Source organism: Arthrobacter sp. J156, assembly GCF_056172865.1.
In genome coordinates, this window is the sequence record NZ_CM149650.1 from 1,476,047 (window position 1) to 1,703,344 (window position 227,298).

Consider the following 227,298-nt stretch of genomic DNA (forward strand, 5'->3'; position numbering starts at 1 on the left):
GGCCGTCGGCGACCGCGTCGAGGTCGACGAACCGCTGCTGGAGGTCTCCACCGACAAGGTCGACACCGAGATCCCGTCCCCCGTGGCCGGTGTCCTCGAGGAGATCCTCGTCGAGGAGGACGAGACCGCCGACGTCGGCGCTCCCCTCGCCCGGATCGGCGACGGCTCCGGCTCGGGCGCCGAGGCCCCGGCCGAGGAGCCCGCCCAGGAAGACGAGGCACCGGCCGAGGAGGCCGCGGCCGAGCCCGCCGCTGAGCAGGCCGACGAGGCCCCTGCCGCGTCCGGCGATTCCGACTCCGGCTCGGGCTCGGGCTCGGAGGTGACCCTCCCCGCGCTGGGTGAGAGCGTCACCGAGGGCACCGTGACGCGCTGGCTCAAGGCCGTCGGCGACGACGTCGAGGTCGACGAACCCCTCTTGGAGGTCTCCACCGACAAGGTCGACACCGAGATCCCGTCCCCCGTGGCCGGCAAGCTCCTGGAGATCCGCGTCGGTGAGGACGAGACGGCCGAGGTCGGATCCGTGCTCGCCGTGATCGGCTCCGGCTCCGCCGCCCCGACCCAGGACGCCCCGCAGCAGGATGCCGCGCAGGACGAGGCCCCCGCCGAGGAGCCGGCCGAGGAGGCCGCCCCCGCCACCCAGGAGCCCGTACCGGCCGAGGCACCGAAGCAGGAGCCGGCTCCCGCCCCCGAGGCCCCGAAGGCCGCCGCCCCGCAGGCGGCCCCCGCCGAGGCTCCCGCCGCGGACGGCGCCGAGGGCTACGTGACCCCGCTCGTGCGCCGCCTCGCCGCCCAGAACGACATCGACCTCTCCACGGTCAAGGGCACGGGCGTCGGCGGACGCATCCGCAAGCAGGACGTCCTGGAGGCCGTCGAGGCCGCCAAGGCCCCCACCGCGCCCGCCCCCGCGGCTCCGGCCCCGGCGTCGTCCGCCCCGGCCAAGGCCGCCGCCCCGGCGCCCGAGGCGTCCAAGCTGCGCGGCACCTCGGAGAAGGCCCCGCGCATCCGCCAGGTCATCGCCCGCCGCATGCGCGAGTCGCTGGACTCGTCCACGCAGCTGACGCAGGTGCACGAGGTCGACATGACGCGCATCGCCAAGCTGCGCGACGCCGCCAAGGCCGGCTTCCAGTCCGTCAACGGCACCAAGCTGACGTTCCTGCCGTTCATCGCCAAGGCCGTGGCCGAGGCGCTGAAGCAGCACCCGAAGCTGAACGCCGAGTACGACGAGGCGAAGCAGGAGATCACGTACCACAACGCCGAGCACCTGGCGATCGCGGTGGACACCGACAAGGGCCTGCTGGTCCCGGTCATCGCCAACGCGGGCGAGCTGAACCTGGCCGGGCTGGCCGGGCGCATCGCCGACGTCGCCTCCCGCACGCGCAACAACAAGATCGGTCCGGACGAGCTCTCGGGCGGGACGTTCTCGATCACGAACATCGGCTCGGTGGGGGCGCTCTTCGACACCCCGATCATCAACCAGCCGCAGGTGGCCATCCTCGGCACGGGCGCGATCGTCAAGCGCGCCGTCGTGGTCCCGAACGCCGACGGCGACGACACGATCGCCATCCGCCACATGATGTACCTGTCGCTCACCTACGACCACCGCCTCGTGGACGGCGCGGACGCGGGACGCTTCCTGCAGACGCTCCGTGCCCGTCTCGAGGAGGGCGCGTTCGAGGCCGACCTCGGACTGTAGCGGCTCCCCCGCCACGGCGGGCCGGGGGCGTGGATGCCACGGCATCCACGCCCCCGGCGTTTAAGCCCGCAGGTCAGGCTTGCCTTCTTCGACACGGCGTCGAAATCGCCACTATCCTTCAGGCATGGACTTCCTTCACTCGTTGCTCGTCTTCCTGCACATCCTCGGAGCGGCGGCCATCGTCGGCGGCTGGCTCGCGACGTTCAAGACCCCGACCGTCACGCAGTGGCAGTGGATCGGCGCCCTCGTCCAGCTCGTCTCGGGACTGGCGCTCGTGGCCGTCGCCGAGATGGGCGACGGCGACGGCCCGAACCACGCCAAGGTCGCCGTCAAGCTCGTCCTGGCCCTCGCCGTGGCCGTCGCCGCGTTCATCGGACGCCGCAAGGCCTCCAAGGGCGAAGAGGTCTCGACGGGGCTGGCCCACGCCGTCGGTGGGACCGCGCTGATCAACATCGCCGTCGCCGTCTTCTGGTAGACCCGGGCCCGGACCCCGCGACGGGTCCACGGGCCACGGCGGCATCCTCCGGGGAGGGGCGTCCACACCGGGCGCCCCTCCCCGTTGCCGTCTCCGGGGCCGGACCGGCGCGCGCGGCCGGGGCCCCGCAGCTGTTGGCTCCCCCGGCGGCCCCGCCTAGGATGGGCGCAGAGGCCACCGGTCCGGTGGCCGAACCCCAACAGCGAGGAGTCCCACCATGGCAACGACGCGATCCGCCAGCACCGTCTGGACCGGCGACCTGTTCACCGGCAGCGGCCAGACGACGTTCTCGACCTCGGGCATCGGCACCTTCGATGTCACGTGGAAGGCCCGCGCCGAGCAGGCCGAGGGCAAGACCAGTCCGGAGGAGCTCATCGCCGCGGCCCACGCCTCCTGCTACTCGATGGCGCTCAGCAACATCCTCAAGGAGGCCGGGTTCACGGCCGAGCGCCTCGAGACGACGGCGGAGGTCGACTTCGACACGGCCGACGGACCGCGCATCTCCGAGATCCGCCTGACGCTGAACGCCTCCGTCCCCGGGATCGACGCCGACGCGTTCCAGGAGGCCGCCCAGGCCGCCAAGGAGGGGTGCCCCGTGTCCAAGGCCCTCGCCGCCGTCCCGAGCATCACCTTGAGCGCGACGCTCGACTCCTAGCCGCAGCGGACGCGTGCCGCCACGCGGCGGCATCCCGAGGGGATGTCGCCCCGATCCGACGGCACCCCGACGTGGTGGGCCGGCCCCGCGGGGCCGGCCCACCACGCGTCTCAGCGGTCCTCGACGGCCTCGGCGCCCGCTCCGCCCTGCGGCCGCGGGGGCAGCGGCGGCGGGGTCAGCGCGCGGTAGCCGGACTGCTCGGGGGGCCGCTGCGTGGGGATCTCGCGGAGCATCTCCTTGAGGATGGCCACGCCCTGCTCGAGCTGCGGGTCCTCCCCCGCGGCGTAGGCGTGCGGCGGGAACCCCACCTCGATGTCGGGGTCGACGCCGCGGTTCTCGACGCCCCAGCCGATCCCTCCCGTGAACCACGTGGCGTAACGCGGCTGGGTGACCTTGGTGCCGTCGGCGAGCGCGAACAGGTTGTCGATCCCGATCACCCCGCCCCACGTGCGCACGCCGACGACGGGCCCGATGGCCCGCAGCTTCGCGACCTGGGTGATGATGTCGCCGTCGGAGCCGGCCCACTCGTCCGTGATGACGACGACGGGGCCGCGCGGCGCGCTCGACGGATAGGTCCCGGTGCGCGTCTCGCGGGCGATCGACCACGCGGTGACCTTGCGCCCGAGCAGTTCGGCGACGAGCTGGGAGGTGTGCCCGCCGCGGTTGCGGCGCACGTCGACGACGAGGGCGTCGAGGGCCGTCTCGGTGTCGAGGTCGCGGTGCAGCTGGGCCCAGCCGTGCGCCATCATGTCGGGGATGTGCAGGTACCCGAACGTTCCCCCGGACGCCTCGCGGACGGTGCGCCGGTTGGCGTTGACCCAGTTCTGGTAGCGCAGCCGCTGCTCGTCCTTGACGGGGACGACGGCGACGCGGCGCACCGTCCCGGGGTCGCGGGACTCGGGTCCGTTGCGCACGGTCAGCTCCACCGTGCGGCCGCCCGCGCCGTCGAGGAGGACCTCCGGGCCGCCGTCGAAGGGGACGAGCCGCCCGTCGACGGCGAGGATCTCGTCGCCGGCCCGCACGGCGACGCCCGGCGCGGCCAGCGGCGAGTAGGCCTGCGGGTCGGAGGACTCGCCTTCGAGGACGGTGGCCACCCGCCAGGCGCCGTCGACGCGGGACAGGTCGGCGCCGAGCAGGCCCTGGCGTCCGGCTCCGGGCTCCTGCGCCGCGAAGGGGACGACGTAGGCGTGGGACGTGCCGAGCTCGCCGTGGAGCTCCAGGAGGACGTCGACGAGGTCGTCGTGGCTGCCGAGCCGCGCCAGCAGCGGCCGGTACTTCGCGCCGATGGCCTCCCAGTCCAGGCCGGCCATGTCCTCGGCCCAGAAGAAGTCCCGCTGGAGCCGCCAGGCCTCGTCGTAGGCCTGTTCCCAGACCTTGGCGGGGTCCAGCTCGACGCGGATGCGCAGCAGGTCCAGCGCCTGGGACTCGGGGGCCTCCTTGTCGACCGAACGGTCGACGGGCACGCTGCGGACCTGCTGGCCGTCGACGTAGACGAGCCGTTTCTTGTCCGGGCTGACGCGGTAGCGGTCCAGCCGCTTCACGAGGGTCGTGGTGCGCCGTTCGGCGTAGTCGAAGCGCTCGAGCCGCAGGGCCGGGGCGCTGTCGCCCGTCACGCGGCCGTCGCCCGTCACGCCCGTGGACTCGTCGACGAGCCACAACAGGCCCTTCTCGACGGCGACGAGCCGGCTGTAGCGGCCCTGGGCCACGGGGACGGCGAAGAGCCGCTGGCCGATGCCCTCGGCGTCCACGCGCGTCTGGGCCGGCGCGGGCCTCCCGCCCGTGCCGGAACCGGCGGCGCCGTCGCCGCGGACCGGTGCCCCGGCGTCGTCCGCGGCGTCGCCGGCACCCTCGGCTTCCGCCGGCGGGGCCCCGGCCGGCCGCGCGGAGTACGCGGAGGGCCCGAAGAGGCTCGGCGTGTCCTCGGCGAGCGCCACCATGAAGGGCTTGGTCGAGGCGGGGAAGCTCAGGTCGAAGCTGTGGGTGTCGTAGACGGGGTCGAAGCTGCGCTCGGAGAGGAAGGCGAGGTACCGGCCGTCGTGGCTGAACGACGGCGAGTGGTCGTGGAAGCGGCCGTCGGTGACCTGGATGGCGGCGTCCGCGGAGGACGCGCGCGTGAGCATGACGCGGCTGCGGCCCTCGAACTCGGTGACCGGCTCGATCCAGGCCAGCCAGGCCGAGTCCGGTGAGAAGCTCACGTGGTCGATCCCGCCGAAGTCGGAGGCGCAGAGGCCGCGCCACGAGCCCTCGGCGACGTCGAGGAGCTGGACCTCGCCGTACTCCGTGCCGATCGCGATCCAACGCCCGTCGGGGCTCGCCTCGAGGCTGCGGACGCGGCCGCGTGTCGGCAGCGGGATCCGGCGCAGCCCGTCGCCGCCCGTTGCGTCATCCGTGCCCGCAGGGTCCGCGGCTCCGGGGACCTCGATCCGTCCGTGGCCGGTACCGGTTCCGTCGTGGGCGCCGTCGTCCTCAGGGCACGTTCCGGCCGGGGAGGCGGCGGCGTCGATGCCCGCATCCGCGCCGGTGACGGCGGCGGCGCTCACGGGGGCGGGGAGGGAGCCGCCCGGCTCCGGAGCCGGCGCGGGCGCCTGGGGGGCGGCGGGAACGGCGTCGAGCTCGTCGTCGTGGGCGCTCGGGATCGGGCCGAAGCTGCCGAAATCGCCGTCGCTGTCGACGGCCCTCAGGTGGAGGGCCTCCTCGCCGCCGTGGTCGGCGATGTAGGCGGCGGTGTGCCCGCCGAGGATCCGGCCGAGCCGTGCGCGCACGCCCGGCGTGGCCTCGATCGTGTGCGAGGGGCCGTCGCGGTGCTTGAGCAGGTGCAGGGTCCCGTGGGTCTCGACGAGGCTCGCGGCCCCGTCGTGGTCCGGGACCACGGTGCCGAGGTGGCGCGCCGCGGCGAGCGGCCTGCGGCGGCGCCCGTGGCCGGCCGAGCCCAGGTGGATCTCGAGCCGGCGTGCCTCGGCGTCGAGCGAGTCGAGCACGAACAGCCGGCCGCGGTGCTCGTAGACGAGGCGCGTGCCGTCGGAGGACAGGTGCCGCGCGTAGAAGTGCCCGTGGTCGGTGTGCCGGCGCAGCCCCGTGCCGTCGGGGGCGACGGAGTAGACGTTGCCGTAGCCCTCGTGGTCGGACAGGAACGCGATCCGGCCGCCGATCCACACGGGATCGCAGAGGTTCCCGTCGAGCTCCGGGGCGAGGCGCTCGAACCCGCCGCCGCCGTCGCGGTCGATCCAGAGCTTGCCGGCCGTTCCACCGCGGTAGCGCTTCCAGTGGGCCGGTTCGCGGCTCAGCGCGCTGCCGACGACGAGCGGGCGCTCGTCGCCGACGGACGGCCCCCAGACGACCGAGTCGACGGGCCCGTAGGGCAGGACGGTGGACGGACCGCCGTCGAGGGGGACGGAGCGCGCCCAGGTGTGCCGGGCATCGACCTGGGCGTGGGCGCTGATCGCCACGACCTGTCCGTCGGGAGTGAACCCGCGGACCCGGGTGCTCGGGTGCCCCCAGTAGCTCAACTGCCGGAACCCGCCGCCATCGGTGCCCGCCGTGACGATCTCCGGCGCACTGCCCTGCACGACGCTCCAGACCAGGGCCGAGCCGTCCGGCGTGAACCGCGGCCCGCGGGCGGGCAGCCCCATTCCGGAGACCCGCCAGGCGCGGCCTCCCTCGAGCGGGGCCATCCAGACGTCGTCCTCGGCGACGAAGGTGACGAGTTCGGGCGAGACATGGGGGTAGCGCAGATAGCTGGTCGGCTTCATCCTCCGATCCTATCCACGCGCGGGCCCGGGCCCCGGGCGGGCCGCGCGGCGGGTCACGTCCCCGTGCCGTCCTGTTCCACGCGCGCGATCCGCCAGCCGTCGGCGGTGCGCTCCAGGTGCAGGACGATCCTCTGCTCGATGCCGGCGTCGACGGCCTCCACCGTCTCCCCGTCCTCATCGACCACGGCGTAGGGTCCGATCCTGCTCTCGGCGCGCACGACGGCGGACCCGCCGCCCGGCGCCTCCTCCTGCCGCACTCCGCTCAGCACGGTGCGCAGGCCGGAGTAGCGCAGGCCCTGCCGGCGCAGTTCGCGCACGGCCTCGGCGTCGTCGCCGAGCGACTCGCCGTCCGCGGCATGGACGCCTTCGAGGGCGCCGGCGTCGGCGGCGCTCAACGCGGCGTCCCTGCGCCCGGCCAGGACGACGGCGGCGTCCGCGGGATCGTCCGGGACCTCGCCTGCCGCTTCCGCCGGCGCGCGCGTGGGGGTAGCGGACGCCTCCGCGGAGCCGCCGGACCGCGGAGCGGCACCGGCCTCTGGCACGGCGCCTGCCTCCGTCCCGGGCGATCCGGGCGGATCCCCGGCGCGGGCGCCCTCCTCGGACGGGGCGGTCGTCGCGGTCCCGGGTGCCGGAGACTGCGCCGCGGGCGCCGGCCCGTTATCCATGTCCCGGAAGGCGACGGTGACGGCGCCGGCGGCGGCGACCGCGAGGACGACGGCGGCCGCCGCGCCCGCGAGCCACGCCGTCTTCCGCGGCGTCCACGCTGCGTCGAGCCGCCGCAGGACGGCGCCCGGCCCGCGCGGGCCGGGTTCCGGCGGGCGGCGCGTCGGCAGCAGGCCCATCGCCTCCGGCCGGACGGACTCGGTCAGCTCCACGGGCCGGGGTTCGGCGCCGCAGAAGATCCCGAGGGCGAGCTCGGAGGCCGGGGGCCGCTCGTCGGGGTCTTCCGCGAGGCAGGCCTCGAGCAGGAGGGCGAACTCGTCCGGGACCCCGGGCACGAGGCTCCCGAGCGGCGGACGGCGGCTCGTCGGCGCCGGCGTGCGGCCCGTGAGGACGAACCAGGCGACGGCGGCGAGGGAGTACACGTCGCGGGCGGGCAGCAGCGCCCGGTCCCGGGCGGACTGCGGCTCCGGGGCCGTGAAGCCCGGCGTGCCTCCGCCTTGTCCGGGCCGGCCGACGAGCCCCGCGAGCCCCAGGTCGGAGAGCTTCGGGACGCCCGTGGCGGTGAAGAGGATGTTGCCCGGGGAGACGTCGCCGTGCACCGCTCCGGCCGCGTGCAGGAAGGCCAGGGCCTGCGCGATCGGCGCGACGACCGTCACGGTCTCCCCCAGGCTCCGCGGCCCGGAGGCGGCGACGAGTTCGGCGACGGAACCGCCCGGCAGGTACTCCATGAGCACGCCCGGTCCGCGGCTCGTCTCCACGGCCGAGTGCAGGGCCACGAGGTGCGGATGCCCGAGCCCGCGCAGGACCTCGACCTCGCGCTCCAGCTGCTCCACTCCCGGCGGATCCTCGGCCGCGCCGACCTTGAGGGCCAGGCGCGTGCCGCCGGCGCCCGAGAGGACCTCGTAGACCGCGGCGTTGCCACCGCGGCCGATCTCCCGCAGCGTCTCGAAGCCGGCGGTCCGCGGCAGGGGCAGGAGGGGGATCGTCGCGTTCATGGTTCCGTTCTACCGGAACCGCCCGCGGCCCGCAGGAGTTATCCACAGGCACCGCGTTGCACGGGGTCCCACGATTCGGGGGCGCCTGCGCCCGAAGCGTAGGCTGGGGGCCATGACCATTTCCTTCCAACGGGTCGGCCTGTCCCCGGACTTCGTCGACTACGGACGGGCGTGGGACCTGCAGCGGGAGCTCCACGACGACGTGGCCTCCGGCCGGCGCGGACCCACCGTCCTGCTGCTCGAGCACTCCCCCGTCTACACCGCGGGCAAGCGCACCGAGCCCGCCGACCTCCCCCTGGACGGCACGCCCGTCGTCGACGTCGACCGTGGCGGCAAGCTGACGTGGCACGGACCGGGCCAGCTCGTCGCCTACCCCATCGTCGAACTCAAGGACCACGCGGCGATCCGGGACTACGTGGAGCGCCTCGAACAGGTCCTCGTCAACGTCCTCGCCGACTACGGCGTCGCCGGCACGCGGATCCGCGGGCGCGCGGGCGTCTGGATCGAGCCGGAGCAGGGCCCGGCCCGGAAGATCGGCGCGATCGGGATCCGCGTCGACCACGGCGTGACGATGCACGGCTTCGCCTTGAACTGCTCCCATTCGCTGGACCCCTACCGGCAGATCATCCCGTGCGGCATCACCGATGCCGGCATCACCACCCTCTCGCTCGAGACCGGCCGCACCATAGAGCCGGCCGAGCTCCTGCAACGCGTCGAGGAGGAGTTCACCACCGTGCTCCTGCCCGCCGTGAAGTCCGCCGAGATCCGTGAAGGAGCCCTGTCATGAGCATCGCCCCCGAAGGCCGCCGCATGCTGCGCATCGAGCAGCGCAACGCGGCCACCCCGGTGGAACGCAAGCCCGAGTGGATCAAGGCGAAGGTCAACATCGGCCCCGAGTACGTCGGGCTGAAGAACCTCGTGAAGTCGGAGGGCCTGCACACCGTGTGCGAGGAGGCCGGCTGCCCCAACATCTTCGAATGCTGGGAGGACCGCGAGGCGACCTTCCTGATCGGCGGCTCCGAGTGCACGCGCCGCTGCGACTTCTGCCAGATCGACACCGGGCGGCCGCAGCCGATCGACCGGGCCGAGCCGTTCAAGGTCGCGATGTCGGTCAAGAAGATGGAGTTGCGCTACGCGACCGTGACGGGCGTGGCCCGCGACGACCTCGAGGACGAGGGCACCTGGCTCTACGCCGAGACCGTGCGCCGCATCCACCAGCTCAACCCGGGCACCGGCGTCGAACTGCTCATCCCCGACTTCTCCGGGCGCCGGGAGCACCTCGACGCGATCTGCGCCTCGGCCCCCGAGGTCTACGCGCACAACCTCGAGACGGTCCCGCGGCTCTTCAAGTCGATCCGGCCGGCGTTCCGCTACGAGCGCTCGCTCGACGTCATCACGCAGGGACGCGACCACGGGATGATCACCAAGTCCAACCTGATCCTCGGCATGGGCGAGACCCGCGAAGAGGTCTCCGAGGCCATGCGCGACCTGCACGAGGCCGGCTGCGACCTGCTCACCATCACGCAGTACCTGCGCCCGACCGAGCGCCACCACCCCGTCGAGCGCTGGGTCAAGCCCCAGGAGTTCGTCGAGCTGCAGCAGGAGGCCGAGGAGATCGGCTTCCTCGGCGTGATGTCGGGCCCGCTCGTGCGCTCCTCCTACCGGGCCGGACGCCTGTGGGCCGGCGCCATGCGCAAGCGCGGCCTGCCCATCCCCGAGGCGCTCGCCCACATCGAGGACTCGGGCAGCACGCGGCAGGAGGCCGCGAGCCTGCTGCCGGCCACCTGATCCGCCGCGGATCATCTAGAATTGGATCACTATGGCCAAGACCCCCGATAGCACCCCCACCGACGACGCCCAGCCGAAGCGCCGCTTGTTCTCGCGCAAGCCGAAGGCACCGAAGACCGCGAAGGAGCCCGGCCGCCTGAAGCAGCTGGGCCAGGTCTTCCAGATGACCCGGCGCCACGACCCAATGGTGGTCTGGCTCATGATCTTGGCGTTCCTCGGCGTCGTGGCCGTGGGCCTGCTGATCGGCTTCCTCGTGGACAACTGGGTCACGCTGCTGCTCGTCGCCATCCCGCTGGGCCTGCTCGCCGCCACGTTCATCCTCTCCCGCCGGGCCGAGCGGGCGGCGTTCGCCCAGCTCGAGGGGCGTCAGGGAGCGGCCGGCGCCGCGATGAGCGTGCTGCGCCGGGGCTGGATCCTCAAGGAGCAGCCCGTCGCGATCAATCCGCGCACGCAGGACCTCGTGTTCATGGCGATCGGCAAGCCCGGCGTCGTGCTCGTGACCGAGGGGCCGACGGGCCGCGTCCGCCAGCTCGTCGAGGGCGAGCGCCGGCGCATGGCCCGCGTCCTGCCCAACGTGCCGATCCACGTCCTCAACGCCGGCTCGGAGGAGGGCCAGACGGCCCTGGGCAAGGTCGGCAAGGAGATGAAGAAGCTCAAGAAGTCGCTCAACAAGCAGGAGGTCCACGCGGTGGACCTGCGCTTGTCCACGCTCGGCAGCGCCAAGCTGCCGATCCCCAAGGGCATCGACCCGATGCGGGCCCGGCCGGACCGCCGGGCGATGCGCGGACGCTGAGCCCGGACGACGACGAACGGGGCGGGTCCCGGCCGATGGCCGGGACCCGCCCCGTTTCCCTACCGGTCGACCGGCTGCGTTTCCGCCGCTCCGGCCGGGACCGGATCAGCGCGTGCGGACCAGGATGGTCTTCACCACGCGGTCGTGCAGTCCGCGCTGATCCCCGTCCGCGACGAGCGGCGGAACGACGAGGCAGAGCAGGAGCGTGCGCACGACGCCGTCGAGCGGACGGATGCCCGTTCCGTCCAGGCGCTGGACCTGCATTCCCATGACGCGGTGGCCCACGGAATGCCCCGTGACGCCGACGAACACGAGCTGCATGACGGCGAACCAGAGCAGGTTGGCCCACGGGGCGGCGTCGAAGAAGAGCCAGGAGACCAGCATGGCCAGCCCCCAGTCGATGCACAAGGCCACCACGCGGGGACCGAAGCGGGCGATGCTGGCGGGACCCGATTCCGGGCGGCCGAGCCGCTGTCCCGGCCAGGACTGGTCGTTGAGCTGGGGTGGACCCTGCAGCCAGGATCCGAGGTCTTTTCTCTCCACCCCTCAAGGGTAGCCGCCTGCGCCGCGGACAGCGGCCGTGTCAACCGCCCGTAAAAGGCACCCCGTGTAACGTCCCGGAAACAACCGCGTCACTGCCGGGAAACGGCGATTCGATAGGCTGGTCACAACTTCGGGAACCGATCACCCGAGCCAGCGGCCACTTTGCCCGGCAAAATTGCCTCACATAGGAGCAGTTCTAGATGTTCAAGAATGCGGACGAAGTCCTCCAGTACATTGCCGACGAAGACGTCAAGTTCGTCGACATCCGTTTCACCGACCTCCCCGGCGTGCAGCAGCACTTCAACGTCCCGGCCAAGACGGTCGACGCCGACTTCTTCGTGAACGGACAGCTCTTCGACGGATCCTCGATCCGCGGCTTCCAGGGCATCGCCGAGTCCGACATGCAGCTCATCCCGGACGTCACCACGGGCTTCATCGACCCCTTCCGCGTGGAGAAGACCCTGGCGTTCAACTTCTCGATCGTCAACCCCCGCACCGGCGAGCCCTACCACCGCGACCCCCGCGGCGTGGCCGAGCGCGCCGAGGCCTACCTGGCCTCCACCGGAATCGCCGACACCGCGTTCTTCGCCCCCGAGGCCGAGTTCTTCATCTTCGACAACGTCCAGTACGAGTCGAAGCCGCAGGGCTCCTTCTACAAGGTCGACTCCATCGAGGCCGCCTGGAACACCGGGCGCAAGGAGGAGGGCGGCAACCAGGGCTACAAGACCCCGTTCAAGGGCGGCTACTTCCCCGTCTCCCCGACCGACAAGCAGGCCGACCTGCGCGACGCCATCTGCGTCGAGCTCGATGCCGCCGGCCTCGAGGTCGAGCGCTCCCACCACGAGGTCGGCGGCGCCGGCCAGGCGGAGATCAACTACAAGTTCAACACCCTGGTCCACTCGGCCGACGACATCCTGAAGTTCAAGTACATCGTCAAGAACGTCGCCGACGCGTGGGGCAAGTCGGCCACCTTCATGCCGAAGCCGGTCTTCGGCGACAACGGCTCGGGCATGCACTGCCACCAGTCGCTGTGGTCCAACGGCGACCCGCTGTTCTACGACGAGAAGGGCTACGCCGGCCTGTCCGACCTCGCCCGCTGGTACATCGGCGGCCTCCTCAAGCACGCCTCCGCCGTCCTGGCCTTCACGAACCCGACCGTGAACTCCTACAAGCGCCTCGTGAAGGGCTTCGAGGCCCCCGTGAACATGGTGTACTCGCAGGGCAACCGCTCCGCCGGCATCCGCATCCCGATCACGGGCTCCAACCCGAAGGCCAAGCGCATCGAGTTCCGCGCTCCGGACGCCTCCTCCAACCCGTACCTGGCCTTCGCTGCGCAGCTGATGGCCGGCCTCGACGGCATCAAGAACCGCATCGAGCCGTCGGACCCGATCGACAAGGACCTCTACGAGCTCCCGGCCGAAGAGGCCAAGGACATCCAGAAGGCCCCGGGATCGCTCGAGGAGGCCCTCGTGGCCCTCGAGAACGACTACGAGTTCCTGCTCGCGGGAGACGTCTTCACCGAGGACCTGGTCCGCACCTGGATCGACTACAAGCGCGAGAACGAGATCAAGCCGCTGTCGCTGCGCCCGAACCCGTACGAGTTCGAGCTGTACTACGGCGTCTAGCCGCACTCCGCGGCCACCCCGCGTGAACAGGGAGCCCGCACGGGCCGTCGCTTCGGCGGCCCGTGCGGGCTCCTCCGCATCCGGCTGCGCGTGCCGACGGCAGGGGCGCCGTCCAGTCCGCGCGCCTTCCGCGACTCAGCCGGCAAGCGTGGTCAGCAGGAAGACGGAGGGCTCGTCGGCGCCCACGCGGTGGACGGCGTCGGGCAGGACGAACAGTCCGCCGTGGGACACGCGCACCTCGCCGGAGTCCCATCCCACCCTCACGGCTCCACGCAGCACGAGCAGGGTCGCGGCCTCCGGTTTGGAGTGGTCGCCCAGCTCCGCCCCGGCCGCGAGGGCGATGAGCGTGTGCCGCAGGCGCCCGTCGTTCAGCACGACCCGGGCGCTGCGCCGGTGTGGAGCGGAGGCCGCCTTGGCCAGGTGCTCCTCGGCGAGGGCATCGAGTTCGGCCCGGGTCACGTGCATGGGTCCTCCTGGGGGTCTGCTCCGGCGGCCCGGGTCTCAGGTGTGCTTTCCGTAGCCCTTGTGGACGGCCTGGCGCGTGACGCCGAGGGCCTGGGCGATCGCCTCCCAGGACAATCCCTCGGCGCGGGCCCGCCGGACCAGCTCCGCCTCATGGCGGCGCAGCCGCTGCTGCAGCTCGGCGACGGCCCGCAGGCCGCGGATGGGATGGCCGTCCATGGCCCCGATCAGCGTCTTCATCGCGTCCTCCTCCACGGTGGCAACGCTACGGCGTGCACCATGCGGCGTCAACCATGATTGACAAAGGATGCGATCTGCCCGTCCGCGCGGGCTACGCCTTGTCCTCGAAGCCGTAGAAGTGCCGCTCGAAGACCTGGCGCGCCCGCCGCGTGGCCTTGCGGTAGTCCTCCTCGAGCCGCGAGGCGCTCCCGGCCGGGTAGCCGCACCAGCGCGCGACGGCCTCGAGGTCCCGCCAGGAGCGCGGAACGACGTCGGACGCGCGGCCCGTGCAGACCATCGTCGCGCTGCGGATCCGGGTCGCGAGCGCCCACGCGCGGTCGAGCAGCTCGACGTCCTCGGCGGGCAGCAGCCCGGCGACGGCGATCGCCCGCAGCGCCGGACGCGTCGACGTCGTGCGCAGTTCCGGGTACTCGGCCGCGTGGCGCAGCTGCAGCAGCTGGACGAGCCACTCGACGTCGCTCAGTCCCCCGCGGCCCAGCTTGACGTGGAGCGCCGGATCGGCCCCCCGCGGGAGCCGCTCGGCCTCGACGCGGGCCTTGATCCGGCGGACCTCCCGTTCCTCCTCCGTGGTGATTCCGGTCTGGTAGCGCACGTCGTCGGCGAGCGCCATGAAGTCTGCGGCGAGCTCGTCGTCCCCGGCCAGCGGTCGGGCGCGCAGGAGCGCCTGCCGCTCCCAGACGAGCGCCCACCGGCCGTAGTACTCGCGGTAGGCCTCGAGCGTGCGCACGAGGGGTCCCTGGCGCCCCTCGGGCCGCAGGTCGGCGTCGACGACCAGCTTGGGCTCGGCCAGCACGGCGGGCTTGAGCGGCTGGGTCGCGAGCTGGCCGAGGCGGGTCATGATCCGGTACGCCTGCTCCTGGGCCTGCTGCGGATCGGCGCCCGGCAGGGGACGGTGCACGAACATCGCGTCGACGTCGGAGCCGTAGGCGATCTCGCGCCCGCCCTGGCGCCCCATCGCGACGACGAGGACGTCCGTGATGCGCTCCCGCTCGGCGTACTCGTCCTGTTCGGCGACGCGCAGGGCGGCCAGGACCGCCGCCCGGTCCGCGTCCGAGAGCGCCTCGCCGACGCGGTCCTGGTCGATGAGCCCGGCCCCGTCGGCCAGCGCCGTGCGCAGGAGCTCGCGGCGCCGGTTGAGCCGGATGAGCCGCATGGCCTCCTCGGCGTCCGGATGCCGTTTCATCTTCGCGGCGTTCTCCTTCCACAGCTGCTCGAACGGCATGGGCTGCAGCTCGCGGTCGTCGCCGAGCCACGCGGCGGACTCCGGGGAGACGACGAGCAGGTCCGTGATGAAGCGGCTGCCGGAGAGCACGTGGCACAAGCGCTCGGCGCCGGCCCGCGAGTCCCGCAGCATGCCGAGGAACCACGGCGACTCGCCGAGCGCCTCGCTCAGGCGGCGGAAGCCGAGCAGGCCCGCGTCCGGGTCCACGCCCTCGGCGATCCACCCCAGCAGCACGGGCAGGAGCTGGCGCTGCAGCGCGGCCCGGCGCCGCACCCCGGACGTGAGCGCCTCGATGTGGCGCAGCGCGCCGCGTGGATCGGCATAGCCCAGGGCGCGCAGCCGCGCTTCCGCAGCCTCCGGCGTCAGGCGGACCTCGTCCGTGCTGAGGTTGGCGGCCGTGGCCAGGAGGGGCCGGTAGAAGATCCGCTCGTGCAGCGACTTCACGGCACGGCGCGTCTTCTGCCACTGTTCCGTCAGCCCGTCGGCCGTGGGCCGCTCCGTGCGCGCCCCCGTCCCCTCCGCGGCGCGGGCGAGCGCCCGCAGGGCGTCCTCCTTGACGGGCATGAGGTGCGTCCGGCGCAGCTTCACGAGCTGGATCCGGTGCTCGAGCACGCGCAGGTAGCGGTAGGCGGCGTCGAACTCCGCCGCGTCGGAGCGGCCGATGTATCCCGCCTCGCTCAGCGCGGCGATCGCCGACGTCGTGTCCCGCACGCGCAGCGACTCGTCGACCCGGCCGTGGACGAGCTGGAGCAGCTGGACGGTGAACTCGACGTCGCGCAGCCCGCCGGGGCCGAGCTTGAGCTGCCGGGCGACCTCCTGGGCGGGGATGTTGTCCGTGACGCGGCGGCGCATGGCCTGCACGGACTCGACGAAGCCGTCGCGCTCCGAGGAGGCCCAGATGAACGGCGCCACGGCCTCCTCGTAGGCCCGCCCCAGCTCGTCGTCGCCGGCGATCCGGCGCGCCTTCAAGAGGGCCTGGAACTCCCAGCTCTGCGCCCAGCGGGAGTAGTAGGCCACGTGGGAGTCGAGCGTGCGCGACAGCGCCCCGTCCTTGCCCTCGGGCCGCAGGTTCGCGTCCACCTCCCACAGGGCCGGCTCCGGTCCGGGGGCGCCGAGGACGCGGGCGATGCCGCTCGCGAGGAACGCGGCGATCTCCGGCGCCCGCTCCTCGGGGCAGCCGTCCGCGGCGTGGACGTAGACGACATCGACGTCCGAGATGTAGTTCAGCTCGGCCGCGCCGCACTTGCCCATGCCGATCACGGCGAGCCGCACGCCGGCCACGTCCTCGGGCCCGAAGCGCTCGGCGGCCTCGGTCCGGGCCACCGCGAGCGCGGCGTGGACGGCGGCCGCCGCGAGGTCGGCGAGGGCCCGGCCGACGCCCGGCATCGCCGCGACCGGATCCGGCGCCCCGAGGTCGGCGAGCGCGATCCGGGTCAGCTCCGCCCGGTAGGCGACGCGCAGGGCGGCCCAGGCCGCGGGGCCGGACGCGCCGGCGGTCTCCGCTCCCTCGGGACCCGCCGCGTCGACGGAGGCTAGCAGCGCCTCCCTGACGCGCCCGGACGACGCCGGGGCCCCGCCGTCGTCCCCTCCCCCGCCTCCCGCGGCCGGTTCCGTGAGGAGGGAGGTGTGCGCGGGGTGCCGGATGAGGAACTCGGCGAGGGCCTCCGAGGCGCCGAGCAGGCGGAAGAGCCCCCCGCCGTCGGGTCCGGAGACGAGGTCGAGCACCCCGGGGGCCACCTCGGCGAGGCGGACGAGGGACAGGACCGCGAGGTCGGGGTCGGCCGAGAGCGCGAGGCCCTCCAGCAGGCGTTCCGGCGCGATCCCCTCGAACTCGGGGGAGGCGAGGAAGCGCCGGGCGCGTTCGACGTCGTCGAACCCCGTGGCGATGAGCTGGCGCGCGGTGCTCATGGCCGGTGGTCCTAGAGGATGCCGAGGTAGCGGTTGAGCTCGAAGGGGCTCACGTTCTGCCGGTACTCGTGCCACTCGTCCTGCTTGTTGCGCAGGAAGCTCGCGAAGACCTGCTCGCCGAGGATCTCCGCGACGAGCTCGGAGTCCTCCATGGCCCGGATCGCGTCGTGGAGGCTGCCCGGCAGCGGGTCGTGGCCCATCGCGCGGCGCTCGGCCGAGGACAGGCTCCAGACGTCGTCCTCCGTGGCCGGCGGGAGCTCGTAGCCCTCCTGGATGCCCTTGAGCCCGGCGCCGAGCAGCACGGCGTAGGCGAGGTACGGGTTGGCCGCCGAGTCGATTCCGCGGTACTCGACGCGCGCCGACTGGCCCTTGTTGGGCTTGTAGAGCGGCACCCGCAACAGCGCGGAACGGTTGTTGTGCCCCCAGGACAGGTGGCTCGGTGCCTCGCCGCCGCCCCACAGGCGCTTGTAGGAGTTCACGAACTGGTTGGTCACGGCCGTGAATTCCGGGGCGTGGCGCAGGATGCCGGCGATGAACTGCCGCGCGGTCGTGGAGAGCTGGTATTCCTGCCCGGCCGCAAAGAACGCGTTGGTGTCGCCCTCGAAGAGGGAGAAGTGCGTGTGCATCCCGGACCCGGGGTGGTCGCTGAACGGCTTGGGCATAAAGGTCGCGTAGATGCCCTGCTGGATCGCGACCTCCTTGATGACCGTGCGGAAGGTCATGACGTTGTCCGCGGTCTGCAGCGCGTCGGCGTACCGCAGGTCGATCTCGTTCTGTCCCGGGCCGTTCTCGTGGTGGCTGAACTCCACGGAGATGCCCACGGCCTCGAGCATCGTGACCGCGCGGCGGCGGAAGTCCTGGCCCACGCCGCCGGTGACGTGGTCGAAGTAGCCGCCGTAGTCCACGGGGACCGGGACGCCCGCGGCGCCGATGTCCGGGGACTTGAGCAGGTAGAACTCGATCTCGGGGTGCGTGTAGCACGTAAAGCCCATGTCGGCGGCGACGGCGAGCTGGCGCTTGAGCACGTTGCGGGGGTCGGCCGGGGACGGCGCGCCCTCGGGGGTGAGGATGTCGCAGAACATGCGCGAGGTCGGCTCGGTCTCGCCGCGCCACGGCAGGATCTGGAACGTCGACGGGTCCGGCTGCGCCAGCATGTCCGACTCGTAGATCCGCGAGAGGCCCTCGATCGAGGACCCGTCGAAGCCGAGGCCCTCCTCGAACGCCCCCTCCACCTCGGCCGGGGCCAGGGCCACCGATTTCAGGGAGCCGACGACGTCCGTGAACCAGAGGCGGACGAAGCGCACGTCGCGCTCTTCGATGGTCCTGAGCACGAACTCCTGCTGGCGGTCCATGGGGGCTCCTTCCACGAGGGAATGCGTTCGGTGGGCGGGCAGTGCATACCGTGTGCAACTCTACTCGGATCTACTCGGACGCCGGTGTGATCGGCCGCCGCGTGACGTCCGGGCGGGCCCGATCCGGCCCGGACCCGTGGCGTAGGCTGGTGTCCATGAGTGCCGAACAACCCGCCCCGTACGGATCAGCAGCGCCGGCGGCCGCCGCGGCGGCCCCGTCGTCGGGCCGCACGCCGGCCCGCATCCGCACGCACCACCTGCTCCAGGCCAAGGCCGAGGGGCGCCGCTTCGCGATGCTGACGGCCTACGACCAGTACATGGCCGAGGTCTTCGACGAGGCCGGCATCGAGGTGCTGCTCGTCGGCGATTCCGCCGCGAACAACGTCATGGGCTACGAGACGACCCTGCCGATCACGCTCGACGAGATGATCGTGTTCGCCAAGTCGGTCACGGCCGGCTCGCAGCGCCCGCTCGTGGTCTGCGACCTGCCGTTCGGCTCCTACGAGGTCTCCCCCGCGCAGGCCGTCGAGTCCTCCGTCCGGCTCATGAAGGAGGCCCGCGTCCACGCCGTGAAGATGGAGGGCGGCGCCCACTTCGCGGAGCACGTGCGGGCGCTGACCGCCGCCGGCGTGCCCGTCATGGCCCACATCGGCTTCACGCCCCAGAGCGAGCACGCCCTCGGCGGCTACCGCGTCCAGGGGCGCGGCGGGACCGCGGCCCGGCTCGTCGAGGACGCCCTGGCCCTGGAGGCCGCCGGCGCGTTCTGCGTCCTCATGGAAATGGTCCCGGACTCCGCCGCGGCCGCGGTCGATGCCGCCCTGACCGTGCCGACCATCGGCATCGGCGCGGGGGCCTCGACGACCGGCCAGGTGCTCGTCTGGCAGGACATGCTGGGCCTGCGCACGGGCCGGACCGCGAAGTTCGTCAAGCAGTACGCCCAGCTGCGGCCGATCGTCGCCGAGGCGGCCGCGGCCTATCACCGCGACGTCCTCGAGGGATCGTTCCCGGCGGCCGAGCACGGATTCGCCGACTAGCTAGACGCAGGCCGGGCTAGTCCTCGTCCTGCGCGTCCCAGGCCGCGTTGCGCTGCTCGACCTTCTCGAGCGCCCGCTCGGCCTCCTCGCGCGTCGCATAGGGCCCGATGAGCTGCGTCCAGTCCGACTGGGCCCCCGTCTCGACCTGCTTGGTCACCGTGTTGTACCAGTAGTCGCCCTGCGGCCGTCCCTCTGCGGACATCCCGGTCCTCCCGTTCGTCGACGATGGCGGCGTGTTCCGCCGTGCTCCGCCCACCCTACTCCGGCGCCCGCCGGGGACGATAGGATCGAGACCATGCCAAGCAGCGCCACCGCACCCGTCGGGACCCTTGCCCCCGGCGTCCTCTCCCCCGAACGACTCGTCCCTCCGGGCATCGCCCGCCCCGAGTACGTGGGCCGGCCCGCGCCGGCGAAGTTCGAGGGCTCCGACGTCCCCTCCGCCGAGACGACCGAGCGGATCCGCGCCGCATCCCGGCTGGCCGCGCAGGCGCTCGAGCTCGTGGGCGCCGCCGTCGTCCCCGGCGTCACGACCGACGAGCTGGACCGGATCGGCCACGGTTTCCTCGTGGACCACGGCGCCTACCCCTCGACGCTCGGCTACCGGGGCTTCCCCAAGTCGCTGTGCGCGTCCATCAACGAGGTCATCTGCCACGGCATCCCGGATTCGACGGTCGTCCAGGACGGGGACATCGTCAACATCGACATCACCGCCTACCTCGGCGGCGTGCACGGCGACACGAACGCGACCTTCCTCGCCGGTGACGTCGACGAGGAGTCCCGCCTGCTCGTCGAACGCACCCGGGAGTCGCTGCGCCGCGCGATACGCTCGGTCATGCCGGGCCGCGAGTTCAACGTGATCGGCCGGACGATCTCCGCCTACGCCAAGCGCTTCGGCTACGGCGTGGTGCGGGACTTCACCGGCCACGGCGTCGGCGAGGCCTTCCACACGGGGCTCATCATCCCCCACTACGACGCCGCCCCGGGCTACAGCCGCCTGATCGAGCCGGGCATGGTCTTCACGATCGAGCCGATGCTGACCCTCGGCACCATCGAGTGGGACATGTGGGACGACGGCTGGACGGCCGTGACCCGCGACCGCAAGCGCACCGCGCAGTTCGAACACACGCTCCTGGTGACCGATTCCGGCGCCGAGATCCTGACCCTTCCCTAGAAAGGACACCATGGCCAAGGACAAGGAATCCTCCGGCAAGCGCAAGCACCGCGAGGCGATCGGCATCGACATCGGCGGCACCGGGATCAAGGGCGGGATCGTCGACCTGAAGAAGGGCAAGCTCGTCGGGTCCCGCTTCCGGATCGACACGCCGAAGCCGGCCACGCCGGAGGCCGTCGCCGTCGTCGTGGGGCAGATCGTCGAGGAGCTGTCCTCGCGCGAGGGCGCCCCCGCAGGGGACGTCCCCGTCGGCGTGACCTTTCCGGCGATCATCCACCACGGCGTGGCCCTGTCGGCGGCCAACGTGGACGAATCCTGGATCGGCACGGACGTCGACGCCCTCCTCACCGAGCAGCTCGGGCGCCCCGTGCAGGTCATGAACGACGCCGATGCGGCCGGGCTCGCGGAGGCCCGGTACGGCGCGGGGAAGGGCGTGGACGGGACCGTCCTGGCGATCACGCTCGGCACCGGGATCGGCGGCGCCCTGGTCCACGACGGCGTGCTCGTGCCGAACTTCGAGCTCGGGCACCTCGAGATCGACGGCTACGACGCCGAGTCGCGCGCCTCGGCCGCGGCCCGGGAGCGGGAGGAGCTGTCGTGGGAGGACTACGCGCAGCGCCTTCAGCGCTACTTCTCCCACGTGGAGTTCCTCTTCTCCCCCAACCTGTTCATCGTCGGCGGCGGCATCTCCAAGCGCAGCGAGGACTTCCTGCCGCTGCTGGACCTACGCACGCCGATCGTGCCGGCGGATCTGAAGAACAACGCGGGAATCGTCGGCGGCGCGCTGCAGGCCGCCATCCACTTCGGCTTCGCCTCGTAGCCGGGCTTCGTGGCCGGAAGTGGTGCCGGTGGCGGCTTCGGCTTCCCCTCCGTAGCCGCCACCGGAGCCCTGGCCGCCGCGGGTCCTGGTCCGCGGCGGTGGTCCCGTGATCAGTCGGCCGTGAGCGGCCGCTGCCTCCCCTGCGGGGTGGAATCCGCCTCGCGGCGGAGCTTGGTGATCGCCGATTCGAAGTCCTCGAGCGAGTCGAACGCCTGGTAGACGCTCGCGAAGCGCAGGTAGGCGACCTGGTCCAGCTTCTGCAGCGGGCCCAGGATCGCGAGCCCGACCTCGTGGGCGTCGATCTCCGCCGTCCCGGACGCGCGGACCGATTCCTCGACCTCTTGCGCGAGGAGGGCCAGGTCGTCGTCGGTGACGGGCCGGCCCTGGCAGGCCTTCCGCACGCCGTTGACGACCTTGGAGCGGCTGAACGGCTCGGCGACGCCGGAGCGCTTGATGACGCTCAGGCTCGTGGTCTCGACGGTCGTGAAGCGTCGTCCGCACTCCCCGCACTGCCGGCGGCGCCGGATCGACGAGCCGTCGTCGGCCAGACGGGAGTCCACGACGCGCGAATCCGAATGGCGGCAGAACGGACAATGCATCCGGCCCATCCTTCCGGTCGTGTTCGTCGGGGCTACCGCATCAGCATAGGACTACATGTGGGTAAATGACAAGCATGTAACTACCACATGTAGTGGTTTGTGACGCCTAGGCCGTCCGCTCGGCGCGCCGCGAGGGCGTGCGCTCCGGGGCCGTGCGCTCCAGGACCGCGTCGCCGTGCGCCGGCAGGTCCTCCGCGGCGGAGAGCGCGACGACGTGCTCCCCCACCGCGGCGAGCGCCTCGCGGGAATAGTCGATCACCTGCACGGCCTTGAGGAAGACGGTCGTGTTCAGGCCGGAGGCGAACGCAGCCGTCCCGCTCGTGGGCAGCACGTGGTTGGAGCCGGCCGCGTAGTCCCCGAGGCTCACGGGGCTGTAGGGGCCGACGAACACCGCGCCCGCGGCCGTGATCCGCCCGGCCACCGCGGCGGCGTCGCGCGTCTGGATCTCCAGGTGCTCCGCCCCGTAGACGTTGCAGAAGCGGACGCCCTCCTCGAGCGAATCGACGAGCACGACGGCGGACTGCGGGCCGGACAGGGCCGTCGCGACGCGTCCGGCGTGGCGCGTCGCCGGGACCTGGCGGTCGAGCTCGACCCGCACCGCCTCCGCGAGCGGCGCCGAGTCGGTGACGAGGACGGCCGCCGCCTGCGGATCGTGCTCGGCCTGGCTGACCATGTCGGCGGCGATGAACGCCGGATCGGCGGCATCGTCGGCGAGGATCGCGATCTCCGTCGGACCGGCCTCCGCGTCGATCCCGACGACGCCCTTGACGAGGCGCTTGGCGGTCGCCACGAAGACGTTGCCCGGCCCCGTGACGACGTCGACGGGCTCGATCGGATCCCCTCCGGAGGCGGCGTCGATGCCGTAGGCGAAGGCCGCGACGGCCTGGGCGCCGCCGACCGCGTGGACCTCGGTGATGCCGAGGAGCGCGGCCGCCGCGAGGATCGTCGGGTGCGGCAGGCCCCCGTGCTCCTTCTGCGGCGGGGAGGCCAGTGCGATCGAGCCGACGCCGGCCGCCTGCGCGGGGACGACGTTCATGACGACCGAGCTCGGGTAGACCGCGAGGCCGCCGGGGACGTAGAGTCCCACGCGCCGCACGGGGACCCACCGCTGGGACACGGTGGCCCCACCGCCGAAGTCGACGCGCGCGTCCGCGGGGCGCTGCGCCGTGGCGAAGTCCCGCGCGCGCCGGACCGCTTCCTCCAGGCCCGCCCGGACCGTGGGGTCGAGCCCGTCCAGGGCCGCGGCCAACGCCCCGGCCGGCACGCGCGTGCCCGATTGCCGGACGCCGTCGAAGCGCTCGGCAAGCTCGTGCAGGGCCGCCGCGCCCTCGGCCCGCACCCGCTCGATGATGCCGGCGACGGCCTCGGAGGCGCCGTCGAAGCCGCCCTCGGGCCGCGGCATCGCAGCCTTGAGCCCGGCATGGTCCAGCCCGGCACCGGCCGGGCCGCGCAGGTCGATCGTGCGCAGCGTCGAGGAGTCGTAGCGGGGGGTGTCCGTTGCCTGGGAAGTCACCCCACCAGCTTACGACGACGGCGCGCGGCGGGCCCCGGCGTCGTCCGCCGGATCCGTCACACTAGCGACGCCGTGGATCAGACGTCGAGGCAGGCCGGACCCAGGAGCACCTTGAGGTCACCGAAGAGGGCGGGGTTGGGGTTGACGTGGAACTCCGGGCCGAGGCGCATCAGCTGGATGCTGTGCGTTCCCGCGAGCTTGACCCGGACCTCCGTGTTGCCCGAGTGCGTCCGCAGCACGTCGCCCAGGGCGCTCACCGTCTCCTCGGTGGCCTTGTGCGTCGGCAGGCTGATCACCACGGGACCGGCGAGGCCGTCCTCGCTGATCTCCGGGATCGTCATCTCCTGCGCCGAGAGCGTCACCGAGCCGTCGTCTCGCCGCTGCACGCGGCCCTTGACCACGACGATGAGGTCCTCGGCGAGCACCGAGGCGATCGGCCCGTAGGCCTGGCCGAAGAACATGACCTCCATCGAGCCGGACAGGTCCTCGATCTCGCAGCGCGCGTAGGGATTGCCGCTGTTCTTGGCGATCCTGCGCTGCAGCGACGTGATCATGCCCGCGATCTTCACCGAGTGCCCGTCGGCCGGCCCCTCCTCGGAGACCACCTGGTTCACGGGCAGGTCCGCGTGCTGCTCCAGGATGCCGCCGAGGCCCAGCAGCGGGTGGTCGGAGACGTAGAGGCCCAGCATGTCGCGCTCGAAGGAGAGCCGGTCTTTCTTCTCCCACTCGGGCAGGTCCGGGATGTCCACCGTCAGGCCAGCGCCGGCCGACGGATCGTCGAGCCCGCTGAAGAGGTCGAACTGGTTGGCCGCCTCGTTGCGCTTGAGGACGATCACGGAGTCCACGGCCTCCTCGTGGATCATCGCGAGAGCGCGGCGCGGATGGCCCATGGAGTCGAAGGCCCCCGCCTTCACGAGGGACTCGATGGTCCGCTTGTTGCAGACCACGGCCGGGACCTTCTGCAGGAAGTCGGAGAAGGAGGTGTACTTCCCCTTCTCCTCGCGCGCCTGGACCATCGCGTTGACCACGTTGGCGCCCACGTTGCGGACGGCGCCCATGCCGAAGCGGATGTCGTTTCCGACCGGGGTGAAGTTCAACGCGGACTCGTTCACGTCCGGCGGCAGCACCGTGATGCCCATGCGGCGGCACTCGTTGAGGTACATCGCCGACTTGTCCTTGTCGTCGCCGACCGAGGTCAACAGGGCGGCCATGTACTCCGCCGGATAGTGCGCCTTGAGGTAGGCCGTCCAGTAGGAGACCAGGCCGTACGCCGCGGAGTGGGCCTTGTTGAAGGCGTAGTCGGAGAACGGCAGCAGGATGTCCCACAGGGACTTGATGGCCGCCTCCGAGAAGCCGTTGGCGACCATGCCGCCGTGGAAGCCCTCGTACTGCTTGTCCAGCTCCGACTTCTTCTTCTTGCCCATCGCGCGGCGCAGGATGTCCGCCTGGCCGAGCGTGAAGCCGGCGACCTTCTGCGCGATCGCCATGACCTGCTCCTGGTACACGATCAGGCCGTGCGTCGTGTCCAGGATCTCCCGCAGCGGCTCCTCGAGCTCCGCGTGGATCGGCGTGACCTCCTGCAGGCCGTTCTTGCGCAGCGCGTAGTTGGTGTGCGAGTTCGCGCCCATCGGACCTGGACGGTAGAGCGCGATGACGGCCGAGATGTCCTCGAAGTTGTCGGGGCGCATGAGCTTGAGCAGCGAACGCATGGGGCCGCCATCGAGCTGGAAGACGCCGAGCGTGTCGCCTCGCGCGAGCAGCTTGTACGACTCGGCGTCGTCGATGTCCAGGGTCTCCAGGTCCAGCACCGTGCCGCGGTTGGCCGTGACGTTCTCGAGCGCGTCGGAGATGATTGTCAGGTTCCGCAGCCCCAGGAAGTCCATCTTGATCAGCCCGAGGCCCTCGCAGGTCGGGTAGTCGAACTGCGTGATGACCTGGCCGTCCTGGATGCGGCGCATGATGGGGATGACGTCGATGATGGGATCCGAGCTCATGATGACGCCGGCGGCGTGGACGCCCCACTGGCGCTTGAGGCCCTCGAGCCCCTTGGCGGTCTCGAAGACGCGGGCGGCCTCTGGGTCGGTCGCGACGAGCTCGCGGAAGTCGGCGGCCTCGCCGTAGCGCTTGGCCTTCGGGTCCTCGATGTCGGCGAGCGGGATGTCCTTGGCCATGACGGCCGGGGGCAGGGCCTTGGTCAGCTGCTCGCCCATGCTGAACGGGTAGCCCAGCACGCGCGAGGAGTCCTTGAGGGCCTGCTTGGTCTTGATGGACCCGTACGTGACGATCATGGCGACGCGCTCGTCGCCGTACTTCTCGGTGACGTACTTGATCACCTCGGGGCGGCGGCGGTCGTCGAAGTCGACGTCGAAGTCGGGCATCGAGACGCGGTCCGGGTTCAGGAAGCGCTCGAAGATCAGGCCGTGCCGCAGCGGGTCCAGGTCGGTGATGCGCAGGGCGTAGGCCACCATCGAGCCGGCGCCCGAGCCGCGGCCGGGTCCCACGCGGATCCCGTTCTCCTTGGACCAGTTGATGAAGTCGGCCACGACGAGGAAGTATCCGGGGAAGCCCATCTTGATGATGATCTCGAGCTCGTAGTCGGCCTGCTTGCGGACGTCCTCGGGGATGCCGTCCGGGTAGCGGTAGTGGAGGCCCTGGTCGACCTCCTTCACAAGCCAGCTCGTCTCGTCCTCCCCCGGCGGGCAGGGGAACTTCGGCATGTAGTTCGCGTTCATGTCGAAGGAGACGTCGACGCGTTCGGCGATGAGCAGGGTGTTGTCGCAGGCCTCGGGCATCTCCTTGAACAGCTCGCGCATCTCCGCCGGGCTCTTCAGGTAGTAGCCGGAGCCCTGGAACGCGAAGCGCGAGCCGCCCTGGTCGTAGGTGGGCTCGTCGAGCGTGGAACCGGAGTTGATGGCGAGCAGCGCCTCGTGCGCCTTGGCGTCGTGCTCGTGCGTGTAGTGGAGGTCGTTCGTCGCCACGAGCGGGAGGCCGAGCTCGCGGGCGAGCCGCAGCAGGTCCTTCGTGACCCGGCGCTCGATGTCGAGGCCGTGGTCCATGAGCTCGCAGAAGTAGTTCTCCGCGCCGAAGATCTCCCGGAACTCCGCGGCGGCGGCCTTCGCCTCCTCGTACTGGCCGAGGCGGAGCTTGGTCTGGACCTCGCCGGAGGGACAGCCGGTCGTGGCGATGAGGCCCTCGGAGTAGGTGTTCAACAGGTCGCGGTCCCAGCGCGGGTACTTGCCGAACACGGAGTCGAGCGAGGCGATCGAGGACGCCCGGAAGAGGTTGTTCATCCCGGTGTTGTTGTAGCTCAACAACGTCATGTGGGTGTAGAGGCCGCCGCCGGAGACGTCGTCGCCCTTCTGGGACTCCTCGGAGCGCCACTTTACGCGGGTCTTGTCGTCGCGCGCGGTGCCCGGCGTGACGTAGGCCTCGACGCCGATGATCGGCTTGATGCCGGCCTGCGTGGCCTTGTTCCAGAAGTCGAAGGCGCCGAACAGGTAGCCGTGGTCCGTCGTCGCGAGGGCCGTCATCCCGAGCCGGTCGGTCTCCGCGAAGAGCTCCGGCAGGCGGGCCGCGCCGTCGAGCATCGAGTATTCGGTGTGCGTGTGAAGATGGACGAATCCGTCCCGGGGAGAGCTGGCCACCCGACAAGTCTAGTGCCCGGCCCGACGCTTCCCCGGGCCGTCCCGCCAGGCTGGCGCGCCGCCGTCGTCCGCGCCGCCGCGCGGCTAGCCGAGCCCGTGGCGCAGCAGCTCGAGGGCGTGTGAGAGGTCGGACGGGTAGCCGCTCGTGTATTCGACGCGCTCCCCCGTCACGGGGTGCGGGAAGGCCAGCCGGTGGGCGTGCAGCCACTGCCGGGTCAGCCCGAGGTCGGCGGCGAGCCGCGGGTCCGCGCCGTAGGTCTGGTCGCCCGCGCACGGATGGCGCAGGGCGGAGAAGTGCACCCGGATCTGGTGCGTCCTGCCCGTCTCGAGGTGCACCTCGACGAGCGATGCACGCCCGAAGGCCTCGATGACCTCGTAGTGGGTGACGGAGTCCCGCCCGTCCTCGAGGACGGCGAAGCGCCAGTCATGGCCGGGGTGGCGGCCGATCGGGGCGTCGATCGTCCCCTTGAGCGGGTCCGGCATGCCCTGGACGACGGCGTGGTAGACCTTCTCCGGCGTCCGGTCGCGGAAGGCCTGCTTGAGGGCCGTGTAGGCCCGCTCGCTCGTGGCGACGACCATCGCGCCGGACGTCCCGACGTCGAGCCGGTGCACGATTCCCTGGCGCTCCGCCGCGCCCGAGGTGCTGATCCGGTAGCCGGCGGCGGCGAGGGCCCCGACGACCGTGGGCCCGACCCACCCCGGAGAGGGGTGCGCGGCGACGCCGACGGGCTTGTCGATGACGACGTAGTCCGGGTCCTCGCCGAGGATCCTGAGCTCTTCCACGCGTTCCACCTTCACTTCCAGAGGGTCGGGGCGTTCGGGGACGACGACTTCGTAGGCCTCGCCGGCGGCGGCCTTGCGGGACTTGGCGACGGCCCGGCCGCCGAGGCTGACGTGCCCCTCGGCGCACCACTGGGCGGCGGCACTGCGGGAGACCCCGAGCGCCTCGGCCAGGACGGCGTCGACGCGCCGTCCCGCCTGTGCCTCCTGCACGACGACGACGGGCACGGCTAGGACTCCCCGCCCGTACCGCTCCCGGGCGCGCCGGTCCCGTCGCCGGCCTCCGCGGCATCGGCCTTCCGCCCGTCGAGGCCGATCCCCCGGAAGATCAGTACGCACACGACGATCATGGAGCAGACGACGAAGGAATCGGCAATGTTGAAGATCGCGAAGTTGGGAACGGCGATGAAGTCCACGACGTGGCCCATGCCGAACGACGGCTCGCGGAACAGCCGGTCCATGAGGTTGCCCGCGGCCCCGCCGAGGACGCCACCGAGGGCCGCGGCCCACACTACGGAGGAGACCTTTCGCAGCGGGAAGGCCAGGATGTAGACGACGACGGTCGCCTGGACGAGCGTGAAGACCCACGTCACGTCGGTTCCGATCGAGAACGCCGCCCCGGGATTGAGGATGTAGTGCCAGCTCAGCACGGGCGGGATGACGGGGATCGACTCGCCGAGCTCCATCGTGGACTGCACGAGCCACTTGGTGAACTGGTCGAGCGCCAGGGCACCGAGCGCCACGGCGAGGAGGATCAGGGCGTAACGGCGCGACCGGGCCGGGCCGGTGCCGTCCGCCGCGGTGGCGGCCGGTTCTGCATGCATGGGGTTCCCTCTTTAACGTGCCGTCGGCGGCCGGTTGGACCGGCCGCCGACGGCGTGGCAGATGGCGGGCACGGGCCCGTCGGACCGCCCTAGGCGTTGTCCGCGGTCTCCGGCGTGGCGACGGAGCCCTTGGCCTCGAGGTCGCGCAGCTGGCCCTCGATGTAGGTCTTCAGGCGGGCACGGTAGTCGCGCTCGAAGCCGCGCAGCTGCTCGACCTTGCGCTCGAGCACGGACTTCTGCTGCTCGAGGGCACTGAGGGTCTTGCGGCTCTTCTCCTCGGCCTCGTTGACGAGGCTGTTGGCCTCGATCTGGGCCTCGGCGATGATCTTGTCGCGCTGCTCGACGCCGGCGCCCACGTACTCGTCGTGGAGGCGCTGGGCCATGGCGAGCACGCTCGCCGCGGACTCGGCGGTGGCCGTGTGGGCCGGGGCGCCGGCGACCGGCGCGGCCGCGGCGACGACGGGTGCCGACTGGGTGGCCTCCTGCTCCTGCGGGGCCTCGGGGGCCTCCTCGGCCTCGACGGGCTCCTCCGCGGCCGGCTCGGCCTCGGCGGCCGGTGCGGCGGCGATGGGTGCCGGAACGGCCTCGGTGTTCTCCGAGCCGCCCTGGAGCTCGCTCACGCGGCGACGCAGTTCGTCGTTCTCCTGGTTCAGCCGGCGGAGCTCGACGACGATCTCGTCCAGGAAGTCGTCAACCTCGTCCTGGTCGTAGCCTTCGCGGAACTTGGTCGGCTGGAAGCGCTTGTTGACTACATCTTCTGGCGTGAGCGCCATCTGGTCACCTCGATACGTTGGTTCTGTCGCCCGGCCGCTGATGCGGCGCGGATACGCTAATCCCGTGTGGAGCCCGCCGTCCGGTCCTGCTCCGGCGCGCTTCTTGTGACAAGACTATAACGGTTTGATTGCCCAACACGAACCGGCCGGGCCGGGCCGGTGCGCCCCGGTCCGGACGCCGCCGCGGCGCTACGCCTAGCTGGCGAGCTGGGCCACGACGATCTTCGCGATGAAGACGGCGAAGTAGAGCAGGAGGAAGGCCAGGTCCAGCTGCATTCCCCCGAGGTTGACGGGCTTGACCTTGGAGCGGACCCAGGTCATGGGCGGATCGGTGATGCGGTACACGAAGCTCGCGACGATGAGGGCGAGCCCCGTGGGGCGCCAGGACCGGGCGAACATCTGGACGACGTCGAGCACGATCCTGGCCATGAGCATCACCTGGATCACCGTCAGGGCGATGTACACCAGGGCGAAGAGCAGTTCCACGGTGGTCCGTGCCCGCCTAGCTCTGGTTGAAGAAGGTGGCCTGGCCCTCGGAGGACTTCTTGTCCTCGCCGAGCACCTCCACCGTCGACGGGGAGAGCAGGAAGACCTTGTTGGTGACGCGTTCGATGCTGCCGTGCAGGCCGAACACGAGGCCCGCCGAGAAGTCGACGAGGCGCTTGGCGTCGCCCTCGCCCATGTCCGTCACGTTCATGATCACGGGAATGCCGTCCCGGAAGCTCTCGCCGATGATCTTGGCGTCGTTGTACGAGCGGGGGTGGACCGTGGTGATCTGCCGCAATGAAGAATCCTCGTCCCTGGAAGAAGGCGCGCGTTTGATGGGAGTGACGGGGGCCCGGTACTCGGTTTCGGGCTCCGGTGCAACGGCTGGACGCTGTTGCTGCTGGCGGTCGTCGCGGGACGGCTCGTCACGGCGCGCCTCGTCACGCGCCGGCGCGTCGTAGGCCTCGGCGTCGTACTGCTCGTCGCCGTCGGCGAGGCCGAGGTAGATCATCGTCTTGCGCAGGGCGCCAGCCATGGTCTGCTCCTTATGCTCGTGCGCGGCCCGGACGTCGTGTCCGCGCGGTTCTCCGCTAGTCCGACGCTACCGCACGGGCGGCCGGGGCCCGAGGACATCTGAGCCGACACGCAGGTGTGTCGCACCGGCCGCGACGGCGTGCTCCAGGTCCTGGCTCATGCCGGCCGAGACCATGTCCGCGCCGGGGTGGACGGCGGTCAGTTCGGCGGCGAGGACGCGGAGCCGCTCGAAGGCCGGCCGGGGGTCCCCGCCGAGCGGCGCGACGGCCATGAGGCCGCCCAGCCGCAGGCCATCGGCCGCGGCGATCGCGTCCGCGAGCGCCGGGACCTCGGATGGAAGGGCTCCCCCGCGGCCCGGGCCCGGCGAGCCCTCCCGGGCCCCGGCGTCGTCCGCGTCCCGGAGGTCCACCTGGACGAGCGCCGTGAGGTCGCCCCGCGCCCCGAGTCCCGCCTCGGCACGGCGCCCGGCCTCCCGGGCCATCGCGCGGGAGAGCGCGTCGACGAGTCCCGTCCGGTCCACGGAGTGCACGGCGTGCGCGTAGCGGACGACGGACTTGGCCTTGTTGGACTGGAGCTGCCCGATGAAGTGCCAGTCGAGGCCCAGCCCGTCGCACTCGAGCGCCTTGGCCGCGGCCTCCTGGTCCCGGTTCTCCCCCACGTCCGTCACGCCGAGCGCGGCCAGATGCCCCACGTCGGCGGCCGGGAAGAACTTCGTGACCACGATCAGGCGCGGTTCGTCGTCCCGGCCGGCCTCGCGGGCCGCGCGTTCGATCCTGGACCGGACGGCCCCCAGACGTTCGGCGAGCTCCCGGCGGCGTGCCTCGTCGTTCATGCGGCCACTCCTTGCTCCAGCCAGACCAGCCCGGCACAGCGGCCGGAGGAGGGGTCGCGACGGTGGGAGGGGTAGTCCCCGTCCTCGAGGGTGCAGATGCCGCTCTCGGTGACCTGGACCCCTGCGGCGGCGAGGATCCGGGCGGCGGCGGACGGCAGGTCCAGGCCCGTCGTCCCGCGCGAGGTCGCGCAGGAGATGCCGGGCGCCCCGCGTTCGGCCTCGGCGGCCATGTCCCCGGGGACCTCGTAGCAGGACCCGCACACGGCGGGGCCGATCCAGGCGGAGACGGACCCGGCGCCGGCCGCGCGGAGCCGGGCAAGGGTGTTCTGCAGGACGCCGCCGAGCAGGCCCTTGCGTCCGGCGTGGGCCACGGCGGTGGCCGCGGAGCCGTCGGGGCGTGCGCCGACGAACACCACGGGGACGCAATCGGCGGTCATGACCGCGAGCGGGACGGAGCCGTCCGCGCAGACGAGGGCGTCGGCGGTCGGCGCCGGATCCAGACGCGTCCCGGGAGGGACGTCCACCACCCGGGCGGAGTGGACCTGGTCCATGAACTGGAAGGCTCCGCCGGCGAGCCCCAGCGAGGCCGCAAGGCGCGCGCGGCGACCGTGGACGGCGGCGGGATCGTCGCCGACGTGCAGGGCGAGGTTCCCCTCGGCCAGGGACGTGAAGGCCACGCGGGCGGACCGGCCGCCGTGGGGCCCGTAGCTCAGCATCGGGAAGTCCTCGCAGGGTGTCGTCGGGCCGGCCGGAGGGGCACCGGCCGGCCCGTGGGCCGCGGGCAGAGGCCGCCCACGGTGGTTACTTCAGGAAGTCCGGGACGTCGAGGTCGTCGTGGGACGTGCCGCTGAGGTCCTGCTCGACGACGGCCGGCAGCTCCTCGTAGCGCGGCTGCTCCGGCGCCGGGGCCTCCGGAGCGGAGGGAGCCGACGTGGCGGCGGCCTGCTGTGCACCGGCCAGCGGCACGGTGCCCGGCACGGTGGCCGGAGCCAGCGGGACGGTTCCCGGGACCTTGGCCGGCAGCGGCTGGGCCTGCTGCTGCGGTGCGTGCGCCGGAGCGGAGGTGACGTCGACCTGGTCGAAGCCGGCGGCGATCACGGTCACGCGGGCCTCGTCGCCGAGGGCGTCGTCGATCACGGCGCCGAAGATGATGTTGGCCTCCGGGTGGGCGACCTCCTGCACCAGTCGAGCGGCCTCGTTGATCTCGAAGAGGCCGAGGTCCGATCCGCCCTGGATGGACAGCAGCACGCCGTGGGCGCCATCGATCGAGGCCTCGAGCAGCGGCGAGGCGATGGCGAGCTCGGCGGCCTTGACCGCGCGGTCCTCGCCGCGGGCCGAGCCGATGCCCATGAGGGCCGATCCGGCGCCCTGCATGACGGACTTCACGTCCGCGAAGTCGAGGTTGATCAGGCCGGGGGTCGTGATGAGGTCCGTGATGCCCTGGACGCCGGACAGCAGCACCTGGTCGGCGGACCGGAAGGCATCGAGTACGGAGACGTTGCGGTCGCTGATGGACAGCAGGCGGTCGTTCGGGATGACGATCAGCGTGTCGACCTCGTCGCGCAGCGCGTCGATGCCCGCCTCGGCCGAGTTGGCGCGGCGGCGGCCCTCGAAGGTGAACGGACGGGTGACCACGCCGATGGTCAGCGCGCCGAGGGAACGGGCGATGCGGGCCACGACGGGCGCGCCGCCGGTGCCCGTGCCGCCGCCCTCGCCGGCGGTGACGAAGACCATGTCGGCTCCGCGCAGGACCTCCTCGATCTCCTCGGCGTGGTCCTCGGCGGCCTGACGGCCCACCTCGGGGTTCGCGCCGGCGCCGAGGCCGCGGGTGAGCTCGCGGCCGACGTCGAGCTTGACGTCGGCGTCGCTCATGAGCAGTGCCTGCGCGTCCGTGTTGATGGCGATGAATTCGACACCGCGGAGGCCGACCTCGATCATGCGGTTGACGGCGTTGACGCCGCCACCGCCGATGCCGACGACCTTGATGACGGCGAGGTAGTTCTGTGGAGCTGCCACGTCCTGATTCCCTTGTTCGATGTGCTGCTGATCTAGGAAGCTTCAACCGGACCAACCCTAACCTTCAGCTTGAGGGTTATAGTTATGTCAAGTAGGTGCTACTGAGACGCTATGGTCTGCCCGGTCCCCATGCAACGACATCGGCCGCGTGTCGCTTCATTGGCCGCGGCCGAGGCCCTCCGGCCCCGTGGACCGGGTCCCGTCAGCGCGTCACGGGATGGTCGGGGCTGCTGACGTCGATGACCTTGGCCTCGTCCTGGCCCTCGGGCGTTCCGGCCGCCAGGAGCGCCGCGAGGACCTGACCCTTCTGCGCGCCGTCCTCGTCGTTGCCCCACACCACCGTCTGCCCGCTCGCGAGCCGCAGCTCGACGGAGTCGATGGTCCTGGCACCCGCGCTCTCGAGCTGCGTCAGTACGTCGGCCGGCACGGCGGCCAGGGCGCGCGTCACGGTGTCGAACACCTCGGGGGCCTCGTCCGGCGAGACCCCGGAGATCAGGGGCAGCTCGGCGGCGTCGCGCTTCGCGACGCTCGCGAGCCGTCGGCCGCCCTCCCCCACGAGGTCGAAGCGCTTGCCCGCGGCGACGAGCGCGACGGGCTGGTACTCGATGATCTCGACCTTCAAGGTCGAGGGGGCCTCCGCCTGGACCACGACGTCCTCGACCGCCGGCTGCCCGGCGAGCAGTTCCCGGACGGTCGACGGCGAGACGCGCGGCAGCGGCGTTCCCTCGAGGGGCGCGAGCGCCTCCTGCAGCGCGGTCGTGTCCGCGAGATCGTTGCCCCGCACCTCGATCGACGTGATGGCGAGCAGGGGCGAGAACAGCAGGACGACGACGAGGGCGGCGAGCGCCGCGAGGACGCCGCCTGCCCACCACAGCACGCGCCGCCGCGTCCGCCGCCCGGGCGGCTCCGGGAGGGACAGGACGTCGGGATCGGGCAGGGTGGACACGTTCACACCGGACCCCGCAGGGCGTCGAGGATGCGCGGGCCGGCCTCCGTGACGTCCCCCGCGCCGATGGTCATCACGAGGTCGCCGGGGCGCGCGGCCTCCGCGAGCCGGCGCGGGGCGTCTCCGGCGCTGGCCGCTCCGCCGTCGGTGTTGAGGGCGTCGACGACGAGCCGGCTCGTCACGCCGGGGATCGGCTCCTCGCGCGCGGGGTAGATGTCCAGCACGAGCGCCGTGTCCGCGAGCGAGAGGGCGTCGGCGAAGTCGCGCCAGAACTCCCGGGTGCGGGAGAAGAGGTGCGGCTGGAACAGGACGTGCACGCGCCCGTCCCCGGCGACGCTCCGGGCGGCGCGCAGCGCGGCGAGGACCTCGGTGGGGTGGTGCGCGTAGTCGTCGTAGACCTTGACCCCGGCGGCCTCGCCGCGGAACTCGAAGCGGCGGGCCGCGCCGCTGAACGCGGCCAGGCCGCGGGCGGCCTGTTCCGGCTCGAGCCCGCTGTCGAGCCCGACGGCGAAAGCGGCAGCGGCATTGAGCAGGTTGTGGTCACCCGGGACGGCGAGGTCGATCCCGCAGGACTCGCCGCTGCCCCACTCGAGGAGGCACGCGTAGCGCAGCCCCTGCGCGCCGGCACCGGTGATGCGCCGGTCGGCGTTCTCGCTGAAGCCGTAGGTCTGCACCCGCAGGTCCGGGCGCTCGCGCCGCATGCGCGTGGCCAGGGCCAGGGAGCCGGGGTCATCGGCGCAGCAGATGAGCAGTCCGTCCTCCGGGAGCAGGGAGGCGAAGCGGTGGAAGCTCGCGTGGACCGCCTCGGCCGTGCCGTAGTGGTCGAGGTGGTCGGCCTCGACGTTCGTGACGACGACGACGTCCGGGCGGTAGTTCAGGAAGGAGGCGTCGGACTCGTCCGCCTCGGCGACGAAGATCCGGCCCCCGCCCAGTTCGGCGTTGACCCCGAGCCCGGCGACGTTGGCCCCGATCGCGAACGACGGCGAGAGGCCGGCCTCGCGCAGCATGACGGCGGTGAGGGAGGTCGTCGTGGTCTTGCCGTGGGTCCCCGCGACGGCCACGACGTGGTGCCCGGCCATGGTCGCGGCGAGGCCCTCGGAGCGGTGCAGGATGCGCAGTCCGCGGCGCCGGGCCTCGTCGTATTCCGGATTGCCGTCCTTGATGACCGAGGAGGCCACGACGGTGTCGGCGTCACCGAGGTTCTCCGCGGCGTAGCCGACGTGGGTGCGGGCGCCGAGCGCGGCGAGCTCGCCCAGGACCGGCAGGTCCTTCGCATCGGTGCCGGAGACGCGGACTCCGCGGGCGAGCATCAGCCGGGCGACGGCGGATACGCCGACGCCTCCGATGCCGAGGAAGTGGACAGCCCCGAGCTCGCCGGGGTCCTGGTTCTGCTGCATGCCTCTAGCTTCCCACGCGCGGGCGCCGCGCACCGATCACCTCGAGCACGATCCGGGCCATGGCGCCTGCCGCGTCGCGACGGCCCAGCGCGGAAGCCGCGGCCGCCATCGACTCCCGTCGGGCGCTGTCCGCCACGAGCGCGGGGACCTCCCGCAGGAACCACTCGGGCGTGAATCCCGCGTCGTCGACGACGATTGCCCCGCCGGCCCGCTCGAGCGGCGCCGCGTTGAGCCGCTGCTCGCCGTTGCCGATCGGCAGCGGGACGAGGACGGAGGGCAGCCCGACGGCGGCGAGCTCGCACACGGTGCCCGCCCCGGACCGGGCCACGATGAGGTCCGCCGCGGCGTAAGCGGACTGCATGCCGTCGACGTACTCGACCTGGTGGTACCCGGGCGCGGCGAGGGCCCCGCCGTCGTCCCCCGCCAGTTGCTTGCCGCGGCCCGTGATGTGCAGGATCTGCAGCCCCCCGCCGGCGAGCCGGGGGACGACGGCCTGGAGGGTGCGGTTGATGGAGGCGGCCCCGGAGGAGCCCCCCGTGACCACGAGCGTCGGGACGTCGGGGCGCAGGCCGAAGCCCTCGCGGGCCTCGGCGGCCTCCGCCGCCCGGTCCAGCCGGGCGATCTCGGCCCGCATGGGCATGCCGACGAGCTCGGCCCGGGGCAGCCCGGTGCCCTCGAACGCCGTCGCGACCCGCGCCGCGAACCTGGCTCCGACGCGGTTGGCGAGGCCGGCGCGGGCGTTCGCCTCGTGGATCACCACGGGAATGCCGCGCCGCCGCGCGGCGAGGTAGACGGGAGTGCAGACGTAGCCGCCGACGCCGACCACGGCGTCCGCCGCGGCCTCGTCGAGGATCCGGCCCGCCGCCTTGACGGCCCGGGTGAAGCGCAGCGGGAGGCGGAAGAGGTCGGCGTTGGGCCGGCGCGGCATGGGCACGCGGTCGATCCTCTCGAGCCGGTACCCGGCCGCGGGGACCAGCCGGGTCTCCATCCCGGAAGCGGTTCCGACGGCGGTGATCCGCGCGTCCGGAGCCGCCTCGCGGACGGCGTCGGCGATGGCCAGGAGGGGCGAGACGTGGCCCGCGGTGCCGCCGCCGGCCAGGACCACGGAGGGTCCCGGGGCGGAGGGCTCAGCGGTGCCGTGGCCGGGGGTTCCGGAGCTCATGCGGTGTGTGCTTCCTGTGGGTCGGTTCCGTCGGCGGCGGCCTCCCGCTCGGCCTTGGCCTGGGCGCGGGCGAAGGACAGGACGACGCCGACCGCCACGAGCGACAGGGTCAGCGCGGTGCCGCCGTAGGAGATGAACGGGAGGGGGATGCCGATCACCGGGAGCAGCCCCGTGACCATGCCGATGTTGACGAACGCCTGGCCGAGCAGCCAGGCCATGATGCCGCCCGTGGCGACGCGGACGAACACGTCGCCGCTGCGTACGGCCACGCGGTACATCGCCACGGCGAGCAGCGCGAAGAGGACGACGATGACGAGGACGCCCACGAGTCCGAGCTCCTCGCCGATGACGGCGACGATGAAGTCGTTCTGCGCCTCGGGGATGTAGTTCCACTTCTGCCGCGACTGTCCGAGGCCGACGCCCCACCAGCCTCCGGAGGCGAGCGCGTAGATGCCCTGCGTGGGCTGGTAGCAGGCGGCATTGGACTCGCAGTCGATGTTCAGCCACGCGTTGATGCGTCCGAGCCGGTTGCCGGAGAACAGCAGGAGGGCCAGCGCGCCGGCCCCGCCGAGGGCCGCCGCGATGCCGAAGAGTCGCAGCCGGACCCCGGCGAGGAAGAGCGTGGCCATGAGGATCAGCCCCAGCACGAGCGCGGTGCCCATGTCCCGACCGTAGAGCACGAGACCGATGACGGCGGCCCCGCCCGGGAAGACGATGGGGATGATCGCGTGGGAGGTCTGCAGGACGGCGCTGCCCTTGACCGCGAGGATCTGGGCCGCCCAGATCGCGAGCGCCAGCTTGGCGGCCTCGGAGGGCTGGCCCTGGAACGAACCGATGACGATCCAGTTGGTGTTGCCGCCGACGGTCTTCCCGAGCGGGGTGAAGGCGACGGCCGCGAGCAGCAGCAGGGCCGTGAAGAGTCCCGGCCAGGCGAGCTTGCGCAGGAACCGCACGGGCAGGCGGGACATGCCGAACATCATGGCCAGGCCCGCGAGGGCGAACAGGCCCTGGCGCACGAACAGGCCGTAGGAGGACGACGCCCTGGAGATGGCCTCGACCGAGGAGGAGGAGAGGACCATCAGCAGCCCGATCAGGGTCAGTGCGACGGCGCTGCCGAGGATCATGTAGTAGCTGGACTGGCTCGTGCCACCCTCCCCGTCGAGCAGTCCCCAGAGCCTGGCGGCGCCGCGTCCGGGCGGCGTGCCGCCGGCGACGGGGCCGGCCGGCTCCGTCCGGCGGTCCGCGGCGGCCGGGGCGCCGACCGGGCGTGCAGGGGAGCGGCCGGCAGCCGCTCCCCGCGCCCCCGCGGTCCGCACGCGCGGCTTGCGCCCTGCGCTGCCGCGCCGCTGGGAGGAGGGGGCTGTCACGGGTGCTCCTTCGGGGGGTCTAGCTGGGGGTCTGCTCCATCACGTTCCGGACCGCGTCGATGAACGCGTTGCCGCGGTGGGCGTAGGAGGCGAACTGGTCCATCGACGCCGCGGCGGGCGCCATGAGGACCGTGTCGCCGGGCCGGGCCACGTCCGCGGCGGCGGCGACGGCCTCCGCCATCACCGTCCAACCGCGGGCCTCGCCCGCCTCGGTGGCTGTTTCGCTTCCAGTCTCGCGCACGCCCGGCCCGATCACGGGCACGTCGGGCGCGTGTCGCCGCAATGCCGCCCGCAGTCCCGCGGTGTCGGTGCCGATCAGCACGACGGCCCGCAGACGGGAGGCATGCGCCTCGACCAGCTCCTCGTACTCCACGCCCTTCGAGAGGCCGCCGGCGATCCACACGACGTGCTCGAACGCGCCGAGCGAGGCGGCCGCGGCGTGGGGGTTGGTGGCCTTGGAGTCGTTGACCCAGAGGATGTCGTCCCGGCGGGCGACGGCCTGGATGCGGTGCGCCCCCGGGTCGAAGCCGCGCAGCCCGTCGCGGACCGCGACGGGCTCGACGCCGTAGGCGCGGACGAGGGCCGCGGCCGCGAGCGCGTTGGCGGCCGTGTGCCGGGGCACGACCTCGCCGAGGTCGGTCAGCGCGGCGAGCTCGGCCGCGCTCGTCGTCCGGTCCTCGACGTAGGCGCGGTCCACGAGGAGGCCGTCGACGACGCCGAGCATGCTCAGCCCGGGGACGTTCGTCGTGAACCCGATCGCCCGGCAGCCTTCGACGACGTCGGCCTCCTCGACCATCCGCTCCGTCTCCCGCTGCTCCGCGTTGTAGACCGCGGCGACTCGGGTGCGCTCGTAGATGCGGGCCTTCGCCGCGAGGTAATCGGCGTACGAGCCGTGCCAGTCCACGTGGTCCTCGGCGACGTTGAGCACGACGGAGGCGAGCGGGGAGATGCTGTGGGTGTGGTGCAGCTGGAAGCTGGACAGCTCGACGGCCAGGACGTCGAAGCCCTCGGGATCGCGGATCGCGTCGAGGATCGGCGTGCCTACGTTGCCCACGGCCACGGCCCGGAGCCCGGCTGCGGCGAGGATCGAGGCCGTCATGCCGACCGTCGTCGTCTTGCCGTTGGTCCCCGTGACGACGAGCCACTCGGCCGTCCTGCGCCCGGCCCGCTCGCGGACGCGCCACGCGAGCTCGACGTCCCCCCACACCGGGATCCCGCGCTCGGCGGCGTCCGCGAGCACGGGGTGGCGCGGGTTCCATCCCGGCGAGGCGACGACGAGCTCGGCGGCCTGCCCGTCCACCTCGGGTAGCCGGTCCTGGTGCTCGGTCCCGAGCAGGACGGCGGCGGCCCCGACGATCTCCAGGGTGTCGGCCCGGGAGCGGTTCTCTGCCGTGTCCGAGCCGTCGACGACGACGACGCGCGCGCCGAGCTCGATGAGGGTGTCCGCGGCGGAGAAGCCGGACAGCCCGAGTCCCGCGACAACGACGCGCAGGCCCGCCCAGTCGGCATCCCACGAGGTCAACTGATCCAGGGATACGTGCGTCACAGGCCCACGACCCATTCGGCGTAGAAGATGCCGAGGCCCGCGGCGACGAAGAGTCCGGCGAGGATCCAGAAGCGGACGACGACGGTGACCTCGGCCCAGCCCTTGAGCTCGAAGTGGTGCTGCAGCGGCGCCATGAGGAAGACGCGCTTGCCGCCGCTGAGCTTGAAGTATCCGACCTGGATGATGACGGAGAGGGTGATGAGGACGAAGAGGCCGGCCAGGACCACGAGCAGCAGCTCGGTGCGGGAGAGGATCGCGAACGCCGCGATCGCTCCGCCGATGGCGAGGGAGCCGGTGTCGCCCATGAAGATCTGGGCCGGTGAGGTGTTCCACCAGAGGAAGCCCACGAGCGCGCCGCTGAGGATGGCTCCGAGGAGCGCGAGGTCCATGGGGTCCCGGACCTCGTAGCAGACGGAGCCGATCGAGCGGGAGGAGCCGCAGGCCTGGTTGTACTGCCAGATGCCCATGAGGGTGTAGGCGCCGAAGACCATGATCGCCGCCCCGGTCGCGAGCCCGTCGAGGCCGTCCGTCACGTTGACGCCGTTCGTGGCGGCCGTGACGATCAGGTTGGACCAGACGATGAAGAGCAGCACGCCGGCGACGGGTCCGGCGAAGGCCAGGTCCAGCGGGGTGTCGCGGATGAAGGAGATCTGGGTCGACGCCGGCGTGAGCCCCTTCGCGTTGGGGAAGCCGAGCGCGAGGAGCGCGAATCCGACGCCGACGGCGGCCTGCAGGACGATCTTCTGCCACGCACGCAGGCCGAGGCTGCGCTGCTTGGAGATCTTGATGAAGTCGTCGAGGAAGCCCACGAGCCCCATGCCCACCATGAGGAAGAGCAGGATCAGACCGCTCGCCGTCGGCCCCGTGGCGTGTTCGCTGAACAGCTGGAGGATCCCGTGGGTGCCGAAGTAGGCGATCACGACGCCGGCGACGATCATCGCCCCGCCCATGGTCGGCGTGCCGCGCTTGGTGTGGTGCGAGGTGGGCCCGTCGTCGCGGACGAACTGCCCGTACCGGCGGCGGACGAGGAGCTTGATGAAGAGCGGGGTCCCGAAGAAGGTGATGACCAGGGCCGTGGTGGCCCCCATGAGCAGCGCGATCATCGGGCGGCCTCCTCCCCGGCGGCGGACGCGCCGGAATGCGCCCATGCTATCCGATCACCGAGGAATCGAAGCCCGGCTCCATTGGACGATTTGAACAAGACGATGTCTCCCGGTTTCAGTTGCCCGTTCAGCAGTTCCTCGGCCGCCTCGACGTCCTCGACGAAGAAGGCCTCGTCCCCCCAGCTGCCCTCCAGGACGGCCGAGTTGTGGGCGGCCTTGGCGCCGACGCCGACGACGACGAGCTTCTTGATGTTCAGCCGGACGGCGAGCCGTCCGAGCAGGTCGTGCTCGTGCACGGAGTCGGCGCCCAGTTCGAGCATCTCCCCCAGCACGGCCCAGGTCCGCCGCGCGGTTCCCGAGGCGTCGGGCAGGCCGAGTTCGGCGAGCGTGCGCAACGCCGCGCGCATCGATTCGGGGTTGGCGTTGTAGGCGTCGTTGATCACCGTGACGCCGTCGGGACGTTCGGTCCGCTCCATGCGCCAGCGGCTCGCGGGACCCAGGCCGTCGAGGACCGAGGCGGTCGTGGCGGGGTCGACGCCGAGCGCCGTGGCCGCCGCCGCGGCGGCGAGGACGTTGTGCACGTGGTGGCGTCCGATCAGGCCGCTGCGCACCGGATACGCGCCGCCGTCGGGGAAGGCGAGCGTGAAGGAGGGGTGCCCATCGGGGCCGACCTCGACGCCGCGGGCAGAGACGGCCCCCTCCGGTGCGTCGATGCCGAAGCCGAGGACGCGGGCACCGGTCCTGCCGGCCATCGCCGCGGTCCGCGGATCGTCGAGGTTCAGGATCGCCGTGCCGTCGGCCGGAAGGGCCTCGACGAGCTCGCCCTTGGTGCGGGCGATGTTCTCCACGCCGCCGAACTCGCCGGCGTGCGCGGTCCCGACGCAGAGCACGACGCCGGCCTCGGGCTCCGTCATGCGGGCCAGGTAGTCGATGTGCCCGAGCCCGGTGGCCCCCATTTCGACGACGAGGTAGCGCGTGGCGTGGTCGGCGCGGAAGACGGTCAGCGGCACGCCGACCTCGCCGTTGTACGAACCAACCGGGGCGACCGTCGGCCCCTGCGTGGAGAGCACGGCGGCGAGCAGGTCCTTGGTCGTGGTCTTGCCGGCGGAACCGGTGATGCCGACGACGCGCAGCCCTCCCGGGCGCAGGACGGAGACGACGTGGGCGGCGAGGGCGCCCATCGCCAGGACGGCGTCGTCGACGATCACGGCCGGGTGGACCGCGCCGTCCTCGGCGTACGTCTCGCGCTCGGCGAGCGTCAGCACGGCGCCGCGCTCGATCGCGGCCGGGACGAAGTGGTGGCCGTCGGAGGTCTCCCCCGGCTTGGCGACGAAGAGCCAGCCCGTGCTGCACTCCCTCGAGTCCGTGGCGACGCCGAGGACGGCGGTGTCGGGGCGGGCCGTGGACGTGGCCCGCCCGCCCGTGATGGCGGTGATGTCGGCTGTGCTGAGTTCAATCATGGCTCTGAGGACTCTACTCTGCCGCCGGGCCGCGGGTTGAATCACCGTCGCCGCCGGCGGGGCCGCCGGCGGCTCCGCGGCCGGCCTCGGCCAGGGCGGCCCGGAGCTCTTCGCGGTCGTCAAGCGCCAGATTCACGCCCTTGACCTCCTGCCAGGCCTCGTGGCCGCGGCCGGCGACGAGGATCGTGTCCTGCGGGCGCGCCAGGCGCACCGCTTCCCGGATCGCGTCGGCGCGCGGGTGGGACTCGAAGGCCGTGGAGGCCAGCCCTTCCGCGGCGATGGCCGAGAGGGCGCCGTCGAGGACGGCGCGGCGGATCCCGGCCGGTTCCTCGTCGTGGGGATCGTCGTCCGTGACGATGACCACGTCGGCGTGGCGGGCGGCGACGGCGCCCATGACGGGCCGCTTGCCGACGTCGCGCTGGCCCGTTGCGCCGAAGACGACGACGACGCGGGCATCCGGTCCGGGACCGCGGACGGCGGTGATCGCCCGTTCCAGGGCATCGGCGTTGTGCGCGAAGTCGACGATGGCGTTCGGACGGGTCCCGACGAGCTGCATCCGGCCGGGGACCTCGACGGTCAGCGGATCGCCGTCATCGAGGATGCCCTGCAGCCGGGGCGCGTCGATCCCGGAGGCATGGACCATGAGGACGGCCAGGGCCGCGTTGGCGACGTTGAAGAGTCCCGGCAGCCCCGTGCGGGCGCGCAGGACCGCGCCGCCCGGTCCGTGCAGCTCGAAGGCGTGCCCGAGTCCGTAGGGGCGCACCCCTCGGACGGTCCAGTCGGCGGCGTCGGGCGCGTCGGCGGCCGTGGCGAGCGTCCACGTGTGCCCGGCGCCCGCGGCCCGGCGCTCTTCGGCCAGGCGCCGGCCCCAGTCATCGTCGACGACGACCACGGCGTGCCGGGAGCGTCCGGGCTCGAAGAGCCGGGCCTTGGTGAGGAAGTAGTCCTCCATGGCCCCGTGCAGGTCCAGGTGGTCCTGGGTGAGGTTGGTGAAGCCGGCGACCTCGAAGCCGAGCCCGGCCGTGCGCCGGTAGTCGATCGCGTGGGAGGAGACCTCCATCGCGGCGCGCTCGATTCCTGCCTCGCGCATGCGCGCCATGAGCGCGTGCAGCTGGGGGGCCTCCGGCGTGGTCAGCACGCTGGGGACGCGTGTCGGGCCGACGGCGATCTCGATCGTCCCGATGAGCCCCGTCTCGGAGCCGAGCCGGTTCAGGAGCGAGCGGATGAAGTAGCTCGTCGTCGTCTTGCCGTTCGTCCCCGTGACCCCGTAGAGGGCAGGACCCCCCTCCCCGGTGCCGAAGACGGCGGAGGCCAGCGTTCCGACGGCGTCGCGCACCGACGGGGCGAGCAGGACCGCGAGTCCCGCGTCCCGCGCCCGGGAGGCCCCGTCGTCGTCCGTCAGGGCCGCGACCGCGCCGGCCTCGGCGGCCTGTGCGCAGAAGTCGGCCCCGTGCCGGTTGGCGCCGGGAACCGCCACGTAGACGTCTCCCGGAAGGACGGCCCGGGAATCGAGGCAGACGCCCGTCACCGGGGTGCCGGGATCGCCGTCGAGCCCCAGCTCCAGGCCCCGGGCGGCGCACCGCTCGAGGACCTCGGCCAGGGTGGACGGGCGCGGCTCGCGGGGGCGGAAGGCCCGCTCGGCCTCCCGCGGGTCCAGGATCCCGCTCATTCCCAGGAGTACTTCTGCTGGTCGCCGACGAAGACCTTGTAGCCTTCGGGTTCCGTCGTGGACGGCGGGACGTTGTACGTGTTCAGGACCTGGCTCATGATCGACTTGAAGGTGTCCTGCACGCCCCAGCTGCGCCAATTGCCCTGCGGACGGTGCATCGTGACCACGACGAGGTACTGCGGATCGTCGATCGGCACCATCCCGGCGAACGAGCTGGTGTGGCCGTCGTAGCCGCCGGTCGGGCTCGCCGCCTGGCCGGTGCCCGTCTTGCCTCCCACGCGGTAGCCCTCGATGGCGGCTCCCTGGGCGGTGCCCTCGAGCACGACGGTCTCCATCATGCGGCGCATCTGCTCGCTGGTCTCCTCCGAGACGACGCGGCGCGGCTCGGCCTCCTCGACCGGGTGCTCGGTGCCGTCGGGGTCGATGTAGGCGTCGATGAGCCGCGGCTCGACCTGGAGCCCGTGGTTGCCGATCGTGGAAAAGATCTTGGCCGTGTGCAGGGCCGTCTGCGTGTAGGCCTGGCCGAACATCGTCGTGAACTGCTGCCGGCGGTCCCACGCGGCGGGGGGAACGAAGATGCCCTTGTTGCTCGGCAGGCCGATGTCCAGCTTGCTGCCGATGCCGAACTTCTTGAACCACTCGTAGCGCTGCTCGTTGGTGAGCCGTTCCCCGACCATGACGGTGCCCGTGTTGTAGGAGCGGGCGAAGATGCCCGCCGCCGTCATCGGGTAGGTGGCGTGCTTGAGCGAGTCGTTGATGGTCTCCTTCTGCACCGTGTAGGAGTTCGGGACCGAGAACTCCTCCTCGGGGGTCACGACGCCCTCCTCGAGGGCCGCGGCGAAGGTCGCCAGCTTGCCCGTCGAGCCGGGCTCGAACGCCTGGGTCACCGTGGTCGAGGTGCGGAACTGCGCGTCCGTGGCCCCGGGATCGGACGGGTCGACCGACGTGGAGTCGGCCAGGGCCAGGATGCGGCCGGTCTTCATGTCCAGCGCGACGGCGTTGACCCACTGGGCGTTGAACTGGTTCCGCTTGGCCATGACGGCCTCCTGCGCCGCCCACTGGATGTCGTTGTTGATGGTCAGCCGCACGTCCTGGCCGTCGACGGCCGGGATCTCCTCGAGCGTGGCCATCGGGATCCTGACTCCGTCGGCGCCGACCTCGAAGGTCCGGGAGCCGGCGGTGCCGGCGAGGTGGGACTCCTGGCTGAGCTCGAGGCCCTCGGCCCCGGACTCGATGCCGGTCTCCGCCTTGTTCTCCGCGCTGAGGAAGCCGATGATCGGCCCGGCGACGGAGCCGTTGGGGTAGTTCCGCTCGCTGTGCTGCTCGCTCACGAGGCCCGGCAGGCCGATCTTCATCGCGGCGTTGCGGACTTCGGGCGTGACGCCCTTGGCGACGTAGGAATAGCGCTTGGGCTTGGCCGGGTCGGCGGGGACGATGGCCGCCGTGAGCGAGTCGGCATCGCGTCCCAGCACGGCGGCCAGCTCGGCGATCCCGTCCTCGAGCGCGACCTCCTCCCGGGTGCCGTCCTCGGCGTTCTTGCGTGCGAAGACGTCCTTGACGAACTTCTGGTCGGCGACCAAGTCGTAGCGGACGACGCTCGTGGCCAGGACGCGCCCCTGGGAGTCGAGGATGTCGCCCCGTACGGGAGCGATCGGCTGGGTCTTGAGGCGGTTGTCGAGCGCTGCCTGCGCATAGGCCTGCGGGTCGAGGCCCTGGACGAAGAACAGCCGTCCGCCGACGAGGACCATGAGCGCCAGGACGATCGCGAGGCCGGCGCGCAGGCGCCGCGTTCCCGTCGAGGGGTCCTGGGCGGTCTTCACACTGCCCCGGGGGGTGGTCCTGGCCATGTTCTGTGTCCTCGCGTCGAATCCGGCTGTCGTGGTGCGGGGACCGGCCTATTCGCCCGAGTCGGCCCCTTGCTGGGCGGGTGCGGGGATCGAGCCCCCGTTCAGTTCCGCCTCGGTGAAGGCGGGACGGTCGGAGGCCTCCTCCCGGGCCGCCGCTTCCGCGCCGGCTCCCGCCGGTGCCTCGGCACCCGAGGGGTCCGTCGCGTCGGCGGATCCCGCGTGCTCCGGTGCGGCCGCGGCCGGGACGCTGGCCGGAGCCTTGGCCTTCGGAAGGCCGGTCTGCGGCGCCTCGGGCCGCGCCACGTTCGACGTTACCGTGGTGTCCTCGGTGGCCGGCGTAGCGACACCTGAGACCTTCCCGGTCCCGAGGTCGATCGAGGCGACCGCTCCGGGGACGACCATGCCGAGCTTGGAGGCCCGGGCCGCGAGGTTCTGCGGGGCCTCGAGGTTCTGCACCTGCTGGGCCAGAGCCTCGTTCTCCTGGGCGAGCGTCTGTTCGGTCCCCCGCAGTGCCACGAGCTCGTATTGCCCGCTCGCGACCTGGACGTTGAGGACCAGGACCGAGGCGAGCGCCGCGAGCAGCACGCTGAAGCACAGCGCGATGAAGGGCATCCGCCGGTTCCGGACGGCGGCGGGAACGATGGAGAGCGGCGTCCGGGCCGGGGCCTCGGGCGCCGCGACGGGCGGAGCGGTCGGGACGGCGGCCAAGGCGGCGCTTCCGTCGACCATGGCCGGATGCTGGGGACGCTCGTGGACGCGTTCGGCGGTCTGGACGGCCATGGTCATCTCCTCCTCAGGATTCGTTCGACGGCCCGGAGCCTCGCTGAGGCGGCCCGGGGGTTCTGGCCGATCTCCTCGGCCGTGGGTTGCTCTGTGCCCTTCGTGAGGGTCTTGAAACGCGCCTTGTGCTCTTCCAGCTCCACGGGGAAGCCGGCAGGTGCCGAGGAGCGGGACCCGGCGGCGAAGTGGCGCTTGGTCGTCTTGTCCTCGAGGGAGTGGTAGCTCATCACGACGACGCGTCCCCCGACGTGGACGGCGTCCATGGCTGCCGGGATGGCGCGGTCGAGGACGTCGAGCTCCTCGTTGACCTCGATCCGCAGGGCCTGGAACGTGCGCTTGGCGGGATGGCCTGCCGTGCGCGCGGCGGCCGCGGGGACGACGGACCGGATGGCCTCGACGAGCCGGCCGGTCGTCGTGATCGGCGCCTCGGCCCGCTCGCGCACGATCGAGGCGGCGATGCGCCCGGCGAACTTCTCCTCGCCCCAGGCCCGGATGATCCGCACGAGATCGGCCTCGCTGTAGTCGTTGACGACGTCCGCGGCGGTCTGCCCGGTGGAGGTGTCCATCCGCATGTCGAGGGGGGCGTCGTAGGAGTAGGCGAATCCGCGGTCGCGTTCGTCGAGCTGCAGCGAGGAGACGCCGAGGTCGAAGAGGATCCCGTCGACGGAACCGAAGCCGAGGTCCTCGACGACGTCCAGGACCTCGTCGTAGACGGCGTGGACCAGGTCGGTCCGCGCTTCGAACGGCGCGAGGCGCGCCCCGGCGAGGGCCAGCGCCTGCTCGTCGCGGTCGAGGCCGACCAGATGGAGTCCGGGATAGCGCTGCAGCATCGCCTCGGAGTGCCCGCCCATGCCCAGCGTGCAATCCACGACGACGGCCCGCCCGCGCTCCGCGATCCCTGCCTGGATCGATGGCGCGAGGAGCCCTACACAGCGCTCGAGCAGCACGGGTACGTGCCGCTCGGACGTGGGGCGTGGTGCGTCGTCGTCGGCCATGCCCCATCCCCTTTCACACGTGTCACTGCCTGCCTGCCCTGCCTGGACTTGGACCAGATCCCCCTCCGCTCCGCTGCGTTCCGCCTGGCTCCGGGGAAGGTGAGCCAGGAGGGCGCCTCGGGCGGCTGGAGATCTCGTCCAAGTCCTTCCAGGACCCCTGCCTGGGTCCTAGAAGATCCCCGGGAGGATCTCTTCGTCGGTCTCGGAGAACGAGTTCTCCTGCTGTTCCAGGTACGCGTTCCAGGATTCGGTGTCCCAGATCTCGGCCCGCGTACCGGCCCCGATGACCGTGACGTCACGGTCGAGTCCGGCGTAAGAACGAAGCGACGGCGGAATGGTGACCCGCCCCTGCTTGTCCGGCATCTCGTCGGAAGCGCCGGAGAGGAACACGCGGATGTAGTCCCGCGCCTGCTTGGAGGACAAGGGCGCCTGCCGCATCTGCTCATGCACCCGTTCGAACTCCCGCTGGCTGAAGACGTAGATGCACCGTTCCTGGCCCCGCGTCAGCACCAGGCCGTTGCCCAGTTCGTCGCGGTACTTCGCCGGAAGGATGAGCCGGCCCTTTTCATCAAGACGCGGCGTGTATGTCCCTAGGAACATGCCCACCGCCTTCTGATTCAGGGGTCCAACTCGTGCCCTACACCTCCACTGCCCTCTTCTGTCCCCCACTTTACTCCACAACGCACCACTGTCAACGCCATCCGGGGCGTTTATCCACCGAATCGCAGTCCGGATCCGCGTGATTCCGCGGATGAATCGAGGTGGTGGGAAGTGGAGGGAATTTCGCGCCGGCCGGGCGCACCAGGGATCCCGGTGCCGCACATCGCGGCTCGCAGGAGCCCCCTGGGGCCCCGGAGGGCGGCATCGGGCCCTCCGGGGAGGGAAGTGGAGGGTCCCGTGGTGGGAAAGGGAGGGACCCGTGGCGGGGTGCGGAGTCACCCGTGGTGGGAAGTGGAGGAGTCCGGGCCGGGGAGCGGCGGACCCGCGGCGGAAGGTGGAGGAAGCCGTGGCGGGGTGCCAAGTCACCCGGAGACGACGGAAGGCAGGACCCGTCGGGTCCTGCCTTCCGTCTGCTCTACGACCGCGCCCTGGGGCCCGGACGCCCGGGGTTACTGGTCGTCGCGGCGGCGCGCGTCCCAGCGCGATTCGAGGTCCGCCATGAAGGAGCTCTTGGCGCCCGCGTTCTTCGGGGCCTTCGAGCCGCCGCCGAGCGCGTTGCGCGAAACGGCGATGTAGACGCCTCCGCACATCAAGGCGAAGCCGACGACTCCGACCGGGATCCACTGGCTCGAAACGCCCAGGATCAGGACGACGATGCCCACGACGGCCAGCAGCGCGCCAATGGCCATGTTGCGGGTCGAATACCCGCCCGGGGACGTGTTGGACTTCATGGACGACGCGAAGCGGTGGTCCTCATGCAGTTGCTTCTCCAACTGCTCGAGCAGGCGCTGCTCGTGTTCGGAAAGCGGCATGGTCCCTTCCCCGTTCCCCTGGTGGCGTGCGGGCCGCCTACGGCCCCTTACCCTATTCAACGTCGTTCCCGCCGGTGTTGTTCCGGCCGGTCAATCCCCCCGTATGTGACGGGGTTCCTGCTGGTTCCTCAAGGATAGTCCCGGATCCGTCCCCCGCGGTAGTCGAAGGACCCCGCCGGCGCAGCCGGCGGCCCCGCACCGCGTCAGCCCGTCCCCTCGTCCCCCCGGACGGGGTCCGTGGGGGAAGGACCGCCGGGGGTGCCCTCCCCGTCCGGCAACAGGGCCGCGGGGCGGACGCGCTGTCCGGGGAACCGGGCCCGCACCTGGTCCATGGCGGCCTCGGCCTGGCGCCAGTTGGCGTCGCTGCGGTTGAACGTGAGCTGGTAGGCGCCGCCCGATTCGTGCAGCTGTTCGGCCCGCACACCAATCAGCCGCACGGCCTGGGGCAGCGGGGCGAGCGAGTCCAGCAGGCCCCGCGCGGCGGCGCCGATCTCCGCCGCCGAGTCCGTGGGCTGGGTGAGTCGACGGCTGCGGGAGAGCGTCGAGAAGTCGGCGTAGCGAAGCTTCAGGGCCACGGTGCCGGCCTCGCGCCCCGCATCCCGCAGGCGCTCGGCCACGCGGTGCGAGAGCCGCAGGAGCTCCCGGTGCAGCCGGCCGGCCTCGCGCGTGTCCTCGGCGAACGTCTCCTCGGCGCCGATGCTCTTCTCCTCCCGCACGGGTTCGACCGCCCGGTCGTCGAGCCCCCAGGCGAGGTCGTGCAAGTGGGCCCCCTGGACGCCGAGCATCTTCTCCAGGGCCGGGCGCGGCATCTGGGCGAGGTCCCGGACGGTCGCCAGGCCGGCGCGTTCGAGGACGGCCGCCGTCTTCGCCCCGACGCCCCACAGCGCCGTCACGGGAAGGGCCTGGAGGAACTGGACCGTGCGCGCCGGCTCCACCACGAGGAGCCCGTCCGGCTTGGCACGCGTGGAGGCCACCTTGGCCACGAACTTGTTCCGCGCCACTCCCACGCTGGCCGGCAGGCCCAGCTCGTCCCTCAGCCGGCGCCGGATGAGCGTCCCGATGGCCGCGGGATGCCCCAGCCTCCGCTGGCTCCCCGTGACGTCGAGGAAGGCCTCGTCGACGCTGACCGGCTCCACGAGCGGCGTGATCTCTCGGAAGAGGTCCATGATGCGCCGTGACACCGCCGAGTAGCCCGCATGCCGTGGCTCGAGCACAACGGCGTGGGGCGCGAGCCGCAGGGCGACCGCCATCGGCATGGCCGAGCGCACTCCGAGCGCCCGGCATTCATAGGAGGCCGAGAGGACCACGGAGCGGCCCGCCGGGTGCCCCACGATGACCTGGCGGCCCCGCAGCTCGGGGCGGTCGAGGAGCTCGACCGAGACGAAGAACGCGTCCATGTCCACGTGCAGGACGGCGCGGAGTCGCTCGGTTCCGGTCATCCTCCCATGGTAGGCGCGGCCCCCGACGGAAACGGATCGCTACAGTAGAGGGGTACGATGCCCGGCCCCCGCGGGGCGTCCCACCCTTGAGGCAGATGGATGACATGAGCGACCCCTCCGTGGACACCACACTCCCCCGGCCCGATGCCTCCCGCTACGCCGAGGCGGTCGACGGCGCCCTGACGGCGTTCCTCGACGGGCAGCTGCGGGCCATCCGGGACATCGCGGAACCGGCCGGCGAACTCATCGTGGGCCTGCAGGAACTCGTGCGCGGGGGCAAGCGGATGCGCCCCCGCTTCGCCTATTGGGGCTTCGCCGGCGCCGGAGGCGATCCGGGCGATCCGCTCATCGTCCAGGCCGGGGCCGCGCTCGAGCTCTTCCAGGCCGCGGCGCTGATCCACGACGACCTGATCGACCGCTCCGACACCCGCCGCGGCCGCCCCAGCATGCACCGGCGCTTCGAGGCGATCCACCGCGGCAGCGGGTGGCAGCGCGATGCCGGCCGCTTCGGCGAGGCGGCGGCCGTGCTGGCCGGGGACCTCTGCCTGTCCTTCAGCGAACAGCTGTTCGGGACCATCCATCCCCTGCGCCCGGCGGCCCGGGAGATCTTCGACCGCATGCGCACCGAGGTCATGGCCGGCCAGTTCCTGGACGTCCTGGAGGAGTCGGCAGGCCCGTCGCAGGATCCCGCCGAGGCGGCCGGCCGCGCACGGCGCATCCTGCGCTACAAGTCGGCGAAGTACTCGGCCGAGAACCCCCTGCTGCTGGGCGGCGCCCTGGCCGGGGCCTCCGACGAGCTGCTCGCCGCGTACTCCGCCTACGCGCTGCCGCTCGGCGAGGCGTTCCAGCTGCGCGACGACATCCTGGGCGTCTTCGGCGATCCCGCCCAGACGGGCAAGCCGGCGGGCGACGACCTGCGCGAGGGGAAGCGGACCGAGCTCGTGGCCCACGCGGTCATGATGTCCCCGCCCGCCGACCGCGACTTCATCAACGCCCGGCTCGGCGCCGAGGACCTCACCGACGGGGAGGTCGCCAGGCTCCGGGACATCCTGCGCGGGGCGGGAGCGCTGGAGGCCACCGAGGCGTCGATCGCCGGGCTCTCCGCGCAGGCTTTCGCCGCGCTCGAGGCCATGCCCGTGGACGAGGCCCACCGCGCGGCGCTCCGCGCGCTCGGCGAGGCCGCCATCACCCGGGTCAAGTAGGCCCGCCAGCGGGTCCTACCAGGCGAGGGCCTGGGCGCGCCGCCTGATCTCCGTCTTCCGCCCCTCGCGCAGCGCCTGGATGGGACTGCCGCCGAGCGACTCGTCCTCCGTGAAGAGCCACGCCAGCAGCTCCTCGCCGCTGAAGCCCGAGTCCACGAGGACCGTGATGGTGCCCTTGAGGCTGTCCACGAGGTGCCCGTCCTGGATGAAGGCCGCGGGGATGGCCCGGATCTTGTTGTCGCCGATGCGGTGCGCGACGACCGAGCGGTCGTCGATCAGGCTGTGCACCTTCTTCAGGGGAAGCCCCAGCTGCTCTGCGGCCTCGGGGAGGGACAGCCATTCGGAGACGCGTTCTTCGAGAGTACTCACCCCCTTAGGGTGCCACATCGGGGACGTTGAACACGCCGAATGCACCCCATGACCAGTTCAAACGGGCTTTTGTGTTAGCCGTGCATCGTGTAGATTCTCTCAAGTCACACTTGCAACACTGGTCACACAGGCAACTGGCGCCCTGCCTGGCGCCGTCTGGTGGCTGGTCGGCCGCTGCCGCCCTGAACAGAGGACCCTTCCATGCCAGAGCCCCGCACTGCTCACCCGCGTGCCACACGCCCAGACCAGATCAGCACCCGGACCCACCGCGCCCTCGGGATGAGCGGAGCCGTCGCGGCCGCGGCGATCCCCGCCGTCGTCCTGTCCGGGCTCGCCGCCGCGCCGGCCACGGCCGCCCCCGCGACGACCACGGTCCTGGCCCCGAAGGCGGCGTCCGCGGCCAACATCGCCGCGGCGCAGCAGCGGATCGCCGCGGACCGCGTCGCGGCCGCCGTTCCCACCCGCCTGACGGTCGCCGCCTCGGTGCCCGCGAGCGTCGTGGTCCGCAGCGGCGACACGCTCTCGCACATCGCGGCCCGCCACAAGGTCTCCCTCGCCACGATCCTGAAGGCCAACAACATCAAGGCCACGGACATCATCCGCCCCGGCCAGGTCATCAAGCTCAAGGGCACCTCCACCGCGGCCCCCGCGGCCAAGGCCGCCACCCCGGCCGCTGCGCCGGCCGCGAAGACCTACACCGTGGTCGCCGGCGACACGCTCTCCCACATCGCGGCACGCCACAAGGTCTCCCTCGCCACGATCCTGTCGGCGAACAACATCAAGGCCACCGACATCATCCGCCCCGGACAGAAGCTGACCGTGGGCAACGCCCCCGCGTCCTCCACCCCGGCCCCCGCGGCGAAGGCACCGGCGGCCAAGGCCCCCGCGGCCGCGGCGCCCGCACCGGCCGCCAAGACCTACACCGTCGTCTCCGGCGACACGCTCTCCGGGATCGCCTCCCGGCACAACATCGCGCTCTCGGTCCTCCTGCAGGCCAACAACCTCAGCAGCACCACCGTCATCCACCCGGGCCGCAAGCTCACGATCAGCGGCGGCACGGTCTCCTCGACGTCCTCGTCCTCCACGGAGGCCCGGCCGCAGCTGGTCCCGAGCACGTTCCTGCACTACAAGTACCCGGCGTCCACCGTGAAGTCGGCCAACGACAACAAGTACGAGCTGCTCTCCCGCAATCTGCCCAACCGCGAGCAGATGAAGCAGATCATCGTCAGCACTGCGAACTCGATGGGCGTCGATCCGTCCCTCGCGCTCGCGCACGCCTACCAGGAGTCCGGGTTCAACATGGCCGCGGTCTCCCCGGCCAATGCGATCGGCGCCATGCAGGTCATCCCCACGTCGGGCGAATGGGCCTCGCAGCTCGTCGGCCGCCAGCTGGACCTGCTCGACCCGCACGACAACGCCGTGGCCGGCGTCGCGATCATCCGCTCCTTGCAGCGCACGAGCGCGACGAAGGAGATCGGCATCGCCTCCTACTACCAGGGGGCCGGCTCCGTGAAGCGCAACGGCATGTACAGCGACACCAAGCGCTACGTGGCCAGCGTCCTGGCGCACCAGAAGACCTTCAAGTAGGTCCTGGGGCCGTCTCCGGCCGCTGGATCCCGTACGACGGCGGGGCTCCCCCGGGAGCCCCGCCGTCGGCGCGTCGGGGCCCGCCTTCACGGATCGCGGCAACCGGGTCGCGTGGCGTCGCCGTCCCGCCGCGCGTCGTGGGTGGGCGGAGGCCCGGGCCGCATGCCCGACGCCCGGGCACGCGGGCGCGGCCCCGGCGTCGTCCTCCGCGCCGTCCCCCGGCTCAGGCCGCGGCGACCGGCAGGTCGAGGACGACGCGGGTCCCGCCCCCGGGGCGCTTCGCCCAGGCGATGCTGCCGGCGAGCTCGGAGGTCACGAGCGTGCGCACGATCTGCAGGCCGAGGCCCTCGTGGCCCGGCTGGCCGTCGAGGCCCACGCCGTCGTCCTCGACCGTGACGGAGAGGCGGGGGGTCCCATCCGGATCCGTCCGCCGCTCGGCCCCCAGCGAGACCGTGCCGTCCCGCTCCCCGAGCCCGTGTTCGACGGCGTTGGAGACGAGCTCGTTGATGACGAGCGAGAGCGGCGTGGCCAGCTCGCTCGGCAGGCCGCCGAAGCTGCCCGTCCGCTCCGTGCGCACGACCTGCCCCGGCGAGGCGACCTCGGCCGCGAGCCTGAACTGGCGGTCGATCAGCTCGTCGAAGTCCACGTTCTGCGTCAGCCCCTGCGACAGGGTCTCGTGCACGAGCGCGATCGTCGCGACCCGGCGCATCGCCTGGTCCAGCCCCAGGCGGCCCTCCTCCGACTGCATGCGCCGCGACTGCATCCGCAAGAGCGCCGCCACCGTCTGGAGGTTGTTCTTCACGCGGTGGTGGATCTCGCGGATCGTGGCGTCCTTGGACACGAGCTCCATCTCGCGGCGGCGCAACTCCGTCACGTCGCGGCACAGCACGATCGCCCCGTAGCGCGTCGTGCCGTCCCGCAACGGGATGGCGCGCAGCGACAGGCTCACGCCGCGCGATTCGACCTCCGTGCGCCACGGCATCTTGCCCGTGACGACGAGCGGAAGCGACTCGTCCACGAGCCGGCGGTCCTTGAGCAGCCCCGTCGTGACCTCGGCCAGCGAGCGGCCCTCGAGCCCGTCGATGCCGCCGAGGCGCCGGTACGCGGAGACCCCGTTGGGGCTCGCGTACTGCACGATCCCGTCGGCGTCCAGCCGGATCATCCCGTCGCCGACGCGTGGCGCGCCCCTGCGGGAACCGGTGGGCATCGAGAAGTCCGGCCACAGGCCCTGCGAGGACATCTTCAAGAGGTCCTGCGCGCACTTGCGGTAGGTCAGCTCGAGCCGCGAGGGCAGGCGCGTCCCGCCGAGGTCCGAGTGGCACGTGACGACGGCGAGCGAGCGCCCGTTGCGCCGCATCGGGACGGCCTCGACCCGCATGCCGGTCCCGATCCCGTCGTGGTCCTCCCCCGCGCGCTGGACGACGCCCGTGCGGAAGGCCTCGTCGACGAGGGGCTTGAGGTCCATGCGGATCCGCTCGCCCACGAAGTCGGTGTGGAACACCGTGTGGCTCGTCGACGGCCGCACGTGCGCGAGCGCGACGTAGGTCCCGTCCGGGCCCGGGTGCCACAGCACCAGGTCGGCGAACGCGAGGTCGGCGACGAGCTGCCAATCGCCGACGAGGAGGTGCAGCCATTCCTCGTCGCCCGGCCCGAACTCGGCGTGTTCCCGGACGGGATCGGTGAACGTGGCCAAGCTACCTCCGGACGATCGAGCGCAGCAGACGCAGGGCCACGGACAGGGAGGCCATGTCGTCGCGTTCGAGGCTGTTGACCTCGTCGAACATGCTCTTCACGCGGCCGAGGTTGTCGGCATTGCGCTCCTCCCACGCCTCGAGCCGCGCCACGGGGTCCGCCTCGTCAGGCGCCGCGGCGATCGCGGCCTGGGTGATGTCGACGGCGGTCGAGTACAGGTCGTCGCGCAGGGCCGCACGGGCCAGCGCCTCCCACCGGTCCCCGCGCGGCAGCTTGGTGATGCGCTCGAGGAGCGGATCCACGCCGAAGCGGTCGAAGACCACGTAGTAGACCTCGGCGACCTCCCGGGCCGGCAGCCCGGCCTCGCGGGCCGCGAGCGTGACGTCGAGCAGCGCGTAGCTCTCGAACTGCTGGGCCCAGCGCTCGGCGAGCGGCTCGGGCAGTCCCCAGGACAGCGCCTCCTCGCGCCACTCGGCCACGCGCGCGGCGTCGCGGCCGCGGAGCAGCGTGCCGAGCTCGGCGCGCAGCTCCAGGACGGTCTCGCGGAACGCGTCGATGTCCTCCTGCACCGAGCTGCCGCGGCCCACGTGGGCGATGAACCAGCGCGTCGCCCGGTCCAGCAGGCGGCGCATGTCCAGCTGGATCTGGCACCAGCGCTCGGTCGGGAAGTGGGCCGGCAGCTCCTTGACCTGCTCCATGAAGGAATCCAGGTCGAAGATCTCGCGCAGCGCGGTGAACGCCCGCGCGACGATGGCCTCGGGCGCGCTCGTCTCCTCCATGGTGCGGAAGGCGTACGTGATGCCGCCGAGGTTCACGACGTCGTTGGCGACGACCGTCGAGATGATCTCCCGGCGCAGCGGGTGGGCCAGCACCTCCTCCGGGAAGCGCTCGCTCAGCTGCGGCGGGAAGTAGTCCAGCAGGGTGCGGTCGAAGTACGGGTCGTCGGCCAGGTCGCCGGCCGCGAGGGCCGTGGCGAGCTGGATCTTCGCGTACGCGACGAGGACGGACAGCTCCGGTGCCGTCAGGCTCTGGCCGGCGGCACGGCGCTCCTCCAGCTCGGTCGACGACGGCAGGAACTCGATCTCCCGGTCCAGGTCCGCCGAGCGCTCGAGCCAGTCCATGAGCCGTTCGAAGCTCGGGGACCACTCGGTGAGCTTCTGCTTGTCGTTGACGAGCAGGATGTTCTGGTCGACGTTGGTGCGCAGCACGAGCCGCGAGACCTCGTCCGTCATGGACGCGAGGAAGCCCGCGCGTTCCGCGGCGTCGAGCCGGCCGGCGGCGACGAGCCGGTCGACGAGGATCTTGATGTTCACCTCGTGGTCGGAGCAGTCGACGCCGGCGGAGTTGTCGATCGCGTCGGTGTTGAGGATGACGCCGTTGAGCGCGGCCTCGATGCGGCCGAGCTGGGTCATGCCCAGGTTGCCGCCCTCCCCCACGACGCGGGCGCGCAGCTGGGAGCCGTCGACGCGGATCGAGTCGTTGGCGCGGTCCCCGACCTCGGCGTGGGTCTCCGCCGATGCCTTGACGTAGGTGCCGATGCCGCCGTTGTAGAGGAGGTCGACCGGCGCGGCGAGGATGGAGCGGAGCAGCTCCGGCGGGGTCAGCGACGTCGTGCCGTCCGGGAGCCCGAGCACGGCCCGGACCTCGTCGGAGACCGGGATCGTCTTGGCGTGGCGCGGGTAGATGCCGCCGCCGGCGCTGAGCAGCGCGGCGTCGTAGTCCTCCCAGCTCGAGCGGGGCAGGGCGAAGAGCCGCTCCCGCTCGACGAAGGACGCCTCGGGATCGGGGTCCGGGTCGAGGAAGATGTGCCGGTGGTCGAACGCCGCGACGAGCTTGATGTGGCGCGAGCGCAGCATGCCGTTGCCGAAGACGTCGCCGCTCATGTCACCGATGCCGACGACCGTGAACTCCTCGGACTGGGTGTCGAGGTCCAGCTCGGTGAAGTGGCGGCGGACGGATTCCCACGCGCCGCGGGCCGTGATGCCCATGGCCTTGTGGTCGTAGCCGATCGAGCCTCCGGAGGCGAACGCGTCGCCGAGCCAGTGGCCCAGTTCGAGCGAGATCTCGTTGGCGATGTCGGAGAAGCTCGCCGTTCCCTTGTCCGCGGCGACGACGAGGTAGGTGTCGTCGCCGTCGAGCCGCACGACGTCGCGCGGCGGGACCACGGTCTCGACCCCGTCCACGGCGACCATGTTGTCCGTGATCTCGAGCAGCGCGCGGATGAAGATCCGGTAGGCGGCCTTGCCCGCCTCCATCCAGGCGTTCCGGTCCACCGCCGGGTCCGGGAGCTGCTTCGCGAAGAAGCCGCCCTTGGCCCCCGTGGGGACGATCACGGCGTTCTTGACCATCTGCGCCTTGACCAGGCCCAGGATCTCGGTGCGGAAGTCCTCGCGCCGGTCGGACCAGCGCAGTCCTCCGCGGGCCACCTCGCCGAATCGCAGGTGGACGCCCTCGACCACCGGGGAGTACACCCAGATCTCGTACTTGGGCCGGGGGAACGGCGCGCCGTCGATCCGTGCCGGGGACATCTTGAAGGCGAGGTGGACGGCGCCCTGGAAGTAGTTCGTGCGCAGCGTCGCGTCGATGACGTTGACGAAGCGCCGCAGGAGGCGGTCCGCGTCCAGGGTGGGCACCTGCTCCAGCGCGGCGTCGAGTCCGTCCCGCGCCGCGGCGATCCGCCCGGCGCGGTCGGCGTCGTCGAGCCCGGGGTCGAACGTGGACTCGAAGAGCGCGACGAGGCCCTTGGCGACCTCGGGGTTGGCCAGCAGCGTGTCGGCGATGAAGCCGTAGGAGTTGGCCATCCCCAGCTGGCGGAGGTACTTGGCGTAGCTGCGCAGGATCGCGACCTGCCGCGAGCGCAGTCCTTCCTTGAGGATCAGCCGGTCGAAGCCGTCCGACTCGGCCAGGCCCAGCGAGACCGCACCGTAGGCCTCGGCGAGCAGCTCCTGCGTCGCGAGCGGATCCGCGCCGTCGGGGTAGCGCAGGCCCAGGTCGTACAAGTGGAAGCTGCGGCCGTCGCCGCGGGAGATCTCGAAGGGCTTCTCGTCCACCACCTCGAGGCCGAGGTTGCCCAGCACGGGCAGGATCCGGGTCAGCGAGAGCGGTTCGGCCAGGTAGAGCTTGAGCCGCGCGTCGATCCCGTGGCCGCGCCGTGCCGCGGCGGGCACGTAGACCTTGACGACGGGCCCCGCATGCGCGGGGTCGTCGTGGGCCGCGAACCGCTCGATGTCCTCGAGCGCGTCCTCGATCTCGAAGTCGACGCGGTAGGCGGCCGGGAAGGCCTCCGCCCAGCGCCGGGACAGCGTCGTGGCCTCCGCGCCGCCGTAGGAGCCGCGGACGGCCTCGTCGATGCCCTCGGACCAGGAGCGGACGGCGCGGACGAGCCGCGGCTCCAGCTCCGCCCGGCCGATCGCCGGGACGGATCCACCGCGGGGCAGGCGGATGCGGTAGAAGAGGCGGACCAGCGCGGAATCGCTCATCCGCACCTCGTAGTCCACCGTCTCGGAGGAGAAGGCCTTCTTCAGCTCCTCCTCGATCCGCAGGCGGACCGCGGTCGTGTAGCGGTCGCGGGGCAGGAACACGAGCGCGGACATAAAGCGCCCGTAGATGTCCGGCCGCAGGAACAGGCTCGTGCGGCGGCGCTCCTGCAGGCGCAGGATCCCGAGGACGGTCTCGAGCAGGTCCGGGATCTCGATCTGGAACAGCTCGTCGCGGGGGTAGGACTCGAGGATCGTCAGCAGGTCCTTGCCCGAGTGCGAGTCGGGCGCGAAGCGCGAGGCCTTCAGGACGGCGTCGACCTTCTCCCGCACGACGGGGATGCTGCGCACCGAGCGCGTGTACGCGCTCGAGGCGAAGAGCCCGATGAAGCGGCGCTCTCCGTTGACGTTGCCCTCGGGGTCGAAGCTCTTGACGCCGATGTAGTCGAGGTACACGCCGCGGTGCACGGTCGAGCGCGAGTTGGCCTTCGTGATGACGAGGGCCCGCTTCTCGCGGGCCTTGGCGCGCCCGGATTCGGTCAGGTGCTGGATGAGCCCGGACGACGGCGGCTTCCGGAGCATGCCGAGGCCGCTCTCCTGGCGCACGCGCAGGACGTCTTCGCCGTCCTCGGAGGCGAGGTCGTACTCGCGGTAGCCGAGGAAGGTGAAGTTCCCGTCGTCGAGCCAGCGCAGCAGCTCGACGGCGCTGCGCAGGTCGGGGATGTCCTCTCCTCCGCGGACCGAGCCGAGCGAATCGGCGATCTCATGGGCCTTGGCGCGCATGGCGCGCCAGTCCTCGACGGAGACGCGCACGTCCTCGAGGACGGACTCGAGGCCCTCGACGAGCGCGGCGGCCTGCTCGGAGGTCGGCTCGCCGCCGATCTCGATGGCGATCCAGGACTCGATCTGGGAGTGGCCGTCGCCGTCGGTCATAAAGCGCGCGAGGTTCGGCAGGGCGGCCGTGTCGCCGCTGGAGATCGGATTGGCGGTCGCGACGGCCTCGAGGCGCGTCAGGCTGCCGTCGCCGTCGGAGCGGCGGGCGATGAAGACGGGGTGGACGACGAGGTTGATGGCCTGCTTCTGCCGCACCAGCTCGGCCGTGACCGAGTCGACGAGGAAGGGCATGTCGTCGGTGACCACGTAGACGACGGACGTAGAGCCGTGCGTTCCGATCGCGACGCGGGCCGCGCCGCGGGGCCGCGCGAAGCCGGTCTCGAGGTGCGCCCCGACGCGCGACTCGAGCTCACCGGGAGGATAGGCCCGCGCATCCTCGTCCGCCAAGTGGCCGTAGTAGGTGTCAACAAAGGTGGGAGTGAGTGTTTCAGCGATAAACCCTGTGGCCATGCTGGACCCCGACGACATCAAAGAACGCCTCCGTAGAAGGATGTCGACCGCGCCGTTGCGGTCATGTACAAGGGCAAGCCTAACGTCCTGCGGCGGCTGGGTCACATCCCCTCCGGCCCCCGTCCCGCTCAGCGCCGGAACGCGCCCACGCGGCGTTGGACGCCGTGTCCGGCGAGGCCCGCGATCGCGGCCCGCAGGCGGCTGTCGGGGAACGACTCGGCGAGGGCGCTGCCGGCCAGCAGGGCCGCGTCGACGGCGTCGGGATCCCATGGCAACCAGCCCGTGATGGGCAGCCCGGGGCCGAAGCGCTCCCACGTCTCGCGGAGCTGGCGCTCGGGCTTGCGACCGAGGGCGGCGCCCTTGACCTTGTTGAAGACGATGTTCGGGCGGACCGTCGGCAGTACCTCCTGCAGCGCCTCGAGCGCCTTGATCAGCCGCGGCACGCCGACGCTGTCCGCCTGGCCCACGGCCACGACCTCGTCCGCGGCCTCGAGGACCGCCAGGGCCGCGCCGTTGCGCTGCGGCGCGGCGGTGTCGAAGCTCAGGTCCTCGTCGAGCTCCAGGTAGGCGGACGTGTCGACGACGACGAGATCGACCTGGCGGCGGGCGAAGTCGAGGACGCGCCCGAGGGCGGCCGCGCGCAGCTCGGGCCAGCGCTGGGCCCGGGGCAGCCCCGTGGCGATGCGCAGCCGCGTTCCGGCGACGGCGACGACCGGGCACGCGCGCTCGAAGCCGGCCGCGTCCAGGACGCCCTGGTCCGCGAGCCGGCAGAGCTGCGCCGCTCCCGCGGACTCGTCGAGCAGACCGAGGTGCACGCCGGCGCTCGCGCCGTAGGTGTCGGCGTCCACGAGCAGGACGCTCCGGCCGGCCTGCGCCGATTCCACGGCGAAGTTGACCGCGACGGTGGTGCGGCCCGGGGACCCCGTGGGACCCCAGACCGCCACGATCCGGCCCTTCGGGCGTTCGGCCCGGGCGCCATCGCGGTCCCCGGGCCGGTGCCCGGCGGCCGCCACGGGGCCCGGACCGCGGCCGGCCTCCTGTTCGAGGAGCTCCGTCACGGCATGCTCGTCCGCCTCCACGGGGAGGCAGTGCGCACCGAGGCCGGCGAGCCGCGCCCGTTCCCCGTCGTCGTCGACGAGGACGACGACGGTGGCACCGAGCCCCGTGAGCGCGTCGACGAGGGGCGCCTCGACCTCGCTGGCCGGCCCGGCCAGGAGCGCCGCATCGGCGAGTCCGGACTCGGCGAGCGCCGCGATCTCGGCCAGCTCGTCGGTCCTGCGGACGACGGTCACGCGGCCGCGCAGGGCCTCGATGCGGTCGCCGAGGCCGAGCTCGTCGGCCCACAGGGCGACCGAGACGGTCACGGTTCCTCCCCGGTCGGGTTGAACACCACGGTGACGCGGGCGTCGTTGGCGAGGACGCCGAGGAGGCCGCCGAGCCGCGAGTCCTCGACGAGCACCTCGAGCACGACGCCGTCGCTCGCGCCGAAGCCGCTCTCGAGGGGACGGATCGCCGCGACCTCCGTGGCGGGCAGGACGAGCTCGGGTTCGGCGTAGGCGTTGGCGGCCCGGTCGCGGGTCGAGGCCCAGATGTCCACGCGGCTGCCGGCGACCACGGCCTGTGGCAGGGACTGGGCGACCTCGATGGTCACGGGCTTGCGGTTGCCGGGGTCGTGGCGGCCGACGGCTCCGCGCGCCACGAGCTCGCCGGCCCGGATCAGCTCGGTGGCCTGGAGCCCGTCCAAGGCGTCGCCGGCGGGCAGGTAGCCGTCCTCGAGCCCGTCGAGCCGGACGTCGGCGACGGTCAGCCGGGAGGGGTCGATCTTCTCCCCCAGGGAGATGTCCTCCTTGGCGACGAACACCGGCGCGGTGCGGTCGAGCGAGGAGACGAGGGCGACGACCCCGGCGACCGACGCGGCGATGAGCAGGATGCCGACCAGCAGACGCGGATCGCGCCACCCCGGGCGGCGCAGCCTGCGCGCCTCGTTCTCCGCCTTGCCTGCAGACGACACGGCCTTCCCCCTGTTTCCCGGACGCGCGTCCGTTGCCCTGACTTGTCAGCACGGCGACACGCCGGCTTCATGCATCGACTTTATTGGTCAAGGCGGCAATCCACCAACCGGAGCGGGTCCGGCTGTGGACGCGCGGGGTCAGGCGATGCGCCGCAGGGCCGCGAGCGCCCCGAGGGGAACCAGGAGCGTGGACCGCACCTCGGGCGATCTGCGGTACTCGGAGGCGTCATGGACGGCGAGCTGCAGGTAATCCGTCCCGACATGGTCCAGCGTCCCGGTGCCGAGGACATCCCCGTCGCGGGAGTGCAGGACGACGACGGCCCGGTCCCGGACGACGGCGCGCAGGGCCATCCGCAGGCTGACCTTGGAGCGGCGGGGTCCCTCCGGCGCCACGCGGGCACCCACTCCCTCGAGGCTGCGCAGCGCGGGCGTCGGCAGGAGGTACTCCCCCGCACCCGATTCGATTGCGAGCCAGCCCTCGCCCACGTGGCGCAGGGTGCCCTGAAGCCGCAGGCCGCCCAGCGCCACGACCGTGACCAGTCCGCCTTCGTGTCCCGCGAGCCGCCCGGCGATCGGGAGCTGCGAGCGCTCGACGCGGACCATTTCCTGGATCTCGACGACGCGGTCGCGCGCCGCCTCGCCGTTCAGCTGCGCCTCCAGGTCGGCGAACAGGGAATCCCATCTCATGGGACCAGCCTAGCGAGTTCCTCCATCCCCGGGACTAGACAGCTGGTTGAGGCAAGTGCAATGATACGAAGGCATCAACATCAAATGCGATCAAATGACATCAAGGGGGCGGCAATGGCCGATCGGACGTGGATACGGGATGCGGGGTACACCGGGGCGTTCCTGGCCCTGGGGATCCTCCTGCTCCTCAGCGGCGCCTCGCTGCACGATTCCGGCCGGGAGGCGGCCACCTCGTGGGACCGCTTCGAGCAGGGCGCCGCCTTGGCCGTCTCGGCCCTGGGGTTGTCCGTGCTCGCGTGGTGGGTCCTGAGCGCGGCCGCGGCCGTCGCCGCGGTGCTCCTCCAGCGGGCCGGGCACCTCCGCGTGGCCGGAAGCCTGGGCCGCGCCGCCCCCGCCCACGTGCGGCGACTGGCCGCCGTCGTCCTCGGCGCCAACCTCCTCGTCGCCCCCGCGGCGCAGGCCGTCCCCGCCGCCCCGTCGCCAGCGTGGGGCGCCGAGCGGCCGGCCTCCACGGGAGCCCCGTCCCCCGCGTGGGAGGCGCGCTCGGCCGAACATCCCCCGACCGTCCGCGCGGCGATGCCCGCGACGGCACCGGACCCCGCCTGGCGTGCCGAGCGGCCCGCGGCTCCCCTCGGTCCGGCGCTCGGCAGCGGGCAGCGGACGGCGGAGGAGGGCACCGTCGTCGTCCTCGCGGGCGACACCCTCTGGAGCATCGCCGCCCGGAGCATCGGTCCCGAGGCGAGCGAGGCCGAGATCGCGAGGGAATGGCCGCGCTGGTACCGGGCCAACCAGTCGACGATCGGCCCGAATCCCGACCTCCTGGCCGTGGGGACCATCCTGATGCGCCCCGGACGCTAGACACGCTGGCCCCACCCGCGGGTCCCACGACAAGCATCGACGTCATCCAACCGCCGGCCCGGCCGGAGAACGCAAGGAGCGAATCATGAGCAGCACCCCCGAACCCCGCAAGATCACCGCGCGGCGCCTCCAGGCGGCCCCGTCATCCGCCCCGGGCGGGCGGCACCCGCGCCGCTTCGAGGACCTGCTGACCCGGCGTCCGGCCGCCTCGCCGCTCGCCGGCGGCTCCGCAGCGGGCGGCGCCCCACCCCGGGAGCGGGCCCGGGCTGCGGAGCTCGAGCGCCGCGCCGAGAACCGCCAGATCGCGACGATCGCCCGCCTCGTCGGGCAAGTGGCCTTCGAGTCGCTGTCCGGACTCCGGCCCGTGGCGCAGCTGTCCCGCTGGCTCGAGCCGGCGGTCATGGACAAGGTGCGGGAGCGGGCGGAGCTGTGCCACGCGGCACGGGCGGGTTCCGACGCGTTGCAGCGACGCGGCACGGCCGTGACGCGGACCAGGATCTGCCGCGTCGCCGACGGCGTGTACGAGGCCTCGCTCGTGGTCACCGAACGCCAGCGGTTCCGAGCCGCCGCGCTGCGGATCGAGCAGCGGCGGGGACAGTGGAGGGTCTCCGCGCTCGAGCTCGGCTAGCGGCCTCTCCCCTGCGCGCAAGTGCCCGGACGCACCGCGACCCCGGCATCCACGGCCTGCCGTGGGCACCGGGGCCGCTCCGCGCCGCGGTTCAGCCGCGCTTGCCCTTCTTGCCGCGCCGCTCGGCGCGGTTGCCGGCCGGGGCCTCCTGGGCCGAGCGCTCGACGCGTGTACTGGCTCCGCCGTCCTCGCTCGGAGCGGTGTACTGCAGGCTCGCGGGCTTCGCCGGCGCCTCGAGCCCCGGCGTCGACAGCGTCGGCGCCAGGGTCGCGGATCGGCCGTCGGTGACTCCGGGCAGGGACACGGGCGCCGGCTCGGCCACCTGGACCTCGAGGTTGAACAGGAAGCCGATGCTCTCCTCGCGGATCGACTCCATCATGGTCTGGAACATGACGTAGCCCTCGCGCTGGTACTCGACCAGCGGATCGCGCTGGGCCATGGCGCGCAGGCCGATGCCCTCCTTGAGGTAGTCCATCTCGTAGAGGTGCTCCTGCCACTTGCGCCCGATGACGCTCAGGACCACGCGGCGCTCGAGCTCGCGCATGTTCGCCTCGCCGACCTTCTCCTCGCGCGCCTCGTACTGCAGGCGGGCGTCGGACAGGATCTCCTCGTGCAGGAGCTCCGCGGTCAGGTTCCCCCGGCCGCCGCCCTCCTCGACCACCTCGTCGATCGTGATCGAGACGGGGTAGAGCTGCTTGAGGTTGGTCCAGAGCTGCTCGAGGTCCCAATCGTCCGAGTGGCCCTCGGTCGTGGCCTCCTTGACCATGGCGGTGACGACGTCCTCCAGGAAGTGGGCGACCTTGCCGTGCAGGTCGTCGCCCTCGAGGATCCGGCGCCGGTCCCCGTAGATGGCCTCGCGCTGCCGGTTCATGACGTCGTCGTACTTCAGCACGTTCTTGCGCTGCTCGGCATTCGTCGACTCGACCTGCCCCTGGGCGGTCTCGATGGCCTTCGAGACGAGCTTCGACTCCAGCGCCATGTCGTCCGGCAGCGACGGGTTGTTCATGATGCGCTGGGCGGCGTTGGCGTTGAAGCGGCGCATCAGCTCGTCCGTCATGGACAGGTAGAAGCGGGACTCGCCCGGATCGCCCTGGCGGCCGGAGCGGCCGCGCAGCTGGTTGTCGATGCGGCGGGACTCGTGGCGTTCCGTGCCCAGGACGTAGAGGCCGCCGAAGGCGCGGACCTCCTCGGCCTCGGCGTCCACCTCGGCCTTGGCCTTCTCGAAGACCGAGTCCCACACCTTCTCGTACTCCTCGGAGTCCTCCTGCGGATCCAGGTTGCGGCGCTGCATTTCCGCGACCGCGAGGAACTCCGCGTTGCCGCCGAGCATGATGTCGGTGCCGCGGCCGGCCATGTTGGTGGCGACCGTGACGGCGCCCTTCTTGCCGGCCTGGGCGATGATCGCGGCCTCGCGCGCATGCTGCTTGGCGTTGAGGACCTCGTGCCGCACGCCCTCCTTCGCGAGCTTGCGGGAGAGGTACTCGCTCTTCTCGACGCTCGTCGTGCCCACGAGGACCGGCTGCCCGGCGCCGTGCCGCTCGACGATGTCCTTCACGACGGCCTCGAACTTCGCGATCTCGTTCTTGTAGATCAGGTCCGACTGGTCCTTGCGCTGCATCGGCTTGTTGGTGGGGATCTCCACGACGCCGAGCTTGTAGGTGCCCATGAACTCGGCGGCCTCGGTCGTCGCGGTGCCGGTCATGCCGGAGAGCTTCGAATAGAGGCGGAAGTAGTTCTGCAGCGTGACCGTGGCCATGGTCTGGTTCTCGGCCTTGATCTCGACGCCTTCCTTGGCCTCGATCGCCTGGTGCATGCCCTCGTTGTAGCGGCGGCCGGCGAGCGTGCGCCCGGTGTGCTCGTCGACGATGAGGACCTCGCCGTTCATCACGACGTAGTCCTTGTCGCGGATGAAGAGCTCCTTGGCCTTGATGGCGTTGTTGAGGAAGCCGATGAGCGGCGTGTTGGCCGCCTCGTAGAGGTTGTGGATGCCGAGGTGGTCCTCGACCTTCTCGATCCCGGATTCCAGGACGCCGATGGTGCGCTTCTTGTGGTCCACCTCGTAGTCGTCCCCGACGTCGAGCCGCTTGACGAGCCGTGCGAACTCGGCGAACCAGCGGTTCACGTCCCCCTGGGCCTGGCCCGAGATGATGAGCGGCGTCCTGGCCTCGTCGATGAGGATCGAGTCGACCTCGTCGACGATCGCGAAGTGGTGGCCGCGCTGGACCAGCTCGTCCTTGGACCAGGCCATGTTGTCGCGCAGGTAGTCGAAGCCGAACTCGTTGTTGGTGCCGTACGTGATGTCGGCGGCGTACTGCTCGCGGCGCGTCGCCGGATCCTGCCGGGACAGGATGCAGCCGCTCGTCAGGCCCAGGAAGCGGTAGACGCGGCCCATGAGGTCCGACTGGTACTCGGCGAGGAAGTCGTTGGTCGTCACGACGTGGACGCCACCGCCCGTGAGGGCGTTGAGGTAGGCGGGGCTCGTCGCGACGAGGGTCTTGCCCTCACCGGTCTTCATCTCGGCGATGTTGCCGAGGTGGAGGGCCGCGCCACCCATGAGCTGGACGTCGAAGTGGCGCATGCCGAGCGTCCGGCCGGAGGCCTCGCGGACCGCGGCGAACGCCTCGGGCAGGAGCGCGTCGAGGCTCGTTCCGTCCTGGTAGCGCTGCTTGAACTTGTCCGTCTCGGCGCGCAGTTCGGCGTCGCTGAGGGCCCGGAACTCCTCATCGAGGACGTTGATCGCGTCGGCGTAGCCGCGCAAGCGCTTCAGGGTCTTCTTGTCGCCGGTTCGCAGGACGCGTTCAAGCAGTGATGCCACGTGGCAGCTCCCAAATCTCAGGCACAGGATTTCTGGCTAGGTCAGTCTACGTGAGACACGTACGGCCCCCGCCGATGGTTCCGGTCAGGGCGCGGCGGCCAGTTCCACGGCGAGCGCCGGGGCGAGGTCGCCCGCCTCGTGGACGACGACGTCGCCGAGGCCGAGCCAGGAGGCCATGAGCCGCAGCTCGGCCGCGAGCTCGGCGGCGGTGTCCGCCGGCGCCCCCTGCTCGGCGTGGGCGGAGCGCACCTGCAGCGTCCCCGTGGCCCGGTCCGCCTTCAGGTCCACCCGCCCCGCGATCCCCTCGCGGAGCAGGAAGGGCAGGACGTAGTACCCGTAGCGCCGCTTCTGCGCCGGCGTGTAGATCTCGATCCGGTAGTGGCAGCCGAAGAGCTCCTCGAGGCGGCGGCGTTCGAAGACGAGCGAGTCGAACGGGCTCAACAGGGCCCTGCCGGCGGCCCGGCGCGGGCGGGTCGCCTCGGTGTGGAGGTAGTGGCTGCCCGTCCAGCCAGCGACCTCGACGGGCTCGAGGACGCCGCGTTCGACGAGGCGTTCGACGGCGGCCGCGGCCGGGATGCGCGGGAGGCGGAAGTAGTCGGCGAAGCACCGCACGGTGCCGATGCCGTGGGCCCGGGCGGCCGCCTCGACGAGGCGGAGCATCGCCTCGTGCGGATCGGGGGCCGCGGTGGCGTCGAGTCCCGGCGGCAGGACCTTCGCGGTGGGCGCGTAGCGCCGCTCGAACTGGGCGTTGCGCCCCGCGGAGCCGATCTCGCCGCGCTCGAAGAGCCGCTCGAGCGATCCCTTGACGGCGGACCAGTTCCATCCCCAGTTGCTTCGGTCGACCTCCTCGACGTGTCCCAGCCGCGCCGTGACCTCGCGCGCGGTGAGCGGGCGGGAGGACTCCAGCAGTTCGACGATGCGCCCCTCGAAAGCGTCCGCCGCGGGCCGGGAGGAGGCCAGCTCCCCGACCCAGCGGCGGCGCTGCCAGACGCGCAGGTCGGCGAAGTGCCGCGGCCGGACGAAGCTGGCCTCGTGCGCCCAGTACTCCACAAGGCGGCGGGGGCCCCGGCCGGACATCCGGTCCAGGACGTCCTTGTCATAGCTGCCAGCCCGCGAGAACACGGGTAGGTAGTGGGCGCGGCTGAGGACGTTGACCGAATCGATCTGGAGCAGTTCGAGCCGGTCCACGATGCGGCCCACCTGCCTGGCGGTCGCCGGGCCGGTGGGCCGTTCCCTGCCGAGTCCCTGCGCCGCGAGGGCGGTGCGGCGGGCCTGGGGCAGGGTCATCCGTGCGGTCATGGGTCGAGTCTAGGCCGACCCGTCCGGGTCAGGACGCCGTGGCGGCCTGCGCCTCCCGGTAGTGGCGCGTCTCGACCGTCTCCTCGTCCTGGCAATCGTTGTCGAGGGTGATGATGCCGTAGGCCCATCCCTTGCGGCGGTAGACGACGGAGTGCCGCCCGGTGGACTCGTCGATGAAGAGGTAGAAGGGGTGGCCGACCATCTCCATGCGGTCCACGGCGTCGTCGACGCTCATCGACGTGGCCGGGAAGACCTTGCGGCGGATCTCCACGGGGTTCTCGGTGCTGCCCTCCTCCGCCTCCGCGGCGCGCTGGCCGTTCGCGGTGGCCTCGTGGAGCGGGATGCTGCTGTCGGCCGGCTCCAGGGTCGAGGTGGCCTGGAAGACGGCGGTGGGGGTCTGACGTCCATGGTGGACCTTGCGGCGGTCGCGGGCACGGCGCAGGCGTTCCAGGAGCTTTCCGAAGGCCAGGTCGAAGGCGGCGAACTTGTCGGCGGCCTTGGCCTCGGCGCGGATCGCGGGACCGCGTCCGACGACGCTGATCTCGACGGTGAGCTGCGCCTCGGGCTGGCGCGCGTTCGGCTCCTTGGTCACCTTGATGTCGAGGCGCTGGACCTTGCTGGCCAGCTGCTCGACCTTCGCGACCTTGTCATCGGCGTACTCCCTGAAACGGTCGGAAACGGTCAGGTTTCGTCCGGTGATGATCATCTCCATGGTGTCCTCCTGTTGAACTCGGGTGACACAACAGCGGCCGAGGAATTTTCTCCTTCCGGCCGCTGAAGATGGGTTCTTACCCTCCAACGAGGTGCCCATACTTCACCGTAATTCACGCCCGCGTTTAATCAAGTCCCCCCGACCATATTTCTGTTCCGTGGCGCCTTGGTGGCCGCGACGACGACGGCCCCGGCGACCTCGAACCCGGCCTCTTCCAGGCAGCGGCGCGCCTCGGCGATCGTCGCCCCCGTCGTCAGGACGTCGTCCACGACGAGGCACCGCGGGCGTCCGGCGGGAGCCCCCGGCGTGTCGCCGCCTCCGGACTCCCCCTCCGCCCCGGATCCGCGGAGGCGTCCCGCGGCGCCGGCCGAGACCCGCATGCTGCCGCGCAGGGCGGCCCGCGCGCGCCGCCCCTTGCCCTTCTGCGCGGCGGCCCGCCACGGCCGGGCCGGGCGGTGCCGCAGCAGTGGCGCCACCGCCGCGCCCGGCGGGAGCAGGCCGCGCCGCCGGATCCACTGCAGGAGGAACTCGACGGGCGCGTATCCGCGCCGCGTCCGCGCGGCGAACCGCGAGGGGACCGGGACCAGGAGCAAGGGCGCCTCCACCGCTCCCAGCGCGGCGGACACGGCGGAGGTGGCGGGCGAGTGGGGCGCGGCGTCCCGCGCCCGCGTCCACGCCGTCCGCACGGATCCGGCCAGCGCCGGGCCGAGCACGCCCGCGAGCCCGACGCGCTGGCGGTTCTTGAAGGCCAGGATCACGGCCGCGAGCTCGTCGGCGTAGCGCCCCGCCGCCGTCGCGGGAAGGACGGTCCCGTCGGCGAGCAGGGGCAGCGACTCGGCCGCGTCCTCGGCCGGGACCGGACGGACCGTCGCCGCGCGCAGCCGGCCCCGGCACGGGCCGCACAGCACGGCGTCGGGGGCCCCACAGGCCACGCAGTCGCTCGGTGCGAGGACCGCGAGGAAGTCGCCGAGGGCCGCGGCGACGGCGCGGCCGCGCGGCCCGTGGAGGAGCGCGTCGAGGCGGGCGGCGATGGACGGGCGGTGGCGGCTCATGGCGCACAGTCTCCACCGGGACGCCGGCCGCTGCGGCGGCCCTGCCCCGGCTGGGGATGCGGCCCGCCCGACCGGCGGTTGTGGAGGACCCGTGCCGGAGGGGAGCCGGACCGGCCGGCGGGGTCTAGCCGGGGTAGGAGAGGTAGCTGGCCTGGCCGTCCTGGCGCTTCCAGACGTTGCTCACGCGGGAGAAGACGCCCTCCGGGGTCTCGGCGTAGACCGTGCGCTGCTCGCCCGGGCCGGCGGAGATGTTGGTCATGCCCAGGAGCGGCTGGAACGTCTCGTTCCCGCCGGCGAGGGTGATCCGCTCGGCCTGCACGGGCTGCTCGTCGTTGGCCTGCATGGCGATCACGGACGTCGCGGAGTCCCAGACGGCTTGCGTCGCGGGGATGTTCGTTCCGAGCTCGAGGGGCTCGGTGAAGCCGCGCGGGACGCCGTCGGTATCGCGGATGACACCGGTGACGAAGACGCCGGCGTCCCCGTCGACGCGGGCCGTGACGACGGCACGCGCCCCGTCACGGGAGATCCGCAGCGAGGTCACGGTGGCGCCCTCCATCCATTCGGCGGCGACCTCGCGGACCTGGCCGTCCCGCTCGGTGTCGGCCGGGACGGCCATCACCTTCGTGTCGTCGCCGCCGTCGACCGTCCACGTCCAGCCGTGGATGTCGATGCTCGGGGCCAGCAACCCGGTGCCCGTCGCCGCGGTCCGCACGCGTCCGGCGTCGTCGATCGTCATGAGCCGGGTCCGGTCCTGGCTGAGGAACGCGTAGCGGTTCCCACCCGGGGCCATCGCCGGATCGCGGGGCGAGAACCCGGAGATGTCCTCGACGCCGCCGACGGGCACGACGCCGTTGCCCTGGTAGTAGACGAGCGCCCCGTCGGCGATGGCGACCTGGGTGTTCGGCACCGAGGGGTTCTCGACGGCGGGCTCGAAGTCCGGCGAGACGTTGCCGAGGCTCACGGGGCGCTGCTCCACGGTCATCGTCACGGCGGCGATGTTGCTGACGCCGTCGAGGGTGAGCTCGAGCTGCTGCTGCATGAGCTGCCTGGCGAGCTCGGTGGTGTCGAGGAAGACGGACTCCACGAGGTCCACCGTCGCCCGCCGCCCGTCGACCGGGACCGAGGCGCGCGCGAGGGAGCCGCCTTCGGGGAACGCGCTGACGGCGGCGTTGCGCAGGTACGGCGCGGGTCCGGCGAGGAGCGATTCCACGAGCGTCGCCGCGACGGACTGGCGGTTCGCGTACCAGCGGTAGTCGGGGATGGCGTAGGTGTGGGTGGAGTCGTAGAAGTAGAGCGGGTACGGCGCGAAGAGCGCGGAGAAGTTGCCCTGCTCCACGAGCGTGCCGTCCGGGGCCTCGGCGATCCTCCATTGGCCGTCGACCTCGACGAGCCGGAACTGCACGGAGGCGATCGCCGAGGGCGAGTTGCGCGTCATGATGCCGTGCTCGTCGATGCTGGCGCTGACGGCGAGCTCGACCGTGTAGCTGTCCTCCTCGACGTTGCCGACGATGTTGGGCACCGATTCGTAGACGAGCGTGCGGGTCGTGGCCTTCCAGTTCCGGGCCAGTTCCGGCGAGAGGAACTCGCGGGCCGTGCTGTAGTCGTCCTTCGGGGCGATGCCGGCGGTGTAGAAGCCCTCGATGATCTGCTCGGGGCTCGCGTCCTGGGCGGGGCCGGGCGGGCTGAAGGCGTATTGGAACTCGTCCTGAACGGCGTCGTTCGGCGCGCTCGTGCCGACGGGACCGTCGACGGGGATGGCTCCGCAGGCCGCGAGGACGAGCGCGAGCGCGGCGGCCAGGGCCGTGGCGAGGCGGCGGGTACGACGCCGGTGCTCACCCCGGGCGCGGTGCCCCCCGGCGCGCGTGCCCGGCCCGGCGGCCGTGCTTGCGGCGGGCGCGGCGGGACGCGGCGTGGAGCTATTCATCGTCGCCCTCCATCGGACGGTGGCCGCGGTGCGCCGTGGTGGCGTCCGCGCCCCGCACCGTGTTCAACGACCCGGTGGCGGGGGTGGTTCCCGTCACGGTCCGGGTGGAGGCCGGCAGCCGGTGCTGTGGTGCGAGCGGTAGCGGCGAGGATCCGAGGGGCTGTCCGATGCGGCGGGGCAGGGTCAGCCGGAAGCAGGCGCCGTTGCCGGACTCGCCCCAGGCCTGGAGCCACCCGCCGTGGAGCCGGGTGTCCTCCGCCGAGATCGACAGCCCGAGGCCGCTGCCACCGGTGGTCCGGGCCCGCGCGGGGTCGGCACGCCAGAAGCGGTCGAAGACGCGCGCGGCGTCCTCGGGGCTCATGCCGATCCCGTGATCGCGGACCGTGACGGCGACGGCGAAGTCGTCCCCGGCCACGGAGATGTCGATGGGCCGTCCCTCGCCGTGCTCGACGGCGTTCAGGACGAGGTTGCGCAGGACGCGTTCGATGCGCCGGGGGTCCATCTCGACGACGCAGCCGCCCGTGGGCGGCACGTGGATGCGCAGCGCGGTCCCCGCCTGGCGGGCATGCGGCTCGGCCGTGTCGGCGACGCGGCGCACGACGGGGACGATGTCGAGCGGCTCGGCGTCCAGGACGGCGGCTCCGGCGTCGAAGCGGGAGATCTCGAGCAGATCGCCCAAGAGGTTCTGGAAGCGCTCGACCTGGTTGTACAACAGCTCGGCGGAGCGGCGGTTTACGGGGTCGAAGTCCTCGCGGGCCCCGTGCAGGACCTCCGCCGCCATGCGCACCGTGGTCAAGGGGGTCCGCAGCTCGTGGGAGACGTCCGAGACGAAGCGCTGCTGCATCTGGGACAGGGTCGCGAGCTGGGTGATCTGGTCCTGGAGGCTCGTGGCCATCCGGTTGAAGGAGTTGCCGAGCCGGGCGAGCTCGTCCTCGCCCTTGACCTCCATGCGCTCCTCGAGCTGCCCGTCGGCGAGCTTCTCCGAGACGAGCGCGGCGTTGGACACGGGACGCACCACGAGCCGGGTCGTGTACCAGGCGATGCCGCCGGTGACGAGGAGCAGGAGCGCCCCGCCGAGGACGAGGACCCGGTGGATGTAGTCGAGGGTCTCCTGCACGGAGGAGAGGTCGTAGATCAGGTACAGCGCGTACTCGCGGCCGGGCGGCAGCGAGACCTTGGTGCCGAAGGCGAGCCCGGGCACGTCGACGTTGTCCCGCGGATACTCGAGCGACTGCCAGTAGACGCCGGCGTTCTCGCGCACGGTCTGGGCCAGCTCGTCGGGGATCACGCCCGTCGTCAGCCCGCCGCTCGCGGTGTTGGTGACGTAGATGTTCTCCGAGCTGGGCAACGGCGTCAGGACGAAGTCGCGCTGGACGCTCGCACCGTCCCCCTCGACGAGGCGCAGGGTGTCGTTGACGAACGCGACGGTGCTCGAGCGGTCCGTCGTCTCGACGGACGCGAAGTTGGACTTGACCTGGTTCAGGCCGCGGACGGATTCCTCCTGGACCTGCCGGAAGCGCTCCTGGAAGAGGCCCGAGGCGATCTGGTTGGACAGGAAGACACCCGTGCCGAGCATGGCCAGGGCGGAGAGCAGCACGGTCGCGGCGACGGTGCGCCACTGGATGGAGCGCCGCCAGGCCGTGGAGAGGAAGCGCCAGGCCGAGCCGACGGCGGCCGTCCCCGGAAGGCCGGCGCGGCGCGGGGTCCCGGCGGAGGTGGTACCGCTTCCGGTCTCCGCCGCCGTCGTCGATGCCGCGGACGTCGTGGAAATCAGCCTTGACCCGCCTTGTAGCCGACGCCGCGGACGGTCATGACGACCTCGGGGTTCTCCGGATCGCGCTCGACCTTGGACCGCAGGCGCTGGACGTGGACATTGACGAGCCGGGTGTCGGCGGCGTGGCGGTAGCCCCAGACCTGCTCGAGCAGCAGTTCGCGGGTGAACACCTGCCACGGCTTCCTCGCGAGCGCGACGAGCAGGTCGAACTCGAGGGGCGTGAGCGGGATGTTCTCGCCGTTGCGGGAGACCGAGTGCCCGGCGACGTCGATCATCAGGTCCACGATCTTCAGCGTCTCCGGGCCGTGCTTCTCCCCGGGACGCAGGCGCGCGCGGACGCGGGCGATCAGCTCGGCGGGCTTGAAGGGCTTCGGCACGTAGTCGTCGGCACCCGATTCGAGGCCGCGGACGACGTCGGCCGTGTCCGACTTGGCGGTGAGCATCACGATCGGCACGTCGGCCTCGGCGCGGATCTGCCGGCAGACCTCGATGCCGTCCAGACCCGGGAGCATGAGGTCCAGCAGGACCAAGTCCGGCTTGGCGTTGCGGAAGGCCTCCAGGGCCTTCGCCCCGTCGTAGCAGAACACGGGCTCGAAGTCGTCGTTGCGCAGGACGATGCCGATCATCTCCGCCAGCGCCTCGTCGTCGTCGACCACCAGAACTCGAGCCTTCATGACATCCCTTCATCCACCGCCGCGGCCCGCCGCCGCACAGGTCTCCTACAAGACTATAGGCACCGCCGGTGCGGCGCCCCTGCACGGCACACCGGCGGACGATAGGCTGGCCCAGACGTCCACCATGAGCACCACGCGCTTCCACAAGGGGTCACCAGCTGCCATGACCGATCAACCGAGCAATCCCTACGGCGATCCCGGCCAGCCCGGACCGGACGGGACGCCGCCCGAGGCGACGCCGGGCCACGCCTCGCCGGGGCCCGCGGCACCCGGGCCCGCGCAGCCCGGTCCGGCACAGCCGGGACTCACGCCTCCGGGCCCTGCCTCGCCTGGCCACGCCTCGCCGGGCCCCACGGCACCGGGCCAGGCGGCCCCCGGCTGGGGCACTCCGCCGCAGCAGGGCTGGGGCGCCCCGGCGCAACCGGGCTGGGGGGTTCCTCCCCAGCAGGGCTGGGCCCCGCCGTCGTACGGTGCCGCCCCTCCCGGTCCGGGCGGACCCGGCCCCTACCCGCCGCCCTACGCGCCGGGCCAGGCCCCCTTCGGGCAGGGCTACGCCCCGCCGCCGAAGCCGGGAGTCGTCCCGCTGCGCCCGCTCGGCCTCGGCGACATCCTCGACGGATCGTTCCAGTCCATCCGCCGCAACGCCGGGGCCACGCTGGGCATCCCGGTCATCGTGCAACTGCTCCTGGGCCTGCTCATCGGCGTGCTGAGCCTGCCCCTCTACGGGCTCGTCATGGACCCCTCGTTCATCGAGTCCGATGTCCCGGACCTCGCGCTGCTCGGCAGTTCCCTGACCACGTTCGGGATCGGGGTCGCCGCGGCGTCGCTGCTCTCGATGCTGTTCCTCGCCTGCGTCCAGGGCCTCCTGACCATCCCCGTGCTGCGCGCGGCCGTGAACCACCGCACGCGCTTCGGCCAGGCGTTCGCCCTGGCCCGTGCCCACCTCGGACGCCTGCTGCTGCTCGGGCTGATCTGGACGGGGCTTTCCCTCCTGTCCCTCGCCCTCTTCATCGGCGTCATCGTCCTGTCCGTGCTCAGCGGCGAGCCCGCCGTGGGGATCCCGCTGGGCCTGGCCGGAAGCGCGGCCGTCGCCGCCGGATCGCTCTACGTGCTCATCAAGCTCTCCGTCGCCGCGCACGCCGTCGTCGCCGAGCAGCGCGGCCCGCTCGCCGCGCTGGGGCGCTCCTGGCGGCTGACGCGCGGCAGCTGGTGGCGGTGCTTCGGCATCATCGCGCTGACGGCCATCATCGTGGGCATCGCGACGAGCATCATCACGACCCCGATCGGCTTCGCCACCGGGCTCGGCGGGGCGCTCGTGGACCCGGGCAATCCGGAAGCCCTCTCCGACTACGTCACCAACCTGACCGTGCTCTCCTCCGTGGTCAGCGCGGCCGTCGGCGGTCTCGCCTACGCCTACCAGTGCTGCGTGACGTCCCTGCTCTACACCGACCTGCGGATCCGCCGCGAGGGCTTCGACCTCGCCCTGCTGCGCGACGCCGACGCGGGGACCGATCCCGGCATCCCGGGGCGCACGCCCGGCCCGGGCGGGCCGGAGGCGTCCCCGGGAGCGCCGGCGGCGGGAACCGCCTGACCCATGTCCCGACTTCTGGCCGACGCCGTGTGGGAACCGGGCCTCGACGAGGCGCGGCGCGAGCTCGTCGACGAGCTCTCGCGGCGCGAGTACGCCGATGCCACGCCCAACCCGATCGTGGAGTTCCTGCAGCGGGCCTGGGAGGCGTTCCTGGAGTGGATCGACTCGCTCAACTCGCTGCAGGCGAACCTGGGCTCCGTCGTCGTGCTCGTGGCGGTGGCCGTGATCGTGGCCGTCGCCGTATTGTTCGTGCGCCCGCGCCTGCGCCGCTCCGCCGCTCCGCCCGCGGCCGAGGTCGGCGTGGACACGGCCCTCGGCGCGCAGGACTACCGGCAGCGCGCCGCCGCCGCGGCCGTGGTCCACGACTGGCCGACGGCGTGCCTGGAACGCTTCCGCGCGATCGTGCGATCGGCCGAGGAGCGCACCCTGCTCGACGAGCAGCCCGGCCGCACCGCGTTCGAGGTCTCCATGCGGCTCGAGGCCGTCTTCCCGCAGCAGGCGGAGGAGCTCGACCGCGCGGCCCTGCTCTTCAACGAGGTCCACTACGGCTTCCACCCGGCCTCGGCCGGCGACTGGAACGCCGTCTCGGCCCTCGACGCCGCGCTCGAGGCCGCTGTGCCGTCCACGGTTGGCGCGGCGGGCCGCTCCGCCCTGGCGGTGCCGCGGTGAGCGCCGTCGACGAGCGGCTCGAGCGCTCCGAGGCACCCGAGGCCGCCCGGACCGTCTGGCGGCGCCGCTGGCTCGCCTCCCGGTGGTGGCTCGCCGTCGTCGCCGTGGCCTGCGTCGTGGGACTCGCCTTCGCCGTGCTGCAGAGCGGCACGGACCGGCGCCCGCTCAGCCCCGGAAACCCGGCACCCGACGGCGCCATGGCCGTGGCCCAGGTCCTGGGACGCCACGGCGTGGACGTCGTCGTCCCCTCTGGCCACGAGGCGGCCCTGCAGGCCCTCCACGACGCCGGGGACGGCGGACGACTGCTGCTCGACGACCCCGACGGTCGCTTGAACCGGGACCAGCTGCGCGCCCTGGCCGGGGCCGCCGGATCCGCGGTCCTCGTCGCTCCCGGCTTCGCCGAGCTGCGGGAGTTCGCCCCCGGGATCCGCCCGGCGGGCCTCGTGCCCGAGGGCGCCGGGACGGTGGCGGCCGGGTGCGCCCTCGCCGATGCGGCCGAGGCCGGCACCGCGGCGCCGGGCGGGCAGCTGTACGACGCCGAACGCGGCTGCTTCCCGCACCGTACAGCGGGCGGGACGGCCTTCTCCTACGCCGTCGACGGGACGACGACGGTGCTCGGGGACCCGGGATTCCTCGCCAACTCCACGGTGCTGGCCGCGGGCCATCCGGCGCTCGCCCTGCGCACGCTCGGCGCCTCGCCCACGCTCGTCTGGTTCCAGCCGACCGCGGCGGACGTCGTCCGTGACGGCCCGGCGCCCTCGCCCTTCGCCCTCCTGCCCGACTGGTTCACCCCGGTAGCGGTCTGGCTGCTCGTCACGGGCGGGATCGCCGTGCTGTGGCGTGCCCGCCGGGACGGGCCGCTCGTGGAGGAGCCGCTGCCCGTCGTCGTCCCGGCCTCCGAGACGGCGGAGGGGCGCGCCCGGTTGTACCAGGACGCGCGCGCCGTGGACGCGGCCGTCGCCGCGCTGCGGGCGGGGGCCCTGCAGCGGCTCGCCGAGCGGCTGCGCCTCGGCCCGCGCGCCACGGTCGAGGGCGTCGTCGCCGCCCTGTCCAAGGCGGGCCACGGCGAACGGGCCGCCCTGCGGTCGCTCCTGGACCCCGTCGACGTGTCCACCGAGTCCCGGCTCACCGCCTGGGCCCATGAATTGCACACCCTCGAATCAAGGATCGGAAAACAGTGACCCAGCCAGTACAGGATCCCGTCCGCGCCCGCCAGGCCCTGCTCGACGTCCGCCGCGAGGTGTCCAAGGCCGTCGTCGGCCAGGACTCCACCGTGACGGGCCTGCTGATCGCCCTCCTCGCCCAGGGGCACGTGCTGCTCGAGGGCGTGCCGGGCGTGGCGAAGACCCTCCTGGTGCGCACGCTCTCCGCCGCCCTCGATCTGGACACCAAGCGCGTGCAGTTCACCCCCGACCTCATGCCGGGCGACGTCACGGGCTCGCTCGTCTACGACCAGAACACGGCGGGCTTCAGCTTCCGCGAGGGGCCCGTCTTCACCAACATCCTGCTCGCCGACGAGATCAACCGCACGCCCCCGAAGACCCAGGCCTCGCTGCTCGAGGCCATGGAGGAGCGGCAGGTCAGCGTCGACGGCGTGAGCCGGCCGCTGCCCGAGCCCTTCATCGTCGCGGCGACGCAGAACCCCGTGGAGTACGAGGGCACCTACCCGCTGCCGGAGGCCCAGCTGGACCGCTTCCTGCTCAAGCTGACCATGGACCTTCCCGAGCGCGACGACGAGATCGAGATCATCCGCCGCCACAGCGAGGGCTTCAACCCCCGCCACCTCGCCGCGGCCGGCGTGCGGGCCGTCGCGTCCGCCGCGGACCTGGCGCACGCGCGCGATGCCGTGCAGGAGGTCACCGTCTCCCCCGAGGTCATCGGCTACATCGTCGACATCGTCCGGGCGACGCGCAGCGCCCCGAGCTTCCAGCTCGGCGTCTCCCCGCGCGGCGCGGCCGCCCTGCTGAACACCTCGCGGGCGTGGGCCTGGCTGAGCGGACGGGACTTCGTGGCGCCGGACGACGTCAAGGTCCTGACCCTGCCGTGCCTGCGCCACCGCGTGGGGCTCCGCCCCGAGGCGCACATGGACGGCGTCGGGGCGGACGACGTCCTGCAGTCGATCCTCGCCACCGTCCCGGTCCCCCGGTAGCCATGGCCCTGACCGCCCGCTCCTCTGGCTGACCCTGGCCGGCGTGCTCCCGGTGCTCCTGTTCCCCTCGGGGTGGACGGTGGGCGCCGTGCTGCTCGTGCTGGCCGGGCTGGCCTGCGCCGACGCGGCGCTGGCGCCCTCGCCGCGGTCCCTGCGGATCGAGCGGGCGATGCCGCGCAGCGTGAGGCTCGGAGAGCGCGCCACGGCACGGCTCTTCGTGCGGAACACGGGTCCCCGGCGCTTCCGCGGCACGCTCCGCGACGGATGGCAGCCGTCCGCCGGGGCCCGTGCCACGCGCTTCGCCCTCGACGTGCCCCCGGGCGAGCGCAGGGCGGTCCCGGTGGAACTGGCGCCGCGGCGCCGCGGCGAGATCCGGGTCCGCCACACGACCTTCCGCTCCCCCGGTCCCCTGGGCCTCGCGGCACGCCAGCTGACCCATCCGGCCGAGGCAGTGCTGCGCGTCCTGCCGCCGTTCCACTCCAAGCGGCACCTGCCCTCCAAGCTGCAGCGGCTGCGCGAGCTGGACGGCCGCGCGGCGATCCAGGTCCGCGGGGCCGGGACCGAGTTCGACTCGCTGCGCGACTACGTGCGCGGGGACGACGTCCGCTCGATCGACTGGCGGGCGACGGCGCGGCGGCAGAACGTCGTGGTCCGCACGTGGCGCCCGGAGCGCGACCGCCGCGTGGTGATCGTGCTCGACACCTCCCGCACGTCCGCCGCCCGCGTGGAGGACGAGCCCCGCCTGGACACGGGGATCGAGGCCGCGCTCCTGCTCTCCGTCCTCGCCGAGCGCGGCGGGGACCGCGTGGACTTCCTGGCCTTCGACCGGCGGCTGCGGGCCCGCGTGGAGTCCGGGGCCAAGGGCAGCCTCCTGACCCAGCTCGTGGAATCCATGGCCCCGCTCGAGCCCGAGCTCATCGAGGCCGACTGGACGCGGATCCCCGCCCAGGTCCAGGCCGTCTCGAGCCACCGCTCGCTCGTCGTCCTGCTGACGTCCCTGGATTCCGGGGCGGTGGAGGAGGGACTGCTGCCGGTCCTCCCGGGATTGACGGCCAAGCACCTCGTCCTCGTCGCCGCGGTGCGGGACCCCGAGCTGGAGCGCCGTCGCCGGGCCCCGGGCACGGTCCAGGACGTCTACCGCGCCGCGGCCGCCGAGCGCTCCCTGCAGCAGCGCGAGGCCCTCAAGGAACAGCTGCGGGCCCTCGGCGCGGAGGTCGTGGACGCGGCACCGCTCGAGCTCCCGCCGGCCCTGGCCGACGCCTACATCCGGCTCAAGGCGGCCGGCCGCTTGTGAGCCCCGAGACCGCGCCAGACTACCGGACGACGTCCCGCCGGCCGGAGTGGGGCTCCCTGCCGCGCGAGGTGCGCAACTGGGCCGCTGCCGCGGCCGGCGGGGCCGTGGACGGCGTCCGCCCCGTCGGGGGCGGCTTCACGCACGGATTCGCCGCCGTGCTGGACGGCCCGCGCCCCGTGTTCCTCAAGGCCGGACGCGTCGACGACCCGGTCACGGGCCCGGGATACGCCCGCGAGGCCCGGGTCCTCGAGGCGCTGCCGGAGGGTCTTCCCGTGCCCCGGCTCCTCGATGCCGCCCTCGTCCAGACGGACGCCGGCCCGTGGCAGCTCCTGGCGACGCGCCCCATCCCCGGGCACATGCCGGGGCATCCCTGGACCACGGGCGCGGCGGCGGCGGTCCACGCCGCCTGCCTGGCCCAGAACGAGGGTCTCGCCGCCGACACCGGCCTGCCCGCCCGGCTCGGTCTGGAGCCGATGGCCGCGCAGTGGTCGACCGGGGCCGGCGGCGCGGAACTGGGACGGGCGGCCCGTACGTGGCTGGATCCCGCGGCCCGGCCGGCGTTCCTGCCGGCCTGGTTCGCCGCGGACGACGCCGCCGGCGCGCTCGTGGAGCTCCTCGACCGCGTCGGGGACGCCCTGGCCGGCTCGACCCCGCTGAACAACGACCTGCGCGCGGACAACGTCGTGCTCGCCTCCGCCTCCGTGGACGGCCATCCGGCGGGAACGGCGTGGGTGTGCGATTGGAACTGGCTCTCGACGGGTCCGGCGTGGGCCGACTGGGCGGCCGTGCTGCCCTACCTCCACCACGCCGGCCTCGACGTGGCGGCGATGGCGGAGTGGGAGCTGCTTGCCGGCGCGGATCCGGACGACGTCGACGCGTGGCTCGCGCTGTTGACCGTCTACTACGCGGAGTCCGGCGCCCAGCCGGAGGTGCCGACGAGCCCCGTGCTGCGCCGGCATGCCCGCTTCTCGGCGGCCGCCACGCTCGGGCTCCTGGCGGCGCGGCGGGGCTGGCACGGCCGGAGCGTCCCGGGGGTCAGCGGACACTGAAGGCCGTCGCCGGCCGCGCGCGGCCGGCTGCGCATCGCCGACTGCGGACCGTCAGGAGTCGGCGACGATCTGGTCGAGGGCGTCGGCCGCCTCGGTGAGGCGCGCCAGCACGGTCCGCGCGGCGGCGGGCGTGACGCCGTCGAGCCCGCCGGTCGGCAGCAGGGTAACGGCACCGAGGCGGGCCGTCTCGAGGCCGGTCCGTCGCCACGGATCCCGGACCAGTCCCGCCACCGCGGCGGCCGCCGGCAGCGGACGGGCCGGGTCGACGACGCCGAGCCACAGGCCCGCGCCCGACTCGACGAGCTCCGCGGAGGCCTCCCACGCCGTGCGCCCCATCCGCCCCGCCGGCTGGTAGACGGCGTCGGCGCCGGAGGAGGCGACGGCGTCGTACGTGGCGCCGACGGTCTCCTCCGCGGTGCCGGGCGCGAGGACGACGGCGGACGCGCCGGCCGCGCGCAGGGCCCCGCCGAGCTCGGTCCAGGCCTGGACGACCTCCTGCCGGGGCACCGAGCGCAGGGTGCGGTATCCGCTCGCGGTGGGGACGGCACCGCGCAGGACGTCGGCCAGGAGCGGCTCGTCGACGAGGACCGTGAGCCGCGGCGCCCCGGCCAGCCGCAGGACGTCGGCGACGTGGGCCGCCGCGCCGGCGGCGAGCGAGGCCGCGACGTCCCGGCGCGCGCCGTGGTCGGAGAGCGCGCGCTCCCCGTGGTGCAGGTACAGGCCCGCCGCGAGGCTCAAGGGCCCGGTGAACTGGATCTGCAGCTCGGGACCGGGACGCCCCTCGGCCCCGACGACGTCGGCGAGGACGTCCAGGTCGCTCGAGAGCGCGGAGGCGGCCCGGCGGTGGTCGGCGCCCGGGCGGTCGGTCAGGCGCCAGCCGAACGGCTGGACGTCGACGTAGAGCTCCTGCAGCAGGGCGGCCGTGCGGCCCGTCGCATCCGATCCCACGCCGCGGTCCGGGAGCTGGACGAGGTGCGGCAGGTGCGGCGACCCGAGCTCGCCGCGGACGATCCGCGCCGCCTCGGCCGCGTCCGTGCCGGGCCAGGGCCCGTGGCCCGTGGCGCGCACGCCGCGGTGCGCCGATTCGGCCGCGCGGCCCGTGGGCGCCGCCTGGACGGCGCGGTCCGGGGCGCCGTCCAGGATGCCGTCCGGGGCCGGCCCGCCGAGGGGGTTCAGCGCGCGTCCCCGCCGGAGGCGATGCGTCCCGCGCCGCCGTCGGCATCGCGTTCGGCCCCGTGCTCCTCGGAGATCGCCTGATGGTGGCGGATGACCTCGCTGATGATGAAGTTCAGGAACTTCTCGGCGAACGCCGGGTCGAGGTGGGCCTCCTCGGCGAGCCGGCGCAGGCGGCCGATCTGGGCGGACTCGCGCCCCGGGTCCCCGGCCGGCAGCCGGTGGCGCGCCTTGAGGTAGCCGACCCGCTGGGTGGCCTTGAAGCGCTCGGCGAGGAGGTAGACGAGCGTCGCGTCGAAGTTGTCGATGCTGCTGCGCAGTCCCAGCAGCTCCTCCATCACGGCAGGATCGACCTGCCCGCCGAGGGAACTGGCCCGGGGGTCGTAGTCCAGCGCGCCTGCGTTCTCCGTGTCCACCTGTTCGCTCATGGTCCCCAGTCTAGTTTTCCGGGCGCCCGTTCCCCGCCCGCGGCCCCCGCTCTGTTACGCCGGGCGCCGCCGGCGCCGCTTCGGGCCCTGGCGCCGTGCGGCGCGGGCCGCGATGGCCTAAGGTGGCCGGATGATGAACCGCCGAGACGCCGCGATCGCCCTGGACATCCCGCTGGAAATGGCGAAGCGCCACGGCCTGCCGGCGCGGATGAGCGAGGAGGAGCTCGCGGCCCTCCGGGCGGATCCGCCCGCCTGGCTGCGCCAGTCCCTGGAGAACCGCGAGGGGCGGCGGCCGGTCTGGGTCCACCTCGAATGCGCGGTCTGCGGCTTCGCGGAGGCCGTCCGGCCCAAGAAGTGGTGGCCGGAGTTCACCTTCACGGCGTGCGACGACCACGGTCCGCGCGACCTCCCGGCCGTGGAGGCAGGGCTGGTGCGGTGCGAGTACGACGGCGTCGGTTCGCGCCTCATCGGCTACGTCGACGAGCCCGCAGGCTAGCCCCGACCCCGCAAGACGATCCAAGGGGTCGTGTCGCGTCGAAGGGGGGCTCAGACCGCGCGGGGGTCCCAGGCGAGGCTGCGCGCCGAGTTGATCGTGGCCTGGCCCAGGACGCGCGTGCCCTGGTAGAGGACCATCGTCTGGCCGGGCGCGACGCCGCGCAGGGATCCCTGCAGGTCGACGACGAGCTCCTCGGTGCTCCCGGGCTCCTCGGTGTCGGTGGTCGTGAAGGCCCGGGCGGGCACGGGGTCGGCGTGCGCGCGGACCTGCACCATGCAGTCGAAGGCCTCCCCCGTCACGGCCTCGGGCAGGGGCAGGCCGGCCCAGCTGATCTTGATCCCGCACAGCCGGTCGACCTCGAGCAGCTCCTGAGGGCCGACGACGACCTTGTTCTCCTTGGGCCGGATCTCCAGGACGAACCGCGGCCTCCCGTCCGGGGCGGGGCGGCCGATCTTCAGGCCCTTGCGCTGGCCCACGGTGAACGCGTTGGCGCCCTCGTGCGTGCCGAGGGGGTTGCCCTCGTGGTCCAGGATCTCGCCCTCGTCCATCTCGATCCGCTCCTGCAGCCACCCCCGGGTGTCGCCGTCGGGGATGAAGCAGATGTCGTGGCTGTCCGGCTTGTTCGCGACCGTGAAGCCGCGGGCGGCGGCCTCCGCGCGGACCTGGGCCTTCGAGGGCGTGTCGGCAAGCGGGAACAGGGAGTGCTTGAGCTGCTCGTGGGTCAGGACGCCGAGCACATAGGACTGGTCCTTGGCCCAATCGGCGGCCCGGTGTAGCTCGCGGTTGCCGTCCTCGTCCTCGAGCACCTTCGCGTAGTGGCCTGTGCACACGGCGTCGAACCCCAGGGCGAGGGCCTTCTCCAGGAGGGCGGCGAACTTGATCCGCTCGTTGCAGCGCATGCAGGGGTTCGGCGTGCGGCCCGCGGCGTACTCGGCCACGAAGTCGTCGACGACGTCCTCCTTGAAGCGCTCCGAGAAGTCCCACACGTAGAAGGGGATGCCGAGCTTGTCGCAGGCCCGCCACGCGTCGTTGGAGTCCTCGATCGTGCAGCAGCCGCGGCTGCCGGTGCGCAGGGTGCCGGGCATGCGGGACAGGGCCAGGTGCACCCCGACCACGTCGTGCCCCGCGTCCACGGCGCGCGCCGCCGCCACCGCGGAGTCCACCCCGCCGCTCATCGCCGCCAAGACCTTCATGCCGTGAATCCCGTTCCCGCCGTTCGAATGCTGCTCTGCCGGGCCGCCAGCCCGGCCTTCCGGGCCCCCGCGTACGCCTCGGGCAGCGCGGCCACCAAGGCGTCAACGTCGGCCGGGCCCGTTGTATGCCCGAGCGTGAAGCGCTGCGCCCCGCGCGCCGCCTCCTCGGGGTAGCCCATGGCCAGCAGGACGTGGCTCGGCCGCGGCACGCCGGCGGTGCAGGCCGAACCCGTGGAGGACTCGATCCCGAGCATGTCCAGGAGGAACAGGAGGGAGTCGCCCTCGCAGCCGGGGAAGGTGAAGTGCGCGTTGCCGGGCAGCCGGTCCCCCGCGCCGCCGCGGCCCTCGGGTCCGCTGAGCCGCGCCTCGGGCACGGCGCGGCGCACGCCGTCGACCAGCCGGTCGCGCAGCCCGGCCAGGCGCTCCGCCTCGGCGGGCAGGGCGGCCGTGGCGGCGGACGCGGCCGCGGCGAACGCGGCGGCCGCGGCGGCGTTGAGGGTCCCGGAACGCAGGGCGCGCTCGTGCCCGCCGCCGTGCTGCACGGGCACGAGCGCAGCGTCCCTGCGGACGAGGAGGGCGCCGACGCCCACGGGGCCGCCGATCTTGTGGCCGCTGAGGGCGAGCGTCGCGGCGCCGGAGTCCGCGAAGGAGAGCGGGACGGCGGTGAAGGCCTGGACGGCGTCCGTGTGGAGGGGGATCCCGTGCCCGGCCGCGATCCGGGCGGCCTCCTCGACGGGCTGGATGGTGCCGACCTCGTTGTTGGCCCACATCAGGGCGGCGAGGGCGATCGATTCCGGCGAGCGCCCGACGGCCTCCTCGAAGGCCGCGAGGTCCATGCGCCCCAGACCGTCGACCGGGATCCAGTCGACCTCGGCGCCCTCGTGGGCCTCGAGCCACTCGACGGCGTCCAGGACGGCGTGGTGCTCCACGGTGGAACACAGGATCCGCGTCCGGCGCGGATCCCGGCCGTTCCTGCTCCAGTAGAGCCCCTTGAGCGCCAGGTTGTCGGCCTCGGTGCCCCCCGAGGTGAAGACGACCTCCGAGGGGTGGGCGCCGGCGGCCGCGGCGAGCGCCTCGCGGGCGTCCTCGACGACGCGGTGCCCGCGCCGACCGGCTCCGTGCAGGGAGGAGGGGTTGCCCGTGCGGGCCAGCTCGCGCGTCATCGCCTCGAGCGCGGACGGCGCCATCGGCGTGGTCGCCGCATGGTCGAGGTACACGGGCTGGGTGGAAGGCATCCCCACCATTCTAGGCGACCTCCCGTGCACGGACCCCGGCGCACGGGGACGACAGCGCGGACCCGCGGGCTACGGTCCGCCCGGGTCCGGGGCCGCGTTGACGCGGTCCGCGTCGGCACCCAGCCCCGTGTCGGCGTCCACGGCGCGCACCTCGAGGCCCGCGTGGGCGGAGAGCTCGCGGACCAGCGCGGCGCTGCCGGCGATGATCGTCGAGTCCTCGTAGAGCTCGGTGGACAGGACCCAGGCGCGGTCGCGCGGCCAGGCCAGGTTCGGCGCCTGCCGCTCCCGGCTCCAGCGGCCGTCCTTCCACAGCGGCGCAGCCAGGTCCCCGGAGGTCCCCTCGAAGACGAGGTAGGAGCGATACCCCTCGGGGCCGATCGACAGCTGCGGCCCGTCGAGCACCTCGGGCCCGAACGCGGGGCGCTTGGCCTCGGCCTCCATCGCGAGGCGCTCCTGGAGCCCGTCGGCAGCCGCCGCCCCGCCGGCCGGGGCGCCGGCGGGGGCCCCGGCGTCGTCCTGAGACGGACCGGTGCCCAGCAGGGAGACGGCGTCCCCGCCGCGGACCCAGCCGTAGCCGGGCCACAGCCCCAGGTACAGGGCGCCGGGGGTCGTGGTGTGGGCGGCCAGGACGGCGGCGAGGTGCCCGAGGTCGGGCTGCGGCAGACCGTACTGCTCCGGCGCGTCGCCGTCCCAGGCGTCCTCGACGAGTGCGTAGCCGTACTCGTCGAGCCCGGCAAGGTCCGCGAACTGCGCCCCGCCGTGCAGCACGGTGCCGCGCAGGGCGGCGATGTCCGCCCAGCGGACGGGGGCGCCGTCATCGTCGCGGGCGGGGTGGAAGACGCGGGCGTAGGCCTCGTAGCCGCGCGGCACCTGGCCCGCGACGGTCTCGGCCCCGCCGGGCACGGCAAAGGCGGGGGCGAGGGCATCGGCGAGCCAGCGGCCGGGAGCGGGGCCGGCGAAGGTCAAGGACATGTGGCCAGAGTACAAGCCGGGGGTCATGCTGGTATGAATGGGGGTAGCCGTCGAAGGAGCACCCATGGGCATGTACGAGCCTGCACTGCGTCATCCGGTCCACCGCTTCGCCCACCGGACCATCGACTTCTCGCGCCGGGTCGCGCTCATGGCGATCGTCAACCGCACGCCGGACAGCTTCTACGACGGCGGGGCGACGTTCGCGCTCAACGCCGCCGTCGACGCCGCCCTGGCCGCCGTGGAGGACGGCGCGGACTGGGTCGACGTCGGCGGCGTCCCGTTCTCCCCCGGGCCCGCGCTGCCCTGGGAGGAGGAGGCCGAGCGGATCGTGCCCGTGATCGAGGCCGTCCGCGCCCGCACCGACGCCGTGGTCTCCGCCGACACGTTCCTGCCCGAGGTCGCGCGGGCCGCGCTCGAGGCGGGGGCCGACGTCGTCAACGACACCACCGGGCTGCGGAACCCCGAGCTGGGGCGCGTCGTCGCCGAGCACGGCGCGCACCTCGTCCTCACGCATTCCCTCGCCGCCCCCCGGACCGTCTACCCGCGCCCGAGCTATTCAGACGTCGTCACGGAGGTCGCGGACTACCTGCGCGAACGCGTGGAGCTCGCGCTCTCGCTCGGCGTCGCGCCCGGGAAGATCATCATCGACCCCGGCCACGACCTCAACAAGAACACCCTGCACACCCTGGAGATCACCCGGCGCTTCGACGAGATCGCGGCGCTCGGATACCCGGCGCTCGCGGCCGTGTCCAACAAGGACTTCATCGGCGAGGCGCTCGACCTGCCCAAGCGGGAGCGCACCGCCGGTTCGCTCGCCGCGGCGGCGATGTGCATCATGAACGGGGCGCGGATCATCCGCATGCACAACATCCCGGAGGCCTTCTCCACCGTCCGGCTCCTCGAGGCCGCGATGGGCTGGCGCGAGCCAGCCTACCTCAAGCACAACATGGGGGACGTGAACGAGCCGGCGCACCCCGTGCCGGCCGGCGAAAGGACGGCCTGACATGGTCCGCAGGATCCACCCGGGCACCGACGCCGCGCAGCTCACCGACGCCGCGCTGCTGCGCGCCTACGCCCCGCCCGCCCAGGGCGGCCCGTTCGTCCGCTTCAACTTCGTCAGCACCCTCGACGGCGCGGCGACCCACGGCGGCGTCTCGGCCGAGCTCGGCACCGACGCCGACCACCGGATCTTCGCGCTCCTGCGCCGGCATGCCGACGTGATCCTGGTCGGGGCCGGGACGATCCGCGCGGAGGGCTACGAGGGGCCGCTCCTCGACGAGGCGGGACTCGCGTGGCGCCGCCGGCACCACCTCGAGCCGCACCCGGGCGTCGCCGTCGTCTCCGGCTCCCTGGACCTGGACCCGGACTCCGCGTTCTTCACCGAGGCGCCCGTACGACCCGTCCTGCTGACCTCACGGGCGGCGCCCGCGCGCCGGCGCGCCGCCCTCGAGGCGGTCGCCGACGTCGTCGACTGCGGGGCGGCCGCGGTGGACCCGGCCGAGGCGGTCGCGGTGCTCGCCGAGCGCGGGCACCGCGTCGTGCATTCCGAGGGCGGCCCGGGGGTCTTCGCGTCCTTCCAGGCCGCGGGCCGCGTCGACAGCCTGTGCCTCTCGCTCAGCCCCCTGCTGGCCGGCGGTTCCGCCCGCCGGATCGCCGACGGCTCCGACGAGCAGCCGCTGCGCCGCATGGACCTGGTCCTGGCCCTCGAGGAGGACGGCGCGCTCTTCCTCGAGTACCGGCGGGAGCACCGGAAGGCGTAGCGGGGCCCCGCGGGCCGGTAGGATGCGCTTGGCGCGAAATCCAACGGAAGGCGGCACGTGGCGCAGGAGCGGACCCACTACGAGGTGCTGGGCATCTCGCGCACGGCCACGCCCGCGGACATCAAGTCCGCCTACCGCCGCGCGGCCCGGGCCACCCACCCGGACCACGGCGGCGACCCGGCCGAGTTCCGCCTCGTCTCCCTCGCCTACCAGACCCTCTCCGACGCCGGCGCCCGCGCGCGCTACGACCGCAGCTACGGCGGCACGTCCGCCTACGCCCGCCCCTCGTCCGACGCCGGTGCCTCCTATCGCAGCACGGCGGAACCGGCGGAGCGCCGGAGGCCGAGCGCCACCGACCCCACGCGCTTCGTCCCGGCGTTCGAGGACGGCCGGGTCCCGGTGCTGGAGAAGGCCACCGCGGAACGCCGGATCCACGGCGCCCCGCGCAAGCGCGGGATCTTCGGCGCGCAGGCGCGCCTCGCCCGCGAGGCGAGGACCGTGCAGCTCATCGCCGGCCAGGTCCTCGAGGTCCTCCCGGCGGCCCGCCTCGTCAACGGCCTGCACTCCCCCGCGGACAACGGACACCTGGACCACGCCGTCCTGGCCGGATACCGCCTGGCCCTCGTCGACTCGATGCTCCTGCCGCGGGGCGTGTACCGCTGGGACGGCCAGACGCTGCTGCGCGACGGCAAGGCGATCGCCCCGCCGCGGCTCGCGCCCCCCGTGCGCCGCATGCAGGAGCTCTTCCCCGAGCTGAACGTGACGGGCTGGACCGTGATCCACTCCCCCGACGGGAACCTGCACGAGCCCGTCATCGACTACGGCCGCGGCGCCGACCCGTCCTCCGCCGCCGGCGTCCACGTCGTCAACGCCGCCAACCTGGTCCGCGAGCTGAAGATGTTCCTCGGCACGGGGCCGAGCCCGAACGTGGTCGACGTGCCCGTCCTGGCCCGGCTGCTCGGCGGGATGTACTGACGCCTCGCGCATAGGATGGGGACCGTGTTCCGCATCCTCTTCCACACGCCGGAGATCCCCGGCAACACCGGCAACGCCATCCGCCTCGCGGCCGTGACGGGGGCGCAGCTGCACCTCGTGGAGCCCCTCGGCTTCGACTTCGAGGACTCCAAGCTGCGCCGGGCCGGTCTCGATTACCACGACCTGGCCCACGTCACCGTGCACCCGGGCCTCGACGCGGCGCTCGAGGCGATCGGCGACGCGCGCGTCTTCGCCTTCACGTCCGACGGCGAGGAGCTCTACACCGACATCGGCTACCGGCCGGGCGACGTGCTGATGTTCGGCCCGGAGTCCGTGGGCCTGCCCCACCAGGCCAAGCGCCACCCGCGCGTCACGGCGCGTGTGCGCCTGCCGATGCAGCCCTCCCGGCGCTCCCTGAACCTGGCCAACTCCGCCTCGATCGCCGTCTTCGAGGCCTGGCGCCAGCACGGCTTCGCCGGCTCGGTGCCGAAGCCGCCGGCGGCCTGATCCTCCGCCGGAGAAGCATCCCGTCCCCGTCCCGGGACCGGGACGCCTCGGCGCCGGGTCCGGGGCCCGGCCGGGAAGCGCCCGGGGACCCGGTGGGCCCGGCATGGCTCCGCCGCCTCCGGGAGCGCCTGCCCTAAGCTGGGACACGCGACCTGCCGCGGACGCGGCGCCATCGATGGATTGAGGAACATGAGCCAGAGGGATGCCCGCGACTTCAGCAACGACGCCGAGCCGGAGGAGAACCTGGGCCTCGACCTCGTGGACGAGGTCGCCCAGCACGAGCGCCGGGGCCCCTCGGCCCCCGTGCGCAAGTGGCTGCTGCTCGCCGTCGCGGCCGCCGTCGTCGTCATCGGCGTGACGGCCCTCGTGCTGGCCCTGACCCCGCGCGACCTCGTGGGCGAGGTCGCCTCCGCGCCCGACCGCGTCGAGTCGAGCGTCGAGGTCGACGGCGGCGGCTCGGCCGTGCTGGCCGTCTCCCGGGAGCGCGACGCCGGCTCCCTGACCCTCGAGGGCCTGCCCGAGCCGGAGGCGGGGCAGGTCTACCACGTCTGGGTCCTGGCCGCCTCCAACGGCGCCCCCTCCTCCGTCGAGGCCCTCGAGACCGGCGAGGTCGCGGGCAGCGTCGGGATCCGCGGTCTCGCGGACATCTCGACCGTCACCGTGACCGTGGAACCGGCGAGCGGCGCCGAGGTCCCGGGCTCCGATCCGGTGGTCTCGATCGACGTCCCCCCGGCGGGCTGACGCCGCGCTCAGAAGCCCGCGATCGTGTCCTCGGCGTTGACCTCGACGACGTGGAAGGCCTCGGCGAGGCTTCCCGCGTTCATCCCCGCGAGGGCGGCCTTCTGCGCGGCCTGGCGCCGGACGTAGTCCTCCATCCGCCCCGGATCCGGGTGCTGGGACAAGTGCCGGCGCAGGGCGCCGAGCTTGCGCTCGAAGGTGTCCTGGATGTCGACCCAGTGGTTCTCCCGCGCGGCAGGCGCCCCATAGAGCCACAGGCTGCGCAGCTTGAACGCCTCGAGGCCCTGGCCGGCGAGCTCCGGGTAGGCGTAGGGGTTCTCGACGGCGGGGTAGGCGGCGCGGACCACGGCCTCGCCGCAGGCCAGGTGGTCCGGGTGGGAGCGCTGCAGCCGCTCCCAGTCGCGCTCGGGGTGCATGGCGAGGACGACGTCGGGGCGCACCTCGCGCATCAGCGCCACGACCTTGCGCTGGACCTCGTGCGACGGCTCGAGGTAGCCGTCCCGCTCGCCGAGGAAGTGCACCCGGGCGACGCCGACGTCGGCCGCGGCCTCGCGCTGCTCCCGGTGGCGCATCTCGACGATCGAGTCCCGGTGGCCGGGGTCGAAGCCGCCGGCGTCGCCGTCGGTCATGATGCAGTACTGGACCTCGACCCCGGCATCGGTCCAGGCGGCGACGGTCCCCGAGGCCCCGAAGTCGAGGTCGTCGGGGTGCGCGGCGAAGCAGAGGACCCGGCGCGGCTGGTCCCGCGCCGGGCCGGCGGCGTCCACGCTCAGCCCTTGCGCCGGAGGATCTCGGCGGTCGCCTGCGGCAGGACTTCGTTGAGGTCCCCGACGATCCCGAGGTCGGCGATCTCGAAGATCGGCGCGTCCGGGTCGTTGTTGATCGCGACGATCGTCTGCGCCGTCTGCATGCCGGCCTTGTGCTGCACGGCGCCCGAGATGCCCGCGCAGATGTAGAGCTGCGGGGCGACCGTGGTCCCGGTCTGGCCGACCTGGAGGTCGTGGGAGATCCATCCGGCGTCCGTCGCGGCACGGGACGCGCCGACGGCCGCGCCGAGCGCGTCGGCGAGGGCCTCGACGGCGGAGAAGTCGCCGTCGAGGCCACGCCCGCCGGAGACGACGATCCGCGCCTCGCCGAGCGAGGGGCGGCCCGAGGAGGGCTTGGCCTGGGTGGAGTCGACCCGGGCTGCCGGCCCCGCGTCGGCGGCCGGCAGCTCGACGGCGGACGCCGCGCCCCCCTCCGGGGCGGCGGGCTCGACGCTGTTGGGCTTGACCGTGACGACGGGGATGCCGGTGGTCACGCGCGCCTGCACGGTGTAGGAGCCGGCGAGGACGGACTTGGTGACGGTGAGGTCGGCGGCGACGTCCACGGCGTCGGTGATGACGCCCGAGGAGATCTTGATGCCGAGCCGGGCGGCGATCTCCTTGCCCTCGCCCGTGTTGGGCAGCAGCACGGCGGCGGCGCCGGAGGCGGTGACGGCCTCGGCGAGGAACGCGGCCTTGCCCGCGACGAGGACGTCGTCGAGGCCGGCCGGGGCCGTGTAGACCTGCGCGGCGCCGTGCGCGCCGAGGGCCGCGAGGGCGTCGGCGTCGGCGGGGCCCGCGACGGCGGCCGCGGGGGTCCCGAGCCGCGCGGCGAGCGTGAGCAGCTCGCGCTGGGCCTTGCCGGGCTCGGCGGAGGGAGCGTCGATGTAGACGAGGATGGTGCTCATGGTGGTCCCTCTTTCCTAGAGAAGCTTCTGCTCGGCGAGGAAGTCGACCAGCTTCACGCCGGCGTCGCCCTGGTCGGTGATGATGGTGCCGGCCTGGCGGGCGGGGCGCGCGTCGGCCGTGGAGACCTGCGTCCAGGATCCGGCGGAGCCGACCTGCCCGGCCGTCAGCCCGAGGTCGGCCAGGGACAGCACAGCGGTCTTCTTCTTCTTGGCGCCGATGATGCCCTTGAAGTTCGGGTAGCGGGGCTCGTCGTACTGGTCCGTGACCGAGACGAGCGCCGGCAGCGGGGCGCTGAGCGTCTGCGAGGCGGTGTCGCCGTCGCGGCGGCCGGTGACCGCGGCGCCATCGAGCTCCACCGAGGAGAGCAGGGTGAGCTGCGGAAGGCCGAGGCGCTCGGCGAGCTGGGAGGGCACGAGCGAGGTCTCGCCGTCGGTGGAGGACATGCCCGTGACGATCAGGTCGAAGCCGCCGAGGTGGCGCACGGCGGCGGCCAGCGCGAGCGAGGTCGCGGCGGCGTCGGAACCGGCGAGCGCGGGGTCGGTGACGTGCACGCCGTCGCTGGCCCCCATCTGCAGGCACTTCTTGACGGCGTTGGCGGCCGCCTCGGGGCCCATGGTCAGGGCCGTGACGGTGTTGCCGGCCTTCGCCCCTCCGCGGGCCTCGGTCAGCTGGAGTGCGGCTTCCACCGCGTACTCATCGAGTTCGGACAGGATGCTGTCCGACCTGTCCGTGGTGTTTCCCGGACCGTCCAGGCGACGCTCGAACTGGGCGTCGGGGACGTACTTGACCAGGACCAGGACCTTCAGCGGCGCGTTTGCCTCGCTCATTGCTGCCTTTCCTCTTCAACGGATGGGCCGGTGGCGGCCGACACCATGCTATCCGCACCGCGTTCAGTGAGCGGTCATTAACCGAAGTGCGCGTCACGTGACGGGTCCGGGGCCTCGTATGACGCGTCCGCGGCGGCGTGTGACGCGGCACGGGCGGCCGCCGCCGGGGACGGCGGGTGCGGGGCCGAAGGGGTGGACGACGGCGGGGCCGGGGCTGCGTGCCCCGGCCCCGCCGTCCGCGCGCGTACGGCGCGCCGCTGGCCGCTCAGCCGGCGGGCGTCTGCCCGACGACGACGTCGGCCTCCTGCTCCTGCCCGCCGCGGGTGAAGCGCACGGTCGCCGTGTCGCCGGCCGCGTACTCGCGCACGACGGCCGTCAGCGAGTTGCTGTCCTCCACGACCCGGTCCCCCACTCCGGTGATCACGTCGCCCGGGCGCAGGCCGGCATCCGCGGCCGGCGAGCCCTCGGTGACCTCGCGCACGGCGGCGCCGACGCTGAAGGAGGTCTGGGAGTTCCCCGTGTCCGCCGGCTGGGCGCTGACGGTGACGCCGAGGAGCCCGTGGGTCGCCTTGCCCTCGTTGATGAGGTCCTGGGCGATCCGCTGGGCGTAGTCGATCGGGATGGCGAAGCCCACGCCGATGCTTCCGCTGTCGGAACCGGAGGACGAGGAACCGGAGGAGGCGATCGCCACATTGACGCCGATGATGTTGCCCTCGACATCGACGAGCGCGCCGCCGGAGTTGCCGTGGTTGATGGCCGCGTCGGTCTGGATCACGTTGATGTAGATCGAGCCGGTGCCGCTGCTCTGCTGTTGGCCCTCGCCGGGGAACTGGAAGTTGAACTGGTCGCCGCCGTCCCCGCCCTCTTCGGCGCCGGTGCTCTCGGGAACGGCCGAGGAGGCGACGGAGATGGTGCGGTTCAGCTTGGAGACGATCCCGTCGGTGACGGTCCCACTCAGGCCCAGCGGAGCGCCGATCGCGATGGCCGTGTCGCCGACGTTGAGCGCGGAGGACGAGCCCAGGCTCGCGGGCGTGAGGCCCTCGGCGTCGATCTTGATGACGGCGAGGTCGGAGAGCGGATCGGTGCCGACGATGCTCGCGCTGTGGACCTTGCCGTCGGCCGTGCGGACGGCGACATCCGGCGAGGCCGTGGCCCCTCCGAGCGTCACGACGTGCGTGTTGGTCAGGATGTGCCCGTCGTCGTCCAGGATGATCCCCGAACCGGAGCCGCCCTGGCTGCCGTCGGAGACCTCGATCGTCACGACGCTCGGCGTGGCCTTGGCCGCCGCGGCGGTGACGGCCGTGACGTTCTCGGGGTTGTTGATGACCACGGCCTCGCCGTTGGCGGCGGCCGTCGCGGCGGCCTGGACCTGGCCGCCGGCGAGGAGGTAGTTGGCGCCGACCGCGGAGCCGCCCCCGACGAGGGCCGCGGCCAGCATCCCGGCGATCAGCACGGGCGCCCCGAAGCGCTTGGGCTCCTTGCGGCGCGGCGTTCCCGAGCCGGTCTCCGCCGGGGCGGCGTAGCCCTCGTAGCCCGCCGCCTGGTACCCGCCCTGGGACGGAGCGTACTGCGAGCTGCCGTAGCCCGCACCGGCCGCCGGGGCGCCGTAGGGGCTTCCGTAGCCGGACGTCGAGGGCAGGGGCCGCGTGGCGTTCCAGCTCGAGGAGGCATCGGCCGATCCGTCGGCGTCGGTCCCCGCCTCGCCGCGTACCGCGTTCGGGACCGACGGCGCCTGCGGGGGCACGGCGGGCCGCGGAGGGACGCTCCGTGCACCGGGGGCCTCCTGGGGGTTCTGGTGCTCGTGTCCTGCCTGGCTGGGATCGCTCATCGTGGGGTCCTTTCTCACGTCCTTGGGAACAACTATGGCAAGCGGGACTGTGTTCCCCGAAAGCTTTGCCTGAGCGCTCCCTGTGAGCCCGCCGGACGCGCCGCGGGCTTTCGCTGTCGGCGCATCCCGGCTGTTGGACGCCCCGTTGCTCCAACCATAGAATCAAGGTCGACGGCCCCGGCCGGCCCGCGGGCCCGACGGATCATGGTCCGGAACGACGCAGGGCCGTCCTCGATGCTGAAGGGTGATCCATGCGTTTTCCAGCCAGGCGGATCGCGGCGGCGGCTGCCGCCGGACTGCTGTCCCTGTTCCTCCTCGCCGCCCCCGCGGCCGCCGAACCGCCGGTCACCATCCCCCCGGGCCAGTTCGTCGTCGACGCCGTCGACGCCCTCGGGAGCGAGGCGGACCGCGTCGACGACGCCGTCTCCCAGCTCCGCTCGGACACCGGACGCGGGCTCTTCGTGGTCTACATCGACGAGTTCGAGGATCCCGCCGACGCCTCGGAGTGGGCCGTCGAAGTGGCCGAGGCGAAGGGCCTCGGCACCAACGACTCGATCCTCGTGCTGGCCACGGAGGCGCGCCAGGGCATCCTCTTCTCCCACGCCTCCGGGGACATCGCCGCCTACGACGACGAGGTCTTCCGGGACTTCGTGGCCCCCGAGCTCGGCGGCTCGACCCTCGCATCCGACGACTGGGCGAACGCCGCGGTCGGCGCCGCCGAGGGCATCGCCGCGGCGGACGCGGGCACGCTGTCCGGATCCGCCACGGGCAACGGCTCCAGCGCTCCGGCCGACGGCTCCGGCTCCTCGGCCGCGCCCTGGATCATCGGCGGCGTGGTCGTGGCCGGCGGCGCCACCGCCTGGGCCCTGTCCCGCCGGAGGAAGCTGCCCGCGACCGGCCCCGCCCAGGGGCCCCAGGCGGGACCGGACGGGCGCGTCGTCGACCCGCTCGCGGGCCTCTCCATCCCCGAGCTCCGCCAGCGCGCCGGCGGCCTCCTGATCGCGGCGGACGACGCGATCCGCTCGAGCGAACAGGAGGTCGGCTTCGCCCTGGCCCAGTACGGCGAGGAGTCCGTGAAGCCCTTCGTCGAGGACATCGCGGCCGCGAAGGGGCACCTGAACGAGTCCTTCAAGCTCCAGCAGCAGCTCGACGACCACATTCCGGACACCGAGGAACAGCAGCGCACCTGGCTCGGGGACATCATCCGGCGCTGCGAGGCCGTCAACGAGACCCTCGAGGAGCACCGGGCGGACTTCGACTCCCTCCGTGAGCTGGAACGCAAGGCCCCCGAGGCCGTGGCCTCCCTCCAGGAAGAGGCACCCCGGCTGCGCGGCCGCCTCGCCGGCGCCCGCGATGAGCTCGAACGACTCTCCGCCCGCTACGCGGACTCCGCGCTGGCCCAGGTGCGCGACAACATCGAGCAGGCCACGGAGCGGCTCGACTTCGTCGACACTGCCGTGGCGACGGCCGAGGAGAAGCTCGGCGACCAGGCCGCGAGCGAGGCCGCGGTCGCCGTGCGGGCCGGCGAGGAGGGGCTGCACCAGGCCACGGTCCTGCTCGACGCGATCGGCTCCACGGCCGAGGAGCTCGCCCAGGCGGCCACGGAGCTCGAGTCGGCGGTCGCACGGACCGCCCAAGACCTCGCGCAGGCCCGGGCCATGGTCGCGTCGGGGCGCAGCCCCGAGCTGGCCGGGCCCGTGGCCGCGGTCGAGCAATCCCTGGCCCGGGTCAAGGCCGCGCGCGAGGCCGGCCGCACCGATCCCGTCGAGCTGCTGCTGGCCGTCGAGGCGGCGCACGCGCAACTGGACGCCCCGCTGGGTACCATCCGCGATCAGGCGGAACAGGCACGGCGTGCGGCCGAGCAGCTGCAGGCGGCCGTGCGCAATGCCCAGTTCAAGATCCAGGGCACCAACGACTACATCCGCGCGCGCCGCGGCGGTGTGCGCTCCACGGCGCGCACACGCCTCGCCGAGGCCCAGCGCAATCTCGACGAGGCGCTGCGGATCGGCTCCCAGGACCCGGTCTCCGCGCTGCAGTACGCGAACCAGGCCGGCTACCTCGCCGACCAGGCCGCCCGTGAGGCGGAGAACGACGTCAACGGCTTCGGCTCCGGCGGCGGGTTCGGCGGCGGGTTCGGCGGCGGGCAGGGCGGTTTCGGCGGAGGCATGAGCGGGGCGATCCTCGGCGGCATCCTCATCGATTCGATCCTCCGCGGGGGCTCCAGCGGCGGAGGCGGCCACTCCGGCGGCGTCTTCGGCGGTGGGGGCTTCGGCGGTTTCGGCGGGGGCGGCGGGGGCGGAGGCTTCGGCGGCGGCTTCGGCGGAGGCGGCGGCTTCGGAGGCGGCCACTCCGGCGGAGGCGGTAACTTCTGAGCCCCGGCGCTCGTCGTCCCCGGCGACGGGCACAACACGACAGACCAGCAGGACCCATCAAGATCAAGCAGGACAAGTGGAAGGTGACACCGTGGTAAAGCAGTCGATTTTTGGACGCATCGCCCAGCTGGCCAAGGCCAACATCAACGCCATGCTGGACTCGGCGGAGGACCCGCAGAAGATGCTGGACCAGATGGTCCGTGACTACACGAACAACATCGCGGAGGCGGAGACCGCCGTCGCGCAGACCATCGGCAACCTGCGCATGCTCCAGCAGGACTACCGCGAGGACCAGGAGAATGCGCGCGACTGGGGCAACAAGGCCCTGGCCGCCTCCCGCAAGGCCGACGAGTTCCGCGGCGCCGGCGACGACGCCAACGCCGCGAAGTTCGACAACCTCGCCAAGGTCGCCATCCAGCGCCAGATGCAGTCCGAGCGCGAGGCCAGGGGCGCCGAGCCGACGATCGCCTCCCAGGAGGAGATCGTCGCCAAGCTCAAGTCGGGGCTCGACGGCATGAAGGGCAAGCGCCAGGAACTGGTCTCCAAGCGGGACGAACTCGTGGCGCGCGCCAAGTCCGCCCAGGCGCAGACCCAGGTCCACGACGCCATCAAGAGCATCGACATCCTGGACCCCACGTCGGAGGTCTCCCGCTTCGAGGAGAAGATCCGCCGTGAGGAAGCCCGCGTCATCGGCCAGAACGAGCTGGCCGCCTCGAGCCTCGACGCCCAGTTCGAGTCCCTCGAGGACCTCGGCGAGCAGAGCGAGGTCGAGGCCCGGCTTGCCGCTCTGAAGGCCGGGGCCTCCCCCGCCACCCTCGAGGGCGCCGCCGACGAGGCCTCCGGCACCTCCTACCACGGCGCCTGATCCGCGCGGGGTCCGGCACCGGCGTCGTACCGGTCCGGACCCCGCCGCGGCCGTTCCGGGCATGAAGAAGGGCCCCGATCCAGTGGATCGGGGCCCTTCGCGTGGTTGCGGGGACAGGATTTGAACCTGTGACCTCCGGGTTATGAGCCCGGCGAGCTACCGAACTGCTCCACCCCGCGGCGCGAGATACAACTCTACGCGCTCCCGTCCGGGACGCCAAATCGGGTGCCCGGGGCAAGCGGCAGCGGCCTCGTCAGTGGCGGCGCTCGGCGATCATCCGCCCCACGATGAGCCGCATGATCTCGTTGCTTCCCTCCAGGATCTGGTGCACGCGCAGGTCGCGCACGATCTTCTCGATCCCGTATTCCGCCAGGTAGCCGTAGCCGCCGAGCAGCTGCAGGGCGCCGTTGGCCACGTCGAAACCCGCGTCGGTCGCGACGCGCTTGGCCATGGCGCACCAGCGCACGGCGTCGGGGTCGCCGTCGTCGAGCGCTCCGGCCGCCCGCCATAGCAGCGTGCGCGCCGCCTCCAGCTGCGTCTCCAGGTCGGCCAGTCGGAACAGCACCGACTGCTGCTCGATGAGCGGCCGCCCGAACGCCTCGCGGTCCCGTACGTGGGCTATGGCGGCGTCAAGGGCGGCCTGTCCCCCGCCGAGCGAGCACGCACCGATGTTGAGCCGGCCGCCGTTGAGTCCCTTCATGGCGATCGGGAAGCCCTGTCCCTCGGAGCCGAGCCGGTCCCGGGCCGCCACGCGGACGCCGTTGAGCACGACTTGCCGGGTCGGCTGCGCGTTCCAGCCCATCTTGCGCTCGGGCGGGCCGAACGAGAGCCCCTCGCTCGCCCCGTCGACGAGGAACGCGCTGATCCCGTGGCTGCCCGTGTCGGCGGTGCGGGCCATGACGAGGTAGCAGGAGGCGGCGCCTGCCCCGGAGATGAACTGCTTGGTGCCCGTGATCTCGTAGCCCCCGTCCCCGGTGGGCCGGGCCCGGGTGGTGAGGGATCCGGCGTCGGACCCCGCCCCGGGCTCCGTCAGGCAGTAGCTGGCCAGCTCGCCCATCCCCGCGAGCCGGGGCAGCCAGTCCTCCCGCTGCGCGTCGTCGCCGAAGGCGTCGATCATCCACACGACCATGTTGTGGATGGAGATGTAGGCGGCGATCGTGGGGCAGGCCTTGGAGAGCTCCTCGAAGACCCGGACGGCGTCCAGCCGCCCCAGCCCCGCTCCGCCGTGCTCCTCGGGGACGTAGATCGCCCCCATGCCCAGCCCGCCGGCGGCCTCGAGGACGTCGATCGGGAAGTGGTGCCCGCGGTCCCAGGCCGCGGCGTGCGGGGCGATGCGCTCCCGCGCGAAGTCCCGGACCATCTCGAGGATGGCCTGCTGCTCGTCGTCGAGCTGGAACACGGGACCCTCCTGGTCGCTAGCGGCTGACCTTGCCCATGAGCGAGGCGATCGGGGCCAGCAGGACCGGCCGGGACAGGAACCACGCGGCGGCCATCGCCACGACGGAGCCCGCGAAGAACCAGAAGCCGATCCATGTGCCGTCGTCACGCGCCCCGTACATGTGGTTCAGGTTCCGCACGGCGCCGGTGGAGAGCACGAGCGCCACGTGGGTGATGACGAAGAAGACGAAGTACAACATGACGGGGAAGTGCACGGCGCGGGCCAGCTCCACCGGGTAGGCCTTGTTCACGGCGGCCTTCTTGGGCCAGGCCTCGGACATCCGCAGTCCCGTGATGATGGCCAGGGGGGCCGCGACGAAGACCGTGAGGAAGTAGGTGAGCAGCTGGAGGCTGTTGTAGTTCACCCAGCCGTCCTCGACGGGCCAGTCGAGGGAGAGGTACTGCAGCCCGGCCGAGACGGCGTTCGGAAAGACCTCCCAGCTCGTGGGGACGATCCGCATCCAGTGCCCGGTGGCGAACAGCAGCACGATGAACACGAAGCCGTTGAGCACCCAGAGGGCGTCGAGGGTCAGGTGGAACCACAGGTTGATGCTGATCCGCTTGGGCGGGTTCCTGGTCTTCACCAGGCCCTTGTTGTTGCGCGTCCAGTGGGCCGGCGGCCGCTGCTGGGTACGCACCTGCCAGCCGCTGCGGATGATCAACAGGATGAAGAAGGCGTTGAGGAAGTGCTGCCAGGACATCCAGACGGGGATCCCGGTCGGTGCCGCGGCCGGAAGCTCGGTGTGCCCCGGGTAGCGGGCGAGGAACTCCTGGACGCCCTCGAGGCCGACGAGCCAGCGCGCCGCGAGGACGCCGAGGCCCAGCAGCACGAGCCCTCCTCCGGCGAGCCAGGCGAAGCGGAGCCAGCCGCGCGCTCCCGCGCGGGCGTCCTTGGAGGCGGTGGACTTCACGGAGGCTCCCTCTCTTGATGCTGGGTACGGGCACCACGATACTAGGCATTGCTAGCATCTAGTAGGACTTCAGAGTAAATCCCGGGACGGCTCTGCCGCCCGGGTCCGGCGCCCGGCCGCACCCGGGCAGCGTACGAGCGGAAGGACACCGCCATGGCCCGCAGGGAACCGCTCCCCATGGATCCCATCGCCGAGGCGAAGCGGCAGTGGATCGAGCACGGCTGGGAGGACGCGGCCGACGGCATGGTCGCGATCGCCTCGATCATGCGCACCCAACAGCTCATGCTCGCCCGGGTGGAGGCGGCCCTGAAGGAGTTCGGCCTCTCGTTCGCCCGCTACGAGCTGCTGCGCCTGCTCAGCTTCACACGCGACGGCGCGCTGCCGATGGCGAGCGCGAGCGCGCGCCTGCAGGTCCACCCCACGAGCACGACGAACACCGTGGACCGGCTCGAGCGGGACGGCCTCGCGCGCCGCGACGCGCACCCCACGGACGGCCGCGCGACCCTCGTGGTCGTGACCGAGCGCGGGCGGGACGTCGTCACGCAGGCCACCCAGCGGCTCAACGAGCACGTCTTCGGCGATCCGGGGATCCCCAGCGGCGAGCTCGGCCAGCTCGTGCGCATCCTCGCCGGCTTCCGTCGCCGCTCCGGCGACTTCGCGGATCCCCCGAGTCCCCCCGAGCCCCTGTAGGACGGGCACATGCGGAAGGCCCCCGGTCTGGTGTCCCAGACCGGGGGCCTTCCTTCTCGTTGCGGGGACAGGATTTGAACCTGTGACCTCCGGGTTATGAGCCCGGCGAGCTACCGAACTGCTCCACCCCGCGGCGTGAAGTCCCTACTCTGTCACGTCGCGGGGCGGAGATCAAATCGGCTAGCCCTCGCCCTCGGCCGGGGCGTCCTCGGCCGGCTCCCCGCCGTCCTGGCCCTCCGCGCCCTCGGCCTCCTCGGGGGCCACGGCGGGCTCGCCCGTGATCTCGGCCTCGGCGTCGATCGCGGCGCGCAGGGCTGCCTGGAGCTTGGCCTGCTCCGCGCCGTAGGCGGCGAAGTCGCCCTCCGCGAGCGCGGTCTGTCCGGCCTGGATGGCGTTGCTTGCGGCCGCGAGGGCGGCCTTGAGGCGCTGCTCCGCCGTCGTGCTCGGCGTCTCACCGCCCTCACCCGGCTCCTCGCCCGTGCCCGGGGCGTCGCCCTCGCCGGTCACGGCGCCCGAGGATCCCTCGAAGAGCTGGTCCAGCGCCTCGGAGAGCGTGTCGGCGAAGCCGACCTTGTCACCGAAGGAGACCAGCACCTTGCGCAGCGTCGGGTAGGCCGTCTGGCCCGTCGACTGGACGTACACCGGCTGGACGTGCAGGATGCCGCCGCCGACCGGCAGCGAGAGCAGGTTGCCGTTGATGACGGTCGAGGCGCCCTGGCGGAGCAGGTTCAGCTGGGTCGACACGTTGGTGTTCGAGTCGAAGTTCTGCTGTGCCTGGCCCGGCCCGGGGACCACCGTGGAGCGCGGAAGCTCGAGGAGCCGCAGCGTGCCGTAGCCCTCGGCCTTGACGCCGGCCTCGCCGGTCCCGGCATCCGCCTCGGCGGAGAGGAAGCCGTAGAGCACGTTGCGCTGCTGGCCGCCCGTGCCGGTCTGCGGGATGAAGGTGGACGTCAGGGAGAACGTCTCGGCCTCCTGGTCCGGCATCTTCAGGGACAGGTAGTACGGGGGCTGCTTCACGTTGCCCTCGGAGCGCGTCGGATCGTTCGGGACGATCCAGGCGTCGTTGGCCTCGTAGAAGTTGTCCGCGTCCGTGACGTGGTATCGGCCCAGGAGCTGGCGCTGGACCTTGAACAGGTCCTCCGGGTAGCGCACGTGGCTCATGAGCTCGGCGCTCATCTCGGTGAAGGGCTTGATCGTGGTCGGGAAGACCTTGGTCCACGCCTGCAGGAGCGGCTCGTCCGGCTCCCACGCGTAGAGGTCCACCGAGCCGTCGTAGGCGTCGACCGTGGCCTTGACCGAGTTGCGGATGTAGTTCACCTGGCCCGTGAGGCTCGTGGCGCGGTTGGCGCCCGTGAGCGAGTCGGTGACCGCGGACTCGAGCTGCTGCTGCGTGGAGTACGGGTAGTTGGCGTTCGTCGTGTAGGCGTCCACGATCCACTTCACGCGCCCGTCGATGATGGCCGGGTAGGCGTTGGAGTCGACCGTCAGGTACGGGGCGACCTTCTCGACGCGCTCCTTCGGATTGCGGTCGTAGAGGATCTCCGACTCGGCGTTGATCGCGTCGGAGAGCAGGAGGTCGGTCGAGCCGAACTTGAGCGCGTAGACGAGCTTGTTGAAGAAATTGCCGACGTTCGGGCCGCCGCCGCCCGTGAAGGTGTAGCGCGTGTCCTGGCCCTCTTCCTCGCCCTGCGGCCGGTCGAGCTCGCGGGGCTGCCAGTCCTCCGGGCCGCCGACGATCGAGTACTCCGGGGAGTACTCGCCGAAGTAGATGCGCGGCTCGTAGTCGTCGTCGCTCGCCAGGTCGCCGCGGGTCGGGATGTCCTCGAGCATGAACGCGGGACGCCCGCCGGAGGCCACCTTGGCACCGTAGGCGGCGACCAGGCCGTAGCCGTGGGTGTAGGTGATGTGCTGGTTGACCCACGAGTCGGTGGGATCGACGTTGACCTCGCGGACCGCGATCACGGTGTCCTCGACCTTGCCGTCGATCTCGTAGCGGTCGACGTTCAGGGTGGGCGCGAACCGGTAGTAGGTGCGGAACTGCTGCAGCTGCGCGAAGGCGTCGGAGACGAGGTTCGGGTCCAGCAGACGGATGTTCGTCGTCGTGGCGCTGTCCTGCGCGAGGGCGTTCTGCGCCGTGTCCGTCGTGGCGTTGTAGTTGGTCGACTCCACGGCGTCGAGGCCGTAGGCCTTGCGCGTCATCTCGATGTTGTCGCGGATGTACTGCTGCTCGAGCGACTTCTCCGAGGGCACGACCTGGTACTGCTGGACGATGAACGGGTAGATGCCGCCGGCGACGAGGGCCGTGACGATCAGCATCGCGGTGCCGACGATCGGGAGCTTCCAGCGGCCCAGGATGGCGCCGAGGACGAACAGCACGGCCACGAGCACGGCGGCCACGGCGAGGATCGTCTTGGTCGGGATGACCGCGTTGACGTCCGTGTACAGGGCGCCGGCGACGCGGCCGTCCTGGTTCAGCAGGGTCGAGTACCGGTCCAGGAAGTAGTTGCCGGCCTGCAGCAGCAGGAACACGGCGGCGGCGACGCAGATGTGGATGCGGGCGGCCTTGGAGACGACGACGCCGCCGCGCTCCTCGATCCGGATGCCCCCGTAGAGGTAGTGCATCAGGACGCCGGCGATGCCGGCGATGAGCACCACGGAGACGAGGTATCCCAGGAGGAGGCCGAGGAACGGCAGGGTGTTCATGTAGAAGGACAGGTCCAGTCCGAACCGCGGATCGGCCTCGCCGTAGGGCACCTGGTTGAAGAAGAGCAGGACCTGCTGCCACTGGCCGGTCACGGCCGTTGCGGCGAAGGCGCCGATCACCACGGGGATGCCGATCATCAGCAGGCGGCGGATGGGCTCGAGCTGCGACTGGTAGCGGTGCAGGCTGTCCTGGATCTGCGTGTCCGGTGCGTAGACCGGACGGGAACGGAACGCCAGGGTCAGGCTCGTCCAGATCGCGGCCGCCATCAGCACGAAGGCGATCGCGAAGATGGCCGCCTTGGTGAGGTTCTGCTTCCAGAACACTTCCGAGAACCCGAGCTGGTTGTACCAGAGGACGTCGGCGTAGATGTTCGCGAAGAAGACGAACGCCGCCACGAGGAGGCCGATGATCACCACCGTGGGCATGAGCGCGGAAGGCCTGCGCGGGGGCCCTTGCTGGGGCGGGGCTCCCCCGCCGGCTGGCTCGCCGGGCCCTTGCGGGCGTCCGCCGAATGGACTGTCAGCGCCAAAACTCACTGTATGAACCTCATCCTCGGGGTATGGTTCTGCACCGCCGACGGCTTGAGGGCGGTTTGCGTACCATTCTGCCTTGTGTACGACGACGGGGGCGAACCGCGGGTTCCCGGGTTCCGGGATCGAAAGCCGATCGTGACCTGACGGTCAGCCGCAGGCGGGCAGCGAGGCCGGGTCCTCCCCCGCGGCGACGTGCTCGAGCGCGGCGCGCGCGTCGTCGAGCGTCTCGACCTTGACGACGGAAAGCCCGTCCGGGATGCGGCCGAGGACCTCTTCGCAGTTCCCCGCCGGGGCGAGGAACAGCTCGGCCCCGTTGTCGCGGGCCCCGACGAGCTTCTGCGCGATCCCTCCAATGGGGCCGACGGCGCCCGCGGCGTCGATGGTCCCGGTGCCGGCCACGTGCCTCCCGCCGGCGAGCTCGCCGGGGGTGAGCGTGTCGATGAGCCCGAGGGAGAACATGAGGCCCGCGCTCGGCCCGCCGACGTTGGTCAGCGTGAAGTCGACGTCGAACGGGAAGTCGTAGGCGGTGTCGAGGAAGACGCCGAGGAGGCGCTGGCCCTCGGGCGAGGCCGCGGTGACGACCTCGACCTCGAGCTCCTCGCCGTCCCGCTCGAGCCCGAGCATGCTGGGGGCGTCGCCGGCGTCCTGAAGCCGCTCGCGCAGCATGGTCGCGTCGGCGATCCGCTCCCCGTTGACCGTGCGCAGGACGTCGCCCTGCTGCAGGATCCCGGCATTGGTGGCGGTGGCGAGCTCCGCGACCGAGATGGTCTGCCCGTACTCGATCCCGAGGCTGCCGAGGGCGGCGGCGACCGAGGTCTGCTGGGAGGAGTCCATCTGCGCGGTGTTCTGCTCGGTGATCTGCTCGTCGGTCGTGCCCCGCGGGTAGACGGTCTCCTCCGGGTAGACGTCCTGCGCCGGGTCGACCCAGCCCTGGAGCACCTGGAAGAACGGGATGCGGCGGTCGGCCCCGCCCCGGACGTAGACCGTGGTCAGGTCCAGGGGCCCCTCCGGCTGGAACGACTCGCGGCCGCTGACGCGGATGACGGGCTCGCCGTCGACGATCCCGACCGTGTTGATCGCCGGTCCGGGCGACTCGACGACGAACGGGCTCGGCAGCGCCATGGCGCCGAAGCCCGTCACGAGGGCGACGGCCGTCGACCCGATGAGGGCCCGCTGGATGCGCGTCCTGCGGACGGCGTCGGCCGCCGGCCGGTGGGATCCCCCGGCTCCCGCGGGGCCTCCCGCGTCCGCGGGATCGGCGGGCCCGCCGAGCTGATGCTGCGTCACGTTCAGGTGTCCCTTCTGCCTCGGGCCCCGTGGCCCCTCCGGCGCGGCCGTTCGGCCTCCCCTAGGCTACTCGCTGCCGAGCGGGATCGGCTTTGCCCACAGCGAACCGACGGCGATTTCCATGGGTCTCCCGGGGTGGCCGGGGGTACCGTGGTCGCATGGCTGAGAACCCCCCGAACCCCCGTCCCGACGGCTCCGACGACCCCGAGGAGCCGGGACGCCAGGATCCGTTCGCCGAGATGCTCTCCGGCCTCTTCGGGGGCCAGCTGCCCGCCGGCTTCGACCCGAAGGACCTCCCCGAGGGCCTCGGCGCCGCGATGGGGATGCCCAACGACCCCGAGGCGATGCAGGCGATGTTCCGCCAGGTGCAGGCCATGATGGGCGCCATGGCCACGGGCGACGGCGGCCCGGTGAACTGGAAGCTGGCCCGGGATTCCGCGCGCCAGGCGACCGCGGGCTCCGACCCGGCCGTCAGCCCGGCCCGCGCCGGCGCCGTCGGGGACGCCGGGCGGCTGGCCGAGCTGTGGCTGGACCAGGCCACGTCGTTCACCTCGCCCGCCTCCGGCTTCACCGCGCTGTCCCGGGCCGAGTGGGTCGAGAAGACGATGGACACGTGGAAGACCCTGACCGAGCCGGTGGCCGTCAGCGTCGCCGGCGCCATCAGCCAGGCGATGCGGGAGCAGATGCCCGAGGAGCTCAAGCCGATGCTCGGCGGGGCGCAGGGCATGTTCCAGAACCTCGGCGGGGCCATGTTCGGCCTGCAGCTGGGAACGGCCGTCGGCGGACTGGCCAAGGACGTCCTCGGCTCGAGCGACATCGGCCTGCCGCTGGCGGGCCCCGCACCCGCGCTCGTGCCCGTCAATGTCGCCGCGTTCGGCGAGGGGCTCGACGTCCCCGAACAGGAGGTCCTCCTGTTCGCGGCGCTGCGCGAGGCCGCGCATACGCGCCTCTTCGCCCGCGTGCCGTGGCTGCGCGCGCACGTCCTCGGCGCGATCGGGGACTACGCCCGCGGCATCCACATCGACCTGTCGAAGATCGAGGAGGCCGTGCGCGACATCGATCCGTCCAACCCCGAGTCGCTGCAGGGCGCGGTGACCGAGGGGCTCTTCACGCCGCAGCGCACGGGAGCGCAGGACGCCGCGCTGGCGAAGCTGGAGACGGCGCTGGCCCTCATCGAGGGCTGGGTCGACGAGGTCGTCGCGGCCGCCTCCTCCAACCTTCCCTCCGCCGCGGCACTGCGGGAGACCGTCCGCAGGCGCCGGGCCACGGGCGGCCCCGCCGAGCAGGCCTTCGCCTCGCTCGTGGGGCTCGAGCTGCGGCCCCGCCGGCTGCGCGACGCCGCGGCGTTCTGGGCCCAGGTTCTCGCCGACCGCGGCATCGAGGGCCGGGACGCCGTGTGGGAGCACCCCGACCTCATGCCCACGGCCGAGGACCTCGACGACCCCGCCGGCTTCGGCGGCCGCCGCGCCCTCGTGGACGCGGGCGACGCGGAGCTCGACGAGGCCCTGAACCGGCTCCTGTCCGGCGGCTACGACACGCCCGCCGCGGACGACGCCGGGGCCGCGTCCGGTCCCGGGGAACCGGACGAGGACGGTCAGGACGACGACCCGTCCGGAGCGGGCGAGGACACCGAAGGCCGCTAGACCCGCCCAAGCCGTTGCCCGGCGCCGGTCGGCGGCGGGCCCGGTGCCTCGGTCCCGGGCCCGGCGGCTCCCCGCCGCGAGGCGAGGCGCAGCGGAGGTGCGGGGCTACGCGAGGGGCCCGGCCCCGCCGTCGTCCGGGTCCCCGCCGTCCAGCGGGTCCGCTCCGCTGTCCGCCGGCCCACCGCCCGCGGCGAGCCGCGTGCCGAAACCGACGCCCGCGAGGAACGCCTTCGCCTCGGCCAGGCGCGGGTAGCGCTTCTCCAGGGTCCGGAACGCGGGTCCGTGCCCGCCCGGAGCCACGAGGTGGGCGAGCTCGTGGTGGAGCACGTAGTCGAGCACCCAGTCCGGAATCTCCTGCAAACGGTGGGAGATCCGGATCGTGCCGTCCGCCGGCGTGGCCGAGCCCCAGCGGGAGTTCTGGTTCGTGACCCAGCGGACGGAGAGGGGGCGCGCCCGCCCCTCGAGCAGCTCGGCGCTCAGCCGGGCGGCGCGGCGCATCAGCTCCTCGTCGTTGCGGCCCGAGGCCCGGCCCCGGCGGCGGTCGCGCCCGGCCTTCAGCCGCCCCACCATCTCCTCGATCCAGTGTTCCTCCTGCGCGCGGCTCAGGTGCGCGGGAACGGAGACGACGGCCTCGGCGCCCTTCCACGCCGCAGACACGGTCTTGCGGCGCCGGGCCGAGCGGACGACGCGGACGCGGAGCCCGTCGTCGAGCACGAGCACGCGCTCACCGGGTTGCAAGGGCATGGGGTCTCCTGATCTGTCGTCGCGGTCCCACTCTCCCGCGAAAGGCTGTGGATAGCCCGTTCCGGGGCCTTGGCGCGTGCCACGATGGCTAGTCCCGGCGGGCATCGCCGGCGAGACACCAGGAGGCCATCATGCGCATCAATCCCGGATTACGGGTGATCAGCCTAGCCGACGGTTCCGTCTGCATCGGGGCCACGGCCGGCGGGCTGTGGATAGACGGGCTCGACGCCCGCGACAAGGCGTTCATCGACGCCCTCGCGTCGCCCGCGGGCGCCCCGGCGGACGGACCCGGCACCGCCCCGAGGGGTTCCTCGTCCGGCGGATCCGGCGCGGACGCCCTCCCGGACGCCGAGCGGCGGGGCGAGCTCCTGGCGATCCTCGAACCGGTCCTCGTCGCGGACGCCGCGTACCGGATCCCCGGGGTCCGCGCGTCCCGGCTCGCCCCCGACATCGCGCAATGGTCCGCGGCCTACGGGCTGCACGCGGGCCCGCTCGTCGAACGGCGGATGCGCGCCGTGGTCCGCATCCACGGGCTCGACCGCTGCGGCCAGACCGTGGCCGTGCTCCTCGCGGCGGCCGGGATCGGATCCCTCCAGCTCTGCGACCCCCGGCCCGTCGAGGCAGGCGACCTCGGCGCCGGACCGCTGCGCCTCGCCGACCTCGGCCTGGAGCGGCCCCGCGCCCTGGCCCGGCACCTGGGCCGGCACTGGCCGCATGCCTCCCTGTCGACGTGGGAACCGGGAACGGGAGGGACCACCCAGGAGGCGGACGCCGTCGTCGCCGTCGGATCGCCGTGGCTCGACGAGGACCTCGCCGCGTACCTCGCCGCCACCGACGTGCCCCACTTGCGCGTCGCGTGCGGCGAGGCGGGATCCGGCGTCGGGCCGCTCGTCGTCCCCGGGGCCACGCCGTGCCTGGACTGCGCGGCGGACGCCGGCTTGCCCGCCGCGGTGCCGCGGACGGCCACGTGCGCCGGTCCTACCGAGGTCTCGCTCGCGGCGGCCGCCGCGGGCCTGGCCGTCCAGCAGATCCTGATGCTCGTCGACGGCGTCCAGGTTCCCGCCGCGGCCGGTGCCGTCCTGGAGCTGGACCTGGCGACGGGCGGCGTCGGAACGCGGGCCGTGGCCGCCCGGCCCGGCTGCCTGTGCCTGCTGAGGGCCGCGTAGGCTCCGCGCCTCAGGCGCCGGGCGCCCCCGCCGAGAGGATGTCCAGGACATCGCGTCCGTAGCGCTCGAGCTTGCCCGCCCCGACGCCGGGGACCTTGACCAGGCCGGCGGGATCGCTCGGCATGGCCTCGGCGATGGCCATCAGCGTGGCGTCGGTGAAGACGACGAACGCCGGGACGGCCGCCTCCTGCGAGACCTTCAGCCGCCAGGCCCGCAGCTCCTCGAACACGGCCTCGTCGTACCCGGGCGGGCAGCCGTTGCAGCGGCCGAGCTTGCGCTCCGCCGCCGACATGAGCATGGTGCCGCAGATCCGGCACGTCGCCGGCCCGGACGGGCGCTTGCGGCCGGAACGGCGGGCCGGCGCGTCCCCCGTGCGGCTCGAGGACGCGGGGCGCAGCCCGTCCAGGAAGCGCGAGGGGCGCCGGTTGGCGCGGCCGCCCGGGGTCCGGGACAGCGACCAGCTCAGCTGCAGGTGCTCGCGGGCACGCGTGATGCCCACGTAGAGCAGGCGGCGCTCCTCGTCGAAGCCCGCCTGGTCCTCGGCGAAGGAGATCGGCATGAGCCCCTCGCTCAGGCCCACGAGGAACACGGCGTCCCATTCCAGGCCCTTGGCGGAGTGGAGCGAGGCGAGGGTGACGCCCTGGACCGTCGGGGCGTGCTGCGTCGAGGCGCGCTCGTCGAGCTCGGCCACGAACTCCGCCAGGGTGAACGGCGTCTCGCGGCCCGCGCGGGAGCGCTCGAGCTCCCCGGCGAGCGCCACGAGGGCCGAGAGCGACTCCCAGCGCTCGCGCACGGCGCCCGAACCCGACGGCGGCTCGGCGGTGTAGCCGAGCGAGGCCAGGATGTCGCGGCACTGCTGCGGGACCGGGTCGTCCGACTCGACCCGCGCCGCGGCGCGCAGCTGCAGGACCGCGTCGCGGACCTCGCGGCGCTGGAAGAACCGCTCGCCGCCGCGCAGCTGGTAGCCGATCCCGGCGGCGGAGAGCGCCTGCTCGTAGGACTCGGACTGGCCGTTCGTGCGGAACAGGACGGCGATCTCGGCCGGCCGCACGCCGTCGTCGATGAGCGCGCGGATCCGGCCGGCGACGTGGGCCGCCTCCGCCTCGTCGTCGGTGCACTCGGTGAACGCCGGCTCGGGGCCGGCCGGGCGCTGGGCGATGAGCTCGAGCGGCTGCGGCCAGGCCACGCCCTGCCCGGGGATCCCCGGTTCGGGGCGTCGTGACGCGAGGAGGCGGTTGGCCAGGTGCACGACCTGCGGGGTGGAGCGGTAGTCGCGGACGAGCTTGACCACGGGGGCGCCCGGGTGGCGTTCGGTGAATTTCAGGAGGTGCGACGGCGTGGCCCCGGTGAACGAGTAGATCGTCTGGCTTGCGTCGCCGACCACGCACAGCTCGCCGCGACCGCCGAGCCACAGGTCCAGGAGGCGCTGCTGCAGGGGAGAGACGTCCTGGTACTCGTCGACGACGAAGTGCCGGTACTGTCCGCGGACCGCCGCGGCGACCTTCTCGTCCTCGTCGAGGATCCCCACGGTGAGCAGCAGGACGTCCTCGAAGTCGATCAGGTTCCGGTCCGTCTTGACGTCCTCGTAGGACTGGAAGAGGCGGGAGACCGTCGTCAGGTCGAGCCCCGCCGGCTGGCCGCGGCCGGCTGCCGCGGCGAGGTAGCTCTCCGGCGTGTGCATCGAGACCTTGGCCCACTCGACCTCGGCGGCGAGGTCGCGCAGCGCCGCCCGGTCGGTGGAGATGCGCAGGCGGCGGGCGGCCTCGGCGAGCAGCTGGGCCTTGTGGTCCACGATGGCCGGCAGCTGCCCGCCGATGGCCTGCGGCCAGAAGAACTGCAGCTGGCGCAGCGCCGCGGCGTGGAAGGTGCGCGCCTGGACGCCGCCGGCGCCGAGGTCGCGCAGGCGGGTCCGCATCTCGCTCGCGGCGCGCGCGGTGAACGTCACGGCGAGGACCTGGTTGGGCCGGTAGGCCTGCGTGTGGACGCCGTAGGCGATCCGGTGGGTGATGGCCCGGGTCTTGCCCGTCCCCGCGCCGGCGAGGACGCACAGCGGGCCGTTCAGCGTCGTGGCGACCTGGCGCTGTTCGTCGTCCAGTCCGTCCAGGATGGTCTCTTCGAGGCTCGTCATGGGCTTCAGTTCTCCAGTCGCCGCGGCTCGGGCAGCGGGCCGCCGTACCAGTGCTCGACGAGGGCGCGGGCGATCGAGGCCCCCGCGGGCACGGAGACCGCCCCGTCGAGCACGGCGGCCGCCAGCTCCCGGCGCGTGAACCAGCGCAGCTCGATGATCTCCTCGCCGTCCGGGACCGTGTGCGTGGAGTCGGCGCGGGCCGTGAAGCCGAGCATGAGCGAGGCGGGGAAGGGCCACGGCTGCGAGCCCAGGTAGCGCGGCTCTCGAACGGTGATCCCGGCCTCCTCGCGGACCTCGCGGACCACGGCCGCCTCGAGCGACTCGCCCGGTTCCACGAATCCTGCCAGGGTCGAGAACCGCTGCCCGCCCCATTGGGCGTTGGCGCCGAGGAGGAGGCGGTCGGCGTCGTCGGTGATGGACACGATGACGGCCGGGTCGGTGCGCGGGAAGTGCTCCGATCCGTCGGCCGGGCATTGCCGCACCCAGCCGCTCTGCACGACCTCCGTCGGTGCACCGCAGCGCGGGCAGTGGGTGTGGGAGGCGTGCCAGTTGGCGATCGCCACGGCCTCGACGAAGAGCCCGGCGTCCCCGGCCCCGAGACCCGCCGCGACGTCGCGCAGGCCGAGCCATTCGGCGTCGTGCAGCCCGGAAGGGACCCCGGCATGGTCCGCGAGGACGAGCTCCTGCCCCGCCCTGCGTCCGAGGTAGACGAGGTGCCGCGCCCCCTCGGCGGCCCCGGTGCCGGAGAGGACCAGGCGCCCGTCCGCCACGGCGGCGCGGCCGTTGACCAGGACGAGGACCGCCGTGTCCGATCCGGACAGGACGGCGGGCAGCCAGCCGGGATCGGCCCGCCGCTCGCACCCGCGGTCCACCGTGGTGCGCGCCAGCGGCAGCTCCCCCAATGGCACGGCGGCGTGCGCGCCGGCGGCTCCCGCGGGCGCGTCGGACGGCGCCGCGGACGGCGCGGGGGCTGGGACGGGGGCGTTCGGTCCGGCCGCGGGGAAAGTCATACCTCCTACCGTACTGACCGGCACCGCCGCCCGCACACGCGGAGGTGCGGGTGTGGACCGCGGCCGGTGGTGAAACCGCTGTTCCCGCGACTCGCCGCACGGCACCACGGCGGCGGCGCCCCGCACCGCATACGGTGGAAGACGTGAAACGCTCTCCCATGGAACTCGCCGCCATCGCCACGGCCGCGGTGCCCGGACTGGCGCCGGTCGGCGTCGCGGGCCTCGCCGACGACGCCGACGACTTCGATTCGGCGGTCATCGTCGACGGGCAGCAGAACCGCTGGCGCGTGCGTTCCCCGCGCCACGACGAGGCGAGCATGCGGCTCGAGACCGAGCTCGCCGCCCTGCGTTCCTTCACGCCCGGCGTGCGCGCGGCCCTGCCCTTCCGCCTGCCTTCGGTGGCCGGGACCGTGAGCCAGGGGCGCTTGCGCACGTTCGTCTACAACCATGTCGACGGCGCCGCGCTGGAGCTGGAGGACCTCGTCTCCAGCGGCGGGCGGACCGCAGCGGACGTCGGCCGCACCCTCGCGGCGATCCATTCGCTGCCCCAGGACGTCGTGGACCGGGCGGACCTGCCGGTCTACTCGGCGAACGAGTTCCGCCAGCGGCGCCTGAACGAGCTCGACCAGGCCGCGACGACGGGCAGGATCCCGGCGCGCCTCCTGCGCCGCTGGGAACACGCCCTGGAGGACGTGGCCCTGTGGCGCTTCAATCCGACCGTGGTCCACGGGGACCTGCACGAGGAGAACCTCCTGCTCGTCGAGGGCCGGGTCAGCGCCGTGACCGGCTGGACGGATCTGCACATCGGGGACCCCGCCGACGACTTTGCCTGGCTCGCGGCCGCGCACGAGCAGTCCTTCGCCGACGCCGTGCTCGAGTCCTACACCGCGCAGCGCGGGGACAAGGCCGATCCGCACCTCATGCGCCGGGCGGCACTGGCCGCCGAGTTCGCCCTGGCCCAGTGGCTGGCCAAGGGCCTCGCCCTCGAGGACGCGGAGCGGATCCAGGAGGCCGAGGACATGCTCCGCGAGCTGGACGAGGACATCGCGGAATTCGGCGGCCAGCCCATCAGCATTGTCGAGCCCCCGCGCTACGACGTCGGGGCGGACGCCTCGGCGGACGGTGCCCTGGCCGGTGCCGAGGCCGGCGCTGCACCCATCGGAGGAGACGACGCCGGGGCCGGCGCCGTCTCCGCGGGCCGCGCCGGTGCGCCAGACGCCGACGGGAACGCGCCGGCCCCGGACGTTGCCGCTGACGCCGGCGCGGACGACGCGGAAGAGGACCGCGCTGGCGGTCCTGCCGCCGGCCCCCACGAGGACACGGACGGCGACGCCGGATCCAGCGCGGACGTGGTCCTCGGCGACGGCGACGAGGACGCGGCCGTCATCATCTCCCGGCCCGGCGCGACGGGCGGCGCGGCCGGCCCGGACGGCGGGCCGGAACACGAACCCGCGGAGCACGACCAGGTCGACGTCCCGGCGGAGGACGAGGCGGCGGGCGGTCAGCCCGCGGACGACGAGGAGGTCGCGGACCAGGCCGTCGCGCCGACCGAGGCCCCGACGTCGGCCCTGCCCGCCATCGACCCGGACGGCCGCACCCTCCGCTAGCCTCCGCGCCCGGGCCTGCCCTATGCCTCGGCGGGTCCGGCGGCCGGCACGGCATCGAGCGCCGTGGTGATGAGCCGTTCCAGTTCCTCCTCCCCCGCCAGGTCGTGGGGGCGGATCGTCGTCCCGTCGCCGACGTAGTAGAACGCGGCGCCGACCTGTTCCACGTCGATCCCGTGGAGCCTCGCCCACCCCAGCCGGTACACGGCCAGTTGCAGGGACTTGTGGGCGAGCTCCCGCCCGGTGGGAACCCGGCCGGTCTTCCAGTCGACGAGGACCCAGCGCTCCGTCCCGTCCTCGCCGCGCTCACGGAACACGGCGTCGACGCGCCCGCGCACGGTCACCGGTCCCACGGGGGTCTCGAGGGGGACCTCGACGTGGGTCGGTTGGCGTTCGGCCCACTCGGAGTCGAGGAAGGCGGCCTTCATCTCCTCGAGGCCGTACTGGTCGTCGACGTAGGCGTCCGCCGCCCCGGGGAATTCGCCGAGGTCGAGCATGCCGGTGCTGCCGTAGTGCTCCTCGACCCACGCGTGGAACGCCGTGCCCTTGCGGGCGGCGATCCCGGGGCGCCGCGGAACGGGGCGGCGCAGCTGGGCGAGGACCTGCCCGGCGTCCGTGGCGAGGTCAACGAACAGCGAGGCCCGCACGTGCCGGGGCGGTTCGGGCCTGCGCGGCCGGGTGGCCTCGAGCTGGCGGGCGACGAGCAGGCGTGCCTCGTGGTCCCAGTCCCGTCCGGAGTCCGTCTCCGGGGCCGGCGGCTCCTGTCCCGTCCAGCCGCGCACGGCGGCCGCGGCGGCCTCGGCCCGCGCCCGCCGCCCGGGAGGCCGGGCCTCGGGTACACCGGCCCGCAGCCGGACGGGGCCCTCGAGGGGGTCGTACGGCCAGCGCGCCTCGACGGGGTCCTCCCGGTAGGGGTTCTCCCCGGGCGCTTCCTCGTCCGCGCACCAGAGCGGGAGCACGGCGGACGGGGCCGGCCCCTCCGCCAACGGCAGCAGCGCCTCGAGGAACGGCGAGGGGGCGGTGGTCTTGGTCCGTGTGCCCGTCCACGCGGTGGCGGAGCAGAGCAACAGGTCCTTGGCCCGGGTCAGCGCCACATAGGCGAGGCGCCGTTCCTCCTGTTCCCCATGCGCGATCACGCGCTGGCGGAACTCGGCCTCGGACTCGACGGCGGCGAAGAGGCTCGGCTGCTCGGTGTCCCAGTGCGGCAGGTCGTTGCGGTCGCCGCGCAGCGGCCAGGGCAGGGCGCTGTCCCCCGTGGTCCACCGCGAGTCGCGGGCCGAGGGGAAGACGCCGTCGTTCAGCCCGGTGACGGCGACGACGTCCCATTCGAGGCCCTTGGAGGCGTGGATGGTCAAGAGCTGAACCGCTTCCGCGCTCGCCTCCTGCTGCACGACCTCGAGCCCGCCCTCCTTGGCGGCCGCGGCGTCGAGCCAGGCCAGGAAGCCGGCCAGGTCGCTGCGCAGGGCGGCGTCCGTGTAGCCGGCCGCGACGTCCGCGAAAGCGTCGAGGTGCCGTCGGGCCGCGTGGATCCCGGTTCCGGGCCGGGCGGCGACCTCGATGTCGAGCCTCAGGGTCCTCTCGACCTCGTGCAGCAGTGCCGGCAGCTCGCCATCCACGAGGGTGCGCAAGTGCCGGACCTCTCGTTGAAGGGCCGTGAGGCGTTGGAGGGCCGCGTCGCTGAGCGTCCGCCCGTCGGCGCTCGTCCAGCCCGGCTTCGGCAGCCAGTCAAGGGCCTCCACGAGGCTCGCGGCGTCGGAGACCTCGCTCCGGGCCTCGGCACGGGCGGCGTCGGCGGCGTCCTCCCGGGTGTCGACGTCGGCCTCGGCGCCGCGGCGCACGGCCGCCTCGCGCCGGCGGGCCAGGAAGCGGGACCAGTCGGCGAACGCCATGAGGTCGGCGGGACCGATCCTCCACCGCGCACCGGAGAGCAGCCTCAGGAGGGCGTCGGAGCGGTCGGGGTCCACGAGGACGCGCAGGGTCGCGACGAGGTCCACGATCTCGGGCATCCCCAGGAGCCCGCCGAGCCCGACGATCTCGTAGGGAATCCCGCGCTCCTCGAGCGAGGTGGCGAGCAGGGCGAGCTGGCCGCGCGTGCGGCACAGCACCGCCAGGGTGGGCGCCCGGCCGTTCAGGCGCCGGAAGGCGTGGTGCTCTTCGAGCAGGCGGTCGGCGATCCACGCGGCCTCGTCCGCGCTCGTCGCGTGGCGGACGAGCTCGACGCGCCCGGGGCCGGCGAAGGGGCTCGCCGCGAGCGGCGGGACCTCGATCCGGCGCCCGCCCCGGTTCGGGTCCGCGGCGTTCAGCGGCGCGGAGACCGCGTTGGCGGCCTCAAGGACGTTGACGGAGTTGCGCCAGGCCGTGGTCAGGAAGGCCGTGGCGGCCGGGCGGCGGTCCCCGTCCGCGGCCACGGCGGGGAACTCCTCCGGAAAGCGGAAGAGCTGCCCGGCGGAGGCGCCGCGGAAGCCGTAGATGGACTGGTTGGGGTCACCGACGGCCGTCACTGCGTGCCCGTCGCCGAAGAGCCGGGAGAACAGGATCATCTGTGCGTGGGAGGTGTCCTGGAACTCGTCGAGCAGCACGACCCTGAAGCGGGCACGTTCCGCCTCGGCCGCGGCGGGGACGGTCTCGGCGATCCGGGCCGCGAGCGCGACGAGGTCGCCGTAGTCCATGACGCCGCGCTCGCGCTTGAGGCGGGCGTAGCCGTCGGCGAGCCCGGCGACCGTGGAGCGCGTCCGGAGCCTGTCGAGGAGCTCGCGGGCCTTCTGCGCGGGCGGTGTCGTCTTGCCTTCCCGGTACGGCAGCGCGGCCAACCGCTCCACGAGGCCGTCGAGGTAGGCGGCTCCCTCCGCGGGCGTGCGCAGGTGCTCGGCGCATTCCCCGGCGAAGGAGACGACGGCGTCGATGAGGGTCGACTTGGACGACGCCAGGTGCTCGTGGTCGCCGTCGTAGGATTCAACGACGTCGGCGGCGAGCTGCCACGCCTGGGCCCCACCGATCAGGGCGGTATCGCTCTCGACCCCGATCCGCAGCCCGTGGTCCTGGACGAGGGTGTTGGCATACGAATGGTACGTCGACACGGAGGGCTCGAGCAGGCCCCCGTCCTCGGGGTCCGGCTCCCAGGCCCCGGACGCCGCGAGGGTCGCGAGCTGCCCGCGGATCCGCTGGGCGAGCTCGCCGGCGGCCTTGCGCGTGAACGTGACGCCCAGGATCTGCTCGGGCCGGACGAGGCCGTTGGCCACGAGCCATACGACGCGGTCGGCCATCGTCGCCGTCTTCCCGGAGCCCGCGCCGGCGACCACGAGGAGGGGTTCGAGCGGGGAGGAGATGATGCGGGACTGCTCGGCGGTGGGTTGGTGCTGGCCCAGCAGCTCGGCCAGTTCCTCGGGCGAGTGCCTCACGGTTCGGTCACCTGCCTTCCTTCGGTACACAGCGGGCAGACGGACGGGAGGCGACATGAGCTGCCAGCCGCCCCGCCGCGGGTGGGGTCGTGCCGGGCCAGGAAGTCGGCGGCCCCCATGGCCCGTGCCGCCTCGAGCACGAGGGGCGTCGCCCAGTCCTCGCCCTCGACGGCGGGCTGGACCTGCTCGCGGGGCGTCTTGGTGGAGGTGCCGAGCTGGACCAGGGCGGCCCCCGCCGGGTCGCGGGACAGGCCTGCGACCCCGTCGAGCGCCCCGGCCCGCACGGCGGCCTGGTAGCTGGCCAGCTGCGGGTTGCGGTCGACGTCCTTGCCTGACGGCTGGCTCTTGCCGGTCTTCAGGTCCACGACGAAGGGGCGCCCGTCGGGGCCGGCCTCGACGCGGTCGATCACCCCGCGCAGCCGCACGGTGGCGGAGCCGTCGCCGATCTCCACCTCGAAGTCGGTCTCGCGGCCGCGCAGCTCGCGCCCGGCCTGGCGCATGAGCAGGGTGTACTGCGCGAGCTTGCGCAGCATGGATCCGGCCCGGTCGTGGTCGCGGTGGGTCTCCCAGTTCGTCGGCAGGTCGAGCTCGGGCCAGCGCCGGTCCAGCTCCGTCAGGTACTGCTCCCCCGAGGCGTCGGGCAGGTCCTCGGCGATCGCGTGGACCAGCGTGCCGAGGCTGCGCGCGAAGTCCGTGGCCGGTTCCCCGCCGGCCGCCTGGACGAACCAGTTCAGCGGGGACTCGAGGGCCGCCTGGACCTTGGACGGGGAGACCTTGACGGGGTGCCCGTCCGCGGTGACGGGGCCCGTGCTCGTGGCGGGCGCCAGCCCCCACCACTCGTCCGGGTCGGCCCCGCGCACGGGCACGGGAGCGGTGGCGAGGCGGGCCAGGACCGCTGCCGCGTCCCGGGCCGTCGGGTCCAGCCCGCCGCTCCCCGGTCCGGGTTGCCCAGCGCCCGGGGAGGCGGACGACGCCGGCGCGGCCCCGCTGTCGTCCGCCGGACCGGTCGGGGCGGCGGCGGGGGCCGTCCGGGCTCCGGCCTCGGCGGCCTGCCGGAGCAGCGCCACGAGCGAGCCGAGCGTGCGGGCGCGCGGCACCCGGGTCACCGGCCGGGTCGCCGGCCCGCCGGTCTCCACCGGAGGGCTCCACGGGCTCACGAGGTCCAGGAATCCGGAGGGCTGGTGGTCCTCGGAGTCCACGGCGACGCAGACGAGGCTCCCGCGGCAGCGCGAGACGGCCGCCGCGAAGCTGCGCAGCTCGTCGGCGCGGGTGGCCCGCAGCCGCGACGCCGGATCGCGCTGCCGCAAGGCCACGGGGCCGTGTTCGACGACGTCGGCGAGGGCCCCGCTGTGCAGGAGCTCGCCGCGCAGGCGCGTGTTGGGCCAGATGCCTTCCTGGAGGCCCGGAATCAGGACGAGCCCCCACTCCCGGCCCGCCGCCGCGGCCGGCGTCAGGACCTCGACGGACGGACCGCTCCCGCCCCGCCCGGCAAGGGAGTCCATCGGCAGGTCCTGGGCCAGGACGTGGTCTACGAACTGGGCGATCGTGGCGCCCGGAAGCTGGTCGACGAAGCGCTCGGCGGCCTGGAAGAGCGCCAGGACGGCGTCGAGGTCCTGGTCCGCCCGGGAACCCGCTCCCCCGCCGGCGAGCGCCGCGGTGCTCCAGGCCCCCGACATCCCGGAGGCGTCCCACAGCGCCCAGAGTGCGGTCTCCGCCGTGGCTCCCCCGCGGTCCGCCTCCTCGGCGAGGGCGTCGAGCATCCGCCGGATCCGCCGGGCGCCGGCGGCCTCGCGGCCCGACCCTTCGGGGATCCCGACGGATCCGAAGAGGCCCGCGAGGAGCTCGGAGCTGCCGCGCGTGCCGCCGCGGGCGTGCTCCTCGCGGCGCAGGCCCTGCCGCAGTCGCCGCACGTCCAGGGCCGTCGACTGCCCGTAGCGGGAGGTCAGGAGCGATTCGACGGCGTGCAGACCGGTGGCGTCGCCGCCGGACAGGCCCAGCCGGAGCAGGTCCAGGAGCGGGCGGACGGCCGGTTCATCGCGCAGCGGCAGCTCGGCCGGGGGGACGCTGACGGAGATCCCCTGTTGGCCCAGGTGCCGCGCGACGGTCCGGACGAGCGCCCCGTTGCGGACGATCACGGCGATGTCGTCGAGCGGCCGGCCGCCCATGAGGTGTTCCTCGAGGATCCGGTGGGTCAGCAGGCGCAGTTCGTGCACCGGGGACTCAACGACGTGTGCTTCCACGGACCCCGCGGCCCCGGTACCGGCGCCGTGATCGGTGTCCCGGTCGGCGGCGCCCTCCGGCGGGCGCGCCGCGATCCCCGTCGCGGTCCCCGCCGGATGGGACAGGAGGCGGCCGGCGGCTCCCGCGGCGAGCGGGATGCGCCGGGCGACTCGCCCCCACGCCTCGGCGACGTCGAGGGGCATCCGATGCGAGTGCTCGAGGGTCGCCACGGCGACGGGTCGGGCCTCGGTGCCGTAGAACGTGTCGACGCGGGCGAGGAGGTCCGGGCGGGCGCCGCGGAAGCCCTGGACCACGTTGTCGGGGGCGGCGAAGGCGAGCAGGTCGGCGTCTCGGGCCAGGAGGGACAGGAGCCGGTGCTGGGCCGGATTGGCCTCCTGCAGGTCGTCGACGACGACGAGGCGGAGCCTCTCCCGTTCCTCGCCGAGGAGGCGCGGGTGGTGCTCGAGCAGCTCGGCGGCCGCGGTGATCAGCCCGGCCGGGTCGAAGGCCTCCGCACTCCCGAGGTCCAGCAGGTCGCGGTACTCCTGGTACAGCTCTGCCGCCGCCGTCCACTCGGGCACCGAGCACTCGCTCCCGAGCTCGTGGAGCCGGCCGGCCTCGACGCCGTGCTCGGCGAGGCGGTCGAAGAGCTCGCGGACCTCTTGGCGGAACCCGCGGGTGCCGACCGCCTCTCCGAGCGAACCCGGCCACGCGGGGCCGGGCGTGATCCCCGCGGCATGGCCCGCGAGGAGCTGGCCGATCAACGTGTCCTGCTCCGGGCCGGAGAGGAGCCGCGGCGGGCGTTCGACGTGGGGAAGGTAGCCATCCAGGCGGGCGCGGCGGATCAGGTCGAACGCGTAGGCCGCCCACGTGCGCACGGCCGGTTCCGAGAAAGTGGATCCGCTGCCGGCCGAAAGCTCGTCGCGCAGGCGTGCCGCCGCGGCGCGCGAGGGGGCGATGACCAGGAGCGAGGACGGGTCCAGTCCGGCGGCGAGCCGCGCGGAGACCGCCCGCAGCAGCAGCGTCGTCTTACCGGTTCCCGGCGCGCCGAGGACCACGGTGGGGCCGTGTCCGGGCCCGAGCTCGAGAAGACGCGTCGCGGTATCCATGGAGCTCATCCCAGCACGCCGCCCCGACGCTTTGGGTCCGGCGCCGCGTGTGGACCCCCGCCGAGCTGCGCGGCGAGGTCGTCGAGGGTCCGGAAGTCGTCGTCGGACGGCTGCCAGCGCGCGAGGGCGAGACGGATCCGGCCGCCGCGGACGGGTGTTCCCTCGTCGTCCCAGCGGAGCCGCGCTTCCCCGCTGAGCGGCTCCGGCAGGGAGCCGTCCGCGCGCACGACCCGCCACCAGGGGACCCCGGATGCCGCGCCGCTGCCGGCCATCGCCGCACCGACCTGCCGCGGGCCGCCGGCCCCGAGGAGCTCGGCGATGTCGCCGTAGCTCACGGCGCGTCCGGGGGCGATGAGCCACGCGACGGCGTGCACGGCCTCGGGGTAGCTCAGGGACATGACCACCAGCCTAGGGCGCGGGCGGGGCGTCGGGGATCCCGAGCGGCCGCGGCGTGGCGGCCGATCCCGGACGACGCCGGTGCCCCCTCCTCCTCCACAGGCCCCTTCCGGCGGTCCTTGTCCACGTCGGGCCCCGCGCGGGGCGGGCGCACGCGGCGGCACGGTAGCGTGGAACCATGAGCAATTGGCATGAACTTCCCCGGGCCTCGTTCGACCTCGAGACGACCGGCAGGGACCCGGAACTGGCCCGCATCGTCACGGCGTCGGTCCTCGTGGTCAACGGCCGCCAGGAGATCCTGAACCACCGCGAGTGGCTCGTGGATCCCGGGGTTCCGATCCCCGAGGAGGCCGCCGCCATCCACGGCGTGAGCACCGAGCGGGCGCGGGCCGAGGGCGCCGACGCCGCGACGGCGGTCGCGGAGATCACCGCCCACCTCAGGGAGCTCTTCGCCACGATGCCGGTGCTCGCCTTCAACGCGAGCTACGACTTCACGGTGCTGGACCGCGAGTGCCTGCGCCACGGCGTCGAGGCCCTCGAACCCGCAGCGGTCATCGACCCGTACATCATCGACAAGCACGTGGACAAGTACCGCCGCGGCAAGCGCACCCTCACGGTCATGAGCGAGTTCTACCGCGTACCGCTCGTCGATGCCCACACCTCCGTCGCCGACGCCGCAGCGACGGTCGGCGTGGCCGATGCGCAGGTGGCCAAGTACAAGCAGCTGCGGATGGATCCCCTGCAGCTCCACGGATCCCAGGTCCGGTGGGCCGCCGAGCAGGCCGCGAGCTTCCAGGCGTACCTGCGCCGCAAGGACCCCTCCGCCGTCGTCGACGGGCAGTGGCCCGTCCGGCGCCGCCCCTGAGCCGACGCGCCGTCCCCCGCCCGTCGTCCGCCGGCGGAGACTGTGCCGAAACACACAGCCGCCGGTGGACACACAAGCCGGTGGAGACGCTTCCACCGGATCGCAATGCTTCGGCAAACCGGGCCACTTGTGAAATTTTCGTCAACTCGAAACGGCTTCTTGGCAGAGTCGTCGGGCAGATGACCGTTTGTGACGCCCATTCGGTCGCTTTTGTTCGACGGTGCTTCAATATGGGGTAAAGTTCCCCACTTCCATTGAGGCTCACTTGATCACAGTCACCGATCTGCGCAAGGTCTACCGGCAGGGCGGCCGCGAAGTCGTCGCGCTGGACGGCGTCACGCTCAGCGTCGCCAAGGGCAAGGTCCACGGAATCATCGGGCACTCCGGCGCCGGCAAGTCGACGCTGGTGCGCTGCCTGACGCTGCTCGACCGTCCGACGTCCGGAACCGTCGACATCGACGGCAAGGTCCTCACCGGCGTCTCGGACAAGGAGCTCCTGACGGCCCGCCGACGCATCGGCATGGTCTTCCAGCACGCCAATCTGTTCGATTCCCGGACCACGGCGCAGAACGTCTCCTACCCGCTGGAGCTCACGGGAACGCCCAAGGCCCAGGCGAGGAAGCAGGTCGCCGAGCTCCTGGACCTCGTGGGGCTCGGCGCGTTCGCCGACGCCTACCCCTCGCAGCTCTCCGGCGGTCAGAAGCAGCGCGTCGGCATCGCCCGCGCCCTCGCCACGGATCCGGACATCCTCCTGTGCGACGAGCCGACGTCCGCCCTGGACCCGAAGACGACCGATGAGATCCTGGCGCTGATCAAGAAGCTGCGCGACCGCCTCCAGCTGACCGTGCTCATCATCACGCACGAGATGCACGTCGTGAAGGAGGCCTGCGACTCGGTCTCCCTGCTCGAGGCCGGCCGCATCGTGGAGCACGGCGACCTGGCCGAGGTCGTGGCCCGCCCCAACGGCCGGCTCTCGGAGGCCCTCCTCCCGCTGCCGGCCGACGCCATCGAGGACCTCCCGGGCGGAACGGTCCTGGAACTGCTCTACTCGGGAAGCCGTGCCGTCGAGCCCGTCATCTCGGCCGTGGCGCGGACGTTCGAGACCGACGTCAACGTCCTGGCCGGATCCGTCGAGTCCCTCGGTGGAGCCCGGTTCGCGCACCTGCGCATCCAGCTGCCGGACGGCAGCGACATCGCGGCCATCACCGCGCACCTGAACGCCGCCGGCATCGCCGTATCCACCAAGGAGGCCTGAGGATGGACTTCTTCAACGACCTCGCGTCGAACCCCGCCATCACGAACGCGATCCCCACCGCAACGCTCCAGACCCTGCAGATGGTGGGCATCTCGGGCCTCTTCACCGTCCTCATCGGCCTTCCCCTGGGCATCGTGCTCCACTCCACGGCGCCCGGCGGGCTGACGCCGGTCCGCTGGCTGAGCTTCATCCTCTCCAGCGTGGTCGTGAACATCACGCGGTCCATCCCGTTCGCGATCCTCATGCTGTCCCTGATCCCGCTCTCCGTCCTGATCGTCGGAACGTCGCTGGGACCGATCGCCGCATCCGTTTCCCTGACGATCGGCACGATCCCCTTCTTCGCCCGCCTGGTCGAAACGGCCCTGCGCGATGTCCACACGGGCAAGATCGATGCCGCCCTCGTCATGGGATCGACGCGCTTCCAGGTCGTCCGCAAGGTCCTGGTTCCCGAGGCCATGCCCGGCCTCGTGGCCGCCCTCACGACGACGCTCGTCACGCTGGTCGGCTACTCGGCCATGGCCGGACTGGTCGGCGGCGACGGCCTGGGCCGACTGGCCTACAACTACGGCTTCCAGCGCTTCGAGACCTCCGTGATGATCGTCATCCTCGTGATCATGGTCCTCCTCGTCCAGCTGATCCAGGTGGTGGGCGACGCGCTCGCCCGCCGCGTCGACCACCGCTGATCCCCACTCCCCAAGACTCCCGTCACCTCGGCGACGGACGGCAGCCAGTAGCCGCTAGCTGCCTTAAACCGCCCGTCTTCCCCTTCAACGGGACGGCACGGCACCCAAGAAAAGGAACTCCTCCGATGCGTCAGAAAATCGCACTCGCCGTCACCGGCGCCGCAGCCCTCTTCGCCCTGACCGCTTGCGGCGGTGGTGACACCGGCGCCGCCGACACCTCGGCCGACACGAACTCCGCCGGCCTCGCCATCGTCAAGGTCGGCGCCAGCCCGGTCCCCCACGCCCGGATCCTCGAGTTCATCGACGAGAACCTGGCCGCCGATGCCGGCATCGATCTGGACATCACCGAGATCGACGACTACCAGACGCCCAACACGGCGCTGAGCGAGGGAACCCTCGACGCGAACTTCTACCAGCACCTGCCGTGGTTCGAAGACCAGGTCGCCACCAAGGGCTACGACTTCGAGCACGGCGAAGGCGTGCACATCGAGCCGTTCGCCGCGTTCTCCGACAAGTACTCGTCGGCCGGCGAGATCCCGGACGGGGCGAAGGTCGTCGTCACCAACGACCCGGCCAACCAGCTGCGCGCCCTCCGGGTCCTGGAGCAGGCGGGCCTGCTCTCCGACATCTCCGACGATTCCTCCGTCCTCACCCTGAGCGACGAGCAGAACCCCAAGAAGCTCGCCTTCTCCGAGGTTCCGCCGGAGCAGGCGGTCCAGGTGTTCAAGCAGGATTCGTCCTTCGACATCGGCATGATCAACGGCAACTTCATCCTGCAGGCGGGCCTGAAGAGCTCCGACGCCCTCGCGGTGGAGGAGACGGAAGGCAACCCGTACGCCAACTTCCTGGCATGGCGCGCCGGCGAGCAGAGCGACGCCATCGCCACCCTCGACGAGTTGCTGCACAGCGACGAGGTCGCGGCCTTCATCGAGGAGACCTGGCCGGACGGCGACGTCATCCCGGCCTTCTAGTCCCACCCGCGTCACGACGCGCCGCACGGCGGGGTCCCGTTCCAGGGGCCCCGCCGTGCGGCGTCTCTGGCGCGAGGGGGCCGGACGCTGTAGCTTTGACCCTTGTCGGCATCCGCCGACGACACCCCGCACTGGACCAGGGAGGAACCATGTCCGTCACCGGCCTCTACGCTTCCTTCCGCCCTGCCGCCGGCCTGCCCGACGGGCAGCAGCGTGCCTTCAAGCACGTGTTCAGCGCGTTCACCAGGTTGCCCGAGTCCTGACGCCCCCGGCGTTCCGGCCCCGCAACCACACATGGTGCGGGGCTTTTTCCATGGACCACTCGACGGAATCCGTGCCCCGCACCCCGACAGAGAGAGAAACCATGGAAAGGATCAACCGCCGGCTCTTCAACTGGGCCTCCATCCTCGATGCCCAGACCCGCGCGCAGGCCGAGACCACCTCGACACTGCCGTTCATCTACCCGCACCTGGCCCTCATGCCCGACGCCCACCTGGGCAAGGGCGCCACGGTCGGCTCCGTGATCCCGACCCTCGGGGCCATCATCCCGGCCGCCGTGGGCGTGGACATCGGCTGCGGCATGATCGCGGTGCGCACGCAGTACCGGCTGGGACAGCTGCCCGGGGACCGGCGCGCGCTGCGCGAGCAGATCGAGCGCGCCGTCCCGCTCTCGGCGGGCCACTACAACAAGAAGGTCGTGGCCACGGCCGCGCCGCGCATCTCCGAGCTGGCGGACGCCGCCGCTGAGGCGGGGTTCGACCCGGCCTCCTACGCGGGCAACTGGGAACTGCAGCTGGGATCGCTCGGCTCGGGCAACCACTTCATCGAGGTCTGCGCCGACGAGGAGGGCGCCGTCTGGCTCTTCCTGCACTCGGGCTCGCGCGGAATCGGCAACCGGATCGCCCAGCACCACATCAAGGTGGCGCAGGGCGTGGCGAGGCGCTACTGGATCCAGCTGCCGGATCCGGACCTGGCCTACCTCGTGGAGGGCACGGACGAGTTCGACGCCTACATCCGCGAGCTGCGCTGGGCCCAGCGCTTCGCCCTGCTGAACCGGGAGGAGATGATGGACCGGGTGATCCGCCAGTTCTCGGAGTGGGTCGACGGTCCGGTCGAGGAGGAGGAGCGGATCAACTGCCACCACAACTTCACCGAGCGGGAGACCCACTTCGGCAAGTCCGTCTGGGTCTCGCGGAAGGGCGCGATCCGCGCCCGGACCGGTGACGCGGGCCTGATCCCCGGTTCGATGGGCACGGCCTCGTACGTGGTGGAGGGTCTCGGCGACGCGCTCTCGCTCGAGTCCTCGCCGCACGGCGCGGGCCGCGAGTACTCGCGCACGGCGGCGCGGAAGGCGTTCACGCTCGATCAACTGCGCGAGGCCATGGCGGGGATCGAGTTCCGCGACACGGACGCCTTCATCGACGAGATCCCGGCGGCCTACAAGCCGATCGACACGGTCATGGACGACGCCTCGTCCCTGGTCCGGGTCCGGCACCGCCTGCGGCAGATCGTCAACGTGAAGGGCGACTAGGACGACGCCGGGGCCCGGGTTCACTGCCCGGGCCCCGGCCCTGGGTCCGGCACCGGGTCCGGCCCGGGGCCATGGCTCCCGGTCGGCAGGGGTCGGGCCGACAGGGTTCGGGCCGGGAGACGGGGACGGAGATCGCGGCAGGTCCCGGCCGGCGTCGTGACGAACCGGTGACGCCCGGGGCGGACACTGGCCCCAGCGCGCCGGGACCACGCCCAGGCGGACGGGCCGCAGCGCGTGGCCGCCGCACCCGGGCGGCGGCCGCGGAATCGGCGAGGAGCTGGGGACCGTGGACCAGGACAGACGAGACAGCGGGCGGCGGAACCGACGCGGCCCGGCCGGGCGACGGGTGCTGGTTCCGCCCCGCGCCGTGGGCCCGCTGGCCGTGCTCGCGGCGGCGGCCGCCCTCCTGCTGGCCGGGTGCGTGCCCCCTCCGGCGTCAGAGTCCGACGGCGGCGCGCCGGCGAACGCGAGCCCCGGGACTCCCGGCGGCCGGGGCGACGGCGGCAACGGCGGTACGGGCGGCACTGGAGGCGGGCAGGGCCAAGGCGGCGGAAACGGCGCGGGCCAGGCCGGGGACACGCCGGGCCGCGTGGTCTACACGTGGGGCCTCCCGCCGAGCGACACGAGCGTCTCGGGCAACGACGGGCCGGCCTACGGCGTCCTGATGCGCTCGTGCGACGAGGCGCAGGCCTACCTCGACGGGCTGTCCGACCCTCCCTACTACGGCTTCCGCAGCCCGCGGAACGTCGTGCTGTTCGCGGCCGGCATCCACTTGTGCCGCGGCGACACGGGCGAGGGGGCCCGGTACTACCGCAACGCGGTGACGGAATACGGCATCGAGGGCCTCAACGACGGCCGTCCCGAGTGCGAGCTCTACAAGTCGGTCGCGAGCGTCGTCGAGCAGCGTCCCCGCGAGGACTTCCCGTGCGTCGGCGGCCCCGACCCGCAGGGCCGCTTCGGGGACGGCGGCGCGGACGATCCCCTCACCTTCGATGTCGACGAGAGCGTCCTGCCGGACGGTGGCGGCGAGGGCAACGGCGACGGGACGAACGGCGAGGAAGGCACTGGAGGCGAAGACGGCACCGGGGACGAGGGCGCGGACGACGGCGCCGGGGACGGCACCGACGGCAACGGCACGGATTCCGGCGGCGGCGAGGAAGGCGAAGGCGGTACGGACGGCGCCGGATCCGGGCCGTGAGCGCGGACCAGGACCGCGGGGAGCTGCTCCGCAAGATCGCCGCGGTCGTCGGCAACGTCGGCGTGGTCACCGCGTTGCTCGTCTACTTCGGCTGGGTCCGCTCCGAGGTGCAGGCGGCGGAACTGGGCTTCGACGAGAGCGTCCTGGGCATGACGACGCGCGAGTACCTGCTGCGCAGCGTCCGTCCCGTCCTGGTGCTGCTCATCGTCGCCGGCGCGGCGGGGCTGATGTGGGTGGGGCTGGACCACTGGCTGTCCCGGCGGCTCGAGCTCGGCGACCGCCGGGCCAAGCGCGTGGCCGTGTACGCGGTCCCGGCCCTCGCCGTCGTCCTGCCGGCCTCCGCATGGATCCTGCGCCCCGTGTGGCCGGCCACGGCCTACGTCGCCTTCCCGCTGCTGCTGGCCACCGGCCTGCTCCTGCTGCTCTACGCCTTCCGGCTCTACCGGGCGCGCTCCGGCGCCCCGCCCCTGTCCCATGCGGCGGGGAACCTGCTCCGCGCGTGCGCGGCCGCCCTGGTCGGCGTCGCCCTGTTCTCGGCCGCGGCGAACTACGCGACCGTCGAGGGCACGGAGCTGGCCCGGGGCTTCGGCGAACGGATCGCCCAGCTGCCCCGCGTCGTCGTGCACAGCGCCGATCCGCTGGGCATCGACGCCCCGGGCGCCGCGGTCGAGGAGCTGCCGGAGGGCGCGGGCTACCGCTACCGCTACACGGGGCTGCGGTTGCTCGAGCACACCGGGGGCCGCTACTTCCTGGTCTCCGACGGCTGGACGCGGCGCTACGGCGTGATCGTGGTCCTGCCCTCCGACGAGCCGGGGATCCGCTACGACTTCGTCCGCGACACGCGCTGACAGTCCCGGCGCCGCCGGAAGGTCCCAGGCGTGGCCCGGGCCGTCCTGGCTAGGCTCCCGGAACCGCCGCGGCGGCCGCCTCGGCGGCGGCCGGGAGGGCGGCGTGGATCCGTTCCATGGCCGCGTCGTCGTGCGCCGCGGAGAGGAACCACGCCTCGAACACGCTCGGCGGCAGGTAGACGCCCGCCTCCAGCATGGAGTGGAAGAACGGCGCGTAGCGGAAGGCCTCCTGCGCCTGCGCGTCGGCGTAGTCGGACACGCCGCGCGCGGAGGTGCCGAACGCGATCGAGAACAGGTTCCCGGCGCGCTGGATGGAGTGGTCCACGCCGGCGGCGTCGAGGGCCGCGCCGACGGCGGCGGAGAGCTCGAGGCTGCGGGCGTCGACGAACGCGTAGACGTCGCGGGTCGCGTGCGTCAGCGTGGCGACGCCGGCGGCCATGGCGACGGGGTTCCCCGAGAGCGTCCCGGCCTGGTAGACGGGGCCGGTCGGCGCGAGGTGGTCCATGACCTCGGCCCGGCCGCCGAGCGCGGCCGTGGGCAGCCCGCCGCCGATCACCTTGCCGAAGGTGAACAGGTCCGGGGTCCAGCCCTCCCCCGCGCCGGTGAGGCCCCAGTAGCCGGAGTAGCCGGTCCGGAAGCCCGTGAGCACCTCGTCCAGGATCAGCAGCGCGCCGTGGGCCGCGGTGGTCCGGGACAGGAAGGCGTTGAAGCCCTCGGCCGGGGTGACGACGCCCATGTTGGCGGGTGCGGCCTCCGTGATCACGGCGGCGATGCGGTCGCCGTGCTCCGCGAACGCGGCCTCGACCGCGGCGGGATCGTTGTACGGGAGCACGAGGGTCTCCGCTGCCGTCGCGGCGGTCACGCCGGCCGATCCGGGCAGGGCGAGCGTCGCCAGGCCGGATCCGGCCGCGGCGAGGAGCGAGTCCAGGTGGCCGTGGTAGCAGCCGGCGAACTTCACGATCAGCTCGCGTCCGGTGAAGCCGCGGGCCAGCCGCACCGCGGTCATGGTGGCCTCGGTGCCCGTGGAGACCATGCGCAGGCGCTCGACGCCGGGAACGCGTTCCATGACGAGCTCGGCCAGGCGGCCCTCGGCCGGCGTGGAGGCGCCGAAGGACAGCCCGTGGTCCACGGCCTCATGCACCGCGGCCTGCACGGCCGGGTGCTTGTGCCCGAGCAGGGCCGGGCCCCACGAGCAGACCAGGTCCACGTACGTCCGGCCGTCGGCGTCGGTGAGGTACGGGCCCTCGGCGTCGACCATGAAGCGCGGGGTTCCGCCCACGGAGCCGAAGGCTCGCACGGGCGAGTTCACCCCGCCCGGCATGAGCGTGCGGGCGCGTTCGAAGAGTTCCTCGGAGGTGGTCATGGCCTAGCGTCCTTCCTTCAGCCAGCCGGCAAGCTCGGCGGCCCAGTACGTCAATACGGTGTCGGCGCCGGCGCGGCGGATGCCGAGCACGGATTCGGTGATGGCGGCGCGGCGGTCGATCCAGCCGTTGGCGGCGGCGGCCTCGATCATCGCGTACTCGCCGGAGATCTGGTAGGCGGAGACGGGCACCGGGGACATCGCGGCGATGTCCGCGACGATGTCCAGGTAGCTCATGGCCGGTTTGACCATGACCATGTCAGCGCCCTCCTCGAGGTCCAGCTCGACCTCGAGGACGGCCTCGCGGCGGTTGGCGGCGTCCATCTGGTACGTCCGGCGGTCCCCGGTGAGCTGGGAGTCCACGGCCTCGCGGAACGGCCCGTAGAACGCGGAGGCGTACTTGGCGGCGTAGGCCAGCACGGCGGTGTCCTGGAAGCCGGAGGTGTCGAGCGCCTGCCGGATGACGGCGACCTGGCCGTCCATCATGCCGGAGGGGCCGAGCACGTGGGCGCCCGCCTCCGCCTGCGCCACGGCCATTTCCGCGTAGACCTCGAGGGTCGCGTCGTTGTCCACGCGGCCGGCCTCGTCCAGCACGCCGCAGTGGCCGTGGTCGGTGAACTCGTCGAGGCACACGTCGCTCATGACCACGAGCGAGTCGCCGACCTCGGCGCGGACGACCCGCAGGGCGCGGTTGAGCACGCCGTCCGGGTCGATGCCCGCGCTGCCGACGGCATCGCGCACGGCGGGGATCCCGAAGAGCATGATGCCGCCCAGACCCAGCTCCGCGGCCTCGGCGGCGGCCCGCTTGAGCGTGTCGGTGGTGTGCTGGACGACGCCGGGCATGGAGGTGATGGGGTTCGGCGCGTCCAGGCCCTCGCGGATGAAGGCCGGCAGGATCAGCTGCTGCGGGGCGATCAGCGTCTCGGCGGCGAGCCGGCGCATCGCGGGCGTGGTGCGCAGCCGGCGGGGCCGGTGGTGGGGAAAGGCCATGGGGTGCTCCTTCGGGTCGGTCTCAAGCGTAGTGGGGTGGCCGGGCGGGGTCAGGGGCCCGCGATCGCAACGGCCCAGGCGTCGGCCAGGCCGGCCGGGGTGGGTTCGGCGGCGGTGCCCGCGGGCTCGACGCCGTGGGAACGCAGCTCGGCCGCCGTGCTGTGGCCGATCGCGACGGCCGCGAGGCCGGCCGGGAATCCACCGGCCACCTCGAGGTAGCGGCGCACGATGCTCGGCGAGGTGAAGAACACGGCTCCCACGCCCGCGGGGGCTCCGTGGGCGGCGGCCAGCGCCTCGGCGTCGATCTCGACGACGCCGGGCCCGGCGGGCCCCGCGGAGCTGGCAGACCCGGTGCCCGTGGTCTCCGTGGCGCCCGCGATGGCGAGCGAGGCGGTGAGGCGCCGTCCGGGCGCGGCCGGCGCTTCCACGGTGTGGTAGGCGATCACGGCCTCGGCTGCCCACCCGGCCGTCGTCAGCCCCTGCTCGAGGGTGCCCGCGGCGAGGTCCGCCTGGGGCAGGAACGCGCGGACCGAACGCCGCGGGGACCAAGCGGCGTCGGCCGCGTCCGCCTCGTGCTCCGCGAGCGGGTCCTGCCCGCGAGCCGCACCGGCACCGGCCACGCCGGCGACGTGGCCGCGGCTGGCACGGCGCCCCGTGCCGGCCCCGTCGACGAGGGCGAGCTGGTTCCATTCGGCGAGGATCCCCTCGGCGGACTGCTCGTGGGGCTGGAAGTCGATCCCGATCCCCTCGGCCGCGGCGGCCCGCGCGGTCGCGGAGCCGACGGCGCAGACGCGCGTTCCGGGCGGCACGGCGAGCGTCAGCCCGAGGGCGGCGGCGCGCTGCTTGAGCGCCCGGACCGTGGTGATCGAGGTCAGCACCATCCAGTCGTAGCCGCCGTCGAGGAAGCGGGTCAGCGCCGCGTCGAGCGCCCCGGTGTCCGCGGGGAGCTCGAAGTCGATGAGCGGGCACAGGACGGTGGAGGCGCCGCGGGCGCGCAGCTCGGCCACGGTCGCGGCGGCCCGGTCGGGGCTGCGCAGCAGCAGCGCGGCGCGGCCGGCCAGCGCTCCGGCGTCGCGGCCACCGTCCGGGCCCGTTCCCCGGCCGCCGCCCGCCTCCGCGCGCGGCTCGCCGCCCCGCTCCTGCCGCACGCCTAGAGTCCCGCCAGGTCCGCGGCGCCCTCACGCAGCAGGGCGACGGCGAGCTCGGCGCCGAGGGCGGCGGCGCCCTCGACCGTGAGCTCGCGCCCGCGGGCCGTGCGGCGCAGGGTATCCGACCCGTCGGGCGCGCAGGCGACGGCCTCGAGGACCAACGAGTCGCCCTCGATCCTCGCCAGCGCGCCGATGGGCGCGGCACACCCGGCCTCGAGCCGGTTCAGCAGCGCGCGCTCGGCGGTCACGGCGAGCCGCGTGGGCACGTCGTCGAGCTGCTCGAGGGCCTTCGCGAGGGGCCCGGAGGCGGCCGTCTCGGGGCGGCACTCCACGGCGAGCGCCCCCTGGCCCGGCGCGGGCAGCATGACCGAGGGATCGAGGAGCTCGGTCACGTGCCGGCCCAGGCCGAGCCGCTCCAGGCCCGCGGCGGCGAGGACGACGGCGTCGAGGTCGCCGTGGGCGGTCCGGCCCACCCCGCCGTCGTCGGCGGGCTTCGCGGCGCCCTTGACGCGGCCCAGCCGGGTGCCGACGTTGCCGCGGATGTCCACGATCTCCAGATCGGGGCGCGCGGCCTTCAGCTGCGCTGCGCGGCGCGGCGAACCCGTGCCGACGGTGGCTCCGGCCGGCAGCCCGGCGAGCGTCAGTCCGTCGCGGGCGCACAGGGCGTCGCGCACGTCGACGCGCGGCGGCGTCGCCGCGACGACGAGCCCCTCGGGCTGCGCCGTCGGCAGGTCCTTGAGAGAGTGCACGGCGATGTCGCAGCCGCCCTCGAGCAGGGACACGCGCAGCGCAGCGGCGAAGACGCCGGTGCCGCCGAGCTGGGACAGCGGCCCGCTCGTCACGTCGCCCTCGGTCTTGACGTGGATGGTCTCCGCGCGCATCCCGCTCAGGCGCTCGAGCGCCTCGGCGACATGCCCCGTCTGGGTCGTCGCGAGCGCGGATCCGCGCGTGCCGATCCGGAACCCGGCCCCCGCGGCGGCGGGCTCCCGCGACGAGGGCGCGGCCCCGGCGTCGTTCGCCTCCCGCATCACGGCCGCGGCCCGGCCGGCGTCCCGACGAGCTCGACGCAGCACCCGGTGGAGCAGATCGCGTCCCAGTCGCCGGGCACGCGCTGCTCGCCGTGCGCGGGGAGAGGGGCCCCGCCGTCGTCCACGAGGGACTCGGCGAGGACGTCCACGAGGCCGGAGACGAACGCGGCGTGCGTGCCGGGGGTCGGGACGCGGTGGAAGGCCAGGCCGAGCTCCGCGCACGTGTCCTTGGCCTCGGTGTCGAGGTCCCACAGGACCTCCATGTGGTCCGAGACGAAGCCGATCGGGACCACGACGACGCCGCGCGTCCCTCCGGCGGCGTACTCTTCGAGCGCGTCATTGACGTCCGGTTCGAGCCACGGCACGTGCGGCGCGCCGGAACGGGACTGGAAGACGAGGGACCACTCGAGGCCCGCGGCCTCCGGGACCGTCTCCATGAGGGTCCGGGCCACGGCCAGGTGCTGCGCCGAGTAGACGTCGGTGCCGAACTCCCCGGCGATCGACGCCGGCCCCTGGGCCTCGGCCGTCGCGGTGGGGATGGAGTGCGTGACGAACACGATCCGCGGGGCCGCGTCCTGCTCGCCGCGGTCGGCCAGCTGCGCACGCACGTCGGCGATGCCGGCGGCGAGCCCCTCGGCGAAGGGGTCGATGAACGCCTTGTCCTGGAAGAACTGGCGGACCTTGACGACCTCGAGCCTGCCCTCCAGGCCGGTGGACTCGAGGCCGGCCGCGATGTCCTCGCGGTACTGGCGGCAGCTCGAGTAGCCGGCGTAGGCACTCGTGACGAGCATGAGCACGCGGCGGTGCCCGTCGTCGTACATCTCCTGCAGCGCGGCCGGGATGTAGGGGTCCCAGTTGCGGTTGCCCCAATACAGCGGCAAGCCCCAGCGGCGCCGGGCGATCTCGCCCTCGAGCGCGGCCAGCAGCTCCCGGTTCTGCTCGTTGATGGGGCTCACCCCGCCGTTGGCCCGGTAGTGGGTCGCGACCTCCTCGAGCCGTTCGTCGGGGATCCCGCGGCCGGCCGTGACGTTGCGCAGGAAGGGGATCACGTCGTCCTGGCCCTCGGGGCCGCCGAAGGAGGCCAGCAGGACGGCGTCGAAGCCGTGCGCGCTCAACGCAGGACCTCCGCCGCCTCGGCCGCGCCGATCCGGCGGCCGGTGTAGAACGGGATCTCCTCGCGCACGTGGTTGCGGGCGTCGGTGTAGCGCAAGTGGCGCATCATGTCCACGAGGTCGATCAGCTCGGGGGCCTCGAGGCAGATCATCCACTCGAAGTCGTTCAGGGCGAAGGAGGCCACCGTGTTGGCCAGGACCTGGGGGAAGTCGCGGCCCAGGATGCCGTGCTCGCGCAGCATCTTCCCGCGCTCGGCCGGATCCAGGAGGTACCAGTCGTAGGAGCGGACGAACGGGTACACGGTCATCCATTCGCTCGGCTCCTTGCCGCGCGCGAACGCCGGCGAGTGGTCCTTGGCGAACTCGGCCTCGCGGTGCACGCCCATGGCGGACCAGGCGATCGAGGTCTCGGCGAAGAGGTAGCTGCGGCGGATCTTGCGCACGGCCTCCTGGAGCTTCTCGGCGGAGGGGCCGTGGAGCCAGGTCATGACGTCGGCGTCCTCGCGCATCGCGGAGACGTCGTAGATCCCGCGCAGGGTGATCCCGTCGGCGGCGAGCTCCTCCACGAGCGCCTCGAACGCGGCCACGCCCTCGGAGCGGTCCAGGTCGGACTCGCGCTTGAACACCGTCCAGAGCGTGAAGTACAGGGTGTCGCCCTCGCGCTCACGGTCGGCGAGCACGGGGCTGTTGGAAGGATTCTCGCTCATCGCGGGGCCTCTTTCTGGTGGTTCGGGGCAAGGGGTCGGTTCAGGGGTCAGCTCGCGCTGATGGCGAGCCGGGAGCGGGTGTCGGCCACGACGGCGGCGAGCCCGGTCCCGGAGAGCCAGGCGCCGACGACGTCGATGTCCTCGAGCGCCTCGACGGCCGCACGGAACGCGTCGACGCGGGACCGGTGGCCCGTCGTGGCGAACGGCAGGGCCGCGTCCCAGCGGATGACGTCCCAGCCGAGCACGTCGGCCTCGGCCAGCTCAGTACCGAGCAGTGCGGACGCGTCGGACACGGCGGCGTGGAACAGCTCCTCGTCGCTGCCGGCCGGGCCGGGGCCGTCGGAGACCCGGCCGTAGGACAGGCGCAGCACGTGGGTGCCGGGGCCGGCCTCGTCGTGGAGCCAGTCCCACTTGGCGCTCGCGTGCGTGAGCGCCTTGGCCCGCACGCCCGGGGCGTCGGCGGCCACGAGCAGTCCCGTGCCGCGCGGCGCGTCGTCGAGCTCGGGGCGGTCGACGACGAGGGTCACGAGGGCGACCCCGGCGCCGTCCCCCGGGCGGTGGGCCGCGAGCTCCTGGTCCAGGGGCGTCAGCAGGTCGACGGCGGCCGGGCCGGTCGTCGCGATGACGACGCGGTGGGCGGCGGCCGTGCGCGGGGCCCCGTCGGCCCCGGCGAGTACGACGTTCCAGGACGGCGCCTGGCCCGGCGCGGCCCCGGCGTCGTCCTGCACCGGCTGTGCGGCGGAGTCGGCCTCCGGGTCCGCGGGCGCCCGGTCGGCGTCTGGCGCGGGGCCGTCGGCCGGTCCCGCGGGCTCGATCGCGACCGCCCGCAGGCCGGTGTGGAGCGCGGCCCCGCGCTCGGTCAGCTCGGCCACGAGGGCGGTGCTCAGCCGGTGCATGCCGCCGGCGAGCCCGGCGACGGCGGAACCGGCGGGCGCCGCCTGCCGCACGGCGGCGACGGCGCGGGCCAGGGATCCGTGGCGGACGACGCCGGAGCGCAACCCGGGCGCGACGGCGTCGGCGTCGAGCGTGTCCGGGTCCGCCGAGTGCACGCCCGAGACGACGGGGGCCACGAGCCCCTCGAGGACGGCGGAGCCCATGCGGGCCCGCACGAGCTCGCCCAGGCTCAGGGAGCCCTCCTCGAAGTGGCGCGGGACCGGCATCGCGAGGTCGGCGGCCGCCCGCAGGGAGGCGGCGGAACCGATGACGGCCTTGACGTCCTCGGCGCGCGGGTCCCCGGGAATGCCCAGGATCCCGGTTTGCGGCAGGGGGTGGGCGGCGGCCCGGCCCCCGTGGCCCTTCGAGTAGAGCCAGGCCCCGCCGGGGCGCGGGGCGACGACGTCCCCGCCCAGCCCGAGCTCGTCCAGCAGCTCGGCGACGGCCGTGTTCCGGGTCGCGAACGACTCCGCGCCCGCGTCCAGCACGAGCCCGTCGACGGTGTGGGAGGCGACGCAGCCGCCGAACGCCTCCGTGGCCTCGAAGAGCTCCACGGCGTAGCCGGCGATCGCGAGCTCGCGCGCGGCGACGAGCCCCGCGATCCCGCCGCCGACGACGACGGCCGCGCGGCGGGGCGCGGCCCGTTCCGTGCCGTCCGGGGCGGCTTCGCCGTGGCGGCCGTGGGCGGCGTGGTGCCGGTGCGGCATCGCGGTCCTTTCGTCGGTGGCTTCAGGTCTCGGGCGCGGGCCGGCGGGCCCGCGGCGCGTCAGGGGGCCACGGAGTGGATGAGTTCGACGACGCGCGTGAGCACCTCGGGATCGGTCTCCGGCGGGACGCCGTGGCCGAGGTTGACGACGTGGGCGGGCGCCTCGTCGCCGGACGCGAGGACCTCGCGGACGTGGCGCTCGAGCACCTCCCACGGGGCGGAGAGCAGGGCCGGGTCGATGTTGCCCTGCAGCGGCACGGTGCCGCCGAGGCGGCGGTTGGCCTCGGCGAGCGGGAGCCGGTAGTCCACGCCCATGACGTCGACCCCGACGCCGTGCATCGCGGCCAGCAGCTCGGACGTGCCGGTGCCGAAGTGCACGAGCGGGGCGCCGAGGTCACGGACGTGGTCCAGGGCGCGCGCGGAGGCCGGGGCGACGTGGCGCTCGTAGTCCGCCAGGCCCAGGCTGCCGGCCCAGGAGTCGAAGAGCTGTCCGGCGCTCGCGCCGGCCTCGAGCTGCGCGCGGAGGAACTGCCCGGAGGCGTCGGCCGCCCACGCCGCCAGGGCCTCCCAGGCCTCCGGGTCGGCGTGCATCATGGTCCGCGGACCCAGGTGGTCGCGGGAGGGGCGGCCCTCGACCATGTAGGCGGCGAGGGTGAACGGCGCGCCGGCGAAGCCGATGAGCGGGGTGGATCCGAGCTGCTCGACCGTGAGCGCGACGGCCTCGCGGATCGGGTCGAGGGCTCCGGGCTCGAGCCGCGGCAGGGCCGCGACGTCGGCGGCGCTGCGGACCGGAGTGCCGAGGACGGGACCGACGCCGGGGACGATGTCGACGTCGATGCCGGCGAGCTTGAGCGGGATGACGATGTCGGAGAAGAAGATCCCGGCGTCGACGTCGTGGCGGCGCACCGGCTGGAGCGTGATCTCGGAGGCGAGCTCGGGGCGCAGGCACGAATCGAGCATCGCGATGCCCTCGCGCAGCTCCCGGTACTCCGGCAGCGAGCGGCCGGCCTGGCGCATGAACCAGACGGGGCGCCGCTCCGGCGTCCCCCCGCGGTAGGCGGTGATCAGGGGGGAACCGGATGTACGGCCATCCATCAGCGGGTGGCTTGCGCTCAACGTCATGCCTTGATTCTGCCAATGCCGCTGCGGAACCGCGAATTGCGGCGCCCGCAAGGCGGCGCATCGTGGCCAATCCCACGTCGCGAAGGCTCGCCTTCGATGCGTCGGGAGGGGACGCCGGGCTACCATGGGGACACTGTGGTTTACCTATCGCTCGTCGCCTCGCACTCGGATCTGGACCTCGAAACCGTCGCACGGCTCAGTGCCGGCGCCTCCGGGGTCGCTGTCGACGTGCTCGACGGGACGGCCCCGGTCACCGGCGCCGTGGTCCTGGCCACGTGCAACCGCTACGAGGTCTACTGCGAGGCCCCCTCGGAGGACGACGTCGAGGCCGCCCGTTCCGCGGTCATCTCCCGGATCAGCGCGGCGTCGGGGATCGAGGAGCACCGCGTCTCCGGGGCCCTTGCCACCAAGACGGGCGACGACGCCGTCCAGCACCTCTTCGCCGTCGGGGCCGGCTTGGACTCGGCCGTCATCGGGGAACGGGAGATCGCCGGACAGGTCCGCCGGGCCCTCATCGAGGCCCAGCAGGACGGCACCGCCTCCGGCCCGCTCGTGCGCCTCTTCCAATCGGCCTCCCGCACCGCCAAGGACGTCGGCTCGCGCACCCGCTTGGGCGGCCGCGGGCTCTCGATCGTCTCCGTCGCGCTCGACCTCGCCGAGGACCTGAGCGACGACGACTGGTCGGGACGCCACGTCGTCGTCTTCGGCACGGGCGCCTACGCGGGCGCGACGATGTCCCTGCTCAGGGAACGGGGTGCGGGCCGCGTGTCCGTCTTCTCCGCCTCGGGCCGCGCCGAGGGCTTCGTCGCGAGCCGCGGCGGCCACGCCCTCGACGACGACTCGCTCGCTGCCGCCCTCGCCGACGCCGACGTCCTCATCGGCTGCAGCGGCGGCGACCGGCGGCTCGGCCCGGAGGAACTGGCCGAGTCCGGCCGCGGGGCCCGCCCGCTCGTCGCGATCGACCTGGCCCTGACCCGCGACTTCGACCCCTCGCTCGAGGACGTGGAGGGCGTGGACCTCATCACCCTGGAATCCGTCCGCATGGCCGCCCCGGCGGAGCAGGCCGAGGCCCTGCACCAGGCCCGCGGCATCGTGGAGGGCGCGGCCGCGGAGTTCGCCCACGAGCAGCGCCAGCGCACCGCCGACGCCGCGATCGTGGCGCTGCGGCGGCACACCCAGACGGTCCTGGAGACGGAAGTGGAGCGCGTCCGCGCGCAGCACGGCTGCACCGCCGCCTCGGAAGAGGTCGAGTTCGCGATGCGGCGCATGATGCGCCAGCTCATCCACACCCCGACCGTCCGCGCGCGCGAGCTCGCCGCCGAGGGCCGCCAGGAGGAAGTCGAAGCCGCCCTCGCGACCCTGTTCGGCATCACGCTCACGCAGCAGGCCCCCGCCACGGGACGCACCGCCGCCCCGCGGCACGGCACGCCGCAGCCCGGCACCCCGCAGGCGCCGCAGGCCCTTCCGGCCACCGACGGCACGGTCCCGCCCGCCGCCTGCCCGGCCTCCGGTCAGGCCGCCACGGGGTCGGTGCGTCAGTAGCCGTTCTTGTGCGGCTCCACCTCGTCGATCCAGGCCAGGATCCCGCCCTCCAGATGCCTCGCGTCCGCGTAACCGCGCTCGAGCAGGTGGGCCAGCACCTCTGACGAACGCCCGCCCGATTTGCAATGCAGGATGATCGGCTTGTCCCGGGGCAGCTCGACGTCCCCGCCGAGCACCCGCCCGCGCGGCACGAGCTCGGCGCCGTCGATCGAGACGATCTCCGCCTCCCCCGGCTCGCGGACGTCCACGAGGTGGAAGTCCCCCACCCCGGCCGACCGCTCCCGCAGCAGCACCTCGAGCTCGCGGGGACCCACGGACGGGAGGACGCGTCCGGCGTCGTCCGCCGGAAGGCCGCAGAAGGCCGGGTAGTCCTCGAGCAGCCGCTCCGGCTGCACCGTCTCCGGATCCGGGCGGAGCCGGATCTCGCGCCAGGACATGGCGAGCGAGTCAAGGATCAGGACCCGGCCCAGCAGCGGATCGCCGATGCCCGTGATGAGCTTGACCGCCTCGGCCACCATGACCGAGCCGATCTGCGCGCACAGCACGCCGAACACGCCGCCCTCCGCGCACGACGGCACCGTGCCTGCGGGCGGGGCCTCCGGGTAGAGGTCGCGGTAGGTGGGGCCCTGGCCGTTCCAGAACACGGAGACCTGGCCGTCGAAGCGCAGGATGGAACCCCAGACGTAGGGCTTGGCCAGGATCGCCGCGGCGTCGTTGACGAGGTAGCGGGTGGCGAAGTTGTCCGTCCCGTCCAGGATCAGGTCGTAGCCGGAGAAGACCTCCAGCGCGTTGGAGGAGTCGAGCCGCTCCTCGTGCAGCACGACGTCGACGAGGGGGTTCAGCTCGAGGACGGAATCGCGCGCGGAGGCCGCCTTGGGCCGCCCGACGTCGGAGACCCCGTGGACGACTTGGCGCTGCAGGTTCGACTCGTCCACGACGTCGTCGTCGATGATGCCCAGCGTGCCCACGCCCGCCGCGGCGAGGTACAGCAGGGCCGGCGAGCCCAGGCCGCCCGCGCCGATCACGAGGACCCGGGCGTTCTTGAGCCGGCGCTGTCCGGCGAGGCCGACCTCCGGGATGATCAGGTGCCTCGAATACCTCCGCAGCTCCTCGGCCGTCAGCTCGGGGCCCGGTTCCACGAGCGGTCCGGGGTGCTGGGGTGTCGCGGTATCCATACCCCCACTGTAGTCCCGTCGCGGGGCGCGCCGAGGGGTCCCAAACGCCTACCGCGCCGTAGAATGACGGCAGGCGCCGGGGCCCACCACGACCCGGCGGATGGAGGAAAGGCAGTTCGTGCACACGACCCCAGAGCGGCAGCAGCGCCACCAGCGCACCCAACGGATGCCCCGCGAGGAGCGACGGGCCCAGCTGCTGCGTGCCGCCCACAGCGTGTTCGTGGCCAACGGCTACCACGGGGCCGCGATGGACGAGATCGCCGAGGTCGCGATGGTGAGCAAGCCCGTGCTCTACCAGCACTTCCCGGGCAAGCGCGAGCTGTACCTGGCGTTGCTCGACGCCCACCTGGCCTCGCTGTCCGAGCTGCTGCTCGCGGCGATCGCCTCCACGTCGGACAACAAGCTGCGCGTCCAGGCCACCATCCGCGCGTATTTCGAGTTCATCGCCGAGGACAGCCAGGCCTACCGGCTCGTCTTCGAATCAGACCTCATCAACGATCCCGACGTGGCCTCGCGGCTCGAGGAGTTCAACGGCCGCTTCGCCGGTTCCGTCGCCGACGTCATCGCGGACGACACCAAGCTGCCGCGCGCGCAGGCCGTCCTGCTCGGCCGCGGACTGGCCGGCATGGCGCAGGTCGCCGCGCGGGCGTGGCTCGAGGCGCAGGACGAGGTCGACCTCGACGCGGCGAGCGAGCTCGTCTCCCGTTTAGCTTGGCGCGGAATCGGTCGATTCCCCAAGGAGTCCTGACATAGATTCACTGCGGGACACCGTGCGGCCGGTCAGCGCGGCCGGTGCCCGTACCCAGTAGTCCAACCGACGAAGGAGCCCAGCTTGGACGTACGCATCGGAATCCAGAACGTTGCCCGCGAAGTGGTCATCGAATCGAGCGAATCGGCGGACCGCGTCGCCGAGATCGTGACGAAGGCCCTGCACTCCGGCCAGGAGCTGCAGCTGACCGACGCCAAGGGGCGCACCGTGATCATCCCGACGGCGACCATCGGCTTCGTCGAGATCGGCGCCGAGGAGCCGCGCCGGGTGGGCTTCGCACACTAGCGGACCACGGGGCCCGGCGGCCTGACGGCTGCCGGGCCCCGTGCCCTTCCGGCCCCGCCCTCGGGCGGCCGCCTCAGGCCGTCAGGCCGAGCTCGCTCATGCGCCGCGAGTGGTTCTCCACGAGCGTCGCGAAGAGCCGCGCGACGTGTTCCGCCCGGGCCTCGGCGTCGGCCAGTTCCACGAGGCCGTTCCAGAAGTCGTGGCGGTCCCCGATCCGGCGGGCACCCGTGAGGGCCTCGCCGAGGAGCCGCCGGCCCCACAGGGCGAGGCGCGAGGCCAGCCGTGGATCGTCGGCGAGGGCGCCGCGCAGCCGGTCGCGGAGCCAGCCGGTCTGGGCGTCCATGGACTGCACCTCGGCCACGAGCTGCCGGGCCCGCGGGTCCAGCGCCAGGGCCACGGCCTGGTAGAAGTCCCCGGCGACGGAGTCGATGACATAGGCCTTCATGAGCGACTCGTACCAGTCCCCCGGCCGCGTGCGCTCGTGGAGGGCGTCGATCTCGGCGGCGAAGGGGCGCATGGCCTCTTGGACGTCGCCGCCGTCCTCCTCGATGCGGGCCCTCACGAGCTCGAAGTGCGCGAACTCCGCCACGGCGAGACGGGCGAGGGCCTCCCGGTCGGCGAGCGCCGGAGAGAAGCGGGCATCGGAGGAGAGCCGTTCGAACGCGGTGAGCTCCCGGTAGGCCATGAGCCCGTAGAGGGCGGCCTCGTAGTGCGAGCGGGTGGCCTCGTCGAGGGCGGGGACGTTCTGCTCGGTCATGCCTGCCACCCTACTCCTTGGGCCGTTCTGTAGCCTGTCCCCATGGCGACGAAGCAGATTGGACTTTCCGGCAGCACGCGGCAGACCCTCCTGGCCGAGGCGCTCGGTTCCCTCGCGGTCGAGCTCGAGCTGCCGGAGTCCTTCCCACCCGCCGTCCTCGCGGAGGCCGAGGCGGCCGTGGCGGCGCAGGAGCTTCCCGTCGCCGACGCGACGGACGTCGCGTTCGTGACGATCGACCCGCCCACGTCGACCGATCTCGACCAGGCCGTGCACCTGGAGCGCGCGGGCGACGGCTATACCGTGCGCTACGCGATCGCCGACGTCCCCTCGTTCGTCGCCGTCGGCGGGGCGCTGGACGCGGAGACGCGGCTGCGCGGCCAGACGCTGTACCTGCCGCAGGGCCGCATCCCGTTGCACCCGGACGTCATCGGCGAGCAGGCCGGGAGCCTGCTGCCGGAGCAGGTCCGCAGCGCGTACCTCTGGACGTTCCGCCTCGGCCCCGACGGCTCGGTGCTTTCCTCTGCCCTGGAGCGGGCGGGGATCCGCAGCCGGGCGAAGCTCAGTTACGAGGGGGTGCAGGCGGAGCTCGACGCCGGGACGGCCGACGAGTGCCTGCAGCTGCTGCGCGAGGTCGGGCTCAAGCGCATCCGGCTCGAGCACGAGCGCGGCGGGGCGAGCCTGCGCCTGCCGGAGCAGGAGGTCGAGCTCGACGACGCCGGCCACTACCGGCTCACCGCCCGGGCGCCGCTGCCGGTTGAGGACTGGAACGCGCAGATCTCCCTCATGACGGGCATGGAGGCCGCCCGGATCATGCTCGAGGGCCGGGTCGGCATCCTGCGCACCATGCCGGCGCCGGACGAGCGCAGCGTGGCCCAGTTCCGTCGCCAGGCCGCGGCGCTGGGCTGCCCGTGGCCGCGGGAGACGGCGTACGGCGATTTCCTGCGCTCGCTCGAGCTGGAGCAGCCCAAGCACCTCGCGCTCATGCACGCGGCGACGTCCCTCTTCCGGGGCGCGTCCTACACGGCGTTCGACGGCGGGGCCCCGCCGGAGGCGGACGCCGTCCAGTCCGCGATCGCCGCGCCGTACGCGCATGCGACGGCTCCGCTGCGCCGCCTCGTGGACCGATTCGTCCTGATGGTGTGCCTCTCCCTGTCCCAGGAGACCGGGGTCCCCGAGGAGGTCCGTGCAGCGCTGCCGCTGCTGCCGGACCTCATGCAGTCTTCGAACCGGGTGGCCGGGACGGTCGAGCGCGCGTCGATCGACGCCGTCGAGGCCGCCCTGCTGCACGGGCGCGTCGGCGAGCGCTTCACGGGGACCACCATCGACGGGCCGAGCGAGGCGCAGGCGGCGAAGGCCGCGGAGGACGGACGGCTGCCGACGGGGACGATCCAGCTACTCGACCCGCCGATCACGGCCCGCTACGAGGGCCGTGCCGAGCTCGGCACGGAGGTCGAGGTGGTGCTTGTCACGGCCGACATCGCCCGGCGCGAGGTCCTCTTCCGGATCGCCGCCGCGGACGGCCGGGCCTCCTAGTCGAAGTCCCCGCGGCCGCCGAGGGGCGAGGAGGCGAGCGCGAGGTTCCGCCGCGGGATCCTGCCGGCCGTGTGCCCGAGCCGGCCCGCGACGACGGCGTGCCGGAAGGCCGTGGCCATCCGCGCCGGGTCCTCGGCCCGCGTCACGGCGGTGGCCAGCAGCACGGCGTCGCAGCCGAGCTCCATGGCCAGCGCGGCGTCGGACGGCGTGCCGATGCCGGCGTCGAGGACCACGGGGACGGACGCGCGGGCGGCGATGAGCCCGATGTTGTGCGGGTTCAGGATGCCGAGCCCGGTCCCGATCGGGGCCCCGAGCGGCATGACGGCGGCGCACCCGGCGTCCTCGAGGCGCAAGGCGGTGACGGGGTCGTCGTTCGTGTACGCGAAGACGGCGAAGCCCCGCCCCGCGAGCTGCTCGGCCGCGTCGAGCAGCTCCACGGCGTCGGGCAGCAGGGTGTGCTCGTCGGCGACGACCTCGAGCTTGATCCAGTGGGTCTCGAGGGCCTCCCGCGCCAGCTCGGCCGTCAGCACGGCCTCCCGCGCGGTGTGGCAGCCGGCCGTGTTCGGCAGGACGCGGATGCCGCGGCGCACGAGCATCTCGTAGATGGATTCGCCGCCTCCCGGGCGGTGGCGGCGCATCGCGACCGTGGTCAGTTCGGTTCCCGAGGCCTCGAGCGCCTGCTCGAGCACGTGCTGGCTCGGCGCGCCGCCGGTCCCGGTGATGAGCCGGGACCCCAGCTCCACGCCGTCGACGGTCCAGGAGTCCTCCTGTGCCACGGGCTCAGCCTCCCTGGACCGCGGTGAGCAGCTCGACCGTGTCGCCCGGGGCCAGCGCGGCCTCCGCCCAGCGGGACCGGGCCACGACCTCCTGGTTGACGGCGACCGCGACGCCAAGCGGGGCCCCGTCGACGGGACGGCCGTCGGGGCGCAGCCTGCGCCCGGTGCGGCGGGCGACGAGGTCGAGGACGGTGGCCGGCACGGGAGCGAGGGGTTCCCCGTTGACGAGCAGCGCCGCCCCCGGGGCGGCGACGGAGGTTGCGGCGTGGGCGGTGGCGTCTCGAGGTGTCACGGTGTCTCCTGGGTAGTGTGCGGCGCCGTCGTGGTGACGGCGGGGAGGATGGGGGCGTCGTGGTCCCGCCGGGCGTCCGGCGTGAAGCGCCAGGGGTCGAAGGCCTCGAGGCCGGACGGGGCCCGGCCGTCGACGAGGGACCGGACGGCGCCGGCCGCTGCGACGCTGAGCAGGACCCCGTGGCGGTAGAAGCCGTTGGCGGTGATCAGCCCGGGGCCGAGCCGGCCGAGCAGCGGGAGGTTGTCGGGCGTGGCGGGACGGGCGCGGGCCGTCGCCTCGACCAGGTCGAGTTCGGCGAGGGCGGGCAGCAGGCGGATCCCGTCGCGCAGCAGGCGGTAGACGCCTCCCGCGCTGACCCCGGTGCGGTCGTCCTCGCGCTCCGTGGCACCGAGCACGACCTCGCCGTCGGCGCGCGGGACGATGTACACCCCGCGGCCCTCGACGAGCCCGCGGACCACGGTGCCTTCCAGCCCGGGCCCTCCCGGGGCGGCGCGCAGGCGCAGGACCTCGCCGTACACGGGCCGGACGGTCAGGGCGGGCGCCGCGCCCAGCCCGTCGACGACGATCCCGCCGGTCGGCCGCGTCGTGGCGGTCCGCCCTGCCACGGGATCGACCCCTGCCGGAAATCCGTCCCGGGTGCGGCCAGCCGGCCCGTCGGCGGGCCCCGTTCCGCCGGCCAGGACCACCTCGTCCGCGGCGAGGGACCCGCCGTCGTACTCCACCCGGGCGGGCGCGCCCGCCGCGACGCGCAGGACCCGGCCGGCCACCCACTCGACCCGCCCGGAGGCGTCGAGCGCGGCGCGCAGCGCGGCCGCGATGCGCCGGGGGTCGGCCTGCGCGTCGTCGGCGGCGAGGAAGGCCCCGGCGAGCCGCGGCGACAGGAGCGGCTGGAGGCGCCGCGCGGCGCGCACACCGACCTCCTCGACGGACAGGCCCGCACCCTCCTGCGCGGCCCTCAGCCGGGCCAGCGCCTCGCGGTCGGCGGCATCGGCCGCCACGACGAGCGTGCCCTCGGACCGGAAGCCGCACGCGCGGCCCGACGCAGCCTCGAGCTCGCGGGCCCACGCGGGCCACCCCCGCAGCGCCGGGACGGACAGCGCGGTCAGCGCCCCCTCCTGGTAGTGGAACTCGGTGACGGCGGCGAGCATGCCCGCGGCCGCGCGGGTCGCCCCCGCGGCGGGCGAGGGATCGACGACGGCGATATGTGCGCCGGCGCGCACGAGATCCCAGGCGATCGAGAGGCCGACGATCCCGGCCCCGACGACGACGCAGCGCATCGACAGGTGTCCTTCCCTCCGCCGGCATGACCCGGATCAGGTTCAACGGTCGGCATCCCGTCCGGCGTCGACGCCGGCCTGCCCTCTCAGCCCTTTGGCGGGCTCCCGTGGTTCCCGGACAGTCTATGCGCGTCACGGTGGGCGTCGCACGTTAGACTGGCCGGGTAGACAAGGATGCCCGGTCGTTTTTGAACCGCACGAATTTCAGCAGTGTTTCCCGGCGAACCTGCACCATGGCACGCCACATGCGCGCCTGATAGCCCGCGATCGGCTCCGCTGGATGCGCCGCGCACGCGGTGGTCTCCGTTCCGCCTGACAAGGCAGGAGCGTCGAGCACGCCCGGACCGGCGCCGAGAAGAATGAGAAGTCATTGACACCTGAACAGCACCTGACGGCCGATTCCGGCACCGAGGAAATCACCGTCGAAACCAGCCTCGCCACCGACGAGACCCCGCACGAGCTGCCCGAGCAGACCTTCGCCGACTTCGGCGTCCGCCAGGACATCGTCGACTCGCTGGCCTCCGCGGGGATCCTGCATCCCTTCCCCATCCAGGCGATGACGCTGCCTGTGGCCCTCGGCGGCCACGACATCATCGGGCAGGCCAAGACGGGAACGGGCAAGACGTTCGGCTTCGGCATCCCGGCCCTGCAGCGCGTCGTCGGCCCCACGGACGACGGCTACGCGCAGCTTCCCGTGCCGGGCGCCCCGCAGGCCCTGATCGTCGCCCCGACCCGCGAGCTCGCCGTGCAGGTCGCCGCGGACCTCGAGAAGGCGTCGACGCAGCGTGACGCGCGGATCGCCGTGATCTACGGCGGCCGCGCCTACGAGCCGCAGATCGAGCAGCTCGCCGCCGGCGTCGAGATCGTCGTCGGGACGCCGGGCCGACTCATCGACCTGTACCGGCAGAAGCACCTGAACCTCAAGAACGTGCGGATCGTGGTCCTCGACGAGGCCGACGAGATGCTCGACCTGGGCTTCCTCCCGGATGTCGAGACCCTCCTGGGCGCCACCCCGGCGATCCGCCAGACCATGCTCTTCTCGGCGACGATGCCCGGCCCCGTCATCTCGATGGCCCGCCGCTACATGTCCCAGCCCACGCACATCCGCGCCGCGGATCCGGAGGACGAGGGCATCACCAAGAAGGACATCCGCCAGGTCATCTACCGCGCCCACCAGCTGGACAAGGACGAGATCGTCGCCCGCGTCCTGCAGGCCGAGGGCCGCGGACGCACGATCATCTTCACCAAGACCAAGCGCTCCGCCGCGAAGCTGAGCGAGGAGCTCGTCGACCGCGGCTTCGCCGCCGGCTCCATCCACGGCGACCTCGGCCAGGGGGCCCGCGAGCAGGCGCTGCGCGCCTTCCGCAACAACAAGGTCGACGTCCTCGTCGCCACGGACGTCGCCGCCCGCGGCATCGACGTCGACGACGTCACGCACGTCATCAACCTGCAGTGCCCCGAGGACGAGAAGACGTATCTGCACCGCGTGGGCCGCACGGGCCGCGCGGGCAACAAGGGCACCGCGATCACGTTCGTGGACTGGGAGGACGTCCCGCGCTGGGGCCTGATCAACAAGGCCCTGGGACTGGACCAGGCCGAGCCCGTGGAGACCTACTCCTCCTCGCCGCACCTGTTCACCGACCTGGACATCCCGGCCGGGACCAAGGGCCGCCTGCCGCGGAACAAGCGCGTGCTCGAGGGCCTGTCGGGCGAGAGGCTCGAGGACCTCGGCGAGACCGGAAAGAAGCCCGCGGGCCGCGGTGGACGCGACGGCGGACGGGGCGGACGGGAGTCCGGCCGCGACGGAGGGCGCGACGGTGCCCGGGGCCGCGGACGCGGCGGGCGCGGTGGCGCCGACGGCGAGGGCCGCCACGGCCATTCGCACGGCCGGGCCGACCGCCCCAACAAGGAATCCACCGGCGAGGGCCGGGGTCAACGCGCCGAGGACGCGGGCACCGAGGCCGCGTCGACGGCCCCGCGCCGGCGCCGCTCCCGGACCCGCCGCCGCAACGGCGAGGTCGTCGAGCGCACGGACGGACAGTAGCGCGTGGGCGCACCACGCCCGGCCGGCGGCCCCGGTTCCCTCGAGGGGACCGGGGCCGCCCCCGTGGGGGAAGGGGAGGCGACGACGGCTGACGCCTCGCTGGCGCCGCTCCCCGCGGAGGCCGCGTCCCGCCCGCGGGTCGCCGGGGCCGGCGCATGGCGCCCCGACGGTCCGGACCTCGTGGTCCACGGCGACAACGCCGGGGTCCTGCCGGCCCTGCCGGACGGCGCGTTCACGCTGGTCTACGTCGACCCGCCGTTCAACACGGGCCGCCGCCAGGCGCGCCAGCGCACCACGATGGTCCGCGCGGCCGACGGCGCCGGGGACCGCGTGGGCTTCAAGGGAGCCAGCTACACGACCGTGCGCGGCGAGCTGCGCAGCTACGACGACGCGTTCGATGACTACTGGGCGTTCCTCGAGCCCCGGTTGCGCGAGGCCTGGCGGCTCCTCGCCGACGACGGAACGCTCTACGTGCACCTGGACTACCGCGAGGTGCACTACGCCAAGGTCATGCTGGACGCGGTCTTCGGCCGCGAGTGCTTCCTGAACGAGATCATCTGGGCGTACGACTACGGAGCGCGCGCCAAGAGCCGCTGGCCGGCCAAGCACGACAACATCCTCGTCTACGTCAAGGACCCGGACCGCTACCACTTCGACGCGGCGGCGGTGGACCGCGAGCCCTACATGGCGCCCGGGCTCGTCACGGCCGAGAAGGCGGCCCGCGGCAAGCTGCCGACCGACGTCTGGTGGCACACGATCGTCTCGCCAACGGGCCGGGAGAAGACGGGCTACCCCACGCAGAAGCCCGAGGGCATCCTGCGCCGGATCATCTCCGCGAGCAGCCGCGAGGGCGACTGGGTGCTGGACTTCTTCGCGGGTTCCGGGACGACGGCGGCCGCGGCCCACGCGCTCGGCCGGCGGTTCGTGTGCGTGGACGCCAACGCGGAGGCCCTCGAGGTCATGCGCCGCAGGCTGCCCGCCGGAACAGTGTTCTCGCAGTAGCCCGGCGCTAGGTGGCACCGGACGTTCCACCGCCCAGGCACGGCCGGCCCCACGGGGCAGACGACGACGGCCGCCCGCGTCGGGGACGCGGGCGGCCGTCGCGGCGGGCGGGCCGGACCTAGATGAGGTCCCGGCCGTTGCGCCGGGCCTCGGCCCATTCGCGGAAGAACGCGCGCGCGATCACGGCGAGGGTGCCGGCCACGACGACGGGCCAGACCAGGACGTAGACGGTGAGCCAGAACGCTTCCATGGGGTCTCCTTCCTACTTCGCGGTGCCGGTGGCGGACGGGACGGCCTCGTGGGGCCCCGGGTCGAAGTCGCCGACGGTGCGGCGGATCGAGGCGAAGTCGAACTCCATCGAGGACCGCCGGGACATGAGCCAGCAGACGAGCGTGGACACGGCGTAGGCGAGCAGGGAGGCGCTGAGCACGGCGTACTCGTGCAGGACGCCGACGGCGAACGGTGCGGCCGCCAGCGCGGCGGCCGTCCCCGCGATGCGGGCCACGCGGGCTCCGAAGAAGCCGAAGGACATGAGGCCGATGACCACGCCGATGCCGATGACCGCCAGGACGTCGACGACGAGGCCGGCCACGCCGTCGAGCGGCAGCCAGGAGAAGCGCACGGGCAGGAACGCGGCAAGCGCGGCGAGAACGGCCACGGTGAAGGCCGCGTTGGTGACCTTCTTCCAGTAGAAGCTCGCGATGACCGGGAACACGAGGCATCCCCACAGCGCGCCCACGAAGACGAGCAGGTCGAGGATGTTCAGCTGCCCTGACGCGAAGTACAGCGCAGCGCCCGTGGCGAGGACCATGGTGGCCCGGCCCACGAGCAGCATGGTCTTCGGATCGGCCTTGCCCTTGCCCTTGGACTGGCCGTAGAAGTCGGCCATGGCGATCGAGGACAGCGCCGCGAGGTCGGAGTCGGCGGTCGAGGACAGCGCGCCGATGACCATGACGAAGAAGAGGCACAGCATGACGGGGCCGAGGTAGGTGGCGGCCATCTGCGGAATGAGGTTGTTGGTGTCCCCGCCCATCGGCTCGATCCCCAGGTACAGGGCCATGACGCCGAGCATGCCGATCCCGATGATCGTGGCCCCGTAGCCGACGGTCGCGGTGACGAACGTGGGACGGATGAGGTCCTCGCGGACGGCGAAGAGCCGCTGGGCGATGGTCTGGTTGCCGATCGCGTAGGCCAGTACGGCCGCGATGTAGGGGGCACCCTGGTTCATGAACGCCTCGGAGGAGAAGAAGTCGCCCTGCTCGGGGGTCAGGTTCGCGGCGCCCCGGGTGAACATCCCGGTGCCCCCGGCGGCGAAGAACACCGTGGGGATGATGACGACGACGGCGCCGAGCATGGCCATGACCTGCGCGAAGTCCGTCAGCACGGACGCGCGGAAGCCGGACCAGAGCGTGTAGAGCAGCACGCCGGCGGCGATCGCGAGGATGCCCTGCTGGAAGGTGAACGGGGAGAGCATCGCCACGAGCGCGCCGCCGGCGATGAGGTTGGACGTCAGGCTGATGACGCTGCCGAGGATGTTGGACCCGGCGAGCATCAGCTGCGAGGAGCGGCCGTGCCGGGCGTACATCACCTCGGCGAGGGTGTGGGCCTTCGGCGCGACCTGGCGGATGCGCTTGCCGAAGGGGTAGATGAACAGGATCATCAGGGCGCCCCAGAGCCCGTAGTGGATGGGGCCGGAGATGCCGTAGGTGTAGCCCGAGGTCGCCGAGGCGTACATCGACGCGGCCCAGATCCACGTGGCCGTCATCGATGCCGCGGAGATCCCGAAGCCGATCTTGTTGCCGGCGGTCATGTAGCCGTCGGCGTTCTCCTTCTTCTTGCCGATGAACAGCGACATCGCGAAGGTGCCGCCGTAGAAAGCCACCATGAGCGCGATGATGATCCAGTCGGGCATCAGCGCCGCCTGCCCGGTTCCGTCCGGAGCCATGTTCCTCCTTGTCCGGGGAACGGCCACCGGACGCGGCTCCCCTCGGCGCGCGCCGGCCGGGATTCGGCTCCATTGGCTCGCCGCCCGTCGGGGCGGCACTGTCCGGTGCGGGACGATTACCTGGCGCGCCGTCCACCCGGCACGGGTGCCGGGCCATCCGGGCCGCGCAGGGCGCGGCACACCGCGGCGCACCCACTGGCGGTGGGGCTTCTCCGCGTCGGGCAGGGGCTGCTGGCAGCCCGCTGTGGACGCCGGTGCGGCCTGCCGCGGTTCGGAGCGATCCGCTCGACGAATCATTGCGTCAGGCAACCACCGGATTCCTTGATGGTAGCACCTTTCGTCCGGTGTCCTACCCCAGCCCGACGGCGGACGTGCCGGTTCCCGCGGCCAGGATCCGTTCCAGCATGGCCGGATCGGTCGTGTTCTCGCCGAGGCGGTTCGGCTTGCCGGTGCCGTGGTAGTCGCTCGATCCGGTCGTGATGAGCCCGTGTTCGGCGGCGAGGGCCCGCAGGAAGGCGCGCCCCTCGGCGGGATTGTCCCGGTGCTCGACCTCGAGGCCGAGCAGCCCGGCGTCGATCATCGCGGCGAAGACGTCCTCCCCCACGACGCGGCCCCGGCCGGAGGCCACGGCGTGGGCGAAGACGGGCACTCCCCCGGCCTCGCGGACGAGCCGCACGGCGTCGACGGGGTCGACGGCGTAGTGGCCCACGTAGTAGCGGGAGTGCGAGGTCAGCACGGTCGAGAACGCCTCGCTGCGGTCCCCGGCCACCCCCGCCGCGACAAGGGCGTCGGCGATGTGCGGCCGGCCGATCGTCGCCCCCGGGGCCGAGTGGCTGTTGACCATGTCCCAGTCGATCGGGAAGTCCTCGCTGAGCAGCTCGACCATCCTCCGGGCGCGGTGCACGCGCGCCTCGCGGGCCTTGTTGATCTCCTCGAGCAGGCCCGGGTGCGCGGGGTCGTGGAGGTAGCTGAGCAGGTGCACGCTGATCCCCCGCCTCGTCTTGCAGGAGACCTCCATGCCGGGAACCAGGCCGATTCCGTGCCGCCGGGCCGCCTCGGCGGCCTCCGCCCAGCCGCTCGTCTGGTCGTGGTCCGTGAGCGCCACGGCCCCGAGACCGGCCGCCGCCGCGGCCGCGACGACGTCGGCGGGCCGCTCGGTCCCGTCGGAGACCGTCGAGTGGGCGTGCAGGTCGATGAGCATGGATCAAGCCTAGTCCCGTCCCCGGCGGGCCGGGGCGGGCCGGCGCGGCCCCGGCGTCGTCCTCCCCGCACCGCGGCGCCCGCGGCCCCTCTCTGCCGCCTTGGTGGATGGGCGGGCCTTTGAGACGATGGTCCGGTGATGACTGAAGCCAACGACACCCCCGGCAGCGACCAGCCCCTCGAGGACCGCGTGAACAACCGTTCCCAGCGCCCGAGCTCCGAAGCGTTCAAGAAGTTCATGGCCGGGAAGTGGGCGCCCGCCGCGCCCGCTCCCACGGGCCCCGATGCCGTCGCCCCCTACGCGGCGCGCCGCCGCCACGCGCTCTCCCTGCGCTTTCCCGGCGAGCGCCTCGTGGTTCCCGCAGGGCCGCTCAAGGTGCGCTCGAACGACACCGACTACCGTTTCCGCCCGCACTCGGGCTTCGCGCACCTGACCGGCCTGGGCCTGGACCACGAGCCCGACGCCGTGCTCGTGTTCGAACCCGTCGCCGAGGGCACGGGCGACGACGGCGGGAACCACCGCGCCACCCTGTACTTCCGTCCCATGGCCGGACGCGACTCCGAGGAGTTCTACTCCAACGCCCGTTCCGGGGAGTTCTGGATCGGCCCGCGGCCGACGCTCGAGGAGCTCTCCGCCCGTCTCGCCCTGCCCACGGCCCACATGGACGCCGAGCTCGAGGACGCCATCACGGTGGACGCGGGCCCCGTCGAGTTCAACGGGATCCGGATCCGCCTGCTCCGCGAAGTCGACCAGACGGTCGACGCGCTCGTGGACACCTCCCGCATCAACACGGGGATCGACCTCGAGGCCTCCGACGCGCTCGACGCCGGGCTGAGCGAGGCCCTCTCCGAGCTGCGCCTCGTCAAGGACGAGTGGGAGGTGGAGCAGATGCGGGCCGCCGTCGAGGCGACCATCAACGGCTTCCACGACGTCGTGGAGGCGCTCCCGCGCGCCATCGAGCACAAGCGCGGCGAGCGCGTCGTCGAGGGCGCGTTCTTCGCCCGGGCCCGCGAGGAGGGCAACGACCTCGGCTACGACACGATCGCGGCGTCCGGGAACAACGCCACCGTGCTGCACTGGATCCGCAACAACGGCCAGGTCAACACGGGCGAGCTCCTGCTGCTCGACGCCGGCGTGGAGGCCGATTCCCTCTACACCGCCGACATCACGCGCACCCTGCCGGTCAACGGCCGCTACTCGGACGTGCAGCGGAAGGTCTACCAGGCGGTCGTCGACGCCGCGGACGCCGCCTTCGCCGTCGCCCGCCCGGGGCGCCGCTTCCGCGAGCTCCACGAGGCCGCCGTCGCGGTCCTGGCGGAGCGCCTCGACGCGTGGGGGCTGCTGCCCGTGCCGCTCGAGGTCGCGCTCTCCCCCGAGGGCCAGCACCACCGCCGCTGGATGCCGCACGGGACGAGCCACCACCTGGGCCTGGATGTGCACGACTGCGCGCAGGCCAAGCGCGAGCTCTACCTCGACGGCATCCTCGAGGAGGGCATGGTCTTCACGATCGAGCCGGGCCTGTACTTCAAGGCCGAGGACCTCTCCGTGCCCGAGGAGTACCGGGGCATCGGCGTGCGGCTCGAGGACGACGTCCTCGTCACGGCCGACGGCTGCGAGAACCTCAGCGCCGCGTTGCCGCGCACGCCCGAGGAGGTCGAGTCCTGGATGGCCGGGATCTACGCGGCCCGCGGGATCTAGCCTCCCGTTCCACGCAGGACGACGCCGGTGCCTCCTTCGGGAGGCACCGGCGTCGTTCGTCATGGTCCAGGTCAGCCGTCGCCGCGGGACCGGCTCCCGGGCTCGTGCCCGGACCCGGCCGGGGCGTTGTCCGCGGCGGGTCCGGCGTCGGGCCCGTTGCCGTCCTCGGCGGACCCGCCCGCATCCGAGCGGCCGGCATCGACCGGGCCCGCGGCCGGGTCGATCCGGACACCGAACTGCGGGCGGCCGTCGGGCAGGTCGGCGTAGCCGCTGCGCGGGGCCGGTGCCGGCTGGGGGGCTCCCGGGGCCGGTTCGGCGCCGGGCGCGGCAGGGGCCGGCGGAGCGGGCTGCTGCGCAGGCGCCCACGCCGGGGCGGAGCGCGGGACGCTGCCGCGGCTCATGGGAAGCTTTTCGGCCAGCCGACGCGCGGCGGCGGCGTGCTCGAACGCGACGACGACGTCGTAGTAGCCGGCGAGCACCTGGTTGCTCGAGGCGAAGTCCCGCTTGCCGCGGCGGAAGGAGTAGCTGAGCACGCCGACGACCATCCAGATCGCCATGCCGAGGCCCACGGAGGAAAGGATCTGCACGATCCCGCCCGCCGGGGTGAAGAGGCTCAGGAGCAGGCCGACGAACATGCCGAACATGGCGCCCTGCGCCGCCCCGGCGAGCGCCACGCGGGGGTAGCTGAGCTTGCCCGTGACACGCTCGACCATCTTCAGGTCGTTGCCGACGATGCTGACGTTCGCGACGGGGAAGTCGTTGTCGGCGAGGTAGTCCACCACCTTCTGCGCGTCGAGGTAGGACTCGTAGCGGCCCAGGACCTCGCCCCGGGGCAGGCCGAGTCCGGCGGGGTCGGATCCTGTGGCACCAAAAGCGTAAGGCATGTCCCCATTCTGCCCTGCCCGGGCCCCGCGCGCCCGCCATATCGCTGCTGGTGAACCGCCCGGCGACGCGGGACGCCGCCCCGTCGGGCAGGCAGTAGCCTTGGAGGGTGAGCAGCTCCATGAACAAGGTCTTCATCGCCCGCCTGCTCGGCCTCGACGTCTTCGACCCCCTCGGCGACCGCCTGGGCCGGCTGCGGGACGTCGTCGTGTTCGACCGCGGCGCCGCCAAGCCCGCCCAATGCGTGGGCCTCGTCATCGAGGTGCCCGGCAAACGCCGGGTCTTCGTGCCGATGACGCGTGTCCAGGCCATTGAATCGAGCCAGATCATCTGCTCGGGGCTCGTGAACCTGCGCCGCTTCCAGCAGCGCGGCGCCGAGCGGCTCGCCGCCGCGGAGCTGTTCGACCGCAAGGTCGTCTTCAAGGACGGCAGCGGCAACGCGGTGGTCGAGGACATCGGTCTGGAGCGCCAGCGCAACGGCGACTGGCTCGTCTCCGACTACTATGTCCGCCGCGGCGATGCCGGCACGGGCTTCCGGGCGCTGCGCCGGCTCTCCCGGGGCGAGCGCCTCCTGGTGCCGTGCGCGGAGGTCGTCCATGGCGACCTCGAGGAGCCGCAGGCCGCGACCCAGTTCGTGGCCGCGCACGACGAGCTCAAGCCCGCCGACTTCGCCGAGGCGCTGCACGAGATGAGCGACAAGCGCCGCCTCGAGGTCGCCTCGGAGCTGCAGGACGACCGCCTGGCCGACGTCCTGCAGGAGCTCCCCGACGACGAACAGGTGCAGATCCTCTCGGCCCTCGACATGGAGCGCGCCGCCGACGTCCTCGAGGAGATGGACCCGGACGACGCGGCCGACCTGCTCAACGAGCTCGCCGAGGAGCAGAAGGAGGCCCTCCTGCAGCTCATGGAGCCCGAGGAGGCCAAGGACGTGCGCCGCCTCCTGGAGTACGAGGAGAACACGGCGGGTTCGCTCATGACGCCCGTGCCCGTGATCCTCCCGCCCGAGGCGACGGTCGCGGAGGCGCTCGCGTACGTGCGCCGCGAGGAGCTCAGCCCCTCGCTCGCCTCGGCGGTCTACGTGTGCCGCCCGCCGCTCGAGACACCCACGGGGCGCTACCTCGGCGTCGTGCACATCCAGGCCCTCCTGCGCTGCCCGCCGCCGGAGCAGCTCGGCAGCATCGTCGACACGGACCTCGAGCCGGTCCTGGACCTCGCCGACGTCTCCGAGGTCGCCCGGACCCTGGCCACCTACAACCTGACCTCGATGCCCGTCGTCAACGCGGACGGCCGGCTCGTCGGCGCGGCGACGGTCGACGACGTGCTGGACCACCTGCTGCCGGAGGACTGGCGCACCCGGGACGACGATTCCACCGACGTGAAGGGAGCCGCGACGCATGGCTGAGAAGAACACGCCCCCGGGCACCGGGCTGGACACCCCGCTGGCGGCGCGCGCCCGCTTCTTCCCGCGGCTCTCGCCGAACCCCGACGCGTTCGGCAAGGCCACGGAGGGCTTCGCCCGCTTTATGGGAACGCCGCAGTTCCTGCTCTACATGACGATCTTCTGCGTGTTCTGGCTCGTCTGGAACACGTGGGCGCCCCAGGACTGGCGCTTCGACTCCGCCGCGTTGGGTTTCACCGCGCTGACGCTCATGCTCTCCCTGCAGGCCTCCTACGCCGCCCCGCTCCTGCTCCTGGCCCAGAACCGCCAGGACGACCGCGACAAGGTCTCGCTCTCGGAGGACCGCAACCGCTCCGAGCGCAACCTGCACGACACGGAGTACCTGACGCGCGAGCTGGCCGCCCTGCGGATCGCCCTGCGCGACGTCGCCACGCGCGACTACGTCCGCAGCGAGCTCCGCTCGGCGTTGGAGGACCTCCTCGAGGCGAACGACGGCGAGGACATCCGCCTGCGCGGCAAGGCGCCCAAGAAGAAGAAGGTCTCCGACGCGACGACGCAGCTGCCCAAGGTGCAGCGCACCGAGGGCGGCCAGGAGCCGTGACGCGCGAGGGGACGCCCGCCGCCGACGAGGCCCTGTGGAAGGCGCTCGGTGCCGTCCAGGACCCGGAGCTGCGCCGCCCCATCACGGAGCTCGGCATGGTCCCCTCGGCCACGGTCGGCTCCGACGGAACGGCGCGCGTGGCCGTGCTGCTGACGATCGCCGGCTGTCCCCTGCGCGGCACGATCGAGCAGGACGTCACGGCTGCGGCCTCCGCTGTCCCCGGTGTCTCCTCGGTCGAGATCGAGCTCGGGGTGATGACCCCGGAGCAGCGGGCCGAGCTGAAGTCCTCCCTCGCGGCCCGCACCATCCCGTTCACGGCCCCGGACTCGTTGACGAGGATCATCGCCGTCGCGAGCGGCAAGGGCGGGGTCGGCAAGTCGAGCGTGACCGTGAACCTGGCCTGCGCCCTGGCGGCCGACGGGCTGCGCGTGGGCGTCGTCGACGCCGACGTGCACGGCTTCTCCGTCCCCGGCCTCATGGGGATCGACACCCAGCCCACGCGCGTCGACGAGCTGATCCTGCCGCCCGTCGCCCACGCCGTGAAGGTCATCTCGATCGGCATGTTCGTGGACGGCAACCGGCCCGTCGTGTGGCGGGGTCCGATGCTGCACCGGGCCCTCGAACAGTTCCTGACGGACGTCCACTTCGGCGACCTCGACGTCCTGCTGCTGGACCTGCCGCCGGGGACGGGCGACGTCGCGATCTCCGTCTCCCAGCTCCTGCCGGGCTCGGGGATCGTCGTGGTGACCACGCCGCAATCGGCCGCCGCGGAGGTCGCCGAGCGGGCGGGGGCCGTCGCGGAGACCACGGGCCAGAAGGTCCTCGGCGTCGTCGAGAACATGTCCTGGCTGACCCTGCCCGACGGCACGCGGATGGAGCCCTTCGGCAGCGGCGGCGGGGCGGCCGTGGCGGCGCGCCTCGCGGAGCGGCTGGGGACCGACGTCGGATTGCTGGGTTCGGTGCCCCTCGATCCCCGGCTGCGCGAGGGCGGGGACGCGGGCCTGCCCGTCGTGCTCGGCGAGCCGGAGTCGGAGGCGGCGGTGGAGCTGCGGCGGATCGCGCGCTCCCTGGCCCGGAGCCCCCGCGGCCTGGCCGGCCGGCCGCTCGGCGTCACGCCGCGCTGACCGGGCGCCACACGGCGCCACGGAACCGCGGAACCGCGGCAGGGTCGCGGCGGGGACGCGCCGGAGGAGGCCGCCCGGAGCTAGGTCGCCTCGGAATCGAACGGGGCGGCCTCGCCGGCGGCGAGCGGGATCTGCGCGGGGCGCTGCGGCGCGGCCGGACGGGCGGGCGCCGCCTCGATCGCCTTGGCCGGTTCGTCCTTCGCGGCGCTCAGGGCGTCGTCGAAGTCGTCGAGCAGGGCTTCCTTGATGATCTTGCGCGGATCGTATTGGCGGGGGTCCAGCTTGCGCCAGTCGATGTCCGCGATGTCGTCGCCGACTTCCTCGCGCAGCTGCTCCTTGGCGCCGGTGGCCATGCGCCGGACTTCCTTGACGAGGCGCGCCAGCTGCTGGGCGTAGACCGGCAGCTTGTCGGGACCCAGGACCAGTACGGCCAGGATCGCGAGCACCAGGAACTCGCCGCCATTGATTCCAAACACGCTTAGAGGTTACCCGTTCCCGGGGCGGCCACGGTATTCGCCACCCGGGCGTGGGCCGCACGGCGTCGCGCGGGTCCGGTCACTGGCGCGGCTCCAGCACGACGAGCCGCGCCAGGCCCCGGCCGATCCGCTCCCACATCCCGGACACGGCGGCCGCCTGGGCGGCGACGCGCGAATGCTCGGTGACCACGATCCGGTCCACGACCTCCCCGACCCGGGCGCCCTCCGCGGCCTCCGTCCGGACGGAGTAGACGGCCGACTCCATGTCGACCACCGTCTCCCCCGGGGCCCTTCGGTAGACGACGTATCCGTCCCCGGAGTCGACGACGGTCCACGCCGTCGCGGTCGCGGAGTCCCCGCCGCCCGCGGGCGCTTCGGAGGGGTCCTGCGCTGCCGCGGTCGGGGCAGCGGGTGCCGTCGTGTCCTCCACCGCGAAGCCGAACGGGTCGGCGGGCCCGGGGACGGCGCTGCCGGCATGGGCGGCGACCCCGGCGCCGAAGCGCAGGGCGTCCGCTCCGCTCGGCGCGACGGCCTTGCGGCGCTCCGTCACCGTGAGCGTCCCGCCGGGGCCCGCGTACTCGAGCGTGATGTGGGGCGTTCCCGCGCTCCGCGAGCCGCTCGCCCGCGCCAGGGACCACGTGGTGCCGCCCAGGTGCGGGCAGTTCCATCCCGCGGCCCGCAGCGCGCCGATCTCCTCGCGGTCCAGGACTTCCTCCTCGCCGTCCCAGCTCCAGGCGAGGGAACCGGCTGCCGATGCGGTGCTTGCGGCCCCGGGTGCGCCGATGAGCCACGCCGCACCGAGGACGCCCGCGAGGAGGGCCAGCGCCGCGACGGACGCGAGAGCGGGCAGGGCGATCCGCCGGGGACCGCTCCGGGGGGCCGCCTCGAGCGGCCAGGCCGGCGCGGAACCCGTGGGCGCGGACTCCGTGGGCCCGGCCATGAGGCGGGCCATGAGGGCCGGGTCCGGCGCGGGTGCGGCCCTCCCGGACGCGGCGAGCAGGCCGAGCCGGCGCTTGAGGCGGCGCCGGTCCTCCACGAGCACCCGGCAGTCTGCGCAGCCGCGCACGTGGGCCTCGAAGTCCTCCAGCCGGCGTCCGGCGAGTTCACCGTCGACGTAGGAGTCGATCCAGCGTTCGTGCCGATGCATGGTCAGCGTGCCTCCGAAACGGCCCGCCCCATCGTCGGAAGCTGCAGGCCGGGGGCACCGCCGCGCGCCGGATCGCGGTGGGCCAGCTTCTCCCGCAACTGCGAGCGGCCGCGGTGGATCCGCGAACGCACGGTGCCCAGCTTCACGCCGAGCACGGAGGCCACCTCCTCGTAGGAGAGCCCCTCGAGGTCACAGAGGACGACGGCGGCGCGGAAATCCGCGGGCAGGGCGTCGAGCGCCGCCTGGACGTCGAGGTCGAGGTTGTTGAACTCGAAGCTGCGCTCCGGTCCCGGGTCGCGGCCCGGCAGCCGGGTCTCGGCGTCCTCGCCGAGGGCATCGAAGCGGATGCGGCTGCGCCGCCGCGCCTGGTCCAGGAAGAGGTTGGTGGTGATCCGGTGCAGCCAGCCGCCGACGGTCCCCGGCGTGAAATTGTGCAGGGAGCGGAAGACCCTCACGAACGTCTCCTGGGTGAGGTCCTCGGCGTCGTGCATGTTCCCGGTCAGGCGGTAGGCGAGCCGGTAGACCTTGGCGGAGTGCTCCTGGACGATCTCCTCCCAGCCGGGCACCCCCTCCGCGGGGGCCTCCGGGGCGGAATCGTGGGCGGCAGCTGAAGCTTGAATGGTCACGTAGTCATTGTTCAGGACGAGCCTGTGAGCAAGCTGGGCGCACGCGGGGCGTCCGCTGTCGGCTGTTCACGGCGGTCCCCACCGGGCTGCCGGACCGCCCGGGAACCGACCGGACCCGGGCCGGTGTTCCGGCGCCCCGGCTAGGATGGTGTACCGGTCGTGAAGGACGGACCGGGCACCCCCGACAGAGCAAAGGAACACCACAGCATGAGCGCCGACAAGCAGAGCAGCTGGTCCTACACGGAGGCCCTGTCCGTGGAGGACGAGGTCCTCATGCGCGCCCGCGACCGGGGCCACGAGCTGGGCGTCTCCCCCGTCGGCTCCGGCACCGCCGCGCTCCTGCGCGTCCTCGCGGCGGCCTCGGGCGCCCGGACGGCCGTCGAGATCGGCTCGGGAGTCGGAGTCTCCGGCGTGAGCCTGTTGCGCGGCCTGTCCACCCAGTCCGTCTTCACCACGATCGACATCGACGTGGACCACCTCAACGCCGCACGGGAGGCGTTCCAGGAGGCCGGCATCGCCGCCAACCGGACGCGCACGATCTGCGGACGGGCCCGCGACGTCCTCCCGCGCCTGACGGACGGCGCCTACGACCTGGTGTTCATCGACGCGGACAAGACGCACCTCGTCGACTACGTGGAGCACGGCGTGCGGCTCCTGCGCCGCGGCGGGATGCTGCTCGTCAATGACGCCCTCGACGAGGACCGCGTCCCGCAGCCGGCCGTCCGCCAGGCCGGCACGGTCGCGGCCCGCCAGGCCGCCCGCCTGCTGCGCGAGCGCGAGGACCTCTCCACCGCGACGGTCCCGACGGGGACGGGCCTGCTGATCGCGGTCAAGGACCGCTGAGCAGAGGACGCGAAAGGGCCCGGCGGCTGCTGCCGCCGGGCCCGTGGCATCGGTGCCTGCGGGACGTCGCGTCCCCCAGGGGTCTAGTTGGTCACGCCGACCAGGCATTCCTTCAGCTCGGCGGCCTCGTCGGCATTGAGCTCGACGACCAGGCGTCCGCCGCCGTCGATCGGAACACGCATGATGAGGCTACGGCCCTCCTTGGTGACCTCCATGGGTCCATCCCCGGTACGCGGTTTCATCGCAGCCATTGGCGCTGTCTTCCTTCCTAGATGTCGCGGAACCCCCCGGCCCCGCGGATCGAACGTCGAACCGACGGCCCCCGGACGGGGCATGTCTTTTCAACCTGCATTTCATATTATTCTCCAGTTTGGCGCGTGGCGCTAATCACAGGCCCTTCCGGAGCGCGTCGAGCTCGTCGTTCAGGCGCCCGATCTCCGCCCCGAGCTCCCCCAGGACCTCGTCCACCTGGTCGCAGCGGTAGCCGCGCAGCCCGACGGCGAGGCGCAGGCGCTCGACGTCGTCCGGTCCGGGCCGGGCGGGCAGCAGGACGGGCGGCAGCGTGGCCACCGGTTCGACGAGGCCCAGGAGGCCGCCGTCGTTCGACGCGGCCGCGTGCGTGCCCTCGACGGAGCGGCGGAAGCGGCCCGAGGCGAAGAGGGCGGCCGCGCCGAGGAGCGCGATCGCGATGAAGAGCAGGAGCGCGTAGACCATCCCCGCCCCTAGCGCGGCTTCCGGCCGACGTGGGAGACCGCGATCCGCACGGCCTCCTCCGGGTCGTCGGTGAGCTGGATCAGGTCCAGGTCGCCGGGCGAGATGGCGCCCTCGGCCGCGACGGTGCCGCGGAGCCAGTCGATGAGCGGACCCCAGTAGGCGGTGCCCACGAGGACGATCGGGAAGCTCGTGACCTTCTCGGTCTGCACGAGCGTGAGGGCCTCGAAGAGCTCGTCCATGGTCCCGAATCCGCCGGGGAGCACGATGAACCCCTGGGAGTACTTGACGAACATCGTCTTGCGGGCGAAGAAGTAGCGGAAGTTGATCCCGAGGTCGACCCACTCGTTCAGGCCCGTCTCGAACGGCAGCTCGATTCCGAGCCCGACCGAGGTGCCCTCGGCCTCGACGGCGCCCTTGTTCGCGGCCTCCATGGCCCCCGGGCCTCCCCCGGTGATGACGGCGTAGCCGGCCTCGGCGAGGCGCCGGCCGATCAGCTCGGCCTGCGTGTACCGGTCCGAGCCGCGCGGAGTGCGGGCGGAACCGAAGACGCTCACGGCCCGGCCGAGCTCGGACAGCGTCCCGAAGCCCTCGACGAACTCGCTCTGGATGCGCAGGACGCGCCACGGGTCGGTGTGCGTGAAGTCGATGCCCTCGTTGGAGTCCAGCAGGTACTGGTCGGCCTGCGGAATCAGCGCCTGTTTCCGCCGCAGGACGACGGATCCCTTCCTGCGGGCGGGATCTGGCAACTGTTCGAAGGGGCGCCCCGGGGCGTCGCTGCTCGGCATGCCCCCAGCCTAGCGTCCGCGGGTGTGGCCGGAACCCGCCCGCGCGGGCGCGCGGTTTCAACATCATAAAGATTCCTGAAAGATCACTCCCCCATGGCCTTGTGACGTGGGCAACGTCCGCTAGGGTCTTTCCATGAGCACTGATCCCCAGGCGGCCTCCGCCGCAAGCGCCGGATCCCCGATCGTCAGGCTGGACAAGGTCAACAAGCACTACGGACCCCTACACGTCCTCCAGGACATCAACCTGGAGGTCACCAAGGGCGAGGTCGTCGTCGTCCTCGGCCCCTCGGGCTCGGGCAAGTCGACCCTGTGCCGCGCCATCAACCGGTTGGAGACGATCGACGACGGCGCCATCTACATCGACGGCGAGAAGCTGCCCGAGGAGGGCAAGGCGCTCGCCAAGCTGCGTGCCGACGTCGGAATGGTCTTCCAGTCCTTCAACCTCTTCGCGCACAAGTCGATCCTCGAGAACGTCACGCTCGGCCCCCTCAAGGTCAAGGGCATGAAGAAGGCCGAGGCCGACAAGCTCGCCCTGTCGCTCCTGGAGCGCGTCGGCGTCGCCAACCAGAAGGACAAGCTGCCGGCACAGCTCTCGGGCGGGCAGCAGCAGCGCGTCGCGATCGCCCGGGCCCTCGCCATGAAGCCCAAGGTGATGCTCTTCGACGAGCCCACCTCGGCACTGGACCCCGAGATGATCCAGGAGGTCCTTGACACCATGGTGCAGCTCGCCAAGGAGGGCATGACCATGATCGTCGTGACCCACGAGATGGGCTTCGCCCGCAAGGCGGCGGACCGCGTCGTCTTCATGGCCGACGGCCAGATCGTCGAGCAGGCCGCGCCGCACGAGTTCTTCACCAACCCGCAGAGCGACCGGGCGAAGGACTTCCTCGGCAAGCTGATCACCCACTAGGACACCACTTCCACTCGCGGCCGGCCCCACAAGCACGCCGGCCAGACAACAAGGAGAACACCATGCGCAAGACCCGCATCGCGCTCGCTGCCGCCGCGGCAGCCACCGCACTCACCCTGTCCGCCTGTGGAGGCGGCGGAACCGGCGGTGGGGACGGCGACGGCGACAGCATCCGGATCGGCATCAAGTTCGACCAGCCGGGCCTCGGCTTCAAGGACGGCGAGAACTACACGGGCTTCGACGTCGACGTCGCCAAGTTCGTGGCCCAGGAGCTGGGCTACTCGGAGAACCAGATCGAATGGGTCTCCGCCCCGTCCGCCAACCGCGAGACCATGCTGCAGAACAACCAGGTCGACATGATCTTCGCGACCTACTCCATCACCGATTCCCGCAAGGAGGTCGTCGACTTCGCGGGACCGTACTTCGTCGCCGGCCAGGATCTCCTGGTGGCCAACGACAGCGACATCACCGGACCCGAGGACCTCAACGAGCGCAACCTCTGCTCCGTGACCGGTTCGACGTCGGCCCAGAAGGTCAAGGACACCTACGCCGAGGGCACCAACCTGCAGGAGCTCCCGGGCTACGCCGAGTGCGTGACCCAGATGTCCGGCGGCACGATCGACGCCGTCACCACCGACGACATCATCCTGGCCGGCCTGGCCGCGCAGCCGGCCTACCAGGGCCAGTTCAAGGTCGTCGGTGCCCCGTTCTCCGAGGAGAACTACGGCGTGGGCCTGCCCAAGGGCTCGGACCGCTGCGAGGCGATCAACGAGGCCATCACCAAGATGATCGAGGACGGTGCGTGGGAGACTGCCCTCCAGACCAACACCGAAGGCACCGGCTACGAGCCGAACGCGGACACCAACCCGCCGACCCCGGCCGCCTGCTCCTGATTCCGCCGGTCCGCGGCGCCCCGTCCACGACGGGCGCCGCGGACCACGGGCCCCGTCCCTGCCGCCCCGGGCAGCCGCCCGGGGCGGCAGGGGCGCCGGCCCCCGCTTCCCGTTCTGGCCCGTCGCCGACGGCCCCTTAGACAGAGGAAGACCGTGGAGAACTACCTTTCCATCTTCACCGACTACGACATCCCGGGCGCCTTCTGGGTCAACATCCAGCTGACCTTCTGGGCCGCCATCGGGGCCCTCGTCCTCGGAACCCTCCTCGCGCTCATGCGCATCTCCCCCGTGCCCAGCTTCGAGGCGATCGGCACGGCGTACGTGAACCTCATCCGGAACACGCCGCTGACCATCATCATCCTGTTCGGCGTCCTGGCCCTCAACGGCCAGCTCGGGCTGAACCTGGGCGGCGGATTCCAGGAGAACTTCTTCCGCCTGGCCGTCATGGGCCTGGCGATCTACCACGCGGCGTTCGTCTGCGAGGCCATCCGCTCCGGCGTGAACACGGTCCCGCTCGGACAGGCCGAGGCCGCCCGTGCGATCGGGCTCGCGTTCCTCCCGGCCGCGCGGCTCGTGATCCTGCCGCAGGCCTTCCGCGGGGCGATCGTCCCCCTCGGCAACGTCCTGATCGCCCTGATCAAGAACTCCACGGTCGCCGCGGCCGGCTCCGTGGCGACCGAGACGTCCTCCGTCATGCGCGGCATGATCGAGGCGCGCGGCGACATCGTCCTGCCGATCTTCCTCACCTTCGCCATCGGGTTCGTGATCCTGGTCATCCCGGTCGGCCTGTTGACCACCTGGCTCTCCAAGAAACTGGCGGTGTCCCGATGAGCGCATCAGTACTCTTCGACGCCCCGGGCCCCAAGTCCCGGCGCAACACGATGATCATCAACATCATCGGCATCGCCGGCAGCGCCGCGTTGCTGTGGTGGATCATCGCCGGGCTCGCCGGCAAGGGCCAGATGACGGCCGCCAAGTGGACCGGCTTCCTCGAAGGGTCCACCTGGACCAACTACCTGCTTCCCGGCCTGGCCAACACGCTCACGGCCGCGGGGCTCGCCATCGTCGGCTCCCTCGTCTTCGGCCTGGTCTTCGGCCTCGGGCGGCTCTCCGAGAACAAGGTCTTCAACTGGATCAGCTCGATCATCGTCGAGTTCTTCCGCGCCGTTCCCGTCCTGCTGATGATCGTGTTCTTCAACGTGTTCATCGCCCGTACGCTGCAGATCAGCCAGAACTCGGCGATGTGGGCCGTCGTCGCGGCGCTCGTGTTCTACAACGGCTCCGTCGTCGCCGAGCTCATCCGCTCCGGCGTCCACAACCTGCCCAAGGGACAGCGGGAGGCCGGCATCGCGATCGGCCTGACGCGGCAGCAGTCGCTGCGCCTCGTCGAGGTCCCGCAGGCCCTGATCGCCATGCTGCCGGCCCTCATCGGCCAGTTCGTGGTGATCCTGAAGGACTCGGCCCTCGGCTACATCATCAGCTTCAACGAGTTGCTGTTCTACGGCCGGACCTACTCCTCGCCGAACGCCAACGTGCTGCAGGCGCTGCTCGTGGTCGCCGCGATCTTCATCGTCATCAACTACTCCCTGTCCAAGCTCGCGGAGTTCGTCTCCCGCCGGCTCAGCGCGCGCGGTCCACGCCGGACCAAGGCCGACGTCGCCAACGCCGAGCCCGCCGTCGGACTCCCGGCCGGGCTGCCCGCGCAGGCTGGCCAGGGACCGGAGGCCCCGCCCGAGAAGAAGTAGGCCCCGCTCCGGCGGAGCCACCACGCGACAGGGCCCGGTTCCCACCCCGAAGGGTGGGAACCGGGCCCTGTCCGCGTCGCCGGCCGTCCCCGACGTCCCGGGCGGCCCGCGGCGCCCGAAAGCTACACCGAGGCCGTCGGCTCGAGCCAGCGGCGCAAGGCGTCGAAGCAGTCGCGCACCGCCTGCGCGGTGACGTGCTCGTCGTCGGAATGGGCCAAGAGGGCGTCCCCCGGACCGAAGTTCACGGCCGGGATCCCCAGCTCGGAGAACCGCGCCACGTCCGTCCAGCCGTACTTGGGCTTCGGCTCGGCGCCGACGGCCGCCACGAAGGAGGCGGCCGCGGGATGGTTGAGCCCGGGCCGGGCTCCGGGTGCGCCGTCGGTCCGGACGAGCTCGAAGCCCTCGAGGACCTCCCGCACGTGCGCCTCCGCCTCGTCCACCGTCTTGTCCGGGGCGAAGCGGTAGTTGACGTCGAGCTCGCACGCGTCCGGAATGACGTTGCCGGCGATGCCCCCCGAGATCCACACGGCGTTGAGGGACTCGCGGTAGGCGAGCCCGTCGACGTCGACGGTCGCGGGCTCGTAGGCCGCGAGGCGCGCGAGGGCCTCCCCCATCGCGTGCACGGCGTTGGAGCCCATCCAGGCACGGGCCGAGTGCGCGGCACGTCCGCGCGTGGACACCCGGAAGCGGGAGGTCCCGTTGCAGCCGCCCTCGACCGTTCCGTCGGTCGGCTCGAGAAGGATCGCGAAGTCCCCGGCGAGCAGCTCCGGGCTGTTGCGGAACAGGCGGCCGAGGCCCGACTTGGCGCCTTCGACCTCCTCGTGGTCGTAGAAGACGTACGTCACGTCCCGCACGGGCTCGCGGACGGCGGCCGCGAGCGCGAGCTGCACGGCCACGCCGCCCTTCATGTCCGTCGCGCCGCGCCCGTAGAGGACATCGCCGTCCCACGCCGACGGCACGGTGCCGCGGGACCCCGGAACGCTCGGCAGCGGGACGGTGTCCAGATGCCCGGCGAGCACGACCCGCTCGGGACGGCCCAGCAGGGTGCGGGCCACGACCGCGTCTCCGTCGCGGTGCACGCTCAGGTGGCCGAGCCCGCGCAGCGCGTCCTCGACGAGGTCGGCGACGGCGCGCTCGTTCCCGGAGACCGATTCGACGTCGAGCAGCGCCGCGGTGAGCAGCGCGACATCGCCCGCGAGGTCCAGCGGCGGGTGGTCCGCCCCGGTCGCCGGAGGTACGGGGGCCGCGGAGGGGTTCATGGAGTTCACGCCACCAGCCTAACGGGGTGGCGCCCGGCTACGATGGGTGCATGACTTCCGCAGCCGCCCAGCCCAGCCATGCCCAGAACGACTCCGGCGACGCCGTCCGCGTCGCCTCCGGCCACGGTCTCGCGACCTACGCCGCCGACGGCACCGTCCTCGACGTCTGGTTCCCGGCCCCCTCCGCAGGACCGCTGACGGAAGCGGCGCAGATCGCCGGCGAGCTCGAGGCCGTCCGCGCCGACGACGCCGACCGCGGCACCACGCAGGGCGTCGTCTCCCTCGAGATCGACCTCGATGTGGCCCCGGCCGACGCGGCCGACGCCTGGCTGCGCCTGCACCTGCTCTCCCACCGCCTCGCCGCGCCGAACTCCCTGAACCTCGACGGGGTCTTCGGCCTGCTGGCCAACGTCGTCTGGACCAACTTCGGTCCGTGCGCCGTCGACGGCTTCGAGGCCACCCGGCTCAGGCTGCGCCGCCGCGGCGCGGTCAGCGTCTACGGGGTGGACAAGTTCCCGCGCATGGTCGACTACGTCCTGCCCTCCGGCGTGCGGATCGCCGACGCGGACCGCGTGCGGCTCGGGGCGCACCTGGCCCCCGGCACCACGGTCATGCACGAGGGCTTCGTGAACTTCAACGCGGGCACGCTCGGCACGTCGATGGTCGAAGGCCGGATCTCGGCCTCCGTCGTGGTCGGCGACGGATCCGACGTCGGCGGCGGCGCGTCCATCATGGGCACCCTCTCCGGCGGCGGCAAGGAGCGGATCACGATCGGCGAGCGTGTGCTCCTCGGCGCGAACTCGGGCGTCGGAATCTCCGTCGGAGACGACTGCGTCGTCGAGGCCGGGCTCTACGTCACGGCCGGGACGCGCGTGCAGCTGCAGGAGCGCACCGTCAAGGCCGCCGAGCTCTCCGGCGTGGCGAACCTGCTCTTCCGACGCAACTCCACGACGGGTGCCGTCGAGGCCCTCCCCCGGCAGGGGCAGACGGTGGAGCTGAACTCCGCCCTGCATGCCAACTGACCCACACGCCACGGTCTTCGGGCTCGGCGCGGGACGCGACGGCCACCACCGGGCGCGGCACCGCCGCGTCCGGAGGCTGCGCGCCTTCACGGCGCTCCTCCTCGGCGCGGGGGTCGTCGCGGGCGGCGTGTACTTCGCCGAACGGTACTTCGACGCGAGCCAGACGCTCGTGCGCGAGCGGTGCACCGCCGTCGTCGGCTCCTCCGAACACGAGCTCGCCCCGGACCAGGCCGCGAACGCGGCCCTCATCACGGCGGTGTCGATCGACCGGGGGCTGCCCGCGCGCGCCGCGACGATCGGCATCGCGACGGCCGTGCAGGAATCGAAGCTGCGCAACATCGACTACGGCGACACGGCCGGCCCCGATTCGCGCGGCCTGTTCCAGCAGCGGCCCTCCCAGGGCTGGGGGACGCAGGCCCAGGTCATGGACCCCGTCTACGCGGCGAACCGCTTCTACCAGGAGCTCGAGACGTTCGACTTCGCCTCCATGGAGGTCACCGACGCCGCGCAGAAGGTCCAGCGCAGCGCCTACCCGCTCGCCTACGCCGACCACGAGCCGGAGGGCCGCGCGTACGCCTCGGCCCTGACGGGGCACTCCCCCGCCGCCCTGAACTGCGTCCTGCGGCGGACGACGGCGGCCGGGGACGCCTCCGCCGTGCGCGAGGAGCTGCTCGCGCACTTCGGCGACGGGCTCCAGGTGGAGGCGTCGGGTCGCACCATCGAGGTCACCGCGGGCCAGCCCCTCGGCTGGGCCGTGGCGCAATGGGCTGTCGCCCACGCCTCGGCGCAGCAGGGCGTCTCGGTCGCCCACTCGGGTCTGGTGTGGAACCGCGCGGAGGACCGCTGGGTGCCCGCCCCGACGACGGACGGCAAGGTGCTCATCACGGTCGCCGAGGGCGCCGACGAGGGCTGAGCACGACGCCGGGGCCCGGCCGACGCGCCGCGGCGCACCCGGTGTGCCGCTCGTCTCGCGGCAACGCGCGGCCGCGCTACGGCAGGAACTCGACGATGGGCTCGAGGTAGCTGCGGAAGAGGGTCTCGTCGAGCGGGAGCTCCTGGCTCATGAGCACGGTCCCGGGCTCCACGAACCACGCGCGCCGCTCGGCGAGCGGGAGCTCCACGAGGCGCAGCTCCACGACCTGTTCCGCCCCGTCCAGCTCGAGTGAGCGTTCCTCCACGAGCTGCTCGAGGACGCGGCGGCGGCCCGAGACCGTGTGCTCGCGGCTGAGGCCCCGGTATTCGTCCATCCTGGCCCGGGCCCACGTCAGGGCGGTTCCGTAGTGGGCGCGCAGGAGCCGCTGCAGCGTCGGGGAATCGGCGAAGGCCGGGAAATGGGGCGGGGCGACGAGCTGCTCCGCCCCGGCGTCGTCCTGCAGGATCCGCAGCCACCAGCCCTGCCACTCCTGCTTGAGCTCCCCGGCCGCGTGCGGCGCGAGCTCCGCCGCGGCGCTGGGCTTGACGACGGGTGCCAGCCGGGAGAGGACCGGGAGCCCCGGGTGGTCGATGCCGGCCAGGTCGCGCAGGTACAGGGCGACGAGCATCTGCCCGTGCGTGCCGGCGGACACCCGCCAGCCGTTCCCCGAGCGTTCGTACATCGGCTACCTTCCTTCGCCCGTCGGCCCCCGGTTCCAAGGTTAGCCCCGCCCGGCCGGAATCGGGTACGGAAACGGCCGGCACCGTCCGGTGCCGGCCGTCGCCGCGCGGACCCCGTGGGATCCCGCTGGTCCTAGCGGACCGGGTAGTTGCGCTCGCCCTCGCCCACGTAGAGCTGGCGAGGGCGGCCGATCTTCAGGGCCGGGTCCTGGATCATCTCGCGCCACTGGGCGATCCATCCGGGCAGTCGGCCGATCGCGAAGAGCACCGTGAACATCTTCTCCGGGAAGCCCATGGCCTTGTAGATCAGGCCGGTGTAGAAATCGACGTTCGGGTACAGCTTGCGCTGGATGAAGTAGTCGTCCGCGAGGGCCTTCTCCTCGAGGCGCATCGCGATGTCCAGGAGCTCGTCGTTGCCGCCGAGCTTGGAGAGGATGTCGTGGGCCGTCTTCTTGATGATCTTCGCGCGCGGGTCGTAGTTCTTGTAGACGCGGTGCCCGAAGCCCATGAGCCGGACGCCGTCCTCCTTGTTCTTGACCTTCTCCATGTAGTCCTCGGGCTTGATGCCCTCGGCCTGGATGTTGCGCAGCATCTTCAGCACGGCCTCGTTGGCGCCGCCGTGGGCGGGGCCGAAGAGCGCGTTCACGCCGGCGGAGACCGAGGCGAACATGTTGGCGTTGGAGGAGCCCACGAGGCGCACGGTGGAGGTGGAGCAGTTCTGCTCGTGGTCGGCGTGCAGCACCAGCAGCAGATCCAGGGCCTTGACCAGCTCCGGGTCCAGCTCGTAGGGCTCGGCGGCAAGGCCGAAGCTCAGGCGCATGAAGTTCTCCACGAGGTTCATGGAGTTGTCCGGGTAGAGCAGGGCCTGGCCGATCGACTTCTTGTGGGCGTAGGCCGCGATGACCGGGACCTTGGCCAGGAGGCGGATCGTGGAGAGCTCGACCTGCTCGGGATCGAACGGGTCCAGCGAGTCCTGGTACCAGGTCGACAACGCGGACACGGCCGAGGACAGCACCGGCATCGGGTGGGCGTCGCGCGGGAAGCCGCCGAAGAAGCCCTTGAGCTCCTCGTGGAGCAGGGTGTGGCGGCGGATCTTCTGGTCGAAGGCCTCGAGCTCGCTCGGCGAGGGCAGCTCGCCGTAGATGAGCAGGTAGGACGTCTCGAGGAAGCTCGAGTGCTCGGCCAGCTGCTCGATCGGGTAGCCGCGGTAGCGCAGGATGCCCGCATCGCCGTCGATGTAGGTGATCGCGGACTTCGTGGCCGCGGTGTTCATGAAGCCGGGGTCGTAGGTGACGTTTCCCGTGGACTTGAGCAGCGTGGCGACGTCGAAGCCGTTGTTGCCCTCGACCGCCGGGACCACCGGGAGGTCGATCTCGCTTCCGTCAAACGCTAGCCGGGCAGGGTTCTGGTCCGTCATGGCATCTCCTCACCGGAGTACAGATAGTTCCTACAATGCAGTAATCAGGTGCCACGGTACCGTCGAAGTGCCGTGGTTCACTAATCCGTGGCGCCCTGTTGAGCGCCTCCGGACGGCCTCACAGGCCCCCGGCGGCGGCCGTGAGCCGCTCGACGGCGGCGTCGATCCTCTCGTCCGTCGCGGTCAGGGCGACGCGCACGTGCCCTTCGCCCGCGGCCCCGTAGAAGCTGCCGGGGCCGACGACGATCCCGAGGTCCGCGAAGCGGCCGACGGTGGCCCAGGTGTCCTCTCCGGCGCTCGCCCACAGGTAGAGCCCGGCCTCCGAGTGCCGGATGTCCAGGCCGAAGCCGCGCAGGGCGGGCAGCAGCCGCGCGCGGCGGGCGCGGTAGAGGTCCTTCTGGGCCTGCACGTGGGCGTCGTCGCCGAGCGCGGCCCGCATGGCCTCCTGCACGGGGCGCGGCACGATCATGCCGGCGTGCTTGCGGTTGTTCACGAGCGCGGGCATCAGATCGGGAGCGCCGGCGACGAACGCGGCGCGGTATCCCGCGAGGTTGGACTGCTTGGACAGCGAGTACACCGAGAGCAGCGAGGTCAGGTCGCCGCCGGAGACCTCGGGCTCGAGCAGCCCCGGGACGCCGTCCTCCCATGCGTCCCAACCGAGCTCGGCGTAGCACTCGTCGGAGGCGACGACGGCGCCGAGGGCCCGTGCCTGCTCCACGGTCGCGCGCAGCTCGGCGGCCGTGCGGACGATCCCGGTGGGGTTGCCCGGAGAATTGGTCCAGACGAGCCGCACGCGCCGGCGGACGTCCTCGGGCAGCTCCTCGAGCCGGTCGGCGGCGACGGCCTCGGCCCCGGCGAGCCGGGCGCCGATGTCGTAGGTCGGGTAGGCGGTCTCGGGTCGGACGACGACGTCGCCCGGACCCAGCCCGAGCAGGAGCGGCAGCCACGCCACGAGCTCCTTGGAACCGACCGTCGGCATGACGTGCGCGGGATCGAGCCCCGGGGTGCGGCGGCGGCGGCCGTACCAGGCGGCGATCGCATCGCGGAGGGCCGGCGTGCCGTGGGTCGTCGGGTAGCCGGGGGCGTCGGCGGCGGCGCGCAGCGCCTCGCGGATGGGCTCCGGCGTCGGATCGACGGGCGTGCCGATCGAGAGGTCCACGGTCCCGCCGGGGTGCGCCGCGGCGCGGTCACGGTACGGGAGCAGGGTGTCCCACGGGTAGTCCGGGAGCGTGAGCATCGGCTAGGCGTTCTGCGGGGGCAGCGCGGCGACGAACGGGTGGTCGGTACCCGTGTTGCCGAGCTTCGCGGCGCCGCCGGGCGAGCCGAGCTCGTCGAAGAACTCGACGTTGGCCTTGTAGTAGTCCGCCCACTCGTCGGGGACGTCGTCCTCGTAGTAGATGGCCTCGACGGGGCACACGGGCTCGCAGGCGCCGCAGTCCACGCATTCGTCCGGGTGGATGTACAGCGAGCGCTCGCCCTCGTAGATGCAGTCGACGGGGCATTCGTCGACGCAGGCCTTGTCTTTCACGTCTACGCACGGCTGGGCGATGATGTACGTCACGGGACCCGGGGCCTTCCTTCGCTGGAACCTGTTGCCGCGCCGGACGGATCCGTCTGGCGCCTGCATCCAGCTTAGTCCCCGCGTGGCCGGCGCGCTGATGAGGCGTGCCTTGCCGCACATTACGATGCTTTCCATGTCATATGACTTCTTTGAGTCGCTGCGGCCCGGCGAGCGGATCGTCGTCCGGTACCGTGTCGCCCCCGCCGGCGGCCCAGGCCCGGGACTGACCGACGTGCTGGGCGGCTTCGCGGGGCTGTACGACGACGGGGCGACCGTCGCGGTCGACTCGCGCCACGGCGAGGTGCGGATCGAGCGGCGGCTCGTGACGCATGCCAAGCGGGTGCCGCCCGCCCCCGTGCGCCGCGCCCGCCGCGCCTGAGGTACACGCCCGCCGGGTGCCGCGCCCCGTGAGCCCGCGCCCGCCGCACCCGGACCGCGGCCGGCGCGGCCCCGGCGTCGTCCTGTCCCGGACCTGAACGGGCGATCCGCGGCCCACGCCCTACGCGGCGTCGTCCTCCGGCGCGTCCGGGAGGGTGCGCATGCGGGCGATCGGCGACAAGAGCAGGGGAACGGCCGCGAGCGCGCTGCCGGCGACGCCGACCCACATCGCCGCGACGGGCCCCCACGCCTCGCCGAGGACGCCGGCCAGGAGCGCGGCGACGGGAAGGACGCCCCAGACGAGGAAGCGGATCGAGGCGTTCATGCGGCCCAGGAGGCGCGGCGGGCAGATCTTCTGCCGCATGCTGACCTGGATGATGTTGTAGACGAGCACGCCCATGGTCAGGACGAACATCGAGGCCGCGAGCAACGGGAAGGCCCACGCCCCGGGCACGAGCACGGACAGGGGGAAGCCGGCCATCCCCACCGAGGTGACGAGCGTGGCCACCGGCAGCGAGGTCCCCTCCCCCAGCCGGGCCGCGACCCACGGGGTGATGGCCGCCGCCAGGAGGCCGCCCGCCGCACCGATCGAGTAGACGAGCCCGAGCTGCACCGGGTCCAGGCCGAGCGTGCGCAGGACCAGGATCGGGGCGAGCGTGAAGAGGATCGTGCTGAAGAAGTTGGTGATGGCGGTCGCCGCCGCGATGCGCCCGATGAGCGGGTGGCGGAGCACGTAGCCGAGTCCCTCCGCGATCTCCGCCCGCAGGTCCGGCGGACGCGCATCGGCCGGCTCCTCCCGGTCCCGCACGCGCCACAGGCACAGCGCCGAGAGGACGTAGCCGACCGCCTGGCCGATGAACAACACGGGCGCGGCGACGATCCCGAGCAGGGTGCCCGCCGCGGCGGGCCCCGCGAGCCGCGAGACCTGACCCGTGGTCTCGAGGCGGGCGTTGGCCTCCGAGATCCGCCCCCGGTGCACGATCCACGGGATGTAGGACTGGTAGGACACGTCGAAGAACACGGTCGCCACGCCCAGCAGCAGCGCCACCACCCACAAGTGCCAGACCTCGAGAACGCCGAGGTACCAGGCCAGCGGGATGACGGCCAGGAGCAGTGCCCGGGCCAGGTCGGCCCGGATCATCACGGGTCGCTTGCACCACCGGTCGACCCACGCGCCGACGGGGAGCCCTACGGCCAGGAAGGCCGCGGTGTTGGCCGCGTTCAGGACGCCGACCTCCCACTCGCTCGCGTGCAGCAGCGCCACGGCGAGTACGGGCATGGCGAGCAGACCGAGCTGCGCGCCGAACTGACTGAGCGCCTGCCCCGCCCAGAAGACCATGAAATTAGCGTCCCGGTGCAGGGGACGTCCGGTGTCGGCCACCTCGTCGTAGCCACTGGAGTCCCCGCCCATCTCGGAGCCTCCGTTTCCATCCGGGGCCGGTTGAGACTGAAGCCCTGAGGAGGTCATAAAAACCTAGCTATGCGATTTGATGATGTCAATCAGTGATGTTTTTTACCGTATGCTGAACATATGGCAACAGACGAGGAGCTGCAAGCACGCGCACGGGCCCTGAGCTCGCCGATCCGGCTGCGCATCCTCCGGCTGTGCCTGCACAAGGCCCGCACCAACAAGGAGATCGCCGACCTCCTGGACATCAATCCGGCCACGTCGCTGCACCACGTACGCACCCTGTTGTCGACGGGCTACCTCGAGGCCGAGCCGGCCCGCCGCGGCAACCGCGGCGCCAAGGAGGTCCCCTACCGGAGCACGCGCATGTCGTGGGGCACCAAGCTTCCGGACGCGGCACCCGTGCTCGTCGAGACGTTCCTGCAGGAGATCGATGGGCTCGCGCCGAACGAGATCCAGGTCCTGCGCGTGGGGCTCAAGCTCACCGAGGACGACCAGCGGGAGCTGCTGGAGCGGATCAAGGGCGTGCTCTCCGACTACGCCCTGCGCCCCTCGGACGAGAACGGCGTGGCGACGTCCCTCTTCGTGGCCCACCACCTGGACCAGACGGCCAACTGAGCTGGACCGCGCCTGCCGGGCGCGCAACGGGGCGGGCCCCGGCGCAGCATGGGCGGCCACGACGCCTCGGCGCGCCGGCCGGGCTCCTAGCGTCGGCGCAGCACGCGTGCGGCGATGAAGAGCGCGACGACGGTCGCCGCCACGATCCCGTACATCCACAGGGCCCCGGCCAGCGCGGGCCCGGGCAGCTGCTCGGCGTTGGCCCACGAGACGATGAGCCGGTTGCGGGTGTCCAGCGCCGTCCAGGCCGTCAGGACGTAGGCCGTGACGCCGCCGAGCGCGGCGGCCCAGAGCCGCTCGGAGTAGGCGGCGGCCAGGACCAGCATGCTTCCCGTGAAGACGAGCGCCAGGACGGCGCCCCAGGGCACGGGGACGTCCCCCGCGTAGGAGAGCTGCGCGTGCAGCATGGTTCCCACGACGGAGGACAGGCCTCCGGCGACCAGCGCGGCGATGACCGCGGTGGCCGCCGGAAGCAGGGACCTGCTAGGCGCGGGCACGGGCCCGGGCGGCCTTGGCCCGCTCGCTCGCGTTGAGGATGACCTTGCGGATGCGGATGGACTCCGGGGTCACCTCGACGCACTCGTCCTCGCGGGCGAACTCGAGGGACTCCTCGAGCGTGAGGGTGCGCGGCGGGGTCAGGTTCTCGAACGAGTCGGAGGAGGCCGCACGCATGTTGGTGAGCTTCTTCTCCTTGGTGATGTTCACGTCCATGTCGTCGGCGCGCGAGTTCTCGCCCACGATCATGCCCTCGTAGACCTCCGAGGTCGGCTGGACGAAGAAGCTGCCGCGTTCCTGGAGGTTGATCATCGCAAACGGCGTCACGACGCCAGCGCGGTCCGCGACCATGGAGCCGTTGGTGCGGTACTCGATCTCGCCGGCCCAGGGCTCGTAGCCCTCGGCGATCGACGCCGCGATGCCGGCGCCGCGCGTGTCCGTGAGGAACTGGGTGCGGAAGCCGATCAGGCCGCGGGCGGGGACGCTGAACTCCATCCGGACCCAGCCGGTGCCGTGGTTGGACATGTTGGTCATGCGGCCCTTGCGGGCGGCGAGCAGCTGCGTGACGTTGCCGAGGTACTCCTCCGGCACGTCGATCGTCATGTGTTCCATGGGCTCGTGGACCTTGCCGTCGACGATCCGGGTGACGACCTGCGGCTTGCCGACGGTGAGCTCGAAGCCCTCGCGGCGCATCTGCTCGACGAGGATCGCCAGGGCGAGCTCGCCGCGGCCCTGGACCTCCCAGGCGTCCGGGCGCTCGGTCGGGAGGACCTTGAGCGAGACGTTGCCGATGAGCTCCTTGTCGAGGCGGTCCTTGACCTGGCGGGCCGTGACCTTGGCGCCCTTGACCTTGCCGGCCAGCGGCGAGGTGTTGATGCCGATCGTCATGGAGATCGCGGGATCGTCGACGGTGATCAGCGGCAGCGGCTTGGGGTTCTCGAGGTCGGTGAGGGTCTCGCCGATCATGATGTCCTCGATGCCGGCGACGGCGACGATCTCACCGGGCCCGGCCTCCTCGGCCGGGACGCGGGCGAGGCCCTTGGTGGCGAGCAGCTCGGTGATCTTGACGGTCTTGAGCTGGCCGTCCTGGCGGGCCCAGGCGACCTGCTGGCCCTTGCGCAGGGTGCCGTTGAAGATGCGCAGCAGCGCAAGGCGGCCCAGGAACGGGGAGGCGTCCAGGTTGGTCACGTGCGCCTGCAGGACCTCGTCCGGATTGTAGGACGGGGCGGGGACGTGCTCCATGATGGTCGCGAACAGCGGCTCGAGGTCCTCGGAGTCCGGGAGCGTGCCGTCGGCGGGCTGCGTCAGCGAGGCGCGGCCGGCCTTGCCGGAGGCGTACACGACGGGGACGTTCAGCACGGAGTCCAGGTCGAGGTCCGGGACCTCGTCGGCGAGGTCGGAGGCCAGGCCCAGCAGCAGGTCCATGGAGTCGGAGACGACGCCGTCGATGCGGGCGTCGGGGCGGTCGGTCTTGTTGACGACGAGGACCACGGGCAGCTTGGCGGTCAGCGCCTTGCGGAGCACGAACCGGGTCTGCGGCAGCGGGCCCTCGGAGGCGTCGACGAGGAGCACGACGCCGTCCACCATGGACAGCCCGCGCTCGACCTCACCGCCGAAGTCGGCGTGGCCGGGGGTGTCGATGACGTTGATGAGGACGTTCTTGCCCTGGGCGGAGGGGCCGGAGTAGAACACGGTGGTGTTCTTCGCCAGGATCGTGATGCCCTTCTCGCGCTCGAGCTCACCCGAGTCCATGACGCGCTCTTCGGTCTCCCCGTGGGAGGAGAAGGCGCCGGTCTGGCCCAGCATGGCGTCCACGAGCGTGGTCTTGCCATGGTCGACGTGCGCGACGATGGCGACGTTCCGGAGGTCTTCGCGACGTGCGGTGTTGGCCGCCGAGGTGAAATCTGACATGCGTTCTTGCGCTCGCTTCTGAATGGGGGAAAGGGTCAGTGTGTCGGGGCCACGGCTGACCCAATCCACCATTCTAAACCGTTGCCAAAAATTGACCCAAACAGGCCCGTGTGCCCCTACCGCGGCGGGGTCGTCGGGCCGCAGACTGTTCTCACTGCCGCGTCGCGGCCGTAGAGGGGGAAAGGGTGCCCACATGGGGAGTGCACACCGTCGGCCGCGCGTGGTCTGGGCGGCCGTGGCCGCGGGCGCGCTGCTGGCCGTCGCGGCAGGCGCCGGGGTCCTGGCGCAGGGTGCCGAGCAGGGACCGGCCGTGGCGCGGGGAGCCGTGCAACCGGCCGCCCTCGGCTGGTCGGACGCCGGGAGCACGGGCACGGTCTTCAACGCCGCGAGCGGACGCCAGGAGCTCGAATACCCGGAGCCGCGCCGGCTCGCCGTCCTGATCGGCGATTCGCAGTCGGACGGAGCGGCGGGCGTGCCCGGCGAGGCAACGTGGCCCCGGCTCGCGCTCACGGCGGCCGGGTACGACGTCGTCTTCCGCGGCCGCGGCGGCACGGGCTTCACGGCGGCGCGTCCCCCGTACCTCGACTACGCCGACGCCCTGCGCACCCAGCAGTGGCTCCTCCCCCACGGCGACGTGGGGCTCGTGGTCCTGCAGGGCGGCGGCAACGACGCCCGCGCCGGGGCATCGGACGCCGAGGTCCACGCGGGCGTGACCGGGCTCGTCGAGGAGGTGCGGCGCAGCTACCCCACCAGCACGATCCTGGTGGTCGGCACGCTCGCACGCTCGCTCGAGGACGGCGGAGGCCGGCGCCACGCGGTCGACGCCGCCGTGGGCACCGCCGCGCGCGACGCCGGACTGGCCTTCATCTCCGCCGGCGACTGGATCACCACCGAGGACCTCGGCGGGCACCTGCTCGACCGGGCGCACCTCGACGAGGCCGGGCACCGGATCGCCGCGGAGCGCTTCCTGGAGGAGCTGCGCCTGCGGGGCCTGATGCGCAGCGAGCTGCTCCTGGCCGGCGGCGCGGAGGCCCCGGCCAGCTAGGACGCCTCGGCGTCCGCCAGGAGCTTGGCCCGCAGCTCGCGGCGCTCCCGCTGCTCGTCCGGGTCCGGGACCGGGACGGCGGCCATGAGGCGCTGCGTGTAGAGGTCCTTCGGGCGGCGCAGGACCTCGTCGCGCGGCCCCTGCTCCACGATCGCGCCGTGGCGCATCACGACGATGTGGTCCGCGAGCACGTCGATCACGGCGAGGTCGTGCGTGACGAACAGGCTCGCAAAGCCCATCTCGCGCTGCAGCTGCTGGAAGAGCTCGAGCACCTTGGCCTGCACGGACACGTCGAGCGCCGAGGTCGGCTCGTCGGCGACCATGAGCTTGGGCTCCAACGACAGGGCGCGGGCGATGCCGACGCGCTGCTTCTGGCCGCCGGAGAGCTCGTGCGGGTAGCGGTTGCGGTAGTTGCGCGGCAGCTCCACCTGGTCGAGCAGGACCTCGATGCGCTTCTGCAGGGCCGCGCCCTTGGCCACGCCCGCGAGGTACATGGGCTCGCCGATCGACTCGCCGATCGGCAGGCGGGGGTTGAGCGAGCTCGACGGGTCCTGGAAGACCATGCCGATCTGGCGGCGGACCTCGTACAGCTCCTTGGAGGTCGGCTTGAGGTTGGAGATGTCGCGGCCGTTGACGATCAGCTGGCCTTCCGCGACGGGCAGGAGCCCGACGGCGGCACGGCCGATCGTCGTCTTGCCCGAACCGGACTCGCCCACGAGCCCGACGACCTGGCCCTGGTGGACCGTCAGGTCGGCCCCCTCGACGGCGCGGAACGCCGGAACGCGGCCCTGCTTCGGGTACTCGATGGCGACGTTCTTCAGCTCCAGCACGACGGGACGGGCGTCCGCCTCCGCGGCCTGCTGCTCGGCGATCTCGAGGCCGGCGAGGACCTCTCGCTCGCGGATCTCCAGCTCCTCGTGGTCCACGACGTCGAGCTCGATGTGCGTCGCCGCCGCGACGGAGGCGCTGATGTCCACCGCCTCGTCCTGGTCGCTGCCCGCGCCGAGCTTCGGCACGGCGGCCAGGAGCTGCTGCGTGTAGGGGTGCTGCGGCGCGTTGAAGATGTCCCGCGACGAGCCCGTCTCGACGATGCGCCCATGGCGCATGACGGCGATGCGGTCGGACAGGTCGGCGACCACGCCCATGTCGTGCGTGATGAGCACGATCGCCGAGTTGAGCTTGGTGCGCAGGTTGCGCATCAGGTCCAGGATCTCCGCCTGGACGGTGACGTCGAGGGCCGTGGTCGGCTCGTCCGCGATGAGCAGCTTGGGGTCGCAGGACAGCGACTGGGCGATCATCGCGCGCTGGCGCTGGCCGCCGGAGAGCTGGTGCGGGTAGGAGCGGAACGCCTTGGCGGGGTCCGGGAGCTCGACGAGCTCGAGCATTTCCAGGGCGCGCTTCTCCGCCTGCGAGGGCGAGATCGGGTTGTGCAGCCGCAGGGTCTCCATGATCTGGAAGCCCACGGTGTACACGGGGTTCAGCGCCGTCATCGGCTCCTGGAAGATCACTGCGACGTCGTTGCCCCGCACCGAGCGCAGGTTGGCCGTGTTCATGCCCAGCAGCGACTTGCCGTTGAGCTTGACCTCGCCGCGGACGCGGCTGTTGCTCGGCAGCAGTCCCAGCAGGGCCATGGAGCTCGCCGACTTGCCCGAACCGGACTCGCCCACGATCGCCAGGACCTCGCCCGCGTTGACGTGGTAGTTCAGGTCGATCGCGGCCGGCACCCACTCCTTGTCGACGCCGAAGTCGACGCAGAGGTCCTTGACCTCCAGCACCGGCTGGCGTGACGATGCGGTGCCGTGGCCGGCTCCCGTGGTGCCCAGGGTGTTCTCGCTCATGTGTTACTCATTTCCTTCCGGCCGTGGTCCGGTTCGTCCCCGCCGCCCGGCGCTTGTGGCGCCGATTACTACCGCGTCGGGAATGCTGAAACTATAGGTGTTATGAATGCCCCGCTGGATGCCCCAGACGCCGAGTTCCGCCCCCACCTGTCCAGGATCCTGTCCGTGGTCCTGATGGCCGGTTGCGCCGTCGGCGCCGTGGCGGTCCTCATCGGCGGCGGGCTGCGGTCCTGGCCGGCCGCGCTGCCACTCGTCGTGGTGGCCTACGTGGTGTGGCTGCTGTTCTGGTTCCCCAAGGTCGTGGTGGGCGGACCGGGCGTGACGCTCGTCAATCCCCTGCAATCGCTCACCGTCCCGTGGGACGCGATCATCGCGGTGGACACGAAGTACGCCCTGACGCTCGTCACGCCACGCGCCCGCTACACCGCCTGGGCGGCACCGGCCCCCGGTGCGACGTCCAGCTTCCGCCAGATGCGCCGCTCGGCGAAGGCCGAGGAGCGGGACGGCTCCGGCGCGCGTTACTCCAGCGTGCGCCCCGGCGACCTGCCGACCAGCGACTCGGGCGTGGCGGCCGCAGCGGTCCGCCGCCGCCTCGACCGGCTCGCCGAGGCCGGCCTGCTCGACGTCGACAAGACGGACCAGGCACGGCCCGTACGGCGGGTTCATGTGCTGCATCTGGCGGTCCTCCTGGTCCTTCTCGTCGCGAGCTTCCTGCTGCCTTCGGTCCTCTAGCGGCCTCGGGGGCGGTCCGGGGGCGCGGCCCCCGCGCCCCCGGCGCCGCCTACGGCTGCCCCGTACCCGGCTGGGCGGTCCCGCCGGAGCCCTGCACCGGCGTCGTACCCGAGGGCTTGACGTTGGCCGCCGTCGCGGAGCCGTGGACGCCGCGGTCCTTGGCCTTCTTGGCGTTGAACTTCTTCTGCCGCGGGTCGAACGCGTCGCGCAGGCCGTCGCCGATGAAGTTGATGCTGAGGCAGATGGCCACGATGAACAGGCCCGGGAACCAGAACAGCCACGGACGCGTCGTGAACGCCTCCTGGTTGTTGGAGATCAGCGAGCCCAGCGAGACGTCCGGCGCCTTCACTCCGAGGCCCAGGTAGGACAGGCCCGTCTCGAGCAGGATGGCCGAGGCCATCAGCAGCGTCACGTTGACGATGATCACGCCGACCGCGTTGGGCAGGATGTGCTTGAAGATGATCCGCGTGTTGGAGGCGCCCGCGATCCGGGCTGCGTCCACGAACTCGCGCTCGCGCAGGGTCAGGAACTCGCCGCGGACCAGACGGGACAGGCCGGTCCAGATGATGAGGCCGACGAACACGCCGAGCGCGATCGTCGCCGCGTTGCCCTGGACCTGCTGGCCCGCGATGCGGCCCAGGACGGCGGCCAGGAGCAGCAGCGGGATGATGATGATGACGTCGACGAGGCGCATCAGCACGGCCTCGATCCAGCCGCGGAAGTAGCCGGAGACCGCGCCCACGACGACGCCGATGAAGCCGCCGACGGCGCCGATCACGAACATGATCATGATCGACTGCTGCGTGCCGCGCATCGTCATGGCGAAGTAGTCGCGGCCGATCCGGTCCTGGCCGAAGGGGTGGTCGCCCCAGTTGAACAGGTGCACGAACGTCGGTGCGCCGCCGTTGACCTGGCCCGTGAAGCCGGTGTGGTTGTACTTCCACCAGCCGGGGATGCCGGCGAAGCCGATCGAGGTGAACGCGAGCAGCACGATGCCGACGAACACCACCATGGACACGATCGCGGGGGTGTTCCCGAAGAAGCGCTTGCGGATGATGGCGCCCTGGGACAGGCCCTTGGTCTCTTCCTTCAGGACCACGGCCGAGGGCTCTTCCGGCGCCTGGCCGGAGGGGGTCACGGGATTCGCGGTTGTCATGCTTTCACCCTTACGCGTGGATCGAGGACGGAGTAGACGAGGTCGGCGATCAGGTTGAAGACCAGGGCCACGATGCCGACGATCAGGAAGACGCCCATCACGGGGTTCGGATCGGGAATCGGCGCGAGCGAGGCGACGAAGAGGTTGCCCATGCCCGTGAAGGCGAACACCCGCTCGGTGATCACCGCGCCGCCGATGAGTCCGCCGATGTCGAAGGCCACGAGCGTGGCGAGCGGGATGAGCGCGTTGCGGAACGCGTGGCGCATGACGACCGTCCGCTCGGGCAGGCCCTTGGCCCGGGCCGTGCGGATGTAGTCCATCTGCATGATCTCCAGCATCGACGCCCGCGAGTAGCGGGAGTAGGACGCCAGCGAGAGCAGGACCAGGGCGATCGTCGGCAGCAGCAGGTGCGTGAACGTGTCCAGGCTCTGGATCCACCAGTTGCCCTCGAGGTTCGGCGTCGAGGCGCCGATCGTGGCGATCGGCCGGCCGCGGATGCGCCCGTTGTTGAAGTAGTTCGGCCACTCGACCATAAAGCGGTCGAGCACCACGATGCCGGCGATCAGGAAGCCGGCGAGGGCGGCGGCTCGCATCGACTGCCCTCGGTCGAACCCGCCCATGAGCCAGCCGACGGCGCAGCCGACGAGGATGGCCCCGACGGCCAGCAGGACGATCCCGAGGGTCGTGATGCCGCCGAACATCGGGTTGAGCACGTAGTAGCCGACGAGCCCGATCGGCACCATGATGAGCGCCGAGTAGAGGGCCTTGCGGTTCTGCACGCCAGCGGTCAGCTGCGTCACGAGGTACGCGGCGCCGGCGCCGGTCAGGGCGATCAGGATCGGTCCGAGGCCCGGGTTGGTGAACCAGCCGGTCACGGACAGCAGGACCATGAGGCCAGCGGTGACGGCCGCGCCGATGGCGAAGCCGATGATGCGCTTGAGCCAGGTGCCGCTCATGAACAGGACCACCATGACGCCGACGAACGCGGAGCCGATGACGATCGAGGTCGGCGAGAACTGCGGGTCCCGCAGGAAGTCGTTGAAGCCGATCGCGCCGAACTCCTTCAGGAGCACCGCGATCCAGAAGATCGGGAGCGAGAAGAAGAGGAAGGCCATGAAGGTGACCGAGTAGTCCAGGGTGCTGTACTGCTTCAGCGCCGTGATGATGCCAAGCGAGATGCCGATGATGATCGCGAGCACGGTGGCCGCGGTGATCAGCAGGATCGTCTGCCCGGCCGCGCGGGCCAGCGCCTGGGTCACGGGCTCGCCGTTGAGCATGAGCCCCAGGTCGCAGCGGCCGAAGAACGGCACGATGCACTGCGCGGCGCCGCCGAGCCACTTGAAGAAGCGGATCGGTGCTGGGGTCGTCAGATCGAGGTTCTCGATCCGCTGCTGCATCAGGGCATCCTTGTTGGGGAGGTTGCTCTCCCTCAGGTCGGCCAGCGGGTCGCCCGAGAGGGCCGTGAGCTGGTAGACGAGGAAGGATGCCCCAAACAAGATGAGTACGGCGGTCACAAGCCGCCGGACGATGTAGGTCACCATGTGAATAGCCTCAGGTTAGGAGTTCCGGGGATCGCCCGGGCTTGCTTTGGCAGAAGTGTAGTTCACCTCACCACACGCCGGAAGCTGAGATATCCCAATCACTTCCGCCCGCGAAGTCAAGGAACAGATGACGCCTTGACCGGGTTCCCCAATGGGTTAAGTCGTTTCGAGCAGCTGTAACGGGGGCACTAGGAAGCGCCGGGACCCAGGTTCCGGTCCCGGCGCTTCCTTCGTGGGTTACCCCAGGTGCTCAGGAGGGGTTAGTTGTCGACCGACCACTCCCAGAAGTTCCACCACACGCCCGTCTGGTTGGGCATGTACTTCACTCCGTCAACGTGCGAGGCGTAGGCGTCCAGGCCGACCGGCTGGAAGAGGGGCAGGCCGTAGCCGGAGTCCCAGATCAGCTTGTCGATCTGGATCTGCAGCTGGTCCTGCTCGTCCGCATCCGGGGTGACGAGGAGCTCGCCCATCAGTTCATCGGCCTCCGGGCTGGAGAATCCGTTGAAGTTGGAGGAGCTTCCGCTGCCGAAGATCTGCGGCACGCCGGTCACGCCGACGCCGGAGGAGATCCAGCCGAAGATCGAGGCGTCGTAGTTGCCCGAGCCGAGCGATGCGCCCCACTCGGAGCCACCGAGGCCGCCGTCGACGATCTTGAAGCCGGCCTGGGTGGCGGACTCCGCGATCAGCGTGTAGGCGTCGACGCGGTTGGGGTTGTCCTTGTTGTACATGATGCGGACTTCCGGCGTGGCTCCGTCGAGGAGCTCCTTGGCCGCATCGATGTCGACGTCCTGGTACTCGGAGGAGCCGTTGTTGGCCACGGACTCGGCGTAGGCCGCGTTCGCCGGGACGAACAGCTGCGAATCCAGCGGGGTCGCCTCGGGATCCATCTTGGACAGGATCGTCTCCACGATCTGCTTGCGCGGGACGGACTTCATAAACGCCTTGCGCACGTTCTCCTCGGCGAAGACGCCGGTGAAGTTCAGGTCAAGGTGGTCGTAGGAGAGCTGCTCGCCCTTCTCGACGACGACCTGGTCACCGAGGGCCTCGAGCTGCTCCAGCGTGTCGGCGGAAGCCTGCGGGGCGATGATGTCGACCTCGCCGTTCTTCAGCGCCGCGACCTGGGCCGGGGCCTCGCCGATGTAGCGGACGACGATCGAGTCGACGTTCGGGATCGGGCCCCAGTTGTAGGCCTCGTTGCGCACGAGGGTCATGGACTGGTCCGGAACGATGCTGTCCACGATGAACGGGCCGGAGGACAGGTACAGGGACTCGTCGCTCGGCATGGACTTCGTGTCGTAGCCCGTGTTCCAGAAGTCGGCCACGGCCTTGAGCTCGGCAACGGGCTCGGCCTTGGGGTTTTCGGGATCGCCCTTCTCCGTCTCGAGGATGAGCTTCGAGAGCGCCTCCTGGTCGATGCCGGCCTTCTCCGCGGCGACGTGCGCCGGGGTCAGGACGCCGAAGGAGATCTCCCAGTCGGCGAACGGCTTCGAGTAGGTCAGGGTGATCGAGCGGTTGTCGTCGCCGACCTCCGGGGTGTCCGTGAGCGCGAGGCCCTCGGTGGTGCCCGCGTAGTCGAAGTAGCGCGTGCCGCCGGTGACGTTGCCCTCGTCGTCGGTCTTCGCGTCATCGAAACGACCGGACGTGATGGCCCACGCGAACAGCATGTCGTCGGCGTCGATCTGCTCGCCGTCGGACCAGGTGACACCTTCGTTGATGGTGTACTTGACCGTCAGCGGATCCTCGCTGAGCAGCTCGTAGGAGCCGAACTGCTCGTTCTTGACGATCTCGAGCTCGTTGCTGATGTAGTTGAAGTTCGCGTTCGTGGTGTAGGCGATCTTGGAGTTGATATCCACATTGCCCTTGGCGGTGTTCGAGTTGAACGAGCTGAATGCGTTCACCTCGACCACGCGCACCTCGCCACCCGAGGGAGCCTCGGTACCGTCGGCACTTCCGGTGTTTTCGGTTCCTGTGCCGGCGGCGCAAGCGCTGAGCGCGAGTGCTGCAGCGGCGCCTACGGCGACAGCCTGGGAAATACGCGTGAAACGCATTCCGCCTCCTTGATGATTGGTGTGTAGCAAGCCAAGCTCTGCACTTGACCCGGACGCCGCCCTCTGCGTGGCGTGTCTCACATGGCAAAACCTTAGACCGTTGACAGGGGTCTTGGATATAAAAATCTCGCTTCAGAATGCGTTGTTACCGAGTCGCAACTTTGTGCGGCACAGGTCACATTTCCCGCACGGATTCCCCGCCCTCGCGCGGATCCCAAGAAACTCAAGGGTTTCTTTCACATTGGGAAAACCCAACCGGCCACCCGGAGTTCAACGAGCGGTTGACAGCGGTCCATTCAAATTGCCCCACATGACTCGGCGTGTCGCTCCCGGCGTGTCGCCGCGGAGGCAGCGGGCGGGGCTGCGCCCCCGACTCCCCCGGTGCCCTACGGTGGGGAGCATGTTCCGTCGCCTCGCAGCCCGCGCATTCTGGTCACTGAGCCCGTGGCGGCTCGAATCCAGCCCGGGGCCCACGCGCCCCACCGTCCTCATCGGCGCGCCGCACACCTCCAACTGGGACTTCGTCCTCATGCTCGCCATCGCCTGGAGCCTCGGCCTCGACGTGCGCTGGCTCGGCAAGAAGAGCCTCTTCCACGGCTGGCGGGGACCGGTCATGCGCGCGCTCGGAGGCATCGCCGTCGACCGTTCCAACCCGGGCGACGTGGTCGCGGAGGTCGTCGAGCGGGTGCGGGCGGGCGAGGTCTTCGGGCTCGTCGTCACCCCCGACGGCACGCGCAAGGGGCACACCCACTGGAAGTCGGGCTTCTACCGGATCGCCCGCGAGACGGGAATGCCGGTCACGCTCGGCTACGTCGACCGCACGACGATGACCACGGGGCTCGGACCCACGCTCGAGCTGACCGGCGACGTCGCCCACGACATGGACCGCGTCCGCGCCTTCTACGGCGACAAGGCGGGCTTCCGCCCGGAGCACCGCGTGGAACCCCGGCTGCGCGAGGAGACCACGGAGGGCTGAGACCCGCCCGGCCTCGCAAGCCGCCGCCGCGTACGGCAGACTCGTGGGGTGGAAGACGTCAACGTACCCGCGGGCCCCGGAGCGCCCGGCGGTCTCAGGATCCCGGCTGGAGAGCTCATCGAGCAGTTCTCCCATGCCTCCGGACCCGGCGGCCAGGGCGTGAACACCACCGACTCGCGGGTCCAGCTGAGCCTCGACCTCGCCACGACGACCGCCCTGAACGAGACCCAGCGCCGACGCGCCCTCGAAAGGCTGGCCGCGCGCCTGACCGGCACCGTGCTGACGATCAGCGCCTCCGAGCACCGCTCGCAGCGCCGGAACAGGAGCGCGGCCCGGCAGCGCCTCGCCGTCGCCCTCCGGGAAGCGATCGCCCCGCCGGCCATCCGGCGCCCGACCAAGCCGACCCTCGGATCGCTGCGCCGGCGCGCGGAACAGCAGCGCCGGCGCTCGGAGGTCAAGCGCAACCGCAGGAGGCCGGGACTGGACTGACGCGCGCCCGCCGGCGTTCAGCCACGGCCCGGCTGACGTTCACCAGCGCTGACCCCGGTCCGCGCACGAGGAACTTGCCCCGCTCAGTCCCTTCCTTGACGAACCCGGCAGCCCGGGCAACTGCTCCCGACGCCGGCGTGCATCCAGTACCAGAACCAGCCGCTGCGATGGCCCGCGTCAAGACTCTCGCACACGAGTCCAACGAGGCTGCCCCGGTCCACGACCACCCACGGCCGATGCGACTGATCACGTGAGAGCAGGTGTGCCACGTAGCGCTCGGCGTCGCCCGGCGTCGCGACACTCCCCTGACGCTCCATGTCCGGACTGGACACGAACGCGGCAAGGACCTCCGGGGCGTCGCCGTGCCTCAGCGGCGCGAAGCTCACGTCGAAGGATTCCGAGCTCAAGGACTCAAGAACGCTTCGTGGCTCTCATCTTGAGCTGCTCGCTCTTGCGCATGCCAGAAGACTGTACTGATGTTTTTCGAGACAAGGGCGCTCCCCACTTCAGCGCTGAACTGGCTCAAAATGGCCGCTGAGAGATCGTCTTTACGGACGTCCGCTGACTGACCGGGCTTCAGTTCGACCAAGACAAACTCCACCGGGCAACTATTCCACGCACATACCTGGTGCTCTGCTTGAATGTAGCCATGCCCGATACAACCGACGCGACTCCGCCCGCGCCGCTCTACCTCTTTCGCGCCAAGGGGGCGAACCGGATCAGCCATACGTACGCGTCTCGCATCTCAGAGGCGTTCGATAAGAACGCCGCTCCGACCGTGGGAGCTATCTGCGTAGCCGTACAGGCTGGCCACGGCTCCTTCGATGATCTAGATGATGAGGGTCTGGTTGAGGGCGACTCCATCATTGCCCTCGCGGCTGTCCGCGGGATCGCGGGAGTGGCAAGCGGTACGGTGCGAGCGACACTCACTCCTATTCACCGCCTGCTTGCTCCTGTCCCGCTCCACCCTTCGCAAGATGAGTCCGTCGAACTCGGTGACGTTCCGGCCGACTTCCATTCGCGAAAACTCGAACCCAGAATTGCCTCAGCTCTGATCGCCCACCTCAATAGCCTCGATCCCTCTGTCGCAATCTGGCTGGAGCAGGTGTTCGGCGAACCGCGTACGTTCCCGTCGAAGGTCGAACAGTCCCGGGTGGAGGCGAAGGACGCCGTGCAACTCGCTGCTCAGCTCGCGAAGATCGAACTTCCAGCAGATGCCTTCGTGGTGCCGCCGGCAGAGACCGAGAACGAGACACTGCTCCAAACGCTGCTAAACGCGGGGTACGAATCGGACCTCGAAGAGGAGCTCCTCCCGCTCGACCTTCAGCGCTTCGATGGGAAGCTGGTTGGCGAGCAGCGCGCCGCGAGCGTCACCGTGTTCACGGATAAGTGGGATCAGAAAAAGCTGATCATCATGTCCGTCAACAAGAAGCCGATTGAGCTGGAGCTCGGGGTCGACCTTCTCTACTGGGACCAAATCCACGATTCATTCACCTTCATTCAGTACAAGCGGCTTGAGAAGGTCACCTCGCAGAAATCGTCCGGCGGCCCGGAATGGGCCTACCTGAGGAAACGAGAGATCGAAAAGCAGCTCAAACTGATGCCGATTGGAAAAGGTTCACCAGCGGCGGCTGCTGATTGGCGCGCTTTCGGAACACCGTTCTGGTTTAAGTTTGTTCGCGGCGATGCTGGAAGCGTGCTCGACGGCAAGACCCTCAAAGGGATGCACGTCCCCGCTGACTGGTTGCGGCTTGCGATGGAAGAAGACACATTCAAATCTGGTCCAAAGAAGGGATTTCGTGTCACGTACAACAATGCCAAGTACATCGGGCGAACGGCATTCACGCAGCTAGTCTCCAGGGGATTTGTCGGCACCGCGGGTGCACGATCCAAGGCATTCAAGAAGGTTCTGCGATCAAAGGATCGCGAACTGATCATCGCGGTGCGGACGGAATGGCAGAAAGATGAGGAACCTCTCGACCTGACAAGTGCATCCGGAGAGGCCGGCGGTGCCCGAGTACATACCACGCCTCCCGAATTTCCCTTCTAGGGAACTGGCCTCATCTAGTCCTCAGAGCCAAATTGACCGTCGAGAGGGCCAATGGGGACCCGTCTAGATGTTTTGACCACGGGCGTTAGGTACGCCCGGCATGCCATGGCAACGCCGTCCTGACCCCCGAAGGGCCGGCGCCGGCAGGCGCGCTGCGTCGTGGAGGACAGGGGGCCACTGACCGTGCCGCTGCCTCGCCACCTTACGCCCGCTCGTCTTCGCCCCACTCCTCGTGCCCGAGCGGCGCTTCGTTCAGCTCGTCTCGACGTGCTAGCCAGTCGGGAAGGACCTGGTCCATCAAGGCCACGAACTTCTCACCGTGTCCGCGTTCGAGCAGGTGTGCGAGTTCATGGACGACGATGTACTCCAGGCATCGCGGGTCCTTCTTCGCCAACTCGGGGTTGAGCCAGATCGCCCGTGACGTGGTGACGCAGGTGCCCCACTTGGTCTTCATCCGGCGCACAACGAACCTGTCGGCCTCGACCCCGAGGATCGGCTGCCACTTCTCCAGCAGCGCGGGCACGGCGGCCTTCAGCTCACGCCGGTACCAACGATCGAGTGCCCCGAGCCGCCCGGCGGCGTTGGTTCCTGGTGGGGTGATGACCCAGAGCGTATTGCCCTTGGTCTCGACACCGTACGCACCGCTCGACTTGGAGACGTCGAGGAGATACCGCTGCCCCCACACGTAGTGGGTCTCCCCCGAAAGCATCTTGCGTTCTGTCTGCCTATCAGCGTTCCGAAGCTGCTCCTGCTGACGCTTGATCCACGACAGCCGCTGCACGACCGCAAGCCGGATCGCATCCTCAGTCGTCCGCTGCGGTGCAGCGACCCGCACACGACCCACCGGTGGGTAGACCGAGATGTGCATGTTCTTGATGTCCTTGTAGACGACATCGACACCAAGTCCCGCGACGGTCAGGTAGCCGCTAGCGGTACTCATCGTTGTTCTTCAACAGTTCGATGAACTCCGCCAGGCAGTCCTCTTCGATGCCGGGGAGTTCCTGGCGCAGCTCACGAGCGAGCGCGCGTTCCTTCATCTTGCCGGCACCGGCGTCGGCCCATCCGTGTTCCTTGCTCGACTGGATCCGATGATGCAACGCCTCGTAGTCGAAGACCAGATCGACCGGTCGCCACGTGAAGTCCACGATCGCCCGACGCGCGGGTGTGCTCGCCCATCCCGGGTAGGTCTTGCCGTCTGCTGCTTCTCGGGTACCGACCTTCTTCGTCAGCTCGATGAGTTTGCGAAGGTAGTCCGCATAGTCCTCGGCGTCTTCCTTCTGCTTCTCGATGAGTGCGTCGAGGAGTTCGGACATATGGTCGTAGTAGCGCGGATTCATCGCGTGCTCGTCCACGATGGTCTTGCGGACGTTGTTGATGATCGTCTCCGCGGTGGCCGCGCTGCTGCCCTTGATTCCAGCTGGCAGCGTGTCGACCGCGTCCGGCCCGCGCTCAACAATCAGTTCGACCAAGGTCTTCTCCAAGTCGGCGACCTGTTCAACGGGTTTGGCGTTGATGTAGGTGTCGAGCAGTTGGCGCATCCCGGCCTCGTACTGCTTCATGTCGATGTTCTCACCGGCTCCTGCCTCGACCTCGCTCTTGACGGCGGCGTAGTGAGCGACCTCGTCCTTGATCGACGCGATCTCATCCGCCATGTAGCCGACGGCTTCCATGTCGCTGGCGACGGCTCCGAAGGCGCGCACGAGGGTAGCAACAGACTTGTAGAGCAGGACGCGTTTGGGTTCGTTGTCCTTGATCTGGCCGGCATCACCGGGCGTGGACGCTACAAAGTAGTGCTGGTACTCGAGCGTGCCCTTGGGCGGTACGACCGGCTCGCACAAAGCACGGACGGCGTCGAGAGCCTCCTCGAGATCCTTTCGGTCTTGCTCATTGCGGTCGCTGATCAGCCCGTCGACATCATCGGTCTCGTACTCGCCGAAGGCCTCGGAGGTGTAGTCGGTGACGGTCTTGTCGAGTGACTTGAAGAGGTCACGATAGTCAACGATGTACCCGTAGGTCTTGTCATCGCCGTCGAGACGATTGACGCGGCAGATCGCTTGGAAGAGGCCATGGTCTCGCATCTTCTTGTCGATGTACAGGTACGTCGCGCTCGGCGCATCGAAGCCGGTCAGGAGTTTGTCGACCACAATGAGGAGCCGCATCTGGCCGGGCTCCTTGATGAACTTCTCCTTGACGTCAGTCTCGAACTCTTCAACTCGGCCGATGGCCTTGTCGGGGTGCTCGCCGAAATGGTCGGCAAGCATCTGCCGGTAAATCTCGTACTTGCGGAGCTCCTCCGTGTCCCCCTCGCCCGCGTCTTCCTTGGAGATCGCGGTCGGGTTGGGCTTGTAGCTGGTGACGATCGCGACCTTGCCCTTGAAGCCGCTCTTCACGAAGGCCTCGTAGAACGTGCACGCCTGGTAGACCGAATCGCTCACCAACATGGCGTTGCCCCGCCCGCTGAGCAACCGCGGCTGGGTCTCCATGTCCATGAGGATGTCTTGGACGATCTGCGCCGAGCGGGGTGCAGAGGAGAAGACCTTCTGCATCGTGCCCCACTTCTTCTTCAACCGCGCCTTCGACAAGTCGGTAAGATTTCGGGTCTTGGCGTTAAACCACTTGTCGACCGCCGCAGCCCCCTGAAGCTCCTGCTCGACCTTGCGGGCCTCGTACTTCAAGTCGAGCACGACGCCGTCGCGAACGGCCTCGTCGAACTTGTAGGTGTGGATGAACGACCCGAAGGTCTCGATGCTGGTCTTCTTGTCACTCTTCAGCAACGGCGTCCCAGTGAAGCCGATGAACATCGCCCCGGGCAGCAGGTCCTTCATGACGCGGTGCATCTTGCCGCTCTGGGTGCGGTGAGCCTCGTCGACGAATACAAAGACGTTGCCCTTGGCGCTGAACCCGGCCGGGACCTTGGTCTTGAGTTCCTTCGCGAAGTCCTCGGCGTCATTGTCTCGAGCTCCGTCATCGGTGCCGCGGAACTTGTGCACAAGGGAGCACATGAGCCGTGGGTTGGACGTGTTGAGCATCGCGAGCAAGTCCGCGCCTGACTGGGTGCGGACGATCTTCTCCCCGACCCCGGAGAAGCCGCCCTCGATCTGCTCGTCCAGCTCAGTGCGGTCGGTGATCACCAGGACGCGGGCATCATGCTGGGTCTCCAGGATCCATTTCGCCAGCCACACCATCGTCAGGCTCTTGCCCGACCCTTGGGTGTGCCAGACGATGCCGCCTTCGCGCTTCGCGATCCGGTCCTGCACGGCCCGGACGCCGAAATACTGGTTGTGGCGCGGAGACTTCTTGACGCCCGTATCGTAGACGATGAAGTCGTGGATGATCTCCAGGAAGCGCTCCTTGGAGCACATCTGGGTGATCGCGAGGTCGAGGTCGGCGTTCTCGCCTTCCTCCTTCCACCGCAGCCAGTACTTCTCCGGGGTCTCGATCACCCCGTAATGCAGCCCCTCGACATCGTTGCCCGCGAACAGCATCTGGATGGTCGTGAAGAACGAGCGGACGAAATCGTGGCGCTGGTTGCCGATGTTCTGACGGATGCCGCTGGCGACGCTTACCGTTGAGCGCTTCAGCTCGATCACACCCAGCGCGATGCCGTTGACGTAGAGCACGAGGTCGGGTCGCTTCGTGTGCTCCCCCTTGACCGTGACTTCTTCGGCCACGACGAAATCGTTCATCGCCGGATTGGTCCAGTCGATCAGGTGTACTGACTGGGTGGTCTGGTCGACGTCGGTCTTGACCTTCGCGCCGTATCGGAGCAGCTCATAGACCTTGCGGTTCTGGTCGTACAACGAAGAGCCTCCGCCGAACGCTGCAGCGGTCAGGAGCTGATGTATCGCTCGAGAGACCAGAGCATCGTCGTACCCACGACCGAGCAGGTAAGCGCGGAGCTTGGCTTCATCGACGTTGCGGTTGTCCTGATCCTTAAGGTTCCCGCCGTAGGCGTACTCGAGCTTGTCCTGGAAGAGCTCGACGACCCGCCGTTGTGTCTCGCGTTCTTTCTGACCGACCGCGCTCATGCTTCCTCCGTCACTGGCAGGCGGGTCCGACCCGTCAACAGCTCCTGCATCATCCCGACCTTTACAGCACGCGCAGACTCAAGCCGACGCTCCAGAGCTTCAATCTCAGCATCTGCATGCTGCAAGACATCAGCAATAGCATGCTGCTCAGCCAGCGGCGGAAGTTCGGGTGCAAGGTCGACGAGCTTCGACTTCGCGATGTTGTAGCGTGTCGCACCTTGCGCCAGTGCAGACACCGCCGCGCGACCCTCGCTCGAGCGGAAGTAGTGCGCCAGATACATAGGGTCGATTCGTTGTCGATGGTTCAACCGAAACCCGAAGCAAAAGCTATTCAGAAAAACATCGCCAGAAGTTTCGAAGTCAACAGCCGCAGCCAAGGCTACTTCGTCAGGAGTTTCGGAGGATCCATTGAAGATAATATCCCCGCGTTCGATGCGATTTTGACGCTCGCCCTTCCTCACTCGAACTCTTTCAAGGTGAGTGCCTCGAAGACGCGGCCCCGATATGACTTCCACGAAGGTCACGAACAGCGCTGAACCGGTCCCAAAGTCAGCCTTGCCTTTGCCAATTAGACCCCCATATGTGGACCCAACATCTCGCAATCGGACCGGATCCCAATCGCCAGTGAAGCCGGGAAGGCGGGTGCGGCCGGTGAGGAGCTCCTGCGTCATGCCCTGCTTTACATCACGCTTCTTCGCGATCAGTTTTTCCAACGCCATGATGAGGCCATCCGCATCGCTGAGTACTTCACCAATCGCGCGTTGTTCAGAGTGAGCCGGCACGGGCAGTTCATATCCAGCCAATGCTTCGCGGTTGACCTTGGGGATCCCGCTGCGCATCGACTCACCGACTGCAAAGTTGGTGAAGCGTCGATCAAGCAACACGTTGACGACGTACCGTCCGTCAACCCCATCGCGAGGCTTCAGTGGGTACATGTCCGCACTGCACAGCGCTGGAAATTGGGCGCGATGCGCCTTCATCAGATACGGACGAATCTTGCTGTAAATCACGTCTCCAGGGTCAACGACGTACTTCCCACTGATTGCTCCCTGCTCATGCGCAGAACGGACCGCAAGGAGACGTCCGGTCCCGACTTCAATGTGATCCGGCGCGATGAGTGGCATGTCACGGTACTGCGGCTGCTTTGGATCAACTTGGCCACTACGTATTGCCACCAGATCGAGAAGACGCCGGGTAGTCCAGCCACCGGGCACCACGGTCATGCCTCGATCCCCATGGACGCAAGGTGCGAAACGACGTTCGCACTCAGGCGTTCGACGGAGGCATCCAGCGCATCGATCGTCTTCTCGTATCGGTTAGCGAGCACCTCAAGACGTGCGATCAGAATCTGTCCGAGTGCGGTCACCTCGCCATTGATCTGCTGCTGGAGGGTCGTGCCCCATTTGGCCTCGATGACGAGGTCTTGCACCTCAGCGTCGGTGAGCAGCCTGTACTTGGCGAGGGCCTTCTCGTTGAGCGCAACTGACGCCTCTTTGGCGGCGTTCTTGGCCTTGTCTTCGACTCGATACAGTGCCCCGATTTTCGTGAGCGCCTCGATCTCGTCAGGGTCTCCGCCTAAACCCTTGAGTTCCTTGAGATAGTCGGCCGCAGCCTTCTTCGGGAGCTTACCTTCGTCGTCTGCGGCATCGAACAACAGCCCGCCTTCGACGGTGTTCTCCTCGATGTAGTCAGCAACCGCAAGGGTGGCGGCGTCGCGTGCCTCGGTGAGGCGGTCCAGTTCGGCCTGCTCGGCAGCGAAGTAGCGGGCAATCACATGCTCTGGCGGCAGGAGGTCCATGACCCAGCGCTGCGCCTTCGCACCGGTGCCGAAGATGATTTGGGCGTCTTCGTACTTGGGCTTGTTGTTCTTGTCCTTCCAAGTACGTGCGGCACGCGGCTGCACGGCCTGGGTCCACCCTTCACTGACGATCAGCGACAAGTCGTCGTGCATGACGTGGTTCCAGTAGCTCATCAACTGCTCGTAGACGCCATACTCGTCGATCAGCGGTCGTGACCGAAACGCATCCAAAAGTGCCTCGGAGATGTCGTGGATAAGGTCAGCGGGTTTGGTGTCCGGTTCGATCTTTTCGAGCAGATCGCGCTTGTTCACCCACCACTGCCTCGCCGTATTCGCGGTGTCGTGATCGAAAGCTTTGTACTCAACGGAGCAGGTGACTAGCGGCCCGATCTCGCCCGGCTCGACATTCAACTCCGAGTAGCTGTCACGCAGCGGCCCGAAGAGTTCGCTGCGGAGGCTCGGAAACGCATCCCAGTAGGGCTGGAGTGCGTCGAGGTCACGGTTCGGGATGCCGCCGTGCATGTGGGCACGGAGGTCCTGGATGTCTTCAGGTTCGGCGGAGTCGATGTAGCGCGGGATGTTGAGGTTGTAGTCGTTCTTCGGATCCGCGATCTCGCTGATCGGCACCATTCGGGAGTAGCGGGAGATTTCTTTGCCGCTGGTGTAGGCGTCGACAATCTTGTGCATGTCACGCGGACGCAGTCGGTTCTTCGGGCCGTCCTTGGCGAAGCCCTTGCTCGCATCGATCATGAAGATGCCGGTGCGTGCCTGGGCGTCTTCCTTGTCGAGCACGATCAGGCAGGCAGGGATGCCGGTGCCGTAGAAGAGGTTCGCGGGCAGACCGATGATCGCCTTGATGTAGCCACGCTTGATGAGCTCGGTGCGGATCCTCGCCTCTGAGTTCCCACGGAACAGCACACCGTGCGGGAGGACGACGGCGCCCTTGCCTCGTGGCCGCAACGACTTGACCATGTGCAGGAGGAACGCGTAGTCGCCATTCTTGTCAGGTGGCGTGTCGAAGCCATCGAAACGACCAAAGGAGAAGTCGAATCCATTGCGCCAGGTTTTGACCGAAAATGGCGGGTTGGCCACGAGATAGTCAAACGTCTGGAGGTTGCCGTTGTAAGTAAACTTCGGGCTGGCCAGCGTGTTGCCCTGGCGCAGGTCGTGGGTCTCGTTGCCGTGCAGGATCATGTTCATCCGCGCGAGCGCCCAAGTGGCGTTGTCGTTCTCCTGGCCGTAGATGGTCAGCCCGTTCGGTGCGGCGTCGGCGACCTTGATCAGCAGTGATCCGGAGCCGCAGGTCGGGTCGTACACGGTAGTGGACTTCGGAGTATCTGCCGGGATCTCGAGCAACTGTGCCATCACGCGGGAGACTTCGGCTGGGGTATAGAACTGGCCCTTGCTCTTACCTGACTGGGTGGCGAAGTGCCGCATAAGGTACTCGTAGGCGTCACCCAGGAGGTCGTCGCCCTCGGCTTTGGAGCCGGTGAAGTCCATGTCCTGGAAGATGCCGATCAGGTTCGAGACCTTGTCCTGCAACTCTTTGCCGGAGCCCAGCTTGGCAGGGTCGTCGAAGTTTGCGTTGTTGATGACACCCAGCAGGTCGTTCTCCTCGGCGAGACGCCTGATCGCGATGTTGACCTTTTCCCCGACGTCGGGCTTGCCTTTGAGCGAGATCAGGTAGTCGAAGGAGCCGTCGTCGGGGACGTAGATGAGGGCCGACTTGTCGGCCTTTGCCTTGTCCGAAACGTACTTCACGAACAGCAGGGTGAGCACGTAATCCTTGTACTGGCTGGCATCCATTGACCCGCGCAGTTCGTCGGCGCTGCTCCACAGTGAGGAATACAGATCAGATTTCTTCAGCGCCACAGCTCACTCTTTCTACTTTCAAATTCATATATCTCTGTCCGAGAGAGGTCTCGCCGAAGAGAACGGCCCGCGGCGGTTCTCTTCGGCGAGGTGTCACACAAGGTTCCGGACCTTTCGTCCGCGCCCGATCATCTTTTGCACGATCTCGATCCTCCCGCCGGCTTCAAGCCGCCCGAACAGCGTCTCGTTCGACGATCCTCTGGGCAGGTCGAACTCTGTCCCGGGACCTGCCACAAGCATGTCGTATGGCTGGCCGAGCGATGCGAGGATCTCTGCCAGGTCCCTTGGACTGGTGTCTCTCGCCTGCACCAGTTGGGGCAAGACTGCCTCCGGGGCCCGCGTGACACGAGCGATGCGCCGGACCTCCTCGAGGGGTAACCAGATCCGGTTGGCGCTCGCGTAACGTCCTGCAGCACGAAGGGCTCTCGCGTCGTCAGCGGGCACGTAGTCTCCGATGCACTCGACCACGATCCGACGCAGCGCATCGGGAGTCCGCTGACTCTCCACGAACTCGCCGACGAAACCCGCCACGAGAGCTGGTGCCATGAACTCCAAGACCTTCTCGGACACCGCGAAAGCCTCCGAGACGGCTTTCCAACCGCCCTTCGCGAAATGGGCGAACGTCTCGTAGTCATCTGGCAGGATTTTCTCCTCCAGCGCTCGGGCGAAGAGCTGGTCGGGGCTCGGCGTCACCTTGGCCAGCTCGATCTCAGACACGAGATCCAACTGCTTGACGAGCTGGACCCGGGCCTGCGCCGTGAGATGCGTCGAAGCGTTCAGCAGGCGGACCGCGAGGACGTCCCTGTCCTCATCCGCGACCTTCTCAACCTCGCGCAGCTCGACCGCACCTGCCCCGTCCGCGGTCAGAAGACCGGACAGATGTTCGTCCACCCCATGAGCCTGCACGTAAACCCACACGTTGGAGACCGTTGGACTCATGAGACCCGCTTCGACGATCCTGGGCCAGGTCGACGGGGGGACGTCCTCGATATCCTCGATCGCGGCGGAAGCGGCGCTACCGAAGATGACGTCGCGCAGCTGGTCAGCCGTCCATGCTTCGTGCTGCTCGTTGATGACCTCGACCAGTGCGGACTCCGTGAGCACGATCCGCTGCGGCGACTCGCCAACCTGCATCGCGACGATGTAGTCCTCGATGTGGTTACTGCAGAACTCCCACACACTCGGCTTCTTTCGTACCTCGTCAAGCGTCGGAGCGACGTCGATCCCAAGAGCCAACTGCAGATTCGGCACGGTGATCCGGTACATGTGCGCGGCCACCACGCGGTCCCGGAGCAAGTCACTCAAATCGCCGAGGTCAGCGAAGCACAGTCCAAGGTCCTCGAGTATCGCAAAGACCCGCTCAGTCTGAGACGCCGTCAGGTTCTTACGGACGGCGGTGAGCCGCGGATAGGTAGACTCAATCAGCGCCCGCGAAGACCTGCCGAAGTCATAGGCGTCGACCTCAAGCGCGTTCAGGAGAACTGCGTCCAACAGCCTCACCCGCGTCTCTTCATCCGGGATTCCGGGATGACCTGCGACGTACTCGAACACGTCACGCCAGGGATGCAACGTCAGTTGCCGGATGAGAAGATCCCCCGGGACGTCGGGGGTGTTAAGGAACGCATTGAGAAACGCCTGGACGTCCCGGCTATCGTGGGTGGCGATGTACTCGACCAACCGCTTGGCGTCCTCGGGCCTCTTCACAAGGAGGTATGACGCCACCTGGACATTCAGCGCGCTCACGGTGCTCGTGAAGTCCGCCGGTACCTGCTCGAGCAAGTTGCTGATCGCGTTCTCGGAGGTGAACTCGTAGTCGAGGTACATCTCGTTCGGCTGGACACTGTGATTGTAGAAGAACGCCACGTCGACCCCCACGAATTTGCCGTAGAAGATCGCGGAGTACTCGGCGTAGTTGCGTGTGATGAGGCCTCGCCGCACGAGGTCGCGCGCCAGCTCCGACTCAAGCACGTCCGTGATGTGCCGGTCGAAACTCATCCGTCCCTTCGGCACGCGCTCGTACCGGGCCAACCCATCAAAGTCAGCACCCCGCAGCATCGCGATGTCCTGGTCGTACTGACGAAGCAGGCGCTCGAGCTCGGTGGGGGCCGGATCGAGCCACTGCTCCGAAGCCATGACCTCAGGAAAGACGCGGCTGATACGTTCGGTATTGAGTGTCACCGTAGTTCCGCTGTGTTGCTGGACGATAGAGAATGATTTCGTCTTGGCGACGTCTTCCCAGAACTCCACCTTATCGACGGCATCGAACGCATAGCTCTGGCCACCAACAGTGACCGAGGCATAGGGCCAGCGATTATGGGCAGGGAACATGTCCTTGATGTGGCGGAGCCTGTTCCCCAGCTCCACCGCGATGGCCTCTTTCCGCTCGCGCTGCTCCTCGGTCCTCATCCGTTTGCGTCGCTGCTCCTGCAGACCCTCGATCAGAGCCCTGACCTCGTCGCGATGGAGCCGTTCGAGCTCATCAAGCGTGCTCGTGCGCTGCGAGATGGCTTCGAAGTCGGCGAGGTGGAAGTTTTTGTACGCGACAAGTGCGAAAAGATGGTCTGCTGTCATGCCGGGCGCGGGGTTCTTCGTCCACAGCAGGTGCTCGGCGAATACCACGAACTCGTTGCAGATGTTTTTCATCAAGCGCATGTCAGTGGTGTGCCGTGCGACCAGATCGAGAAGCGGCCGTGACACGAAGTCTTCGGCGAAACCGAGCTTCATCATCTCACCGACGAGGAGGTCACGGGCGTTGCGGTGCGATATGAACGGCACCATGGGAACGACGATTTCGAAAAACTTGGTCCGGTTCGCACGCCGGACTGCAGCTGTAGCGATGTCGAGCCGAGGCTTCGCGCTGGCCTTGGGGCTGTCCTGGTTGTCACTGGTTTTGGCCTCGCCGTCCTTGGACTTTTCCTCTCCGTCCTTGGATTCCGTCTCCTTGCCGAGCTGCTCGAACAGGCTGTCCTTGATGGCGTAGATGAACCGCAGAGGCTCGTCGCTGGCCTGCCAGTTCGCGGAAGCATTGATGAGGGTGTTCAGTTCGCGGAGCGAGTCGAAGATCTGCGGGTCTTCGAAGCGGTCCAGATCCTCGAAGATCGCATACTTCGGCTTGACGGTGTCAAAGAATGCAACGATCTCGTCGAGAAAGCTGTCGAAGTAGGTAGTCGGGCCTTCGCCCAGGGCGATCTTGGTGCCGGCGGTCGTGACTTCAGAGACGATCCGGTCGCCGATGATCCAGCGAACTGCCCACAGGGACACCAGCACGAGGCCAAACAGCAGTCCTGCCCGGATGATATACCCGGGCAGGTCAGCGGCCGGGTCCGGCCAGCCAGGTCCGGAGCGCACCCCAAGCACCCACAGAAGCCCTAGGCTGACCACGCTCGCACAGAGGGCATGGACGAAGGCCTTGCCCCTGGTCAGGGGTTTAGGCCTGGCAAACCTGGATCGACGGATCTTACCTGGTTTCAGCCGGTAGACGAGCTGCTTGACCAGTTCCTTCTGGATCCGGTTGGTCAGGTCCTCGTCGTCCTTATCCGGGCCGAGCGTGTTGATGCTGATGCGGACCGTGGTTTGCTGGTGCTTCTCCTGAAAGGCATCCAGCACGCTGGACTTGCCGGCTCCGTAGCGGCCGGTGAGGGCGATGTTGCGGTTCCTCTTGTCGAGGACCGCTTCTTCAAGGTGCCGCACGTAGATCTCGTGCTGGCCGCCCTTGAACTCAGGGGCGAGGCTGCTCAGCTTGATCGGCTGCCCCGGTGCCCCCGGGTGGCTCGGGCGTTCCTCGGCCACGGTTCCTCTTCCCCAAAAAAAAGCCTTCGACGTAATCAGTGCCCCACTTCAGAAGCGCGATCGGGCGCGCCTCTGAAGCTGGATATCAGGTGGTTCTCTGACCTATTTCTTGCCTTGGCTCGCAGAGGTTATTCCGTGACGGAACTCCACGACGTCGCCGTCCTTCATCACGTAGTCCTTGCCCTCGATCCGAGCCTTGCCCGCGGACTTGGCCGCCGCGACGGAACCGGCCTCGACGAGATCCTCGAACCCGATGACCTCGGCCTTGATGAAGCCGCGCTGGAAGTCGGTGTGGATGACGCCGGCGGCCTGCGGCGCGGTGTCGCCCTGGTGGATGGTCCAGGCTCGGGTTTCCTTGGGACCGGCGGTCAGGTACGTCTGCAGGCCCAGCGTGTCGAAGCCGACGCGGGCAAGCTTGTCCAACCCCGACCCCTCGTAGCCGGCGTCCTCGAGCATCTCCGCGGCTTCCTCCTCGGTCAGCTCGGCCAGTTCGGACTCGAACTGCGCGTCGAGGAAGATCGCCTCGGCCGGGGCCACGAGCGCCGCCAGCTCCTGCTGCATCTCGGTGTTGGCCAGCCCGGCCTCGTCGGTGTTGAACACGTAGATGAAGGGCTTGGTGGTCATGAGCTGCAGGGGTGCGAGCTCGGCGAGGTCGATCTTCGCAGCCGCGGCGCCGGCGTAGAGTGTGGCACCGGACTCCAGGACCTTCTGCGCCTGCTTCACCACGTCGATGAATGAGGCCTCGATCTTCTTCGCGCGCAGGTCCTTTTCAAGGCGCGGCAGCTGGTTCTCGATGGTCTGCAGGTCGGCCAGTATCAGCTCGGTGGAGATCGTCTCGATGTCCGAGGCGGGGCTGACCTCCCCGTCGACGTGGACCACGTCGGAGTCCTCGAAGGCGCGGGTCACCTGGCAGATCGCGTCGGCCTCGCGGATGTTTGCGAGGAACTTGTTGCCCAGCCCCTCGCCCTCGGAGGCGCCCTTGACGATGCCGGCGATGTCCACGAAGGACACGGTGGCCGGCAGGATGCGCTCGCTGCCGAAGATGCCCGCGAGAACCTTCAGCCGCGGATCCGGCAGCGGCACGACGCCGACGTTCGGCTCGATGGTCGCGAACGGATAGTTCGCCGCGAGCACCTGCGCGCGGGTCAGGGCGTTGAAGAGGGTTGACTTGCCGACGTTGGGCAGTCCGACGATTCCGATAGTAAGAGCCACGGGAGTCGATTCTACCGGCCTACCGCGGCACCTCGCGATCCGGCGGGCGGGATGTGAGCGATCTCCACCGGGCGTTGCGCCAAAGTGTCGGTGGCGGCTGGCACAGTGGGGGCATGGACAATTCCACGTTCTTGGTCCCGGTGTTGACCCTGCTGCTGGGCGCCGTTGCGGGCGCAGCGGGCGCCTGGTGGCTGCTGCGCGGCCGCTTGGAGACGTTGCGCGAGGAGAACGACGACGTAGCCCACCGTTTGGGGTCCGCGTCCAGCGAGCTGGCCGCCGCCCAGGCCGAGTCCCGCCTGCTGCGCCAACGCGCCGCGGAGGACCGGGAACGCGAACTCGAGGACCAGGCCTTGCTGCAGGCTCTGGCCCCGGTGGCGGAGAAGCTGCGCCAGGTCCAGCACCAGGTCTCCGTGCTCGAGCGGGACCGGGTGGAACAGTTCGGCCAGCTGAGCCAGCAGCTGGCGACGGCGGCGGAGCAGGACGCCGCGCTGCTGCGGACCACCTCTTCGCTTGCGGGCGCGCTGCGCAACAACGCCACGCGGGGCACCTGGGGCGAGGTGCAGCTGCGCCGGGTCGTGGAGGCCGCCGGCATGCTCGCGCACGTGGACTTCTCCGAGCAGGTCGTCTCCGCCAGTGGGCAGCGCCCGGACATGGTGGTCAACCTGCCCGGCGGGAAATCGGTCGCCGTGGACTCGAAGGTCCCGTTGGGCGCCTACCTGGAGGCCCAGGAACTGTCCTCGGAGTCCGCTCCCGAGCAGCGCGACCGCCAGCGCGAACGGCTGACCGCGCACGCCAAGGCCCTGCGGTCGCATGTCGACGCACTGGGGTCGAAGAAGTATTGGGAGGGTCTGCCGGGCAGCCCCGAACTGGTCGTCTGCTTCCTGCCGGCCGAGTCGTTCCTGGCCGCCGCCCTGCAGGCCGATTCCAGCTTGATGGACCACGCGTTCTCCCAGAACGTCGTTCTGGCCTCACCGGCGACGCTGCTCTCGATCCTCAAGGGACTCGCCGTGGCATGGCGCCAGGAACTGCTGACGGACAACGCCCGTGCGCTGTTCGAGCAATCGAGGGAACTCTACGAGCGCCTCGGCACCATGGGCGGGCACCTGACCAAGCTGGGCGGCTCCTTGAAATCGAGCGTCGAACGCTACAACTCGCTCATCGGCACCCTCGAGTCCAGGGTCCTGCCCTCGGCGCGGCGCATCCAGGACCTCGACCCCGGCCTGGGCGCCTCGGCCGCGGGACAGCAGTTGTTCGCGCTGGCCCCCGTAGAGTCCACGCCGCGCGTCCTCAGCGCCTCAGAGCTCCTCGACGCCCAACACCTGGCCGAGAACGCCTCGACCGGCCCGGCCCCGTCCACGCCCCGCGCCCAGACATCTGGGGCCCAGCTCTCCGACGCCCACACATCTGACGCCCAGATCTCCGGCGCCCAGACATCCGACGATCTGGCCGACGACGAGTCAGGAACCGCGGCCACCGCCTGACCGCGCCCGCGGGCCCTGCGGCCCCCACCACCTCCGTCCACGCCTGCACTCGACCACACTTCGACGCCGTGGGAAGTCCGGCGCTCGTAGCTTCGGGGACGTCCAACGCGCCGACCACCGCAACCACCAGCGGCCCCGGTTCCGCCGACGCCGCCTGACCACGCCCGCCCGACTCCGCCCACCACTTCGGCTACCGGCTCGCAGCTTCCGGTGGAGAAACTGCAGCTTGTCGACGAAACCGTGTCCAATGGACGTCGATTCGTCGAAGGGCGGACGATTGGGATCGGTCAAGCACTCCGGGCCGACGGGCCGGACGCCGTCGCTCGTCCCGGCACGTCCACGGCACTACCGCGTGAGCGCCGCGGAACACCATTCCCGCTCAAGATGTTCTCGAAGGTCGCGGGATTCATCGCCTCCGTCCAGGTCCAGCGGAACACATGGAGCCCGCTCCGCTTCAGCAACTCCTCACGGCGCTTTTCCTCCCGCCGGACCTCGGCCTCGCTCCGCCCGCTCATCATGGAGGGCTCGGAGTACTTCACTTGGCCGTCGAACTCGCCGATGAGGCGGGCCCGTGGCCAATAGAAGTCCGTCCGCGCCTTTGATCCGTCGGACAACGTGAATTCGTGCTGCTCCACCGGCGTCTCGAAGCCAAGCTCCCGAATCCCGACGCGGCTGAGTGATTCACCGGCCGACTCGGCCAGGCCGCTGGACAAGGCAAGGCGATCCCGAAACCTGTCCCTCGCGGTCGGCGAACCCAACGAATCGGCCGCATCGACCAAGACTCCAAAGGCCTCCGGAAGTCCCCGGTCCCCCGCCCGCAGTTCGTCGTAACGACGCCGGAACGAGTCAAGGACAACCACTGCCCCGGGCAGCTCCTGGGTGGCGGCTTGCTCGACCACCGTTGGAACGAGTGCAGCCACGGCGAAGCCGTCGACATCCTCGACGGCGTGCTTCCGAAAGTGGCGCTTGACCTCGGCCGCGCCGCCCAGTGCCAGTCTCGCCTGAGGACTCAGACGGGCTTTGGAGACCAACCCCGGCGTGGTCCTCCCGCCCGTAGGACGCGAGGTCATGACGTGGAGGGCGGTCGGCGTAGTCATCATCGAAACCTTCCAGAGGAACAACGCCGTTGGGCCGCAGAAGACAGTGTCCGGCCGGGCTGCCGCGTGGGCAGCCAGCGACAACCCGTAGCGGTCCCACGCCGTCAGCCCCGACCACTCGTCGGCCGGAAAGTAGTAGCCGGGCCGAACCCTGACGAGACGCTCCTCCGCATACGCACGGGCCAGCTTCCGCGGCGATTCCGTCAGGAGCCGATGACCGTTCCACAGCGCCAGTGCCCTACCCATGCATCCAGCGTCGCCGATTCCGGAGCCCCTCCGTGGCGAGGGCCTTCCGTTGTGGAAGACACTCCGAATCCGCCGCCTGTGGAGGACAAGTCCCCCAGTGAAACGTCTCTCAACATCTCGTTCGACAAACTGCAACATCTCGACCAAACCGCGTCCATCGGACGACGATCCGTCGAGTACCTGCAGTTTCGCGGGAGGGGCCAGCCGGGCCGCGCGGGAAGGGCCCCTAGTTGTTCGGGCGGGAGCCGCGGCCGCCGAGGCCGCTCAGCGGGTCGCCGCTCTCCTTGAGCTTGGCGCGCAGCTCCTTGGGCAGCGAGAACAGGATGTCCTCCTCGGCCGTGACGACCTCCTCGGCCTCGCCGAAGCCGTACTCGGACAGCAGGGCCAGGACGTCGCGCACGAGGACCTCGGGCACGGAGGCCCCGGACGTCACGCCCACGGTCGACACGCCCTCGAACCAGGCCTCGTCGACCTCGTCGGCGAAGTCCACGCGGTAGGAGGCCTTCGCCCCGTACTCCAGCGCCACCTCGACGAGCCGCACCGAGTTGGAGGAGTTCGCCGAACCGACGACGATCACCAGGTCCGCCTGCGGGGCGATCTTCTTGATGGCCGCCTGCCGGTTGGACGTGGCGTAGCAGATGTCGTCGCTCGGCGGATCCTGCAGCTTCGGGAAACGTTCGCGGAGAATGGCCACGATCTCCAGCGTCTCGTCGACGGACAGCGTGGTCTGCGAGAGCCAGATCAGCTTCTCCGGATCGCGCACCTGCACGGTCCGCGCCTCCGCCGGGTTGTTCACGATGGTCGTGGCCTCCGGCGCCTCGCCATAGGTGCCCTCGACCTCCTCGTGCCCCTCGTGCCCGATGAGCAGGATCTCGTTGTCGTTCTTCGCGAAGCGGACGGCCTCGCGGTGGACCTTGGTCACGAGCGGGCACGTCGCGTCGATCGTGCGCAGCTGGCGCTCCTCGGCGGAACGGACGACGGCGGGGCTCACCCCGTGCGCGGAGAAGACCACGAGCTCGCCCTCGGGGACCTCGTCCGTCTCCTCGACGAAGATGGCGCCGCGCTCCTCGAGCGTCTGGACGACGTGCTTGTTGTGCACGATCTGCTTGCGCACGTAGACGGGAGCACCGTAGTGCTCAAGCGCCTTCTCGACGGCGATGACCGCGCGGTCGACGCCCGCGCAGTAGCCGCGCGGGGCCGCCAGCAGCACGCGCTTGGGTCCCTCAACGGGGACGGCCGCGGCGATCTCCTCTGGAGTACGACGCCGGCGCGGCACCCTGGGCAGCGGAAGGGCGACGGGGACCGTGGTACTGGCAGACATGCCTTCGATTCTAGCCGTTCCGGCCGGGGTCGAGGCAGGACGGGCATCACGTCCACGCTCTGGGCTGAACCGGCAGGCTTCTGGGGTGGACCGGGGAGCTACGCGGCCGTGCCCGCCGCACGGCGCTCGGCGATCCGGGAGCCCGCGGCCCACAGCAACCCCACGACGGCGACGGCCGCGGCGGCGGCGCCGAACTGCCAGAACAGCCCCGTGGCCTGTTCCCCGAGCGAGGCCCCGACGGCCCGCAGGAGGGAGGCACCCAGGTCCGCGTCCGGCGTCGTACCCACAGCCCCGGCCAAGGTGGAGGGCCACGTGGACGCCCACCACGCGAGTCCCGCGGCCAGGAGCGCTCCCGCCAGTCCGCCGGCGACGAGGGCACCACCGCGTCGGCCCGGCGGTGCGAGCAGGAGGCCCAGGAGCCCGGCAAGTCCCGCCACGGCGGCGGCCCACGGCCAGGACTCGGCGAGGGCGAGCTGTTCGGCCGTGGTCTGCGGCCGCGCCTGGTCCTGGCCCAGGACTCCGAGGTCGATTCCGACGTCGGTTTCGGGGTCCAGCCCGGAGAGGAGCCCGCCGAGGCGGAACCCCTCCGCCGCGGCCTGCAGCCGTTCCACGCCTAGCGAGGCCAGGGGGCCGAGCTCGAAGCGCAACTCGGCCTGATCGAGCTCGCCCGCCCCGACCTGGTTCAGGCGTTCGACGTAGCCCGCCCGCGAGGCGTCGGCGGCCTCGACCCACGCGTCGGTGAAGCCGGGATCGTCGAGGATCCCCGAGACGGCGTCCTCGACCGCCCCCTCGACGGCGGGCTGCAGGAGCGAGGGGATCTGGACCGGGAGCTGGTCCAGCACGACGTCGACGAGCCGGCCCGGCAGCTCGGCGCGGACGCCGGGATCGGCCGCGAGGTCGGCCGCCAGCCGGCGCACCGGTTCCGGGGTGTTGGCGGCCCGGTCGATGCCCGAACCGAGGACGGCCACCGCCGCGAGGACCGCCGCGATCAGCGTCAGGAGAAGCGAGAAAAGGGTACGCATGGCGGCTTCCTTCCGGGTCGGCGCGGGTGCATCGCCCGTTTTGTCCCACCTTACTGATAGGAATGATGGCGGGATAGCTGATACGGGCCGCACGGCCCGGACGGGAGCAACGTGGATTCTGGCGCGACGGACACGGTGGGCGACGGCCCGGGGCAGCCGCGCGTGCTGCCGGCGACGGCGGCCGAGACGACGCCGGAGGACCCCTGGCCCCTGCGCGTCTTCTCCGAGAAGCTCAAGGCCCACATCGAGCGCTCCCCCGAGGTCTGGATCGAGGGGCAGCTGCTCGAGGCCAACGTCCGCAACGGCCACGCGTACTTGACCATGCGGGACGTCGACGTCGAGTACTCGCTGTCCGTGAACGTGTGGGCGTCCGTGATGCGCACCCTCAAGGACCGTCCGGAGGTCGGCGCGCGCGTCGTGGCGCGCGTGAGGCCCAACCTGTACCTGAAGACGGGGCGCCTGTCGATGACGGCCTCCGACGTGCGCCCCGTGGGGCTGGGTGATTTGCTGGTGCGGCTCGAGAAGCTGCGGCAGGCGCTGCAGGCGGAGGGGCTCTTCGATCCGGCGCGCAAACGCCCGCTGCCCGTGCTGCCGCACCGGATCGGGCTCGTCACGGGCCGCGACTCCGACGCCGAGAAGGACGTGCTGCGCAACGCGGCGCTGCGCTGGCCCGGCGTCGAGTTCGAGGTCCGCAACACCGCCGTCCAGGGCGTGAACGCGGTCCGCGAGGTCATCGCCGCGCTGCGCGAGCTGGACGCGGATCCGGAGGTCGACGTCATCGTGATCGCCCGCGGCGGCGGCGCGCTGGAGGACCTGCTGCCGTTCAGCGCCGAGGAGCTCGTGCGCGCGGTGGCCGCGGCCTCCACACCGGTCGTCAGCGCGATCGGCCACGAGGCGGACCGGCCCATCCTCGACGACGTCGCCGACCTGCGCGCGTCGACGCCCACGGACGCGGCGAAGCGGATCGTGCCGGACGTCGCCGAGGAGCGCCAGCGCATCCAGAGCGCCCGCGAGCGGCTGGACCGCGCCGTGAACCACCTCGTGGAGCGGGAGGCCCAGCGGATCGACGCGCTGCGCTCCCGCCCCGTCATGGCCCAGCCGGACGGCATGGTGCAGGTCCGCGCCGAGGACGTGGAACGATTGCGCGGCCGGGCGTTCTCCTGCATCCAGTCCGCCGTGGTCCGGGGGTACGACGCCGTCGCGCACCTCCGTGCGCAGGTCCGGGCCCTGTCCCCGCAACAGACCCTGGACCGCGGCTACGCGGTCCTCCAGCTCGCCGACGGCACCGTGGTCCGCGACGCCGACCAGGCGCCGCCAGGCACCCACGTCGGCGTGCGCCTGGCACGCGGCTCGCTCACCGCGGCCGTCGAGGCGAGCACGCCGGCACCGACCACCACCGATCCCTCGGAAGGGGACCCCTCATGACCGAATCCACGCAGTCCTCCGCCGACGACCGCGACGCGGACGTCGCACAGCTCAGCTACGAGCAGGCGCGCGAGGGGCTCGTCGCCGTCGTCTCCCAATTGGAGGCCGGCGGGGCGAGCCTCGAGCAGTCGCTCGCCCTCTGGGAGCGCGGCGAGGCCCTGGCCGCGCGGTGCGAGGCGTGGCTCGAGGGCGCCCGGCAGCGGCTCGAGGCCGCACGGGCCCAGAACGACGCGGACGCCTGACCCGGCCCGTTCAGGACGCCGCCAGGCGGGCCTTCTGCTCCTCGACGTCGAAGTCGGCGGGCGGCCACTGCGGGTCGAGCTCGGTCAGCGCGTCGATGAGCAGTTGCTGCACGGCGATGCGGGCGTACCACTTCTTGTCCGCGGGGACCACGAACCACGGGGCGTCCTCCGTGTGGGTCCGCTCGATCGCGATCTGGTAGGCGTCCATGTAGTCGTCCCAGTACTCGCGCTCGTCGATGTCGCCGGGATTGAATTTCCAGTATTTGTCCGGCCGTTCCAGCCGCTCGGCGAGGCGTGCGCGCTGCTCGTCCTTGGAGAGGTGGAGCATGACCTTGACGAGCTTCGTGCCGCCGGCGACGAGCCCGGCCTCGAACTCCCGGATGGCGCCGTAGCGGCGTTCGATCTCCTCCGGGGACGAGAAGCCGCGCACGCGGTGGATGAGCACGTCCTCGTAGTGGGAGCGGTCGAAGACCCCGATCATCCCCGGGCCGGGCAGCTCGCGTTCGATCCTCCACAGGAAGTCGTGGCGCTTCTCCTCCTCGGTGGGCGCCTTGAACGCGTGGTGCTTGACGCCCTGGGGGTCGACGGCGCCGATGACGTGCCGGACGATCCCGCCCTTGCCCGCGGTGTCCATCGCCTGGAGGACCAGGAGGACGCTGCCCGTGAACCCGCCCGTGCGCGAGGCCGCGAAGAGCCGTTCCTGCAGATCACCCAGCTGCCCGTCCTCGATCGCGAGCCTCGCCTGGCCCTCGGCCTTGCCGCCGGGGTAGCCGGGTTTGGAGTCCGGGTCGACGTCGGCGAGGCGGAAGCCCTCCCCCACGCGCAGGGCGCGCCCGGGGCCCACCTCGAAGTCGACGGATCCGTTGCCGTCCTGGTCGGTGTCTGTGGATGCCATGGCCCCATCATGCCACCGGCCCCGCCGCCGCGGGTGGAAGGAACCCGGACGCATCGCGCTGCCGTCCGACAGAATCCGCCGGGCTCAGACGGATTCGCGCAGGTCCTCGAGGAACTCGGCGATCCGGCCGATGGCGTCCTCGAGGTCCTGGACGGCCGGGAGCGTGACGAGCCGGAAGTGGTCCGGGGCGATCCAGTTGAAGCCCGTGCCCTGGGTGATCAGGAGCTTCTGCTGCTTGAGCAGCTCGAGCGCGAACTTCTCGTCGTCCCGGATCGGGTAGACCTCGGGGTCCAGGCGCGGGAAGAGGTACATGGCGCCCATGGCCTGCTGGACCGAGACGCCGGGGATGTCGCCCAGCAGCTTGTAGGCCATGTTGCGCTGGTCCAGGAGCCGCCCGCCGGGCAGGATCAGGTCGTTGATGGACTGGTAGCCGCCGAGGGCGGTCTGGATGGCGTTCTGCCCGGGCACATTGGCGCACAGGCGCATGTTCGCGAGGAGGTTGATGCCCTCGATGTAGTCGGCGGCCTGGTGCTTCGGCCCCGAGATCGCCATCCAGCCGGCGCGGAATCCGCACACCCGGTAGGCCTTGGACAACCCGGAGAAGGTCAGCACGAGGACATCGTCGGAGAGCCCGGCCGTGTTGTAGTGCACGGCGCCGTCGTAGAGGATCTTCTCGTAGATCTCGTCGGAAAAGACGATGAGCGAGTGCTTGCGCGCGAGCTCGAGCATGCCCTCGACGATGTGCTTGGGGTACACGGCGCCGGTGGGGTTGTTCGGGTTGATGATCACGAGGCCCTTGGTGCGCGGGGTGATCTTCGCGGCGATGTCCTCCAGGTCCGGCAGCCACCCCTCTTCCTCGACGGTGAGGTAGTGCACGGGGGTACCGCCGGCGAGGGACACGGAGGCGGTCCACAGCGGGTAGTCGGGCGCGGGGATGAGGACCTCGTCGCCGTTGTTCAGCAGCGCGTTCAGGCTCAGCGTGATGAGCTCGGAGACGCCGTTGCCCAGGTAGACGTCGTCGACGCCGATCGTCTGGATGCCGCGCGTCTGGTAGTACTGCGAGACGGCGGTGCGGGCTGAGAGGATGCCGCGGGAGTCGGAGTAGCCCTGGGAGTGCGGGAGGTTCCGGATCATGTCCACGAGGATCGCGTCGGGCGCCTCGAAGCCGAACGGGGCGGGGTTGCCGATGTTCAGCTTCAGGATGCGGTGGCCCTCGGCCTCCATGCGCTGGGCGTGCTCCAGCACGGGTCCACGGATGTCGTAGAGCACGTTGTGGAGCTTGGAGGACTGCTTGTACTGGGGCATCCCCCTAGCTTCTCACAGCGTCCCGGGGGCGCCGGAGAGCTGTGGCGAATGCGACACGCCGGGGCGGGCGGACGGCGCCCGTGCCAAGGGACGAGTCCCGGACGGCCCCCGGGAGCTCGGCTCCGGGGCGGGGTACGACGCCGGGGCGGCCGGCGCGCTCGTGGCGCCGGCCGCCGTCGGGCTACTGGATGAAGCCCTTCTCCCGCAGCCACTCCTCGGCGGCCTCGGCGGGCTCGAGCTTGGCGTCGCCGGACACGGCCGAGTTCAGCCCGAGGAGGTCCTCGGTGCTCAGCTGGCGCGAGACGTTGTTCAGCACGTCGGCGGCCTCCTGCCCGATGACCTCCGTGTTCACGAGCGGCAGGACCTGCTGGGCGATGAAGTTGTTCTTCGGGTCCTCGAGGACCACGAGCGCGTTCTCGGCGATCGAGGGGCTCGTCGTGAAGATGTCCGCGACCTGGACCTGGTCGCTGATGAGCGCCTGCACGGTCAGCGGGCCGCCGCCGTCGGCGATCGGCTCGAAGGACTTGGGGGTGCAGGAGTACTTCTCGGCGAGGCCGGGCAGGCCGTAGGCGCGTTCCTGGAACTCCGGCGGGGCCCCGAAGACCAGCTCGTCGCACACCGCGGTGAGGTCCTCGATGGAGGTCAGTCCGTACCGTTCGGCGGTGGCCTGGGTGACGACGAGCGCGTCCTTGTCCTCGGCGGAGGACGCCTCGAGGACGCCGAGGCCCTCGGGGAGGGCGCCGCCGAGCGCGTCGATGATCTCGTCCGCGGCGACGGCCGTGGCGGATGCGTCGAAGAAGAGCAGCAGGTTGCCCGAGTAGTCCGGGACGACGTCCGCGCTGCCGTCCTGGACGGCGCCGACGTAGGCCTCGCGCGCGCCGATGCCCGGCGTGGTCGTCGCCTCGATGTCCGCGGCGTTGAGCGCGCCGGCATAGAGCTCGGCGATGATCTGGCTCTCGGTGAAGTCGGCGGATCCGATCACGAGCGGCCGGTCGACGCCGGAGCCCGTGGCCTGGGGGCCGTCGCCCTCGAGGGGGTCGCCGCCGCTGCAGGCCCCGAGCGTGAACGCGAGGGCGAGCGCGGAGGCGCCGGCGAGCAGGGTACGGCGCCGGCGCCCGGCCCCCGTGGCGGGTCCGTGGTGTACGTTGCGGTTCATGCTCTTCCTCCTGTGGTGGTGGCCAGTCCTGGCGACACGGCCAGCCGCTGGATCGCAGCCAGCACCGCATCCACCACCATAGCCAAAACGGCGATGACGAGGGCACCCCCGAGCACTTGTCCGTAGTCGCGCACGGCGAGCCCGTCCATGAGGAAGCGGCCCAGGCCGCCGAGGTTGATGACGGCGACGACGGCGACGGTCGCGATGATCTGCAGCACGGCGAGGCGCAGCGCACCCATGAGCACGGGAAGCGCGTTGGGGACCTCGACGCGGAACAGCACCTGGGTTTCCGTCAGGCCCATGGCGCGGGCGCCGTCGACGACTGCATGCGGCACCGCTGCGATCCCGGCGGCCGTCCCGGCCAGCAGCGGCGGGACCGCGAGGAGCACGAGCGCCCAGATCGGCGGCATGATCCCCAGCGTGCCGGACAGCAGGATGAAAAGGGTCACCATGCCGAGGGTCGGCAGGGCGCGGAGCATGCCGGCGAGCGCGACGACGGCGACGCGGCCGCGGCCCGTGTGGCCCACGTAGAGGCCGATCGGCACGGCGATGGCGAGGGACAGGGCGAGCGCGAGGCCCGTGTAGGCGAGGTGCTCGGCGACGCGCGCGCCGATGCTCCCGGGACCGCTGAGGGTCCCGGGCTTCGCGAGCCAGTCGAGGAACTGCGCCCACGGGCTCATGCCGCGGGCCCCGTCCGCCGTCCGCCCGGCGCGGCGGGGTCGCCGGGCACGCCGGGGCCGCCTGGTGCCCCCTCCGCACCTGGAATCCCCGCCACCGTCGCGCGGGAGACTCCCGAGGCGGTCGCGCCGGGCATGACCGAGGCGGTCGCGGCGGTCGCGGCCCCCGGCCCGGGGCCGCTGCGGGCGCGGGCCCAGGGCGTGAGGAGCCGCTGCAGCGCTACGAGGACGAGGTCCATGGCCAGGGCGAGGACCAGGGTGGCCGCGATCCCGACGACGATGAGCTCCGGGTAGTTCCTCCGCAGCCCTTCCATGAACAACGTCCCGAGGTTCTCGATGCCGATGAGCGCGCCGACGCTGACGAGCGAGATGTTGCTGACGGAGACGACGCGCAGGGCGGGGAACAGCACGGGCAGGGACAGCGGCAGGTCGACGGCGAGGAAACGGCGCACGGGCCGGTAGCCCAGGGCGTCGGCGGCGCGGAGGATCGCCGGGTCCACGGATTCGAGCGCGTCGGCGGCGCTGCGGACCAGGAGCGCGATCGCGTAGAGCGTGAGCGCCACGATGATGTTCAGGGGGTCCAGGATCCGCGTGCCGAGGACCGCGGGCAGCGCCACGAAGAGCGCGAGCGAGGGGATCGTGTAGAGCAGCCCGCTCAACTGGATGACGGTGCTGCGGGCCGCGCGGCGGCGGCGCGTCCCGTCGGAGCGGATCATCCGCGCCACGGGGATGGAGACGAGCGCGGCGAGCAGGAGCGGGATCACCGCCTGCGCCAGGTGCGCCGCGGAGAGCTCCGCGACGCGGTCCCAGTTCCGGCCGAGCCACTGCATCAGCGGCCGGCCTCCGCGTCGAGCGCCGCTGCGACGTCGGCCAGGGTCGCGACGCCGGCGGGGCGCCCGGCGGCATCCTCGACGACGGCGATCCGGGCGGGCTCGGCGAGCAGGGCGTCGAGGACGGAACGCAGGGACGCGCCGCGCGCGAGGCGCGGCACCCGGGCGAGCGCCCCGGCGTCGTACCCGGAGACGGGCCGCAGCGTCAGCTCCTCCGCGCCGCGGAACGCGAGCGCCCGGAAGCCGCGGTCCCGGCCCACGAAGCGGGCCGTGAACCCGTCCGCGGGCGCCGAGAGGATCTGCTCCGGCGGGGCGAACTGGTGCAGCACTCCCCCGGCCCCGAAGACCGCGACGAGGTCGCCGAGCAGGGTGGCCTCGTCGATGTCGTGGGTGACGAACACGATCGTCTTGGACAGTTCCCGCTGTAGCCGCAGCAGCTCCGCCTGCAGCTCGGCGCGGACCACCGGGTCGACGGCGCTGAACGGCTCGTCCATGAGCAGGATCGGCGGGTCCGCGGCGAGCGCCCGGGCCACGCCGACGCGCTGCTGCTGGCCGCCGGAGAGCTGGGCCGGATAGCGGGCCCCGAGCGCCGGGTCCAGGCCCACGCGCTCCAGCAGCCCCGCCGCGGCCCTGCGCGCCTCGCCCTTCGACGCGCCCAGCAGGCGCGGCACGGTGGCCACGTTGTCCGCGACCGTGCGGTGCGGCATGAGCCCACCCTGCTGCATGACGTAGCCCATCGAGCGGCGCAGCTCGTGCGGGGCCGTCCGCGACACGTCCCGGCCATCGACCTCGATCGTGCCCGAGGTGGGGTCCACCATGCGGTTGATCATCCGCAGCGAGGTCGTCTTGCCGCAGCCGGACGGCCCGACGAAGACCGTCGTCCGACCCGCCGGGACCTCGAGGGTGAGGCCCGAGACGGCGGGGGCACCGGCGTCGTACCGCTTTTCCACGTCCGTGAAGCGGATCATCCGCGGGCCCCCTCGTAGAGGGCGATGGCCTGGTCCACGCGTGAGGTGCGTTCGAGCCGCGGCAGCTCCTCGAGCGGGAACCACGCGGCCTCGCTCGTCGTCCCGCCGACCTCGTGCCGCAGCCCTCCGCCGACGATCTGGGCCGAGTACATCACGGCCACGGTCTGCAGCGGGCGCCCCTCGCGCCCGAGCCGCGCGGCGGCCGGCACGTGGCCCGAGTCGACGCCGAGCAGGCCCGTGAGCCGGACCTCGTACCCCGTCTCCTCCGCCACCTCGCGCACCGCCCCGTCCTCGATCGACTCGCCGAGCTCCACGCCGCCGCCGGGCAACGTCCAGCGCGGTGCGAACTCCGGGCGCGTGGAGCGCATGTCCCACAGGGCCAGGAGGATCGAGCCGTCGCGGACCACGACGCAGTACGCGGCCAGCCGCGTGTCGAAGGCCCGCCGGGAAGACGGTGGTTTCCCAGTCATGGACGACAGCGTACCCGCCGGTACCGACGCCCGGGGGCGCAGCGGACCGGGCTGTGGTGGAATATCCCCATGCCTGCCCCGCACCAGCCCCCGGCCCCGGTCCCGCTCGACGCCGTCGACCGCCGCATCCTCGCCGAGCTCATGGCCGACGCGCGCATCAGCAACGCGGCGCTCGCCCAGCGGGCCGGGATCGCGCCGTCGACCGCCCTGCTGCGCACGCGGCTGCTCGTCGAGCGCGGCGTGATCGGCGGCTACCACGCCGAGGTCTCCCTGCCCGCCGTCGGCCGCAGCGTCCAGGCGCTCATCGCCGTGAAGCTGCGCATCCACGACCGCGTGGAGATCGACCGCTTCACCACGAAGATGCCGCGCCTGCCGGAGGTGCTCTCGATGTTCCACGTCTCCGGAGCCACGGACTACCTGCTCCACGTGGCCGTGGGCTCGACCGAGGCCCTGCGCGACTGGGTCCTGGACAACCTGGCCACCGATGCGGCCGTGGGGCATACCGAGACGACGCTCGTGTTCGACCACGTCAAGGGCCAGGACGGGCCGCTGTCCGGGCCCTCCGGCGAGTAGCTCGGCGGCCGAGCACCACCGGCCGGGCACCACCGGCCGGGCACCACCGGCCGTGCGCTACCGAACGAGGTCTACCGGCCGGATGCTACCGCCCGCGGCGGCGCCACGCGACGGCCGCCGCGGTGGCGAGGCATCCGGCCCCGATGGCGCCGGCGAACCAGGCCACGGCGGACGGCAGCCCCACGATCCCGGCGGCGAGGCCCAGCCCCAGGACGGGCAGCGCGCTGCCGAGGTACGTCACGACGTACACCGTGCTGACGACCTGCGCGTGCTGGCGGGCCGGTACGGCCGCTGCGACGTCGTTGAACGCGGCCCGGAACGCGGCCCCCTGGGCGGCGCCGGCGAGGAGGCTGGCCGCGATGAGCAGCGGCAGCGAGGCGAGCGCTCCGGCGAGCGCGATCAGCACGGTCCCGAGCCCCATGAGCACGAGGGCGGCGGGCAGCAGCCGCCGGTGGGCGGTGCCGAGCAGCTGGCTGGCCGCGGAGGCGGCGAGCACGAGCGCGGCGAGCAGGCCCGTCGCGGGCCGTGCCTCGATCCCGAACAGCGCGGCGAAGTATCCGGGGGCCAGCGAGAGGCTGAAGCCGAAGAGCGCGAAGCTGAGGAAGCCGGTGACGGCGGCCGTCCAGAACTGGGGGCGGGCCTCGGCGGAGAGCACGAGCCGGCGCGGGCGCAGCACGCGCGGGGCGGCCCGCCCGGGGGCCGGCTCGAGCGCGGGGCGGGCGCGCAGCAGCCACAGCGGCGCCAGCACGGCCGCGAGGACGGCGGAATGGACGAGGAACGGGGTCGTGGTCGGGGCGGGGAACTGGCTGAGCAGCCCGCCGGCCACGGGGCCTGCGGCGACGCCGCCGGCCGAGGCGAGCAGGGTCAGCCGGCCCGCCCACTCGGGGTGGCGCGGCAGCAGTTCGCGCAAGGCGGCGCTGCTGGCGCCCGTGGCGAGGGCGACGGCGGCGCCCTGCAGCACGCGCCCGGCCACGAGGGCCTCGAGGGAGGGTGCGAACGCGAAGACGAGCCCGCCGGCGATGCCTCCGAGCACGGCGAGGACGAGGGCCGCCCGCCGTCCGATGTGATCGGACCAGTGCCCGTAGAGGACCAGGCCGGCGATGAGCGCCAGGACGTAGGAGGAGAAGGCGAGCGTCACGGCGAGCGGGCCGAGCCCGAGCCGGGCCTGCAGGAGCGGGTAGACGGGCGTGGCGAGGTTGGCGCCGATGAGCAGCAGGGCCATCACGGTGCCGGTGAGCACGAGGCGCGTGCGGACGCCTGCGTCCCAGGCGCCGCGCTCGGCGGGCTGCTCCGCGGCGCGCATGCGCAGTTCGTTGATCACCGTCATGGTGGGTCCTCCTCGGTGGCTCGCCCGCGCCCGGGATCCTCCGTGCGCGCGACAACGTCCAGTGTGCGCTTCGCTTGACGACGATGCGGCGCACTGCATGGCAGGATTGATCATGGTGATCAGAATCGGCACCGAATGTGACGCAAGGGGAATCACGATGAGCACGTGGGACGACCTCGAACTGCGCCTGCTGCTGGCCCTGCTGGCCGAGCCGCGCGCACAGATCGGTGAGCTGGCCGCCGCGCTCGGCGTGGCCCGGAACACCGTGCAGTCCCGGCTGCGCCGCCTCGAGCGCGCGGGAGTGCTGCGCGACGGCGGACGCGACGTGGACCTCGCCGTCCTGGGCTTCGACGTCCTGGCGTTCATCACGATCGAGGTCGCCCATCGGGAGCTCGACGGCGTCGTCGCCTCGCTGCGCGGGATCGAACAGGTCCTGGAGGTCCACGAGATCTCGGGTCGCGGCGACATCTGGTGCCGGGTCGCGGCGCGGGACACCCACCACCTGCAGACCGTGCTGCGGCAGATCCTGCGGTTGCGCGGCGTGATCCGCACGGAGACCTCGCTCGCGCTCAGCGAGCACATCCCCTACCGGGCCCGCCCGCTCCTGCGCCAGCTGATTGACGGGGGCAGGCAGTAGGCTGGAAAAACGTCCCGCGGGGAGCCCTCCGCTCCCCGCGACCACCGCGCGATCCTTGAGGAGGCGCCCCGTAGTGTCCGCACTGGCCGGTCGCCTGAACGGCATCCTGTCCTCGCCTCCGCCGCACCCGCTCTCCGCTCCGGAGTCCGCGCGGGGCTGGCTCGAGCTCGCCTACGAACGCGCCTACGCGGAGGACCACGCCGGCGCGGTCGCGGCCGCGGAGGCGGGCCTCGCCCGGCACCCCGGGACACCGGATCCCGGCATCCTGGACACCGTGCTGGCCTTGTGGGGCATCGCGGCCTCGGTACGGCACATGGACGGGGACGACGCCGGGGCCACCGCCGCCGCGCAGCGCCGGCTCGGTCTCCTCCGGGGCGCGGGACGCCACGCCCAGGCCGACCTCGAGGCAGACCTCGGCCCCTTGCTCTTCCGCGAGCCCGAGGAACCGGAGCTGCCGCTGCTGCAGGCGGCCCTGGCCACGCACCAGGCCGCGGGGGCCCCTCCCGAGGTGCTGGCCGACGTGAGGCTGCCGCTCGCCGTCGTCCGCTTCGAGCGCGGCGACCCGGAGGCGGCCGCGGAACTCGAGGACTGCGTCGATGCCTACGCGGCCGGCGGCCGCACCGAGAGCCAGGCCGGTGCCCTGCTGTACCTGGCCCACGGCTACGCCAAGCAGGGCCGGCCCTCCGACGCCTTGCGCTCGGCCGAGCAGCTGCTGCGGCTCGAGGCGAACCGGGCCATGCGCGGGGCGGTGTGGATGGTCAAGGCCACGGCGCACTCCGAGCTCGGGCACGAGCTCGAGGCGGAGGGCTGCGCCGTGCGCGCGCTCGAACTGTACGCGGGGGCCGGCGTGCGCAAGGGCGCGGTCTCCGCGGCGGCCCTCGTGGCCAACCTGGCCTCGCAGTCCGGGGACACCGAGGCGGCCGTGCTGGCGTGGCGGATCGCCGTGGAGCAGGCGGAGCGCGGCGAGTTCGACGAGACGTGGGCCGTGCGTCTGGCCCTGGGCAACCAGCTGCTGGAGGCCGAGGAGTTCCTGCTGGCCGAGGAGGTCCTCTCCTCGCTCGCCGGTTCGCTCGAGGCCGTCAACCGCCCGGCGGACCAGGCCCGGGCCCTGATGTCGCTCGGACACTGCCTGCGCCACCAGGAGCGCGGCGCCGAGGCGCTCGAGGCCTGGGCACGGGCGGAGCGGCTCTTCGAGCGCAACGGCGAGGAGGGCGAGGCCTCCCGCGCGGCCCTGACCGCCGGGACCCTGGTCTCCCGCGACGGCGACGTGCGGGACGCGCTGGCCTCGTTCGAGCGCGCCGTGGGCCTGGCCCGCCGCGCGGGCGAGGACGATCCCGGGGCTCTTCCGCAGGCGCTGCACGCCCTGGGCCACGGACTCTGCGAGACCGGGGACGCCGACGGGCTCGCGGCCCTCGAGGAGGCCGTGATGCTCGCCGACGCCCACGGGGCGCAATGGCACGCGGCCGACTTCCGCGACACCCGGGCGCGCAGCCTGTGGGCTCTGGGGCACGGGACGGAGGCCGTCGCCGCGGCGCTCGAGGCCGCGGACCTGTTCAAGGAGGCCGGGGACCCGGACGCCTCGGGCAATGCCGAGCTGTTCGCCGCGCACGTGCTCGGCGGAACGGGACGTAACGACGAGGCCGTGCGCCTGTACCGGCTGACGGCCGCCGAGCACCACGAGAGCGTGGCCCACGTCTACGCGGCGCAGCGCGGTCTGGCCGACGTCCTCGCCGCCATGGGCCTGCCCGTCCAGGCGCGCGAGGCACGGGAGGCCGCGGAGCAGGCGCTGCGGGACGCCGGAGTGGAAGCCCCCGGGGACGGGCCGGAGGCCTAGCGTGCGCTTCTCATCTTCATCTCATGTGCGGTGCGTTTAATGATGTCCATGGCCCCGCGCAGCATCCAGCCCTACCTGACCGCCATCGTGGCCGTCGCCGTCCTCGCGGTCGGCTTCATCCTGGGCAGCACGCTCGCCGATCCCCGTCCCGTGGACCTCGGCCCCGCGGTCAACCACAGCGGCGCCCCCGCCGGGGGAGGCAACGGCAGCCCGTCGGAGCCGTCGTCCACCGAGGCACCGGCCCCGTCGTCCTCCGCCACCGGCTCCGGCACCCCGGACCCCTCGCCGTCGCCCTCGAGCTCGGCCCCTCCCACGCCCGCACCGACGACCCAGCGCCCGGCGCCCCCGCGCACCGCCGTCCCCGTGCGGCCCGCGCCGCCGGTCGAGTACGACGACGATGATGACGACGACGATGACGATGACGATGACGACGATTGACCGGCCCCAGCAGGGCCCGTCCTCCCGCCGGGGATGCGCGGGGACCGATGCCTGAGCGCGCGCGGAGCAGGGGCCGGGGCGATTCGATGCTCGTCCGCGGCTCGGTGGGGGCGCGGTTGCTGACGTCCATGATCCTGCTGGCGCTCCTGACGCTCGTCGTCGCCGGGGCCACCTCCTACGGCCTCCAGCGCAGCCAGGTCGCGGCGCGCATCGACGACTCCCTCGCCCGCTCCGTCCGCGAGTTCCGCGTACTCGCCGAGGGCGGCGTCTCACCGGAGACCGGGCAGCCGTTCACGCTCGCGGAGGACCTCGTCTACCTCGCGATGCAGCGCACGCTGCCCGCCGCCAACGAGGGGCTCATGGCGCTGAACCCCACGGGCGTGCGCTGGCAGGCCCCCGAGTCCGTGTCGCTGCGGCTCGAGCAGGACCGGCAGCTCGTCGACGCCGTCATCGGCGCCGGGGCTCCCGAGCGCGTGACGCTGCACAACCTCACCACGACCGCCACGAACTACCGGCTGGTCGTGCTGCCCGTCCAGCTCGAGGGCGACGAGGCTCCCATGCTGTTCGTCCTCGCCTACGACTCCGAAGCCGAGCTCGCCGAGCTCAACCAGTCCTACGCCGTGTTCTTCGGCGCCGGGATCGCCGCGCTGATGCTCGCGACCCTGCTCGGCGGCTTCCTGGTCTCGCGCCTGCTGCAGCCGCTGCGGCAGCTGCGCACCACCGCCGAGAACATCACGGAGCACGACCTCGACCGGCGGCTGACGGTTTCCGGAACGGACGACCTCGCCGACCTGTCCCGGACCTTCAACCACATGCTGGACCGGCTCCAGGCCGCGCTCGGCTCCCAGCGCCAGCTGCTCGACGACGTCGGGCACGAACTGCGCACCCCGATCACCATCATCCAGGGCCACCTCGAGCTTCAGGACAACAACGATCCCGAGGACGTGGCCCAGAGCCGGGCGATCGCGCTCGACGAACTGGACCGCATGGGGCTGCTCGTGGAGGACCTCGTGACGCTCGCGAAGTCCGACCGCGCCGACTTCGTCCAACACGGCACGGTGGAGCTGGACCACCTGCTCGACGACGTCGTGGACAAGGCCGCGGCCCTCGGCGAGCGGCGCTGGATCGTGGAGCAGCGCGGCCACGGCACCGTGCAGCTGGACCCGCGCCGGATCACCCAGGCCATGCTGCAGTTGTGCCAGAACGCGGTGAAGTTCTCCGCCGATGGCTCCACCGTGGCCCTCGGCTCAGCGCTGCTCGGGGACACCCTGCGGCTCTGGGTCCGCGACGAGGGCGTGGGCATCCGCCCCGAGGACCGCGAGGAGATCTTCCTGCGCTTCGCGCGCGGCTCCAACGGCAGCCGCGCGGAGGGGTCCGGCCTCGGCCTGACCATCGTCGACGCCATCGCCGCAGCGCACGGCGGTACCGTGAGCGTGCAGTCGACGCCCGGCGTCGGTTCGACCTTCTACCTGGACCTGCCCGCAGGCGGCAGCGACGCACCGGAGACCGAAAGGCAGGCCCGTGAGCCAGATCCTGATCATTGAGGACGAGCAGCGCATCAGCTCGTTCGTATCCAAGGGGCTGCGCTCCGCCGGCTTCCAGCCCACCGTGGCCGAGACCGGGCAGGAAGGGCTGTACCTGGCACAGACCGGGGACTTCGAGCTCGTCGTCCTGGACCTGGGGCTGCCCGACCTCGACGGATTCGAGGTCCTGCGGCAGATCCGCGCCGGGCACAATGACGTGCCGGTGGTCATCCTGACGGCCCGCTCGAGCGTCGACGACACCGTGCAGGGCCTCGAGAACGGCGCCGACGACTACATGGCCAAGCCGTTCCGCTTCGAGGAGCTGCTCGCGCGCGTCCGGCTGCGCCTGCGCCCCGAGGCCAACGGGGCCGGACAAGACCGGCTCGAGCACGAGGGCCTGGTCCTGGACCTGCGCTCCCGCCGCGTGGAGGCCGACGGGCAGGGCGTGGACCTCTCCGCCCGGGAGTTCGCACTCGCCGAGGCGTTCCTGCGCAACCCGGGACAAGTGCTCAGCCGGGAGCAGCTGCTCTCGAGGGTCTGGGGCTACGACTTCGACCCGGCCTCGAACGTCGTGGACGTCTACGTGCGCTACCTGCGCAACAAGCTCGGTGCCGACCGCTTCGAGACGGTCCGGGGCATGGGCTACCGCCTCGCTTCGAAGGCCTGACGCGGCCGGGTTCCTCCCCCACGCACGAAGGCCGCGGCGGCCGGGTTCCCTGGGGGGAGGAACCGGGCCGCCGCGGCGGGAGGGTGTCCGGGGATCAGTCGGCGGAGCCTGCGCTGGGGGCGCTCTGGGCTGAGGCTGCCGAGGCCGGGGACACCGGGCTCACGGGGCTTGCTGCGGAGACGGGGCTCGCAGGCGAGGCCGGGCTCGCCGCCGACGCCGGGCTGGCGGGGCTCGCGGCGGACGCGGGGCTGGCCGGGCTGGCCGGGCTCGGCGCGCTGGCCGGGCTGGCAGGGCTCGGCGCGCTGGCCGGGGAGGCGGCGGTCGCCGGGGAGCCGGGGCTGGCCGGGGAGGCGGCGGAGGCGCCGCGCTGCGTGAAGTCGCTGTCCTTCAGGGTCGCGGGCGTGATCTCGGCGGCGGGCTCGCGGGCGGGCTGCGTCGCCGTTCCACCTTCTGCGGCCGGCGAGACCTGGATGCCGGACCCGAGGTCCTGCGTGCCGTTGAAGAGGTCGGTGTCGGCCACGGCGGCCCCGGCTCCGACGGCGACGACGCCGAGCGCCCCGGTGATGGTCCAGAAACTGCGGTTCTTCATGATGTCCTCCGTGATCCGTCCGGCCCCTGCGGGCCGGTGGTGGCTTCTGCTTCCCTTCCAGTGTGGAGAGCGGGCATGAGAGCAAGAGGAGAACCGGATGAGAAGGCTCTCATCTGAGCCGCGGCGCCCGGCGCGCGGCGGCAGTCCCGGGGAACGCCCCGGATCAGAGGCGCTCGAGCAGCGCTTCGGCCGCGGCGAGGCGGGCCCTGGCCGAGGGCTCCCACCCCGTCGCCCCCGGCGTGCGTGCGCCGGCGACGAGCGAGACCGCCACGGCCGCGGCCCGCGTCCACAGCGCGCGCCGGTCGACGCCGTCCTCGAACGCCGCCCCGAAACGGTCCACGGCGGCGGGCACGTGCACATACCGGGCGTCGACGGCCGGGAGGACGGCGAGGTGGCCCAGGAAGCACGCGAGGTCGTCGACGCGGTGGCCGGGCCCCACCGAGTCGACGTCGAGCAGGCCGGAGACGCGGGAGCCGTCCATGAGCAGGTTCGCCTCGTAGAAGTCGCCGTGGGAAGGCACCACCGGTCCGCGGTCCGTGGAATCGAGCAGCCGCCCGAGCCGGGAACGGAGGCGGCCGATCCGCTCCTCGTGCGCGGGCAGCGCGACGGCGGCCGCGGAGGCGTAGTGCCGCAGCCGGTCCGACCACGCGGGACGCCGGGGCAGCTCGAGCACCTCCGGCGGGAGGCCGTCCAGGAGCGCGGTCAGTACCGCCGGATCCACGCCGGCCGCCCCGTCGGACAGCAGGGAGCGCGAGAGCGGGACGCCGGGCGCCTCGCCGAGCGCCACGACGTCCAGCACCGGGTCCCCGAGCGGGCGCGGAACGGGCAGGCCCGCCGCAGCCAGGAGCGTGTGCCGGTGGTGCAGCTCGGCTGCGAGCGGCGGCCGCATGACCTTGAGGTAGACGCGCCGGCGCACGGAGAGGGGGCCGGGGAGGACGAACTCCGCCCGCAGCACGGCGCGGCGCAGCGGCCGGTAGGTGACGGTCTCGATCTTCTCCAACCGCCCCTCGGCGCCCCAGTGCCCGGCCACGCGCTCGGGCGAGGCGGCGAGCGCGAGTCCCGGAAGCCGCGGATCGTCCGGATGGCGCCACAAGTGCACGGTGAGCGATCCGGCGTCGGACTCCTCCCCGGCCGGCACCTCGACGGACACGGTGCCGGGAACGGGGCCGACGGGCTCGGTGGTCAGCCCGATGAAGCCCCCGCCGCGTTCCCACGGCAGCTCGTAGAGGGCGCTGATGCCGGCCCCGGGCCGGTGCTGGAGCTGGACCTGGAGCGGCGGGGCGGGGCAGGCGGCCGGCAGTCCGTCGGGGGCCGGACGCTCCTGGGCGAGCGCGGCGTCGATGAGCTCCGCGGCATGTTCCTGGAGGAACGCGAGCTGGCGGTCCTCCGGCCAGCCGGAGGATCGGGGCGCCGGAACCGCCACGGTCCCGGGATCAGGCGCGGCGGCGCTGCAGCACGGCATCCAGGTTGATGCGCGGCTGCTGCGGACGGGCGGGTGCCACGGTGGCGACGGCCGTGCGGCCCGCGGCCTGCTCGGCCGATTCGGCCGCCTTGACGCGGGTGTCGGCGAGGATGCTCGTGACGTGCTGCGGCTTCTTCTGCTCCGGGACGGGCAGCGGGGCGGGGGCCGGGCGCTCGGCCTTCGCGGCGGAGACGTAGGCCGGGCGCGGGACCTCGACGGGATCCCACGTGGCGGACGCGGTGCCCGCGGCGACGCGACGGGCCTCGGCGCGCAGCTCGGTGAGCGTCGGCACGGACTCGGCCGGACGGGCCGGTTGGGCGTCGAAGAGCTCGGTTTCGCGCCGCGGCGCCGGCGCGGGCACGGCGCTCATGGCCTCGGCGAAGGCCGCCTCCATGCGGGCCAGCGAACGGCGTCGGCGGCTGCGGACGGCGAGCGCGCGCAGGGCGACGAAGCTCGCGACGGCCAGGGCGAGGGCGGCGAGGGGGAGGACGCCGGAGACGACGCCCGCGAGCGCGAGGATCCCGGTCACGGGGAAGGCGAGGAGCGAGACGGCTCCGGCGCCGGCGACCGCGAGGCGGTCGTAGCGCAGACGCAGGGGCGCGGTCCGGGCAGCTGCGGGACGGGGTGCTGCGGTGGCCATGGTCTTCCTCCGTGGGCGGGCTGGGCGTGTGGAGCGCCGTTCCGCGGGGGGCGCGGATCGAAGCAGTCCGGGGACGACGAACGCGACCAGCAGTCCGACCATGGCCACGAGGACCGCGGAGCTCTCGATTCGCACATCCACACGCACGACGTTACGTCCCGTGCGCGCCGCGGCCCGGGATTGTCCCCGGTGTGTCCGCTGATCAGGCGTTTTCCCGCCATCCACGGAGGTGCCGGGCGGGCTCTTCGCCGGCCGTCAGGGCGAACGTCCGGTGGTCCGCCCAGGCCCCGTCGATGTGCAGGAAGCGCTCGCGCACCCCCTCGTCGCGGAAGCCGAGCTTCTCGGCCACGCGCAGGCTCGGGGCGTTCTCCGGACGGATGTTGATCTCCAGCCGGTGCAGCCCCAGGGTGCCGAAGCAGAAGTCGGCGGCCAGGGCGACGGCGTCGGGGGCCAGCCCGTTGCCGGCCCGCGCGCCATCGACCCAGTAGCCGATCGACGCGCCCAGGGCCGAGCCCCAGGTGATGCCCGAGACCGTGACCTGGCCGGCGATCGCAGGCTCACGGCGGGTCGGCTCCCGCACGCAGACGACCCACGGGAGCGCCTGGGCGAGGCGGGCCTGCCCGTTGAGCGAGCGGACCATCTGGGAAAAGCTCGGGAGCCGGCCGTCCGGGTTCGGGAGCGTGGCCTCCCAGGGCTTGAGCCAGTCGTGGTTCCGCCGCCGCACGGCCGTCCATTCGGCCTGGTCCGAGCGGCGCAGCGGGCGCAGCAGCACGTCGCCGCCGTCGAGGACGGCCGGCCACCAGGGGGCTGCGCGTGACATGGGGCCAGCATAACCGCGCCCGAGCCTACGATGGGCTCGTGGACATGCTGACCAAGGACGACGCCCGGACCCTCTACCGCGCACGGCGCAGGGTCCTGGGCGCACCCGCGCGGGACGCCGAGGCCGCGCGCATCGCGGCCCATCTGCTGCCGTGGCTCGAGGAGGCGGCTCCACGCCGCCGCGTGGCGAGCGTGCTCTCCTACGGCGCGGAACCGCCGACGGGGCCCCTGAACGCGGAGCTGCACGCGCGCGGATTCGCCGTGGTGGTGCCCGTCTGCGAGCCGGAACGCCTCCTCTCCTGGGTCCGCTGGCACCCCGGCGTGCCGATGGGCCGCAGCGCCGTGGCGCCGATCGACGAGCCGATCGGCACGCGGGAGGACGTGCGCTCGATGGCCCGCACCGACGTCGTCCTGGTTCCCGCCCAGCTCGTGGATTCGAGCGGTGCCCGGATGGGCCAGGGCGGGGGCTACTACGACCGCTTCATCGCCTCTCTCGACGCGCTTCCGGCCCGGCCCGTGCTCCTGGCGTCCGTCTACCGGCACGAGCTGCTCCCGGCCGGCTCGTTCGAGGTGGACGCGCTGGACCGCCGGGTCGACGGTGTCGTGACGGCCGACGGATTCACGTGGTTCGCTCCCCCGCTGCCGCCGGACGGGCCCCTCGCGTAGGACGCTCGTGTAGAATTGGCACTCGGATACGGCGAGTGCCAACCTTGGAGGACCCCGGTGGTTCCCCCGCGGCGCGCCCGGTCCGACCGTCGAAGCCTCCGGAGGAACCCATGCCGACCTACGCCTACGCCTGCAAGGACTGCACGCACGAGTTCGAGACCGTCCAGTCCTTCAGCGACGACTCGCTCACCGTCTGCCCCGAGTGCCGGGGCTCGCTGCGGAAGAAGTTCAACAGCGTCGGCGTCGTCTTCAAGGGCTCGGGCTTCTACCGCACGGACTCCCGGGGCGGCTCGAGCGCTTCCGCTCCCGCCGCCTCGACGACGGACTCCGCCTCCTCCGCGTCCGGCTCCCCGTCCACCGGCGCCTCCCCCTCGGGCGGATCCACGTCCTCGAGCCCGGCGCCCGCGGCGGCCTCCGCGGCCTCCTGACCACAGGGCCGCCCCGGAGGCGAACGCCCTCCACACCCCCGATGTCCCGGCGGACCGTCCACACCATGCGGTGTGGGCGGTCCGCCGTCGTTTCGGGTGTGGCTCACTGGAGGCATGAGGTTCCTCCCCGCCCCCGC

The 227,298-nt window shown here is 71.9% G+C and carries 197 protein-coding genes and 2 tRNA genes (2 of these 199 only partly in view); 75 read left to right on the forward strand and 124 right to left on the reverse strand.

Annotation, left to right across the window (positions count from 1 at the left end; translation table 11 throughout):
* The 3 genes from sucB to AC0QR5_RS06810 all read left to right on the forward strand — a co-directional run.
* On the forward strand, positions 1-1,693 hold the 3' portion of the coding sequence (sucB, locus tag AC0QR5_RS06800; protein ID WP_329860180.1) for a 2-oxoglutarate dehydrogenase, E2 component, dihydrolipoamide succinyltransferase. It extends 71 nt beyond the left edge of the window; only the last 1,693 of its 1,764 coding nucleotides appear in the window; its start codon lies off the left edge, out of view; it ends in the stop codon at positions 1,691-1,693.
* Positions 1,694-1,817: 124 nt separating this feature from the next.
* The gene (locus tag AC0QR5_RS06805; protein WP_329860181.1) at positions 1,818-2,168 is read left to right on the forward strand and encodes a hypothetical protein; all 351 of its coding nucleotides are present in this window, start codon (positions 1,818-1,820) and stop codon (positions 2,166-2,168) included.
* A gap of 217 nt (positions 2,169-2,385) precedes the next feature.
* Complete coding sequence (locus tag AC0QR5_RS06810; protein ID WP_329860182.1) at positions 2,386-2,823, forward strand: OsmC family protein; 438 nt, start codon at positions 2,386-2,388, stop codon at positions 2,821-2,823.
* A 110-nt stretch (positions 2,824-2,933) separates the two neighbouring features.
* Here AC0QR5_RS06810 and AC0QR5_RS06815 read toward each other — a convergent pair whose 3' ends face one another.
* On the reverse strand, positions 2,934-6,572 hold the full coding sequence (locus AC0QR5_RS06815; protein ID WP_329860183.1) for a S41 family peptidase: 3,639 nt from the start codon (positions 6,570-6,572) through the stop codon (positions 2,934-2,936).
* A gap of 53 nt (positions 6,573-6,625) precedes the next feature.
* Complete coding sequence (locus AC0QR5_RS06820; protein WP_329860185.1) at positions 6,626-8,230, reverse strand: serine/threonine-protein kinase; 1,605 nt, start codon at positions 8,228-8,230, stop codon at positions 6,626-6,628.
* 112 nt (positions 8,231-8,342) lie between these two features.
* On the opposite strand from AC0QR5_RS06820, the gene lipB reads away from it, so the two are divergent.
* The 3 genes from lipB to AC0QR5_RS06835 are packed head-to-tail and all read left to right on the forward strand — an operon-like array spanning position 8,343 to position 10,811.
* The gene (gene lipB / locus AC0QR5_RS06825) at positions 8,343-9,017 is read left to right on the forward strand and encodes a lipoyl(octanoyl) transferase LipB (protein WP_329860186.1); all 675 of its coding nucleotides are present in this window, start codon (positions 8,343-8,345) and stop codon (positions 9,015-9,017) included.
* Complete coding sequence (lipA, locus tag AC0QR5_RS06830) at positions 9,014-10,018, forward strand: lipoyl synthase (RefSeq protein ID WP_329860187.1); 1,005 nt, start codon at positions 9,014-9,016, stop codon at positions 10,016-10,018. The genes lipB and lipA overlap by 4 nt, the downstream gene beginning before the upstream one ends.
* Positions 10,019-10,049: 31 nt before the next feature.
* Positions 10,050-10,811 carry a DUF4191 domain-containing protein gene (locus AC0QR5_RS06835; protein WP_329860188.1) on the forward strand — a complete coding sequence of 254 codons (762 nt, stop codon included), beginning with the start codon at positions 10,050-10,052 and terminating at the stop codon, positions 10,809-10,811.
* A gap of 105 nt (positions 10,812-10,916) precedes the next feature.
* Here AC0QR5_RS06835 and AC0QR5_RS06840 read toward each other — a convergent pair whose 3' ends face one another.
* Positions 10,917-11,354: an RDD family protein gene (locus AC0QR5_RS06840; protein ID WP_329860189.1), complete on the reverse strand. Its 438-nt coding sequence runs from the start codon at positions 11,352-11,354 to the stop codon at positions 10,917-10,919.
* Positions 11,355-11,554: 200 nt separating this feature from the next.
* Here AC0QR5_RS06840 and glnA point away from each other — a divergent pair, with 200 nt between their 5' ends.
* The gene (gene glnA, locus AC0QR5_RS06845; protein WP_329860191.1) at positions 11,555-12,979 is read left to right on the forward strand and encodes a type I glutamate--ammonia ligase; all 1,425 of its coding nucleotides are present in this window, start codon (positions 11,555-11,557) and stop codon (positions 12,977-12,979) included.
* Between the two features lie 135 nt (positions 12,980-13,114).
* Here the strand turns inward: glnA and AC0QR5_RS06850 are convergent, their stop codons facing one another.
* The 4 genes from AC0QR5_RS06850 to AC0QR5_RS06865 form a co-directional block, all read right to left on the reverse strand.
* The gene (locus AC0QR5_RS06850; protein WP_329860192.1) at positions 13,115-13,444 is read right to left on the reverse strand and encodes a cupin domain-containing protein; all 330 of its coding nucleotides are present in this window, start codon (positions 13,442-13,444) and stop codon (positions 13,115-13,117) included.
* Positions 13,445-13,480: 36 nt separating this feature from the next.
* A complete protein-coding gene (locus AC0QR5_RS06855; protein ID WP_329860193.1) occupies positions 13,481-13,681 on the reverse strand; it encodes an AsnC family protein in 201 nt (66 codons plus the stop codon).
* A gap of 91 nt (positions 13,682-13,772) precedes the next feature.
* Positions 13,773-16,811 carry a bifunctional [glutamine synthetase] adenylyltransferase/[glutamine synthetase]-adenylyl-L-tyrosine phosphorylase gene (locus AC0QR5_RS06860; RefSeq protein ID WP_329860194.1) on the reverse strand — a complete coding sequence of 1,013 codons (3,039 nt, stop codon included), beginning with the start codon at positions 16,809-16,811 and terminating at the stop codon, positions 13,773-13,775.
* A gap of 11 nt (positions 16,812-16,822) precedes the next feature.
* Entirely contained in the window at positions 16,823-18,163 is a 1,341-nt protein-coding gene (locus tag AC0QR5_RS06865) for a glutamine synthetase family protein (protein WP_329860195.1), read from the reverse strand.
* A gap of 155 nt (positions 18,164-18,318) precedes the next feature.
* Here AC0QR5_RS06865 and panB point away from each other — a divergent pair, with 155 nt between their 5' ends.
* Positions 18,319-19,197 (forward strand): 3-methyl-2-oxobutanoate hydroxymethyltransferase, encoded by an 879-nt coding sequence (gene panB / locus AC0QR5_RS06870; protein WP_329860197.1) that lies wholly within the window; start codon positions 18,319-18,321, stop codon positions 19,195-19,197.
* A 16-nt stretch (positions 19,198-19,213) separates the two neighbouring features.
* Here the strand turns inward: panB and AC0QR5_RS06875 are convergent, their stop codons facing one another.
* Positions 19,214-19,399 carry an SPOR domain-containing protein gene (locus tag AC0QR5_RS06875; RefSeq protein WP_329860198.1) on the reverse strand — a complete coding sequence of 62 codons (186 nt, stop codon included), beginning with the start codon at positions 19,397-19,399 and terminating at the stop codon, positions 19,214-19,216.
* 93 nt (positions 19,400-19,492) lie between these two features.
* On the opposite strand from AC0QR5_RS06875, the gene map reads away from it, so the two are divergent.
* Complete coding sequence (gene map / locus AC0QR5_RS06880; RefSeq protein WP_329860200.1) at positions 19,493-20,368, forward strand: type I methionyl aminopeptidase; 876 nt, start codon at positions 19,493-19,495, stop codon at positions 20,366-20,368.
* Positions 20,369-20,378: 10 nt separating this feature from the next.
* The gene (gene ppgK, locus AC0QR5_RS06885) at positions 20,379-21,188 is read left to right on the forward strand and encodes a polyphosphate--glucose phosphotransferase (protein WP_329860201.1); all 810 of its coding nucleotides are present in this window, start codon (positions 20,379-20,381) and stop codon (positions 21,186-21,188) included.
* Between the two features lie 110 nt (positions 21,189-21,298).
* On the opposite strand, the gene nrdR is transcribed toward ppgK, so the two are convergent.
* The 25 genes from nrdR to dinB form a co-directional block, all read right to left on the reverse strand.
* Positions 21,299-21,787: a transcriptional regulator NrdR gene (gene nrdR / locus AC0QR5_RS06890; RefSeq protein WP_329860202.1), complete on the reverse strand. Its 489-nt coding sequence runs from the start codon at positions 21,785-21,787 to the stop codon at positions 21,299-21,301.
* Between the two features lie 106 nt (positions 21,788-21,893).
* Positions 21,894-23,300, reverse strand: a complete 1,407-nt coding sequence (gene hisD, locus AC0QR5_RS06895) for a histidinol dehydrogenase (protein ID WP_329860203.1) — start codon at positions 23,298-23,300, stop codon at positions 21,894-21,896.
* A 77-nt stretch (positions 23,301-23,377) separates the two neighbouring features.
* Positions 23,378-26,887, reverse strand: coding sequence for a DNA polymerase III subunit alpha (dnaE, locus tag AC0QR5_RS06900; protein ID WP_475372517.1), 3,510 nt, complete (start codon positions 26,885-26,887; stop codon positions 23,378-23,380).
* Positions 26,888-27,028: 141 nt separating this feature from the next.
* A complete protein-coding gene (locus AC0QR5_RS06905) occupies positions 27,029-27,952 on the reverse strand; it encodes an RluA family pseudouridine synthase (protein ID WP_329860206.1) in 924 nt (307 codons plus the stop codon).
* Positions 27,953-27,954: 2 nt separating this feature from the next.
* Entirely contained in the window at positions 27,955-28,548 is a 594-nt protein-coding gene (gene lspA / locus AC0QR5_RS06910; RefSeq protein WP_329860207.1) for a signal peptidase II, read from the reverse strand.
* A gap of 89 nt (positions 28,549-28,637) precedes the next feature.
* The gene (locus AC0QR5_RS06915; RefSeq protein WP_329860210.1) at positions 28,638-29,321 is read right to left on the reverse strand and encodes a DivIVA domain-containing protein; all 684 of its coding nucleotides are present in this window, start codon (positions 29,319-29,321) and stop codon (positions 28,638-28,640) included.
* A gap of 195 nt (positions 29,322-29,516) precedes the next feature.
* The gene (locus AC0QR5_RS06920) at positions 29,517-29,807 is read right to left on the reverse strand and encodes a YggT family protein (RefSeq protein ID WP_329860211.1); all 291 of its coding nucleotides are present in this window, start codon (positions 29,805-29,807) and stop codon (positions 29,517-29,519) included.
* 16 nt (positions 29,808-29,823) lie between these two features.
* The gene (locus AC0QR5_RS06925; protein WP_329860213.1) at positions 29,824-30,342 is read right to left on the reverse strand and encodes a cell division protein SepF; all 519 of its coding nucleotides are present in this window, start codon (positions 30,340-30,342) and stop codon (positions 29,824-29,826) included.
* A gap of 66 nt (positions 30,343-30,408) precedes the next feature.
* Positions 30,409-31,173, reverse strand: coding sequence for a YggS family pyridoxal phosphate enzyme (locus AC0QR5_RS06930; protein WP_329860215.1), 765 nt, complete (start codon positions 31,171-31,173; stop codon positions 30,409-30,411).
* The gene (locus AC0QR5_RS06935) at positions 31,170-31,889 is read right to left on the reverse strand and encodes a purine nucleoside phosphorylase YfiH/LACC1 family protein (protein ID WP_329860217.1); all 720 of its coding nucleotides are present in this window, start codon (positions 31,887-31,889) and stop codon (positions 31,170-31,172) included. The genes AC0QR5_RS06930 and AC0QR5_RS06935 overlap by 4 nt, the downstream gene beginning before the upstream one ends.
* An 85-nt stretch (positions 31,890-31,974) precedes the next feature.
* Positions 31,975-33,189: a cell division protein FtsZ gene (gene ftsZ / locus AC0QR5_RS06940; RefSeq protein WP_329860218.1), complete on the reverse strand. Its 1,215-nt coding sequence runs from the start codon at positions 33,187-33,189 to the stop codon at positions 31,975-31,977.
* A 202-nt stretch (positions 33,190-33,391) separates the two neighbouring features.
* Positions 33,392-34,135, reverse strand: coding sequence for a cell division protein FtsQ/DivIB (locus AC0QR5_RS06945; RefSeq protein ID WP_329860219.1), 744 nt, complete (start codon positions 34,133-34,135; stop codon positions 33,392-33,394).
* A 2-nt stretch (positions 34,136-34,137) separates the two neighbouring features.
* Entirely contained in the window at positions 34,138-35,532 is a 1,395-nt protein-coding gene (gene murC, locus AC0QR5_RS06950; protein WP_329860220.1) for a UDP-N-acetylmuramate--L-alanine ligase, read from the reverse strand.
* Positions 35,533-35,536: 4 nt separating this feature from the next.
* Entirely contained in the window at positions 35,537-36,694 is a 1,158-nt protein-coding gene (gene murG / locus AC0QR5_RS06955; protein WP_329860222.1) for an undecaprenyldiphospho-muramoylpentapeptide beta-N-acetylglucosaminyltransferase, read from the reverse strand.
* Positions 36,691-38,061, reverse strand: coding sequence for a putative lipid II flippase FtsW (gene ftsW, locus AC0QR5_RS06960; RefSeq protein WP_329860223.1), 1,371 nt, complete (start codon positions 38,059-38,061; stop codon positions 36,691-36,693). Before ftsW ends, murG begins: the two co-directional genes overlap by 4 nt.
* 19 nt (positions 38,062-38,080) lie before the next feature.
* A complete protein-coding gene (gene murD / locus AC0QR5_RS06965; protein WP_329860224.1) occupies positions 38,081-39,622 on the reverse strand; it encodes a UDP-N-acetylmuramoyl-L-alanine--D-glutamate ligase in 1,542 nt (513 codons plus the stop codon).
* Entirely contained in the window at positions 39,604-40,710 is a 1,107-nt protein-coding gene (mraY, locus tag AC0QR5_RS06970) for a phospho-N-acetylmuramoyl-pentapeptide-transferase (protein WP_329860225.1), read from the reverse strand. Before mraY ends, murD begins: the two co-directional genes overlap by 19 nt.
* The gene (locus AC0QR5_RS06975; protein ID WP_329860226.1) at positions 40,707-42,170 is read right to left on the reverse strand and encodes a UDP-N-acetylmuramoyl-tripeptide--D-alanyl-D-alanine ligase; all 1,464 of its coding nucleotides are present in this window, start codon (positions 42,168-42,170) and stop codon (positions 40,707-40,709) included. The genes mraY and AC0QR5_RS06975 overlap by 4 nt, the downstream gene beginning before the upstream one ends.
* A gap of 13 nt (positions 42,171-42,183) precedes the next feature.
* A complete protein-coding gene (locus AC0QR5_RS06980) occupies positions 42,184-43,839 on the reverse strand; it encodes a UDP-N-acetylmuramoyl-L-alanyl-D-glutamate--2,6-diaminopimelate ligase (RefSeq protein ID WP_329860227.1) in 1,656 nt (551 codons plus the stop codon).
* The gene (locus AC0QR5_RS06985; RefSeq protein ID WP_329860228.1) at positions 43,836-45,686 is read right to left on the reverse strand and encodes a peptidoglycan D,D-transpeptidase FtsI family protein; all 1,851 of its coding nucleotides are present in this window, start codon (positions 45,684-45,686) and stop codon (positions 43,836-43,838) included. Before AC0QR5_RS06985 ends, AC0QR5_RS06980 begins: the two co-directional genes overlap by 4 nt.
* Before the next feature lie 48 nt (positions 45,687-45,734).
* Positions 45,735-46,466 (reverse strand): cell division protein FtsL, encoded by a 732-nt coding sequence (ftsL, locus tag AC0QR5_RS06990; protein WP_329860229.1) that lies wholly within the window; start codon positions 46,464-46,466, stop codon positions 45,735-45,737.
* Between the two features lie 2 nt (positions 46,467-46,468).
* A complete protein-coding gene (gene rsmH / locus AC0QR5_RS06995) occupies positions 46,469-47,461 on the reverse strand; it encodes a 16S rRNA (cytosine(1402)-N(4))-methyltransferase RsmH (protein ID WP_329860230.1) in 993 nt (330 codons plus the stop codon).
* A gap of 168 nt (positions 47,462-47,629) precedes the next feature.
* Entirely contained in the window at positions 47,630-48,061 is a 432-nt protein-coding gene (gene mraZ, locus AC0QR5_RS07000; protein WP_329860232.1) for a division/cell wall cluster transcriptional repressor MraZ, read from the reverse strand.
* 509 nt (positions 48,062-48,570) lie between these two features.
* Positions 48,571-48,933, reverse strand: a complete 363-nt coding sequence (locus AC0QR5_RS07005) for a DUF3040 domain-containing protein (protein WP_329860233.1) — start codon at positions 48,931-48,933, stop codon at positions 48,571-48,573.
* A gap of 203 nt (positions 48,934-49,136) precedes the next feature.
* A complete protein-coding gene (dinB, locus tag AC0QR5_RS07010; protein WP_329860234.1) occupies positions 49,137-50,372 on the reverse strand; it encodes a DNA polymerase IV in 1,236 nt (411 codons plus the stop codon).
* 104 nt (positions 50,373-50,476) lie between these two features.
* Here dinB and AC0QR5_RS07015 point away from each other — a divergent pair, with 104 nt between their 5' ends.
* Complete coding sequence (locus tag AC0QR5_RS07015) at positions 50,477-51,574, forward strand: polyprenyl synthetase family protein (protein WP_329860235.1); 1,098 nt, start codon at positions 50,477-50,479, stop codon at positions 51,572-51,574.
* A gap of 15 nt (positions 51,575-51,589) precedes the next feature.
* Here the strand turns inward: AC0QR5_RS07015 and AC0QR5_RS07020 are convergent, their stop codons facing one another.
* A complete protein-coding gene (locus tag AC0QR5_RS07020) occupies positions 51,590-51,961 on the reverse strand; it encodes an Rv2175c family DNA-binding protein (RefSeq protein WP_430633241.1) in 372 nt (123 codons plus the stop codon).
* Between the two features lie 183 nt (positions 51,962-52,144).
* On the opposite strand from AC0QR5_RS07020, the gene AC0QR5_RS07025 reads away from it, so the two are divergent.
* Complete coding sequence (locus AC0QR5_RS07025) at positions 52,145-53,530, forward strand: LysM peptidoglycan-binding domain-containing protein (RefSeq protein WP_329860238.1); 1,386 nt, start codon at positions 52,145-52,147, stop codon at positions 53,528-53,530.
* A gap of 223 nt (positions 53,531-53,753) precedes the next feature.
* On the opposite strand, the gene AC0QR5_RS07030 is transcribed toward AC0QR5_RS07025, so the two are convergent.
* From AC0QR5_RS07030 to AC0QR5_RS07050, 5 genes are all read right to left on the reverse strand, one after another.
* The gene (locus AC0QR5_RS07030) at positions 53,754-55,223 is read right to left on the reverse strand and encodes a sensor histidine kinase (RefSeq protein ID WP_329860239.1); all 1,470 of its coding nucleotides are present in this window, start codon (positions 55,221-55,223) and stop codon (positions 53,754-53,756) included.
* A gap of 1 nt (position 55,224) precedes the next feature.
* A complete protein-coding gene (locus tag AC0QR5_RS07035) occupies positions 55,225-60,060 on the reverse strand; it encodes an NAD-glutamate dehydrogenase (RefSeq protein ID WP_329860241.1) in 4,836 nt (1,611 codons plus the stop codon).
* Between the two features lie 110 nt (positions 60,061-60,170).
* Positions 60,171-61,406, reverse strand: coding sequence for a CpaE/TadZ family protein (locus AC0QR5_RS07040; protein ID WP_329860242.1), 1,236 nt, complete (start codon positions 61,404-61,406; stop codon positions 60,171-60,173).
* Positions 61,403-62,053, reverse strand: coding sequence for an SAF domain-containing protein (locus AC0QR5_RS07045; protein ID WP_329860243.1), 651 nt, complete (start codon positions 62,051-62,053; stop codon positions 61,403-61,405). The genes AC0QR5_RS07040 and AC0QR5_RS07045 overlap by 4 nt, the downstream gene beginning before the upstream one ends.
* A 138-nt stretch (positions 62,054-62,191) precedes the next feature.
* Positions 62,192-62,740: a hypothetical protein gene (locus tag AC0QR5_RS07050; RefSeq protein WP_329860244.1), complete on the reverse strand. Its 549-nt coding sequence runs from the start codon at positions 62,738-62,740 to the stop codon at positions 62,192-62,194.
* A gap of 114 nt (positions 62,741-62,854) precedes the next feature.
* Between AC0QR5_RS07050 and AC0QR5_RS07055 the strand changes: the two genes are divergently transcribed.
* A complete protein-coding gene (locus AC0QR5_RS07055) occupies positions 62,855-63,598 on the forward strand; it encodes a LysM peptidoglycan-binding domain-containing protein (protein WP_329860245.1) in 744 nt (247 codons plus the stop codon).
* Between the two features lie 85 nt (positions 63,599-63,683).
* Positions 63,684-64,226, forward strand: a complete 543-nt coding sequence (locus AC0QR5_RS07060) for an Rv3235 family protein (protein WP_329860247.1) — start codon at positions 63,684-63,686, stop codon at positions 64,224-64,226.
* A 91-nt stretch (positions 64,227-64,317) separates the two neighbouring features.
* Here AC0QR5_RS07060 and secA read toward each other — a convergent pair whose 3' ends face one another.
* From secA to mtrA, 7 genes are all read right to left on the reverse strand, one after another.
* Complete coding sequence (gene secA, locus AC0QR5_RS07065; RefSeq protein WP_329860248.1) at positions 64,318-67,041, reverse strand: preprotein translocase subunit SecA; 2,724 nt, start codon at positions 67,039-67,041, stop codon at positions 64,318-64,320.
* A gap of 84 nt (positions 67,042-67,125) precedes the next feature.
* On the reverse strand, positions 67,126-68,340 hold the full coding sequence (locus tag AC0QR5_RS07070) for a winged helix-turn-helix domain-containing protein (protein WP_329860249.1): 1,215 nt from the start codon (positions 68,338-68,340) through the stop codon (positions 67,126-67,128).
* Positions 68,341-68,368: 28 nt separating this feature from the next.
* Positions 68,369-69,052: a ribosome hibernation-promoting factor, HPF/YfiA family gene (hpf, locus tag AC0QR5_RS07075; RefSeq protein ID WP_329860250.1), complete on the reverse strand. Its 684-nt coding sequence runs from the start codon at positions 69,050-69,052 to the stop codon at positions 68,369-68,371.
* Positions 69,053-69,180: 128 nt separating this feature from the next.
* Positions 69,181-70,104, reverse strand: a complete 924-nt coding sequence (locus AC0QR5_RS07080; protein ID WP_329860251.1) for a ComF family protein — start codon at positions 70,102-70,104, stop codon at positions 69,181-69,183.
* A gap of 124 nt (positions 70,105-70,228) precedes the next feature.
* Positions 70,229-72,028 (reverse strand): LpqB family beta-propeller domain-containing protein, encoded by a 1,800-nt coding sequence (locus tag AC0QR5_RS07085; RefSeq protein ID WP_329860252.1) that lies wholly within the window; start codon positions 72,026-72,028, stop codon positions 70,229-70,231.
* Positions 72,021-73,625, reverse strand: a complete 1,605-nt coding sequence (mtrB, locus tag AC0QR5_RS07090; protein ID WP_475372503.1) for an MtrAB system histidine kinase MtrB — start codon at positions 73,623-73,625, stop codon at positions 72,021-72,023. The genes AC0QR5_RS07085 and mtrB overlap by 8 nt, the downstream gene beginning before the upstream one ends.
* Before the next feature lie 173 nt (positions 73,626-73,798).
* Entirely contained in the window at positions 73,799-74,476 is a 678-nt protein-coding gene (gene mtrA / locus AC0QR5_RS07095) for an MtrAB system response regulator MtrA (RefSeq protein WP_329860253.1), read from the reverse strand.
* Between the two features lie 163 nt (positions 74,477-74,639).
* Here mtrA and AC0QR5_RS07100 point away from each other — a divergent pair, with 163 nt between their 5' ends.
* The 6 genes from AC0QR5_RS07100 to AC0QR5_RS07125 are packed head-to-tail and all read left to right on the forward strand — an operon-like array spanning position 74,640 to position 81,228.
* Positions 74,640-76,067, forward strand: coding sequence for a DUF7847 domain-containing protein (locus AC0QR5_RS07100; RefSeq protein ID WP_329860254.1), 1,428 nt, complete (start codon positions 74,640-74,642; stop codon positions 76,065-76,067).
* A 3-nt stretch (positions 76,068-76,070) separates the two neighbouring features.
* Positions 76,071-76,736 (forward strand): DUF4129 domain-containing protein, encoded by a 666-nt coding sequence (locus tag AC0QR5_RS07105; RefSeq protein ID WP_329860255.1) that lies wholly within the window; start codon positions 76,071-76,073, stop codon positions 76,734-76,736.
* A complete protein-coding gene (locus AC0QR5_RS07110; RefSeq protein ID WP_329860257.1) occupies positions 76,733-77,917 on the forward strand; it encodes a DUF4350 domain-containing protein in 1,185 nt (394 codons plus the stop codon). Before AC0QR5_RS07105 ends, AC0QR5_RS07110 begins: the two co-directional genes overlap by 4 nt.
* Entirely contained in the window at positions 77,914-78,885 is a 972-nt protein-coding gene (locus tag AC0QR5_RS07115) for an AAA family ATPase (protein ID WP_329860258.1), read from the forward strand. Before AC0QR5_RS07110 ends, AC0QR5_RS07115 begins: the two co-directional genes overlap by 4 nt.
* A 43-nt stretch (positions 78,886-78,928) precedes the next feature.
* Positions 78,929-80,179 carry a DUF58 domain-containing protein gene (locus AC0QR5_RS07120; RefSeq protein ID WP_475372504.1) on the forward strand — a complete coding sequence of 417 codons (1,251 nt, stop codon included), beginning with the start codon at positions 78,929-78,931 and terminating at the stop codon, positions 80,177-80,179.
* A complete protein-coding gene (locus AC0QR5_RS07125) occupies positions 80,176-81,228 on the forward strand; it encodes a phosphotransferase family protein (protein WP_329860262.1) in 1,053 nt (350 codons plus the stop codon). The genes AC0QR5_RS07120 and AC0QR5_RS07125 overlap by 4 nt, the downstream gene beginning before the upstream one ends.
* Before the next feature lie 51 nt (positions 81,229-81,279).
* Here AC0QR5_RS07125 and AC0QR5_RS07130 read toward each other — a convergent pair whose 3' ends face one another.
* Both AC0QR5_RS07130 and AC0QR5_RS07135 read right to left on the reverse strand, forming a co-directional pair.
* Positions 81,280-82,296: a uroporphyrinogen decarboxylase/cobalamine-independent methonine synthase family protein gene (locus AC0QR5_RS07130; RefSeq protein WP_329860263.1), complete on the reverse strand. Its 1,017-nt coding sequence runs from the start codon at positions 82,294-82,296 to the stop codon at positions 81,280-81,282.
* A 104-nt stretch (positions 82,297-82,400) separates the two neighbouring features.
* On the reverse strand, positions 82,401-82,829 hold the full coding sequence (locus AC0QR5_RS07135) for a chorismate mutase (RefSeq protein WP_329860264.1): 429 nt from the start codon (positions 82,827-82,829) through the stop codon (positions 82,401-82,403).
* Positions 82,830-82,959: 130 nt separating this feature from the next.
* Here AC0QR5_RS07135 and AC0QR5_RS07140 point away from each other — a divergent pair, with 130 nt between their 5' ends.
* Positions 82,960-83,325 (forward strand): hypothetical protein, encoded by a 366-nt coding sequence (locus AC0QR5_RS07140; protein WP_329860265.1) that lies wholly within the window; start codon positions 82,960-82,962, stop codon positions 83,323-83,325.
* A 50-nt stretch (positions 83,326-83,375) separates the two neighbouring features.
* Here AC0QR5_RS07140 and mnmA read toward each other — a convergent pair whose 3' ends face one another.
* The 3 genes from mnmA to AC0QR5_RS07155 form a co-directional block, all read right to left on the reverse strand.
* Entirely contained in the window at positions 83,376-84,518 is a 1,143-nt protein-coding gene (gene mnmA / locus AC0QR5_RS07145) for a tRNA 2-thiouridine(34) synthase MnmA (protein ID WP_329860266.1), read from the reverse strand.
* Positions 84,515-85,753 carry a cysteine desulfurase family protein gene (locus AC0QR5_RS07150; RefSeq protein WP_329860267.1) on the reverse strand — a complete coding sequence of 413 codons (1,239 nt, stop codon included), beginning with the start codon at positions 85,751-85,753 and terminating at the stop codon, positions 84,515-84,517. Before AC0QR5_RS07150 ends, mnmA begins: the two co-directional genes overlap by 4 nt.
* Positions 85,754-85,822: 69 nt before the next feature.
* Positions 85,823-86,725, reverse strand: a complete 903-nt coding sequence (locus AC0QR5_RS07155; protein ID WP_329860269.1) for a hypothetical protein — start codon at positions 86,723-86,725, stop codon at positions 85,823-85,825.
* A gap of 70 nt (positions 86,726-86,795) precedes the next feature.
* On the opposite strand from AC0QR5_RS07155, the gene folP reads away from it, so the two are divergent.
* From folP to AC0QR5_RS07180, 5 genes are all read left to right on the forward strand, one after another.
* Entirely contained in the window at positions 86,796-87,728 is a 933-nt protein-coding gene (folP, locus tag AC0QR5_RS07160; RefSeq protein WP_329860270.1) for a dihydropteroate synthase, read from the forward strand.
* A 1-nt stretch (position 87,729) separates the two neighbouring features.
* A complete protein-coding gene (locus AC0QR5_RS07165; RefSeq protein WP_329860272.1) occupies positions 87,730-88,485 on the forward strand; it encodes a dihydrofolate reductase family protein in 756 nt (251 codons plus the stop codon).
* A gap of 57 nt (positions 88,486-88,542) precedes the next feature.
* The gene (locus tag AC0QR5_RS07170; RefSeq protein WP_329860273.1) at positions 88,543-89,460 is read left to right on the forward strand and encodes a J domain-containing protein; all 918 of its coding nucleotides are present in this window, start codon (positions 88,543-88,545) and stop codon (positions 89,458-89,460) included.
* Between the two features lie 24 nt (positions 89,461-89,484).
* Positions 89,485-89,967, forward strand: coding sequence for a tRNA (cytidine(34)-2'-O)-methyltransferase (locus AC0QR5_RS07175; protein ID WP_329860275.1), 483 nt, complete (start codon positions 89,485-89,487; stop codon positions 89,965-89,967).
* A gap of 189 nt (positions 89,968-90,156) precedes the next feature.
* Positions 90,157-90,708, forward strand: coding sequence for an anti-sigma factor (locus AC0QR5_RS07180; protein WP_329860277.1), 552 nt, complete (start codon positions 90,157-90,159; stop codon positions 90,706-90,708).
* A gap of 8 nt (positions 90,709-90,716) precedes the next feature.
* Here AC0QR5_RS07180 and AC0QR5_RS07185 read toward each other — a convergent pair whose 3' ends face one another.
* The 4 genes from AC0QR5_RS07185 to AC0QR5_RS07200 all read right to left on the reverse strand — a co-directional run bounded on the left by AC0QR5_RS07185 (position 90,717) and on the right by AC0QR5_RS07200 (position 95,072).
* Positions 90,717-91,472 carry a PIG-L deacetylase family protein gene (locus AC0QR5_RS07185; protein WP_329860278.1) on the reverse strand — a complete coding sequence of 252 codons (756 nt, stop codon included), beginning with the start codon at positions 91,470-91,472 and terminating at the stop codon, positions 90,717-90,719.
* Positions 91,473-91,474: 2 nt separating this feature from the next.
* Positions 91,475-92,416 carry an electron transfer flavoprotein subunit alpha/FixB family protein gene (locus AC0QR5_RS07190; protein WP_329860281.1) on the reverse strand — a complete coding sequence of 314 codons (942 nt, stop codon included), beginning with the start codon at positions 92,414-92,416 and terminating at the stop codon, positions 91,475-91,477.
* A 15-nt stretch (positions 92,417-92,431) separates the two neighbouring features.
* Complete coding sequence (locus AC0QR5_RS07195; protein WP_329860282.1) at positions 92,432-93,244, reverse strand: electron transfer flavoprotein subunit beta/FixA family protein; 813 nt, start codon at positions 93,242-93,244, stop codon at positions 92,432-92,434.
* Between the two features lie 265 nt (positions 93,245-93,509).
* Positions 93,510-95,072 carry a S1C family serine protease gene (locus AC0QR5_RS07200; protein WP_329860283.1) on the reverse strand — a complete coding sequence of 521 codons (1,563 nt, stop codon included), beginning with the start codon at positions 95,070-95,072 and terminating at the stop codon, positions 93,510-93,512.
* A 251-nt stretch (positions 95,073-95,323) separates the two neighbouring features.
* Here AC0QR5_RS07200 and AC0QR5_RS07205 point away from each other — a divergent pair, with 251 nt between their 5' ends.
* Both AC0QR5_RS07205 and AC0QR5_RS07210 read left to right on the forward strand, forming a co-directional pair.
* Positions 95,324-97,444 carry a TPM domain-containing protein gene (locus tag AC0QR5_RS07205; protein ID WP_329860284.1) on the forward strand — a complete coding sequence of 707 codons (2,121 nt, stop codon included), beginning with the start codon at positions 95,324-95,326 and terminating at the stop codon, positions 97,442-97,444.
* Positions 97,445-97,535: 91 nt separating this feature from the next.
* Positions 97,536-98,309 carry a PspA/IM30 family protein gene (locus AC0QR5_RS07210; protein ID WP_329860285.1) on the forward strand — a complete coding sequence of 258 codons (774 nt, stop codon included), beginning with the start codon at positions 97,536-97,538 and terminating at the stop codon, positions 98,307-98,309.
* 102 nt (positions 98,310-98,411) lie between these two features.
* On the opposite strand, the gene AC0QR5_RS07215 is transcribed toward AC0QR5_RS07210, so the two are convergent.
* From AC0QR5_RS07215 to AC0QR5_RS07225, 3 genes are all read right to left on the reverse strand, one after another.
* A tRNA-Met gene (locus AC0QR5_RS07215) sits at positions 98,412-98,488 on the reverse strand.
* A gap of 74 nt (positions 98,489-98,562) precedes the next feature.
* Positions 98,563-99,708 (reverse strand): acyl-CoA dehydrogenase family protein, encoded by a 1,146-nt coding sequence (locus AC0QR5_RS07220; RefSeq protein ID WP_329860287.1) that lies wholly within the window; start codon positions 99,706-99,708, stop codon positions 98,563-98,565.
* Positions 99,709-99,724: 16 nt separating this feature from the next.
* Positions 99,725-100,657: a cytochrome b/b6 domain-containing protein gene (locus AC0QR5_RS07225; RefSeq protein ID WP_329860289.1), complete on the reverse strand. Its 933-nt coding sequence runs from the start codon at positions 100,655-100,657 to the stop codon at positions 99,725-99,727.
* Positions 100,658-100,810: 153 nt separating this feature from the next.
* Between AC0QR5_RS07225 and AC0QR5_RS07230 the strand changes: the two genes are divergently transcribed.
* Positions 100,811-101,347 (forward strand): MarR family winged helix-turn-helix transcriptional regulator, encoded by a 537-nt coding sequence (locus AC0QR5_RS07230; RefSeq protein WP_329860291.1) that lies wholly within the window; start codon positions 100,811-100,813, stop codon positions 101,345-101,347.
* 59 nt (positions 101,348-101,406) lie between these two features.
* Here AC0QR5_RS07230 and AC0QR5_RS07235 read toward each other — a convergent pair.
* The 3 genes from AC0QR5_RS07235 to AC0QR5_RS07245 form a co-directional block, all read right to left on the reverse strand.
* Positions 101,407-101,480, reverse strand: a tRNA-Met gene (locus AC0QR5_RS07235).
* 47 nt (positions 101,481-101,527) lie between these two features.
* A complete protein-coding gene (locus AC0QR5_RS07240) occupies positions 101,528-104,476 on the reverse strand; it encodes a UPF0182 family membrane protein (protein WP_329860292.1) in 2,949 nt (982 codons plus the stop codon).
* 255 nt (positions 104,477-104,731) lie between these two features.
* Complete coding sequence (locus AC0QR5_RS07245) at positions 104,732-105,871, reverse strand: YlbL family protein (RefSeq protein WP_329860294.1); 1,140 nt, start codon at positions 105,869-105,871, stop codon at positions 104,732-104,734.
* Positions 105,872-106,029: 158 nt separating this feature from the next.
* Here AC0QR5_RS07245 and AC0QR5_RS07250 point away from each other — a divergent pair, with 158 nt between their 5' ends.
* On the forward strand, positions 106,030-107,514 hold the full coding sequence (locus AC0QR5_RS07250) for a zinc-dependent metalloprotease (RefSeq protein ID WP_329860296.1): 1,485 nt from the start codon (positions 106,030-106,032) through the stop codon (positions 107,512-107,514).
* 105 nt (positions 107,515-107,619) lie between these two features.
* On the opposite strand, the gene AC0QR5_RS07255 is transcribed toward AC0QR5_RS07250, so the two are convergent.
* Entirely contained in the window at positions 107,620-108,258 is a 639-nt protein-coding gene (locus tag AC0QR5_RS07255; RefSeq protein WP_329860297.1) for a M48 metallopeptidase family protein, read from the reverse strand.
* 155 nt (positions 108,259-108,413) lie between these two features.
* Here AC0QR5_RS07255 and AC0QR5_RS07260 point away from each other — a divergent pair, with 155 nt between their 5' ends.
* The gene (locus AC0QR5_RS07260) at positions 108,414-109,424 is read left to right on the forward strand and encodes a ThiF family adenylyltransferase (RefSeq protein WP_475372506.1); all 1,011 of its coding nucleotides are present in this window, start codon (positions 108,414-108,416) and stop codon (positions 109,422-109,424) included.
* Positions 109,425-109,434: 10 nt separating this feature from the next.
* Here the strand turns inward: AC0QR5_RS07260 and AC0QR5_RS07265 are convergent, their stop codons facing one another.
* Both AC0QR5_RS07265 and nudC read right to left on the reverse strand, forming a co-directional pair.
* Positions 109,435-111,552 (reverse strand): ATP-dependent DNA helicase UvrD2, encoded by a 2,118-nt coding sequence (locus AC0QR5_RS07265; protein ID WP_329860299.1) that lies wholly within the window; start codon positions 111,550-111,552, stop codon positions 109,435-109,437.
* Between the two features lie 5 nt (positions 111,553-111,557).
* Positions 111,558-112,562 (reverse strand): NAD(+) diphosphatase, encoded by a 1,005-nt coding sequence (gene nudC / locus AC0QR5_RS07270; RefSeq protein WP_329860301.1) that lies wholly within the window; start codon positions 112,560-112,562, stop codon positions 111,558-111,560.
* Positions 112,563-112,705: 143 nt separating this feature from the next.
* Here nudC and AC0QR5_RS07275 point away from each other — a divergent pair, with 143 nt between their 5' ends.
* Complete coding sequence (locus AC0QR5_RS07275; RefSeq protein WP_329860302.1) at positions 112,706-114,169, forward strand: phosphotransferase; 1,464 nt, start codon at positions 112,706-112,708, stop codon at positions 114,167-114,169.
* A 20-nt stretch (positions 114,170-114,189) separates the two neighbouring features.
* Here AC0QR5_RS07275 and AC0QR5_RS07280 read toward each other — a convergent pair whose 3' ends face one another.
* From AC0QR5_RS07280 to AC0QR5_RS07290, 3 genes are read right to left on the reverse strand one after another with little or no spacing between them, the layout of a single operon-like run.
* The gene (locus AC0QR5_RS07280) at positions 114,190-117,564 is read right to left on the reverse strand and encodes an ATP-dependent helicase (RefSeq protein WP_329860303.1); all 3,375 of its coding nucleotides are present in this window, start codon (positions 117,562-117,564) and stop codon (positions 114,190-114,192) included.
* The gene (locus AC0QR5_RS07285; RefSeq protein WP_329860305.1) at positions 117,561-120,893 is read right to left on the reverse strand and encodes an ATP-dependent helicase; all 3,333 of its coding nucleotides are present in this window, start codon (positions 120,891-120,893) and stop codon (positions 117,561-117,563) included. Before AC0QR5_RS07285 ends, AC0QR5_RS07280 begins: the two co-directional genes overlap by 4 nt.
* A 5-nt stretch (positions 120,894-120,898) precedes the next feature.
* Positions 120,899-121,291: an MGMT family protein gene (locus AC0QR5_RS07290; RefSeq protein WP_329860306.1), complete on the reverse strand. Its 393-nt coding sequence runs from the start codon at positions 121,289-121,291 to the stop codon at positions 120,899-120,901.
* A gap of 176 nt (positions 121,292-121,467) precedes the next feature.
* Between AC0QR5_RS07290 and AC0QR5_RS07295 the strand changes: the two genes are divergently transcribed.
* The 7 genes from AC0QR5_RS07295 (at position 121,468) to AC0QR5_RS07325 (ending at position 128,640) form a co-directional block, all read left to right on the forward strand.
* Positions 121,468-122,154: a 3'-5' exonuclease gene (locus AC0QR5_RS07295; protein WP_329860307.1), complete on the forward strand. Its 687-nt coding sequence runs from the start codon at positions 121,468-121,470 to the stop codon at positions 122,152-122,154.
* 265 nt (positions 122,155-122,419) lie between these two features.
* Entirely contained in the window at positions 122,420-123,409 is a 990-nt protein-coding gene (locus AC0QR5_RS07300) for a methionine ABC transporter ATP-binding protein (protein ID WP_329860309.1), read from the forward strand.
* A gap of 2 nt (positions 123,410-123,411) precedes the next feature.
* The gene (locus AC0QR5_RS07305) at positions 123,412-124,092 is read left to right on the forward strand and encodes a methionine ABC transporter permease (protein WP_329860310.1); all 681 of its coding nucleotides are present in this window, start codon (positions 123,412-123,414) and stop codon (positions 124,090-124,092) included.
* Positions 124,093-124,217: 125 nt separating this feature from the next.
* A complete protein-coding gene (locus AC0QR5_RS07310) occupies positions 124,218-125,063 on the forward strand; it encodes a MetQ/NlpA family ABC transporter substrate-binding protein (protein ID WP_329860311.1) in 846 nt (281 codons plus the stop codon).
* A 364-nt stretch (positions 125,064-125,427) separates the two neighbouring features.
* The gene (locus AC0QR5_RS07315; protein ID WP_329860313.1) at positions 125,428-126,594 is read left to right on the forward strand and encodes an RtcB family protein; all 1,167 of its coding nucleotides are present in this window, start codon (positions 125,428-125,430) and stop codon (positions 126,592-126,594) included.
* 286 nt (positions 126,595-126,880) lie between these two features.
* On the forward strand, positions 126,881-127,792 hold the full coding sequence (locus AC0QR5_RS07320) for a hypothetical protein (RefSeq protein WP_329860314.1): 912 nt from the start codon (positions 126,881-126,883) through the stop codon (positions 127,790-127,792).
* Complete coding sequence (locus AC0QR5_RS07325; RefSeq protein WP_329860315.1) at positions 127,789-128,640, forward strand: hypothetical protein; 852 nt, start codon at positions 127,789-127,791, stop codon at positions 128,638-128,640. Before AC0QR5_RS07320 ends, AC0QR5_RS07325 begins: the two co-directional genes overlap by 4 nt.
* Positions 128,641-128,689: 49 nt before the next feature.
* On the opposite strand, the gene hemL is transcribed toward AC0QR5_RS07325, so the two are convergent.
* From hemL to hemE, 8 genes are read right to left on the reverse strand one after another with little or no spacing between them, the layout of a single operon-like run.
* Positions 128,690-130,003, reverse strand: coding sequence for a glutamate-1-semialdehyde 2,1-aminomutase (gene hemL / locus AC0QR5_RS07330; RefSeq protein WP_329860316.1), 1,314 nt, complete (start codon positions 130,001-130,003; stop codon positions 128,690-128,692).
* A 3-nt stretch (positions 130,004-130,006) separates the two neighbouring features.
* Entirely contained in the window at positions 130,007-130,990 is a 984-nt protein-coding gene (gene hemB, locus AC0QR5_RS07335; RefSeq protein WP_329860317.1) for a porphobilinogen synthase, read from the reverse strand.
* 50 nt (positions 130,991-131,040) lie between these two features.
* Complete coding sequence (locus AC0QR5_RS07340; protein WP_329860319.1) at positions 131,041-132,138, reverse strand: uroporphyrinogen-III synthase; 1,098 nt, start codon at positions 132,136-132,138, stop codon at positions 131,041-131,043.
* Positions 132,139-132,140: 2 nt separating this feature from the next.
* Positions 132,141-133,211, reverse strand: a complete 1,071-nt coding sequence (hemC, locus tag AC0QR5_RS07345; RefSeq protein WP_443089719.1) for a hydroxymethylbilane synthase — start codon at positions 133,209-133,211, stop codon at positions 132,141-132,143.
* Complete coding sequence (locus AC0QR5_RS07350; RefSeq protein ID WP_329860321.1) at positions 133,166-134,281, reverse strand: ferrochelatase; 1,116 nt, start codon at positions 134,279-134,281, stop codon at positions 133,166-133,168. Before AC0QR5_RS07350 ends, hemC begins: the two co-directional genes overlap by 46 nt.
* Positions 134,278-134,985 carry a hydrogen peroxide-dependent heme synthase gene (hemQ, locus tag AC0QR5_RS07355; RefSeq protein WP_329860323.1) on the reverse strand — a complete coding sequence of 236 codons (708 nt, stop codon included), beginning with the start codon at positions 134,983-134,985 and terminating at the stop codon, positions 134,278-134,280. The genes AC0QR5_RS07350 and hemQ overlap by 4 nt, the downstream gene beginning before the upstream one ends.
* A gap of 47 nt (positions 134,986-135,032) precedes the next feature.
* On the reverse strand, positions 135,033-136,625 hold the full coding sequence (locus AC0QR5_RS07360) for a protoporphyrinogen/coproporphyrinogen oxidase (protein ID WP_329860325.1): 1,593 nt from the start codon (positions 136,623-136,625) through the stop codon (positions 135,033-135,035).
* 59 nt (positions 136,626-136,684) lie between these two features.
* Positions 136,685-137,746: a uroporphyrinogen decarboxylase gene (gene hemE, locus AC0QR5_RS07365; protein WP_329860326.1), complete on the reverse strand. Its 1,062-nt coding sequence runs from the start codon at positions 137,744-137,746 to the stop codon at positions 136,685-136,687.
* Positions 137,747-137,881: 135 nt separating this feature from the next.
* Between hemE and AC0QR5_RS07370 the strand changes: the two genes are divergently transcribed.
* Positions 137,882-139,288: a glutamyl-tRNA reductase gene (locus AC0QR5_RS07370; protein ID WP_329860327.1), complete on the forward strand. Its 1,407-nt coding sequence runs from the start codon at positions 137,882-137,884 to the stop codon at positions 139,286-139,288.
* Here AC0QR5_RS07370 and moeB read toward each other — a convergent pair.
* The gene (moeB, locus tag AC0QR5_RS07375; RefSeq protein ID WP_329860328.1) at positions 139,282-140,463 is read right to left on the reverse strand and encodes a molybdopterin-synthase adenylyltransferase MoeB; all 1,182 of its coding nucleotides are present in this window, start codon (positions 140,461-140,463) and stop codon (positions 139,282-139,284) included. The genes AC0QR5_RS07370 and moeB overlap by 7 nt on opposite strands.
* A 100-nt stretch (positions 140,464-140,563) precedes the next feature.
* On the opposite strand from moeB, the gene AC0QR5_RS07380 reads away from it, so the two are divergent.
* The gene (locus tag AC0QR5_RS07380; protein ID WP_430970687.1) at positions 140,564-141,211 is read left to right on the forward strand and encodes a TetR/AcrR family transcriptional regulator; all 648 of its coding nucleotides are present in this window, start codon (positions 140,564-140,566) and stop codon (positions 141,209-141,211) included.
* 84 nt (positions 141,212-141,295) lie between these two features.
* The gene (locus AC0QR5_RS07385; RefSeq protein WP_329860330.1) at positions 141,296-141,517 is read left to right on the forward strand and encodes a DUF3107 domain-containing protein; all 222 of its coding nucleotides are present in this window, start codon (positions 141,296-141,298) and stop codon (positions 141,515-141,517) included.
* A 73-nt stretch (positions 141,518-141,590) separates the two neighbouring features.
* On the opposite strand, the gene AC0QR5_RS07390 is transcribed toward AC0QR5_RS07385, so the two are convergent.
* Positions 141,591-142,274: a ferritin-like fold-containing protein gene (locus AC0QR5_RS07390; protein WP_329860331.1), complete on the reverse strand. Its 684-nt coding sequence runs from the start codon at positions 142,272-142,274 to the stop codon at positions 141,591-141,593.
* A 42-nt stretch (positions 142,275-142,316) separates the two neighbouring features.
* Here AC0QR5_RS07390 and AC0QR5_RS07395 point away from each other — a divergent pair, with 42 nt between their 5' ends.
* On the forward strand, positions 142,317-143,807 hold the full coding sequence (locus tag AC0QR5_RS07395; RefSeq protein WP_329860332.1) for an RNB domain-containing ribonuclease: 1,491 nt from the start codon (positions 142,317-142,319) through the stop codon (positions 143,805-143,807).
* Here AC0QR5_RS07395 and AC0QR5_RS07400 read toward each other — a convergent pair.
* From AC0QR5_RS07400 to AC0QR5_RS07410, 3 genes are read right to left on the reverse strand one after another with little or no spacing between them, the layout of a single operon-like run.
* Entirely contained in the window at positions 143,804-144,583 is a 780-nt protein-coding gene (locus AC0QR5_RS07400) for a thiazole synthase (RefSeq protein WP_329860333.1), read from the reverse strand. The two genes, AC0QR5_RS07395 and AC0QR5_RS07400, sit on opposite strands and share 4 nt — an antisense overlap.
* A gap of 4 nt (positions 144,584-144,587) precedes the next feature.
* Positions 144,588-144,875, reverse strand: a complete 288-nt coding sequence (gene thiS, locus AC0QR5_RS07405) for a sulfur carrier protein ThiS (protein WP_329860334.1) — start codon at positions 144,873-144,875, stop codon at positions 144,588-144,590.
* Positions 144,872-146,152 (reverse strand): FAD-dependent oxidoreductase, encoded by a 1,281-nt coding sequence (locus AC0QR5_RS07410; protein ID WP_329860336.1) that lies wholly within the window; start codon positions 146,150-146,152, stop codon positions 144,872-144,874. The genes thiS and AC0QR5_RS07410 overlap by 4 nt, the downstream gene beginning before the upstream one ends.
* A 370-nt stretch (positions 146,153-146,522) precedes the next feature.
* Between AC0QR5_RS07410 and AC0QR5_RS07415 the strand changes: the two genes are divergently transcribed.
* Both AC0QR5_RS07415 and AC0QR5_RS07420 read left to right on the forward strand, forming a co-directional pair.
* Positions 146,523-148,196, forward strand: a complete 1,674-nt coding sequence (locus AC0QR5_RS07415) for a DEAD/DEAH box helicase (protein WP_329860337.1) — start codon at positions 146,523-146,525, stop codon at positions 148,194-148,196.
* 99 nt (positions 148,197-148,295) lie between these two features.
* Positions 148,296-149,198 carry a DNA-methyltransferase gene (locus AC0QR5_RS07420; RefSeq protein WP_329860363.1) on the forward strand — a complete coding sequence of 301 codons (903 nt, stop codon included), beginning with the start codon at positions 148,296-148,298 and terminating at the stop codon, positions 149,196-149,198.
* Positions 149,199-149,316: 118 nt separating this feature from the next.
* On the opposite strand, the gene AC0QR5_RS07425 is transcribed toward AC0QR5_RS07420, so the two are convergent.
* The 3 genes from AC0QR5_RS07425 to AC0QR5_RS07435 form a co-directional block, all read right to left on the reverse strand.
* The gene (locus AC0QR5_RS07425; protein ID WP_329860338.1) at positions 149,317-149,448 is read right to left on the reverse strand and encodes a putative transporter small subunit; all 132 of its coding nucleotides are present in this window, start codon (positions 149,446-149,448) and stop codon (positions 149,317-149,319) included.
* A gap of 12 nt (positions 149,449-149,460) precedes the next feature.
* Positions 149,461-151,143 (reverse strand): sodium:solute symporter family protein, encoded by a 1,683-nt coding sequence (locus AC0QR5_RS07430; protein ID WP_329860339.1) that lies wholly within the window; start codon positions 151,141-151,143, stop codon positions 149,461-149,463.
* Between the two features lie 349 nt (positions 151,144-151,492).
* A complete protein-coding gene (locus AC0QR5_RS07435) occupies positions 151,493-152,344 on the reverse strand; it encodes a PHP domain-containing protein (protein WP_329860340.1) in 852 nt (283 codons plus the stop codon).
* Between the two features lie 138 nt (positions 152,345-152,482).
* On the opposite strand from AC0QR5_RS07435, the gene AC0QR5_RS07440 reads away from it, so the two are divergent.
* Positions 152,483-154,042, forward strand: a complete 1,560-nt coding sequence (locus AC0QR5_RS07440; protein ID WP_329860341.1) for an aminopeptidase P family protein — start codon at positions 152,483-152,485, stop codon at positions 154,040-154,042.
* 71 nt (positions 154,043-154,113) lie between these two features.
* Here the strand turns inward: AC0QR5_RS07440 and AC0QR5_RS07445 are convergent, their stop codons facing one another.
* Positions 154,114-154,926, reverse strand: coding sequence for a YflT domain-containing protein (locus AC0QR5_RS07445; RefSeq protein ID WP_329860342.1), 813 nt, complete (start codon positions 154,924-154,926; stop codon positions 154,114-154,116).
* Between the two features lie 119 nt (positions 154,927-155,045).
* Between AC0QR5_RS07445 and AC0QR5_RS07450 the strand changes: the two genes are divergently transcribed.
* Genes AC0QR5_RS07450 through AC0QR5_RS07460 form a run of 3 tightly spaced genes read left to right on the forward strand, consistent with a single transcriptional unit; the run spans position 155,046 to position 158,048 of the window.
* Positions 155,046-156,326, forward strand: coding sequence for a magnesium transporter MgtE N-terminal domain-containing protein (locus AC0QR5_RS07450; RefSeq protein WP_430633246.1), 1,281 nt, complete (start codon positions 155,046-155,048; stop codon positions 156,324-156,326).
* Positions 156,319-156,924 (forward strand): DUF1003 domain-containing protein, encoded by a 606-nt coding sequence (locus AC0QR5_RS07455; RefSeq protein ID WP_329860344.1) that lies wholly within the window; start codon positions 156,319-156,321, stop codon positions 156,922-156,924. The genes AC0QR5_RS07450 and AC0QR5_RS07455 overlap by 8 nt, the downstream gene beginning before the upstream one ends.
* On the forward strand, positions 156,921-158,048 hold the full coding sequence (locus AC0QR5_RS07460; RefSeq protein WP_329860345.1) for an Mrp/NBP35 family ATP-binding protein: 1,128 nt from the start codon (positions 156,921-156,923) through the stop codon (positions 158,046-158,048). Before AC0QR5_RS07455 ends, AC0QR5_RS07460 begins: the two co-directional genes overlap by 4 nt.
* 80 nt (positions 158,049-158,128) lie before the next feature.
* Here AC0QR5_RS07460 and AC0QR5_RS07465 read toward each other — a convergent pair whose 3' ends face one another.
* The 3 genes from AC0QR5_RS07465 to sigE all read right to left on the reverse strand — a co-directional run bounded on the left by AC0QR5_RS07465 (position 158,129) and on the right by sigE (position 160,291).
* Positions 158,129-158,524, reverse strand: coding sequence for a sec-independent translocase (locus AC0QR5_RS07465; RefSeq protein ID WP_329860346.1), 396 nt, complete (start codon positions 158,522-158,524; stop codon positions 158,129-158,131).
* A gap of 79 nt (positions 158,525-158,603) precedes the next feature.
* The gene (locus AC0QR5_RS07470; RefSeq protein WP_329860348.1) at positions 158,604-159,671 is read right to left on the reverse strand and encodes a zf-HC2 domain-containing protein; all 1,068 of its coding nucleotides are present in this window, start codon (positions 159,669-159,671) and stop codon (positions 158,604-158,606) included.
* 2 nt (positions 159,672-159,673) lie between these two features.
* Entirely contained in the window at positions 159,674-160,291 is a 618-nt protein-coding gene (sigE, locus tag AC0QR5_RS07475; protein WP_329860364.1) for an RNA polymerase sigma factor SigE, read from the reverse strand.
* Between the two features lie 213 nt (positions 160,292-160,504).
* Here sigE and AC0QR5_RS07480 point away from each other — a divergent pair, with 213 nt between their 5' ends.
* Positions 160,505-161,140 carry an O-methyltransferase gene (locus tag AC0QR5_RS07480; protein WP_329860349.1) on the forward strand — a complete coding sequence of 212 codons (636 nt, stop codon included), beginning with the start codon at positions 160,505-160,507 and terminating at the stop codon, positions 161,138-161,140.
* An 83-nt stretch (positions 161,141-161,223) separates the two neighbouring features.
* Here the strand turns inward: AC0QR5_RS07480 and AC0QR5_RS07485 are convergent, their stop codons facing one another.
* From AC0QR5_RS07485 to AC0QR5_RS07495, 3 genes are all read right to left on the reverse strand, one after another.
* Positions 161,224-161,391, reverse strand: a complete 168-nt coding sequence (locus AC0QR5_RS07485; protein WP_329860351.1) for a DUF3117 domain-containing protein — start codon at positions 161,389-161,391, stop codon at positions 161,224-161,226.
* 136 nt (positions 161,392-161,527) lie between these two features.
* Complete coding sequence (locus AC0QR5_RS07490) at positions 161,528-161,854, reverse strand: DivIVA domain-containing protein (RefSeq protein ID WP_329860352.1); 327 nt, start codon at positions 161,852-161,854, stop codon at positions 161,528-161,530.
* Between the two features lie 8 nt (positions 161,855-161,862).
* Positions 161,863-162,639, reverse strand: a complete 777-nt coding sequence (locus AC0QR5_RS07495) for an LOG family protein (protein WP_329860354.1) — start codon at positions 162,637-162,639, stop codon at positions 161,863-161,865.
* Between the two features lie 133 nt (positions 162,640-162,772).
* On the opposite strand from AC0QR5_RS07495, the gene AC0QR5_RS07500 reads away from it, so the two are divergent.
* The 4 genes from AC0QR5_RS07500 to AC0QR5_RS07515 all read left to right on the forward strand — a co-directional run bounded on the left by AC0QR5_RS07500 (position 162,773) and on the right by AC0QR5_RS07515 (position 166,187).
* Entirely contained in the window at positions 162,773-163,549 is a 777-nt protein-coding gene (locus AC0QR5_RS07500; RefSeq protein ID WP_430633210.1) for an amino acid ABC transporter ATP-binding protein, read from the forward strand.
* Positions 163,550-163,611: 62 nt separating this feature from the next.
* Positions 163,612-164,442 carry a glutamate ABC transporter substrate-binding protein gene (locus AC0QR5_RS07505; protein ID WP_329860355.1) on the forward strand — a complete coding sequence of 277 codons (831 nt, stop codon included), beginning with the start codon at positions 163,612-163,614 and terminating at the stop codon, positions 164,440-164,442.
* Positions 164,443-164,595: 153 nt separating this feature from the next.
* A complete protein-coding gene (locus AC0QR5_RS07510; protein ID WP_329860356.1) occupies positions 164,596-165,273 on the forward strand; it encodes an amino acid ABC transporter permease in 678 nt (225 codons plus the stop codon).
* Complete coding sequence (locus tag AC0QR5_RS07515; RefSeq protein WP_329860358.1) at positions 165,270-166,187, forward strand: amino acid ABC transporter permease; 918 nt, start codon at positions 165,270-165,272, stop codon at positions 166,185-166,187. The genes AC0QR5_RS07510 and AC0QR5_RS07515 overlap by 4 nt, the downstream gene beginning before the upstream one ends.
* 122 nt (positions 166,188-166,309) lie before the next feature.
* On the opposite strand, the gene dapE is transcribed toward AC0QR5_RS07515, so the two are convergent.
* On the reverse strand, positions 166,310-167,446 hold the full coding sequence (dapE, locus tag AC0QR5_RS07520) for a succinyl-diaminopimelate desuccinylase (RefSeq protein WP_329860683.1): 1,137 nt from the start codon (positions 167,444-167,446) through the stop codon (positions 166,310-166,312).
* Between the two features lie 50 nt (positions 167,447-167,496).
* On the opposite strand from dapE, the gene dapD reads away from it, so the two are divergent.
* Both dapD and AC0QR5_RS07530 read left to right on the forward strand, forming a co-directional pair.
* On the forward strand, positions 167,497-168,468 hold the full coding sequence (gene dapD / locus AC0QR5_RS07525) for a 2,3,4,5-tetrahydropyridine-2,6-dicarboxylate N-succinyltransferase (protein ID WP_329860367.1): 972 nt from the start codon (positions 167,497-167,499) through the stop codon (positions 168,466-168,468).
* Positions 168,458-169,381: a hypothetical protein gene (locus AC0QR5_RS07530; RefSeq protein ID WP_329860368.1), complete on the forward strand. Its 924-nt coding sequence runs from the start codon at positions 168,458-168,460 to the stop codon at positions 169,379-169,381. The genes dapD and AC0QR5_RS07530 overlap by 11 nt, the downstream gene beginning before the upstream one ends.
* 76 nt (positions 169,382-169,457) lie before the next feature.
* Here the strand turns inward: AC0QR5_RS07530 and AC0QR5_RS07535 are convergent, their stop codons facing one another.
* From AC0QR5_RS07535 to fdxA, 4 genes are all read right to left on the reverse strand, one after another.
* Positions 169,458-170,063, reverse strand: coding sequence for a hypothetical protein (locus tag AC0QR5_RS07535; protein ID WP_329860370.1), 606 nt, complete (start codon positions 170,061-170,063; stop codon positions 169,458-169,460).
* A 131-nt stretch (positions 170,064-170,194) separates the two neighbouring features.
* Entirely contained in the window at positions 170,195-171,478 is a 1,284-nt protein-coding gene (locus tag AC0QR5_RS07540; protein WP_329860371.1) for a citrate synthase, read from the reverse strand.
* A 118-nt stretch (positions 171,479-171,596) separates the two neighbouring features.
* Complete coding sequence (gene dapC / locus AC0QR5_RS07545) at positions 171,597-172,715, reverse strand: succinyldiaminopimelate transaminase (protein WP_329860372.1); 1,119 nt, start codon at positions 172,713-172,715, stop codon at positions 171,597-171,599.
* Between the two features lie 3 nt (positions 172,716-172,718).
* Positions 172,719-173,039, reverse strand: a complete 321-nt coding sequence (gene fdxA / locus AC0QR5_RS07550) for a ferredoxin (protein ID WP_329860373.1) — start codon at positions 173,037-173,039, stop codon at positions 172,719-172,721.
* A gap of 133 nt (positions 173,040-173,172) precedes the next feature.
* On the opposite strand from fdxA, the gene AC0QR5_RS07555 reads away from it, so the two are divergent.
* Positions 173,173-173,418, forward strand: a complete 246-nt coding sequence (locus AC0QR5_RS07555; protein ID WP_329860374.1) for a hypothetical protein — start codon at positions 173,173-173,175, stop codon at positions 173,416-173,418.
* A gap of 120 nt (positions 173,419-173,538) precedes the next feature.
* Here AC0QR5_RS07555 and AC0QR5_RS07560 read toward each other — a convergent pair whose 3' ends face one another.
* Entirely contained in the window at positions 173,539-174,828 is a 1,290-nt protein-coding gene (locus AC0QR5_RS07560; protein WP_329860375.1) for an MFS transporter, read from the reverse strand.
* Between the two features lie 120 nt (positions 174,829-174,948).
* On the opposite strand from AC0QR5_RS07560, the gene AC0QR5_RS07565 reads away from it, so the two are divergent.
* The gene (locus AC0QR5_RS07565; protein ID WP_329860376.1) at positions 174,949-175,443 is read left to right on the forward strand and encodes an ArsR/SmtB family transcription factor; all 495 of its coding nucleotides are present in this window, start codon (positions 174,949-174,951) and stop codon (positions 175,441-175,443) included.
* A gap of 86 nt (positions 175,444-175,529) precedes the next feature.
* On the opposite strand, the gene AC0QR5_RS07570 is transcribed toward AC0QR5_RS07565, so the two are convergent.
* Both AC0QR5_RS07570 and typA read right to left on the reverse strand, forming a co-directional pair.
* Positions 175,530-175,940: a hypothetical protein gene (locus AC0QR5_RS07570; protein WP_329860378.1), complete on the reverse strand. Its 411-nt coding sequence runs from the start codon at positions 175,938-175,940 to the stop codon at positions 175,530-175,532.
* A complete protein-coding gene (gene typA, locus AC0QR5_RS07575) occupies positions 175,927-177,849 on the reverse strand; it encodes a translational GTPase TypA (RefSeq protein ID WP_329860379.1) in 1,923 nt (640 codons plus the stop codon). Before typA ends, AC0QR5_RS07570 begins: the two co-directional genes overlap by 14 nt.
* A 193-nt stretch (positions 177,850-178,042) precedes the next feature.
* Between typA and AC0QR5_RS07580 the strand changes: the two genes are divergently transcribed.
* A complete protein-coding gene (locus tag AC0QR5_RS07580) occupies positions 178,043-178,894 on the forward strand; it encodes an SGNH/GDSL hydrolase family protein (RefSeq protein WP_329860381.1) in 852 nt (283 codons plus the stop codon).
* On the opposite strand, the gene AC0QR5_RS07585 is transcribed toward AC0QR5_RS07580, so the two are convergent.
* Positions 178,891-180,732 (reverse strand): ABC transporter ATP-binding protein, encoded by a 1,842-nt coding sequence (locus AC0QR5_RS07585; RefSeq protein WP_329860383.1) that lies wholly within the window; start codon positions 180,730-180,732, stop codon positions 178,891-178,893. The genes AC0QR5_RS07580 and AC0QR5_RS07585 overlap by 4 nt on opposite strands.
* A gap of 102 nt (positions 180,733-180,834) precedes the next feature.
* Here AC0QR5_RS07585 and AC0QR5_RS07590 point away from each other — a divergent pair, with 102 nt between their 5' ends.
* On the forward strand, positions 180,835-181,464 hold the full coding sequence (locus tag AC0QR5_RS07590) for a PH domain-containing protein (RefSeq protein ID WP_329860385.1): 630 nt from the start codon (positions 180,835-180,837) through the stop codon (positions 181,462-181,464).
* A 49-nt stretch (positions 181,465-181,513) separates the two neighbouring features.
* Here the strand turns inward: AC0QR5_RS07590 and AC0QR5_RS07595 are convergent, their stop codons facing one another.
* From AC0QR5_RS07595 to AC0QR5_RS07605, 3 genes are all read right to left on the reverse strand, one after another.
* Complete coding sequence (locus AC0QR5_RS07595) at positions 181,514-182,620, reverse strand: ABC transporter permease (protein WP_329860387.1); 1,107 nt, start codon at positions 182,618-182,620, stop codon at positions 181,514-181,516.
* A complete protein-coding gene (locus tag AC0QR5_RS07600; RefSeq protein WP_329860389.1) occupies positions 182,617-184,161 on the reverse strand; it encodes an ABC transporter permease in 1,545 nt (514 codons plus the stop codon). The genes AC0QR5_RS07595 and AC0QR5_RS07600 overlap by 4 nt, the downstream gene beginning before the upstream one ends.
* A 260-nt stretch (positions 184,162-184,421) precedes the next feature.
* Positions 184,422-186,059, reverse strand: coding sequence for an ABC transporter family substrate-binding protein (locus AC0QR5_RS07605; RefSeq protein WP_430970689.1), 1,638 nt, complete (start codon positions 186,057-186,059; stop codon positions 184,422-184,424).
* Between the two features lie 550 nt (positions 186,060-186,609).
* On the opposite strand from AC0QR5_RS07605, the gene AC0QR5_RS07610 reads away from it, so the two are divergent.
* Both AC0QR5_RS07610 and arfB read left to right on the forward strand, forming a co-directional pair.
* Positions 186,610-187,185, forward strand: a complete 576-nt coding sequence (locus tag AC0QR5_RS07610) for a 1-acyl-sn-glycerol-3-phosphate acyltransferase (protein ID WP_329860392.1) — start codon at positions 186,610-186,612, stop codon at positions 187,183-187,185.
* 48 nt (positions 187,186-187,233) lie between these two features.
* Positions 187,234-187,674, forward strand: coding sequence for an alternative ribosome rescue aminoacyl-tRNA hydrolase ArfB (gene arfB / locus AC0QR5_RS07615; protein WP_329860394.1), 441 nt, complete (start codon positions 187,234-187,236; stop codon positions 187,672-187,674).
* A gap of 403 nt (positions 187,675-188,077) precedes the next feature.
* Here the strand turns inward: arfB and AC0QR5_RS07620 are convergent, their stop codons facing one another.
* Entirely contained in the window at positions 188,078-188,275 is a 198-nt protein-coding gene (locus AC0QR5_RS07620) for a hypothetical protein (RefSeq protein ID WP_430633200.1), read from the reverse strand.
* A gap of 48 nt (positions 188,276-188,323) precedes the next feature.
* Between AC0QR5_RS07620 and AC0QR5_RS07625 the strand changes: the two genes are divergently transcribed.
* Complete coding sequence (locus tag AC0QR5_RS07625) at positions 188,324-189,724, forward strand: hypothetical protein (RefSeq protein WP_329860397.1); 1,401 nt, start codon at positions 188,324-188,326, stop codon at positions 189,722-189,724.
* A 202-nt stretch (positions 189,725-189,926) separates the two neighbouring features.
* On the opposite strand, the gene AC0QR5_RS07630 is transcribed toward AC0QR5_RS07625, so the two are convergent.
* From AC0QR5_RS07630 to ychF, 6 genes are all read right to left on the reverse strand, one after another.
* Positions 189,927-190,664: a M48 family metallopeptidase gene (locus AC0QR5_RS07630; protein WP_329860398.1), complete on the reverse strand. Its 738-nt coding sequence runs from the start codon at positions 190,662-190,664 to the stop codon at positions 189,927-189,929.
* Entirely contained in the window at positions 190,651-193,752 is a 3,102-nt protein-coding gene (locus AC0QR5_RS07635; RefSeq protein WP_329860399.1) for a type I restriction endonuclease subunit R, read from the reverse strand. Before AC0QR5_RS07635 ends, AC0QR5_RS07630 begins: the two co-directional genes overlap by 14 nt.
* Positions 193,749-194,975 (reverse strand): restriction endonuclease subunit S, encoded by a 1,227-nt coding sequence (locus AC0QR5_RS07640; RefSeq protein ID WP_329860400.1) that lies wholly within the window; start codon positions 194,973-194,975, stop codon positions 193,749-193,751. The genes AC0QR5_RS07635 and AC0QR5_RS07640 overlap by 4 nt, the downstream gene beginning before the upstream one ends.
* Positions 194,972-197,422 (reverse strand): type I restriction-modification system subunit M, encoded by a 2,451-nt coding sequence (locus tag AC0QR5_RS07645; protein ID WP_329860402.1) that lies wholly within the window; start codon positions 197,420-197,422, stop codon positions 194,972-194,974. Before AC0QR5_RS07645 ends, AC0QR5_RS07640 begins: the two co-directional genes overlap by 4 nt.
* Before the next feature lie 93 nt (positions 197,423-197,515).
* On the reverse strand, positions 197,516-201,211 hold the full coding sequence (locus AC0QR5_RS07650; protein WP_329860403.1) for a YobI family P-loop NTPase: 3,696 nt from the start codon (positions 201,209-201,211) through the stop codon (positions 197,516-197,518).
* Positions 201,212-201,313: 102 nt separating this feature from the next.
* A complete protein-coding gene (gene ychF, locus AC0QR5_RS07655) occupies positions 201,314-202,423 on the reverse strand; it encodes a redox-regulated ATPase YchF (protein ID WP_329860405.1) in 1,110 nt (369 codons plus the stop codon).
* A 371-nt stretch (positions 202,424-202,794) separates the two neighbouring features.
* On the opposite strand from ychF, the gene AC0QR5_RS07660 reads away from it, so the two are divergent.
* Positions 202,795-203,904 carry a DNA recombination protein RmuC gene (locus AC0QR5_RS07660; protein ID WP_430633245.1) on the forward strand — a complete coding sequence of 370 codons (1,110 nt, stop codon included), beginning with the start codon at positions 202,795-202,797 and terminating at the stop codon, positions 203,902-203,904.
* Between the two features lie 287 nt (positions 203,905-204,191).
* Here AC0QR5_RS07660 and AC0QR5_RS07665 read toward each other — a convergent pair whose 3' ends face one another.
* From AC0QR5_RS07665 to AC0QR5_RS07675, 3 genes are all read right to left on the reverse strand, one after another.
* The gene (locus AC0QR5_RS07665; protein ID WP_329860408.1) at positions 204,192-205,394 is read right to left on the reverse strand and encodes a hypothetical protein; all 1,203 of its coding nucleotides are present in this window, start codon (positions 205,392-205,394) and stop codon (positions 204,192-204,194) included.
* A gap of 79 nt (positions 205,395-205,473) precedes the next feature.
* Positions 205,474-206,568 carry a 4-hydroxy-3-methylbut-2-enyl diphosphate reductase gene (locus tag AC0QR5_RS07670; RefSeq protein WP_329860409.1) on the reverse strand — a complete coding sequence of 365 codons (1,095 nt, stop codon included), beginning with the start codon at positions 206,566-206,568 and terminating at the stop codon, positions 205,474-205,476.
* A 98-nt stretch (positions 206,569-206,666) separates the two neighbouring features.
* Positions 206,667-207,590, reverse strand: coding sequence for a hypothetical protein (locus AC0QR5_RS07675; RefSeq protein WP_329860411.1), 924 nt, complete (start codon positions 207,588-207,590; stop codon positions 206,667-206,669).
* Between the two features lie 111 nt (positions 207,591-207,701).
* Here AC0QR5_RS07675 and xseA point away from each other — a divergent pair, with 111 nt between their 5' ends.
* Both xseA and AC0QR5_RS07685 read left to right on the forward strand, forming a co-directional pair.
* Positions 207,702-209,015 carry an exodeoxyribonuclease VII large subunit gene (gene xseA, locus AC0QR5_RS07680; protein WP_329860413.1) on the forward strand — a complete coding sequence of 438 codons (1,314 nt, stop codon included), beginning with the start codon at positions 207,702-207,704 and terminating at the stop codon, positions 209,013-209,015.
* On the forward strand, positions 209,012-209,257 hold the full coding sequence (locus AC0QR5_RS07685; RefSeq protein ID WP_329860415.1) for an exodeoxyribonuclease VII small subunit: 246 nt from the start codon (positions 209,012-209,014) through the stop codon (positions 209,255-209,257). The genes xseA and AC0QR5_RS07685 overlap by 4 nt, the downstream gene beginning before the upstream one ends.
* Before the next feature lie 10 nt (positions 209,258-209,267).
* Here AC0QR5_RS07685 and AC0QR5_RS07690 read toward each other — a convergent pair whose 3' ends face one another.
* The 7 genes from AC0QR5_RS07690 to AC0QR5_RS07720 all read right to left on the reverse strand — a co-directional run bounded on the left by AC0QR5_RS07690 (position 209,268) and on the right by AC0QR5_RS07720 (position 215,558).
* Positions 209,268-210,152: a polyphosphate kinase 2 family protein gene (locus tag AC0QR5_RS07690; protein ID WP_329860417.1), complete on the reverse strand. Its 885-nt coding sequence runs from the start codon at positions 210,150-210,152 to the stop codon at positions 209,268-209,270.
* An 84-nt stretch (positions 210,153-210,236) separates the two neighbouring features.
* Positions 210,237-211,457 (reverse strand): pyridoxal phosphate-dependent aminotransferase, encoded by a 1,221-nt coding sequence (locus AC0QR5_RS07695; RefSeq protein ID WP_329860418.1) that lies wholly within the window; start codon positions 211,455-211,457, stop codon positions 210,237-210,239.
* Positions 211,458-211,638: 181 nt separating this feature from the next.
* Positions 211,639-212,613, reverse strand: coding sequence for an ABC transporter substrate-binding protein (locus AC0QR5_RS07700; RefSeq protein WP_329860419.1), 975 nt, complete (start codon positions 212,611-212,613; stop codon positions 211,639-211,641).
* Positions 212,610-213,293 (reverse strand): ABC transporter permease, encoded by a 684-nt coding sequence (locus AC0QR5_RS07705; RefSeq protein WP_329860420.1) that lies wholly within the window; start codon positions 213,291-213,293, stop codon positions 212,610-212,612. The genes AC0QR5_RS07700 and AC0QR5_RS07705 overlap by 4 nt, the downstream gene beginning before the upstream one ends.
* Positions 213,290-214,120, reverse strand: coding sequence for an ABC transporter permease (locus AC0QR5_RS07710; RefSeq protein ID WP_329860422.1), 831 nt, complete (start codon positions 214,118-214,120; stop codon positions 213,290-213,292). Before AC0QR5_RS07710 ends, AC0QR5_RS07705 begins: the two co-directional genes overlap by 4 nt.
* Entirely contained in the window at positions 214,120-215,088 is a 969-nt protein-coding gene (locus AC0QR5_RS07715; RefSeq protein WP_329860424.1) for an ABC transporter ATP-binding protein, read from the reverse strand. The genes AC0QR5_RS07710 and AC0QR5_RS07715 overlap by 1 nt, the downstream gene beginning before the upstream one ends.
* Positions 215,085-215,558, reverse strand: a complete 474-nt coding sequence (locus tag AC0QR5_RS07720) for an NUDIX hydrolase (RefSeq protein ID WP_329860426.1) — start codon at positions 215,556-215,558, stop codon at positions 215,085-215,087. Before AC0QR5_RS07720 ends, AC0QR5_RS07715 begins: the two co-directional genes overlap by 4 nt.
* Positions 215,559-215,627: 69 nt before the next feature.
* On the opposite strand from AC0QR5_RS07720, the gene AC0QR5_RS07725 reads away from it, so the two are divergent.
* Complete coding sequence (locus AC0QR5_RS07725) at positions 215,628-216,131, forward strand: Lrp/AsnC family transcriptional regulator (protein ID WP_329860427.1); 504 nt, start codon at positions 215,628-215,630, stop codon at positions 216,129-216,131.
* An 85-nt stretch (positions 216,132-216,216) separates the two neighbouring features.
* Here AC0QR5_RS07725 and AC0QR5_RS07730 read toward each other — a convergent pair whose 3' ends face one another.
* On the reverse strand, positions 216,217-217,458 hold the full coding sequence (locus AC0QR5_RS07730) for an MFS transporter (RefSeq protein ID WP_329860428.1): 1,242 nt from the start codon (positions 217,456-217,458) through the stop codon (positions 216,217-216,219).
* 157 nt (positions 217,459-217,615) lie between these two features.
* Here AC0QR5_RS07730 and AC0QR5_RS07735 point away from each other — a divergent pair, with 157 nt between their 5' ends.
* The 5 genes from AC0QR5_RS07735 to AC0QR5_RS07755 all read left to right on the forward strand — a co-directional run bounded on the left by AC0QR5_RS07735 (position 217,616) and on the right by AC0QR5_RS07755 (position 222,557).
* On the forward strand, positions 217,616-218,095 hold the full coding sequence (locus AC0QR5_RS07735; protein ID WP_329860429.1) for an Lrp/AsnC family transcriptional regulator: 480 nt from the start codon (positions 217,616-217,618) through the stop codon (positions 218,093-218,095).
* Between the two features lie 73 nt (positions 218,096-218,168).
* A complete protein-coding gene (locus AC0QR5_RS07740; protein WP_329860430.1) occupies positions 218,169-219,929 on the forward strand; it encodes a tetratricopeptide repeat protein in 1,761 nt (586 codons plus the stop codon).
* Positions 219,930-219,977: 48 nt separating this feature from the next.
* A complete protein-coding gene (locus tag AC0QR5_RS07745; RefSeq protein WP_329860432.1) occupies positions 219,978-220,367 on the forward strand; it encodes a hypothetical protein in 390 nt (129 codons plus the stop codon).
* 47 nt (positions 220,368-220,414) lie between these two features.
* Positions 220,415-221,911 (forward strand): sensor histidine kinase, encoded by a 1,497-nt coding sequence (locus AC0QR5_RS07750; protein ID WP_329860433.1) that lies wholly within the window; start codon positions 220,415-220,417, stop codon positions 221,909-221,911.
* Positions 221,889-222,557, forward strand: a complete 669-nt coding sequence (locus tag AC0QR5_RS07755; RefSeq protein ID WP_329860434.1) for a response regulator transcription factor — start codon at positions 221,889-221,891, stop codon at positions 222,555-222,557. Before AC0QR5_RS07750 ends, AC0QR5_RS07755 begins: the two co-directional genes overlap by 23 nt.
* A gap of 94 nt (positions 222,558-222,651) precedes the next feature.
* Here the strand turns inward: AC0QR5_RS07755 and AC0QR5_RS07760 are convergent, their stop codons facing one another.
* The 4 genes from AC0QR5_RS07760 to AC0QR5_RS07775 form a co-directional block, all read right to left on the reverse strand.
* Positions 222,652-223,146, reverse strand: a complete 495-nt coding sequence (locus AC0QR5_RS07760; RefSeq protein WP_329860435.1) for a hypothetical protein — start codon at positions 223,144-223,146, stop codon at positions 222,652-222,654.
* A gap of 163 nt (positions 223,147-223,309) precedes the next feature.
* A complete protein-coding gene (locus AC0QR5_RS07765) occupies positions 223,310-224,569 on the reverse strand; it encodes a phosphotransferase (protein ID WP_329860437.1) in 1,260 nt (419 codons plus the stop codon).
* Between the two features lie 10 nt (positions 224,570-224,579).
* Positions 224,580-225,248: a hypothetical protein gene (locus AC0QR5_RS07770; RefSeq protein ID WP_329860439.1), complete on the reverse strand. Its 669-nt coding sequence runs from the start codon at positions 225,246-225,248 to the stop codon at positions 224,580-224,582.
* A 202-nt stretch (positions 225,249-225,450) separates the two neighbouring features.
* Complete coding sequence (locus AC0QR5_RS07775; RefSeq protein ID WP_329860440.1) at positions 225,451-226,068, reverse strand: GNAT family N-acetyltransferase; 618 nt, start codon at positions 226,066-226,068, stop codon at positions 225,451-225,453.
* A gap of 44 nt (positions 226,069-226,112) precedes the next feature.
* Between AC0QR5_RS07775 and AC0QR5_RS07780 the strand changes: the two genes are divergently transcribed.
* The 3 genes from AC0QR5_RS07780 to cpaB form a co-directional block, all read left to right on the forward strand.
* Positions 226,113-226,733: a 5-formyltetrahydrofolate cyclo-ligase gene (locus tag AC0QR5_RS07780; protein ID WP_329860684.1), complete on the forward strand. Its 621-nt coding sequence runs from the start codon at positions 226,113-226,115 to the stop codon at positions 226,731-226,733.
* A gap of 110 nt (positions 226,734-226,843) precedes the next feature.
* Positions 226,844-227,161, forward strand: a complete 318-nt coding sequence (locus AC0QR5_RS07785; RefSeq protein WP_329860442.1) for an FmdB family zinc ribbon protein — start codon at positions 226,844-226,846, stop codon at positions 227,159-227,161.
* A 114-nt stretch (positions 227,162-227,275) separates the two neighbouring features.
* Positions 227,276-227,298, forward strand: the beginning of a protein-coding gene (gene cpaB / locus AC0QR5_RS07790; RefSeq protein WP_329860443.1) for a Flp pilus assembly protein CpaB. 688 nt of this gene lie beyond the right edge of the window; 23 of the gene's 711 nt are visible here — the first part of the coding sequence; the start codon lies at positions 227,276-227,278; its stop codon lies beyond the right edge, outside the window.

Excerpts from the sequence above, each read along its gene's own strand:
- AC0QR5_RS06935 (WP_329860217.1), bottom strand. The coding sequence starts at position 31,889 with ATGCTGAGCTACGGGCCCCACGGCGGCCGGTCCGCCCGCGTGGCCTTC.
- AC0QR5_RS06820 (WP_329860185.1), bottom strand. The coding sequence starts at position 8,230 with ATGAACGCGACGATCCCCCTCCTGCCCCTGCCGCGGACCGCCGGCTTC.
- AC0QR5_RS07025 (WP_329860238.1), top strand. The coding sequence starts at position 52,145 with ATGCCAGAGCCCCGCACTGCTCACCCGCGTGCCACACGCCCAGACCAG.
- AC0QR5_RS07080 (WP_329860251.1), bottom strand. The coding sequence starts at position 70,104 with ATGAGCCGCCACCGCCCGTCCATCGCCGCCCGCCTCGACGCGCTCCTC.
- AC0QR5_RS07295 (WP_329860307.1), top strand. The coding sequence starts at position 121,468 with ATGAGCAATTGGCATGAACTTCCCCGGGCCTCGTTCGACCTCGAGACG.
- AC0QR5_RS07485 (WP_329860351.1), bottom strand. The coding sequence starts at position 161,391 with ATGGCTGCGATGAAACCGCGTACCGGGGATGGACCCATGGAGGTCACC.
- AC0QR5_RS07035 (WP_329860241.1), bottom strand. The coding sequence starts at position 60,060 with ATGTCGTCGGGGTCCAGCATGGCCACAGGGTTTATCGCTGAAACACTC.
- AC0QR5_RS06980 (WP_329860227.1), bottom strand. The coding sequence starts at position 43,839 with ATGAGCGGGATCCTGGACCCGCGGGAGGCCGAGCGGGCCTTCCGCCCC.
- AC0QR5_RS07725 (WP_329860427.1), top strand. The coding sequence starts at position 215,628 with ATGCCTGCCCCGCACCAGCCCCCGGCCCCGGTCCCGCTCGACGCCGTC.
- AC0QR5_RS06850 (WP_329860192.1), bottom strand. The coding sequence starts at position 13,444 with ATGCACGTGACCCGGGCCGAACTCGATGCCCTCGCCGAGGAGCACCTG.
- AC0QR5_RS07425 (WP_329860338.1), bottom strand. The coding sequence starts at position 149,448 with ATGGAAGCGTTCTGGCTCACCGTCTACGTCCTGGTCTGGCCCGTCGTC.
- AC0QR5_RS07195 (WP_329860282.1), bottom strand. The coding sequence starts at position 93,244 with ATGAGCGAGGCAAACGCGCCGCTGAAGGTCCTGGTCCTGGTCAAGTAC.
- glnA (WP_329860191.1), top strand. The coding sequence starts at position 11,555 with ATGTTCAAGAATGCGGACGAAGTCCTCCAGTACATTGCCGACGAAGAC.
- AC0QR5_RS07735 (WP_329860429.1), top strand. The coding sequence starts at position 217,616 with ATGAGCACGTGGGACGACCTCGAACTGCGCCTGCTGCTGGCCCTGCTG.
- AC0QR5_RS07435 (WP_329860340.1), bottom strand. The coding sequence starts at position 152,344 with ATGCTCATCGACCTGCACGCCCACTCGACGGTCTCCGACGGGACCGAG.
- AC0QR5_RS07505 (WP_329860355.1), top strand. The coding sequence starts at position 163,612 with ATGCGCAAGACCCGCATCGCGCTCGCTGCCGCCGCGGCAGCCACCGCA.
- AC0QR5_RS07085 (WP_329860252.1), bottom strand. The coding sequence starts at position 72,028 with ATGAATAGCTCCACGCCGCGTCCCGCCGCGCCCGCCGCAAGCACGGCC.
- AC0QR5_RS07285 (WP_329860305.1), bottom strand. The coding sequence starts at position 120,893 with ATGGATACCGCGACGCGTCTTCTCGAGCTCGGGCCCGGACACGGCCCC.
- AC0QR5_RS07410 (WP_329860336.1), bottom strand. The coding sequence starts at position 146,152 with ATGCGCTGCGTCGTCGTCGGGGCCGGGATCGTCGGCCTCTCGATCGCC.
- AC0QR5_RS07230 (WP_329860291.1), top strand. The coding sequence starts at position 100,811 with ATGGCCCGCAGGGAACCGCTCCCCATGGATCCCATCGCCGAGGCGAAG.
- AC0QR5_RS06865 (WP_329860195.1), bottom strand. The coding sequence starts at position 18,163 with ATGGACCGCCAGCAGGAGTTCGTGCTCAGGACCATCGAAGAGCGCGAC.
- ppgK (WP_329860201.1), top strand. The coding sequence starts at position 20,379 with ATGGCCAAGGACAAGGAATCCTCCGGCAAGCGCAAGCACCGCGAGGCG.
- AC0QR5_RS07305 (WP_329860310.1), top strand. The coding sequence starts at position 123,412 with ATGGACTTCTTCAACGACCTCGCGTCGAACCCCGCCATCACGAACGCG.
- AC0QR5_RS07020 (WP_430633241.1), bottom strand. The coding sequence starts at position 51,961 with ATGTGGCACCCTAAGGGGGTGAGTACTCTCGAAGAACGCGTCTCCGAA.
- AC0QR5_RS06855 (WP_329860193.1), bottom strand. The coding sequence starts at position 13,681 with ATGAAGACGCTGATCGGGGCCATGGACGGCCATCCCATCCGCGGCCTG.
- AC0QR5_RS07595 (WP_329860387.1), bottom strand. The coding sequence starts at position 182,620 with ATGACAACCGCGAATCCCGTGACCCCCTCCGGCCAGGCGCCGGAAGAG.
- AC0QR5_RS07190 (WP_329860281.1), bottom strand. The coding sequence starts at position 92,416 with ATGAGCACCATCCTCGTCTACATCGACGCTCCCTCCGCCGAGCCCGGC.
- AC0QR5_RS07500 (WP_430633210.1), top strand. The coding sequence starts at position 162,773 with ATGAGCACTGATCCCCAGGCGGCCTCCGCCGCAAGCGCCGGATCCCCG.
- AC0QR5_RS07380 (WP_430970687.1), top strand. The coding sequence starts at position 140,564 with ATGGAGGAAAGGCAGTTCGTGCACACGACCCCAGAGCGGCAGCAGCGC.
- AC0QR5_RS07560 (WP_329860375.1), bottom strand. The coding sequence starts at position 174,828 with ATGGGCGGGGACTCCAGTGGCTACGACGAGGTGGCCGACACCGGACGT.
- rsmH (WP_329860230.1), bottom strand. The coding sequence starts at position 47,461 with ATGGCCGACGACGACGCACCACGCCCCACGTCCGAGCGGCACGTACCC.
- mnmA (WP_329860266.1), bottom strand. The coding sequence starts at position 84,518 with ATGAAGGTCTTGGCGGCGATGAGCGGCGGGGTGGACTCCGCGGTGGCG.
- AC0QR5_RS06975 (WP_329860226.1), bottom strand. The coding sequence starts at position 42,170 with ATGATTGAACTCAGCACAGCCGACATCACCGCCATCACGGGCGGGCGG.
- AC0QR5_RS07515 (WP_329860358.1), top strand. The coding sequence starts at position 165,270 with ATGAGCGCATCAGTACTCTTCGACGCCCCGGGCCCCAAGTCCCGGCGC.
- AC0QR5_RS07430 (WP_329860339.1), bottom strand. The coding sequence starts at position 151,143 with ATGGCTCCGGACGGAACCGGGCAGGCGGCGCTGATGCCCGACTGGATC.
- AC0QR5_RS07165 (WP_329860272.1), top strand. The coding sequence starts at position 87,730 with ATGGTCCGCAGGATCCACCCGGGCACCGACGCCGCGCAGCTCACCGAC.
- AC0QR5_RS07100 (WP_329860254.1), top strand. The coding sequence starts at position 74,640 with ATGACCGATCAACCGAGCAATCCCTACGGCGATCCCGGCCAGCCCGGA.
- AC0QR5_RS07730 (WP_329860428.1), bottom strand. The coding sequence starts at position 217,458 with ATGACGGTGATCAACGAACTGCGCATGCGCGCCGCGGAGCAGCCCGCC.
- AC0QR5_RS07695 (WP_329860418.1), bottom strand. The coding sequence starts at position 211,457 with ATGCCCCAGTACAAGCAGTCCTCCAAGCTCCACAACGTGCTCTACGAC.
- AC0QR5_RS07200 (WP_329860283.1), bottom strand. The coding sequence starts at position 95,072 with ATGAGCGATCCCAGCCAGGCAGGACACGAGCACCAGAACCCCCAGGAG.
- AC0QR5_RS07050 (WP_329860244.1), bottom strand. The coding sequence starts at position 62,740 with ATGAGATGGGATTCCCTGTTCGCCGACCTGGAGGCGCAGCTGAACGGC.
- AC0QR5_RS07240 (WP_329860292.1), bottom strand. The coding sequence starts at position 104,476 with ATGCCCACGGTGGTGATCATCGGCCTCCTCGTGGCGGCGTTCGTCTTC.
- AC0QR5_RS06810 (WP_329860182.1), top strand. The coding sequence starts at position 2,386 with ATGGCAACGACGCGATCCGCCAGCACCGTCTGGACCGGCGACCTGTTC.
- AC0QR5_RS07685 (WP_329860415.1), top strand. The coding sequence starts at position 209,012 with ATGACCGAATCCACGCAGTCCTCCGCCGACGACCGCGACGCGGACGTC.
- lipA (WP_329860187.1), top strand. The coding sequence starts at position 9,014 with ATGAGCATCGCCCCCGAAGGCCGCCGCATGCTGCGCATCGAGCAGCGC.
- AC0QR5_RS07140 (WP_329860265.1), top strand. The coding sequence starts at position 82,960 with ATGATGAACCGCCGAGACGCCGCGATCGCCCTGGACATCCCGCTGGAA.
- AC0QR5_RS07360 (WP_329860325.1), bottom strand. The coding sequence starts at position 136,625 with ATGCCGCACCGGCACCACGCCGCCCACGGCCGCCACGGCGAAGCCGCC.
- AC0QR5_RS07015 (WP_329860235.1), top strand. The coding sequence starts at position 50,477 with ATGAGCGACCCCTCCGTGGACACCACACTCCCCCGGCCCGATGCCTCC.
- AC0QR5_RS07150 (WP_329860267.1), bottom strand. The coding sequence starts at position 85,753 with ATGCCTTCCACCCAGCCCGTGTACCTCGACCATGCGGCGACCACGCCG.
- hemB (WP_329860317.1), bottom strand. The coding sequence starts at position 130,990 with ATGGCCTTTCCCCACCACCGGCCCCGCCGGCTGCGCACCACGCCCGCG.
- AC0QR5_RS07715 (WP_329860424.1), bottom strand. The coding sequence starts at position 215,088 with ATGATCCGCTTCACGGACGTGGAAAAGCGGTACGACGCCGGTGCCCCC.
- mtrA (WP_329860253.1), bottom strand. The coding sequence starts at position 74,476 with ATGAAGGCTCGAGTTCTGGTGGTCGACGACGACGAGGCGCTGGCGGAG.
- AC0QR5_RS07585 (WP_329860383.1), bottom strand. The coding sequence starts at position 180,732 with ATGAGCGAGAACACCCTGGGCACCACGGGAGCCGGCCACGGCACCGCA.
- AC0QR5_RS07770 (WP_329860439.1), bottom strand. The coding sequence starts at position 225,248 with ATGGCCACCGCAGCACCCCGTCCCGCAGCTGCCCGGACCGCGCCCCTG.
- dapC (WP_329860372.1), bottom strand. The coding sequence starts at position 172,715 with ATGCTCACGCTCCCGGACTACCCGTGGGACACCCTGCTCCCGTACCGT.
- AC0QR5_RS07055 (WP_329860245.1), top strand. The coding sequence starts at position 62,855 with ATGGCCGATCGGACGTGGATACGGGATGCGGGGTACACCGGGGCGTTC.
- AC0QR5_RS07600 (WP_329860389.1), bottom strand. The coding sequence starts at position 184,161 with ATGGTGACCTACATCGTCCGGCGGCTTGTGACCGCCGTACTCATCTTG.
- AC0QR5_RS07635 (WP_329860399.1), bottom strand. The coding sequence starts at position 193,752 with ATGAGCGCGGTCGGTCAGAAAGAACGCGAGACACAACGGCGGGTCGTC.
- AC0QR5_RS07440 (WP_329860341.1), top strand. The coding sequence starts at position 152,483 with ATGACTGAAGCCAACGACACCCCCGGCAGCGACCAGCCCCTCGAGGAC.
- mraY (WP_329860225.1), bottom strand. The coding sequence starts at position 40,710 with ATGATCGCGCTGCTCATGGGGGCCACCACGGCCCTGGTCATCACCTTC.
- typA (WP_329860379.1), bottom strand. The coding sequence starts at position 177,849 with ATGTCAGATTTCACCTCGGCGGCCAACACCGCACGTCGCGAAGACCTC.
- murD (WP_329860224.1), bottom strand. The coding sequence starts at position 39,622 with ATGGGTCGTGGGCCTGTGACGCACGTATCCCTGGATCAGTTGACCTCG.
- AC0QR5_RS07690 (WP_329860417.1), bottom strand. The coding sequence starts at position 210,152 with ATGGCATCCACAGACACCGACCAGGACGGCAACGGATCCGTCGACTTC.
- AC0QR5_RS06985 (WP_329860228.1), bottom strand. The coding sequence starts at position 45,686 with ATGGCCAGGACCACCCCCCGGGGCAGTGTGAAGACCGCCCAGGACCCC.
- AC0QR5_RS07390 (WP_329860331.1), bottom strand. The coding sequence starts at position 142,274 with ATGACCGAGCAGAACGTCCCCGCCCTCGACGAGGCCACCCGCTCGCAC.
- AC0QR5_RS07290 (WP_329860306.1), bottom strand. The coding sequence starts at position 121,291 with ATGTCCCTGAGCTACCCCGAGGCCGTGCACGCCGTCGCGTGGCTCATC.
- lipB (WP_329860186.1), top strand. The coding sequence starts at position 8,343 with ATGACCATTTCCTTCCAACGGGTCGGCCTGTCCCCGGACTTCGTCGAC.
- AC0QR5_RS07745 (WP_329860432.1), top strand. The coding sequence starts at position 219,978 with ATGGCCCCGCGCAGCATCCAGCCCTACCTGACCGCCATCGTGGCCGTC.
- AC0QR5_RS06930 (WP_329860215.1), bottom strand. The coding sequence starts at position 31,173 with ATGAACGACGAGGCACGCCGCCGGGAGCTCGCCGAACGTCTGGGGGCC.
- AC0QR5_RS06925 (WP_329860213.1), bottom strand. The coding sequence starts at position 30,342 with ATGGCTGGCGCCCTGCGCAAGACGATGATCTACCTCGGCCTCGCCGAC.
- AC0QR5_RS07750 (WP_329860433.1), top strand. The coding sequence starts at position 220,415 with ATGCCTGAGCGCGCGCGGAGCAGGGGCCGGGGCGATTCGATGCTCGTC.
- AC0QR5_RS07710 (WP_329860422.1), bottom strand. The coding sequence starts at position 214,120 with ATGCAGTGGCTCGGCCGGAACTGGGACCGCGTCGCGGAGCTCTCCGCG.
- moeB (WP_329860328.1), bottom strand. The coding sequence starts at position 140,463 with ATGGATACCGCGACACCCCAGCACCCCGGACCGCTCGTGGAACCGGGC.
- hemQ (WP_329860323.1), bottom strand. The coding sequence starts at position 134,985 with ATGAGCGAGAATCCTTCCAACAGCCCCGTGCTCGCCGACCGTGAGCGC.
- AC0QR5_RS07625 (WP_329860397.1), top strand. The coding sequence starts at position 188,324 with ATGCCCGATACAACCGACGCGACTCCGCCCGCGCCGCTCTACCTCTTT.
- lspA (WP_329860207.1), bottom strand. The coding sequence starts at position 28,548 with ATGCATGCAGAACCGGCCGCCACCGCGGCGGACGGCACCGGCCCGGCC.
- AC0QR5_RS06835 (WP_329860188.1), top strand. The coding sequence starts at position 10,050 with ATGGCCAAGACCCCCGATAGCACCCCCACCGACGACGCCCAGCCGAAG.
- AC0QR5_RS07565 (WP_329860376.1), top strand. The coding sequence starts at position 174,949 with ATGGCAACAGACGAGGAGCTGCAAGCACGCGCACGGGCCCTGAGCTCG.
- AC0QR5_RS07060 (WP_329860247.1), top strand. The coding sequence starts at position 63,684 with ATGAGCAGCACCCCCGAACCCCGCAAGATCACCGCGCGGCGCCTCCAG.
- nudC (WP_329860301.1), bottom strand. The coding sequence starts at position 112,562 with ATGACTTTCCCCGCGGCCGGACCGAACGCCCCCGTCCCAGCCCCCGCG.
- AC0QR5_RS07580 (WP_329860381.1), top strand. The coding sequence starts at position 178,043 with ATGGGGAGTGCACACCGTCGGCCGCGCGTGGTCTGGGCGGCCGTGGCC.
- AC0QR5_RS07205 (WP_329860284.1), top strand. The coding sequence starts at position 95,324 with ATGCGTTTTCCAGCCAGGCGGATCGCGGCGGCGGCTGCCGCCGGACTG.
- nrdR (WP_329860202.1), bottom strand. The coding sequence starts at position 21,787 with ATGCATTGTCCGTTCTGCCGCCATTCGGATTCGCGCGTCGTGGACTCC.
- AC0QR5_RS06860 (WP_329860194.1), bottom strand. The coding sequence starts at position 16,811 with ATGAGCACCGCGCGCCAGCTCATCGCCACGGGGTTCGACGACGTCGAA.
- AC0QR5_RS07540 (WP_329860371.1), bottom strand. The coding sequence starts at position 171,478 with ATGACGGACCAGAACCCTGCCCGGCTAGCGTTTGACGGAAGCGAGATC.
- AC0QR5_RS06815 (WP_329860183.1), bottom strand. The coding sequence starts at position 6,572 with ATGAAGCCGACCAGCTATCTGCGCTACCCCCATGTCTCGCCCGAACTC.
- AC0QR5_RS07005 (WP_329860233.1), bottom strand. The coding sequence starts at position 48,933 with ATGCCGCTTTCCGAACACGAGCAGCGCCTGCTCGAGCAGTTGGAGAAG.
- AC0QR5_RS07490 (WP_329860352.1), bottom strand. The coding sequence starts at position 161,854 with ATGGTCTACGCGCTCCTGCTCTTCATCGCGATCGCGCTCCTCGGCGCG.
- AC0QR5_RS07155 (WP_329860269.1), bottom strand. The coding sequence starts at position 86,725 with ATGTCCTTGACCTTCGCCGGCCCCGCTCCCGGCCGCTGGCTCGCCGAT.
- dapE (WP_329860683.1), bottom strand. The coding sequence starts at position 167,446 with ATGAACCCCTCCGCGGCCCCCGTACCTCCGGCGACCGGGGCGGACCAC.
- AC0QR5_RS07470 (WP_329860348.1), bottom strand. The coding sequence starts at position 159,671 with ATGCATCGGCACGAACGCTGGATCGACTCCTACGTCGACGGTGAACTC.
- AC0QR5_RS06805 (WP_329860181.1), top strand. The coding sequence starts at position 1,818 with ATGGACTTCCTTCACTCGTTGCTCGTCTTCCTGCACATCCTCGGAGCG.
- AC0QR5_RS07105 (WP_329860255.1), top strand. The coding sequence starts at position 76,071 with ATGTCCCGACTTCTGGCCGACGCCGTGTGGGAACCGGGCCTCGACGAG.
- AC0QR5_RS07590 (WP_329860385.1), top strand. The coding sequence starts at position 180,835 with ATGAATGCCCCGCTGGATGCCCCAGACGCCGAGTTCCGCCCCCACCTG.
- AC0QR5_RS07785 (WP_329860442.1), top strand. The coding sequence starts at position 226,844 with ATGCCGACCTACGCCTACGCCTGCAAGGACTGCACGCACGAGTTCGAG.
- murG (WP_329860222.1), bottom strand. The coding sequence starts at position 36,694 with ATGAGCTCCGGAACCCCCGGCCACGGCACCGCTGAGCCCTCCGCCCCG.
- AC0QR5_RS07705 (WP_329860420.1), bottom strand. The coding sequence starts at position 213,293 with ATGAGCCCGTGGGCGCAGTTCCTCGACTGGCTCGCGAAGCCCGGGACC.
- ftsL (WP_329860229.1), bottom strand. The coding sequence starts at position 46,466 with ATGGCCGTCCAGACCGCCGAACGCGTCCACGAGCGTCCCCAGCATCCG.
- dapD (WP_329860367.1), top strand. The coding sequence starts at position 167,497 with ATGACTTCCGCAGCCGCCCAGCCCAGCCATGCCCAGAACGACTCCGGC.
- AC0QR5_RS07495 (WP_329860354.1), bottom strand. The coding sequence starts at position 162,639 with ATGCCGAGCAGCGACGCCCCGGGGCGCCCCTTCGAACAGTTGCCAGAT.
- hpf (WP_329860250.1), bottom strand. The coding sequence starts at position 69,052 with ATGGAGATGATCATCACCGGACGAAACCTGACCGTTTCCGACCGTTTC.
- panB (WP_329860197.1), top strand. The coding sequence starts at position 18,319 with ATGAGTGCCGAACAACCCGCCCCGTACGGATCAGCAGCGCCGGCGGCC.
- AC0QR5_RS07480 (WP_329860349.1), top strand. The coding sequence starts at position 160,505 with ATGAGCGCCGACAAGCAGAGCAGCTGGTCCTACACGGAGGCCCTGTCC.
- AC0QR5_RS07670 (WP_329860409.1), bottom strand. The coding sequence starts at position 206,568 with ATGTCTGCCAGTACCACGGTCCCCGTCGCCCTTCCGCTGCCCAGGGTG.
- AC0QR5_RS07780 (WP_329860684.1), top strand. The coding sequence starts at position 226,113 with ATGCTGACCAAGGACGACGCCCGGACCCTCTACCGCGCACGGCGCAGG.
- AC0QR5_RS07555 (WP_329860374.1), top strand. The coding sequence starts at position 173,173 with ATGTCATATGACTTCTTTGAGTCGCTGCGGCCCGGCGAGCGGATCGTC.
- murC (WP_329860220.1), bottom strand. The coding sequence starts at position 35,532 with ATGCAGCAGAACCAGGACCCCGGCGAGCTCGGGGCTGTCCACTTCCTC.
- AC0QR5_RS07445 (WP_329860342.1), bottom strand. The coding sequence starts at position 154,926 with ATGCCTTACGCTTTTGGTGCCACAGGATCCGACCCCGCCGGACTCGGC.
- map (WP_329860200.1), top strand. The coding sequence starts at position 19,493 with ATGCCAAGCAGCGCCACCGCACCCGTCGGGACCCTTGCCCCCGGCGTC.
- AC0QR5_RS07760 (WP_329860435.1), bottom strand. The coding sequence starts at position 223,146 with ATGAAGAACCGCAGTTTCTGGACCATCACCGGGGCGCTCGGCGTCGTC.
- hemE (WP_329860326.1), bottom strand. The coding sequence starts at position 137,746 with ATGACGTTGAGCGCAAGCCACCCGCTGATGGATGGCCGTACATCCGGT.
- AC0QR5_RS07530 (WP_329860368.1), top strand. The coding sequence starts at position 168,458 with ATGCCAACTGACCCACACGCCACGGTCTTCGGGCTCGGCGCGGGACGC.
- AC0QR5_RS07250 (WP_329860296.1), top strand. The coding sequence starts at position 106,030 with ATGGCTGAGAACCCCCCGAACCCCCGTCCCGACGGCTCCGACGACCCC.
- AC0QR5_RS07310 (WP_329860311.1), top strand. The coding sequence starts at position 124,218 with ATGCGTCAGAAAATCGCACTCGCCGTCACCGGCGCCGCAGCCCTCTTC.
- AC0QR5_RS07675 (WP_329860411.1), bottom strand. The coding sequence starts at position 207,590 with ATGCGTACCCTTTTCTCGCTTCTCCTGACGCTGATCGCGGCGGTCCTC.
- AC0QR5_RS06915 (WP_329860210.1), bottom strand. The coding sequence starts at position 29,321 with ATGGCGCTCACGCCAGAAGATGTAGTCAACAAGCGCTTCCAGCCGACC.
- dinB (WP_329860234.1), bottom strand. The coding sequence starts at position 50,372 with ATGACCGGAACCGAGCGACTCCGCGCCGTCCTGCACGTGGACATGGAC.
- AC0QR5_RS07135 (WP_329860264.1), bottom strand. The coding sequence starts at position 82,829 with ATGAGCGAACAGGTGGACACGGAGAACGCAGGCGCGCTGGACTACGAC.
- hemL (WP_329860316.1), bottom strand. The coding sequence starts at position 130,003 with ATGACCACCTCCGAGGAACTCTTCGAACGCGCCCGCACGCTCATGCCG.
- AC0QR5_RS07610 (WP_329860392.1), top strand. The coding sequence starts at position 186,610 with ATGTTCCGTCGCCTCGCAGCCCGCGCATTCTGGTCACTGAGCCCGTGG.
- AC0QR5_RS07535 (WP_329860370.1), bottom strand. The coding sequence starts at position 170,063 with ATGTACGAACGCTCGGGGAACGGCTGGCGGGTGTCCGCCGGCACGCAC.
- AC0QR5_RS07455 (WP_329860344.1), top strand. The coding sequence starts at position 156,319 with ATGGCTGAGAAGAACACGCCCCCGGGCACCGGGCTGGACACCCCGCTG.
- AC0QR5_RS07395 (WP_329860332.1), top strand. The coding sequence starts at position 142,317 with ATGGCGACGAAGCAGATTGGACTTTCCGGCAGCACGCGGCAGACCCTC.
- AC0QR5_RS07640 (WP_329860400.1), bottom strand. The coding sequence starts at position 194,975 with ATGACCGTGGTGCCCGGTGGCTGGACTACCCGGCGTCTTCTCGATCTG.
- AC0QR5_RS07720 (WP_329860426.1), bottom strand. The coding sequence starts at position 215,558 with ATGACTGGGAAACCACCGTCTTCCCGGCGGGCCTTCGACACGCGGCTG.
- AC0QR5_RS07775 (WP_329860440.1), bottom strand. The coding sequence starts at position 226,068 with ATGTCACGCGCAGCCCCCTGGTGGCCGGCCGTCCTCGACGGCGGCGAC.
- AC0QR5_RS07450 (WP_430633246.1), top strand. The coding sequence starts at position 155,046 with ATGAACAAGGTCTTCATCGCCCGCCTGCTCGGCCTCGACGTCTTCGAC.
- AC0QR5_RS07265 (WP_329860299.1), bottom strand. The coding sequence starts at position 111,552 with ATGACGAGCCTCGAAGAGACCATCCTGGACGGACTGGACGACGAACAG.
- AC0QR5_RS06875 (WP_329860198.1), bottom strand. The coding sequence starts at position 19,399 with ATGTCCGCAGAGGGACGGCCGCAGGGCGACTACTGGTACAACACGGTG.
- AC0QR5_RS07700 (WP_329860419.1), bottom strand. The coding sequence starts at position 212,613 with ATGAACCGCAACGTACACCACGGACCCGCCACGGGGGCCGGGCGCCGG.
- dnaE (WP_475372517.1), bottom strand. The coding sequence starts at position 26,887 with ATGCTCGACGGCGCGGCCCGCCTGCCGGAGCTCTTCGCGGAGACCGAC.
- AC0QR5_RS07180 (WP_329860277.1), top strand. The coding sequence starts at position 90,157 with ATGAGCCAGAGGGATGCCCGCGACTTCAGCAACGACGCCGAGCCGGAG.
- AC0QR5_RS07630 (WP_329860398.1), bottom strand. The coding sequence starts at position 190,664 with ATGAGTACCGCTAGCGGCTACCTGACCGTCGCGGGACTTGGTGTCGAT.
- mraZ (WP_329860232.1), bottom strand. The coding sequence starts at position 48,061 with ATGTTCCTAGGGACATACACGCCGCGTCTTGATGAAAAGGGCCGGCTC.
- AC0QR5_RS07070 (WP_329860249.1), bottom strand. The coding sequence starts at position 68,340 with ATGACCGCACGGATGACCCTGCCCCAGGCCCGCCGCACCGCCCTCGCG.
- AC0QR5_RS07255 (WP_329860297.1), bottom strand. The coding sequence starts at position 108,258 with ATGCCCTTGCAACCCGGTGAGCGCGTGCTCGTGCTCGACGACGGGCTC.
- AC0QR5_RS07315 (WP_329860313.1), top strand. The coding sequence starts at position 125,428 with ATGGAAAGGATCAACCGCCGGCTCTTCAACTGGGCCTCCATCCTCGAT.
- folP (WP_329860270.1), top strand. The coding sequence starts at position 86,796 with ATGTACGAGCCTGCACTGCGTCATCCGGTCCACCGCTTCGCCCACCGG.